General features: G+C 66.1%; 204 protein-coding genes and 3 pseudogenes (1 of these 207 cut by a window edge). 75 read left to right on the top strand and 132 right to left on the bottom strand.

Features of this window, described 5'->3' with window-relative positions; all coding sequences use genetic code 11:
* From VPH47_RS11320 to VPH47_RS11305, 4 genes are all read right to left on the bottom strand, one after another.
* Positions 1–349, bottom strand: the 5' portion of a protein-coding gene (locus VPH47_RS11320; RefSeq protein ID WP_097048035.1) for a DUF4304 domain-containing protein. It extends 113 nt beyond the left edge of the window; only the first 349 of its 462 coding nucleotides appear in the window; it begins with the start codon at positions 347–349; its stop codon lies beyond the left edge, outside the window.
* A gap of 177 nt (positions 350–526) precedes the next feature.
* Positions 527–1,108 carry an NAD(P)H-dependent oxidoreductase gene (locus VPH47_RS11315; protein WP_180847788.1) on the bottom strand — a complete coding sequence of 194 codons (582 nt, stop codon included), beginning with the start codon at positions 1,106–1,108 and terminating at the stop codon, positions 527–529.
* 55 nt (positions 1,109–1,163) lie between these two features.
* A complete protein-coding gene (locus VPH47_RS11310) occupies positions 1,164–1,559 on the bottom strand; it encodes a MerR family transcriptional regulator (RefSeq protein ID WP_368850815.1) in 396 nt (131 codons plus the stop codon).
* Between the two features lie 4 nt (positions 1,560–1,563).
* On the bottom strand, positions 1,564–2,343 hold the full coding sequence (locus VPH47_RS11305) for a 3-oxoacyl-ACP reductase (protein WP_368850814.1): 780 nt from the start codon (positions 2,341–2,343) through the stop codon (positions 1,564–1,566).
* A gap of 72 nt (positions 2,344–2,415) precedes the next feature.
* On the opposite strand from VPH47_RS11305, the gene dapB reads away from it, so the two are divergent.
* From dapB to recJ, 6 genes are all read left to right on the top strand, one after another.
* Positions 2,416–3,135, top strand: coding sequence for a 4-hydroxy-tetrahydrodipicolinate reductase (gene dapB / locus VPH47_RS11300; RefSeq protein ID WP_368850813.1), 720 nt, complete (start codon positions 2,416–2,418; stop codon positions 3,133–3,135).
* Between the two features lie 335 nt (positions 3,136–3,470).
* Positions 3,471–4,598: a glutamine-hydrolyzing carbamoyl-phosphate synthase small subunit gene (gene carA / locus VPH47_RS11295; RefSeq protein WP_110712167.1), complete on the top strand. Its 1,128-nt coding sequence runs from the start codon at positions 3,471–3,473 to the stop codon at positions 4,596–4,598.
* 147 nt (positions 4,599–4,745) lie between these two features.
* Positions 4,746–7,988: a carbamoyl-phosphate synthase large subunit gene (carB, locus tag VPH47_RS11290; RefSeq protein ID WP_368850812.1), complete on the top strand. Its 3,243-nt coding sequence runs from the start codon at positions 4,746–4,748 to the stop codon at positions 7,986–7,988.
* Positions 7,989–7,996: 8 nt separating this feature from the next.
* A complete protein-coding gene (greA, locus tag VPH47_RS11285; protein ID WP_026347191.1) occupies positions 7,997–8,461 on the top strand; it encodes a transcription elongation factor GreA in 465 nt (154 codons plus the stop codon).
* A 4-nt stretch (positions 8,462–8,465) separates the two neighbouring features.
* Positions 8,466–9,383: a phosphoglycerate mutase gene (locus tag VPH47_RS11280; protein WP_368850811.1), complete on the top strand. Its 918-nt coding sequence runs from the start codon at positions 8,466–8,468 to the stop codon at positions 9,381–9,383.
* A gap of 160 nt (positions 9,384–9,543) precedes the next feature.
* Positions 9,544–11,301 carry a single-stranded-DNA-specific exonuclease RecJ gene (gene recJ, locus VPH47_RS11275; RefSeq protein ID WP_153854895.1) on the top strand — a complete coding sequence of 586 codons (1,758 nt, stop codon included), beginning with the start codon at positions 9,544–9,546 and terminating at the stop codon, positions 11,299–11,301.
* An 84-nt stretch (positions 11,302–11,385) separates the two neighbouring features.
* Here recJ and VPH47_RS11270 read toward each other — a convergent pair whose 3' ends face one another.
* Positions 11,386–12,435, bottom strand: coding sequence for a DUF1176 domain-containing protein (locus VPH47_RS11270; RefSeq protein WP_368850810.1), 1,050 nt, complete (start codon positions 12,433–12,435; stop codon positions 11,386–11,388).
* A 228-nt stretch (positions 12,436–12,663) separates the two neighbouring features.
* Here VPH47_RS11270 and VPH47_RS11265 point away from each other — a divergent pair, with 228 nt between their 5' ends.
* The 9 genes from VPH47_RS11265 (at position 12,664) to VPH47_RS11225 (ending at position 26,795) form a co-directional block, all read left to right on the top strand.
* The gene (locus VPH47_RS11265; protein WP_180855144.1) at positions 12,664–14,907 is read left to right on the top strand and encodes a type VI secretion system Vgr family protein; all 2,244 of its coding nucleotides are present in this window, start codon (positions 12,664–12,666) and stop codon (positions 14,905–14,907) included.
* Positions 14,908–14,926: 19 nt separating this feature from the next.
* A complete protein-coding gene (locus VPH47_RS11260) occupies positions 14,927–16,543 on the top strand; it encodes a hypothetical protein (RefSeq protein ID WP_180860505.1) in 1,617 nt (538 codons plus the stop codon).
* Complete coding sequence (locus tag VPH47_RS11255) at positions 16,540–16,668, top strand: hypothetical protein (RefSeq protein ID WP_006441023.1); 129 nt, start codon at positions 16,540–16,542, stop codon at positions 16,666–16,668. Before VPH47_RS11260 ends, VPH47_RS11255 begins: the two co-directional genes overlap by 4 nt.
* Positions 16,669–16,687: 19 nt before the next feature.
* Positions 16,688–21,274, top strand: a complete 4,587-nt coding sequence (locus VPH47_RS11250) for an RHS repeat-associated core domain-containing protein (RefSeq protein WP_368850809.1) — start codon at positions 16,688–16,690, stop codon at positions 21,272–21,274.
* Positions 21,262–21,885, top strand: a complete 624-nt coding sequence (locus VPH47_RS11245; protein ID WP_164162520.1) for a hypothetical protein — start codon at positions 21,262–21,264, stop codon at positions 21,883–21,885. Before VPH47_RS11250 ends, VPH47_RS11245 begins: the two co-directional genes overlap by 13 nt.
* 53 nt (positions 21,886–21,938) lie before the next feature.
* A complete protein-coding gene (locus tag VPH47_RS11240) occupies positions 21,939–22,337 on the top strand; it encodes an Imm12 family immunity protein (RefSeq protein ID WP_153854890.1) in 399 nt (132 codons plus the stop codon).
* Between the two features lie 17 nt (positions 22,338–22,354).
* The gene (locus tag VPH47_RS11235; protein ID WP_368850808.1) at positions 22,355–22,825 is read left to right on the top strand and encodes an SMI1/KNR4 family protein; all 471 of its coding nucleotides are present in this window, start codon (positions 22,355–22,357) and stop codon (positions 22,823–22,825) included.
* 145 nt (positions 22,826–22,970) lie between these two features.
* The gene (locus VPH47_RS11230; protein ID WP_368850807.1) at positions 22,971–23,732 is read left to right on the top strand and encodes a hypothetical protein; all 762 of its coding nucleotides are present in this window, start codon (positions 22,971–22,973) and stop codon (positions 23,730–23,732) included.
* Positions 23,733–23,876: 144 nt separating this feature from the next.
* Positions 23,877–26,795 carry a VIT domain-containing protein gene (locus tag VPH47_RS11225; RefSeq protein WP_368850806.1) on the top strand — a complete coding sequence of 973 codons (2,919 nt, stop codon included), beginning with the start codon at positions 23,877–23,879 and terminating at the stop codon, positions 26,793–26,795.
* A 62-nt stretch (positions 26,796–26,857) separates the two neighbouring features.
* On the opposite strand, the gene VPH47_RS11220 is transcribed toward VPH47_RS11225, so the two are convergent.
* On the bottom strand, positions 26,858–27,844 hold the full coding sequence (locus VPH47_RS11220; RefSeq protein ID WP_248860465.1) for a phosphatase PAP2 family protein: 987 nt from the start codon (positions 27,842–27,844) through the stop codon (positions 26,858–26,860).
* 181 nt (positions 27,845–28,025) lie between these two features.
* Complete coding sequence (locus VPH47_RS11215; RefSeq protein ID WP_368850805.1) at positions 28,026–29,234, bottom strand: acyltransferase family protein; 1,209 nt, start codon at positions 29,232–29,234, stop codon at positions 28,026–28,028.
* A gap of 175 nt (positions 29,235–29,409) precedes the next feature.
* Between VPH47_RS11215 and VPH47_RS11210 the strand changes: the two genes are divergently transcribed.
* Positions 29,410–30,270 carry a LytTR family DNA-binding domain-containing protein gene (locus VPH47_RS11210; RefSeq protein ID WP_368850804.1) on the top strand — a complete coding sequence of 287 codons (861 nt, stop codon included), beginning with the start codon at positions 29,410–29,412 and terminating at the stop codon, positions 30,268–30,270.
* Between the two features lie 33 nt (positions 30,271–30,303).
* Here the strand turns inward: VPH47_RS11210 and VPH47_RS11205 are convergent, their stop codons facing one another.
* Positions 30,304–31,044 (bottom strand): M48 family metallopeptidase, encoded by a 741-nt coding sequence (locus VPH47_RS11205; RefSeq protein WP_110712181.1) that lies wholly within the window; start codon positions 31,042–31,044, stop codon positions 30,304–30,306.
* Between the two features lie 179 nt (positions 31,045–31,223).
* Here VPH47_RS11205 and prfB point away from each other — a divergent pair.
* From prfB to VPH47_RS11170, 7 genes are all read left to right on the top strand, one after another.
* A protein-coding gene (gene prfB, locus VPH47_RS11200) for a peptide chain release factor 2 (protein ID WP_097048047.1) occupies positions 31,224–32,349 on the top strand; the annotation gives its coding sequence in 2 pieces (ribosomal slippage) (positions 31,224–31,298 and positions 31,300–32,349; 1,125 coding nt in all).
* A 45-nt stretch (positions 32,350–32,394) separates the two neighbouring features.
* The gene (locus VPH47_RS11195) at positions 32,395–33,177 is read left to right on the top strand and encodes a helix-turn-helix transcriptional regulator (protein ID WP_153854884.1); all 783 of its coding nucleotides are present in this window, start codon (positions 32,395–32,397) and stop codon (positions 33,175–33,177) included.
* A 562-nt stretch (positions 33,178–33,739) separates the two neighbouring features.
* On the top strand, positions 33,740–35,125 hold the full coding sequence (locus VPH47_RS11190) for an NAD-dependent succinate-semialdehyde dehydrogenase (protein WP_153854883.1): 1,386 nt from the start codon (positions 33,740–33,742) through the stop codon (positions 35,123–35,125).
* Between the two features lie 63 nt (positions 35,126–35,188).
* Entirely contained in the window at positions 35,189–36,829 is a 1,641-nt protein-coding gene (locus VPH47_RS11185; RefSeq protein WP_368850803.1) for an acetolactate synthase large subunit, read from the top strand.
* A 183-nt stretch (positions 36,830–37,012) separates the two neighbouring features.
* Positions 37,013–38,524 carry a lysine--tRNA ligase gene (gene lysS, locus VPH47_RS11180; protein WP_110712185.1) on the top strand — a complete coding sequence of 504 codons (1,512 nt, stop codon included), beginning with the start codon at positions 37,013–37,015 and terminating at the stop codon, positions 38,522–38,524.
* 205 nt (positions 38,525–38,729) lie between these two features.
* A complete protein-coding gene (locus VPH47_RS11175; RefSeq protein WP_110712186.1) occupies positions 38,730–39,875 on the top strand; it encodes a two-component system response regulator in 1,146 nt (381 codons plus the stop codon).
* Positions 39,872–42,049, top strand: a complete 2,178-nt coding sequence (locus VPH47_RS11170; RefSeq protein ID WP_368850802.1) for a response regulator — start codon at positions 39,872–39,874, stop codon at positions 42,047–42,049. Before VPH47_RS11175 ends, VPH47_RS11170 begins: the two co-directional genes overlap by 4 nt.
* A 73-nt stretch (positions 42,050–42,122) precedes the next feature.
* Here VPH47_RS11170 and VPH47_RS11165 read toward each other — a convergent pair whose 3' ends face one another.
* From VPH47_RS11165 to betI, 5 genes are all read right to left on the bottom strand, one after another.
* The gene (locus VPH47_RS11165) at positions 42,123–42,995 is read right to left on the bottom strand and encodes a crotonase/enoyl-CoA hydratase family protein (RefSeq protein WP_110712188.1); all 873 of its coding nucleotides are present in this window, start codon (positions 42,993–42,995) and stop codon (positions 42,123–42,125) included.
* Between the two features lie 161 nt (positions 42,996–43,156).
* Positions 43,157–44,833 (bottom strand): long-chain fatty acid--CoA ligase, encoded by a 1,677-nt coding sequence (locus tag VPH47_RS11160; RefSeq protein WP_180860712.1) that lies wholly within the window; start codon positions 44,831–44,833, stop codon positions 43,157–43,159.
* A 222-nt stretch (positions 44,834–45,055) separates the two neighbouring features.
* Entirely contained in the window at positions 45,056–46,738 is a 1,683-nt protein-coding gene (gene betA / locus VPH47_RS11155) for a choline dehydrogenase (RefSeq protein ID WP_049429885.1), read from the bottom strand.
* 101 nt (positions 46,739–46,839) lie between these two features.
* Positions 46,840–48,312 (bottom strand): betaine-aldehyde dehydrogenase, encoded by a 1,473-nt coding sequence (betB, locus tag VPH47_RS11150; protein ID WP_110712190.1) that lies wholly within the window; start codon positions 48,310–48,312, stop codon positions 46,840–46,842.
* A gap of 38 nt (positions 48,313–48,350) precedes the next feature.
* Positions 48,351–48,941 (bottom strand): transcriptional regulator BetI, encoded by a 591-nt coding sequence (betI, locus tag VPH47_RS11145; protein ID WP_099562138.1) that lies wholly within the window; start codon positions 48,939–48,941, stop codon positions 48,351–48,353.
* 170 nt (positions 48,942–49,111) lie between these two features.
* On the opposite strand from betI, the gene VPH47_RS11140 reads away from it, so the two are divergent.
* Complete coding sequence (locus VPH47_RS11140; RefSeq protein ID WP_110712192.1) at positions 49,112–50,662, top strand: BCCT family transporter; 1,551 nt, start codon at positions 49,112–49,114, stop codon at positions 50,660–50,662.
* Positions 50,663–50,791: 129 nt separating this feature from the next.
* Here VPH47_RS11140 and acnA read toward each other — a convergent pair whose 3' ends face one another.
* Positions 50,792–53,545: an aconitate hydratase AcnA gene (gene acnA, locus VPH47_RS11135; RefSeq protein ID WP_368850801.1), complete on the bottom strand. Its 2,754-nt coding sequence runs from the start codon at positions 53,543–53,545 to the stop codon at positions 50,792–50,794.
* 302 nt (positions 53,546–53,847) lie between these two features.
* On the opposite strand from acnA, the gene VPH47_RS11130 reads away from it, so the two are divergent.
* Genes VPH47_RS11130 through acnB form a run of 3 tightly spaced genes read left to right on the top strand, consistent with a single transcriptional unit; the run spans position 53,848 to position 57,112 of the window.
* Positions 53,848–54,072: an AbrB/MazE/SpoVT family DNA-binding domain-containing protein gene (locus tag VPH47_RS11130; RefSeq protein WP_005409505.1), complete on the top strand. Its 225-nt coding sequence runs from the start codon at positions 53,848–53,850 to the stop codon at positions 54,070–54,072.
* A 6-nt stretch (positions 54,073–54,078) separates the two neighbouring features.
* A complete protein-coding gene (locus VPH47_RS11125) occupies positions 54,079–54,477 on the top strand; it encodes a type II toxin-antitoxin system VapC family toxin (protein WP_008267153.1) in 399 nt (132 codons plus the stop codon).
* Positions 54,478–54,520: 43 nt separating this feature from the next.
* A complete protein-coding gene (acnB, locus tag VPH47_RS11120; protein WP_248860471.1) occupies positions 54,521–57,112 on the top strand; it encodes a bifunctional aconitate hydratase 2/2-methylisocitrate dehydratase in 2,592 nt (863 codons plus the stop codon).
* A 205-nt stretch (positions 57,113–57,317) separates the two neighbouring features.
* On the opposite strand, the gene VPH47_RS11115 is transcribed toward acnB, so the two are convergent.
* The 63 genes and pseudogenes from VPH47_RS11115 to VPH47_RS10805 all read right to left on the bottom strand — a co-directional run bounded on the left by VPH47_RS11115 (position 57,318) and on the right by VPH47_RS10805 (position 124,716).
* Positions 57,318–58,391, bottom strand: coding sequence for a chemotaxis response regulator protein-glutamate methylesterase (locus VPH47_RS11115; RefSeq protein ID WP_368850800.1), 1,074 nt, complete (start codon positions 58,389–58,391; stop codon positions 57,318–57,320).
* A complete protein-coding gene (cheD, locus tag VPH47_RS11110) occupies positions 58,388–58,984 on the bottom strand; it encodes a chemoreceptor glutamine deamidase CheD (protein WP_008264676.1) in 597 nt (198 codons plus the stop codon). Before cheD ends, VPH47_RS11115 begins: the two co-directional genes overlap by 4 nt.
* Complete coding sequence (locus VPH47_RS11105) at positions 58,981–59,850, bottom strand: CheR family methyltransferase (protein WP_014037084.1); 870 nt, start codon at positions 59,848–59,850, stop codon at positions 58,981–58,983. The genes cheD and VPH47_RS11105 overlap by 4 nt, the downstream gene beginning before the upstream one ends.
* 37 nt (positions 59,851–59,887) lie before the next feature.
* The gene (locus tag VPH47_RS11100) at positions 59,888–62,158 is read right to left on the bottom strand and encodes a methyl-accepting chemotaxis protein (RefSeq protein ID WP_368850799.1); all 2,271 of its coding nucleotides are present in this window, start codon (positions 62,156–62,158) and stop codon (positions 59,888–59,890) included.
* 745 nt (positions 62,159–62,903) lie between these two features.
* Complete coding sequence (locus VPH47_RS11095) at positions 62,904–65,282, bottom strand: methyl-accepting chemotaxis protein (RefSeq protein WP_368850798.1); 2,379 nt, start codon at positions 65,280–65,282, stop codon at positions 62,904–62,906.
* 101 nt (positions 65,283–65,383) lie between these two features.
* The gene (locus VPH47_RS11090; RefSeq protein WP_110712203.1) at positions 65,384–65,767 is read right to left on the bottom strand and encodes a hypothetical protein; all 384 of its coding nucleotides are present in this window, start codon (positions 65,765–65,767) and stop codon (positions 65,384–65,386) included.
* Between the two features lie 136 nt (positions 65,768–65,903).
* Positions 65,904–66,395: a chemotaxis protein CheW gene (locus VPH47_RS11085; RefSeq protein WP_110712204.1), complete on the bottom strand. Its 492-nt coding sequence runs from the start codon at positions 66,393–66,395 to the stop codon at positions 65,904–65,906.
* 260 nt (positions 66,396–66,655) lie between these two features.
* On the bottom strand, positions 66,656–67,429 hold the full coding sequence (locus VPH47_RS11080; protein ID WP_350260249.1) for a flagellar brake protein: 774 nt from the start codon (positions 67,427–67,429) through the stop codon (positions 66,656–66,658).
* 157 nt (positions 67,430–67,586) lie between these two features.
* Positions 67,587–69,836: a methyl-accepting chemotaxis protein gene (locus tag VPH47_RS11075; RefSeq protein WP_368850797.1), complete on the bottom strand. Its 2,250-nt coding sequence runs from the start codon at positions 69,834–69,836 to the stop codon at positions 67,587–67,589.
* Positions 69,837–70,228: 392 nt separating this feature from the next.
* Positions 70,229–72,220, bottom strand: coding sequence for a chemotaxis protein CheA (locus VPH47_RS11070; RefSeq protein WP_180847599.1), 1,992 nt, complete (start codon positions 72,218–72,220; stop codon positions 70,229–70,231).
* A gap of 45 nt (positions 72,221–72,265) precedes the next feature.
* Positions 72,266–72,631, bottom strand: a complete 366-nt coding sequence (locus tag VPH47_RS11065) for a response regulator (protein ID WP_005409521.1) — start codon at positions 72,629–72,631, stop codon at positions 72,266–72,268.
* Positions 72,628–72,936, bottom strand: coding sequence for a lipid asymmetry maintenance protein MlaB (locus VPH47_RS11060; protein WP_005409522.1), 309 nt, complete (start codon positions 72,934–72,936; stop codon positions 72,628–72,630). Before VPH47_RS11060 ends, VPH47_RS11065 begins: the two co-directional genes overlap by 4 nt.
* 297 nt (positions 72,937–73,233) lie before the next feature.
* The gene (locus VPH47_RS11055; protein WP_368850796.1) at positions 73,234–74,460 is read right to left on the bottom strand and encodes a chemotaxis protein CheW; all 1,227 of its coding nucleotides are present in this window, start codon (positions 74,458–74,460) and stop codon (positions 73,234–73,236) included.
* Positions 74,457–75,239: a ParA family protein gene (locus VPH47_RS11050; RefSeq protein WP_094001345.1), complete on the bottom strand. Its 783-nt coding sequence runs from the start codon at positions 75,237–75,239 to the stop codon at positions 74,457–74,459. Before VPH47_RS11050 ends, VPH47_RS11055 begins: the two co-directional genes overlap by 4 nt.
* A 154-nt stretch (positions 75,240–75,393) precedes the next feature.
* A pseudogene (gene motD, locus VPH47_RS11045) lies at positions 75,394–76,260 on the bottom strand (flagellar motor protein MotD); the annotation flags it as partial.
* A 1-nt stretch (position 76,261) separates the two neighbouring features.
* Complete coding sequence (locus VPH47_RS11040) at positions 76,262–77,002, bottom strand: flagellar motor protein (RefSeq protein ID WP_049444851.1); 741 nt, start codon at positions 77,000–77,002, stop codon at positions 76,262–76,264.
* 90 nt (positions 77,003–77,092) lie between these two features.
* Positions 77,093–78,937, bottom strand: a complete 1,845-nt coding sequence (locus tag VPH47_RS11035; protein WP_110712210.1) for a chemotaxis protein CheA — start codon at positions 78,935–78,937, stop codon at positions 77,093–77,095.
* A 2-nt stretch (positions 78,938–78,939) separates the two neighbouring features.
* A complete protein-coding gene (locus VPH47_RS11030) occupies positions 78,940–79,545 on the bottom strand; it encodes a protein phosphatase CheZ (protein ID WP_006442968.1) in 606 nt (201 codons plus the stop codon).
* Positions 79,545–79,937, bottom strand: coding sequence for a chemotaxis response regulator CheY (gene cheY, locus VPH47_RS11025; protein WP_006365466.1), 393 nt, complete (start codon positions 79,935–79,937; stop codon positions 79,545–79,547). Before cheY ends, VPH47_RS11030 begins: the two co-directional genes overlap by 1 nt.
* 57 nt (positions 79,938–79,994) lie before the next feature.
* Complete coding sequence (locus tag VPH47_RS11020; protein WP_110712211.1) at positions 79,995–80,738, bottom strand: RNA polymerase sigma factor FliA; 744 nt, start codon at positions 80,736–80,738, stop codon at positions 79,995–79,997.
* A complete protein-coding gene (locus tag VPH47_RS11015; protein ID WP_008267550.1) occupies positions 80,735–81,622 on the bottom strand; it encodes a MinD/ParA family protein in 888 nt (295 codons plus the stop codon). The genes VPH47_RS11020 and VPH47_RS11015 overlap by 4 nt, the downstream gene beginning before the upstream one ends.
* On the bottom strand, positions 81,609–83,231 hold the full coding sequence (flhF, locus tag VPH47_RS11010) for a flagellar biosynthesis protein FlhF (RefSeq protein ID WP_368850795.1): 1,623 nt from the start codon (positions 83,229–83,231) through the stop codon (positions 81,609–81,611). Before flhF ends, VPH47_RS11015 begins: the two co-directional genes overlap by 14 nt.
* A gap of 145 nt (positions 83,232–83,376) precedes the next feature.
* Complete coding sequence (gene flhA / locus VPH47_RS11005; protein WP_180855435.1) at positions 83,377–85,437, bottom strand: flagellar biosynthesis protein FlhA; 2,061 nt, start codon at positions 85,435–85,437, stop codon at positions 83,377–83,379.
* Between the two features lie 44 nt (positions 85,438–85,481).
* Positions 85,482–86,612, bottom strand: coding sequence for a flagellar biosynthesis protein FlhB (gene flhB / locus VPH47_RS11000; protein WP_110712214.1), 1,131 nt, complete (start codon positions 86,610–86,612; stop codon positions 85,482–85,484).
* 138 nt (positions 86,613–86,750) lie between these two features.
* Positions 86,751–88,883, bottom strand: a complete 2,133-nt coding sequence (locus VPH47_RS10995; RefSeq protein ID WP_110712215.1) for a bifunctional diguanylate cyclase/phosphodiesterase — start codon at positions 88,881–88,883, stop codon at positions 86,751–86,753.
* A gap of 276 nt (positions 88,884–89,159) precedes the next feature.
* The gene (gene fliR / locus VPH47_RS10990) at positions 89,160–89,951 is read right to left on the bottom strand and encodes a flagellar biosynthetic protein FliR (protein WP_094001353.1); all 792 of its coding nucleotides are present in this window, start codon (positions 89,949–89,951) and stop codon (positions 89,160–89,162) included.
* Positions 89,952–89,964: 13 nt separating this feature from the next.
* Complete coding sequence (locus VPH47_RS10985) at positions 89,965–90,234, bottom strand: flagellar biosynthetic protein FliQ (protein WP_368850794.1); 270 nt, start codon at positions 90,232–90,234, stop codon at positions 89,965–89,967.
* A gap of 59 nt (positions 90,235–90,293) precedes the next feature.
* Positions 90,294–91,073 (bottom strand): flagellar type III secretion system pore protein FliP, encoded by a 780-nt coding sequence (gene fliP / locus VPH47_RS10980; protein WP_005409541.1) that lies wholly within the window; start codon positions 91,071–91,073, stop codon positions 90,294–90,296.
* A 1-nt stretch (position 91,074) separates the two neighbouring features.
* Positions 91,075–91,494, bottom strand: a complete 420-nt coding sequence (gene fliO, locus VPH47_RS10975) for a flagellar biosynthetic protein FliO (RefSeq protein WP_368850793.1) — start codon at positions 91,492–91,494, stop codon at positions 91,075–91,077.
* A complete protein-coding gene (gene fliN, locus VPH47_RS10970) occupies positions 91,491–91,826 on the bottom strand; it encodes a flagellar motor switch protein FliN (RefSeq protein ID WP_005409543.1) in 336 nt (111 codons plus the stop codon). Before fliN ends, fliO begins: the two co-directional genes overlap by 4 nt.
* A complete protein-coding gene (gene fliM, locus VPH47_RS10965) occupies positions 91,823–92,827 on the bottom strand; it encodes a flagellar motor switch protein FliM (RefSeq protein WP_049431106.1) in 1,005 nt (334 codons plus the stop codon). The genes fliN and fliM overlap by 4 nt, the downstream gene beginning before the upstream one ends.
* 10 nt (positions 92,828–92,837) lie before the next feature.
* Positions 92,838–93,353, bottom strand: a complete 516-nt coding sequence (gene fliL, locus VPH47_RS10960; protein ID WP_110712218.1) for a flagellar basal body-associated protein FliL — start codon at positions 93,351–93,353, stop codon at positions 92,838–92,840.
* A 192-nt stretch (positions 93,354–93,545) separates the two neighbouring features.
* Positions 93,546–94,682 carry a flagellar hook-length control protein FliK gene (locus tag VPH47_RS10955; RefSeq protein ID WP_368850792.1) on the bottom strand — a complete coding sequence of 379 codons (1,137 nt, stop codon included), beginning with the start codon at positions 94,680–94,682 and terminating at the stop codon, positions 93,546–93,548.
* Positions 94,682–95,149, bottom strand: coding sequence for a flagellar export protein FliJ (fliJ, locus tag VPH47_RS10950; RefSeq protein ID WP_110712220.1), 468 nt, complete (start codon positions 95,147–95,149; stop codon positions 94,682–94,684). The genes VPH47_RS10955 and fliJ overlap by 1 nt, the downstream gene beginning before the upstream one ends.
* Before the next feature lie 3 nt (positions 95,150–95,152).
* Positions 95,153–96,538, bottom strand: a complete 1,386-nt coding sequence (locus tag VPH47_RS10945; protein WP_088435729.1) for a FliI/YscN family ATPase — start codon at positions 96,536–96,538, stop codon at positions 95,153–95,155.
* Complete coding sequence (locus VPH47_RS10940; RefSeq protein WP_164162383.1) at positions 96,535–97,176, bottom strand: FliH/SctL family protein; 642 nt, start codon at positions 97,174–97,176, stop codon at positions 96,535–96,537. The genes VPH47_RS10945 and VPH47_RS10940 overlap by 4 nt, the downstream gene beginning before the upstream one ends.
* Complete coding sequence (gene fliG, locus VPH47_RS10935; RefSeq protein WP_024958226.1) at positions 97,173–98,159, bottom strand: flagellar motor switch protein FliG; 987 nt, start codon at positions 98,157–98,159, stop codon at positions 97,173–97,175. The genes VPH47_RS10940 and fliG overlap by 4 nt, the downstream gene beginning before the upstream one ends.
* A 7-nt stretch (positions 98,160–98,166) precedes the next feature.
* Complete coding sequence (gene fliF / locus VPH47_RS10930) at positions 98,167–99,813, bottom strand: flagellar basal-body MS-ring/collar protein FliF (protein ID WP_110712222.1); 1,647 nt, start codon at positions 99,811–99,813, stop codon at positions 98,167–98,169.
* Between the two features lie 13 nt (positions 99,814–99,826).
* Positions 99,827–100,192, bottom strand: a complete 366-nt coding sequence (gene fliE / locus VPH47_RS10925) for a flagellar hook-basal body complex protein FliE (protein ID WP_005409552.1) — start codon at positions 100,190–100,192, stop codon at positions 99,827–99,829.
* A gap of 492 nt (positions 100,193–100,684) precedes the next feature.
* Complete coding sequence (locus VPH47_RS10920) at positions 100,685–101,101, bottom strand: hypothetical protein (protein WP_368850791.1); 417 nt, start codon at positions 101,099–101,101, stop codon at positions 100,685–100,687.
* A 185-nt stretch (positions 101,102–101,286) separates the two neighbouring features.
* Entirely contained in the window at positions 101,287–102,792 is a 1,506-nt protein-coding gene (locus tag VPH47_RS10915; protein WP_110712225.1) for a sigma-54 dependent transcriptional regulator, read from the bottom strand.
* Positions 102,789–103,166, bottom strand: a complete 378-nt coding sequence (locus VPH47_RS10910) for a response regulator transcription factor (protein WP_010485922.1) — start codon at positions 103,164–103,166, stop codon at positions 102,789–102,791. The genes VPH47_RS10915 and VPH47_RS10910 overlap by 4 nt, the downstream gene beginning before the upstream one ends.
* A 14-nt stretch (positions 103,167–103,180) precedes the next feature.
* Complete coding sequence (rpoN, locus tag VPH47_RS10905) at positions 103,181–104,590, bottom strand: RNA polymerase factor sigma-54 (RefSeq protein ID WP_368850790.1); 1,410 nt, start codon at positions 104,588–104,590, stop codon at positions 103,181–103,183.
* A 322-nt stretch (positions 104,591–104,912) separates the two neighbouring features.
* Positions 104,913–105,545 carry a response regulator transcription factor gene (locus VPH47_RS10900; RefSeq protein WP_005413261.1) on the bottom strand — a complete coding sequence of 211 codons (633 nt, stop codon included), beginning with the start codon at positions 105,543–105,545 and terminating at the stop codon, positions 104,913–104,915.
* Positions 105,546–105,637: 92 nt separating this feature from the next.
* Entirely contained in the window at positions 105,638–106,216 is a 579-nt protein-coding gene (locus VPH47_RS10895; RefSeq protein WP_180859210.1) for a PilZ domain-containing protein, read from the bottom strand.
* Positions 106,213–106,506, bottom strand: a complete 294-nt coding sequence (locus VPH47_RS10890; RefSeq protein ID WP_010485909.1) for a hypothetical protein — start codon at positions 106,504–106,506, stop codon at positions 106,213–106,215. The genes VPH47_RS10895 and VPH47_RS10890 overlap by 4 nt, the downstream gene beginning before the upstream one ends.
* Complete coding sequence (fliS, locus tag VPH47_RS10885; RefSeq protein ID WP_368850789.1) at positions 106,503–106,919, bottom strand: flagellar export chaperone FliS; 417 nt, start codon at positions 106,917–106,919, stop codon at positions 106,503–106,505. Before fliS ends, VPH47_RS10890 begins: the two co-directional genes overlap by 4 nt.
* A 128-nt stretch (positions 106,920–107,047) precedes the next feature.
* Complete coding sequence (gene fliD / locus VPH47_RS10880; protein WP_368850788.1) at positions 107,048–108,466, bottom strand: flagellar filament capping protein FliD; 1,419 nt, start codon at positions 108,464–108,466, stop codon at positions 107,048–107,050.
* Positions 108,467–108,907: 441 nt separating this feature from the next.
* On the bottom strand, positions 108,908–110,062 hold the full coding sequence (locus VPH47_RS10875; protein ID WP_368850787.1) for a flagellin: 1,155 nt from the start codon (positions 110,060–110,062) through the stop codon (positions 108,908–108,910).
* 85 nt (positions 110,063–110,147) lie between these two features.
* Complete coding sequence (locus tag VPH47_RS10870; RefSeq protein ID WP_368850786.1) at positions 110,148–111,350, bottom strand: flagellin; 1,203 nt, start codon at positions 111,348–111,350, stop codon at positions 110,148–110,150.
* Positions 111,351–111,422: 72 nt separating this feature from the next.
* A complete protein-coding gene (locus VPH47_RS10865) occupies positions 111,423–112,643 on the bottom strand; it encodes a flagellin (protein ID WP_368850785.1) in 1,221 nt (406 codons plus the stop codon).
* Between the two features lie 396 nt (positions 112,644–113,039).
* Entirely contained in the window at positions 113,040–114,242 is a 1,203-nt protein-coding gene (flgL, locus tag VPH47_RS10860; protein WP_368850784.1) for a flagellar hook-associated protein FlgL, read from the bottom strand.
* Positions 114,239–116,119: a flagellar hook-associated protein FlgK gene (gene flgK, locus VPH47_RS10855; protein ID WP_180846577.1), complete on the bottom strand. Its 1,881-nt coding sequence runs from the start codon at positions 116,117–116,119 to the stop codon at positions 114,239–114,241. Before flgK ends, flgL begins: the two co-directional genes overlap by 4 nt.
* 8 nt (positions 116,120–116,127) lie before the next feature.
* The gene (gene flgJ, locus VPH47_RS10850) at positions 116,128–117,327 is read right to left on the bottom strand and encodes a flagellar assembly peptidoglycan hydrolase FlgJ (protein WP_368850783.1); all 1,200 of its coding nucleotides are present in this window, start codon (positions 117,325–117,327) and stop codon (positions 116,128–116,130) included.
* A gap of 1 nt (position 117,328) precedes the next feature.
* Entirely contained in the window at positions 117,329–118,465 is a 1,137-nt protein-coding gene (locus VPH47_RS10845) for a flagellar basal body P-ring protein FlgI (protein ID WP_368850782.1), read from the bottom strand.
* A gap of 2 nt (positions 118,466–118,467) precedes the next feature.
* The gene (gene flgH, locus VPH47_RS10840; protein ID WP_088025898.1) at positions 118,468–119,160 is read right to left on the bottom strand and encodes a flagellar basal body L-ring protein FlgH; all 693 of its coding nucleotides are present in this window, start codon (positions 119,158–119,160) and stop codon (positions 118,468–118,470) included.
* Between the two features lie 22 nt (positions 119,161–119,182).
* Positions 119,183–119,968 (bottom strand): flagellar basal-body rod protein FlgG, encoded by a 786-nt coding sequence (gene flgG / locus VPH47_RS10835; RefSeq protein WP_005409571.1) that lies wholly within the window; start codon positions 119,966–119,968, stop codon positions 119,183–119,185.
* A 102-nt stretch (positions 119,969–120,070) separates the two neighbouring features.
* Positions 120,071–120,820 carry a flagellar basal body rod protein FlgF gene (locus VPH47_RS10830; protein WP_153855280.1) on the bottom strand — a complete coding sequence of 250 codons (750 nt, stop codon included), beginning with the start codon at positions 120,818–120,820 and terminating at the stop codon, positions 120,071–120,073.
* A 32-nt stretch (positions 120,821–120,852) separates the two neighbouring features.
* Positions 120,853–122,076 carry a flagellar hook protein FlgE gene (gene flgE / locus VPH47_RS10825; RefSeq protein WP_094001372.1) on the bottom strand — a complete coding sequence of 408 codons (1,224 nt, stop codon included), beginning with the start codon at positions 122,074–122,076 and terminating at the stop codon, positions 120,853–120,855.
* A 32-nt stretch (positions 122,077–122,108) separates the two neighbouring features.
* On the bottom strand, positions 122,109–122,792 hold the full coding sequence (locus VPH47_RS10820) for a flagellar hook capping FlgD N-terminal domain-containing protein (RefSeq protein ID WP_164161868.1): 684 nt from the start codon (positions 122,790–122,792) through the stop codon (positions 122,109–122,111).
* 23 nt (positions 122,793–122,815) lie between these two features.
* Positions 122,816–123,223 (bottom strand): flagellar basal body rod protein FlgC, encoded by a 408-nt coding sequence (gene flgC, locus VPH47_RS10815; RefSeq protein ID WP_005416461.1) that lies wholly within the window; start codon positions 123,221–123,223, stop codon positions 122,816–122,818.
* 3 nt (positions 123,224–123,226) lie between these two features.
* On the bottom strand, positions 123,227–123,622 hold the full coding sequence (gene flgB / locus VPH47_RS10810; RefSeq protein WP_005409576.1) for a flagellar basal body rod protein FlgB: 396 nt from the start codon (positions 123,620–123,622) through the stop codon (positions 123,227–123,229).
* 149 nt (positions 123,623–123,771) lie between these two features.
* Entirely contained in the window at positions 123,772–124,716 is a 945-nt protein-coding gene (locus VPH47_RS10805; RefSeq protein WP_164161867.1) for a chemotaxis protein, read from the bottom strand.
* A gap of 162 nt (positions 124,717–124,878) precedes the next feature.
* Between VPH47_RS10805 and flgA the strand changes: the two genes are divergently transcribed.
* The 4 genes from flgA (at position 124,879) to VPH47_RS10785 (ending at position 127,563) form a co-directional block, all read left to right on the top strand.
* Entirely contained in the window at positions 124,879–125,535 is a 657-nt protein-coding gene (gene flgA, locus VPH47_RS10800) for a flagellar basal body P-ring formation chaperone FlgA (RefSeq protein ID WP_368850781.1), read from the top strand.
* A gap of 75 nt (positions 125,536–125,610) precedes the next feature.
* Positions 125,611–125,916: a flagellar biosynthesis anti-sigma factor FlgM gene (gene flgM / locus VPH47_RS10795; protein ID WP_110712240.1), complete on the top strand. Its 306-nt coding sequence runs from the start codon at positions 125,611–125,613 to the stop codon at positions 125,914–125,916.
* The gene (locus VPH47_RS10790) at positions 125,913–126,251 is read left to right on the top strand and encodes a flagellar protein FlgN (RefSeq protein ID WP_006366325.1); all 339 of its coding nucleotides are present in this window, start codon (positions 125,913–125,915) and stop codon (positions 126,249–126,251) included. Before flgM ends, VPH47_RS10790 begins: the two co-directional genes overlap by 4 nt.
* A 91-nt stretch (positions 126,252–126,342) precedes the next feature.
* Positions 126,343–127,563 (top strand): ATP-binding protein, encoded by a 1,221-nt coding sequence (locus tag VPH47_RS10785; RefSeq protein WP_110712241.1) that lies wholly within the window; start codon positions 126,343–126,345, stop codon positions 127,561–127,563.
* A gap of 93 nt (positions 127,564–127,656) precedes the next feature.
* Here the strand turns inward: VPH47_RS10785 and VPH47_RS10780 are convergent, their stop codons facing one another.
* Entirely contained in the window at positions 127,657–129,429 is a 1,773-nt protein-coding gene (locus tag VPH47_RS10780) for an EAL domain-containing protein (protein WP_110712242.1), read from the bottom strand.
* A 4-nt stretch (positions 129,430–129,433) separates the two neighbouring features.
* Positions 129,434–131,536, bottom strand: a complete 2,103-nt coding sequence (locus VPH47_RS10775; RefSeq protein WP_164161863.1) for a PAS domain-containing sensor histidine kinase — start codon at positions 131,534–131,536, stop codon at positions 129,434–129,436.
* A gap of 131 nt (positions 131,537–131,667) precedes the next feature.
* Here VPH47_RS10775 and VPH47_RS10770 point away from each other — a divergent pair, with 131 nt between their 5' ends.
* Complete coding sequence (locus VPH47_RS10770; RefSeq protein ID WP_368850780.1) at positions 131,668–134,427, top strand: EAL domain-containing protein; 2,760 nt, start codon at positions 131,668–131,670, stop codon at positions 134,425–134,427.
* 334 nt (positions 134,428–134,761) lie between these two features.
* Here the strand turns inward: VPH47_RS10770 and VPH47_RS10765 are convergent, their stop codons facing one another.
* The 9 genes from VPH47_RS10765 to VPH47_RS10725 form a co-directional block, all read right to left on the bottom strand.
* Entirely contained in the window at positions 134,762–135,220 is a 459-nt protein-coding gene (locus VPH47_RS10765) for an Imm26 family immunity protein (protein ID WP_368850779.1), read from the bottom strand.
* 206 nt (positions 135,221–135,426) lie between these two features.
* Positions 135,427–135,933: a hypothetical protein gene (locus VPH47_RS10760; protein ID WP_368850778.1), complete on the bottom strand. Its 507-nt coding sequence runs from the start codon at positions 135,931–135,933 to the stop codon at positions 135,427–135,429.
* 99 nt (positions 135,934–136,032) lie between these two features.
* The gene (locus VPH47_RS10755) at positions 136,033–136,338 is read right to left on the bottom strand and encodes a hypothetical protein (RefSeq protein ID WP_110712246.1); all 306 of its coding nucleotides are present in this window, start codon (positions 136,336–136,338) and stop codon (positions 136,033–136,035) included.
* A 33-nt stretch (positions 136,339–136,371) separates the two neighbouring features.
* The gene (locus VPH47_RS10750) at positions 136,372–136,590 is read right to left on the bottom strand and encodes a hypothetical protein (protein WP_368850777.1); all 219 of its coding nucleotides are present in this window, start codon (positions 136,588–136,590) and stop codon (positions 136,372–136,374) included.
* Positions 136,591–136,688: 98 nt separating this feature from the next.
* On the bottom strand, positions 136,689–137,879 hold the full coding sequence (locus VPH47_RS10745) for a methyl-accepting chemotaxis protein (protein ID WP_010485867.1): 1,191 nt from the start codon (positions 137,877–137,879) through the stop codon (positions 136,689–136,691).
* Between the two features lie 164 nt (positions 137,880–138,043).
* Entirely contained in the window at positions 138,044–138,658 is a 615-nt protein-coding gene (gene hflD, locus VPH47_RS10740) for a high frequency lysogenization protein HflD (protein WP_368850776.1), read from the bottom strand.
* Positions 138,655–139,797, bottom strand: a complete 1,143-nt coding sequence (gene mnmA, locus VPH47_RS10735) for a tRNA 2-thiouridine(34) synthase MnmA (protein WP_107431878.1) — start codon at positions 139,795–139,797, stop codon at positions 138,655–138,657. Before mnmA ends, hflD begins: the two co-directional genes overlap by 4 nt.
* Positions 139,794–140,255, bottom strand: a complete 462-nt coding sequence (locus VPH47_RS10730) for an NUDIX hydrolase (RefSeq protein ID WP_368850775.1) — start codon at positions 140,253–140,255, stop codon at positions 139,794–139,796. The genes mnmA and VPH47_RS10730 overlap by 4 nt, the downstream gene beginning before the upstream one ends.
* Before the next feature lies 1 nt (position 140,256).
* Positions 140,257–140,730 (bottom strand): hypothetical protein, encoded by a 474-nt coding sequence (locus VPH47_RS10725; protein WP_032127360.1) that lies wholly within the window; start codon positions 140,728–140,730, stop codon positions 140,257–140,259.
* A gap of 112 nt (positions 140,731–140,842) precedes the next feature.
* On the opposite strand from VPH47_RS10725, the gene clpS reads away from it, so the two are divergent.
* Positions 140,843–141,169, top strand: a complete 327-nt coding sequence (clpS, locus tag VPH47_RS10720) for an ATP-dependent Clp protease adapter ClpS (protein ID WP_006444529.1) — start codon at positions 140,843–140,845, stop codon at positions 141,167–141,169.
* A gap of 132 nt (positions 141,170–141,301) precedes the next feature.
* On the opposite strand, the gene VPH47_RS10715 is transcribed toward clpS, so the two are convergent.
* Entirely contained in the window at positions 141,302–142,114 is an 813-nt protein-coding gene (locus VPH47_RS10715; RefSeq protein WP_368850774.1) for an APH(6) family putative aminoglycoside O-phosphotransferase, read from the bottom strand.
* Between the two features lie 138 nt (positions 142,115–142,252).
* On the opposite strand from VPH47_RS10715, the gene clpA reads away from it, so the two are divergent.
* Positions 142,253–144,538, top strand: coding sequence for an ATP-dependent Clp protease ATP-binding subunit ClpA (gene clpA / locus VPH47_RS10710; RefSeq protein WP_368850773.1), 2,286 nt, complete (start codon positions 142,253–142,255; stop codon positions 144,536–144,538).
* Positions 144,539–144,613: 75 nt separating this feature from the next.
* Here clpA and VPH47_RS10705 read toward each other — a convergent pair whose 3' ends face one another.
* The 4 genes from VPH47_RS10705 to aat form a co-directional block, all read right to left on the bottom strand.
* Positions 144,614–144,997, bottom strand: a complete 384-nt coding sequence (locus VPH47_RS10705) for a hypothetical protein (protein WP_110712253.1) — start codon at positions 144,995–144,997, stop codon at positions 144,614–144,616.
* Between the two features lie 128 nt (positions 144,998–145,125).
* Positions 145,126–145,398, bottom strand: a complete 273-nt coding sequence (locus tag VPH47_RS10700; protein WP_110712254.1) for a hypothetical protein — start codon at positions 145,396–145,398, stop codon at positions 145,126–145,128.
* 171 nt (positions 145,399–145,569) lie between these two features.
* On the bottom strand, positions 145,570–145,788 hold the full coding sequence (gene infA / locus VPH47_RS10695; protein WP_005409596.1) for a translation initiation factor IF-1: 219 nt from the start codon (positions 145,786–145,788) through the stop codon (positions 145,570–145,572).
* Between the two features lie 86 nt (positions 145,789–145,874).
* A complete protein-coding gene (gene aat / locus VPH47_RS10690) occupies positions 145,875–146,615 on the bottom strand; it encodes a leucyl/phenylalanyl-tRNA--protein transferase (RefSeq protein WP_368850772.1) in 741 nt (246 codons plus the stop codon).
* Between the two features lie 72 nt (positions 146,616–146,687).
* Here aat and VPH47_RS10685 point away from each other — a divergent pair, with 72 nt between their 5' ends.
* Complete coding sequence (locus tag VPH47_RS10685; RefSeq protein ID WP_368850771.1) at positions 146,688–147,956, top strand: hypothetical protein; 1,269 nt, start codon at positions 146,688–146,690, stop codon at positions 147,954–147,956.
* 85 nt (positions 147,957–148,041) lie between these two features.
* On the opposite strand, the gene VPH47_RS10680 is transcribed toward VPH47_RS10685, so the two are convergent.
* Positions 148,042–149,166 (bottom strand): GNAT family N-acetyltransferase, encoded by a 1,125-nt coding sequence (locus VPH47_RS10680; protein WP_368850770.1) that lies wholly within the window; start codon positions 149,164–149,166, stop codon positions 148,042–148,044.
* 101 nt (positions 149,167–149,267) lie between these two features.
* A complete protein-coding gene (gene trxB / locus VPH47_RS10675; RefSeq protein ID WP_368850769.1) occupies positions 149,268–150,239 on the bottom strand; it encodes a thioredoxin-disulfide reductase in 972 nt (323 codons plus the stop codon).
* Between the two features lie 233 nt (positions 150,240–150,472).
* On the opposite strand from trxB, the gene VPH47_RS10670 reads away from it, so the two are divergent.
* The 5 genes from VPH47_RS10670 to VPH47_RS10650 all read left to right on the top strand — a co-directional run bounded on the left by VPH47_RS10670 (position 150,473) and on the right by VPH47_RS10650 (position 157,807).
* Positions 150,473–152,833: a DNA translocase FtsK gene (locus VPH47_RS10670; protein WP_368850768.1), complete on the top strand. Its 2,361-nt coding sequence runs from the start codon at positions 150,473–150,475 to the stop codon at positions 152,831–152,833.
* Between the two features lie 39 nt (positions 152,834–152,872).
* Positions 152,873–154,816: a DUF3857 domain-containing protein gene (locus tag VPH47_RS10665; RefSeq protein ID WP_248860499.1), complete on the top strand. Its 1,944-nt coding sequence runs from the start codon at positions 152,873–152,875 to the stop codon at positions 154,814–154,816.
* 111 nt (positions 154,817–154,927) lie between these two features.
* Positions 154,928–155,566, top strand: coding sequence for an outer membrane lipoprotein chaperone LolA (lolA, locus tag VPH47_RS10660; protein ID WP_197612157.1), 639 nt, complete (start codon positions 154,928–154,930; stop codon positions 155,564–155,566).
* Between the two features lie 385 nt (positions 155,567–155,951).
* A complete protein-coding gene (locus tag VPH47_RS10655) occupies positions 155,952–157,229 on the top strand; it encodes a replication-associated recombination protein A (protein ID WP_368850767.1) in 1,278 nt (425 codons plus the stop codon).
* Positions 157,230–157,417: 188 nt separating this feature from the next.
* Positions 157,418–157,807 (top strand): DUF805 domain-containing protein, encoded by a 390-nt coding sequence (locus VPH47_RS10650; RefSeq protein WP_368850766.1) that lies wholly within the window; start codon positions 157,418–157,420, stop codon positions 157,805–157,807.
* A gap of 126 nt (positions 157,808–157,933) precedes the next feature.
* On the opposite strand, the gene VPH47_RS10645 is transcribed toward VPH47_RS10650, so the two are convergent.
* Positions 157,934–158,704, bottom strand: a complete 771-nt coding sequence (locus VPH47_RS10645; protein ID WP_368850765.1) for a class I SAM-dependent methyltransferase — start codon at positions 158,702–158,704, stop codon at positions 157,934–157,936.
* 278 nt (positions 158,705–158,982) lie between these two features.
* Here VPH47_RS10645 and VPH47_RS10640 point away from each other — a divergent pair, with 278 nt between their 5' ends.
* The 10 genes from VPH47_RS10640 to VPH47_RS10595 all read left to right on the top strand — a co-directional run bounded on the left by VPH47_RS10640 (position 158,983) and on the right by VPH47_RS10595 (position 169,791).
* Positions 158,983–160,011 carry an alpha/beta hydrolase gene (locus tag VPH47_RS10640; RefSeq protein WP_368850764.1) on the top strand — a complete coding sequence of 343 codons (1,029 nt, stop codon included), beginning with the start codon at positions 158,983–158,985 and terminating at the stop codon, positions 160,009–160,011.
* Between the two features lie 122 nt (positions 160,012–160,133).
* Complete coding sequence (locus VPH47_RS10635; RefSeq protein ID WP_368850763.1) at positions 160,134–161,510, top strand: YncE family protein; 1,377 nt, start codon at positions 160,134–160,136, stop codon at positions 161,508–161,510.
* Between the two features lie 51 nt (positions 161,511–161,561).
* On the top strand, positions 161,562–162,611 hold the full coding sequence (locus VPH47_RS10630) for a hemin ABC transporter substrate-binding protein (protein ID WP_368850762.1): 1,050 nt from the start codon (positions 161,562–161,564) through the stop codon (positions 162,609–162,611).
* On the top strand, positions 162,608–163,651 hold the full coding sequence (locus tag VPH47_RS10625) for an iron ABC transporter permease (protein ID WP_110712264.1): 1,044 nt from the start codon (positions 162,608–162,610) through the stop codon (positions 163,649–163,651). The genes VPH47_RS10630 and VPH47_RS10625 overlap by 4 nt, the downstream gene beginning before the upstream one ends.
* The gene (locus VPH47_RS10620; RefSeq protein WP_368850761.1) at positions 163,648–164,409 is read left to right on the top strand and encodes a heme ABC transporter ATP-binding protein; all 762 of its coding nucleotides are present in this window, start codon (positions 163,648–163,650) and stop codon (positions 164,407–164,409) included. Before VPH47_RS10625 ends, VPH47_RS10620 begins: the two co-directional genes overlap by 4 nt.
* 107 nt (positions 164,410–164,516) lie before the next feature.
* Positions 164,517–165,140, top strand: a complete 624-nt coding sequence (locus VPH47_RS10615) for a hypothetical protein (protein ID WP_162622031.1) — start codon at positions 164,517–164,519, stop codon at positions 165,138–165,140.
* A 103-nt stretch (positions 165,141–165,243) separates the two neighbouring features.
* A complete protein-coding gene (locus tag VPH47_RS10610; RefSeq protein WP_110712267.1) occupies positions 165,244–166,002 on the top strand; it encodes a hypothetical protein in 759 nt (252 codons plus the stop codon).
* A gap of 415 nt (positions 166,003–166,417) precedes the next feature.
* Entirely contained in the window at positions 166,418–168,454 is a 2,037-nt protein-coding gene (fusA, locus tag VPH47_RS10605; RefSeq protein ID WP_368850760.1) for an elongation factor G, read from the top strand.
* Between the two features lie 198 nt (positions 168,455–168,652).
* A complete protein-coding gene (locus VPH47_RS10600) occupies positions 168,653–168,925 on the top strand; it encodes a hypothetical protein (RefSeq protein WP_005409616.1) in 273 nt (90 codons plus the stop codon).
* A gap of 110 nt (positions 168,926–169,035) precedes the next feature.
* Positions 169,036–169,791 carry a SapC family protein gene (locus VPH47_RS10595; RefSeq protein ID WP_110712269.1) on the top strand — a complete coding sequence of 252 codons (756 nt, stop codon included), beginning with the start codon at positions 169,036–169,038 and terminating at the stop codon, positions 169,789–169,791.
* Here VPH47_RS10595 and VPH47_RS10590 read toward each other — a convergent pair whose 3' ends face one another.
* The 4 genes and pseudogenes from VPH47_RS10590 to VPH47_RS10575 form a co-directional block, all read right to left on the bottom strand.
* Positions 169,792–171,258, bottom strand: a complete 1,467-nt coding sequence (locus tag VPH47_RS10590; protein WP_368851583.1) for a hybrid sensor histidine kinase/response regulator — start codon at positions 171,256–171,258, stop codon at positions 169,792–169,794.
* 162 nt (positions 171,259–171,420) lie between these two features.
* Positions 171,421–171,726, bottom strand: a pseudogene (locus VPH47_RS10585) (transporter substrate-binding domain-containing protein); the annotation flags it as partial.
* Between the two features lie 389 nt (positions 171,727–172,115).
* The gene (locus tag VPH47_RS10580; protein WP_368850759.1) at positions 172,116–172,742 is read right to left on the bottom strand and encodes a LuxR C-terminal-related transcriptional regulator; all 627 of its coding nucleotides are present in this window, start codon (positions 172,740–172,742) and stop codon (positions 172,116–172,118) included.
* Between the two features lie 163 nt (positions 172,743–172,905).
* Positions 172,906–173,502 carry an ArsR/SmtB family transcription factor gene (locus VPH47_RS10575; RefSeq protein ID WP_368850758.1) on the bottom strand — a complete coding sequence of 199 codons (597 nt, stop codon included), beginning with the start codon at positions 173,500–173,502 and terminating at the stop codon, positions 172,906–172,908.
* A 90-nt stretch (positions 173,503–173,592) separates the two neighbouring features.
* Between VPH47_RS10575 and VPH47_RS10570 the strand changes: the two genes are divergently transcribed.
* Positions 173,593–175,017 carry a serine hydrolase domain-containing protein gene (locus tag VPH47_RS10570; protein WP_368850757.1) on the top strand — a complete coding sequence of 475 codons (1,425 nt, stop codon included), beginning with the start codon at positions 173,593–173,595 and terminating at the stop codon, positions 175,015–175,017.
* Here VPH47_RS10570 and VPH47_RS10565 read toward each other — a convergent pair.
* Entirely contained in the window at positions 174,927–175,532 is a 606-nt protein-coding gene (locus VPH47_RS10565) for a GNAT family N-acetyltransferase (RefSeq protein ID WP_368850756.1), read from the bottom strand. The genes VPH47_RS10570 and VPH47_RS10565 overlap by 91 nt on opposite strands.
* Positions 175,533–175,618: 86 nt before the next feature.
* Here VPH47_RS10565 and VPH47_RS10560 point away from each other — a divergent pair, with 86 nt between their 5' ends.
* From VPH47_RS10560 to VPH47_RS10550, 3 genes are all read left to right on the top strand, one after another.
* Positions 175,619–176,938 carry an ABC transporter permease gene (locus VPH47_RS10560; protein ID WP_180854424.1) on the top strand — a complete coding sequence of 440 codons (1,320 nt, stop codon included), beginning with the start codon at positions 175,619–175,621 and terminating at the stop codon, positions 176,936–176,938.
* An 11-nt stretch (positions 176,939–176,949) separates the two neighbouring features.
* Positions 176,950–178,164, top strand: a complete 1,215-nt coding sequence (locus tag VPH47_RS10555) for an FtsX-like permease family protein (protein WP_350260277.1) — start codon at positions 176,950–176,952, stop codon at positions 178,162–178,164.
* 89 nt (positions 178,165–178,253) lie between these two features.
* Positions 178,254–179,444: an aminotransferase class V-fold PLP-dependent enzyme gene (locus VPH47_RS10550; protein WP_368850755.1), complete on the top strand. Its 1,191-nt coding sequence runs from the start codon at positions 178,254–178,256 to the stop codon at positions 179,442–179,444.
* A 16-nt stretch (positions 179,445–179,460) separates the two neighbouring features.
* Here the strand turns inward: VPH47_RS10550 and VPH47_RS10545 are convergent, their stop codons facing one another.
* The 10 genes from VPH47_RS10545 to VPH47_RS10500 form a co-directional block, all read right to left on the bottom strand.
* Complete coding sequence (locus tag VPH47_RS10545) at positions 179,461–179,832, bottom strand: response regulator (RefSeq protein ID WP_180846603.1); 372 nt, start codon at positions 179,830–179,832, stop codon at positions 179,461–179,463.
* A gap of 124 nt (positions 179,833–179,956) precedes the next feature.
* Complete coding sequence (locus VPH47_RS10540) at positions 179,957–180,490, bottom strand: lipocalin family protein (RefSeq protein ID WP_368850754.1); 534 nt, start codon at positions 180,488–180,490, stop codon at positions 179,957–179,959.
* Between the two features lie 8 nt (positions 180,491–180,498).
* On the bottom strand, positions 180,499–181,572 hold the full coding sequence (locus tag VPH47_RS10535; RefSeq protein ID WP_110712279.1) for a cyclopropane-fatty-acyl-phospholipid synthase family protein: 1,074 nt from the start codon (positions 181,570–181,572) through the stop codon (positions 180,499–180,501).
* Complete coding sequence (locus VPH47_RS10530) at positions 181,569–182,354, bottom strand: DUF1295 domain-containing protein (RefSeq protein WP_368850753.1); 786 nt, start codon at positions 182,352–182,354, stop codon at positions 181,569–181,571. The genes VPH47_RS10535 and VPH47_RS10530 overlap by 4 nt, the downstream gene beginning before the upstream one ends.
* Positions 182,351–182,896 (bottom strand): DUF2878 domain-containing protein, encoded by a 546-nt coding sequence (locus VPH47_RS10525; RefSeq protein ID WP_368850752.1) that lies wholly within the window; start codon positions 182,894–182,896, stop codon positions 182,351–182,353. The genes VPH47_RS10530 and VPH47_RS10525 overlap by 4 nt, the downstream gene beginning before the upstream one ends.
* 1 nt (position 182,897) lies before the next feature.
* Positions 182,898–184,157 carry a class I SAM-dependent methyltransferase gene (locus VPH47_RS10520; protein WP_368850751.1) on the bottom strand — a complete coding sequence of 420 codons (1,260 nt, stop codon included), beginning with the start codon at positions 184,155–184,157 and terminating at the stop codon, positions 182,898–182,900.
* Complete coding sequence (locus VPH47_RS10515; RefSeq protein ID WP_368850750.1) at positions 184,154–184,921, bottom strand: DUF1365 domain-containing protein; 768 nt, start codon at positions 184,919–184,921, stop codon at positions 184,154–184,156. Before VPH47_RS10515 ends, VPH47_RS10520 begins: the two co-directional genes overlap by 4 nt.
* Positions 184,918–186,195 (bottom strand): NAD(P)/FAD-dependent oxidoreductase, encoded by a 1,278-nt coding sequence (locus VPH47_RS10510; protein WP_368850749.1) that lies wholly within the window; start codon positions 186,193–186,195, stop codon positions 184,918–184,920. The genes VPH47_RS10515 and VPH47_RS10510 overlap by 4 nt, the downstream gene beginning before the upstream one ends.
* A gap of 1 nt (position 186,196) precedes the next feature.
* Positions 186,197–187,147, bottom strand: coding sequence for an acyl-CoA desaturase (locus tag VPH47_RS10505; RefSeq protein WP_368850748.1), 951 nt, complete (start codon positions 187,145–187,147; stop codon positions 186,197–186,199).
* An 81-nt stretch (positions 187,148–187,228) separates the two neighbouring features.
* The gene (locus VPH47_RS10500; protein WP_110712286.1) at positions 187,229–187,996 is read right to left on the bottom strand and encodes a hypothetical protein; all 768 of its coding nucleotides are present in this window, start codon (positions 187,994–187,996) and stop codon (positions 187,229–187,231) included.
* A gap of 133 nt (positions 187,997–188,129) precedes the next feature.
* Between VPH47_RS10500 and VPH47_RS10495 the strand changes: the two genes are divergently transcribed.
* From VPH47_RS10495 to VPH47_RS10485, 3 genes are read left to right on the top strand one after another with little or no spacing between them, the layout of a single operon-like run.
* On the top strand, positions 188,130–188,753 hold the full coding sequence (locus VPH47_RS10495) for a sigma-70 family RNA polymerase sigma factor (protein WP_164160529.1): 624 nt from the start codon (positions 188,130–188,132) through the stop codon (positions 188,751–188,753).
* The gene (locus VPH47_RS10490) at positions 188,750–189,424 is read left to right on the top strand and encodes a ChrR family anti-sigma-E factor (RefSeq protein ID WP_368850747.1); all 675 of its coding nucleotides are present in this window, start codon (positions 188,750–188,752) and stop codon (positions 189,422–189,424) included. Before VPH47_RS10495 ends, VPH47_RS10490 begins: the two co-directional genes overlap by 4 nt.
* Position 189,425: 1 nt before the next feature.
* Positions 189,426–190,127, top strand: a complete 702-nt coding sequence (locus VPH47_RS10485) for an oxidoreductase (RefSeq protein ID WP_368850746.1) — start codon at positions 189,426–189,428, stop codon at positions 190,125–190,127.
* Positions 190,128–190,129: 2 nt separating this feature from the next.
* On the opposite strand, the gene VPH47_RS10480 is transcribed toward VPH47_RS10485, so the two are convergent.
* Genes VPH47_RS10480 through VPH47_RS10470 form a run of 3 tightly spaced genes read right to left on the bottom strand, consistent with a single transcriptional unit; the run spans position 190,130 to position 195,223 of the window.
* Complete coding sequence (locus tag VPH47_RS10480) at positions 190,130–192,529, bottom strand: response regulator (protein ID WP_368850745.1); 2,400 nt, start codon at positions 192,527–192,529, stop codon at positions 190,130–190,132.
* Positions 192,522–192,989, bottom strand: a complete 468-nt coding sequence (locus VPH47_RS10475; RefSeq protein ID WP_110712290.1) for a response regulator — start codon at positions 192,987–192,989, stop codon at positions 192,522–192,524. Before VPH47_RS10475 ends, VPH47_RS10480 begins: the two co-directional genes overlap by 8 nt.
* Entirely contained in the window at positions 192,986–195,223 is a 2,238-nt protein-coding gene (locus tag VPH47_RS10470) for an ATP-binding protein (protein WP_368850744.1), read from the bottom strand. The genes VPH47_RS10475 and VPH47_RS10470 overlap by 4 nt, the downstream gene beginning before the upstream one ends.
* A gap of 252 nt (positions 195,224–195,475) precedes the next feature.
* Here VPH47_RS10470 and VPH47_RS10465 point away from each other — a divergent pair, with 252 nt between their 5' ends.
* Positions 195,476–195,769 carry a hypothetical protein gene (locus VPH47_RS10465; RefSeq protein WP_110712292.1) on the top strand — a complete coding sequence of 98 codons (294 nt, stop codon included), beginning with the start codon at positions 195,476–195,478 and terminating at the stop codon, positions 195,767–195,769.
* Positions 195,770–195,785: 16 nt separating this feature from the next.
* On the opposite strand, the gene VPH47_RS10460 is transcribed toward VPH47_RS10465, so the two are convergent.
* Complete coding sequence (locus VPH47_RS10460) at positions 195,786–196,271, bottom strand: TspO/MBR family protein (RefSeq protein WP_153855610.1); 486 nt, start codon at positions 196,269–196,271, stop codon at positions 195,786–195,788.
* A gap of 71 nt (positions 196,272–196,342) precedes the next feature.
* Positions 196,343–198,538 (bottom strand): hypothetical protein, encoded by a 2,196-nt coding sequence (locus tag VPH47_RS10455; protein ID WP_368850743.1) that lies wholly within the window; start codon positions 198,536–198,538, stop codon positions 196,343–196,345.
* 134 nt (positions 198,539–198,672) lie between these two features.
* On the opposite strand from VPH47_RS10455, the gene VPH47_RS10450 reads away from it, so the two are divergent.
* Positions 198,673–199,152 carry an N-acetyltransferase family protein gene (locus VPH47_RS10450; protein WP_368850742.1) on the top strand — a complete coding sequence of 160 codons (480 nt, stop codon included), beginning with the start codon at positions 198,673–198,675 and terminating at the stop codon, positions 199,150–199,152.
* An 89-nt stretch (positions 199,153–199,241) separates the two neighbouring features.
* Here the strand turns inward: VPH47_RS10450 and VPH47_RS10445 are convergent, their stop codons facing one another.
* A complete protein-coding gene (locus tag VPH47_RS10445) occupies positions 199,242–199,850 on the bottom strand; it encodes an FMN-dependent NADH-azoreductase (protein WP_368850741.1) in 609 nt (202 codons plus the stop codon).
* 302 nt (positions 199,851–200,152) lie between these two features.
* On the opposite strand from VPH47_RS10445, the gene VPH47_RS10440 reads away from it, so the two are divergent.
* The 3 genes from VPH47_RS10440 (at position 200,153) to VPH47_RS10430 (ending at position 202,596) form a co-directional block, all read left to right on the top strand.
* Entirely contained in the window at positions 200,153–200,578 is a 426-nt protein-coding gene (locus VPH47_RS10440) for a DoxX family protein (protein ID WP_368850740.1), read from the top strand.
* A gap of 88 nt (positions 200,579–200,666) precedes the next feature.
* Positions 200,667–201,569 (top strand): LysR family transcriptional regulator, encoded by a 903-nt coding sequence (locus VPH47_RS10435; RefSeq protein ID WP_368850739.1) that lies wholly within the window; start codon positions 200,667–200,669, stop codon positions 201,567–201,569.
* 154 nt (positions 201,570–201,723) lie between these two features.
* Positions 201,724–202,596: a pirin family protein gene (locus tag VPH47_RS10430; RefSeq protein ID WP_368850738.1), complete on the top strand. Its 873-nt coding sequence runs from the start codon at positions 201,724–201,726 to the stop codon at positions 202,594–202,596.
* Positions 202,597–202,636: 40 nt separating this feature from the next.
* Here the strand turns inward: VPH47_RS10430 and VPH47_RS10425 are convergent, their stop codons facing one another.
* Positions 202,637–203,485 (bottom strand): helix-turn-helix domain-containing protein, encoded by an 849-nt coding sequence (locus VPH47_RS10425; protein ID WP_368850737.1) that lies wholly within the window; start codon positions 203,483–203,485, stop codon positions 202,637–202,639.
* A gap of 89 nt (positions 203,486–203,574) precedes the next feature.
* On the opposite strand from VPH47_RS10425, the gene VPH47_RS10420 reads away from it, so the two are divergent.
* Positions 203,575–204,060, top strand: a complete 486-nt coding sequence (locus VPH47_RS10420) for a DUF6265 family protein (protein ID WP_368850736.1) — start codon at positions 203,575–203,577, stop codon at positions 204,058–204,060.
* Between the two features lie 18 nt (positions 204,061–204,078).
* On the opposite strand, the gene VPH47_RS10415 is transcribed toward VPH47_RS10420, so the two are convergent.
* From VPH47_RS10415 to gtdA, 6 genes are all read right to left on the bottom strand, one after another.
* Positions 204,079–205,662 (bottom strand): EAL domain-containing protein, encoded by a 1,584-nt coding sequence (locus tag VPH47_RS10415; protein WP_368850735.1) that lies wholly within the window; start codon positions 205,660–205,662, stop codon positions 204,079–204,081.
* Positions 205,663–205,775: 113 nt separating this feature from the next.
* Complete coding sequence (locus tag VPH47_RS10410; protein WP_368850734.1) at positions 205,776–206,717, bottom strand: transporter; 942 nt, start codon at positions 206,715–206,717, stop codon at positions 205,776–205,778.
* 60 nt (positions 206,718–206,777) lie between these two features.
* The gene (gene maiA / locus VPH47_RS10405; protein ID WP_368850733.1) at positions 206,778–207,419 is read right to left on the bottom strand and encodes a maleylacetoacetate isomerase; all 642 of its coding nucleotides are present in this window, start codon (positions 207,417–207,419) and stop codon (positions 206,778–206,780) included.
* A gap of 21 nt (positions 207,420–207,440) precedes the next feature.
* Positions 207,441–208,814, bottom strand: a complete 1,374-nt coding sequence (locus VPH47_RS10400) for an MFS transporter (protein WP_368850732.1) — start codon at positions 208,812–208,814, stop codon at positions 207,441–207,443.
* Between the two features lie 87 nt (positions 208,815–208,901).
* Positions 208,902–209,600, bottom strand: coding sequence for a fumarylacetoacetate hydrolase family protein (locus tag VPH47_RS10395; RefSeq protein WP_368850731.1), 699 nt, complete (start codon positions 209,598–209,600; stop codon positions 208,902–208,904).
* 50 nt (positions 209,601–209,650) lie between these two features.
* The gene (gtdA, locus tag VPH47_RS10390) at positions 209,651–210,703 is read right to left on the bottom strand and encodes a gentisate 1,2-dioxygenase (protein WP_180859254.1); all 1,053 of its coding nucleotides are present in this window, start codon (positions 210,701–210,703) and stop codon (positions 209,651–209,653) included.
* A gap of 115 nt (positions 210,704–210,818) precedes the next feature.
* On the opposite strand from gtdA, the gene VPH47_RS10385 reads away from it, so the two are divergent.
* A complete protein-coding gene (locus VPH47_RS10385; protein WP_368850730.1) occupies positions 210,819–211,757 on the top strand; it encodes a LysR substrate-binding domain-containing protein in 939 nt (312 codons plus the stop codon).
* Between the two features lie 24 nt (positions 211,758–211,781).
* On the opposite strand, the gene VPH47_RS10380 is transcribed toward VPH47_RS10385, so the two are convergent.
* The 3 genes from VPH47_RS10380 to VPH47_RS10370 form a co-directional block, all read right to left on the bottom strand.
* Positions 211,782–212,963 (bottom strand): M23 family metallopeptidase, encoded by a 1,182-nt coding sequence (locus VPH47_RS10380; RefSeq protein WP_368850729.1) that lies wholly within the window; start codon positions 212,961–212,963, stop codon positions 211,782–211,784.
* A gap of 129 nt (positions 212,964–213,092) precedes the next feature.
* Entirely contained in the window at positions 213,093–214,085 is a 993-nt protein-coding gene (locus VPH47_RS10375; protein WP_368850728.1) for a GlxA family transcriptional regulator, read from the bottom strand.
* A 60-nt stretch (positions 214,086–214,145) separates the two neighbouring features.
* Entirely contained in the window at positions 214,146–215,165 is a 1,020-nt protein-coding gene (locus tag VPH47_RS10370; RefSeq protein WP_153855336.1) for an AraC family transcriptional regulator, read from the bottom strand.
* Positions 215,166–215,273: 108 nt separating this feature from the next.
* Between VPH47_RS10370 and VPH47_RS10365 the strand changes: the two genes are divergently transcribed.
* Together VPH47_RS10365 and VPH47_RS10360 are read left to right on the top strand one after the other, a co-directional pair.
* Positions 215,274–216,251: an alpha/beta hydrolase gene (locus tag VPH47_RS10365; RefSeq protein WP_180859257.1), complete on the top strand. Its 978-nt coding sequence runs from the start codon at positions 215,274–215,276 to the stop codon at positions 216,249–216,251.
* Between the two features lie 275 nt (positions 216,252–216,526).
* A complete protein-coding gene (locus tag VPH47_RS10360; RefSeq protein ID WP_368850727.1) occupies positions 216,527–217,672 on the top strand; it encodes a glycoside hydrolase family 2 in 1,146 nt (381 codons plus the stop codon).
* A 115-nt stretch (positions 217,673–217,787) separates the two neighbouring features.
* On the opposite strand, the gene VPH47_RS10355 is transcribed toward VPH47_RS10360, so the two are convergent.
* Positions 217,788–220,733: a TonB-dependent receptor plug domain-containing protein gene (locus VPH47_RS10355; protein ID WP_368850726.1), complete on the bottom strand. Its 2,946-nt coding sequence runs from the start codon at positions 220,731–220,733 to the stop codon at positions 217,788–217,790.
* Positions 220,734–221,337: 604 nt separating this feature from the next.
* Complete coding sequence (locus tag VPH47_RS10350; RefSeq protein WP_368850725.1) at positions 221,338–221,997, bottom strand: DUF3693 domain-containing protein; 660 nt, start codon at positions 221,995–221,997, stop codon at positions 221,338–221,340.
* Positions 221,998–222,130: 133 nt separating this feature from the next.
* On the opposite strand from VPH47_RS10350, the gene VPH47_RS10345 reads away from it, so the two are divergent.
* From VPH47_RS10345 to VPH47_RS10305, 9 genes are all read left to right on the top strand, one after another.
* Complete coding sequence (locus VPH47_RS10345; RefSeq protein ID WP_368850724.1) at positions 222,131–222,301, top strand: hypothetical protein; 171 nt, start codon at positions 222,131–222,133, stop codon at positions 222,299–222,301.
* On the top strand, positions 222,298–222,534 hold the full coding sequence (locus VPH47_RS10340) for a hypothetical protein (protein ID WP_368850723.1): 237 nt from the start codon (positions 222,298–222,300) through the stop codon (positions 222,532–222,534). Before VPH47_RS10345 ends, VPH47_RS10340 begins: the two co-directional genes overlap by 4 nt.
* Positions 222,535–222,818: 284 nt before the next feature.
* A complete protein-coding gene (locus VPH47_RS10335; protein WP_099473165.1) occupies positions 222,819–223,796 on the top strand; it encodes a replication initiation protein in 978 nt (325 codons plus the stop codon).
* On the top strand, positions 223,793–224,095 hold the full coding sequence (locus tag VPH47_RS10330; protein ID WP_368850722.1) for a single-stranded DNA-binding protein: 303 nt from the start codon (positions 223,793–223,795) through the stop codon (positions 224,093–224,095). Before VPH47_RS10335 ends, VPH47_RS10330 begins: the two co-directional genes overlap by 4 nt.
* Before the next feature lie 52 nt (positions 224,096–224,147).
* Positions 224,148–224,354, top strand: a complete 207-nt coding sequence (locus VPH47_RS10325; protein WP_368850721.1) for a hypothetical protein — start codon at positions 224,148–224,150, stop codon at positions 224,352–224,354.
* A gap of 25 nt (positions 224,355–224,379) precedes the next feature.
* Positions 224,380–224,598 carry a hypothetical protein gene (locus tag VPH47_RS10320; RefSeq protein ID WP_368850720.1) on the top strand — a complete coding sequence of 73 codons (219 nt, stop codon included), beginning with the start codon at positions 224,380–224,382 and terminating at the stop codon, positions 224,596–224,598.
* 103 nt (positions 224,599–224,701) lie between these two features.
* A complete protein-coding gene (locus tag VPH47_RS10315) occupies positions 224,702–226,063 on the top strand; it encodes a hypothetical protein (protein WP_368850719.1) in 1,362 nt (453 codons plus the stop codon).
* A complete protein-coding gene (locus tag VPH47_RS10310) occupies positions 226,063–226,353 on the top strand; it encodes a DUF2523 family protein (protein ID WP_368850718.1) in 291 nt (96 codons plus the stop codon). Before VPH47_RS10315 ends, VPH47_RS10310 begins: the two co-directional genes overlap by 1 nt.
* Positions 226,353–227,525 (top strand): zonular occludens toxin domain-containing protein, encoded by a 1,173-nt coding sequence (locus VPH47_RS10305; protein ID WP_368850717.1) that lies wholly within the window; start codon positions 226,353–226,355, stop codon positions 227,523–227,525. Before VPH47_RS10310 ends, VPH47_RS10305 begins: the two co-directional genes overlap by 1 nt.
* Before the next feature lie 13 nt (positions 227,526–227,538).
* Here VPH47_RS10305 and VPH47_RS10300 read toward each other — a convergent pair whose 3' ends face one another.
* The 3 genes and pseudogenes from VPH47_RS10300 to VPH47_RS10290 all read right to left on the bottom strand — a co-directional run.
* The gene (locus VPH47_RS10300; protein WP_368850716.1) at positions 227,539–227,913 is read right to left on the bottom strand and encodes a hypothetical protein; all 375 of its coding nucleotides are present in this window, start codon (positions 227,911–227,913) and stop codon (positions 227,539–227,541) included.
* 68 nt (positions 227,914–227,981) lie between these two features.
* Complete coding sequence (locus VPH47_RS10295) at positions 227,982–228,320, bottom strand: DUF3653 domain-containing protein (RefSeq protein WP_368850715.1); 339 nt, start codon at positions 228,318–228,320, stop codon at positions 227,982–227,984.
* Positions 228,321–228,322: 2 nt separating this feature from the next.
* Positions 228,323–228,512, bottom strand: a pseudogene (locus VPH47_RS10290) (hypothetical protein); the annotation flags it as partial.

The following is a 228,512-nucleotide window of genomic DNA, read 5'->3' as shown; positions in this document are numbered from 1 at the left end:
GCAGCAGGGCCTTCAACGCGTCGCGGTTTCCGGCCTCCAACAGGTCGTCGAGATCCTGCTGGATGAAGGCCCGGCGCAGGCCCGGCGTCTCTTCGATCCGCCAGTCGACATGGGGCGTGGGAATGCTGGAGCGGTACCTGAACGCGGTTTCAAGATCGTCAGGCGCAAGGGGATACGCGAGCAGTTCTGGAAAGTAGAGCCCGGCATTCACATAGAAGCCCCGGCTTTCGCTGGCGCGTTGGTGATTGACGACAAGCAGGGCGGCATCCAGCAAGCGGTAGCGGGTCGTCGACGTGCCGGCAAAGCCGGTCTTCCTGGCGCACTTGCTGAAGACAGTCGAGGATTTCATGGGCTTTGCCTGGGCCGGGAGAGGGGGCCACAGCCTTGAGGCGCAGTGCCTGGCGGTCAATTGGCAAACGCGACACGCGCAACGAGCGCCCCAGGTGGGTGCGAACCTTCCCGATGGGTGAAAGCCTTCCAGGTGGGTGCGAACCTTGGTTCGCACGCTTTGCCCATGGCCGCGGATCTACCCGGCCCGTGAACCCAGCTCTGCTGCCAGCGCCAGCCACTTGCTGCGTTGTGCTGGGGTGCTGCTGCGCACCGCACCGAGACGGCTGACCCGCACCGGGCGGATGCCGCAGAATTCCAGGAGGGGGGCGCGGATCTGGGTGATGCCCGGGTCGCGGTAGATCCAGCGGTAGTACCAGGGCGGCGTATCCAGCGTGGTGATCACCCGCGCGCTGCGCCCGGCCAGCAGCCGGTCCCACCACACCGAATCGCGCCGGTAGCGGAACGCGTACCCCGGCAGCAGCACGCGATCGAAGAAGCCCTTCAGCAGCGCCGGCATCGCGCCCCACCAGGTCGGGTAGACCAGCACCAGATGGTCGCAGGCCTCGATCGCATCGGCGGCGTCCTGCAGGTCGGCTTCCAGTGGCTGGATCTGGCGATAGCCATGGCGCAGCACCGGATCGAACTCGAGTTCACCCAGTGCGATCAGGCGCACCCGGTGGCCAGCATTCTCGGCGGCGGTGGCGTAGCGCTGGGCGAGGGCGCCGCACAGGCTGTCGCGGTCGGGATGGCCGAGCAGGATCAGGATGGAATGGGACACGGCAACCTCGGGCAAAGGAAAGTGCGCGAGGTTGGGCTATGCCCCAGGGACAGAGTCAAACGCCAGAGGTGCAGCCGCTGGATTGCAGGATGCAGTCACCGCTGCCCGAGCGCAGCCACTGCTGCAGTTCGTCGCTGACCTGCTGCAGGTCGAGCTCGACCTGCGCCAGCCGTGCCCGCTCGCTGGCAATGCGGCTGCGCTGCTGCTCAAGCAGGGCCAGCACCGCCGGCCAGTCGAGCCATCCATCGCGTCCCTGCAGGCGGGAGATTGCGGCCAGCGTGATGCCCAGCGCCAACGCCTGCCGGATCAGCTGTACCCAGGCCACGTCCTGTTCGCTGTAGTCGCGATAGCGGTTCAGGCGCGGCACCGGTGGCAGCAGTCCGCGCGCCTCGTACAGGCGGATGGCCTTGGCGCTGGCACCGGTGAGGCGGCTGACCTCGGAGATGCGCATCGGCTCAGTCCCGCACCAGTCCGCCATCCACCACCAGGTTCTGCCCGGTCACCGCGCGTGACCACGGGCTGGCGAAGAACAGCGCGGCATCGGCGAATTCGGTCGGGGTGGTGACGCTGCGCAGTGGGGTGTTGGCGGCGATGTAGTCGAATACCGCTTCGGGTGTGGCGGCGCTGGCATCGGTGGTGCGCAGCAGGCCGCCGGACAGCATGTTGACGGTGATCCCGTGTGGACCGAGGTCGCCGGCCAGGGTGCGGGTCAGCGACAGCAGTGCGGCCTTGGTGGCGGTGTAGTCGTGGTAGGGCACCACCGGGTTCTGGAACAGGTTGGTGCCGATGTTGATCACCCGGCCGAAGCGACGGGCCTGCATCCCGGGCAGGGCGGCCTGCACGGTGTTCAGTGCGCCACGCACGCTGCCCTCGAACTGCGCCTGGAAGGCCGGCCAACCGATATCGGCGGCGGCGGCGCGGGCATCGCCATTGAACGAGAACGCAGCGAGTGCGTTGTTGACCACCGTGGTGACGCCCTGGCCGAAGTGCGCCAGGGCGTGCTGCAGCATCGCGTCGACCTGGCTGCGGTCGGTGACGTCGGCCGGCAATGCGATCGCCTGTCCGCCCAGCTCGGCGGCCAGCGCACGTGCGGCGCCTTCGCTGCGGTGGTAGTTGACGATGACGCGTGCACCCTGCGCCGCGAACGCGCGGGCGATGTGCTGGCCAAGGCCGCGGCCGGCACCGGTGACCAGCACCAGCTGTTCGCTGATCTGCATGAGGGGGCTGCCATCCATTGCATGAAAGGGCATGCAGCGTAGCAGTGATGGCGCTTGCCGGAGCAGGCGTGCTGCCGCTAGCCTGCAGGCATGAACCAGACTCCCCTGCGATTGCTCATTCACGGTGCCTCCGGGCGCATGGGCCAGGCCCTGCTGCGGCTGGCCGCCGAACATCCCGAAACCCTGCAGATCGTGGCTGCGGTAACCGGCCGTGCGCCGACTCAGCGCGTGGTCGATGGCGTGCCGTTCTTCGCGGCCAGCGAATTGCCCGGTGCGCCGGTGTTCGATGTGGCGATCGACTTCAGCCTGCCAGAGGGCTTCGACCCGATGTTGGCGCTGTGCGTGGAGCGGGGTGCGGGCCTGGTCTCGGGCACCACCGGCATCTCCAGTGCGCAGCGGCAGGCGTTGGAGGCTGCTGCGGCGTCCATCCCGCTGGTCTGGGCGTCGAATTTCAGCCTGGGCGTGGCGGTACTGGACGAGCTGGTCGAGCGCGCGGCGCAGGCGCTGGCCGGCTGGGACTGCGACATCGTCGAATCGCACCACACGCAGAAGAAGGACGCGCCGTCGGGCACCGCGCTGACGCTGGGCGCGGCCGCACAGCGGGGCGGAGCAGAGCCGCATTACGCCAGCCTGCGTGCCGGCGACATCGTCGGCGAGCATCTGGTGCAGTTCACCGGCCCGGGCGAGCGCATCGAGCTGGTGCACCGGGCCACCAACCGCGACATTTTCGCCCGCGGCGCGCTGTTCGCCGCCCGCCAGCTGCAGGGCCGGGCCCCGGGCAGCTATCGGGTGCGGGACCTGCTGGAGTAGGGCAGGCTGATTCCTGGGGTCGGATCCCTTTCCAGCGGAAAGGGCTCTGACCCCATCCGAGGGCGCCTGGGGTCAGAGCCTTTCCCATCCGGGAAAGGATCCGACCCCGCCTCCGGTCTGCATACGCCGCCGGATTGAAATGAATGCGCAATCGCCTGTTCATGAAGCGCGATAACCGCTGGCGCGAGCGCCCCGGCAGCGCTACAATTCGCACTCGCCGAATCACGAAAGCCGGACCGGTCCCAGACCGTACGTCCGCGCTTTTTTGCAACCGGATTTCCGTGAAGCGCAGGCGTGACTTCGGCAGCCCCCTCGGTAGCCAAAGTGAGATTCCCGTGACCCAAGCCGCAATCCTCGTCCTCGAAGACGGCACCGTATTCGAGGGCGAATCCGTAGGCGCGCCCGGCCTGTCCGTCGGTGAGGTGGTGTTCAACACCGCCATGACCGGCTACCAGGAAGTGCTGACCGACCCGTCCTACGCCCGGCAGATGGTCACGCTGACCTATCCGCATATCGGTAACACCGGCATGACCGACCAGGACAATGAAGCGTCCAAGGTGTGGTCGGCCGGCCTGATCGTGCGCGATGTTCCGCGCCGTCCCAGCAACTGGCGCAGCCAGGTGTCGCTGCAGGACTGGCTGATCCAGCGTGGCGTGGTCGCCATCGCCGGCATCGACACCCGCAAGCTGACCCGCATCCTGCGCGAGAAGGGCGCGCAGAACGGTGCGCTGATGGCCGGCGACATCGACGTGGAAAAGGCACTGGAAGCCGCCCGCAAGTTCCCGGGGCTGAAGGGCATGGATCTGGCCAAGGTCGTCACTACCGAGAAGACCTACACCTGGACCGAGGGCCAGCTGGACCTGGATGCCAATGCCTTCGTCAGCGTGCCGGCGAAGTTCAAGGTCGTGGCCTACGATTTCGGCGTGAAGACCAACATCCTGCGCATGCTGGCCGAGCGCGGCTGCGAAGTGACCGTGGTGCCGGCGCAGACCCCGGCCGCCGAAGTGCTGGCGCTGAAGCCGGACGGCGTGTTCCTGTCCAATGGCCCGGGTGACCCGGAACCGTGCGACTACGCCATCGAAGCGATCAAGACCTTCATCGAGGTGAAGATCCCGACCTTCGGCATCTGCCTGGGCCACCAGCTGCTGGGCCTGGCCTCGGGCGCGCAGACCATGAAGATGGGCCACGGCCACCACGGTGCCAACCACCCGGTGCAGGACCTGGACAGCGGCCGGGTGATGATCACCTCGCAGAACCACGGCTTCGCGATCGATGAAGCGACCCTGCCGCCGACCCTGCGCGTGACCCACCGTTCGCTGTTCGACGGCACCAACCAGGGCGTGGCCCGCACCGACGTGCCTGCGTTCTCGTTCCAGGGCCACCCGGAAGCGTCGCCGGGCCCGACCGATGTCGGTCCGCTGTTCGACCGCTTCGTGGTGCTGATGGAGCAGGCCAAGGCGTGATCAGTACGCCGCCGGCCCCCGGTGGCGTCGCGATGGACCGTAAACCCCGCATCGCTGCTGCCGCTGGCGCGGCGCTGCGGATCAAGATTCCTGATCGACAGCGTGCGATCACCCCCCTTGTCACGCTGTACTGACTTAGAGAAGAAAATGCCCAAGCGCACTGACCTCAAGACCATCCTCATCATCGGTGCTGGCCCGATCGTCATCGGCCAGGCCTGCGAGTTCGACTACTCCGGCGCCCAGGCCTGCAAGGCCCTGCGTGACGAGGGTTACCGCGTGGTGCTGGTCAACAGCAACCCGGCCACGATCATGACCGACCCGGAGATGGCCGACGCCGTCTACATCGAGCCGATCAACTGGCAGACGGTCGAGAAGATCATCGCCAAGGAAAAGCCCGATGCGCTGCTGCCGACCATGGGTGGCCAGACCGCGCTGAACTGCGCGCTGGACCTGGCCGACAACGGCGTGCTGGAGAAGTACAGCGTCGAGCTGATCGGCGCCAAGCGTGAAGCGATCCGCATGGCCGAAGACCGCGAGTTGTTCCGCGTGGCCATGGGTGAGATCGGCCTGGAGTGCCCGACCGCCGCCGTCGCCCACACGCTGGACGAAGCGCTGGAGATCCAGACCCGCGTCGGTTACCCGACCATCATCCGCCCCAGCTTCACCCTGGGCGGCAGCGGTGGCGGCATCGCCTACAACCGCGAAGAGCTGGTCGAGATCGTCAGCCGTGGCCTGGAACTGTCGCCGACCACCGAAGTGCTGGTGGAAGAGTCGGTGCTGGGCTGGAAGGAGTTCGAGATGGAAGTGGTCCGCGATACCGCGGACAACTGCATCATCGTCTGCTCGATCGAGAACCTGGATCCGATGGGCGTGCACACCGGTGACTCGATCACCGTGGCGCCGGCGCAGACCCTGACCGACAAGGAGTACCAGCGCCTGCGCGATGCCTCCATCGCCGTGCTGCGCAAGATCGGCGTCGATACCGGTGGCTCGAACGTGCAGTTCGGCATCAACCCGAAGACCGGCCGCGTGGTCGTCATCGAGATGAACCCGCGCGTGTCGCGTTCCTCGGCGCTGGCCTCCAAGGCCACCGGCTTCCCGATCGCCAAGGTCGCCGCCAAGCTGGCCGTGGGTTACACCCTGGACGAACTGAAGAACGAAATCACCGGTGGCCTGACCCCGGCCTCGTTCGAGCCGTCGATCGACTACGTCGTCACCAAGATCCCGCGCTTCGCCTTCGAGAAGTTCCCGGCCGCCGATGCCCGCCTGACCACCCAGATGAAGTCGGTGGGCGAGGTGATGGCGATGGGCCGCACCTTCCAGGAGTCGGTGCAGAAGGCCCTGCGTGGCCTGGAAACCGGCAAGGTCGGCTTCGACCCGACCGGCCTGGACCTGAGCAACGAAGAAGACCTGCAGACCCTGCGCCGCGAGCTGAAGGCCCCGGGCCCGGAGCGCCTGTTCTTCGTCGCCGATGCGTTCCGTGCCGGCATGAGCGTGGAAGAGATCTACGCACTGTCGTTCATCGACCACTGGTTCCTGGACCAGATCGAGGAAATCATCGCGGCCGAAGCTGAGGTCGCTGCCGGTGGCATCGATGCGCTGGATGCCGCACGCCTGCGCAAGCTGAAGCGCGCTGGTTTCTCCGACGCACGCCTGGCGCAGCTGACCGGCACCAACGAAGCCGCCATCCGCGCGCTGCGTCGCGCGCACAAGGTGCGCCCGGTCTACAAGCGCGTGGATTCCTGCGCCGGTGAGTTCTCCACTGGTACCGCCTACCTGTACTCGACCTACGAGGACGAGTGCGAGGCCGCGCCGAGCAACCGCGACAAGATCATGATCCTGGGCGGTGGCCCGAACCGCATCGGCCAGGGCATCGAGTTCGACTACTGCTGCGTGCACGCGGCACTGGCGCTGCGCGAGGATGGTTTTGAAACCATCATGGTCAACTGCAACCCGGAAACCGTGTCGACCGACTATGACACCTCCGACCGCCTGTACTTCGAACCGCTGACCCTGGAAGACGTGCTGGAAATCGTCGAACTGGAACAGCCGAAGGGCGTGATCGTGCAGTACGGCGGCCAGACCCCGCTGAAGCTGGCGCGCGCGCTGGAAGCCAACGGCGTGCCGGTGATCGGCACCAGCCCGGACTCCATCGACCTGGCCGAAGACCGTGAGCGCTTCCAGCAGCTGGTCGACAAGCTGGGCCTGAAGCAGCCGCCGAACCGCATCGCCCGCAACGACCAGGAAGCCCTGCTGCTGGCCCGCGAGATCGGCTACCCGCTGGTGGTGCGCCCGAGCTACGTGCTGGGCGGCCGTGCGATGGAAATCGTCTACGGCGAAGCCGACCTGGCCCGCTACGTGCGCGACGCGGTGAAGGTGTCCAACGATTCGCCGGTGCTGCTGGACCGCTTCCTCGACAATGCCGTGGAGTGCGACGTCGACATCATTGCCGATGCCCAGGGCAACGTCCTGATCGGCGGCGTGATGGAGCACATCGAAGAAGCCGGCGTGCACTCGGGCGATTCCTCGTGCTCGCTGCCGCCGTACTCGCTGTCGGCTGAAACTCAGGCCGAGCTACGTCGCCAGGTGGTGGAACTGGCCAAGGCCCTGAACGTGGTCGGCCTGATGAACACCCAGTTCGCGATCCAGACCAGCGATGAAGGTGCCGATACCATCTACCTGCTGGAAGTGAACCCGCGTGCCTCGCGCACCGTGCCGTTCGTGTCCAAGGCCACCGGCATGCCGCTGGCCAAGATCGCCGCCCGCTGCATGGCCGGCAAGACGCTGGCCGAGCAGGGCGCGACCAAGGAAATCGTGCCGGACTACTACTCGGTGAAGGAAGCGATCTTCCCGTTCGCCAAGTTCCAGGGCGTCGACCCGATCCTCGGGCCGGAGATGCGCTCCACCGGTGAGGTGATGGGCGTCGGTCGCACCTTCAACGCTGCCTTCGCGCGTGCGCAGGAAGCCGGTGGCATCAAGGCACCGCCGGTCGGCAAGGCCTTCGTCTCGGTCCGCGATCCGGACAAGAAGCGCGTTCTGCCGGTGGCCAAGGCGCTGCTGGCGCGTGGCTACAGCCTGGTCGCCACCCGTGGCACCGCCGCGTGGCTGCAGCAGCACGGCATGGACTGCGAGATCATCAACAAGGTGGTCGAAGGCCGTCCGCACATCGTCGACTCGATCAAGAACGGCGAGATCGTCTACATCGTCAACACGACCGAAGGTCGTTCGGCGATCAACGACTCGTTCTCGATCCGTCGCGAGGCGCTGCAGCATCGCGTCACCTACTCGACCACCATTGCCGGCGCCAAGGCGCTGGTGGATTCACTGGAATTCCGTGGCACCGGCCCCGTCTGGTCGCTGCAGGAGCTGCACAAGGAGTTGAATGCATGAGAGCCCCCATCACGATGAAGGGCGCGCAGAAGCTGCGCGACGAACTGGATCACCTGAAGTCGGTCAAGCGCCCGAAGGTGATCGCCGCGATCGCCGAAGCGCGTGAGCATGGCGACCTGAAGGAGAACGCCGAGTACCACGCCGCGCGCGAGGAACAGGGCTTCATCGAAGGCCGCATCAAGCAGCTGGAAGGCGAGCTGTCGCACGCCGAGATCATCGACGTGAGCAAGCTCAACGCTGGCTCCAAGGTGGTGTTCGGCGCCAGCGTGACCCTGGCCGACGTGGAAACCGACGAAGAGAAGAAGTACCAGATCGTTGGTGACCTGGAAGCGGACATCAAGCTGGGCCTGATCGCGATTTCCTCGCCGGTGGCGCGCGCGATGATCGGCAAGCTGGAAGGCGATTCGATCGTGATCGACGCCCCGGCCGGCCAGCGCGAGTACGAGATCGTCAGCGTCAGCTACGTGGACTGACCCGGTGGCAACGGCGACCCTGCTGTTGCCCGCGCGCAGCCGCTTTGCCGCGGCTGCGCTGCCTGATGACGTGGCGCGTGCCCTGGGCCGCGCCAACGCCTCGCAGTTCGAAGCCGGCGAGCGGGCACAACTGCAGCGCCATTTCACGGTCGCCGCGCCGCACTGGCCGGTGGCCGCACTGAGCCGCCAGCGTGACGTCGGCGATGCTGCCGGCGCGTGCTGGCTGCGTGCCGATCCGGCCTGCATGGTGCCGGACATGCACGGCGCGCGGATGATGGCCTACGGCGAAACGCTGCGGCCGACGCTGGCCGACTGTCTGGCCCTGCTGCCGGTGCTGCAGCCGTTGTTCGCCGATGCCGGGTTCGTGCTTGACGCACCGGACCCTTCGCGCTGGTACCTGCGGCTTCCGATCGACCTGGCCCTGCCGGACTTCGACAGTCCGAACGAGGTGCTGGGCGATGACCTGTTCTCGCACCTGCCGGAAGGCGAGGGCGGTCGCCGTTGGCGGGCGTTGATGACCGAGGCGCAGGTGTTGTTGCACAACCATTCCTGGAACCAGCAGCGCGCCGCGCAGGGACAACAGCCGATCAATTCGCTGTGGTTCTGGGGCGGTGGCGTGATGCCGGTGTCGGTCAGCACGGCGCATGCGCAGGTGCGCAGTCGTGATGCGCTGCTGCAGGGCCTGGCTCTGGCGGCAGGTGTCGCCGTGGATGGCGAGCAGGCGGTGGATGCACTGGTCGACCTGCGCCAGCTGCGCTCCCTGCAGCAGCTCGGCAATGATGCGATCCGTCCGCTGCTGGCTGCGCTGAAGCGTGGCGAGCTGCAGCGACTGGTGCTGGATTTCGAGGATGGCCTGCAGTTCCAGCTGGATCGTGGCCAGCGCTGGCAGTTCTGGAAGAAGCCGCGGCAGCTTCACGATTGATCGGGGTCGGATCCGTTTTCCATCGGAAAACGGCTCTGACCCCAGATGTTTCCCGGGGTTGCCGGCCAGCGGCCGGCACTACCGCAGGTAATGGGCGCAATCCCGCCAGCCTGTCCCACGCGCGGTATCATCCCCCTGTCTTTCGTAACCGGCGATGCCGATGTCCCTTGCCGCCGATGCCGTGCAGCCCACCTCTGATACGCCGATGATCCGCCGCCGCGATGCGGTCGCGCCCGGCAGCTGGCCGGAGGGCACGCTGCCGCTGCTGGCGCGGCTTTACGCCAGTCGTGGTGCAGGCACACCCGAACTGGCGCTGCCGAAGCTGGGCAGCCTGCATGCGCCCGAGCTGCTGACCGGTATCGATGATGCGGTGGGACTGCTGGTCGAGGCCATCGCCAACGACAAGCGCATCCTGGTGGTCGGCGATTTCGACTGCGATGGTGCTACCGCCTGTGCGGTCGGCGTGCGTGGCCTGCGCATGCTCGGCGCGCAGCATGTCTTCCACGCGGTGCCGAACCGCATGGTGCACGGCTATGGCCTGTCGCCTTCACTGGTGGAGGAACTGGCCGAGCTGAAACCGGATCTGCTGGTGACGGTCGACCACGGTATTGCCTGCCACGCGGGCGTGACCGCGGCCAAGGCACGTGGCTGGCAGGTGCTGGTCACCGATCACCATCTGCCGGGCCCGCAGCTGCCGCCGGCTGACGTGATCGTTGATCCGAATCTGGACGGCGATGCCTTCCCCAGCAAGTCGCTGGCCGGCGTCGGCGTGATCTTCTACGTGCTGATGGCGTTGCGCCGGCAGATGCGCGAGGCCGGCGTCTTCGCCGATGGCAAGGGGCCGGACCTGACCACGCTGCTGGACCTGGTGGCGGTCGGCACCGTCGCCGACCTGGTGGCGCTGGATCCGAACAACCGTGCGCTGGTCAGCGCGGGCCTGCGCCGGCTGCGCGCAGGGCAGGGTTGTGTCGGCCTGCGTGCGCTGATCGAAGCCAGCGGCCGCGACGCTGCGCGGCTGACCGCAACCGACATCGGCTTCGCACTCGGCCCACGCCTGAACGCTGCAGGCCGGCTTGAGGACATGGCGCTGGGCATCGCGCTGCTGCTGACCGAAGACCCGCGCCAGGCGCGCGACATCGCGCAGACGCTGGAGCAGATCAATTCGGAACGGCGCGCGGTGCAGCAGTCGATGACCGACGACGCCGAGCAGGCGTTGACCCGCGTGGTGCTGGACATGGCCGGGCAGCGCCCGGTGGCGGCCTGCCTGTTCGACGCTGACTGGCATCCCGGCGTGGTCGGCCTGGTCGCGTCGAAAATGAAGGATCGCCTGCATCGCCCGGTGATCGCCTTCGCCCCGGCCGAACCCGGCGCCGACACGCTGCGCGGCTCGGCGCGCTCGATTCCCGGCCTGCACATCCGTGACGCGCTGGCACTGGTTGATGCACGCCATCCGGGCCTGATCGAACGTTTCGGTGGGCATGCCATGGCGGCTGGCCTGAGCATGCGGCTGGATCACGTCGATGACTTCAAGGTCGCCTTCGTCGGTGTGGTGCTGGAGATGCTCGACCCGGCGGCGCTGCAGCAGCAGGTGTTGAGCGACGGCGAACTGGCCGCCGACGAGCTCGACCACCGCCATGCCGACGCGCTGCGCCTGGCTGGGCCGTGGGGCCAGGGCTTCCCCGAACCGCTGTTCGACGGCCACTTCGAAGTGGCCAACTGGCGCGTACTGAAGGAACGCCACCTGAAGCTGGAACTGCGCCTGCCCGGCGTACCCGGCACGATCAACGCGATCCATTTCGGCGGCTGGCACGGCAACGCACCCGCCCGTCATGTACACCTGGCCTACCGGCTGGCCTGCGATGACTATCGCGGCGGCAGCGCCATCCAGCTGATCGTCGAGCACTGCCTCCCCGCATGAAGAAAGGGGACGGAGGGGATTAAGTCGCAAGTGGCAAACAAGGCACAAGCGACTTAATCCCCTCCGTCCCCTTTTTCTGTGGCGTCAGCGGACCTCGCTGACCAGCATCGGCAGTTCCCAGGTACCACCGGGTACGCCCCGGCATAGCCCAGGTGCCACCTCCGACGTCGCGATGAAGTTCGTCCCGTTCCACGTCCAAGCTGCGTGCGAAATGCAGTCAGCGAGGCCGCGGCCCTTCTGCGCGGCAACGATCTGGCCATCGTCGTAGTCGATCGCATCGCTGGTCACCCACTGTGCCTGGAACGGCGGCTGTGGGCGGGCCACCCAGTAGCCATCGCCGCTGTTGTAGGCCGCTCGCCAGCAGGGCACGTTGACCAGCACGTGCTGTGCGTCCAGGCGGCGGACCTCCAGCGGCGAGTTGCTCAGCGGAATATCGGCATCGGTTTCCTGCAGGCCTTCGCAGTTGTCGCCCTCCAGCGTGGCACGCAGTGCCGCGCGCAGGGCGGGTGAAGCAGCCAGTCGTGCAGACGCAGGATCGTCCGGGGGCGAGTCCAGGGTAGCGGCCTTGCGCACCACCGGCACCGGCAGGGCGGCGGGGACGCTGGATTCAGGCGTACTGCCCTTGCGCATCACTGCGCCGGGTGTACCGAGGCGACCCTGATACTCATCGATCTTCAGCAGCACGGCTGCCGCACCCTTGTCCGACAGTGACCAGCGATGGCCGGCGCCATCGGTCACGCTGATCCCGCCATCGCGCACCAGCGCGGACAACAGCGCGCTGGTCTGCGCGGCATTCAAGCCATGCGTGCCTTCGCCCCTGGTGGGGGCCAGCACACCCAGATCCTGCTGCTGGATGCGCAGGTGCAGCGGGCCCTTGGGCTGGGGCTGGCCTTCTTCCGGCTGCAGCGACAGGCGTCCCTGTATCGCCTGGTTGGGGCCGCCCCTGCGGGTGAGCAGCACGCTCAGGGGGCTGTCTTCGTCGGTGGCGTAACCGGCGGCGCGGCAGGTCAGGGTGTTGTCACAGGCCACGACCCAGTCGTGGTGCTGGAAGTACAGGCTCTTTGCCGGAGCTGCAGCGCCGGTTGCAAGAGGGCAGACCAGGAACAGCAGGGCAGGAAACAGGAAGGAACGCATGGGTGTCCATACACATGGGCGGGGCCATATGGTGCCTACCGATGCGCGTCGCGACCAGCCTGAATGAGAGGGTCTGAGGGTGCCGATCTGTGATGGAATTCGCGCTGTCTTGAAAATACTTAATGAATTCATCTCCTTATCCAGCAGCGGATGTGTCAAAAAGCTGGCGCATGTCACACGGCAATGGCAAAGTCAGGCCACGACCAACATGGGACGACGGAACGCCCGATGTACGCCGAATCACTGCTCCCCGGCGCTGTGCTGCAGCGCCTGCACCAGGACCGACGCCTGATCCGCGTTGAAACCGCCTTGGACCCGGACACGTTCCTGGTCAAACGCTTCGAGGGAAGCGAGGCGGTGTCGAACCCGTTCACCTACCGTATCGACCTGCTCTCGATCCAGCCACGGCTGGAGCTGAAGCAGTTGGTCGGGCAGCCGCTGCGCTTGCAGCTGGGCGACGAGTTCGGCAATCGCAGCGTGCACGGCTACGTGCGCGAGTTCGCCAGCACCGGGCAGCAGGCACAGTTCAGTGCCTACCGCGCTGAGCTGGCGCCCTGGTTCGCCTTCCTCGACTACACCTGCAACTGCCGCATCTTCCAGGACCGGAACGTGCTGCAGATCATCGAAGAGGTGTTCGCCAGCTACGCGCAGCTGGCGAAGTTCCGCTACGACCTCAACGCTGGCAAGCTGCCGCCGTTGCCGTACTGCGTGCAGTACAACGAATCGGATTTCGCCTTTGTCAGCCGCCTGCTGGAGGACGCCGGGCTGTACTACAGCTTCGTGCACGATGACGAAGGCCACACCCTGGTGATCAGTGATGATTCGACGCTGAGCACCGTGCACGGTGAACCACGCCCGATCGCCTTCGTGTCCGACCAGGGCACGCTGGCCAGCACCGGGCTGCACCGCTGGGGCGCGCGTCGACGGGTCGGGCCCAGCGTGCAGACCCTGCGCAGTTTTGATTTCAAGCAGCCCAGCCAGTCGCTGGACGGCAACCAGGGCAACCAGGTGCCGCTGGGCCTGCTGCCGCCGCTGGAGCAGTACCGCTACGATGGCGCGGCACGCTTCACCAACAGCCGCATCGGCCAGGCATTGGCGGCCGTGCGCAATGAAGAGGTGGCCTGGCCGACCAAGCTGTTCGAATGCGCCGGCAATGCCGGTGAGCTCGACGCCGGGTCCTGCTTCGAACTGCAGCGGCATCCGGATTTCATCGGCCGTGACGACACCGACCGCAGCTTCTTCGTGGTCAGCGTGCAGCGCGAAGGCCACAACAATTTCGCCGCCGACTTCGGCAGCGCCGAAGCGCCCAGCGTTGAAGTGCAGGCGGAAGTCCTGCGCCGGCGCATCCCGTACCGCCCGCTGCGGCGCACGCCCTGGCCGCGCATGCCGGGCCCGCAGACCGCGACCGTGGTCGGCCCGCCGGGAGAAGAACTGCATGCCGATCGCTATGGTCGGGTGAAGGTGCAGTTCCACTGGGACCGGCAACTGGATCGCCGCGAGAACGCCTCATGCTGGATCCGCAGCGCCAGCCCCTGGGCCGGTGCCGACATGGGCGGTGTCTCGCCACCGCGCGTCGGCCAGGAGGTCATCGTCGATTTCCTCGATGGTGACCCGGACCGGCCGATCATCACCGGCCGCGTCTACAACGAAGACAACATGCCACCGTTCGGCATGGAGGTCAGTGGCCTGAAGTCGAAGACGGTCAAGGGCGCCGGCTGGAACGAGATCACCATGCACGATGGCGCCGGTGGCGAGCTGCTGAACATGCGCGCGCAGCGCGACATGGTCACCACCGTGCTCAACGATCAGAACGCCAGCGTCAAGAACAACAAATCCACCTCCGTCTCGGTCAATCACCGCATGGACGTGGGCTCCAACCAGGACATCAGCGTTGGTGGCAATCGCGGCATCACCGTCACCGGTACCGACACCCTGGGCGTCACCGGCACCCGCACCACCAACGTGACCGGTGCAGTCACCGAGAAGTACGAGAGCGGCGAAACCAAGACGATCGTGGCGTCTGGCTACACCGAAACCATCACCGGCGATTTCAAGACCACGCTGACCGGCAACTACACCAGCCAGCGCACCGGCACCTGGACCGAGACGGTGACCTCCACCTCCAGCCGCACCGTCGGCGGGCTGGTCACGGAGACGCTGAAGGCAGCACGTGAAGTGACCATCACCGGCCAGGACAAGCGCAAGGTGCAGGGCAAGGTGGACGACAGCAACGTCGGTGAGCGCGTCATCGATGTCACCGGCAACTTCAGCCAGGATGCCAGCGGAACCCATAGCCAGGGCTCAGACGGCGTGATGAGCCTGGAGTCGGCGGTCAAGCTCACCAGCAAGGTCGGCGGCTCGGTCATCGAGATCACCGACAGCGCGATCAAGATCACCGCCGGTGGTTCGGAAGTGGTGATCGACGCGGGCGGTGTCTCGGTCAATGGCAGCGAGATCAAGCTCAACTGCTGAGCCGCACGGGAGAAACACGATGCAGGATACCCCCATGCTGCGCGGCCTGAACGCATTGCGCGATGCTTGGTTGGAGGCAAGTGCCGACAGCAGCCGGCGCTTGCTGGTCTGGCGCCTGCCTGCCGCCGCCAGCCGGCTGCTGGCCGCGTTTTTCGAGATGCAGCGCCACGACGCCGGCCGCGATACGCCGGACTACTTCCTGCGCATCGATACCGCCTATGAGCTTGGCTTCCGCTACAGCCGGCAGCTCAAGCAGGACCTGCTGGACCGTTACCTGGCCAGCCAGGAGGATCTGCGTGCGCAGCAGGTGACGCTCGGCTGGCGTGGCCCGCACGAAGGGCATCCGGACAGCGCACAGGGTGTCGTCGAGGTGCTGGAGAGCTTCATCGAGCATCATGGCGAACACCTGCGCCTGCTGGCGGCGGTGCTGGAACCGGAGCGCTGTGTGCCGGGCGAGGGATTCGAACGCTGGGTGGACGCTGCGCTGGCCGCCGGCCCTGGCCAGCGCCTGCGTCTGGTACTGGTGGATACCGAGGAGGATCCGCGCTGGCAGTCGTTGCTGGAACGGCACGGCAGGATCGCGCGCGTGGTCAGTGCGCCGATCGATATGTTCGGCATCGCCCGCGATACCGCCGCACAGTCTGGCGGCCGCGGCCCGGAAGTGCTGTACCGGCAGCTGCTGGCCGACCTGATGCTGCTGCTCGAACGCGGCAGCCCTTCCCAGGTGGTTGCCCGCGCAGAGCGCGCACAAGGGCTGGCGCAGCGGCAGGGGTGGCAGGACCAGCAATCGGTGGTGCAGATGATGGTGGCCGGTGCATGGTTGAAGCACGGCGATCACGGCCAGGCGATCAACAGCTACCGCAAGGCGCGCAGCGCGGCCGAGGGCGCGCGCGCGAGCGGCAATCCAGCCGCGCCGGAACTGGTGATGCAGAGCTGGTTCGGCGAGGCCGGTTGCTGGTTGGCCGCCAAACAGCCCGAGCGTGCCGCGCAGACCTACCTGCAGGCCTCGACGTCGGCGGCCAGCATTCCGCATCCGATGTTCGCGTTGGAGGGCCAGCGCATGGCTGGCTGGTGCCAGTTGCAGTCGGGCCAGCGCGAAGCGGCGCGCACCCAGTTGCTGGAGGCGATCCGCATCGCCAAGCCGCTGGCACCGGCCGACCGCAAGGCCACCACGCTGCCGCAGGCGCTGTGGGACCTGCTGCAATTGCAGGACGCGCGCCGCTGCGAATCGCTGCAGCAGGTGGCCGCGGAGTACCTGCAGGCCAGTACCGGCCTGCTGGAAAAGGCCGATGCACAGGGCCGCGCGCTCGGCCCGCGACCCGCACGGCCGGCATTGGACGCCATCGACGCAGCGCTGGATGCCGCGCTGGAGCGTGGTTTCCACCGCGCCCAGCAGGAGCGCGAGCGGTTGATCCAGGGCGGCGATGAGTTCTTCCGCAAGATCGTGGCCGTCGGCCGCGATTTCCTCGACCCGGGCTGGAACGGCCTGCCGGCCATCGAACACCCGCTCGATCACGAGATCCCGGTGTGGAGCGAGCCGCCGGCGATGCAGCCGTTGCCCGATCCCAGTGGCCTGCTGCAGGCGTCCGCGGCGGCGCCGACCGGGCCTGCCGTTACAGGAGTGGCTGTTGCATGAAGTCGAACAAGACCGTGGTGATGCTGGTGGCCATCGTGCTGGGCATCATCGTCGTGACCTGGATCAGCGCCGAGTACCGTGACGAAGTAAAGGCGTTCCTGCGCGCGTTGTTCCGCGCCTTGTAAAGCAACAGGGAGTGTTGCCGTGAGCATCGCCGCCAAGCATTTCGATCCGCAGCTGGGCATCGACATCCACATGTACGCGGTGCCGCCGTGCCCGCTGCCGACGCCGCATATCGGCCTGGTGCTGGATCCGTTCGACTACATTCCGTTCATCGGCTCGACCATCAAGGTCAACGGTGTGCATCGCGGTACTGCCGGTACCGGCGGCCTGGACATCCACATTCCACTGGGCGTGTGGGGCCCGCCGCTGGCCGCGCCGATGGGGCCGCAGTTCGACGGCGAAGAAATCTTCATGGGCAGTCGCACGGTGTCGGCCGATGGCGAGCCGTTCTCGCGGCTGGCGATGCCGGTGCTGGACTGCAACCTGGCCGGGATGATCAACCCGTTCCGGGTGAAGAAGCCGAAGAAGCCGCTGCGTGCGATGTCACTGCCGACCGGCCTGAACGTGGCCATTCCCACCAGCGTCAAGGTGGGAGGACCGCCGACGGTGTCATGGACCGCGCTGGCGTTCCGCGCCGCATTCGCCGGACTGGGCAAGCTGCGCAAGAGTGCGTTCTTCCGCAAGAAGATGGATGCGTTTGCCAACTGGCGGCGCGGCAAGTGGGGCCATCTGCCCTCCGGCTTCCTGAAGTGCAAGGTGCTGCGTGCCGAGCCGGTGGATATCCGCGATGGCAGCGTGGTAGTCAGCCACCAGGACTTCGACATTCCGGGGCGGCTGTCTTTCGCATGGCAGCGCAGTTATGGCTCGCGCAGGGCGGGCGAGCCCGGCCAATGCGGTGCTGGCTGGCAGACGCCGGCCGACATCCGCCTGGAGCTGCTGGACGACGGCAGCGTGTGGCTGTCCGGGCCGGACCAGGTCGCCTTCTTTCCTGAGCTGCCGCCGGTCGATGGCGACGCCGGAGCGATCCTCGATTTCGTCGATGGCGCGCGCCTGCTGCGTCGGCGCGGGCAGTGGCAGGTGCGCTTCAAGAGTGGCCTGAAGTATGTGTTCGGCGGCGAACTGCCGGCAGGCGTGAGCGCGCTGCCGAATCCACAGTCCTGGCCGATCGAGCGCATCGAGGACGCGCACGGCAACCACTGGCGGTTCGAGCGTCGCGACGGCCATCTGGTGCGCATCGTCGAGAGTGGCATCGGTGACCTGCAGGGCCGTTTCATCGAGGTGGAGGCGCGCCACGGCCGCATCGACCGCATGGCGCTGCATGACCCGGCCACCGGCCTGGTGCATCCGCTGGTGAGCTACCGCTACAGTGGCGAGGGTGATCTGTTGGCGGCCGTCGATGCGCTGGGCGCGCCGCGCACCTTCGCCTACGAGCAGCACCGCATGGTGCGGCACACCGACCGCGTTGGGCTGTCCTTCCATTACGCGTTCGACGCGCAGGGCAGGGTGGTGCATTCGTGGGGCGACGGTGGCCTGTACGATTATCACTTCGAGTACGACGCGCTGCTGCGCGAGACCCGGGTAACCGACTCGCTGGGCCACCTGAGCGTGGTCAAGTTTGACGAGAACCAGATGCCGCTGTGCGAGATCGATCCGCTCGATGGCGTGACGCTGTTCGAGTACGACGATTTCGGGCGGACCGTGGCGGTGACCGATCCGGAAGGACTGCGAACGGCGTTTGCCTATGATGCGCATGGCAACCTGATCTGCCTGACCCGCGCCGATGGCACGGCGATCCAGATGGAGTACGACCTGGACGACCGCATGGTGTCGTTGCGGACGCCGGATGGCGTCGACTGGCAACAGGCATATGACGGCCAGGGCCTGCTGGTCAGCCAGATCGATCCATTGGGTGCAACCACCCGCTTCGAGTACGACCCTCAAGGCCAGTTGGAGTCACAGACCAATGCGCGCCAGGCGGTCACACGCCTGCGCTATGACCGTCATGGGCTGGTGGTTGCCGTCATTGATGCGCTTGGCCATGAGAGCCGCTTCGAGCACGATCCGCTGGGCAACCTGCTGCGCCAGGTGGATCCGTTGGGGCAGGCCAGTCGCTACGAGTACGACGCCAAGGGTCGCCTGCTCGGCACGATTGGCCCGGACGGCAGCGGCGTGCGCTGCGAGTACGATGCCGAAGATCAGCTGGTCCGCTACACCGATGAAGTGGGCGCGCAGACGCGGCTGCAGTACGTGGGCATCGGACAGATCGGCAAGCGCGTTCAGGCTGACGGGCACAGCGTGGAATACCGCTACGACACCGAAGAGCAGCTGGTTGCGGTCATCAACCAGCGCGGCGAAACCTATCAGCTGGTGCGCGATGCGCTGGGCCGCATCGTCGAGGAGGTGGATTACTGGGGCCAGTCGCGGCGCTACACCTATGACGGGGCCGGACGATTGACGGCCACCCTGGATCCGCTGGGCCAGCGCATCGCCTTCACCACCGACAAGCTCGGGCGCATCACCCGCAAGACGCTGCCCGATGTGCGCCATCCTGGTCAGCAGGTACAGGAACACTTCGTCTACGACGTGCAGGGACAGATTGTCGAGCTGCGCAATGCGGCGCGTACGGTGAAGCGCCGGTACGACCCGCTGGGGCAATTGCTGGAGGAACTGCAGGATGGCTTCCGCGTGGGCTATGGCTACGATGAAGTGGGAAATGAGGTCCTGCGTGAGACCTCGGCGGGTAACCGGGTTGCGTTTGGCTACGACCTGCGGGACCAGACGGTCTCGGTGGCGATCAATGACGAGCCGCCGATCTCCATTGAGCGCGACGCGTTGGGTCGCACGACACGCGAGCAGCTGAGCCCGCACTTGCAGCGCGAGTTCACCTACGACAGCCGCAACCTGCTGACCTCGCAATCGGTACTGAAGGACGCTGCGCCGCTGTTCGAGACCCGCTACGACTATGACCGGAGTGGCAACCTGACTCGCCGCAGCGACAGCGCACAAGGCGTGGACGAGTACCGCTACGACGCTATCGGGCGCCTGCTGCAGCACATCGACCCGAAGGGAAGGGTCGAGCGCTACTTCAACGACCCGGCCGGCGACCGGCTGCGCACCGAGGTGAAGCAGGTGCAGGCGCGCAAGGTGATGGGCGGCGACGATGACGACCTGACCACCTGGACGCGCGAAGGCACCTATCAGGGCGTGCACTACGTGTTCGACCGGGCGGGCGATCTGGTGCGCAAGGGTGCGCCGCAAGGGGATGCGCCGGATGACCTGACGCTGATCTGGGATGCCAATCATCGGCTGGCCGAGAGCCGTCGCAACGGGCAGTCAACGTACTACGGCTATGACCCGTTGGGACGGCGGGTGTTCAAGCGCAACCCGACGCAGACCACGTGGTTCTTCTGGGATGGCAATGCGCTGCTGGGTGAGGTGCGGCAGGCCAACGAAGCAGAAGACGCGGTGCCGGTGTGGGTGCGCAATGTGGCGAGCCTGGTGGAGGTGAAGCGTCGGCAACGCCGGCTTGAGCGACTGTATGAGGCGGTTCGGGAGTATGTCTATCATCCAGGTACATATGTGCCCCTTGCCCTGTTGGATCCGGCTATTGCGATCAAACTCGGCGCAGTTGCGGCGACGGGTGAGGCGAAGAGGATGGACGTGATGTTGCCAACTGGAATGATTGCCAACCCCGTTTCCGGAGCTGGTGCACGGCCGTCAGAAGCTACTATCACCAATCTGACTGATGGGGCCAAGAAACCCATAGCCGCTGAATCACCGGTGCGCTTGGGGCTGGGCATGCTTGGAGGCACGCGACTTGGAAGCGCGGAGGCACCCCCTCATCGTGTTGCGCAGAAGGGGTCTACGTTCAACGATGAAGCAATTCGCATTCCTGATAAGGTTGTCGAACAGGTTGATACCACGAAGGCTGCACCGATCGACTCATGTATGGATTCGCGCGATGTACTCGCTGCGCCGCGCCCTCGAATTCTGCACATCATCAACGATGTTAACGACTGCCCCATCCGAATTATGGATCGACATGGGCAGACGCACTGGCATGCCACTATCTCTCCCTGGGGAAGCCTTCAGCAGCTTCATTTCACAGCGGTAGAAAACAACATTCGTTTGCAAGGCCAATACTTTGACGCAGAGACCGGGCTGAGTTACAACCGAAACAGGTACTACGATCCGACAATTGGAGCGTTCATCTCTTTGGATCCACTTGGGTTGGTCGCTTCGATAAATCTGCAGGCATACGTTTCAAATCCTTTCTCTGAAAGCGACCCCCTTGGTCTATGGGGGGAACCGATGAATGGCGCTTCTGCGACCATTAGCGTGGGCAATGTTTCCAGGACCGCAACAAGTAGCTCGGCTGGCCACGCTGAGATCAATGGGCTCAATTGGTTCATTGATGAGGGTCCGGGATTTGACGGGAAAAAGGTGGTAATCAGCGACGTGGTGGGCCACTTCAAGAGTGGCGAAATTCCTGTCGGCGTTTGTACAGGCTGCAGATCGAACATCTTTGATCTGCTGATCGATGGAAACGCTTCAAGTGTAGTCATACCAAAAACGGTTGGAAACGTGTTCAAGGGAAATATTGAAATACAGTCTACGGAATTTGAGAGAATGAGCAGGGAGATCGGATCGATCTATCGAGGGGCAGGGACAAACAAGCAGAAATCAGATCGAGCATGGGCCTTGTTGGAGGGCGCATGCAGAAGCTGATTTCTCCCTGTTCGTCTGTCTTCTCATACGATCCCCGATGGGCAGAGGTGCGCCTTGGGGCTGAGCCCGCGCTCTACTACATGGGCGCCAGTTCAAGCTTCTTTGTCGATCAGAATCCAATGGGAGACCGCATTCTGGCTCCTGCTGCAGACATTGAGGTTGATCAGTCGGTCGGCGCTCTGAGATTGACGTCGACCGATAAGGGCGAGCCCGTCGAGTACGTGGTGTCCGCGGGGTGTGACTTCGACCGTCTCATCTTTGAGCTTGTGCATGCGCTGAAGGATTCGGGTCTAGCACCAGGCGAGACCGATGACAAAATTGATGTGGCCTGTGAGGGCGGTCTGATAAAGACGTGTTACATCACTCGCGTGTTTGAGGGGGATGCGCCTAGATCGCTGCGTATTGTCCGTAAAGATGAGGGTATTCATGTCGTCATTCCTAGTCCGCGATATCAAGCTCGCGTCACTTCCTTGATGATGAGTGGTGCTGAGCTGTTCATTGGGACCGATGACGGAGCAACCATGAAGCGTAAGCTCACTCTTCACCAGTCCATTCTAATGTTCTTCACAGGTGTGGTTGACGAATTGAGAGAAACTTCAGGTTGTGACTAAATTTAATAGGATTGTTGATCGCACCCTGTCGCGATTGGGGCTGTGGAGTGCAGATGGAAGTGACGTTGAGCGGAAGGTTGGGCGGGCCAGAGGTGGGGATGAAGTATCAACCTGGGATCGTCCAGGCACGCGCTAGATTGAAGTCTGCTTTCGCAGAGCTGTCTATTGATGGTCTGGAGACGATCGATGTTGAACTGTGGATCAGTGGCAGTTTGACAGAGTATTGCCCGGAAGGGATTTCATCGTCGGTTAGATTCTATGCCAAGAAAAAGAGTGTTCTGCTTGCTGTCTGCGTTGGAAAGGACGAGGCAACGTCCGTCGATGATGATTGTGCTGCATCGGCAATTGGAGGTTGGCTGACGCGCGGTTTCGAAAGTGCAAAGCTGCCGCGCAGTGCCGGTAGGATTGATTTCTCGGGCGTTGCTGGCGCCGTGAATCTCTGTTTCGCTTGATTGGTCCGGGAGGCCTGGTGTGTCCTGATTGGAGTTCCTGTTTTGAGCTACTTGATGAAATGATCGCTGGATCAGCGCGGGTAAGGGTGTTTCCTGGTCGCGCTGTCTCTCCGGAGCTTACGGAGGATGCAGAGAGGGAGCTTGGGTTGGCTCTGCCCGTTTCCTACAAGGCTTGGCTTGGTGAGTTTGGCAACCTGTTTGTAGGTCCAGATCCCGTGTTCGGTCTCGCCGATGCGGAGAACCGTGACGTGGCTGATGACGATCTGGTCTACAACGCTCGCTTGGTCGAGGAGAACGGGTTTCCTCCCGTAGGCCTGATTCCGATTTTCGTTCCGGACTCGGATGAAGCCTTCTACTTCGATACATGTGAAGGATTGAAGGATGGGGAGTATCCAATTCTTCGGTACGACTACAATACCGGGGAGTTCGAGTTCTCTTCTCCATCATTCTTTGATTTCCTGATGGACCTCGTTCGTCACTCAGGGTAAAGAAGTTCTTGCTCTCCAGTTCCTCGCCTTGCCCCGTTCACAGCGGTGTCGCTGTAGCGCTGTGGTCTTACGCCATGGGTGAAGTGGCGGCCCCGTCGACTACCTCTCGCGTTGCGCAATTCGGTGCTGATGTTGAAGCGCCGCTATGAGCGTGTATTCATTCACATCATGTGTGGTGTCTTCATTGGTCTCTGTGGTGGACTGGAATATGCGAAACATTGATGATCAAGAATTCAAGATGGTGTTCGATCAAGGTGGTAGCGTCTTCGAGGCGGTACGGATAGCAAACAGTAGTTTTGACAACTGCGGAATGTCGTTGTCCAAGCGCCCTTCAAGGATGAGTTCCGTTCGCGATGTAGTAGTGTCGAACTGTAAGGTGATCAACTCTGAGATCGGGCCGACAGTGTTCGAGGATGTCCAGGTCGAAGGGTTGGATGTGAATCCAATTCTCCTGCTCTGGTCCTGCTTCTATAAGAGGGTGTGCCTCGTCGGGAAGATTGGGAAGATCAGAGTCAATATCGAGCCCTCCGCGTTCTGCACAGATGCCGGAGTTCTCGCGGAATTTGCGGAACGGCGCGCGGCGTTCTATTCAAGCGTAGACTGGGCTCTGGACATCAGTCGGGCGAGGTTTGTCGACTTTGCCTGCAAAGGTGTTCCTCTCGCTTTGATCCGGAGAGATCCGGAGACTCAGGTGATAGTCCGGAAGCAGGACTTCTCCGGGGTCGATATGCTGGGAACTCAGTTCGCGGGTGCGTTCCCTGAGACGCACACAAGACTAGGCATCTTCGGTGAGTCGATTGCTGAGGAGGCGTTGCTTGTGGTGCCTTTGGCCGCACCAAGGAAGCGACGCGAAGACTGGGTAGGTGGGATCGCAGAGTTGAGGCGTTTGGGTGTTGTCTCGGGTTAGGCGGGTTTCCGCTCATGCTCGGCTCTCTTCCCATTGGATTGTAGAGAGTCTTGGGTGAGGGCCTGTTTCGACGGCATTTCCCCATCCAACCCCATTTGCCCCAGCCACGCGTTGAACCGTCCAACCTCCCGCTGGAGCAGTCCCATGCCCCTCGTCCACCGCGTGATTCCATCCGTACTGGCCCTGCTGCTCTGCGCTGTCGCTGGGGTTGCCCAGGCGCAGTCCACCAAAGCCGTCCGGCCCGTCCGGTCTGTGCCGCTACTGCAGGTTGCCGGCGCCGAGCAGCCCATCGCGCTGCGCCGGGCCCGCATCGAAGGCGACATCCAGGCCGGCATCGCGCAGACCCGCATCACCCTGGAATTCCACAATCCGAACCGGCGCGTGCTGGAGGGAGAGTTGCAGTTCCCGTTGGCCGAGGGCCAGCAGATCACTGGGTTTGCGCTGGATATCGGCGGTGAGTTGCGCGAGGCGGTGCCGGTACCCAAGGATCGCGGCCGCCAGGTCTTCGAGGAGATCGCCCGCCGTGGCGTCGACCCCGGCCTGCTGGAGCAGACCGCCGGCAATCAGTTCCGCCTGCGCATCTACCCGCTGCCCGCCGGCGGCAGCCGCCGCGTGCAGCTGGTGCTGCGCGAGCCGCTGGCCTTCTCGGGCCAGGGCTGGCGCTGGACGCTGCCGCTGCAGTTCGCCGCTGGTGCTGCCTCTGTTGCAGTGAAGGTGCAGGCGCCGGGTGCGATGGCCGCAGGTACCGCACCGTTCCAGATCACGGCGGGTCAGCTGCAATGGCAGGGTCGCGGCGCGCAGCTGCCGGCACAGCTGCAATGGACCCTGCCGGCCGAACGCAAGCAGCAGGTGCAGGTGGCGCCGTGGCAGGACGGCCACTATCTGCTGGCGCAGCTGCCGGTGCCGATCAGTAGCGCTCCCCGCACGCTGCCGAGCGAGGTCGGCCTGCTGTGGGACGGTTCGGGGTCATCCGGCCTGCGCGACCGCGCGCGTGAGTTCGCGCTGCTGGACCGCTATTTTGCCCGGATGGGCAATGGCACGGTCGCGCTGACCGTGCTGCGCGATCGCGCCGAGCCGGTCCGCCGATTCCGCATCCGCGGCGGCAACTGGAGTGAGCTGCGGGCGGCGCTGCAGGCGGTGCGCCCGGACGGCGCCAGTGCGCTGGCGCAGTGGCAGCCGCAGCCGACGGTGAAGGAATACCTGCTGGTCAGTGACGGCCTGCTGACGTATGGACCAGAAGCACTGCCGGCGCTGGCGCCGGACCAGCGCTTGTTCGCAATCAGCAGCGCCGGCGCCCGCACCGATGCGGTCCGGCTGCGCGGATGGAGTGAGTCGCATGGTGGCCGCTTTGTTGCACTGGAGGCGGATGTCGATGCCGCCGCGCGCGAACTGTTCTCCTCGCCGCTGGACGTGCAGGTCGATGCGGGGCGTGGCGTGCAGGACGTGGTGATTGATCGTCGCAGCGAGGCCGAAGGCTGGCTGTGGCTGCATGCCCGTTTGGCCGCAGACGGTGTGCCCATGCGGGTGCGCGTCGGTGGCGGTGAGTGGCAGGCGCTGCCGCCGACCCAGAAGAGCAGCGATGGCGAACTGCTGGCCGGGCTGTGGGCGCAGGCACGCCTGCAGCAGCTGGCGGCCGATCGTCGCGGCAACCGCGAGGCGATGCAGCGCCTGTCGCAGCAGTTCGGCCTGGTCGGGCCGGATACCTCGCTGATCGTGCTGGAAACGCTGGAGGACTACCTGCGCTATGCGATCCGTCCGTCCGGGAAACTGCGTGCCGAGTACGACGCCCGCTACGCGCGACAGGTGAGCGACCGCGCCGCGGCCGATCGCCAGCGTCTGGACGAGGTGGCCGCACGCTGGAAGGAGCGCCAGCAATGGTGGAGCCGGACCTGGCCAAAGGGCGCACCGCCGCAGCTGAAGGGCAGGGCACTGGAGGTAGCGTCCGCAGACTACGCGATGGAATCGGCGCCGGTGGCGATGCTGGCGGCCCCCGCTCCGGCGGCCCCGCCTGCGCCGATGGCAGCGGCAACCGAGCAGCGCAGGGAGGCCAGCAGCGCGCGCGCGCGTCGCTCCGTGTCCGCGGCGAACCAGGCGCTCGACACGGTGGTGGTCACCGGTTCGGCCATCGATCAAGCGGGGCCCGCCAACGAGGGCCAGCTCGGCATCCAGCTGGCCGCATGGCAACCGGATTCGGCGATTGCCCGCCGCCTGCGCCAGGGCCCAGCGTCGCAACTGTATGACCGCTACCTGGCCGAGCGCGATGCGCATGCCGACAGCAGCGCGTTCTTCCTCGATGTGGCCGACCTGCTGCTGGAGCAGGGCCAGCGCGAATTGGCATTGCGCGTCTTGTCGAACCTGGCCGAGATGGAGCTGGACAACCGCCACCTGCTGCGCGTGCTCGGCTACCGGCTGATGCAGGCCGATGCGCCCGCGCTGGCGGTGCCGGTGTTCGAGCAGGTGCTGGCGATGGGCCAGGAAGAACCGCAGAGTTTCCGTGACCTCGGCCTGGCGCTGGCCGCCGCCGGAAAGCCGCAGCAGGCGCTGGCGCCGCTGTACCAGGTGGTGGTGCGGCCCTGGGACAACCGCTTCGATGGCATCGCGCTGATCGCCTTGGATGAGCTCACCAACCTGGTCGCGCGCAGCACGCCACGGCTGGATACCCGCAACATCGACCCGCGCCTGCTGCAGGCGATGCCGCTGGACCTGCGCGTGGTGCTGTCCTGGGATGCCGACAACAGCGACATGGACCTGTGGGTGACCGACCCGAACGGCGAGCGTGCGTACTACGGCAATCGCCTGACCTACCAGGGCGGGCAGATGTCGCAGGACTTCACGGGTGGCTATGGCCCCGAGCAGTTCTCGCTGCGCAACGCCAAGCCGGGCAAGTACAAGGTGGAAGCGAACTACTTCGGCAGCCGCCAGCAGCTGGTGACCGGGGCGACGACGCTGATGCTGCGCCTGACCACCCACTGGGGCACGCCGAAGCAGAAGGACCAGATGGTCACGATGCGGCTGAAGGATCGCGCCGAGACTGTGCTGGTGGGTGAGTTCGAGGTGCGGTAGCACCGCGCCATGCGTGGCTGTTGCTTGGTTTCGGAACCGGCCTATCCACGCATGGCGTGGATCTACCGGGTGCTGCCCGGCATCGAGGGGCGTTGGCGCGGAATCCACCGCGCCAGCGCCACGCCGCCACCGAGGATCAACAGCGTGCCAATGGCCTGCCACAGCACTTCGGTCGCCGTTACATCAGGCAGCGGAATGGTCGCGGCCAGCAGATCGATCAACGGCCGCGCCAGCAGATAGATCACCACAACACCCAGCACGCGCAGCACCCGCTGCGCGATGCCCTGCGGATCCACCGGCCAGCCGCGCCATTGCAGCCACGCCACCAGCAGGCTCAGTGCCAGCAGTCGCCCGGCTTCACCGATGGGAACGAAGCGCGTGGTTGCTGCCGCCCACGCCAGCACTAGACTCAATCCAAACAGAAGCGGCAGCTGCCAGCGCCTGCTTGATCGCATCCCCGGCATCAGCTGCCACGCCAACAACGCCACGCCGACGCCAATCAGCCACCCGGCCAGTACGTCGGCCAGGAAATGCCGGCCCAGGTACATCCGTGACAGCGCCATCAGCAGCGGCCAGCCCAACGCCAGCGCCCAGCGCAGCCAGCGGCGGCGGATGCCGAAGGCCAGCAGCAGGCCGAGGCAGGCAGCGGTGGCGACGCCGACATGGCCGCTATTGAAGCCATAGTCGGCATCGGGCTGCGCCCGCAGCATTGCGGTGGCTTGTGCGTCCGGCAGTGCCCAGAAGGTGTGACCTCCGCCGTCCACCACGAACGGGTGGGACGGCTCGCCCTTGTCCAGCACTGCTGCGTCCACATCGGTCGGACGGGGCAGGGCGGCGCCCTGTTTGATTGCATGCGTGGCGCAGGCCATCAGCAGCACCGCCAGCATCACGCAGAGGCCGGCGCGCAGGCGTGCACCGAACGCGCACACCAGGATCAGCGCCGTATAGGCCATTTCGTAACCGAGCAGACTGATGAACTGCATCACCCACAGGAACCAGCCGGCGTCGAAGGTGTGCTGCAACCACAGGTGCCACTGCGTCTGGAACATCCGTTGTCCTAATTGTTTATTGGTTGGTGGACCGGCAGAGCTGAGCCAACGCTCGGCTCATGGCAGATGCAGCCGAGCGCAGGCTCAGCTCTACATCCGCGCGGCGCGCCTGATCGGCGATGCCGTGCGCGTGGCCGCCGACGATAGCGGATTTTCGGTTGGTGGACCGGTAGAGCCGAGCCTAAGCTCGGCTCATGGCAGACGCAGCCGAGCGTTGGCTCGGCCATACATCGGCGCGCAGCCCGAAAAGCGGCCGCAGCCAACGCGCGCGGCGGATCAGCAGTTCGTGGATCAGCAGGCAGCCACCGACGGTACCGCCCAGCAGCAGGGCCGGCTCAAGCCACGGCCCCAGTTGCAGTGGCTTGAGCCAGAACAACAGCGCGATGATCAGGCTCTGGTGCAGCATGTACCAGGGATAGATCGCCTCGGTGCAGTACGGCAGCCAACGGAACGGGCGGTCGAGGAACACCTTGCCCCAGCCGAGGATGGCCAGCAGCGCTGTCCACACATACAGCGACTGGCTGGTCCTGACCTGCAGGTCCCAGAACGGTTCGGGCCAGTGCCGCAGCGGTGAATCGTCCGGCAGCACCTGGCCAAGGATGCGCAGGCCCATGTACCAGCCGATGGCCGCAAGGGCCAGCCACAGCGTGGTGCGGCGCAGGCCGACAACCCGTTCCCAGAACACTGGCTCGCGACCCAGCAGGTAGCCGGCCAGGAACACCGTGGCGTACTTCGCATGCTGGTACCAGTCACCCATCAGGGCATTGGTGGAGGGATAGATCGGCTCCAGCCACACCACCCACGCCAGCAGCAGGGCGAACGGGATGCCGATCAGCAGCCACGGTGATGCGGCCACCCGCGCCATGGTCCGGCGCACCAGGGACGTCCCCAGCGCGGGCATCAACAGCGCCAGCGCCAACGTGTAGTTCCACAGGTAGGCCAAGTACCACAGATGGTTCCAGGTGATGCCGTACTGCCAGCCGGAGAAGCTGCCTTCCGGCCATGGCCGCACCTGCCAGTAGCGCAGCAGGAAGTGGCCGAAGCCTGGCGCCACGTGGCCGTTGGCAACGCCCTCGCAATAGGGCTGGATCGGCACGACCACGAACATGCCGAACAGCAGTGGCAGCACCAGTCGCCAGGTGCGCTGGCCGGCGAAGCGCAGCAGCTTTCCTTCCGGGCGCATCAGGGCGATGGCGATACCGGAGATCAGGAACAGCAGCGACATCCGCCAGCGGTTCACGAACAGCATCGGCCACTGCAGCCATTCGGCGGTGTGCACGCTCTTGAGGTGGAAACCCCAGTCGTCCACGTAGGCCATGCCGGTGTGGTAGAGGATCAGCAGTGCGAAGGCGAACACGCGCAGGGCGTCGATGTCGTGGCGTCGGGTCATGGTCAGGCCAGGCCGGGAGGTCGAGCCAATCTGGCCCTCGCCGCTGGTCTGGGCCATCGCCAGGGGCCTGCCGGCGGCCGCGCAGTGACCAATGGCGGGGGTGATGGGACCAATGGAGCGGCTACGCTGGCTCCCTTGAGGCACGCTGGAGCACCACAACACCATGGATGCAGCAATGGCCCAGGGCCGTCCACCGCGCTGGCGCACCTCCACCCGTCTGCTGGTCTGGGCGGCGATCCTGTCGGCCTCGGCGGTCACCAACGCGCTGGTTGAAGTGATGGATGCCACGCGGCGCGGCAGCGATCTCGGTCTGTGGGAGCCGATGATCTGGGAGTTCAGCAGCATCAGCCTGATCCTGCTGACCCTGCTCGTGCTGTGGTGGGGCTGCGAGCGCTGGCCGCTGCACGCCGACACCTGGAAGCGGCGCTTGCCTTTGTATGTGCTGGCCAGCGTGGGCTGGTCGCTGCTGCACGTGGTCGGGATGATGCTGCTGCGGCATCTGGCCTACGCGGCGCTGGGCTACCGCTATCACGATGATGCCGGTTGGCTGGAGCGCTTTGCCTACGAATACCTGAAGGATGTGCGCACGTTCGCGATGTTCGTGGCACTGGAGCACTTCGCCAGCTGGTTCGGCCGGCGCCGTCAGGGCGAGGCGCATCTGCTGGCCGAGCCCGATGGCGGTCCGCCGGTGGAACCGGTCGAGCGCCCCCAGCACTTCCTGGTGCGCAAGCTGGGCAAGGAGTTCCTGGTGGCCACCGAAGATGTGGAGTACGCCCAGGCGGCGGGGAACTACGTGAACCTGCGCGTACGCGGCCATGACTACCCACTGCGGATCACCATGGCGGTCCTGGAGCAGCGGTTGGATCCGGTGCAGTTTCTGCGGCCGCACCGCAGCTGGCTGATCAACCGCGATCAGTTGCGTTCGATCGAACCACTTGATGGCGGTGAAGCCCTGCTTCACATGGTCGATGGCGTCAAAGTGCCGTGCAGTCGACGACAGCTGCCGTTGCTGCGCCAGGCGCTGGCAGGAACCTGAGCGGGCGGACCGGTCGGCCCGCCCGCATGGGCATTACTTCTTGTCCTTCTTGATCATCGCGTCGATGCGCGCAGCGCGGGCTTCCGAGCCCGGGTGCGAGGACATCAGGCCGCCTTCACTGGACAATTTGCGGAACATGCTGGCCAGGGCCGCCGGGTCATAGCTGTGGCGCTTCATGAACTGGTAGCCGTACTCGTCCGCCGCGCTCTCTTCCTTCTGCGAGAACTGGGCGTTGACGAAGCCTTCGGCCAGTTCGCCGAGCTGGCCCTGGCTGAGCTGGGTCAGGTTGCCGTTGCCCGAAGCGGCCAGGCCCTCGCGGCCAGCCGAGGCGAGCAGGGCGGTGCGCATCTTGGTCTTGCTGTGGCCCAGCTTCACGTGGCCGATTTCGTGGCCGATCACGCCACGCACTTCGTCGTCGCTGGCCATGTCCATCAGGCCGGTATAGACGCGGACGCAACCGTTAGCCATCGCCCAGGCGTTGACGTCGGCGGTGCGGTACACCTTGAAGTTCAGGTTCAGGCCGTCCTCGTTGGCCAGGCCCTGGGTGATCTTGGCCAGGCGCTGGGCATACGGATCGTTGCCGGCCACCACCTGGTTGTCCTTGTCCATGTAGGCGCAGGCCTGATCGGCCGCGGCCGAGACCTCAGCGTCGGACAGGGTCAGCGCCTTGCCGGCCTTCATGCCGGTGCTGGTCAGGCCCTTCAGGTCGATGGCTGAGGCATTGGCGGCCAGCAGGCAGGCGGCCAGGCACAGGGTGGAACGCATGATCGTCATTGAAATGGTGCTCCTTGGGTTGGGAATGACCGCGTGGCCCCTGTTCCCGCGGCGGTGGGGAAGTCTACCGGGATCGGATGGCCGCGTGTCCACCCGGGGCCCAGCCCTGGCCTGCCTCGCCGCCGGGCGGACGCCTGCGGTATCATTGGCAGTCATCTTTTGAATGCATAACCGCCGACATGATCGAACTGAATCCTGTCCGCCAGCGCATCACCGATCTGACCGATCGCGTGCTGTCGCTTCGGGGGTATCTTTGACTACGACGCCAAGAAAGAGCGTCTTGAAGAAGTAACGCGGGAGCTGGAAAGCCCCGACGTCTGGAACAACGCCGAATACGCCCAGAACCTGGGCCGCGAACGTTCCAGCCTGGAAAAGACCGTGGGCGGCATCGCCTCGGTGCTGGACGGCCTGGCCGATGCCACCGAGCTGCTGGAACTGGCCGAGTCCGAACAGGACGAGGACACCGCGCTGGCCGTGGTCGCCGACCTGGACAAGCACCAGTCGCACGTCGAGAAGCTGGAGTTCCAGCGCATGTTCTCCGGCGAGATGGACAATGCTGCCGCGTTCGTCGACATCCAGGCCGGTGCCGGTGGCACCGAAGCCCAGGACTGGGCCGAGATCCTGCTGCGCATGTACCTGCGCTGGTGCGAATCGCGCGGCTGGAAGACCGAGCTGATGGAAGTCTCCGGCGGTGACGTCGCGGGCATCAAGTCGGCCACGCTGCGCGTGGAAGGCGACTACGCCTATGGCTGGCTGAAGACCGAGACCGGCGTGCACCGCCTGGTGCGCAAGTCGCCGTTCGACTCGGACAACCGCCGCCACACCAGCTTCACCTCGGTGTTCGTGTCGCCGGAGATCGATGACAACATCGACATCACCATCAACCCGGCCGACCTGCGTACCGACGTGTACCGTTCATCCGGTGCCGGTGGCCAGCACGTCAACAAGACCGAGTCGGCGGTGCGTATCACCCACATCCCGACCAACATCGTCGTGGCCTGCCAGACCGGCCGCAGCCAGCACCAGAACCGCGACAACGCGATGAAGATGCTGGCCGCCAAGCTGTACGAGCTGGAGATCCAGAAGCGCAACGCCGAAAAGGATGCGGTGGAAGCCACCAAGTCCGACATCGGCTGGGGCAGCCAGATCCGCAACTACGTGCTGGACCAGAGCCGTATCAAGGACCTGCGTACCGGCATCGAGCGCTCGGATACGCAGAAGGTGCTCGACGGCGACCTGGACGAGTTCGTCGAGGCCAGCCTGAAGGCCGGCCTGGCCGTGGGCTCCAAGCGCGTCGATGCCTGATCGACGCGCCTGCGCGGATATCATCGCCTTCCGCAACGGAGGGCGCTGATGCGCAGCGAAAGTGAACGCAAGGAACTCGGCGGCTTCCTCAAGGCCTGCCGCGCCCGTGTCGACCCCGCCACGCTCGGCCTCCCGGCCGGGCGCCGGCGTACCCCGGGCCTGAAGCGCGAGGAAGTTGCGCTGGCGATCGGCGTCAGCGTCAGCTGGTACACTTGGATCGAGCAGGGCCGCGAAGTGCGCGCCTCGCCCGAGGTGCTGGAGCGCCTGGCGCAGGTGCTGCGCATGAGCGACGACGAACGCGCCTATGCGTTCGCGCTGTCCGGCTACGGCGTGCCGCTGGAGTCTCCGGACGAGACAGTCACCGATGGCCTGCGCCAGCTGGTGGAGGCGATGCAGCCGATCCCAGCGTATGTGCGCAATACCCGCTACGACATCCTGGCCTGGAACCCGGCCATCGCCGACCTGTTCGTGGACTACAGCCAGCTGGCGCCACATGAGCGCAACACGCTGCGGCTGATGTTCCTGTACCCGCCGTACCGCACGCTGATCCTCAACTGGGAAGAAATGACCCGCGGGCTGCTGGCCGGCTTCCGCGCGGCGATGGCGCAGGCGCCGGACAAGGCACCATTCCTGGCGCTGGTCGAGGACATCGCCGCGCACAGCGAGGAGTTCCGCCAGTGGTGGCCGGAGCACGACGTGCGCCGGTTCGACGAAGGTGCGAAGAAGCTGAACCATCCCACGCGCGGGTTGCTGGACCTGCAGTACGTGGCGCTGGTGCCCGAGAGCCGGCACGATCTGTCCCTGGTGACCTATCTGCCGCGTAGGTAGAGGGTTGTTCGGCAGGGCTTGCAGCCCTGCACCTGCAGAGGCCGAAGCGACTGCAACAGCAACAGCCGGCATCCTGCCAACCCACACCGCCCCGCCTCTGACAGATTTCGCGCGGCTGTTGGTAGGTGTCGACCTTGGTCGACACATCTGTCAGATATCGAAAGAAGTTCCGGGGTCAGATCCGTTTTCCTACGGAAAACGGATCTGACCCCAAGAGTATTTCCGACAGATAGCAGGAAACCGTCGAAGGCGGGGTGGGGCCGGTTGCGGGGGCGTGAGCCGCATGGATGCGGCGACCGAGCTTACATGGACGTACTTGCAGCGCCCCCCGCAACCGGCCCCACCCCGCCATCCCATAGGAAACCAGCTTGTGCTGTTGCTACGGTTGTTGCCGTTGCTTCGGCGGGTGCAGGGCGCAGCCCTGCCAGGAGAATCCACCCCATTCAGGCAGGTAAGTGCAGGTCACAGGATAAGCAGACGCCTTGTTGTGCCCGTCCATCGGGTCCACATTCCTCTGCAGGAGACGGGCCACCGCCCGTTGTCGAGACAACAGGAGCCCTGCATGTCCGCTGCCCCCACCACTGCTGTTTCCCGCGATCCGGCCACCGGCCAGCAGATCGCCAGCCACCCCTTCGCCACCGACGCCGAGCTGGAAGCGATCCTCGATCGCGGCCAGGCCGGCTTCGCCGCCTGGAGCGCCAGGAGCCTCGAACAGCGCGCAGACGTATTGCGTGCGATGGCGGCGGTACTGCGCCGTGACCGTGAAAAGCTGGCCGCGCTGGCCACCGCCGAGATGGGCAAGGTGCAGGCCGAATCGCTGGCCGAGATCGAGAAGTGTGCCGTGCTGTGCGACTGGTACGCCGACAATGGCGCGCAGTTCCTGCGCGACGAACCGACCCAGGTGCCCGATGACAAGGCTTACGTGTCCTACCTGCCGCTGGGCGTGGTGCTGGGCATCATGCCGTGGAACTTCCCCTACTGGCAGGTGATGCGCGCGGCGGTACCGATCCTGATGGGCGGCAACGGCTTCCTGCTGAAGCCGGCCGAGAACATCGTCGGTACCGCGCAGCTGCTTGATGCCGCCTGGCGCGACGCAGGGCTGCCGGAAGGCACCTTCATTGCCGCCAACATCAGCCGCGACGGCACCAGCCGCGCGATCGCAGATGATCGCATTGCTGCGGTCACCCTGACCGGCAGCGTGGCCGCCGGCCGCAGCATCGCCGCCCAGGCCGGGCAGGCGCTGAAGAAGGTGGTGCTGGAACTGGGCGGGTCGGATCCGTTCATCGTGCTGGCCGATGCCGATCTGGACGCTGCGGTCGATGCCGCCGTGGCCTCGCGCTTCCAGAACACCGGGCAGGTCTGCATTGCCGGCAAGCGCATCATCGTCGAAGACGCGGTCTACGACCGGTTCGTGGCGCAGTTCTGCCAGAAGGTGCAGGCGCTGACCATCGGCGACGGCCGCGACCCGGCGAACCGCATCGGCCCGATGGCGCGCCAGGACCTGCTGGAGCAGCTGGATGCGCAGGTGCGGGCGTCGGTGGATGCGGGTGCGCAGCTGCTGGTCGGTGGTCACCAGCTGGATCGTCCGGGCGCGTTCTATGCCCCCACCGTACTGGCCGGCGTGGAGCCGGGCATGCAGGCCTTCGATACCGAGACCTTCGGGCCGGTGGCCTCGATCAGCCGCGCCCGCGACGCCGATCATGCGGTGGAACTGGCCAACCAGAGCGAATTCGGCCTCAGCGGCAACCTGTGGACCGGCGATCGTGCACGGGCCATGCAGCTGGCGCGCCGGCTGCAGACCGGCGGCGTGTTCGTCAACGGTTTCTCCGCCTCGGACCCGCGCGTGCCGATCGGTGGCGTGAAGAAAAGCGGTTTCGGCCGCGAGCTCTCGCACTTCGGTATCCGCGAGTTCGTCAACGCGCAGACCGTGTGGTTCGACAAGCGTTGACGCGCGGCTTCCACCCTTCCTGCAACGATCCATCATCAGTCCAGCGAAAAGGACGGCATTCCAATGTCCAAGGGTTCAGACCTGCTCGTCGCCGCGCTTGAGAACGAAGGCGTCGAACGTATTTTCGGCATCCCCGGCGAGGAGAACCTCGACGTGGTTGAATCGCTCCGCCATTCCAGCATCGAGCTGGTCATCACCCGCCACGAGCAGGCGGCGGTGTTCATGGCGGCCACCTATGGCCGGCTGACCGGCAAGCCGGGCGTGTGCCTGGCCACGCTCGGCCCGGGCGCGCTCAACTTCACCACCGGTGCCGCCTACGCGCTTCTCGGTGCGTGGCCGGTGATCATGATCACTGGCCAGAAGGGAATCGTCGCCAGCAAGCAGGCGCGCTTCCAGATCGTTGACATCGTCAGCACGATGAAGCCGCTGACCAAGCAGGCGCGGCAGATCGTGTCGGCGCGCACCATCCCGACCATCGTCCGCGAGGCGTTCCGTGTCGCCCAGGAAGAGCGCCCGGGCCCGGTGTTGCTGGAGCTGCCGGAGGATATCGCTGCCGATGAGGTCGAGAGCGTCGCGCTGATTCCGCCGCACGCGGTGGATCGTCCGATTGCCAGCCCGGAGGCGTTGGATCGCGCGGCGGAGATCATCCGCAATGCCAAGCGTCCGCTGCTGATGATTGCTTCGGCGGCGTCGCGGCCGCAGTCCAGCGAAGCGCTGTCGGCGTTCGTGTTGCGTGCCGGCATTCCGTTCTTCACCACGCAGATGGGCAAGGGCGCGGTGGCCGGTGGCTCGGGCCTGTACATGGGCACTGCGGCGCTGACCGAGCGCGACTACGTGCACATGGCGATCGACCAGGCCGACGTGATCGTGACGATCGGCCACGAGGTCACCGAGAAGCCGCCGTTCGTGATGCGCCCGGGTGGGCCGACCGTGATCCATATCGGCTATTCGCAGGCGGCGGTGGAACAGGTGTACTTCCCGCAGGTGGAGGTGATCGGCGATATCGGCCGTTCGCTGACCCAGCTGGCCGACCGCATCGAAGGTGCGGTGCCCAATGCCGGTGCGCTGCTGCCGCTGCGTACGACGATTCTCGAGCACCTCGCCGATCGTGCCGAAGAGGCCGGGTTCACCCCGCAGCGGCTGGTGCACGACGTGCGCCAGGTGATGCCGCCGGACGGCATCGTGGCGCTGGACAACGGCATGTACAAGATCTGGTTTGCGCGCAACTACCGCACCCAGGTGGCGAATACGCTATTGCTGGACAACGCGCTGGCGACGATGGGAGCGGGCCTGCCGTCGGCGATCATGGCCTCGATCCTGTACCCGCAGCGGCGGGTGCTGGCAGTGTGCGGCGACGGCGGCTTCATGATGAACAGCCAGGAGCTGGAGACCGCGCGGCGGCTGGGCCTGAACCTGGTGGTGCTGATCCTCAACGATGGCGCCTACGGCATGATCCGCTGGAAGCAGGCGGTGGATGGCTTTACCGACTACGGCATGACCTTCAGCAACCCCGATTTCGTGAAGTACGCCGAGGCCTATGGCTGCAAGGGCCACGAGGTGACCGCCATCGAGCAGTTCATTCCGACTCTGGAAGCGGCCTTCAACGAGGGTGGGGTGCACCTGGTGTCGGTGCCGATCGACTACTCGGAGAACGAGCGGGTGCTGGTGGACGAGCTGCGCCAGGCGTTCCCCGGGAACAGGTAAGGCCGGGGCAGGGCCGGCCGATCCGCCCGGTAGGTGCCGACCTTGGTCGACACGCAGAGCGCCAACCAGGGTTGGCGGCTACCGGGCGGCGGGCCGGGGCCGGGGCAGGGCGGTTTTGGTATGCTGGGCAACCGGCTGTGCCGGGCGCAACATCCCCCCTCACTACACGATTCCCGCAGATCCATGAGCGAAGCTACCGATACCCCCCCCGTCGACGAAAACAAGTTGATCGCCGAGCGCCGTGAGAAACTCAAAGCGCTGCGTGGGCAGGGCATCGCGTACCCGAACGACTTCCGTCGCGAGGACTTCGCCGGCCGCCTGCAGGAAGAGTTCGCCGACGCGGAGCAGTGGACCGCCGAAGCCCTGGAAGGCGCTGGCCGCCAGGTGAAGATGGCCGGCCGCCTGATGGCCAAGCGCATCATGGGCAAGGCCAGCTTCGCGCAGATCCAGGACGAGTCCGGCCGCATCCAGCTGTTCCTGCAGGGCGCGGTGCTGGGTGACGCCTACACCGCCTTCAAGGGCTGGGACGTGGGCGACATCATCGCCGTCGAAGGCGGCCTGACCCGTACCAAGACCGGCGAGCTGTCGGTCAAGGCCGAATCGATCCGCCTGCTGACCAAGTCGCTGCGCCCGCTGCCGGACAAGTGGCACGGCCTGGCCGACGTCGAGCAGCGCTACCGCCAGCGTTATGTGGACCTGATCGTGACCCCGGAGTCACGCGCGGTGTTCATCAAGCGCTCGAAGATCATCCGCGCCATGCGCGCGTGGCTGGACAACCGCGACTTCCTGGAAGTCGAGACGCCGATGATGCATTACATCCCCGGCGGCGCGGCGGCCAAGCCGTTCACCACCCACCACAATGCGCTGGACCTGGACCTGTACCTGCGCGTGGCGCCGGAGCTGTACCTCAAGCGCCTGACCGTGGGCGGCCTGGAACGCGTGTACGAGATCAACCGCAACTTCCGCAACGAAGGCGTCAGCACCCGCCACAATCCGGAATTCACCATGATGGAGCTGTACGAGGCCTATGCCACGTACAACGAGATCATGGACCTGACCGAAGGCGTGATCCGCGACGTGGCCAGGTCCGTCAACGGTGGCACCGAAGTCGAGTGGGACGGCGCGAAGATCGACCTGGGTCCGGCGTTCCGCCGCTGGCGCATGGACGAGGCGGTGCGCCACCACAACCCGGAAATCTCTGCTGCCGACTGCACCGACCGCGACGCGCTGCTGCGCCATTGCGAGCGCCTGAAGATCCGCGTCAAGCCGTCTTACGGCTGGGGCAAGCTGCTGCTGGAGATCTTCGAAGCCACCGTCGAACACACCCTGATCCAGCCGACCTTCATCACCGACCATCCGGTGGAGGTCTCGCCGCTGGCCCGCGCCAACGACAATGATCCGGGCTATACCGACCGCTTCGAGCTGTTCGTCAACGGCAAGGAGCTGGCCAATGGTTTCTCCGAGTTGAACGATCCGGAAGACCAGGCCCAGCGTTTCCAGGCGCAGGTAGCAGCGAAGGAGGGCGGCGACGACGAGGCGATGCACTACGACGCCGACTACATCCGTGCGCTGGAGTACGGCATGGCCCCGACCGGCGGCCTCGGTATCGGCGTCGATCGCCTGGTGATGCTGCTGACCGGCAGCAGCTCGATCCGCGATGTGCTGCTGTTCCCGTACATGCGTCCGGAGCAGTAAGTCGCTTTCCTGACTCCTGATTGTGCGCGCCGTCTCGAAATGAGACGGCGCGATTGACGCCTCCCGCACTCGGCGTATCGTTAATGCACTACCTTGACGCCTGTTGTGGCTTGATCGGCGGCAGGGGGATGATGCATCGTGGAGAGTCCGCTTCACAATGCGACGACGATCATGAACCGGGACGTATGACACGGGAGCCAGGCCGATGCAGGGTGCGAGCGTTCGCAGCGGCAGAGTATCCTCGCCTGCTGATGATCCAGCATGGTCGAGAAACCAGGCAGAGTACGCCTTGAACATCGTGATTGTTGACGACCAGACGTCCGCCCGGACGATGCTGCGCCACGTCATCGAGGACATCGCGCCCGAACTGAGCGTGTATGACTTCGGTGATCCGCTGACTGCCTTGGCCTGGTGCGAGGCGCATCCGGTCGACCTGCTGCTGCTCGATTACCGCATGCCGGAGATGGACGGGCTCGAGTTTGCGCGCCGTTTCCGCCGCCTGCCCAAGCATCGCGACATTCCGGTGATCCTGATCACCGTGGTCGGTGATGAGCCGATCCGGCAGGCCGCGCTGGAAGCGGGTGTCATCGATTTCCTGGTCAAGCCGATCCGCCCGCGTGAGCTGCGTGCGCGCTGCTACAACCTGCTGCAGCTGCGCCAGCAGACCGAGAACGTGAAGCAGCGGGCGTTGTCGCTGGAGCAGCGACTGCTGGCCAGCATGCACGAGGTCGAGGAACGGGAACGCGAGACTCTGTCGCGATTGGCCCGGGCGATCGAGTTCCGCGATGCCGGTACCAGCGCTTATCTGGAGCGCATGGCGCGCGTTGCAGGATTGATCGCCGAGCAGCTCGGCCTGCCCGAGGATGATGTCAGGCTGATCGAGATGGCTGCCCCGTTGCACGACATGGGCAAGATCGCCATTCCCGATGCGGTGCTGCTCAAGCAGGGCAAGCTCAATGAGGAAGAGCTGGCGATCATGCGCCGGCACCCGCGGATCGGCCATGAGCTGCTCAGTGGCAGCCAGAATCGTTTCATCCAGGTCGGTGCCTTGATCGCACTGCGCCATCATGAGCGTTACGACGGCAGCGGCTATCCCGATGGGCTGGTCGGGGACGCGATTCCGCTGGAAGCGCGCATCGTGGCCGTTGCCGATGTCTTCGATGCCCTGATTTCCCCGCGTCCGTACAAGGAAGCATGGACCATGGAAGCCACCCTGGCCTATCTGTATGCCCAGCGTGGCCGACTGTTCGACCCACGTTGCGTGGACGCGCTGCTGCGTGGCCGCGAACAGCTGGACCAGATCTGCACCGAGCATTCGATGGCCTCCGCGCGCCCGGGGCTGGGCGCGTGAAACGCCTGTGGTCGCAGCTGAGGCTGCGCCTGGCCCAACGCCAGGACAGTGAACACGGCCAGCAGATCGTCCGCATTGTCCTGATCAGCCTGATCCTTGCCTATGTGCTGCTGCCGGCACCGCGCCACGACCTGCCGCATGAGCAGTACGCGGGCGTGCTGGCGATCGTGCTGACAGGCCTGAGCCTGTCACTGCTGCTGTTCGGCTGGCTGCTGTGGCGACCGGAACGCTCCGATCCGCGCCGCGTGCTGGGCATGCTGGCCGACTACGGCCTGATCGCCGCCGGCATGGTGCAGATGGGCGAGCCACTGGCCTGGGTCTACATCGTGGTGATGTGGGTGACGGTCGGCAACGGCATGCGTTTCGGCAATCACTACCTGTATGTGGCGGTGGCGATGGCAATGGTCAGCTTCGGCTGTACCGTGCTGCTGACCCCGTACTGGGAGCAGAACTTCCGCCTGGCCATCGGTCTCTGGCTCGGGTTGGCGGCAGTGCCTCTGTACTTCTCGACACTGCTGCGGCAGTTGACCGAGGCGATGGCCGAAGCGCGCCGTGCCAGCGAGGCCAAGAGCCGCTTTCTCGCCAACATGAGCCACGAGTTCCGCACGCCATTGAATGGCCTCAATGGCATGACCGAAGTGTTGGCGACCACGCGCCTGGATGACGAGCAGCGCGAGTGCCTCAACACCATCCAGGCATCATCGCGCAGCCTGCTGGCCCTGGTGGAGGAGGTGCTGGACATCTCTGCCATCGAGGCGGGCAAACTGCGCGTGGTGGCTGAGGATTTCGCGTTGGCCGACGTGATCCAGGCGATCGGGCTGATCCTGCTGCCGCAGGCCAAGGCAAAGCGGCTGGACTACCGGGTGAAGATCGCCGACGGCGTGCCGCCACGGTTGCGCGGCGATGTCGGCCACCTGCGGCAGATCCTGCTGAACCTGGCTGGCAACGCAGTCAAGTTCACCGACCATGGCCGGGTGGAGATCCGTGTCGGCGTGGTACACGCCGACACCAGCGGCGCGGTGCGCCTGCGCTTCGACATCCTCGATACCGGCATCGGCGTGGCGCCGGCCATGCGTACGCGGTTGTTCGATGCGTTCGAGCAGGCCGACGTCAGCATGGCGCGCCGCCACGAAGGCACCGGTCTGGGGACGACCATCGCCAAGGGCCTGGTCGAAGCGATGGACGGCGACATCGGCTACCTGGAGAACCCGCCCCGCGGAAGCCATTTCTGGGTCGAGCTGCCGTTCGCGCCGCCGCAGCCGATGGTGCCGGGGGCGGTGCCGAGCCTGTCCGGAGATGAGGAGGTGGGGCAGGGTGGCAACGTGATCGCCTTTGCCGATCCGTTCCTGCGTCACCGGGCGCGCGTGCGCAGCATGCAGATCCTGGTGGCCGACGACCACGAGGCCAATCGCATGGTCCTGCAGCGCCTGCTGCAGAAGGCCGGCCACCGCGTGCTGTGCGTGGACGGCGGCGAAGCGGTGCTGGATGCGTTGGCCGACAGTGAATTCGACGCGGTCATCGTCGATCTGCACATGCCGGGCATGAGCGGGCTGGACATGCTCAAGGAACTGCGGGTGATGCAGGCCGGCGGTGGCCCGCGCACACCGGTGCTGGTACTCAGTGCCGACGTCACGCCGGAGGCGATCCAGCGCTGTACCCAGGCCGGTGCGCATGCATTCCTGGCCAAGCCGGTAGTGGCGGTGCGGCTGCTCGACACGCTGGCCGAGATCGCCAGCAACGCCCAGCTGAAGACCATGGCTGCGCCGGTGGTACGGGCGACGACGCCGCTGCAGGATGGCGTGCTCGACAGCAGCGTGCTGGACGAGCTGGCCTCGCTGGGCATGGGGGAGGGGTTCGAGCGTGAATTCATCCGCCAGTGCCTGGAGGATGCCGCGACCTGCATGGGCAAGGCCGAGCAGGCCGGCGAAGCTGCGCAGTGGGAAGTGTTCCGTGAACAATCCCATGCCATCAAGGGCGTGGCCAGCAACCTGGGCCTGATGCGGGCGTCAAGCCGCGCCGGCGAGCTGATGCGGATGGCCGACTGGCAGCTCAAGGCTGAATGGCGTACGCGCCTGACCATCCTGCAGGACGCGATCAAGGAAGGCCGACGTGCGTTGGATGCACGGGCCGAACGCCGGAGCCGTGGTGCCGCTGATGACGGCGAGGCGCGCTGAGCCATGGCGTTGGACCGATAAAAAAAGCCCGGTGGCCAACCGGGCTTGAACCCTTCTGGGGGGAGGGGGTGAATCAGGCCGCGTCGAGGCCGGCGCGACGGGTCTGGGCCTTGATCAGGCGATCCATGGTGCGCAGCGAGCGGTCGCCGAGGGCGAGGGCGGAATCGACCCACACCTTGGTGATCTCCAGCAGTTCGTCGTAGCTGACGGCCTGGGCGATGCCACGCGCGGCGTTCATCGCCAGGTAGGACTGCGGAATCCGCTGCTGCTGGCGGATCAGATCTTCGACGGCGGCACGGCCTTCACCCTTCTTCACCAGCACGTCCACCACGCCCATTGCGTGCATTTCCTCGGCGCTGTAGACCCGGCCGTCGAGGATGATCTTCTCGGCCAGATGCGGTGACACCCGGCGGCACAGGAACGAATAGGCGCCCATGCCCGGGAACAGGCCGAACAGCACTTCCGGCAGGCCGAGACCACTGCCTTCCTCGGCAACGATGGTATGGCAGGCCAGTGCCATTTCCAGGCCACCGCCGAGGGCGTCGCCCTGGATCAGGGCGATCGAGCGGACATCGCCGCCGAACCCGGTATGCAGATGGTGTACACCCTCCACACAGCGCTGGGCGTAGGTCAGCAACAAGTCACGGTTGCCTTCGCGGATGAGGCGGGTGAACAGGTCCAGGTCACCGCCGAGGTTGTAGGCGACGGCATCGGACGCCAGTACGAAATGCCTCAGCTTCCCGCTGTGACGCTCGGCGGGGCCTTGGGTGATGGCGGCCATGTAGCTCCACATCTCATCGAGCATGTCCTTGCGGCAGCACGGCCGCACGCCGGTGCTGGCATCGGCGTGCATGAACAGCCAGTGGGCAGCGCCGTCGGCGCTGTCTTCGGTACGGATGGTGGTAAAACGCGAGCCGCTGGAAGGCAGCTTTTCAATGGTGCTCATGTAGGGGTCCTCGGCATGCGGCCCGCAGAATGAAGTGGGTGGCCGGCGGGCCGAACGGTCCACACACGCGGCGATGCTACACCGCCTCTGCGGCGGCGTATGCGAAAGGGCCCGGGACGTTTCCGTCCCGGGCCCGATACCCTTCAATCTGCCGTGAACCCTTACTGGGCGGGCGTATCGCGCAGTTCGCGACGGAGGATTTTGCCGACGTTGGTCTTCGGCAGCTCTTTTCGGAATTCTACGATTCTGGGGTGCTTGTAACCGGTCAGGTTCGCCCGGGCATGTTCCTTGACCATCTCGGCGGTCAGGTTCGGGTCCTTCTTCACGATCACGACCTTCACCACTTCACCGGACTTCTCGTCCGGCACGCCGACCGCGGCCACTTCCAGCACGCCCGGCATCATCGCGATGACGTCTTCGACTTCGTTCGGATAGACGTTGAAGCCGGACACCAGAATCATGTCCTTCTTGCGGTCGACGATGTAGAAGAAGCCCTGCGCATCCATCTTTGCCATGTCGCCGGTGTGCAGCCAGCCGTCGGCGTCGATGGCCTTGTCGGTTTCCTCCGGACGCTGCCAGTAGCCCTTCATCACCTGCGGGCCCTTGATGCACAGCTCGCCCACTTCACCCAGCGGCAGGATGTTGCCGTTGTCGTCCTTGATGCAGGCATCGGTGGACGGGATCGGCAGGCCGATCGAGCCGTTGTACTCGGTCAGGGTGAGCGGGTTGATGCAGGCCGCCGGCGAGGTCTCGGTGAGGCCATAGGCCTCGACCAGGGTCACGCCGGTGACCTTCTTCCAGCGCTCGGCCACGGCACGCTGCACCGCCATGCCGCCGCCCAGGGTGACCTTCAGCGACGAGAAGTCGACCGTGTCGAAGCCGGGGGTGTTGAGCAGGCCGTTGAACAGCGTGTTGACACCGGTGATGGCGGTGAAGGGCACCGACCTGAGCTCCTTGACGAAGCCCTTCATGTCGCGCGGGTTGGTGATCAGGTGGTTGCAGCCACCGAACTTCATGAAGACCAGGCCGTTCGCCGTCAGCGCGAAGATGTGGTACAGCGGCAGGGCGGTGATGATCCACTCCTTGCCCATCTCGATGCCGGACGCACTGATCCAGGCCGAGGCCTGCTGCATGTTGGCGATCAGGTTGCGGTTGGTCAGCATCGCGCCCTTGGCCACGCCGGTGGTGCCACCGGTGTACTGCAGGAAGGCGATGTCGTCGTGGTCGATCTCGACCTTCGGGAGCGTGTGCCGGCTGCCCAGCTTGAGCGCCTGCCTGAAGCGGACGGCACCCTTCAGATGGTAGTTGGGCACCATCTTCTTGATGTACTTCAGCACGAAGTTGACGATCACGCCCTTGGTACCGAGCAGGTCGCCCAGGCCGGTGGTGATCACATGCTTGACCGGCGTATCGGCGATGACCTGTTCGACGGTGTCGCCGAAGTTGTCGACCACCACCAGCGCGGTCACGCCGGCATCGACCAGCTGATGCTTGAGCTCGCGGGCGGTGTACAGCGGGTTGACGTTGACCACGGTCAAGCCGGCGCGCAGCACGCCGAAGGTGGCCACCGGATACTGCAGGCAGTTGGGCATCATCAGGGCGACGCGGTCACCCTTCTTGAGCTTGAGCTCACCCAGCAGGTAGGCCGCGAACTGGTTGACCAGCGCATCGGTCTCACCATAGGTGAGTACCTTGCCGAAGCTGGAGTAGGCGGGACGGTCGCGGAATTTCGCGACGGAAGCGTCGAAGACCGAAGCTACCGAATGGAACTCGTTGACGTCGATCTCGGCGGGAACGCCTTTCGGATAGCTCTGCAGCCAGGGACGATCCAGACTCATATTCCCCCTCCAGGAATCGTGATGTATTAGGTTCCGGCCCTGAGCGTATCGACAATGGCCGGTCATTGCAGCATACCCCGCCGTAGGGAAAACGCGAAGAGGCCCCGAGGGGCCTCTTTGCGTGGTAGCGCCGGCCGCTGGCCGGCATCTGCGCTCGATCGGGATTCCGGTGGACGCCGGCCAGCGGCCGGCACTACCGTGGCCCCAGGCGGGCCGCTTGCGTCAGCCCTGCTTGCGTACCGGTGCGCCGTTGGCCTTGTAGTACGGCGCGGTGCTGCGGGCCAGCGGGGTGCGGCCGCGGATCACGTCGGCCAGCTTCTCGGCCATCATGATGGTCGGCGCGTTGAGGTTGCCGGTCACCACCTGCGGCATGATCGAGGCATCGACGATGCGCAGGCCTTCCAGCCCGTGCACGCGGCCCTGGCCGTCGACCACGGCCATCGGGTCATCGGCATGGCCCATCTTGTTCGAGCACGACGGGTGGTAGGCGGTCTCAGCGTGCTCGCGCACGAACGCATCGATCTGCGCATCGGTCTGCAGCGCGCTGCCCGGCGAGATTTCGCGGCCGCTGTACGGGGCCAGGGCCGGCTGCGCGAAGATCTCGCGGGTGATCCGGATCGCCGCACGGAACTCGCGCCAGTCCTGGTCGTGCGACATGTAGTTGAACAGGATGCTCGGATGTTCGCGCGGGTCCTTCGAACGCACGTGGATGCGGCCGCGGCTGGGCGAGCGCATCGAGCCGACGTGCATCTGGAAGCTGTGCGCCTTGATCGGGTTGGAGCCGTTGTAATTGATCGCCACCGGCAGGAAGTGGTACTGCAGGTTCGGCCAGTCGAACTCGGCGTCGCTGCGGATGAAGCCACCGGCTTCGAACTGGTTGCTGGCGCCGATGCCGGTGCCCAGGAACAGCCACTCGGCACCGATCGCCGGCTGGTTGTACAGCTTCAGTGCCGGCGCCAGCGACACCGGCTTCTTGCACTCGTACTGCAGGTACATCTCCAGGTGGTCCTGCAGGTTGGCGCCGACGCCCGGCAGGTGGTGCACCAGGTCGATGTCGAGGCTGCGCAGCAGGTCGGCCGGGCCGACGCCCGAGCGCTGCAGGATCTGCGGCGAGGCGATGGCGCCGCCACACAGCAGCACTTCGCGGCGCGCGGTGGCACGCTGCGGCTGGTCGTTGTGCAGCCACTGCACGCCCACCGCACGCTTGCCCGAGAACAGGATGCGGTCGGTCAGCGCGTGGGTGACGATGGTCAGGTTCGGGCGCGGCTTGGCCAGGTCCAGGTAGCCACGGGCGGTGCTGGAACGACGGCCCTTCGGGGTCACCGTACGGTCCATCGGGCCGAAGCCTTCCTGCTGGTAGCCGTTGAGGTCGTCGGTGCGCGGGTAGCCGGCCTGCACGCCGGCTTCGACCATCGCAGCGAACAGTTCGTTGTTGCCGGCCTTCGGCGTGGTCACCCGCAGCGGGCCGTCGCCACCGTGGTAGTCGTTGGGGCCGATGTCACGGGTTTCCGCCTTGCGGAAGTACGGCAGGCAGTCCAGGTAGGTCCAGTCTTCCAGGCCGGGCATGCTGGCCCAGTTGTCGTAGTCCATCGCGTTGCCGCGGATGTAGCACATGCCGTTGATCAGCGACGAGCCGCCCAGGCCCTTGCCGCGGCCGCAGTCCATGCGGCGGTTGTTCATGAAGGGCTCGGGATCGGTCTTGTACGCCCAGTTGTAGCGCTTTCCCTGCAGCGGGAAGGCCAGTGCCGCCGGCATCTGGGTACGGAAGTCGAGCCGGTAGTCCGGGCCACCGGCTTCCAGCAGCAGCACGCTGACATCGGCATCTTCGGTGAGGCGGGTGGCCAGCACGTTGCCGGCCGAACCGGCGCCGATGATGATGTAGTCGTACTCGTTATGGGTGCTCATGGGTGTCTCCTGCAGGCCGGGGCGCGCTGCGTGCAGGCGTCCCGGCGGAATGTCGGATCGGCGCGGTGGCCGGACGAAGGTGCGCGCTCGCGGCGCGCCGATCAGAACACGCTGGCGTAGTCGCCCAGTTCCACCTGCACCGACTTGATGCGGGTGTAGTGGCCGAGGGTGGAGATGCCGTTCTCACGGCCGACGCCGGATTCCTTGTAGCCGCCAACCGGCATTTCGGCCGGCGATTCGCCCCAGGTGTTGATCCAGCAGATGCCGGCTTCCAGGCGGTGGATGATGCGATGGGCGCGGCTGACGTCCTTGCTGACCACACCGGCGGCGAGGCCGAAGGTGGTGTCGTTGGCACGACGTACCACTTCGTCTTCGTCGTCGTAGGCGAGGATGCTCATCACCGGCCCGAAGATCTCTTCCTTGACGATGGTCATGTCATCGCGGCAGTCGGAGAACACGGTCGGCAGCACGTAGGCGCCATTGGCCAGCGCGCCTTCGGTGGCACGGCCGCCGCCGGTCAGCAGGCGAGCGCCTTCGGCCTTGCCGCTTTCGATGTAGCGCAGCACGTTTTCCATGTGCGGGAAGCTGGTCAGCGGGCCGAAGTTGGTCTCGGCGGCCATCGGGTCGCCGATGCGGATGCGCTTGACGCGCTCGACCACGGCGGCTTCGAACGCGGCCAGCATGCTGCGCGGCACGAACACGCGGGTGCCGTTGGTGCAGACCTGGCCGGAGCTGAAGAAATTGGCCATCACCGCGATGTCGGCGGCGCGGTCGAGGTCGGCGTCATCGCAGATCACCAGCGGCGACTTGCCGCCCAGCTCCATGGTCACTTCCTTCAGCGACGAGGAGGCAGCGCTGGCCATGACCTTCTTGCCGGTGGCGACGCCGCCGGTGAAGGAGATCTTTTCGATCACTGGGTGCTCGGTCAGCCACTGGCCGATCTCGCGGCCCGGGCCCTGCACGACGTTGAACACGCCGGCCGGCACACCGGCTTCGGTGTAGATCTCGGCCAGCCGGATCGCGGTCAGCGGGGTCACTTCGGACGGCTTGAACACCATCGCGTTGCCGGCGGCCAGGGCCGGGGCCGACTTCCACATGGCGATCTGGACCGGGTAGTTCCAGGCGCCGATGCCGGCGACCACGCCCAGCGGCTCGCGGCGGGTGTAGAAGAAGCTGGATTCACGCAACGGCAGCTGGATGCCTTCGATGGCGGTGGCCAGGCCGGCGTAGTACTCGACCACGTCGGCACCGGTGACGATGTCCACGGTGGTGGTTTCGGCCAGCGCCTTGCCGGTGTCCAGGGTTTCCAGGTGCGCCAGTTCGTCGTTGCGCTCGCGCAGGATTTCGACCGCGCGGCGCAGGATGCGCGAACGCTCCATGGCGGTCATCGCGGCCCACACCTTCTGGCCTTCGGCCGCGCTCTGCACGGCGCGTTCGACGTCGGCCTGGCTGGCGACCTGCACTTCAGCGATCACGTCGCCGGTGGCCGGGTTGACGGTCTTGAAGGTCTTGCCGCTGGTGGCGTCGACGCGCTGGCCGTGGATGTAGAGCTGTTGGACGGGCAGGGTGGTCATGGGGCGTACTCCTTGGAAGGGGGCGGGTGCTGAAGCGCTTATAGCGCGACAGCCTGCAACTGGAAGTCGATGTAGCCGTAAGCGATGCGCCGGGACTTCTCGGCGTTGAACTGGCCGCCGACCAGGCTGCCGCGCAGCCACAGGCCGTCGATCATCGCGGCCAGGCCACGGGCGGCCAGGCGGGCCTGCGGGTGGGGCAGCAGGCGGTTGAACTGGTGGCACAGGTTGGAGAACAGGCGCTGGTCGTTGGCGCGCTGCAGCCGGGCCAGTTCCGGCTGGTGCATGCTCGCGGCCCAGAAGGTGAGCCAGACGCGCATCGCGGTGCCGTTGATCTGGCTGTCGTCGAAGTTGCCGTCGACGATGGCGCGCAGTTGCTCGCGCGGGTCGTCGCTGGCGCCGGCGCGGTAGCGGGCCACTGCGTCCTTCAGTTCGCGCAGGATCTGCCGCATTGCAGCATTAAGCAGGCCGTCCTTGTCGCCGAAGTAGTGGGCGACGATGCCGCTGGACAGCCCTGCCTTCTTCGCGATGGTGGCGACGGTCGCATCGGCCATGCCGATCTCGTCGATGGTCTGGAAAGTGGCCCGGATCAGCTGTTCGCGCCGTACCGGTTCCACGCCTTTCTTCGGCATTGTCTCTCCACGGATTGCGACCCGAAGGATCGGGCTGCCCGCCATTATGCTTTTTATTGATTGAACGTTCAATCAATAAACCCTAGGATGCGCTCGCGCCCCACGCCATGGGCCCGGTTTACCGGTCCGGCCCCGCCCATGTGCTCCCTCGGACTTGATGAGACGACCCCATGTCTTCCCTGGCTCATCCCAAGCGTTCGCCCCTGCGCTTGAACCGCTTTGTCTTCTTCAGCTCCTCGGTGTCGATCGGCATCCTCGGGCTGCTTACCGTTCTCTATCCCGAAAGCAGCGAGCACTGGCTGCAGTGGGCGCAGGCCGAAGTCTCGGCGGCGTTCGGCTGGTGGTACATGCTGCTGATCGTGCTGTGCCTGGGCTTCGTGCTGTGGCTGGCGTTCTCGCCGTACGGCCGCATCCGCCTGGGCCACAACGAGGAATCACCGGCGTTCGGCTACGTGGCCTGGGTGTCGATGCTGTTCTCGGCCGGCATCGGCATCGCGCTGCTGTACTACGGCGCCTACGAGCCGCTGGACCATTTCCTCAACCCGCCCGGGCAGCCCGGCGGAACCGTGGCCGCCGGCCGCGAGGCGATGGTGCTGACCTTCCTGCACTGGGGCCTGCACGGCTGGGCGCTGTATGCGCTGGTCGGCGTGGCGCTGGGCTATTTCGCCTACCGCCGCGACCTGCCGCTGGCGTTGCGCTCGGCGCTGTACCCGATCTTCGGTGAGCGCATCCATGGCCGCATCGGCGACATGGTTGATGGCTTCGGCATCCTTGCCACGCTGATCTCGATGGTGACCAACCTCGGCATCGGCGCGCTGGTGGTGCAGTCCGGCCTGGTCTACCTGTTCAACATTCCGGATACGCCGCAGGTGCTGGTGGCAATCGTGCTGGTGATGATGGTGGTGGCTACCATCGGCGTGGTGGCGGGTGTGGAGAAGGGCATTGCCTGGCTCTCCAACCTCAACGTGCGCCTGCTGTGCGGCCTGCTGCTGTTCGTGCTGGTCACCGGCCCGACCCTGCACCTGTTCGACGGCCTGATCCAGAACACCGGCGATTATCTCGGCGCGTTCGTGCGCAAGAGCTTCGACATGTACCTCAACGACCCGAAGGGCCGTGAGTGGATGGGCTCGTGGACGCTGTTCTACTGGGCGTGGTGGATCGCCTGGGCGCCGTTCGTCGGGCTTTTCGTGGCGCGCATCTCGCGTGGCCGCACCATCCGCGAAGTGATCATGGGCGTGCTGCTGATCCCGCTCGGCTTCACCCTGGCGTGGCTGTCGATCTTCGGCAACACGGCTATCGATCTGGTGCTCAATCACGGCCAGGCGATCCTGGGTGACGTGGCCCAGCATGATGCGGCGATGACGCTGTTCAAGCTGCTGGAGTACCTGCCCGCGGCGCCGTACGTGGCCGGTGCCGCGGTGGTGATCGGCTTCGTGCTGTTCCTGACCCCGGTCGATTCGGGCACGCTGATGATCGCCAACCTGTGCACCCGTCGCGTTGACGACGGCGTGGAGGATGGCCACGACGCGCCGATCTGGCTGCGCGTGTTCTGGGCGGCTGGCATCACCGTGGCCAGCGTCGGCCTGCTGCTGGCCGGCAACTTCAGTGCGATGCAGACCGCGGTGGTGCTGTGCGGCCTGCCGTTCTCCTTCACCCTGGCGTTCTACATGTGGGGCCTGCTGAAGGCGCTGCGCACCGACCCGGACGCACCGCGCCGCTGAGCGCTTCTGTAGAGCCGAGCCCATGCTCGGCTGCTGTTGGCGCAGAAGCAGCCGAAGGGAGCACCGCAAACGCAAAGGGCCGGATCCGCAAGGATCCGGCCCTTTCCTCAATCGGGCGCAGCCGCGCCGTTACTTGCTGGCCAGCTGGCGCAGCACGTACTGCAGCAGGCCGCCGTGGCGGAAGTACTCGACTTCCTTCGGGGTCAGCAGCATCACCGAGACCTCGAAGGTCTTCTTGGTGCCGTCGGCCTTGGTCGCGGTGACCGTGGCGCGCTTGCTGGCACCGTCCTGCAGGCCGGTGATGTCGATCACTTCCGAACCGTCCAGGCCCAGGCTCTGTGCGTTCTCGCCGTTGCGGAACTGCAGCGGCAGCACGCCCATGCCGACCAGGTTGGAGCGGTGGATGCGCTCGAAGCTCTCTGCGATGACCGCCTTCATCCCCAGCAGCAGGGTGCCCTTGGCCGCCCAGTCACGCGACGAGCCGGTGCCGTACTCCTTGCCGGCCAGCACCACCAGCGGCACCTTGTCGGCCTTGTACTTCATGGCCGCATCGTAGATCGCCAGCTTCTCCGGCTGGCCGCCGCCGGCCGGGTAGTACAGGGTGTTGCCGCCTTCCTCGCCACCGAACATCAGGTTCTTGATGCGGATGTTGGCGAAGGTGCCGCGGACCATCACGTCATCGTTGCCGCGGCGGCTGCCGTAGCTGTTGAAGTCGGCCGGCTGCACGCCGCGCTCCTGCAGGAAGCGGCCTGCCGGCGAGTCCTTCTTGATGTTGCCGGCCGGGGAGATGTGGTCGGTGGTGATCGAATCGCCGAACAGGCCCATCACGCGTGCGCCGTGCACGTCGTCGATGCTGCCGGTCTGCATGGTCATGCCATCGAAGTACGGCGGGTTCTTGATGTACGTGGAGGCATCGCTCCACTCGTACAGGTTGCCGTCCGGCGAGGCGATGGTGTTCCAGCGGGTGTCACCCTTGAACACGTCGGCGTAGTTCTGCTTGAACATCTCCGGGCCGATGGTGGCGGCGATGACATCGCCGATTTCCTTGTTGCTCGGCCAGATGTCGCGCAGGAACACCGGCTGGCCATCGCTGCCGGTACCCAGCGGCTGGGTGGTCAGGTCGATGTCGGTGGTGCCGGCGATGGCATAGGCCACCACCAGCGGCGGGCTGGCCAGGTAGTTCATCTTCACTTCGGGGTGCACGCGGCCCTCGAAGTTGCGGTTGCCGGACAGTACCGAGGTGACGACCAGGTCGCCGGTGGCGATGCCGGCGCTGACTTCGGTCGGCAGCGGGCCGGAGTTGCCGATGCAGGTGGTGCAGCCGTAGCCGACCACGAAGAAGCCGATCTTCTCCAGCTCCTTCAGTACACCGGCCTTTTCCAGGTAGTCGGTGACCACGCGCGAACCCGGCCCGAGCGAGGTCTTGACCCACGGCTGGCGGTTCAGGCCCTTGGCGGCCGCATTGCGGGCCAGCAGGCCGGCGCCGATCATCACCGCCGGGTTGGAGGTGTTGGTGCACGAGGTGATGGCGGCGATGACCACCGCACCGTCCTTCAGCCGCACCTTGCGGTTCTCGATTTCGATATCGGCGTAGCCCTTGGCCAGCTGCTCGTTGCCGACCGCGGCGCCGCCGCCTTCATTGACGAACGAGGAGACGTCGTCGCTGCGCTTGTCACGGTTGGCGGTCATGCCGACCAGGGCTTCGCGGTAGTTCTTCTGCACGTCTTCCAGCAGCACGCGGTCCTGCGGGCGCTTCGGGCCGGCCAGCGACGGCTTCACCGTGCCCATGTCCAGTTCCAGCGTGGTGCTGTACTGGGCATGCGGGCTGCCCGGTTCGTGCCACAGGCCCTGCGCCTTGGCATAGGCTTCGACCAGATCGATCTGCTCTTCGCTGCGGCCGGACAGGCGCAGGTAGTTCAGCGACTCGGCGTCGATCGGGAAGATGCCGCAGGTGGCGCCGTATTCCGGCGCCATGTTGCCGATGGTGGCACGGTCGGCCAGCGGCAGGTGCTGCAGGCCGTCACCGTAGAACTCGACGAACTTGCCGACCACGCCCAGCTTGCGCAGCATCTGGGTGACGGTCAGCACCAGGTCGGTGGCGGTGGCGCCTTCGGGCAGCTTGCCGGTCAGCTTGAAGCCGACCACCTGCGGGATCAGCATCGACGACGGCTGGCCAAGCATGGCCGCCTCCGCTTCGATGCCACCCACGCCCCAGCCGAGCACGCCGATGCCGTTGATCATGGTGGTGTGGCTGTCGGTGCCGAACACGGTGTCGGGGTAGGCAACCGCCTTGCCGTCCTTGTCCGCCGTCATCACCACGCGGGCCAGGTTCTCCAGGTTCACCTGGTGGACGATGCCGGTGTTCGGCGGCACCACCTTGAAGTTGTCGAAGGCCTTCTGGCCCCAGCGCAGGAAGCCGTAGCGTTCCTGGTTGCGCTGGAACTCGATCTTGCCGTTGAGGTCCAGCGCGTCCGGCTTGCCGAACACGTCGACCTGCACCGAGTGGTCGATGACCAGTTCGGAGGGAATCTGCGGGTTGATCTGCTCCGGCGAGCCGCCGAGCTTGACCACTGCGTCGCGCATCGCGGCCAGGTCGACCACGCAGGGCACGCCGGTGAAGTCCTGCAGGACCACGCGCGCCGGCATGAAGGCGATCTCGGTGTCCGGCTCGGCGGCCGGGTTCCAGCGGGCCACGGCTTCGATGTGGTCCTTGCCGACGGTGACGCCGCCGTCCTCGTGCCGGAGCAGGTTCTCCAGCAGGATCTTCATCGAGTAGGGCAGGTGGGAGATATCGAAGCGCTGGCCCAGCGTGGGCAGGCTGAAGTAGTCGTAGGTCTTGCCGCCGACATTCAGCTGGCTGCGGGTGGAGAACGAATCGCTCATGCGGGGTAACTCCTTCTTGCGGATGGCTTGCAGTGGCCCGCGCATGGGCGGACCTGCTTGCGGTCGCCGCGGGCCTGACGGCCCCGGTGGTCCCAGTATGAACCCCAGACTGAATGGATTCATCCGGGCCGGGTTCCGGCCTGCGGCATCGGTTCCAGACTACAGGGGAAGGTGTATGGCGTATGTCACGTTTGTGGCCGATCCTTTGCGAGGCAAGGGCTGGCGGGGTGCCGGTCCTGTTCAGGGTGGAAGTATGCCCGGGGAAGTATGTATAATTTGTGCATACTCTGGAGGGCCTACCGATGGAAGCCACTGTTGCAGAACGCGGACAGATCACCCTGCCCAAGGCGGTGCGTGATGCCCTCGGCCTGACCAAGGGCACGCTGCTGAAGGTCGAACTGGACGGCAGCCGCATCATCCTGCGCAAGAGTGTTGACGATGCCATTTCACGGGCGCGCGGCAAGTTCGCGCTGGACGGTTTCGAATCGTCCGACGCGGCGGTACGCGCGGTGCGTGACGAGGAATAAGCCGTGATGATCGCCGTCGACTCTCCGGTGCTGGTCGAGCTGCTCAGCAATGGTCCGCAGGCCGATGCAGTGGAAGCCATCCTCAGGCAGAGCCTGGTCGGTGGCCGCGTGGTGGTCTGCGGCGCCACCCTGGCCGAGGTCTGCGCATCGCTGCGTGGCGGTGCCGAGGTGCTGGAAGCGCTGGAAGAAATGGGCGTGCACTTCAATCCGATGGAAGCCAAGTCGGCGCTGCGTGCCGGCGAGATGCACCGTCGCCACCGCCAGCGCAGCGGCAGCCGCCGCAGCCTGGACGAATTCATGGTCGGCGCCCACGCACTGTTGCAGTGCGATGGCCTGATCACCTGGAACGACACGTTTTACCGCGACTACTTCAAGGGCCTGAAGCTGATCGTGCCGCAAGCCTGAGCCCACTTTGTTTTTTCAACCTACGCATTACCCGGGAGTTGTCATGTTGGAAGCCTACCGCCACCACGTCGCCGAGCGCGCTGCGCTTGGCATCCCGCCGCTGCCGCTGAGCGCGCAGCAGACGGCCGATGTCATCGAACTGCTGAAGAACCCGCCGCAGGGCGAGGCCGAGTTCCTGCTCGACCTGCTGACCCACCGCGTGCCGGCCGGCGTCGACGACGCGGCCAAGGTCAAGGCCTCGTACCTGGCGGCGATCGCCCTGGGCAGCGAGCAGAACCCGCTGATCAGCCGCGAGCGCGCCACCGAACTGCTGGGCACCATGCTCGGCGGCTACAACGTCGCTCCGCTGGTGCAGCTGCTGGAGGATGCCAGCGTCGGCACCATCGCCGCCAACGGTCTGAAGAAGACTCTGCTGGTGTTCGATGCCTTCCACGATGTGCAGGAAAAGGCCAAGGCGGGCAACGCCAACGCCCAGGCCGTGCTGCAGAGCTGGGCCGACGCCGAGTGGTTCACCAGCAACCCGGAAGTGCCGCAGAGCCTGACCATCACCGTGTTCAAGGTGCCGGGCGAAACCAACACCGACGACCTGTCGCCGGCGCCGGACGCGACCACCCGCCCGGACATCCCGATGCACGCCCTGGCGATGCTGAAGAACAAGCGCGACGACGCGCCGTTCACCCCGGAAGAAGACGGCAAGCGCGGCCCGATCCAGCAGATCCTGTCGCTGAAGGACAAGGGTCACCTGGTCGCCTACGTCGGCGACGTGGTCGGCACCGGTTCCTCGCGCAAGTCGGCCACCAACAGCGTGCTGTGGTGGACCGGCGATGACATTCCGTTCATCCCGAACAAGCGCGCCGGTGGCGTCTGCCTGGGTTCGAAGATCGCCCCGATCTTCTACAACACCATGGAAGATGCCGGCGCACTGCCGATCGAGCTGGACGTGTCGAAGATGGAGCACGGCGATGTGGTCGAGCTGCGTCCGTACGAAGGCAAGGCGCTGAAGAACGGTGAAGTGATCGCCGAGTTCCAGGTCAAGTCCGAAGTGCTGTTCGACGAAGTGCGCGCCGGTGGCCGCATTCCGCTGATCATCGGCCGTGGCCTGACCGGCAAGGCGCGCGAAGCGCTGGGCCTGGCCCCGACCGACCTGTTCCGCCTGCCGGTGCAGCCGGTCGATACCGGCAAGGGCTTCTCGCTGGCGCAGAAGATGGTCGGCCGCGCCTGTGGCCTGCCGGAAGGCCAGGGCATGCGCCCGGGCACCTACTGCGAACCGAAGATGACCTCGGTCGGCTCGCAGGACACCACCGGCCCGATGACCCGCGACGAGCTGAAGGACCTGGCCTGCCTGGGCTTCTCGGCCGACCTGGTGATGCAGTCGTTCTGCCACACCGCCGCCTACCCGAAGCCGGTGGACGTGAAGACCCACCATACCCTGCCGGAGTTCATCTCCACCCGTGGCGGCGTTTCGCTGCGTCCGGGCGACGGCGTGATCCACAGCTGGCTCAACCGCATGCTGCTGCCGGACACCGTCGGCACCGGTGGTGACTCGCACACCCGTTTCCCGGTGGGCATTTCGTTCCCGGCCGGTTCGGGCCTGGTTGCCTTCGCGGCTGCCACCGGCGTGATGCCGCTGGACATGCCGGAGTCGGTGCTGGTGCGCTTCAAGGGCAAGATGCAGCCGGGCGTGACTCTGCGTGACCTGGTCAACGCGATCCCGCTGTACGCGATCAAGTCGGGCCTGCTGACCGTGGCCAAGGCTGGCAAGAAGAACATCTTCTCCGGCCGCATCCTGGAAATCGAAGGCCTGCCGGAGCTGAAGGTCGAGCAGGCGTTCGAACTGTCCGACGCCTCGGCCGAGCGTTCGGCGGCCGGTTGCTCGGTGCGCCTGAACAAGGAGCCGATCATCGAGTACCTCAACAGCAACATCACGCTGCTGAAGTGGATGATCGCCGAGGGTTACCAGGACCCGCGTTCGCTGCAGCGCCGTATCGAGAAGATGGAAGCGTGGCTGGCCAACCCGGAGCTGCTGGAGCCGGATGCCGACGCCGAGTACGCCGCTGTCATCGAGATCGACCTGGCCGACATCCACGAGCCGATCGTGGCCTGCCCGAACGACCCGGACGACGTGAAGACCCTGTCCGAAGTGGCCGGCGCCAAGATCGACGAAGTGTTCATCGGTTCGTGCATGACCAACATCGGTCACTTCCGTGCGGCTGCCAAGCTGCTGGAAGGCAAGCGTGACCTGCCGACCCGCCTGTGGGTGGCCCCGCCGACCAAGATGGATGCTTCGGAGCTGACCAAGGAAGGCGTGTACGGCACCTTCGGCGCCACCGGCGCACGCATGGAAATGCCGGGCTGCTCGCTGTGCATGGGCAACCAGGCGCAGATCCGTGAAGGTTCCACCGCGATGTCGACCTCGACCCGCAACTTCCCGAACCGCCTGGGCCGCAACACCAACGTGTACCTGGGTTCGGCGGAACTGGCGGCGATCTGCTCGCGCCTGGGCCGCATCCCGACCAAGGAGGAGTACATGGCGGACATCGGCGTGATCAACGCCAATGGTGCGGAGATCTACCGCTACATGAACTTCGACCAGATCGAGGAATACCAGGACGTGGCCAAGACGGTCGCTGCCTGATGCGGTAACGGAAAACCCCCGGCTCGCGCCGGGGGTTTTTTTGTGAGCCGACGTTGCACGGTAGTGCCGGCCGCTGGCCGGCGCTTCGTCGCTGACGGTCTGTAGAGCCGAGCCCACGCTCGGCTGATGTTCGCGCAATGCGTGATGCGTCGAGCGTGGCTCGACACTACAGAGGCATCCACGCATTGCATGGACGTACTTCGCGTCAGCTGCGGGCGAGGGCGAGCAGGCGTTCGGCGATGCGTTCCAGTGGTACCTGTTCCTCAGCGGCGCCGAGTTTGAACGCTGCACCGGGCATGCCCCAGACCACGCTGGTGGCCTCGTCCTGCACCAGGGTCGGCGCACCCGCCTGGCGCATTTCCAACAGGCCGCGTGCGCCGTCATCGCCCATCCCGGTGAGGATGGCGCCGATGGCGTTGCCGCCGGCGTTCTGCGCGACCGAGCGGAACAGCACGTCCACCGCGGGCTTGTGCCGGTTCACCGCAGGGCCGTCGTCGACGCGGCAGCGCCAGCGCGCACCGTCGCGGATGATCCGCAGGTGCTTGCCGCCGGGTGGCAGGTAGGCATGGCCAGGCAGCACTGCTTCGCCATCGCTGGCCTCGCGCACGGCCATCGCCGAGTGCCGGTCCAGGCGTTCGGCGAAGGCACTGCTGAAGCTGGCCGGCAAGTGCTGGGTCATCACCACGGCCGGGCCGTCGGCGGGCATGCCTTCCAGCACCACACGCAGCGCTTCGGTGCCGCCGGCCGATGAGCCGATTGCGATCAGCCGGTCGGTGGTGCGGAACTGCGGTGCAGCTGGCCGCATTGCAGGAGCTGCTTCGAGCAGGAGTTTCGGAGCGGCCGCACGCACCAGCGGGCGCACCCGTGAGCGCGCCGCCATCTTGACCTTGGCGATGATCTCGTCGGCGTAGCCCTGCAGGCCACGCGCCACGTCCAGCTTCGGCTTGGAGACGAAATCCACAGCACCCAACGCCAGTGCCTGCAGGGTGGTGTCGGCGCCGCGTTCGGTCAGCGAGGAGATCATCACCACCGGCAGCGGGTGCAGGCGCATCAGGTTTTCCAGGAACGCCAGGCCGTCCATGCGCGGCATTTCCACGTCCAGGGTGATCACGTCCGGGGCCAGGCGCTTGATCTTCTCGCGCGCCAGCAGCGGGTCGGCGGCGGTGCCGACCACGTCAATGGCGGGATCGCTGGACAGAATCTCGGTGAGCATCTGGCGCACGACGGCGGAGTCGTCGACGATCAGGACCCGGCAGGGGGCGTTGCCGGTCAGGGTCATTCGAACAGCTCCACGCCGCCGGTGACCGGGGCCTTGGACAGGCGTGCACGCACCGCCGATTCGGTCGCGGCCACTTCGGCTTCGTGTGCGTGCGGCAGGCGCTGCACCACCACGCGGCCGGTATCGGCGAAGAACCAGATCTTGCGCGGATGAATGCCGCACAGGTCCTCAGCAATGATCGGGATGTGCTCGGCCTGCAGGTACTGGCGCACGAACTCGGCGTTGCGCGTGCCGACCGGGTTGCTGGTGAAGCCCTTGAGGACGTTGGCGCCACCGAACACCTTGGCTTCGATGCGCTTGCGGTGCGCGCCGCGCTTGAGCATGTCGTTGATCAGCAGTTCCATCGCGTAGCTGCCGTAACGCGCAGGCGCGCCATCGCCGGCGTTGCCCTCGGGCAACAGGAAATGGTTCATGCCGCCGATCTTCAGCACCGGGTCGCGCAGGCAGGCCGCCACGCAGGAGCCCAGCGTGGTGGTCAGCGCAGTGGTGTCATCGACCACCAGGTACTGGGTCGGCAGCAGCTTGGCCGCAATGGTCTTGAAGCGCGCGTCCTGGTAACGCATCACATCATCGGTGCGCAGCGATGCGTTCATGCGCCTGCCTTTGCCGCACGGCGGTACAGGGTGCGTCCGCAGGGCTGGATCAGGTCGGCGGCGTGCAGGTAGTTCTCCGAGTGGCCGGTATACAACAGGCCGTCGTCGGCCAGGTGCTGTACCAGACGGCCGAGGATCGCGCGCTGGGTCGGCTTGTCGAAGTAGATCATCACGTTGCGGCAGAACAGTGCGTCGAACGGGCCGCCGACGTCGTAGCGCGGGGCAAGCAGGTTCAACGGGCGGAATTCGATCAGCTCGCGCAGCGCCGGCAGCACGCGGCACTGGCCCTCGTTGGGGCCGCTGCCGCGCTGGAAATAGCGACGGCGCAGGTCCGGATCGAGGCTGGTGACCCGATCAATGTTGTAGACGCCACGGCCGGCGGTGGCGAGCACCTGGGTATCGACGTCGGTGGCGATGATGCGTACCGGTGGCTTCAGGGTGCCGAAGGCTTCGCAGGCAGTGATCGCCATCGAGTAGGGCTCTTCGCCGGTGGAGGCGGCGCACGACCACAGCAGCAGCGGCGTGCGGCTGGAGCGTTGCTGCAGCTCCTCGCGCAGCTTGTCGAAGTGGTGCGGCTCGCGGAAGAACGAGGTCAGGTTGGTGGTCAGCGCGTTGGTGAACGCCTGCCACTCGTCACCGTCCTCCTGCTCCAGATGGTCCAGATACTGCTGGAAGCTGCGCATGCCCAGCGTGCGCAGGCGGCGCGACAGGCGGCCATAGACCATGTCGCGCTTGGCCGGGGCGAGGGCGATGCCCACGCGCTGGTAGATCAGGTCGCAGACGCGGCGGAAATCACGGTCGGCGAACTCGAATTCGCGCGGGCCGGTGACGATGGGAGTAGGACTTTGCACGGGGGACGTGTCCATCGGCAGAGGCGGCGGCCGAAGCCGCCGCGGGTGGGTCTCAGAATTCCTGCCAGTCGCTGTCGCTGGCGACGAAGGTGCTGGCGTTGCTGCTGCGACGGACCGGGGCGGGCGTGCTGGTCGGCTGCGGACGCGCCACGGTGGTGACGCGGGCCGGCTCGACGCGCGCGGCCACGGCCTTCATGGCGGCCGAGACCTGGTTGTCGAGGCGGAAAATCGCTACGGCATCAGCCAGCTGTGCGGCCTGGTCTTCCATCGCACGTGCAGCGGCGGTGGCTTCTTCCACCAGTGCCGCATTCTGCTGGGTGGTTTCGTCCATCTGCACCACGGTCTGGTTGACCTGCTCGATGCCGGCCGACTGTTCCTGCGAGGCGGCGGAGATCTCGGCCATGATGTCGGTGACGCGCTGCACCGAGGCGACGATCTCGCCCATGGTGCTGCCGGCCTGGTGCACCAGGCTGGAGCCTTCGGCGACCTTGCCGACCGAATCATCGATCAGGCCCTTGATCTCTTTGGCGGCCGCAGCCGAGCGCTGGGCGAGGGTACGCACTTCGCTGGCGACCACAGCGAAGCCGCGACCCTGTTCACCAGCACGTGCGGCTTCCACCGCCGCGTTCAGCGCCAGGATGTTGGTCTGGAAGGCGATGCCGTCGATGACGGAGATGATCTCGGCGATCTTCTTCGACGAGGCTTCGATGGCCGACATGGTGTTGACCACCTGGCCGACCACGCTGCCACCCTGCGAGGCCACGCCTTGCGCGCCGATGGCGAGCTGGTTGGCCTGGCGGGCATGCTCGGCGTTCTGGCGCACGGTGGAGGTCAGTTCCTCCATCGAGGCGGCGGTTTCTTCCAGATTGGCTGCCTGCTGCTCGGTGCGGCGCGACAGGTCGCTGTTGCCCGACGCAATCTCGCCGGCGGCGAGGGTGATGCTGGAGGCGCTGGCCTGGATCTGGCCGACGATCTGGGTCAGCTGCGCGACGGTGGTGTTGGCGTCGTCACGCATGCGCGCGAACACGCCCTGGTAGTCACCGTGCATGCGCGCGGTCAGGTCACCCTCGGCGATGGCCGACAGCAGCTGCGAGAGCTTGCCGAGGTTGTCATCGCTGACCGCCATCATCGCGTTGAGGTTTTCCAGCATCAGGCGGAAATCGTGATCGAAGCGCTGTGCGTCGCCACGGCGGCTGAAGTCGCCGGCCGCGGCGGCGCTGGCCAGCTGCTTGATCTCGGCGTTGATGCGGCCGAGGTTGGCCTTGACCGTATCGACGGTGGTGGTCATCGCGGCTTTTTCGCCGGGGTAGCGCGCGATGTCGCGGCTGAGGTCGCCGACCGCGTACTGCTGGACCACGTCCAGCACGTCGTGCAGGGTCTGCACGTGGCCGCCGACCAGGGCATTGGTTTCCTGCACCATCAGCCCGTACTCGCCGGGGAAGGCGCTGGCGTCGATGCGGTAGCTCAGTTCGCCGGCATCGTGGCGGCGGGCCATCTCGCGCTGGCCACTGATCACCGCGTGCAGCTGCTGCTGCATGCCGGACATCGCCTCCAGCAGTCGGCCGGTTTCGTCATGCGGCTGCGGGCCGATGTGGCTGTCCAGCCTGCCACCGGCGATACCCTCGGCCACGGCCGTGGCCTGCTTCAGCGGCACGGCGATGCGGTTGCCGATGACCCAGCTCAGGGCCAGCACGATCAGCACCAGCACGCCACCAGAGACGGCCATGATGGCGGTGAACACCAACGCCTGCTTCTGCACGTCGTCCATGTAGACGCCGCTGCTGACCACCCAGTTCCAGGGCGCGAACAGGCCGGCGTAGGCGACCTTCTCGACGTCGCCCTTGCTGCCCGGCTTGGCCCAGCGATAGTTGACGAAGCCACCGCCGGCCTTGGCCGCTTCGACCTGGTCGTAGTAGATCCGCACGCCGTCGTCGGTGCGGAAGTCCTTCATGTCCTTGCCGACCAGGTCCTTGCGGAACGGGTGCATCAGCAGGCGGTAGCCGGTGTCGTAGATGTTGAAGTAATACGTATCGTTCTCGGCGCGCATGACTTCCAGTGCCTGCAGCGCAGCGCTCTTGGCGGCCTCTTCGCTGAGTTCGCCGGTACCGGCCAGGCGGTGGTAGTGCTGCAGGATGCCGTAGCTCAGTTCGACCTGGGTCTTCAGCGCGGTCTTGCGGGTCTCGGTCAGGTCCAGGTACTGCATGCGGGCGGCGATCACCGAGAGCGCGATCACGCCGAGCGCGATGAGCAGCGTCAGCAGGTTGAGCTTGCGCCGGACGGAGAGGTTGCTGAAGTAGTGTTGCCAGCGATGCATGAGATTCATCGAGCAGGACCAGGTCGAAACGGGCGGGCGGCGCCGAGCCGGTCACAGCGGGACAAGCGGTGACAACCCCGTTATCGGCCGCGCGGGCGGGGGATTGAGGTGCGGTGTTCGAACGTATTCAGGTTTCCTTGCAGCGGCGGCTGCGGCGCTGCCTGCGGCAGGCTTTTGAAGCGACGGCAACAGCAACAGCAACAGCAACAGCGGTCGGTCGGCGCTGGATTGTCAGTAAGTGGCTGGGCCGGGGTGGGCAGGCAGCACACGCCGTAAACCCGTCCTTGGGGGCTCGATGGCGCCATCCATGGCGCCAACGGTCCTGCCTACCCACCCCGGCCCAGCCTTCTCGGCATTTCGGTGTCGGACGGAAAGAGCGTTGGGTTTCCAAGTGGAAAGAGGGGTCAGATCCGTTTTCCTGCGGAAAACGGATCTGACCCCGGAAGCGGTGTGGCTGTTGCTGTTGCTCTTGCTCTTCTTTCTTCAATCCGGGGTGGACGCGCACGGAAAGTGTCCGTGGCCGGGAGGGTGGGTTGCGCAGGGGCGTAAGCGCCATGGATGGCGCGCCCGAGCCTACAAGGACGTATTCACGGCGGCCCCTGCGCAGCCCACCCTCCCGGCCAACCCTCAGTAGCCACGCGCCTACCGCGACCACCCCGAGGGGCATCGCCGTTGGCTGGAATCCAGATGCCCCGTAAACGAAAACGCCCCAGCGCAGGGCCAGGGCGTTCTCGTGCGTCAGGTCACGCAGGCATCAGAACTCCTGCCAGTCTCCGTCGGCCAGTTCGGTCGCCATCGGGCGACCACCGGCGGTGCGGCGGGCCGGCGGGGCGATCGGGGCCGGTGCGGCCGGTGCGGCAGCACGCGGGGCCGGGGCAGCGGCGATGCGCGGGGCAACCACCGTCTCGGCTTCGTCCACCACGAAGATCGACACCGCTTCGCTGAGGTGGCCGGCCTGTTCTTCCATCGCACGTGCGGCGGCGGTGGCTTCTTCCACCAGCGCAGCATTCTGCTGGGTGGTTTCGTCCATCTGCACCACGGTCTGGTTGACCTGCTCGATGCCAGCACTCTGTTCCTGCGAAGCCGCGGAGATCTCGGCCATGATGTCGGTCACGCGCTGCACCGAGGCGACGATCTCGCCCATGGTCGCGCCGGCCTTGTGCACCAGCGCCGAGCCGTCGTTGACCTTGCCGACGGAGTCGTCGATCAGGCCCTTGATCTCCTTCGCGGCCGCAGCCGAGCGCTGGGCGAGGGTACGCACTTCGCTGGCGACCACGGCGAAGCCACGGCCCTGTTCACCGGCACGCGCGGCCTCAACCGCGGCATTCAGTGCCAGGATGTTGGTCTGGAAGGCGATGCCGTCGATGACGCTGATGATCTCGGCGATCTTCTTCGACGAGGCTTCGATGGCCGACATGGTGGTGACCACCTGGCCGACGACTTCACCGCCCTGCGAGGCGACGCCATGCGCGCCGATGGCGAGCTGGTTGGCCTGGCGGGCATGCTCGGCGTTCTGGCGCACGGTGGAGGTCAGCTCCTCCATCGAGGCGGCGGTTTCTTCCAGGTTGGCGGCCTGCTGCTCGGTGCGGCGCGACAGGTCGCTGTTGCCCGATGCGATCTCGCCGGCGGCCGAGCTGATCGCACGACTGGACTGCTTGATGCGGGTGACGATCTCGCTCAGCTGCGCGGCGGTCGCGTTGGCGTCGTCGCGCATGCGGGCGAACACACCCTGGTAGTCGCCGTGCATGCGCACGGTCAGGTCACCCTGCGACAGCGCGGCGAGCAGGCCGGAGATCTGTTCGATGCTGCCGGCGTTGGCGTCGAGCAGGCCGTTGATCTGCTGGGCCAGCTGCAGGAAGAAGCCTTCCTTGTCGCTGGAATCGATGCGGCCGGACAGGTCGCCGGCAGCAGCCTGGGCGATCACGCGGGCCACTTCGGCTTCCACCAGCGCTTCCTGGGTGCGGTCGCGCCATTCCACCACGTAGCCGACGGTGTCGCCGCCTTCATTGCGGATGGTCGAGACCACCTGGGCGAACTGGGCATCGCCGTATTGCATCGGGCGACGGGCGACGCCGTGTGCCTTCAGGTTGCCCAGCAGGGTCTGGTCCATCTCGCCGCGGTGCTCGAGTACGGTGACCGGCTTGCCGATCAGCGAAGCCTGCGCATCGAAGTCCGGCAGGTCGCGGCGGACTTCGTCCTGGTACTGGCTCAGGGTCTGCTGCAGGGCGCGGTTGCTGTAGACGATGGTGTTGCTGGTGTCGGTCAGGTACACGCCGGTCGAGCTGTAATCCAGCGCGGTACGGATGCGCAGGTTCTCGCGGGCGACGGCCTGATCGGTCTCGATGCGCTCGCGCAGGTCGCGCTGCATGCGCTGCATCGCCTGCATCAGTTCGCCCACTTCGTCCTGGCGGCTGACGTCGATGTGGCCATCGAGCTTGCCGCCGGCCACATCGTTGGCAACCGAGACGGCGCCGCGCACGCTGCCGACCAGGGCACGGGCAAACAGCCACACCAGCACCAGGCCGAGTGCGGCGCCGCCCAGCAGGGCGATCACGGTCAGCACGGCCGAGGCGGAGTAGGTGGATTCGGCCTCTTCGCGCGAGGCGCGGGCGAGGCGGTTGTCTTCGGCGATCAACGCTTCCAGCGCCGAAGCGGCCTTGCGGTGCTTGGTGCGGGTCTCGCCGACGAAGGTATCGATGGCGTCGTCCGGCAGGTCCAGTTCCAGCATCTCGGTGACGCTGTCATAGGAGGCCAGGGCGTCCTTCCATTCCTTGGCGAAGGTGTCGAACAGCTTCTTCTGCTGTGCATTGTCGACCAGTGCCGGGTAGCCCTTGATCGACTTGTCCATGCTCTCTCGCAGTTCAACGGTCTGCTTGCGTGCGTCGGCCTTGACGTCGTCGCTGGCGCGGATCAGCTGCTGGTACGCGGCGTTGCGGTACTCACCGAGCATGCCGCGCATTTCGCCCGCCATGCGGATGCTCTCCATGCGTGAACCGGCCAACTCGGTGGTGACATTGTTCAGCGAGTGCAGGCCGCGATAGGCGACGATGCCCTGCAGCAGCATCACCAGCAGGAGGACACCGAAGGTCAGCAGCAGCTTCGGCATCAGTTTCAGGTTGTTGATCCACGGCATGGGCGTTGCGAGCTCCTAAGGCAGACGCGCCCGGGCATCGGGCCCGGTTGCAGCAGAAACCACGCCGGCGCGAAGTCCGGCGTGGTTCGACGGACAGCGGATTACTTGATGTTGGCCAGCTTCAGGCCAGCCGGCGAGCTGACTTCGATTTCCGCACGCGAGGCGTCGCGCTGGATCTTGCCGATCACGCACACGGTCTTGCCTTCCAGGGTTTCCAGCGGGAAGGCGAACTTGCCGCGGTTCTCGCCGGCGATGCGGGCCGAGAAGGTGTGGCGCGGGAAGGCGCCGCCCATGTACAGGAAGGTCGGCTGGCCTTCGGAACCTTCTGCGTAGCGGGCCTTCTCGACCTTGCCGCAGACCATGCCGTCCTTGCCGACCGAGCGCGGTGCCAGTTCCGGCGGGATCATGTCGGCCGACTGGGCGAACGCGGCGGAAGCAGTGGTGGCCAGGACAGCGGCCGAGACGAACGCAAGCAGGGACTTCATCGAGATGTATCTCCGGGGATGGTGATGGTCGTTCCGGTCCTGCGCGCTCCTGCGCGACCGGCTTCTGTCCCCCTATCGGCATCGCGAAGGGGAACTGAAGGGTTTTGTGACCAGAACGTGAAGCAGGTCCGCTGGATCAGGCGGCAGCGTCTTCGGCAAGGGCGGTCTGGCCCATGTCGGCGCTGTCGAGCAGGGTTTCGATGTCCAGCAGGATCAGCATGCGGTCGTCGTGGGTACCGATGCCGGAGATGAAGCGGGTATCGACGGCGGCGCCGAATTCCGGGGTCGGGCGGATCTGCTCTGCCGACAGCGGGATCACGTCCGAGACGCTGTCGACGACGATGCCGACCACGCGGTCTTCCACGTTCAGCACGATCATCACGGTGAAGGCGTCGTAGCGGGCGTTGTCCAGGCGCAGCTTCAGGCGCAGGTCGATGACCGGCACGATGGTGCCGCGCAGGTTGATCACGCCCTTGATGTAGTCCGGGGCATCCGGCACGCGGGTCACCGCGTCATAGCCGCGGATTTCCTGGACCTTGAGGATGTCCACCCCGTAGTGCTCGGCACCGAGGGTGAAGCTGAGGAATTCGCCACCGGCGCTGGCGGCGGAGCTGGTCTTGTCGTTCATCGAGGGGTCCTGGTTCTGCCGGAAGTCCCGGTGTCAGGCTCGATATCGGCCCCTCGGTGGGGGACTTTAGGTGCCCGGGGAAGGCATCCACGCATGGCGTGGATCTACACGGGAAGCGGTAGTGCCGGCCGCTGGCCGGCAGCGGCCGTATCCACGTTGTCGGGGATGGGGGTCAGATCCCTTTTCAGGGAAAAGGGATCTGACCCCGGTATACGTTCCAGGGTTGCCGGCCAGCGGCCGGCACTACCGGTTGGACCGTCTCAGAGCTCGCCGTTGCGGCGTGCCTTGCGCTGGCGGTCGATGCGGAAGATGTAGCGCTGGATGGCGCTGTCGGCGCCGCGCGGCAGGGTTTCGAAGCGCATGCCCACGCGCTTGACTTCGATGCCGTTGGGCTGGCGCTGCGGCAGTAGATTGCAGACGACCAGCTCGATGTCCAGGTCGGGGCCGTCGGGCAGCGACAGCTGTGCCGGATAACGCTTCTGCAGGCCGAACACCGCGCAGTCATTGGGGACCACCACGGCCAGGCCGCCACCGCTGATGTCCACCACCCGCATCGACAGCGCTTCGGCACGTGCTTCGCCGGGTGGCAGCAGCAGCTGCGGCGAGTCGGTGACCGGGGTCTCCAACCGGTACAGCTCGCGGCGCTGCAGGTGCACCAGTTCGTCCGGCAACGGGGCGCGGAAGGCGACGTGACCGTCGTTGTCCACGCGTTGCAGTTCGTGCAGGCGGAACCGCACCAGCACGCGCTCGAGCTGGGCAAAGCACAGCAGGTGGTCAGCCTGTTCGGCGGCGCGGTTGGACGCCTCCTGCGGGCTGCCATCGAGCAGCAGAGTGTCCTCGTCCTCATCGAGATCGAGCAATGCGGTCGGGAACGAGCGGTCGCGACCGTCGATATGCGCATTGATCAGTGATCGCTGGTCGATCAGGGAGCGCAGCAACTGCCGCAGCTGGCGCGGGTTGCGGACCAGGAAACGTTCGTCGGCGGCATCAGCCGCGTGGACATCATGCACTGCAGTGTCGTTGCCGTCGGACATGGAATCTACGGTCAGGGGCGGGCGCCAGCACGCGTTGGCGCGAGGCTCGATGGGGATATCGGCCTCTGCGTCGGATTATGAAGTGAGAATTGCATCACTTTCCATGCGTGCGGGGTCAGAGCCCTCTTCCGCAGAAGAGGGATCCGACCCCGGTAGATCAGAACTCCTGCCAGTCGCCGTCCGCGGCCAGTGCCGGCTGTGCCGCGGAGCTGCGCAGTGGGCGCGCGGGAGCCAGCTTTGCCGCAGGTGCGGCGGCCGCGACCTGGCGCGGTACCGGTGCCGCCAGCGGGCGTGCCGGGATGGCCGTCGTTCCCTGAGATGCCAGCCGGAAGCGGGCCACGGCTTCACCCAGCTGCACCGCCTGGTCTTCCATCGCACGCGCGGCGGCGGTGGCTTCTTCCACCAGTGCCGCATTCTGCTGGGTGGTTTCGTCCATCTGCACCACGGTCTGGTTGACCTGCTCGATACCCGCCGACTGCTCCTGCGAGGCGGCGGAAATCTCGGCCATGATGTCGGTGACGCGCTGCACCGAGGCGACGATCTCGCCCATGGTGCTGCCGGCCTGGTGCACCAGGCTGGAGCCTTCGGCGACCTTGCCGACCGAATCATCGATCAGGCCCTTGATCTCTTTGGCGGCCGCAGCCGAGCGCTGGGCGAGGGTACGCACTTCGCTGGCGACCACGGCGAAGCCACGACCCTGTTCACCGGCACGCGCGGCTTCCACCGCCGCGTTCAGCGCCAGGATGTTGGTCTGGAAGGCGATGCCGTCGATGACGCTGATGATCTCGGCGATCTTCTTCGACGAGGCTTCGATGGCCGACATGGTGGTGACCACCTGGCCGACGACTTCACCGCCCTGCGAGGCGACGCCATGCGCGCCGATGGCGAGCTGGTTGGCCTGGCGGGCATGCTCGGCGTTCTGGCGCACGGTGGAGGTCAGCTCCTCCATCGAGGCGGCGGTTTCTTCCAGGTTGGCGGCCTGCTGCTCGGTGCGGCGCGACAGGTCGCTGTTGCCCGACGCGATCTCGCCGGCGGCCAGGGTGATGCTGGAGGCGCTGGCCTGGATCTGGCCGACGATCTGGGTCAGCTGCGCGACGGTGGTGTTGGCGTCGTCACGCATGCGTGCGAACACGCCATTGAACTGGCCATCCATGCGCGTGGTCAGGTCGCCGGCGGCGATCGACTGCAGCAGCTGCGAGAGCTGGCCCAGGTTGCCATCGGCGACCTGCATCATGGTGTTCAGGTGCTCGATCATCAGCTTGAAATCATGCTGGAAGCGCTGAGCGTCGCCGCGCTGGCTGAAGTCGCCGGCCGCGGCGGCCGAGGCCAGCTGCTGGATCTGGGTGTTGATCGCCAGCAGGCTGGCCTTGGCCGCATCCATCGATTCGTGCAGGATCGCGCGGCTGCCGGGCAGGCGTCGGGCGTCCGGGGCGAGGTTGCCGATGGCGTACTGGTTGAGCACGTCGATGGCATCACGGATCGCATCGAGGTGCTCGAAGATCACGGTATTGATGCTGCCGGCCAGCTGGCCATACACGCCCGGGAAGTCTTCCGGAATGCGATGGCCGATGTCCGGTCCGGCATGCATCTGCGCCATCAGCTGGGTCTGCTCGGAGAAGCGGCGCAGCATCGCGGTCATCTCGGCGGTGGCGGCCAGCATCTTGCCGGCTTCGTCCTTGCTGGTGGCCTGGGTGCTGACGCTGAGGTCGCCACGGGCAACGGCCTGGATGGCATGCACGGCCTTGCTCAGCGGGCCGGTGACGGCGCGCGAGATGACCGTTGCCAGCGCGGCGGCCACCAACGACAGCAGCACGATGCAGCCGATGATGGCGATCATGCTGGTGCGATGGGTGGCATTGGCAGCGGCGATCTTGCCGTCCATCAGGCCGGCGATGTGGGTGCCGAGGGTCTTCATCGCGGCGAACAGGTCACGACGGGCCGGGCGCGACTGTTCGTCGGAAATCTGTTGCGCCAGGGCGCCATCGCCGGCAGCCACGGCCTCGCGCATCGCCTTGTTGGCGGCGAAGTAGCGTTCCAGCTGCACGTTGGCCGCGCGATAGAGTTCGCGCTCCTTGTCCAGTGCCGGCAGCGCCGAGTACGCGGCCAGTTCGTCATGCACGGCCTTGGCGGTGTCGTCCATGCGCTTGTTGTAGTCGGCAACTTTCTCCGGCTGATCGAGCATGCTCAGCAGGGCCAGTTCGTAGGTGCGGAACTCGCCCAGCTGCGAGCGCGCCTCGCCCAGATGCTGGACCGACGGAATATCGTTGCCGGCCATCTCGCCCAGCTGATTGTTGGCCTCGCTCAGGCGCAACAGGGCGAAGGCGCCGAGGACCAGGGTCATCAACGTGGTGAGGGTGAACCCCACGGCCAGCTTGCGGGCGATGGGTAGATCTTGGAACCACTTCATGCAGGGTGCTCCAGGTGGGCAGGGTGCCGGCGTCGTTGCGTCGGCTGGGGGTGGTTGCAGAGCGAACGGGGGTGCCCGGTGGGGGTTCGGTGACGGCCGTCAAAGCGAGATAGCGGCGTGCTGTGGGCGGACTTTATGGACGCAGATCACATTCGGTTGCGTAGGGATGACCGCGCGAAAGTGCTGCAGTGGCGAGGCTTGCGCTTCGGTGGCGTGGTTGCGAACGAAACCAGCGCGGCGACGGAGATCACGGAATGGGTTCGGGCGCGGATTGGGGTCAGATCCCTTTTCAAAGAAAAGGGATCTGACCCCGGCCACACATGGCCGGAGCGCACGCAAACAAAAACCGCCGCCCCGAAGGGCGGCGGTCCAGTGCACGCATGCAACGTGGATCAGGCGGCCTGCGGCATCCGCAGCGAGCGCACCAGTCCGCCGATGTCGACGATCAGCGCGACGCGGCCATCGCCGAGGATGGTGGCGCCGGACACTCCGCCGATGCGGCGGTAGTTGTTCTCGATGTTCTTCACTACCACCTGCTGCTGGCCGACCAGCTCGTCCACTTCCAGTGCGATCTTCTGGCCATCGCCTTCCACCACCACCACCAGCGATTCGCTGCCCGGTGCGCGGTTGCCGTAGCCGTAGTACTCGCTCAGCGACAGGATCGGCAGGTACTCGCCACGCACGCGCAGCACGCGGCCTTCGCCGGCCATGCTGCGGATGTCCTCGGCCTGCGGCTGCAGGGCTTCCAGCACGTAGGCCAGTGGCAGGATCAGGGTTTCGCCGGCCACCGCCACAGTCATGCCATCGAGGATGGCCAGGGTCAGCGGCAGGCGGATCAGCGTGCGCGTACCAGCACCGAGGCTGCTCTCGATCTGCACCTCGCCACCCAGTGCCTGGATGTTGCGGCGGACCACGTCCATGCCGACGCCACGCCCGGACAGATCGGTGACTGCATCCGCAGTGGAGAAGCCCGGCTGGAAGATCAGGTCCCAGACCTGCGAATCGGTCGGGTTGTCCGGCACCGCCAGGCCGCGTTCGTGGGCCTTGGCCAGGATCTTGGCGCGGTCCAGGCCGCGACCGTCGTCGCTGACTTCGATGACGATGTGGCCGCCCTGATGCGAGGCCGCCAGGGTGATCGTGCCGGTTTCGTCCTTGCCCGCACCACGACGCACGTCGGGCATTTCCAGGCCGTGGTCGATCGAGTTGCGCACCAGGTGCACCAGCGGATCGGCGATCTTTTCGATCAGGCCCTTGTCCAGTTCGGTGCCTTCGCCGACGGTACGCAGGCGCACCTGCTTGCCGAGGCGGCTGGACAGGTCGCGGACCAGGCGCGGGAAGCGGCGGAACACCGCATCGACCGGCAGCATGCGCACGCCGATCACTGCTTCCTGCAGGTCGCGGGTATTGCGTTCAAGCTGGTCCAGGCCGGCGAACAGGCTCTCGGCGTGGACCGGGTCCAGTGCGTGCGAGACCTGCTTGAGCATGGCCTGGGTGATGACCAGTTCGCCGACCAGGTTGATCAGTGCATCGACCTTGTCGACGCTGACCCGGATCGAGGTTTCGGCTTCCTGGGCAGCGCCGCCGCTGGCGGTCGCTGCAGCGGGTGCTGCGGATGTTGCGGCAGGAGGTGTGGAAGGGGCTGCTGCAACCGGTGCCTGGGTGGCCAGGCTCGGCGGCGCGGCGGGACGGATGTCCAGTTCGCAGTCGTCCAGCACCCAGGCAAAGGTGTCTTCGATCTTGCTGCGCGGCACCTTGCCGACCAGGCCCAGGTCCCACGCCAGGTGGGCTTCGAGCGGATCGAGCTGGGCGAAGCCCGGCAGGCGGTCCATGCGCGCGGCAACCTGCAGCGAACCCAGGTGCTCAAGTTCGCGGATGATGCGCAGCGGGTCGTTGCCGCTCATGAACAGCGATGGCGCCGGGGTGAAGCCGATCTGCCAGGCTTCCGGCGTATCGTCCACCTTGGCTGCGGCGGCCGCCGGGGCGCTCGCTGCGGCCTGACCGGAAAGAACCGCCTCCAGGCGCGCCTTCACCGCAGCAACTGCGGCGGGATCGGCGGCCTGGCCGTGTTCGGCTTCGCGCAGCAGGGCGCGCAGCACGTCCACCGAGGACAGCATGGCGTCGACGGCGTGGCCTTCCAGCGCCCGCTTGCCGGCACGCAGCTCATCGAGCAGCGTTTCCAGCACATGGGTCAGGCCGGCGATCGCATCGAAGCCGAAGGTGCCGGCGCCGCCCTTGATCGAGTGGGCGGCGCGGAACACCGAATTGATGATCTCCGCGTCCTGCTGCCCCGATTCCAGGGCCAGCAGGCCAGCCTCCATCGCGTCGAGGCCTTCGCGGCTCTCCTCGAAGAAGGTGGCGTGGAAGCGTTGCAGGTCCATGCTCATGGCAGTGGTGGTCCGGAAGCGAAGAGGGGGAGCGGTGGCGGGCGGTCAGCCCAGCACTTTCTGCACGGTGGCGACCAGCTGTTCCGGATTGAACGGCTTGACCAGCCAGCCGGTGGCGCCGGCGGCCTTGCCTTCGGACTTCTTGTCGGCAGCCGATTCGGTGGTCAGCATCAGCAGCGGCGTGAACTTGTAGTCCGGCAGCTGGCGCAGTTCGCGGATCAGCGCGATGCCGTCCATGTTCGGCATGTTGACGTCGGTGACCACCGCATTGAAGCGCTGGCCCTTGGCGCGACCGAGCGCGACCGCGCCGTCTTCAGCTTCTTCGACGGCAAAACCGGCCGAGGTGAGGGCGAAGGAAACCATCTGGCGCATCGACGCCGAATCGTCCACCACCAAGATACGTGCGCTCATGCAGCGTTCTCCACAGATTTCAGGTTGTCATGGGTTACGTCCAGGCCCAGGGCCTGGGTGACGCCCAGCAGGCGCGCGGCGTCACGGAAGGTTGCGGTGCAACCGTGGAAGCCGGTGCCCAGGCCTGCCTCGCGGCGGGCCTGCACGAACGCACACAGCACCTGCACGGCGGCCGTGTGGATGCGGGCGACCTGGCTGGCATCCAGGGTCAGCTCGCCTGCCTGCGCCACCAGCGGGGCGAGGCGGTTCTTGAGCTCGGTGCTGCTCTCGATGCCGAGATCCTCACCCAGTTCGACAGTGCTCATCGTTGCTCCGGACAAACGGTTCCGTGATCCATAACGGCACCCCGGCGGGGTTCTTTAGAAGAATCGACGCGGCGCGTCGATGCGGTGTTCTTCGGGGACGCCATCCAAAAGGGGACGGAGGGGATTAAGTCGCAACTGGCTCGGCGCTTTGCGCCGATGCGGTGCCTGTCGGGGACGCAAGGAGTTGATCCGTTGGATCAACACCTTACGTCCCCACTGCGTGGTCGCCGTTGCCGAGGGTGGCTGCGGGAGAGCCTGGTCGATTGCGACTTAATCCCCTCCGTCCCCTTTTCCCGCTCAGTTCAACAGCCGGGTGGCATCCAGCAGGATCATTGGCCGCTGGCTGACCCGGGCCACGCCACGGAACAGATCGTTGGAGATCTGGCAGATGCGTGCGGTATCGGGCGGCTCGATCTGCGAGTCGGTGAGGTTGGCAACGTCTTCCACTGCCGACACGCGCAGGCCGATGGTTTCGCCGTCTTCTTCCAGCACCACGATACGGGTCTGCGAATCGTCCTCGGCGGGGGCGGCGCCGAGGTGCAGGCCGAGGTCCATCACCGGTACCACCTGGCCACGCAGGTTCATGATGCCCAGCATGGCCGGCGCAGTGCCGCGCAAGGGCAGCAGCGGCACTGGCAGCACCACTTCCTGCACTTTCAGCAGTTCCAGTGCATAGGCCTGGGTGCCGCAGCGCAGGCGCAGCCAGCGCGAGGTGCGCTCGCCGGCACGGCGGTTCTGCGGGTGTGGGCTGCGGGCCGGCTGGTGGGCCTGGGCCTGCAGTTCCTGCCAGTTGCTGGGGCGGCTGCTGGCGGCGGCATCCACGGCCACGCGCGGCGGCGGCGCGGCGGCCGCGCGTGCGGCCGGGGCAGGGCGTTGCGCCTGCGCTGCAACCGGTGCTGCGACCACGGCAGGTGGCGGCGTGGCAACGTCCTCGCCACCGGCAGCGGCTTCGAACGCTGCCTGCAGGCCGGGGCTGTCGGTGTGGGCGAGTCGATGGCTGTCGGCCGTATCGGTCTCGTAGATCACTTCGTCGGGCAGATCGTCCCAGGTGGGTTCCGGGCCTGCCTTGGCGGTGGCGGGCGCAGGGGCCGTCTCGTGGATCACCTCGTCAGGCAGGTCATCCCAGGTCGGTTCGCGCTCGAGGGCGGCGACAGGCATTGCGGCGGCCTCGAAGGCGGCCTCCAGTGCTGCGTCGTCCTCCGCCGTGGCAGCAGAAGCAGTCCCCGTTTCGTAGATCACTTCGGCGGGCAGATCGTCCCAGGTGGGCTCGCGCTCGGCCGTTGCGGCGGCCTCGAAGGCGGCTTCGAGCGTGGCGTTGTCGACGGCAGGCGCAGCGGCGACGGTCGCGGTTTCGTAGATCACCTCGGCCGGCAGGTCATCCCAGGTCGGTTCGCGCTCCGGTTCCGATGCGCTGGCCGAAGCCGGGGCGGCGCTGTCCGGCGTTGGCAGCACGACGGCCGCCGGGGCGATCGCTTCGCCCAGCAGTTCGTCCAGATAGTCGTCCAGTACGCCGGTGCTGTTCATGCGGCCTGCTCCAGGGCACGGGCGTCCTCGCCGAGGATCCAGTTCAGGGCGCGGCGGTAGGCGGCCAGGCCGCGGCCCGGGTAGTCCTCGCCGACGCTCGGCAGGGTCAGGCCCGCCGCGTTGCTGATGCGGGTATCGATCGGAATCGCGTCTTCCCACACGCGGCTGCCGTGACGATCCTGCATCGTGCGCAGCGACTCGTTGCCTGCGCGCGTGCGGCGGTCGAACAGGGTCGGCAGGATCGATATCGGCAGCGGACGGCGGCGCGAGCGCTCGACCATCTCGCCGGTGCGGACCATGCCATCGAGCCCATGCAGTGCCAGCGGCTCGGCCTGGGTGGGGATGATCAGGCGGTCGGCCGCGGCCAGTGCGTTGATCATCAGCAGGCCGAGGGTCGGCGCACAGTCCAGGAGGATGTAGTCGTGCTGGCCCTGGTGGCGTGCCAGCGCGTTCTGCAGGGCCAGGCCGAGGCCAGGCTGGTTGGCGCTGCGGCGCTCCAGCGTGGCCAGCGCCGACTGCGCACAGACGTAGTCCAGGCCATGGATGCTGCTGGCATGGCACAGGCTGGCGAGGTCTGCGGGCGGGGCGCCGAACAGTTCCAGTACGCCGGCCGGCGGCGGATCCACCGGCACGCCGAACGCGCGGCTGAGCGAGGCATGCGGATCGAGATCGATCAGCAGTACGCGATGGCCAAGTGCGGCCAGGCCGCGGCCGAGGGCGAGGGTGGTGGTGGTCTTGCCGACTCCGCCCTTCTGGTTGGCGACTGCCCAGATGCGCATCGGATTACTCCTTCATTGCCGGGGGAACGGCGGCGCCGACACGGCTGCCAGCCGGCACCGGCGGCAACGTCACCGGTGCGATGGGGGAAGTGGCGGTGCTGGCCGGCGTTGCGGCGGCCTGCTCGGTGCTGGTGCTGTCGGCGGCGCCGGTGGCAGCGTTCAGGCGCTGGCCCAGCGGATCCACCGAATGCGAGGTGTCAGCCAGGATGATGACCATCACCCGGCGGTTGCGGTTGCGGCCCTGCGCGCTGTCGTTCTCTTCGCGCGGGCGGAACTGGCCGTAGCCGACCATGGCCAGCCGTGACGGCTGCACGCCCTGGTCGGCGAACAGGTGCACCACGCTGGCCGCGCGCCCGGCTGACAGCTCCCAGTTCGACGGGAACGTGGCAGTGGCGATCGGCACGTTGTCGGTGTGGCCTTCCACGCGCACGCTGTTGGGTACGTCGCGCAGGACCTCGGCCAGGCTGGCCAGGGTCTGCCGCGCATGTACGTCCAGCGCCGCCGAGCCGGTGGGGAACAGGATGTCGCTGTTGATCTCGACTTCGATCCATAGTTCGGTGCGGCGCACGCTGATCATGCCGCGGTCGATCAGCGGCGCCAGTGCGGCGGTGAGGCGGTCGGCGATGCTGTTGAGCTGGCGCTCGGCGCGCGCGATCTGCTCCTGGTTGTGCACCGAAACAGGCATGCGCATCTGCGAGGCCATCGACGGCAGCAGGGTCGGGTCGTGCGACGGTGCTGGCGCGGACGGGCCGATCTTGGTACCGGATTTGATCACCGACGGGCTGTCCCAGCCACCGCCCTGCACCTGCTTGTTGCCGACCTGCACCGGATTGATCGTGCGTGGTGCGCCACCGAAGGCGTCGGTGAGCGCGTCGGCCATGATCCGGTACTTGCCCTCGTTCACCGAGGAAATCGCATACATGACCACGAAGAAGGCGAGCAGCAGCGTCATCAGGTCGGCATAGGGGATCGCCCATGCTTCGTGGTTGGCGTGCTCTTCGTGGTGCTTGCGGCGGGCCATGTCAGTGCAGGAAGCCGGAGAGGTTGGTTTCGATGTTGCGCGGGTTCTCGCCCTGGGCGATCGAGATCAGGCCTTCGATGACCATTTCGCGGTCGCGGGTGTTGTGCGAGATCACACTCTTGAGCTTGGCCGAGATCGGCAGGAACAGCAGATTGGCCGAGGCGATGCCGTAGATGGTGGCGGTGAATGCTGCGGCGATGCCGTGGCCGAGCTTGCTCGGATCGGCCAGGTTCTTCATCACCGCGATCAGGCCGAGCACGGCACCGATGATGCCCAGCGTCGGCGCATAGATGCCCATCGCTTCGAAGACCTTGGCACCGGCCTGGTCCTGGTGTTCCTGGCTGCCCAGTTCGATTTCCAGCATGTGCCGCATCGATTCGGGTTCGACGCCGTCCACCAGCAGCTGCAGGCCCTTGCGCAGGAACGGGTCCTGCTGTGCTTCCACCTGCGATTCCAGGCCCAGCAGGCCCTGGCGGCGGGCGATGTTGCTCCACTCGACGATCTGCTGGATCAGTTCGCGGCGATCGCTGTGCGGCGGGCGCACGACCCAGCGCACGATCTTGAACGCATGCTTGAACACCGCCGGCGAGGTATGCAGCAGGATCGCGGCGATGGTGCCGACGATGACGATCACGAACGCCGCAGGCGACCACAACGACGCCAGGCCGGCGCCCTTGAGGATGCTGCCACCGACCAGCGAGGCCAGGGCGAGAAAGAGTCCAATGAGGCTGAGTCTATCCATGGATCCGGTATCGGCTTGTATGAATGGGACTTGAGACACCGGTACGGGCTACTGGTGCGACTTCACAGTTTTACGGGTTCAGCAAGCGGGTCAGTCATGTGGGCTGCGCAGTCCATCCACGTCCAGGATCAGCGCCATGCGACCATCGCCGATCAAGGTTGCACCGGCGTAACCGCGCAGGCCGCGCAGGGCTTTCGGCAGTGGCTTGATGACCACTTCCTCGCGCCCGCGCACCTGGTCCACGACCAGGCCGAAGCGCGCTTCGCCGGCCTGCAGCACCACGATGGTCAGCAGGGTCGACGCGGCCGGCGTCACATCCAGCCACTGGCGCAGATCGACCAGCGGCAGGGTGTGCGAGCGGCGGTCAAGCACGGCGCGGCCGTCGAACCAGCCGAGCGACGTGCGCGGTGCGTGCAGCACTTCCATCACGCGCGCCAGTGGCAGCGCATAGACATCCTCACCGGCCTGCACCAGCAGGGTCGGCAGGATCGCCAGGGTCAGTGGTACTCGGATCATGAAGCGGCTGCCACGTCCCAGTTCCGACTGGATCTGGATCTGGCCGCTAAGCTCGCGGATCCGCGACTGCACCACGTCCATGCCGACGCCACGGCCGGAGATGTCGGTGACCTGCTGCTTGGTCGAGAAGCCCGGCAGGAACACCAGGTGCAGGCATTCCTCGCTGCTCAGGCGGGCGGCGGCTTCCGGGTCGATCAGGCCCTTCTCGCGTGCCTTCGCGCGCAGCTTTTCCGGGTCGATGCCGGCGCCATCGTCCTGTACCTCGATGCTGACGTAGTCACCTTCCTGCTGTGCCGACAGGCGCACATGGCCCATCCGTGGCTTGCCCTGTGCTTCGCGCAGGTCGGGCATTTCCACGCCATGGTCGATGGCGTTGCGGACCAGGTGCACCAGCGGGTCGGCCAGGGCTTCCACCAAGTTGCGGTCGAGCTCGGTCTCGGCGCCGATCAGCTCCAGGTCCACTTCCTTCTTCAGCGAGCGGGCGACGTCGCGGGCGACCTTGGGGAAGCGCGAGAACACCTTGCCCACCGGCTGCATGCGGGTACGCATCACGGCCGACTGCAGGCGGGCCGTGGCGATATCCAGAGTGGACACGGCGCGGTCCAGCTCCTCGTCGCGCAGGCGCGCACGCAGGGTCTTGAGCCGATTGCGCGACAGCACCAGTTCGCCGATCAGATTGACGATCGCATCCAGGCGCTTGGTGTCCACGCGCACGGTGTGTTCGGCTTCGGCCAGCGGCTTGGCGGCCGGCTTGGCCGCCGGTGCCGGTGCGGCCGCCGGGCGCGGGGCGGCGGTCGGCGCCGGTGCCACTACCGCAGCGGGCTTGGCGCCCGGTGCGGCGCCACCGTGCAGCTGGTCGAGCAGGGCTTCGAATTCGTCTTCGCTGATCAGTCCGTCGTCAGCCTTCTTCGCAGGCGTGACCGCGGTCGGCGCATTGCCGCCGTGCAGTTGGTCGAGCAGGGCCTCGAATTCGTCGTCGGTGATCAGGTCGCTCCCACCGGCGGCGGGCGCGGTGGCGGCCACGGGCGCGGCGGCGCCGCCACCATGCACGTCGAACTGGGCGATCAGGTCCGGCGGTGCATAGCCCGGTTCTGTGCCGGAAGACACGGCATCCAGCATCGACTGCAGGTAATCCAGCGATTGCTGGGCGGCATCGAAGTGGTGGGCCTGCAGCACGGCCTGGCCGGCACGCGCGGCGCCCAGCGCTTCTTCAGCGGCGTGGCACAGCTCGACCATGGCGGTGACGCCGAGGAAGCCGGCACCGCCCTTGAGCGTGTGGTAGCCGCGGAACACCGCGTTGAGCTGATCGCTGTCCTGCGGTGCCTGCTCCAGCGACACCAGCTGTTCGCCGAGGCGATCCAGGATCTCCTGCGCCTCGATGATGAAATCGGCAGTGATGTCGTCGGATACCGCGCTCATGCTTACAGCCCCAGATCCGACAACAGGTCGTCGGCGTCGTTCTGCGAGACCGCGTGGCGGTCCAGTCCCTTCAGTGCCGGCCCGGCCAGTTCCGGGTCGGTGCGATGCTGTTCCGGCGGCAGGCCGAGCGCGCCGAAACCTTCATGCACGCGGCGGACGATGCCGACCACGCGGCGGATGATCTGGCCGGTCAGGTCCTGGTAGCTCTGGGTCAGGGCGATCTCGGTGAGGTTGTGGCGGATGCGCTCGAGCTGCGCGTCCTGGCCCGGCTGCAGGCCTTCGGCGCGCAGCTGTTCGGTCAGGCTGCGGCATTCTTCGGCCAGGTCCAGGGTGCGGTGCGTGGCCTGTTCGGTCATCGCCACCACGTGGTCCAGGCGCGCGCAGGCATCGTCCAGTTCGCCGGCTTCGCTGGGTACGGTCGGCAGTTCACCCAGCGCCTGTCCCAGTTCGCGGGCCAGCCGCGAAAGGCCGCTCATCATCGGCTGCGTGCGCAGCGCGACCAGTCCGTCGATGCGCTGCCGCCAGGCGGCCTCATCACCGGACTCCAGCGCGTCCAGGGCTTCCTGCAGGCGCAGGGCGAGGGCGTTCTTGTCGACCGTGGTATCCATCAGGCGCTGGCCGCCAGGCGTTCGAAGATCTTGCCGAGCTTCTCTTCCAGCGTCTGTGCAGTGAACGGCTTGATGATGTAGCCGTTCACACCGCTCTGGGCGGCTTCGATGATCTGCTCGCGCTTGGCTTCCGCGGTGACCATCAGCACTGGCAGGGTCTTCAGCTTGGCATCGGCGCGGATCGCCTTGAGCAGCTCGATGCCGGTCATCACCGGCATGTTCCAGTCGGTGACCACGAAATCGAACGGCTGGCTCTGCAGCAGCGACAGCGCAGCATGCCCGTCCTCGGCTTCGGCGGTATTGGTGAAGCCCAGATCGCCCAGCAGGTTCTTGACGATTCGACGCATGGTCGAGAAGTCGTCGACGATCAGGATGCGCATGTTCTTGTTCAAAGCAGAATTCCTTTGTTGTTCATTCCGGGTGGCCGGGGGCAGCCACCTCGGGCATGTTCATTCTTCCAGGCCGGCGTCTGCCGCCTCGAAAATCTTCAGTCGACCACGCAGGCGCAGCACGGCCTGGCCGTGGATCTGGCAGACCCGCGACTCGCTCACGCCGAGCACCGCGCCGATCTCCTTCAGGTTCAGTTCCTGCTCGTAGTAGAGCGAAAGTACCAGCTGTTCGCGCTCGGGCAGGTGGCCAATGGCCTTGCCCAGTTCGCGACCGAATTCGCCCCGCTCCAGCACCTGCTGCGGGGTCGGTCCGCCCTGGGCGACGGTGTCCAGCTCGCCCTGGTCCTCGATGCGCGATTCCAGGCTCAGCACCTGGCCGCGCGCAGCGTCTTCCATCAGTCGCAGGTATTCGGGCAGCGGCATCTCCATCGCAGCGGCCACTTCGGTGGCGCTGGCGGCGCGGCCACTGCTCTGTTCCAGGCGGCGGATGGTGGCGGCGGCATCACGAGCACGGCGGTGCACGGAACGCGGCACCCAGTCACCACGGCGGATCTCATCGATCATCGAACCGCGGATGCGGATCGAGGCGTAGGTCTCGAACGAAGCACCCTGGTCGGCGTCATAGCTGCGCGAGGCCTCGATCAGTCCCATCATGCCGGCCTGGATCAGATCGTCGACTTCGACGCTGGCAGGCAGGCGTGCGGCGAGGTGGTGGGCGATGCGCCGCACCAGGTCCGAGTGCAGGGCGATGACCTCGTTGGCTGCCGAGCGCTGCACTTCCCTGTATTGGGCTGCGCCTTTCATGCCGCCACCCCGCGCTGCTTGAGGATGCGTTCGAGGAAGAATTCAACGCCGCCACGCGGTTCGGTCGGCGCCTGCCAGCGTGCGGTGCGGCGCGCGATCTCGGTGATCGCAAGCGCGGCGGGGCTGGACGGATAGGCCTTCACCACCGGCTGCTGGCGCTGCACCGACAGGCGCAGCCAGTCATCCTGCGGCACACAGCCCAGATAGTTCAGCGACACATCGGCGAGGAACTTCTCGCAGACGCGGGTCAGCTTCTCGTACAGCACGCGGCCCTCGTTCGGGTCGCGCACCATGTTGGCCACCACCTGGATACGGTCCACGCCGCGCTCGCGCGACAACACCTTGATCAGCGCATACGCGTCGGTGATCGAGGCCGGCTCGTCACAGACCACCACCACGGTGTCCTGCGCGGCCTGGCAGAAGGTCAGTACGCCGTCGGTGATGCCGGCGGCGGTGTCCACCACCATGATGTCCAGTTCGCGTTCCAGCTCGGAGAACACGTTGACCAGGCCAACGTGCTCGGCCGGGGCGAGCTCGGCCATGTGGCGGCGGCCGGACGCGGCCGGGACCACCAGCACGCCGTTCGGGCCTTCGACGATGACGTCTTCCAGCGAGCAGCGGCCGGCGACCAGGTCGGCCAACGTAAAGGTGGGGTTCAGCCCCAGGATCACGTCGATGTTGGCCAGGCCGAGGTCGGCGTCCAGCAGCAGCGTGCGCTTGCCCATGCCGGCCAACGCCACGGCCAGGTTGGCCGACACGTTGGTCTTGCCCACGCCGCCCTTGCCGCCGGTGACGGCGATGGTGCGCACAGGGCCGAGCGGCTCGCTGCGGGTGGCCGACAGCGGGAAGGTCTTGGTCAGCTTGGCGTACTCACGCGACGGCATGGTTCAACTCCGGGTTGCAGGGCATATCGGCCGCTCGGCGCAAATCTTCAAGGCGAAGTACAAGATTGGCTGCACTGGCCCGGTGCAGGTCCTCCGGGACGTCCTGGCCATCGGTCACCCAGGTGATCGGCAGGGCATGGTCCACGGCCACCGACAGGGCGTTGCCGAAGCGGCCGGTCTCGTCCAGCTTGCTCAGCACCAGGCCCTGCAGGTTGGCGGCGCCGAAGCGGCGGACCACCTCGTCCATGTCGCCGAAGCTGGTGTTGGCCGGCAGCACCAGCAGGGTGCGGACCTGGCGCGCGGCGCGCAGCCACTGCAGCTGGGCGGCCAGTGCCCGGTCGCGCGGGCCCAGGCCGGCGGTGTCGATCAGCACCAGCTTGTAGTCCTTCAGGCGTTCCAGCAGCTGGTCCAGGTCGGTGCCGCTGTTGGCCTCATGCACGGCGATGCCGAGCTGGCGGCCGTAGCCGTACAGCTGCTCGCGGGCGCCGATGCGGGTGGTGTCGGTGGTGACCAGGGCGACGTCACGCGCAGCGTGCTTCTCGGCGAAGCGCGAGGCCAGCTTGGCGATGGTGGTGGTCTTGCCGGCGCCGGTGGGGCCGACCAGTGCGATCACACCACCTTCTTCCAGCGGGTCGACCGGGGCGATCGGCAGCTTGCGCGAGATCAGCCCCAGCATCAGGCCACGGCCACGGTGGGCTTCGGTCTCCAGCGGGATCTGCATGGCCACGTCGCGGGCGAGGCCGGCATTGAAGCCATACTCGTCCATCAGGTCCAGCGCGGTGGCGCGCACCGGGCAGCCACGCAGGCGCTCGTCGGTGAAGCGGTTCATCTCGCGCTCGATCACCTGGCGCATGCCGGCCACTTCCTGGCGCAGCTGGCGGATCTCGGCGTCGTCCTGGGCAACCAGGGTCAGCGCCGGGGCCGGGGCCAGCATGGGGGCCGGGCTGGCTTCGCCGGCGGCTTCGACCGCTGCCGGTTCGCTGGCGGCGATCGTGGGCTGCGCTTCGGTCACGGCAGCGGTCGGCAGCGGCGGCGGCTGCACGGCCGTGGCCGCGCTTTCGTGATGCGCCTCGTGCGGCGGGTCGATCTGGAAGCGGGCGCGGTTGGCCGGCGTGGCGCTGGCGGGTTCCGCTGCGACGATGGCCTCGGCGAACGGGGCGAAGATCTGCTCCGGCAGCGCCGGTTCGTTGACGGCGGCGCGTGCCAGGGTGGCGGCGAAGCCGGTGCTGCCGCGGGTCGGTACGATCTCGTCGGCACTGTCCAGGGTGCGCCCGGTGGCGCCGACGGCGGCGCGGGCGAGGGCGGCCACCGCCGAGGTGGTGGCGGCCACCGGTTCCGGCGCCGGGGTGGTGCTGCGGCGACGGGTGACCGCGGCGATCACTGCATCGGCAGCGGTGCGCGGCTTGGGTGCCGGCGGCGGCGCCACGTCGCGGCGCGAGGCTTCCAGTGCACGCTGCACGGCGCTCTCGTCGTAGTTGGCGGCGGCGACGATCTCGATGCCTTCCTCGATCCGGCGGTTGGACAGGATCACGGCGTCAGGACCATGTTCCTTGCGCACCAGGTTCATGGCCGAGCGCATGTCGGCGGCGACGAATCGTTTGATTTTCATGCTGTGGTCACGGGACGAAGACGGCGGGGTGGCGGTCGGAGAACTCGGGTGGTCGGTGGTCTGCACGGTGCGGGTTCCCCTTGGTATCTGTCTGTTGCGTTGGTTCGAAAGTGGTGTCTGTTTTCTGGCGCTTCGGAGGGCGGCGTCAGCTGATCGTTCCGACCAGCTTCAGGCGCTTGTCCTCCGGCACCTCGCTGTAGGCCAGGACCGACAGCGACGGAACGCTGTGGCGGACCAGGCGGGCCAGCGCGGCACGCACCGGGCCAGGTACCAGCACGACCGCGGGCTCGTTGCGGGCTTCCTGCTTGCTGACACATTCGGCCAGGCTCTGGTGCAGTCGCTCAGCGAGTCCGGGTTCCAGCGCGGCGCCGTTGCCCTGCGTGGACTCCTGCAAGACACGTTCCAATTGCGGGTTGAGGGTGAACACCGGCAGCTCCGCCGACATTCCGGCGATCTCCTGCACGATGAAGCGGCCCAGCGCGGTACGCACGGCAGCGGTCAGCACCGCCGGGTCCTGGCTGTTCGGAGCGTGTTCGACCAGTGCTTCGGCGATCTTGCGCAGCTGGCGGATCGGAATGCGTTCGACCAGCAGGTTCTGCAACACGCGCACCACGGCCGACAGCGGCAGCGCCTTCGGCGTCAGATCTTCGACGAGCTTGGGCGCGCTCTTGGCCAGGTTGGCCAGCAGGTGCTGCACTTCCTCGTGGCCGAGCAGTTCCGGCGCGTGCTCGCGGATCAGGTGCGAAAGGTGGGTGGCGACCACGGTGGCCGGATCGACCACGGTGTAGCCGAGCGTTTCGGCCTGGGCGCGCTGGTGCGGCTGGATCCAGGTGGCATCCAGGCCGAACGCGGGGTCCTTGCCGGCGATGCCTTCCAGTGCGCCGAGCGCGCTGCCCGGGTCCAGCGCCAGCTCACGGTCGGGGTGGATCTCGGCGGTGGCTACCGGTACGCCGTGCACCAGCACGCGGTAGCCGTTGGCCGGCAGTTCCAGGTTGTCGCGGATGTGCACCGACGGGATCAGGAAACCGACGTCCTGGGTGAGCTTGCGCCGCACGCCCTTGATGCGTGCCATCAGTTCGCCGCCCTGGCTGCTGTCCACCAGCGGGATCAGCCGATAGCCGACCTCCAGGCCCAGCGGATCGACCGGGCGCAGTTCGTCCCAGCTCAGTTCGGCAGTCGGAGCCGGTGCCGCCGGGCGGCCAAGTGCGTTGAGCGCGGCAGCGTCATTGCCTGCGGCTGCCGGATCGGTGGCCGCGGCCTTGCCCTTGCGGTAGACCTTCCAGGCGATGAAGCCGAGGATCGCGGACAGCGTCAGGAAAGCGACGTTGGGCATGCCCGGCACCAGGCCGACCACGCCGATGATGCCGGCGGTGATCGCCAGCGCGCGGTACTGGCCGAACACCTGGCCGGTCATGGCCTGGGCCATGTCCTGCGAACGTGAGGCGCGGGTGACCAGCATGGCCACTGCACTGGAGACCAGCAGGGCCGGCAGCTGCGCCACCAGGCCGTCACCGATGGACAGCAGGGTGTAGGTGGCAGCGGCTTCGCCGAACGGCATGCCATGCTGCAGCACGCCCACGGCCAGGCCGCCGAGCATGTTGATGAACAGGATCAGGATGCCGGCGATGGCATCACCACGGATGAACTTGCTGGCACCGTCCATCGCACCGTAGAAGTCGGCTTCCTCGCGGACTTCCTCGCGGCGCAGCTTGGCTTCTTCGCGCGTCAGCAAACCGGCGTTGAGGTCGGCGTCGATCGCCATCTGCTTGCCGGGCATCGCGTCGAGGATGAAGCGTGCGGTCACTTCCGAGACGCGGCCGGCGCCCTTGGTGATGACCACGAAATTGATGATGGTCAGGATCGCGAACACCACGATGCCGACCGCGTAGTTGCCGCCGATCACGAATTCGCCGAACGCGGCGATGACCTTGCCCGCGGCGTCGTGGCCGTTCTGGCCGTTCAGCAGGATGACGCGGGTGGAGGCCACGTTCAGCGCCAGCCGCAGCATGGTGGTGATCAGCAGCACGATCGGGAAGATCGTGAAGTCCAGCGGGCGCTTCACGTAGACCACCGCCAGCAGCACCATCAGCGAGATGGCGATGTTGAAGGTGAACAGGGCATCGAGCACCGGCGCGGCCAGCGGCACCACGACCATGGCCAGCAGGGCCAGCACGATCAGCGGTGCGCCAAGGCCCTGGCGGATCATCTCCAGGGCGCGGCGGGTGTTGAAACCGGCGGAGGGCTGGGCGCTCACGGGCGGCCTCCCTTGCCGAATTCATCCACCTGGATGTGCGGGGCGTCCGGCATCGGGCCAGTGCGCCAGGCGCGCAGCTGGTAGACGTAGGACAGGACCTGGGCGACGGCCGAATACAGTCTCACGGGGATTTCCTTTCCGAGTTGGCCTTCCCGATACAAGGCCCGTGCCAAAGGCGGGGCGGAGACGATCGCCACCTTGTTGCCGTCGGCCACTTCACGGATGCGCAGGGCGGTCTCGTCCACGCCCAGGGCGACCACGGTGGGGGCGTTCATGGCGCCGCCCTCGTACTTCAGGGCCACCGCGTAGTGGGTGGGGTTGACCACCACCACGTCGGCGGTGGGCACCGCCTCCATCATCCGGCGGTTGGCCATCTGCTGCTGCAGCTGGCGGATGCGGCCCTTGACCTCGGGGCTGCCCTCGCTTTCCTTCATTTCCCGGCGCAGCTCTTCACGCGTCATCTTCAGCTTGCGCATCCAGTTCCAGCGCTGGTAGGGCGCATCGATGGCGGCCAGCACCAGCATCGCGCCGGCGGTGGCCAGCAGCAGGCGCAGGGTGAAGCCCAGGCCGTCGGTGATGGCGGTCTCCAGCGGGTGGTGGATCAGCCCGCGCAGGGTGTCGAAGCCGGTCCACACCACCAGCCCGGCGGCGACGCCGACGAAGGCCACGCGCAGCAGCGATTTGGTGAACTCGGCGATGGCTTCAGGGCCATACAGGCGCTTGAGCCCGCTCATCGGGTTCATGCGGTTGAAGTCGGGCATCATCGCCTTCTGCGACCAGCGCAGGCCGCCCATCACCAGCGGGGCGACGAAACTGGCCAGCAGGCAGACCAGCACCAGCGGCGCGATCACCAGCATGAACTGCAGCAGCAGGTCGCCGAAGTGGCCGAACAGTTCCTTCGGGTTCTGCCGCAGGCTCTGCTCAGGGCTGAGTGCGTGCTTCATCCAGGCGCTTGCACCACGGCCGATCGAGCCGCTCATGGCCATCACCGCCAGCACGCCGGCGCCGAACACGGCGGCCGTGCCAAGTTCGCGCGAGCGCGGCAGGTTGCCCTGTTCACGGGCGTCGCGCAGGCGTTTTTCGGTAGGTTGTTCGGTCTTTTCGCCGGCGGATTCGTTCTCGGACATCACGGGCACTGCGGCAGGGGATGCCGGGGTGCGTGCAAGAACCGTTCCGTGATGGGTTCATGTGCCAACCAAGGTTGGCACCTACCAGAGCAGGTACTGGCAGCCCCGGGGCGTGCCCGGTGGGCGCGCGGCCCGGTGTCAGCCGGGCGGGTGCTGCGTCGGCGGGCTCTGCGCCAGTTCCACCCGAGGCCGGGGTAGGTCATGCAGCTGCATGAAGCGCGCCGCGTCGACTGGGCGGCCGAGAAGGTAGCCCTGCAGGAAGTCGCAGCCCAGGCGCTCCAGGTAGGCGCGCTGTGCGGCGGTCTCCACGCCCTCGGCCACGATGTCCATGTCGAGCGCGTGGCCCAGTGCCACGATCGCCGAGACGATCACCACATCCTCGGCGCTGTGCTCCAGATCGCGTACGAAGGCATGGTCGATCTTGATCTCGGTGGCGGGCAGCCGCTTCAGGTACAGCAGGCTGGAGTAGCCGGTGCCGAAGTCATCGATGGAGATGCCCACGCCCAGCGCCGACAGCGCCTGCAGCAGGCGCAGGCTGGCATCGGTATCGCGCATGACCGTGCTTTCGGTGATTTCCAGCACCAGGTGGCGTGGGGCAATGTCGTAGCGTTCGATCACTTCGCGCACATCCTGCAGCAGGTGCGGCGAACTGAACTGCACCGGCGACAGGTTCACCGACATCGACCAGCCCTCGTGGCCGGCATCGTGCCAGCGTCGCAGCTGCAGGCAGGCCTGGTCCAGCGCCCAGCGCCCGATGTCGTTGATCGCACCGCTGCGTTCGGCCAGCCGGATGAAGCGGTCCGGCGGGATCAGGCCATGCTCCGGATGGCGCCAGCGGATCAGCGCTTCGGCACCGGCCACTTTCTGCGTGGCTACCTGGATCTTCGGCTGGTAGTGCAGGAACAGCTGCTCGCTGCCGATGGCCCGGCGCAGGTCGGCCAGCAGCCGGAACTGTTGTTCGGCGCTGTCATTCATCCAGTCGGCGAACAGCACGAAGGCGTTGCGTCCGGATTCCTTGGCCTGGTACATCGCTGCATCGGCAAAGGCCATCAGCTGCCGCTCGCTGGCAGCGTGGTCGGGACAGATCGCCACGCCGATGCTGGCGGTCACCTGCAGTTCGTTGTCGGCCAGCAACGGCCCGCTGCCGACCGCCTGAAGGATGCGCCGGGCCAGGGTCGGCAGGTCCTCATCGTGCTCGATGCGTACCACCAATACGAATTCGTCACCGCCCAGACGGGCCAGCATGTCGTTGGGCCGAAGCAGCTGGCGCGTGCGTTCGGCCACCGCCACCAGCAGTGCATCACCGGCCTGGTGGCCATAGGCATCGTTGACCTGCTTGAAGCCATCCAGGTCCATGAACATCACCGCGAAGCGGCTGCCGCCCTGTTCGGCCTCGGCCAGCGCCTGCACGATGCGACGCTGCAGCAGCAGGCGGTTGGGCAGGCGGGTAAGCGGATCGTGTAGTGCGGCCTGGGTCAGTTCCTGCTGTGCGTCGGTCAGTGAGGTACTCAACAGGGAATTGCGCAGGCGCAGCAGCTGCGCCTCCACCCGCTGGTCCAGCCAGGAGACCACCAGCACCACGGCCAGGATGGCGACGGTCAGCACCACCACCAGCATGGCCAGCCATTCGCTCTGCAGCCCGTCGCCGACGGCTGCGCCGCAGATGCTGCCTTCCGGAAAGCGCGCGGCGGCCATGCCGGTGTAGTGCATGCCGACGATGGCCAGCCCGAGCAGGCCGGCAGCCGCGAGCCGGTCGCCGACACGGGTGCGCTGCGCGCGCAGGCGGAACGCCACGTACAGCGCAGTCCACGAGGCGGCCACCGCTACCATCAGCGAGAACAACAGCCAGCCCGGGTCGTAGTCGATGCCAGGCTGCATGCGCATTGCGGCCATGCCAACGTAATGCATGCCGGCAATGCCGGTGCCCATCAGCAGTGCGCCACCGGCCAGCCGAGGGTGTGGCAGGGTACGCAGTGAAACCAGCCATAGCGCGAACACCGATGAGGCGATCGCCAATGCGAGGGAAAGCAGGGTGATCGGCAGGTCGTAGCCGAGCGGAATGGGCAGGTCGAAGGCGAGCATGCCGATGAAGTGCATCGACCAGATGCCCAGGCCCATGGCGAAGCCACCACCGAGGCGCCACCACCAGGCCGCGCCCTTGCCGGGTGCAGTGACCGTGCGCCCGGCCATGGCCAGCGCGGTGTACGAAGCCATCACGGCAACCAGCAGCGAGATCGCCACCAGCCACGGGTTGTACGTGCCTACCAGCATTCGTCAGTCTCCCGGACCTGCCTGTCGACGGAAACCACGGTGGGGCATGCATGAGGCAGGCCGACGCAGGGCGGCGGCCACGTGCGGCATCCCCCCGGTTGCCGCGCATTCACTCTAACGCGCAGACCCGGGGGAAGGGCAAGCAGCAAAGCGTGAAATTGCGCCCCCTGTAGATCCGAGCCCATGCTCGGCTAGTGTTCCGGCCAATGGCAGCCGAGCATGGGCTCGGCTCTACAGAAACGAATGCATGGCAAGCGGCAATGCGTGATGACAGGGTCAGTGTGTGACCGCGTCCGCAGCCTGGAAGGCGGCATCGAACAGGCGCTGTACCGGCGGGCCCATTTCCCCGGCCAGCAGCGCCAGCAGGAACAGGCCCAGCAGCAGCGAGACCGGCAGGCCGAGCTGGATCGGGTTCAGCGCCGGGGCGGCACGGGCCAGGACGCCGAACGCCAGATTCACCGCCAGCATTGCCACGGTCAGCGGGATCGCCAGGGTCAGTGCGCCGCGCAGCACGGTCAGCAGGAAGGTCGGGGCGATGCTGAAGAAGGCGTGCGGGTCCGGCAGCGGGGCGCCGATCGGCAGCGCCCGGTAGCTGTCCACCACCAGCGAGATCAGCGCCAGGTGCCCGTTGGCGGTGAAGAACAGCAGGCCGAACAGCAGATAGAACCACTGGCCGATCACGCCGGAGGTGCCGCCACGCAGTGGGTCACTCATCTGCGCGAAGGCCAGGCCGGTGCCCTGGGCGATCAGTTCACCGGCCATCGCGCCGGCTTCGAACACCAGCCGCAGCAGGAAGCCGATGGCCACGCCGATGGCCAGTTCACGGGCGATGGTCAGCACCGTGGCGGCATCGAAACCGGTCCAGTCCGGAACCGGCGGCAGCAGCGGCGCCAGCGCGATGGCCAGGGTCCCAGCCAGCACCACGCGCACCCGCGCGGGAACGGCACGGGTACCGACCATCGGCATGGCCATGGCCACTGCGCCGATGCGCAGCATGGTCCATAGCACGGTGCCGATCATGCCGAAGGCCTGCAGGCCGTCGGCAGCCATCTGGGTGGCGGCGTCCATCGAAGCGCGTGTCCTAGCCGATCAAGTGCGGGATGCGCTGGAACAGCAGCGTGGTGAATTCAACCAGGTGGCCGATCAGCAGGCTGCCCAGCGCGAACAGCACCACGGTCAGCGCCGCTGCCTTGGCGACGAAGGCGATGGTCGGTTCGTTCAGCTGGGTCGCAGCCTGTACGACACCGACCACCACGCCGACCACCAGCACGGTGAGCAGCAGTGGGCCGGCCACCCACAACACAGTAATCAGGCCGCCACGCAGTTCGGTCAGGGCAAGTTCGGGAGTCATTCGGGTTCCATCTGCTTATGTAGCGTCGAGCCATGCTCGACTGCGCTTTGCGGGGGATATCAGGCCGGATTGAAGCTCGCCGCCAACGTGCCCACGGTCAGCACCCAGCCATCGACCAGCACGAACAGCAGGATCTTGAACGGTGCCGACACCAGCATCGGCGACAGCATCATCATGCCCATCGACATCAGCACGCTGGCCACCACCAGGTCGATGATCACGAACGGGATGAAGATCAGGAAGCCGATCTCGAAGGCGGTCTTCAGCTCGCTGGTGACGAACGAGGCGACCAGCACCGGGAATGGGATCGCATCGGGGCTGGCGTAGGTGCCATGCCCGGCGATGCCGGCAAAGGTCATCAGGTCGGTCTCGCGGATCTGCGCCAGCATGAAGCCGCGCAGCGGCGTGGTGGTCAGCGTCCAGGCGGTCTGGAAGTCGATCTCGCCGTTGAGGTAAGGCGCCATGCCGGTGCTCCAGGCCTTGTCCCAGGTCGGCATCATCACCATCGCGGTGAGGAACAGGGCCAGGCCCAGCAGCACCTGGTTGGACGGCGTCTGCCCGGTACCCAGCGCCTGGCGCAGCAGGCCCAGCACGATGATGATGCGGGTGAACGAGGTCAGCACCAGCAGCATCGACGGGATCAGGGTGATCGCCGTCATCAGCAGCAGGGTCTGCAGCGGCAGGCTGACCGGCGCACCACCGATCTTGCCGACGTTGATGTCCGGCAGCGGGGTGGTCGGCGCGCCGGGTGCGGCGAATGCCAGCGCCGGCAACAGGCACAGGGCGAGCATCAGCAGCCACGGCATCAGGGTGGCAAGACGGGTACGGGTGACACGCATGTCAGGGGTCCTTGCGCAGCCGCTGTTGAAGCAGCTGGGCGAAATTCGGAAGATTCTTGAAGTCCGGCACGCGCACCGGCGCGGGCGGCGGCAGCGGTTCGGGCAGGGTGTGCAGGGTGTTGATGCCGCCAGCGGTGACGCCCAGCAGCAGCTGCTGGCCATTGACCTCGACCACCACCACGCGCTCCTTGGCACCGACACTCAGGCTGGCGACCACCTTCATGCCTTCGGCCGGGCGGAAGCCGCTGCCGGGCAGGTGCTTGAGCAGCCAGCCGAGGCCGATGACCAGCGCCAGCACTGCCAGCAACGCCAGTACCGCACCGAACAGGCTCGGTGCGGCGGCTGCGTGCTGGCCGATCTGCGGGCCGACCGGAGCGGCGGTCTTGCCGACCGCCAGCAGGGTGGAGGCCAGCAGGCTCAACGCAGTCTCCGGATCCGCTCGCTCGGGCTGACCACGTCGGTCAGGCGCACGCCGAAGCGGTCGTTGATCACCACCACCTCGCCGTGGGCGATCAGGGTGCCGTTGACGAAGACATCCAGCGATTCGCCGGCGCCGCGTTCCAGTTCCACCACCGAGCCCTGGTTGAGCTGCAGCAGGTTGCGGATCGGCAGGCGGGCGCGACCGACTTCCAGCGACAGGGTCACCGGCACGTCAAGGATCACGTCCAGGTTCAGGTCCGGACCGTTCGCCTCATCGGCCTGCAGGCTGCTGAACTGGGCCGGGGTGGGTTCGAGGGCGTCGATATCGTTCATTGCGGGTCTTCCTGGATGACGGGTACGCGCGGGCGGGTGCCCGGCGGATGGGTAGCAGTGATCTTCACGGCGTTCATGCCGTTGGCGATGCCGAACTCGCCGGTGAACACCGGGATGTTCTCCACGCACAGCGGCACCTGCGGGCTGAGCTCGATCGGCAGGATGTCGCCGACCTTCAGCTGGGTCAGGTCACGCAGCGTCATGCGCTTGCTGGCCAGCACGCTGGACAGGGTCACCTCGGCGATGTTGAGCTGTTCGCGCAGGGTCTGGCCCCAGCTCTCGTCGCGATCATTGCGGTCGCTCTGGATGCCGGCGTCGAGCAGTTCGCGGATCGGCTCCAGCATCGAGTACGGCAGGGTCACGTGGATGTCGCCGCCACCGCCGTCGAGCTCGACGTGCAGGCGGCACACCACCACGTACTCGCGCGGCGTCACGATGTTGGCGAAGTGCGGGTTGATCTCCGAGTTGATGTACTCGAAGTCGACGTCCATCACCGGTGCCCAGGCCTCGCGCAGGTCGGCGAAGGTCTGCTTCAGCAGCAGGTGGATCACCCGCATTTCGGTGGCGGTGAACTCGCGGCCTTCGATACGGGTCGGGTAGCGCCCATCGCCGCCGAAGAAGTTGTCGACGATGGCGAACACCAGGGTCGGCTCGAACACGATCAGGCCGGTGCCGCGCAGTGGCTTGAAGCGGATCAGGTTCAGGTTGGTCGGCACATACAGCGAGTGCATGTAGTCGTTGAACTTGATCAGCTCGATGCCGCGCACCGACAGCTCGGCCGAGCGGCGGATCAGGTTGAACAGGCCGATCCGCCACAAGCGCGCGAAGCGCTCGTGGACCATTTCCAGGGTCGGCATGCGACCGCGGATGATGCGGTCCTGGCTGGCGAAGTCGTAGGAACGCGCCTCGCCTGACGGCGGCTCCGGATCGGTTTCGACCGCGCCACTGTCCACGCCGTGGAGCAGGGCATCGATCTCATCCTGGGACAGCAGGTCATTCATCGGTGGGCCCTTACTGGGTCACGAAGCTGGTGAACAGCAGATCGTCGGCGCCGTTGCTGCCGGTCTCGGCCTTGAGCACTTTCTGCACTTCGGCCAGCGAAGCGGTCTGCAGCTTCTGCTTGCCGGCGATGTCGGCGATCTGGTCGGGGCTGACCTGCGAGAACAGCATCAGCAGGCGTGCGCGGATGGCCGGGGCATGCGTCTTGATCGCTTCCAGTGCGGCCGGGTCGCGGGTCATCAGCTGCACTTCCAGCTGCAGGTAGCGCGGGCCGTCGACCGGGCCGTTGAGATTGACCACGAAGGCCGGGTCCAGCGCGAAGTACTGGGCCGGTGCCGGGGTCGTGCTCTTCTTCGGGGCCTGCGCGGCCTTGTCTTCGTGCTTGGACTGGGTGAAGAACCAGACGCCGCCACCGGCGGCAGCGGCGGCCAGCACGGCCACCAATGCGGTGATCAGGATCGGACTACGCGGCTTGGCGGTCTTGTCCTTCTCGGCGGTCTTCTTGGTTTTGTCAGCGGCTGCGGCCACGAGGTGAAGCTCCTGAGGGTTGCTTCACCGGGATATGCAAGGGGTGTGCCGTAGCCGGGGCAGAGGGGGGCGACGGAATTCCGTCGGGGTGCCCGTGGGGCCGTGCGGAGCAAGCTCCGCACCCACCAACGCGATACGGGTAGGTGCCAACCGTCCCGCTCTGGTGGGTGCCAACCTTGGTTGGCACGTCTGTCAGGCGTACGCGTCCAGCAGCCCGCGCTGGCGGATCAACTGCGTGGACGACACGCTGGTGTCACCCGGCGACGGTTCTCCGTCACCCGCGATGCCGCCACGACCGGCCTGGCCCGACGCATTGCCGTCACCACCGGGACCCTGGTGGCCAACATCGGCGTGGGCCAGCTGGAAACCCTGTTCGCCCAGCAGTTCACGCAGGCGTGGCAGGCTGCTTTCCAATGCCTGGCGCACCTCCACGTGCGGACTGCTGAAGCTGGCGTGCACCTTGTCGCCGTTCAACTGCAGGCGAACATCCACCGGGCCCATGTCATCCGGACTCAGCCGGATGTGGGCGTGGCCGATCTTCTGGTCGGCCAGCCAGCCCAGGCGCGCACCGATGGCCTGGTCGAAACCATCGTCACCGAGCACCGGCTTCGGCGTCGGCTCGCCATTGAAGATGGCATTGCCGGTGGCCAGCGCGGCCTTCAGATCCTGCACGGCCGCGTTGCCCGGCGCATGCAACAGCGGCGCCGTGGCGCGGTCGCCGATGAGGGATGCGTCGCTGCCTTCGCCACGCTCGCTGCGCTTGCCGGGCAGCACCATCTCAGGCAACGGCAGCGTGGCCGCCTGGTCACTGGCGCTGCTGGCGGTGGACGATGTGGCCGCCGCCGCGGTGGACGGCAGGGCCGCTGCGACCGGCGCTGCAGCGGGCGCGGGCAGGGCGTTGCCGCCTGCGTCGCTGGCCGTCACTGCCGCGGCTGGCAGAGCGCTGGCAGGATCGGCAGGCGCTGGTATCGCCAGCACCAGCCCGGCCAGTCCGAGCGGTGGCCAAGGGGCTTCCTCGCTCGCGGCCGGGGTGTCCTTTTCGGCAACCGGCTTGGCCGGTGCTGCGGGCACCGTGGCGGCGGGCTCGTCGGGGGCGGCAGCGCTGTCCGGCCTGCGATCGGCGCCGGCCTGGCCGTTGCTGTCGGACGCTGGACTCTGCGTGGACGGCGTCGGCGTACTCGACGGCTTGGCAGGCGCATCGGCGCCCGTGGCGCCCCCCTGCAGCAGTTGGCTGAACTCTTTGCTGCCGTCACCGCGTGGCGCGCGCGTTGCGCTGCTGCCGGAATTCTGTGGCTGCGCGTTGGCACTCCCGGCCAATGGGGTGGGCATCACGAGCGGCCTCCCTGCTCGGTGCCGTCCTGGTCTTCGGCCTGCACCAGTCGTGCGCGACGCGCGCCAATGTCATCCATCTCGCGCTGGTCACGGCGGTCGGTCACCACCTTTTCCTGTGCGCGGTAGCTGGCAGCCAGCTGTTCCAGCACGGCCTTGTCACGGCTGGCCAGGATCAGCCGCGCGCGCTCGGCTTCCACTTTTTCGCGGTTGCCATCCACGGTGCGCTGCTGCTGCTCCACCGCGCTGTCGAGGCGGTCGAGGAAGGCACGCCGGTTCAGCAGCTGCGCCGGACTGGTCGCCGCCATCTGGGCGTTGGCGTACTCCTCGGCGTAGCGGCGCAGTTCGTCCAGTCGCGATAGATGGGTGTCGAGCACGCGCTGGCGTTCGGCAAGGTCACGGGCAACCGCGTCCTCGTGTTCCTGGGCCCGCTTGAGCAGGGGATCGATGCGCTTGGACTGGTTCATGGCTTAACTCTCTTGTTCCACCAGGCGCTGCAGTGCCGCCTGGCTGTGCGGGAGATCTGCGGCCTTGGCAACGTCCTGGCCGAGGAACTCCATGATTTCCGGCCAGCGCTCCAGGGCTTCGTCGGTGGCCGCGTCGTTGCCGCGCTGGTAGGCGCCGATGGCGATCAGGTCGCGGTTGGCCGAGTAGGCCGAGACCAGCCGCTTCAGCTTGCGGATGCGCAGGCGCCACGGTTCGTCGGCGATTTCCGTGACCACGCGGCTGACCGACGATTCAACGTCGATGGCCGGGTACAGGCCACTGTCGGCCACGCGCCGCGACAGCAGGATGTGGCCGTCGAGGATCGCGCGCGCCGCATCGGCAATCGGATCCTGCGGATCGTCGCCTTCGGTCAGCACGGTGTAGAACGCGGTGATCGAGCCGCGGCCCTTGGCACCATTGCCGGCGCGTTCGACCAGTGCCGGCAGCTTGGCGAACACCGACGGCGGGTAGCCGCGGGTGGTGGGCGGTTCGCCCACCGACAGGCCGATCTCGCGCTGCGCCTGGGCGAAGCGGGTCAGTGAGTCCATCAGCAGCAGCACGTTCAGGCCCTGATCGCGGAACCACTCGGCGATGGCGGTGGCACGGTAGGCGCCGTGCAGGCGCGCCAGCGGCGGACGGTCGGCGGGGCTGGCGACCACCACGGCGCGGCGCAGGCCTTCTTCGCCCAGCGTGGTCTCGACGAAATCGCGCACTTCGCGGCCACGTTCACCGATCAGGCCGACCACGATCACGTCCGCAGCGGTGTAGCGGGTCATCATGCCCAGCAGCGTCGACTTGCCGACGCCGGAACCAGCGAACAGGCCGACGCGCTGGCCGCGGCCGATCGGCAGCAGCGCGTTGATCGCGCGCACGCCCACGTCCAGCGGCTGGGTAATGGGTTCGCGCGCAAGCGGATTGATCGACACGCCGGCCATACCGACGTGGCCTTCGGCGCGGATCGGGCCCTTGCCATCCAGCGGCACGCCGTCGCTGTCGATGACGCGGCCAAGCAGGCCTTCGCCCACTTCCACGCCACCGCGGCGCGCCGATGGCACCACCCGCGCATTGGGCAACAGGCCATGCAGCTCTGCGCTGGGCATCAGGTAGGTGCGCTCGCCGGCGAAGCCGACCACTTCGGCATCGACCCAGCCACCATCAACCACTTCTACCTTGCAGCTGGCGCCGAGGGGCGCCTCGCAGCCGACGGCTTCCAGGGTCAGGCCGACCGCGCGGCGCAGTACGCCTTCGCGGATCAGGCCGCGGCCATGGGCGGTATCCACACGCAGGCCATCGAGGCGACGGGCCAGGCGCAGGTTGCGGGCCATGGCCCAGTCGGCCGGTGGCGGCGTCGGCTGTGGATCGGGGGTCATGCATTGGCTCCGGTCTGGCGGATCACCGCGTCCAGCGCGCCGCGCAGGCGGGCTTCCAGGGTGCCGTCGATGCGCACCGCTTCGGCGTGCACGCGAAGATCGCCACGGCTCAGGCTGGTATCGGGCACCAGGCGCTGTTGCGGCGGCAGGCTCAGCAACGGGGCGAGGGCGGCGATGTCATCCGGGTGCAGCCGCACTTCCACTTCCCGGGTGCTGCCACCCACCGCGTCAATCGCCTCACCGACCAGCTGTGCCAGCAGTGCCGGGTCAGCTTCATAGGCGCGACCGACCAGCGCACCGGCGATGCGCACCGCCAGCTCACCCAGTGCGCCGACCACTTCGTTCTCCAGCCGCACCAGTGGTCGGCTGAAGTTGTCGAGGATGCCTTCGATCTGCGCAGCGAGGCGACGCACTTCGGCCTGGCCCTGGCCATAGCCTTCGGCATGGCCGTGCTGGAAGCCTTCCTTCTCGGCGCTGTCCTGGATCGCCTGGATCTCCTCCAGGGTCGGTAGTTGCAGCGGCGGTTCGGGGTCGTGTTCCGGGTCCGGCTCGGTGAGCTCGAACGCATCCTCCTGCTCCAGCGCCGGTTCGGGCTGAGCCAGCAGGTCCGGGGCAAGCCAGCGCACGACGTTGCTCACAGCATGGCCTCCGCGCTGCCACCAATGGTGACGGTGCCTTCATCGGCCATGCGCTTGACGATGGCCAGGATCTCGCGCTGCGCGCCTTCCACGTCGGACAAGCGCACCGGGCCGCGGGCTTCCATGTCTTCCAGCAGGATTTCCGCCGCGCGCTGCGACATGTTGCGGGTGATCTTGTCGCGCACCTTGATGTCAGCACCGCGCAGGGCCAGGCCCAGGCGCTCGCCGCTCACTTCACGCAGCACCAGCTGCATTTCGCGGTCGTCGAGGTCGACCAGGTCGTCGAACACGAACATCAGGTCCTGGATGCGGTTGCTCAACGGCGCATCGATGCGCGCGATTTCGCCCAGGATCGCCTGGTCCTGGCCGCTGTCCATGAAGTTCAGGATGTTGGCCGCGCACTGCACGCCGCCAATGTTGGACGACTTCAGGTTCTGGTTGCCGGCGAACTGGCGCTCCATGATCTCGTTGAGTTCATTCAGCGCATTCGGCGGAATGCCGTCGAGGGTGGCGATGCGCAGCAGCACGTCCACGCGGGTGCGGTCCGGCAGCAGTTTCAGCGCGTCGGCGGCCTGGTCGGTTTCCAGGTGCGCCATCACGATGGCGATGATCTGCGGGTGCTCGTTGCGCACCAGATCGGCCACCGCACGCGGGTCCATCCACTTCAGTGCGTCCAGGCCGGTGGTGTTGCGGCCGAGCAGGATGCGGTCGATCAGGTTGCCGGCCTTCTCGCTGCCCAGCGCCTGCACCAGCATGTTGCGGATGTAGTCGTCGGAGCCCACGCCCAGCGAGGTCTTCGAGCCCAGTTCCTGGCCGAACTGGTCCATCACCCGTTCCACCTGTTCGCGGGTGATGTCGGTCATGGTAGCCATTGCGATGCCGATCTTCTGCACTTCCTTGGGTTCCATGTGGCGCAGCACTTCGGCTGCGTCCAGCTCACCCAGGGACAGCAGCAGCACGGCCGCGCGCTGCACACCGGTCAGTGGCGCCTCAGTCATTGGCCACCCAACCCTTGACCACCTGGGCCACGCGCTTGGAGTCGGTCTTCACGGCTTCACGCGCCATCCGCAGTCGTTCCTCATATGAATCCACCGGCAGGGCCAGCGCATCCGGCCCGCCCAGGCTGGCCCGGTCGGCGCCGAGCGCCGGCAGTGGCATGCCATCGTCATCGACCAGCTGCACGTCCGCGGTATGCGGTTCCAGTGCCTGCGGGTCGTCCTTCTTGTTCTGGCCAGTGATCGCACGCAGCGCCGGGCGCAGCACGCCGAACAGCAGCGCCAGCACAACCACCGCGCCAAGCAGCATGCGGCCGGCATCGTGCACCCACGGCAGTTCCCACCAGGCCGGGCCTTCTTCGGGCGTGATCTCGCGCACGAACGGGGCGTTCATCACCGACACGGTGTCGCCACGCTCGGCATTGAAGCCGACGGCCTGCTTGACCAGCGCTTCGACGCGGGTCAGTTCGGCGGCCGACAGCGGCTGCGGGCTCATCTTGCCGTTGGCGCCGGCGCGCGGCACGTTGTCCACCAGCACCGCCACCGAGACGCGCTTGATGCGGCCGGCCGGCTGGCGGGTGTGCTGCAGGGTGCGGTCCAGCTCGTAGTTGCGGGTCGCGTTCTTGCTGCTTTCGGTCGGGGCCTGCGCAGTAGCCGGCGCGGCCTGCTGGCCCGGCGGGCTGTTGCTGGTCGCGCCCGGCACGCCCTGCGGGCCCGGGGTGCTGGTGGTGTTCTCGCTCATCTGCTCGCTGCGCAGCTTCTGCGGTTCACCGTTGTAGAGCTCACGGGCTTCCTCGGTCACCGAGAAATCCATGTCCACGCTCACTTCCGGATTGACGCGGCCGGGGCCGGTCATCGGTTCCAGCAGCTCGCGGATGCGCTGGTTGAACGAGGTTTCCTGGCGGCGCACCTGCTCGAACTGGGCCGCGTTGACTGCCGCCTCGCTGTTCGGGTCGGTGATGCTGAGCATGCGCCCGCTCTGGTCGACCACGGTCACGCGTTCCGGAGCGAGGTCCGGAATGCTGGCCGCGACCATGTGCACGATGGCGTCGACCTGGCTGCGTTCCAGCTGCTGGCCGCCACGCAGTTCCAGGGTGACCGAGGCGCTGGCCACGTCACGCTGCCGGGTGAAGGCGCTGGGCTTGGGAATGGCCAGGTGCACGCGCGAATCGCGCACCGGGCGCAGCGTGTTGATGGTGCGCGACAGCTCGGTTTCCAACGCATGCTGGTAGCGCGCGCTTTCCACGAACTGGCTGACGCCGAAGCCCGGGTCGCGCTCCATCAGCTCGAAGCCGAGCTTGCCGCTGTCGGTCAGGCCGGAGCCGGCCAGCTTCAGGCGGGCGTCGTGCAGGTTCTTTTCCGGCACGGTGATGCCACCGGTGGCCGGGTCGAGCGCGAACGGGATCTGCGCGGCGCGCAGCAGGTCGGTCGCTTCAGCGGTCGCCTTCTGGTCCAGGCCGGTATACAGCGGGACCATGCCGGGCTTCTGCGACCAGAAGAACACGGACAGGCCTGCCGCCACCGCCACCGCGATCATCGCCATCAGGCCCAGCCGACGGGTGATCTGCAGACTCTGCAGGCGGTCGAACCATTGCCCGGCCTTCTCGGCGTTCAGGCTGTCCTTGGAGAGCGTCAGTGCCATGCGTCAACGTTCCTTACAGCGGCATGTTCATCACGTCCTGGTAAGCCTGGACGAGACGGTTGCGGACTTCCACGGTGGCGCGGAAGGCGATCTGGGACTGCTGCGAGGCGACCATCACCTTGGCCAGGTCGGCGCTGGGGTCGCCCATTTCGAAGGCCTTGGCGAGGGCGCCGGATTTCTGTTGCGCGTCGTTGACGCCGGCAATCGCACCACGCAGGGTTTCGGTGAAGCTGGCCGGCTGGGCCTGCGGTGCGTCCAGCACCGTGCCCGGCAGGGCATTGCTGCGCGGCGTTTCGCCCAGCGGGTTGAGCGCCGGCTGTCCCATCTGGGTCTGATAGGAGCGGATCTGCGAAAGGATCGAAGTGACGGAGTGGGACATCTGCAACGGTTCCAGAAACAGGGGATGGGGTTGTCTGCTGGAGCAGGTGCAAGTGCCGTGCCGAAACCGGTTTTCGATTCAGTGAAGTGAGGAGGTTGGGTGTGCGTGCGGGGTTGCACCCCGCTCCCCGCGGTAGCGCCGGCCGCTGGCCGGCAACCTCAGCAGCAACGGCCGAAGCCGAAGCAACGGCAGAAGCTGGCTATCCGTGGGGTGGCGCGGTGGATCCGGTTGCGGGGGACGCCGTAAACCCGTCCCTGGGGGCTTGGCCGCGGCATCCATGCCGCGGACACCCCCGCAACCGGACCCACCCCGCCTTCGACAATGTCCCGCGATCTGTCGGAATTGCATGGGCTGCTCTTGGTGGGTGTCGACCTTGGTCGACACGGCTCTTCTGGGGTCGGATCCCGTTGCTGCGCAACGCGCTCTGACCCCATGGTCATGTGTGGACGAGGCGTCGGCGAGGCGCCATTTAACCGGCGTCGGTTTTCTGGCCTATGGCTGCAGGGTCCAGCGGCCGGAATTCTGGCGCTGGCGCGGTGCGATGGGGCCGTCGTGCTGGGTGTAGATGAAGCGGCCCTGGCGGTCGCTCAGGCAGGTCAGCAGCAGGGTGTAGCGGGCAGGGCCTGCCGGGTGGGCTTCGTTCATCTGGATCTCGGCGATGTGCGGGGCCAGGCGCTGGTAGCGGTAGCTGCCGCCGATGCGCAGATCGGTGCCGAGGATGTCCAGCACGTACTGGTTGCCGGCGAAGCTGAGCTGGACCATGCGTCCGGCATTCGGATTATCTGGCTGGTACAGCGGGTCGCTGAGGTTGGTGAACTGGCGTTGGTCCAGCGTGGTGGGCAGGGTGCAGTCGGCGGCGGTGGCCAGGGCCGGGCAGAGCAGGGCGGCGAGCAGGGTGAGGCGATGCATGGTCGGAGCTCCTTGGGATGTCCTTGCCATGCTCCGCACTGCGGCGGTGATGTCTTTAGGAAAACGTGCAAATGCAATGGGGTCAGATCCCTTTCCGCAGGAAAGGGATCTGACCCCAGGTACTGGAAGCACCAACGCCCGGGCAAGCCCAGGCGTTCGTGCCCCCTTCATGCTGGTCGCGAGCTTCAGCCGGCCAGTTCGGCCTGCTCGCGTTCGATGCCGTACTTGCGCAGCTTTTCCACCAGGGTGGTTCGGCGCAGGCCGAGCAGCTGGGCGGCGTGGGCGACGACGCCCTGGGTGCGTTCCAGTGCTTCGTTGATCAGGCCCAGTTCGATGTTGGCCATGTGGTTGCGCAGGTCCATGCCTTCATCGGGTAGCGCCGCCGGTGCTGCGGCGCGATTGACGGCGATGCCGTGCTCCAGTGCCGGTTGGCTGCCGCCGCCCGGGGTGTGGAACGAGAAGCTGCGCAGGTCCAGGCGTTCTTCGCTCGCCGTCGGCTGTACCGGTGCCGGTGCGGCCACCGCTGCCAGTGCCGCATCGCCACGGTAGCGGGCAGGCAGGTCCTGCACGCGCACCGAGCCGCCCGGATGCAGCACCGCAAGGCGCTCGACCAGGTTGGTCAGCTCGCGCACGTTGCCCGGCCACTCGTAGCCGGCCAGGGCCTGCAGGGCTTCCGGGGTGAAGCGCACTTCGCCACGGCCGGTACGGGCCAGCTGCGCGGCAATGGTTTCGACCAGTGCCGGCAGGTCTTCGCGACGCTCGCGCAGGGCGGGCACGTCGATCGGGAACACGTTGAGGCGGTAGAACAGATCCTCGCGGAACTTGCCTTCGGCAATACGGGTTTCCAGGTCGCGGTGGGTCGCGGCCACGACACGCACGTTGCAGCGGATGGTCTGGTTGCCACCGACGCGCTCGAAGCTGCGCTCCTGCAGCACACGCAGCAGCTTCACCTGCATCGGCAGGCTCATGTCGCCGATTTCGTCCAGCAGCAGGGTACCGCCTTCGGCCATTTCGAAACGACCCTTGCGCGCGGTCAGTGCGCCAGTGAAGGCACCCTTTTCGTGGCCGAACAGTTCACTTTCCAGCAGGTCGGCCGGAATGGCGCCGCAGTTGATCGCCACGAACGGGCCATCACGGCGCGGCGAGCGCTGGTGGATCGCGCGCGACACCACTTCCTTGCCGGTACCGGATTCGCCCAGCACCAGCACGGTGGTGTCGAATGCGGCCACCTGTTCGATCATGGTGCGAAGTTCGGTCACCGCCGGGCCGTTGCCGGTCGGGCCCTGGTCCTGCGCGGCGCCGGCCTGGTGCTCGGCATCCAGGCGCTTGAGGCTGGCGCGGCGCAGCAGGGCTTCCATCTGCGCATGGCGCAGCGGGGTTTCCAACGGCCAGATGTTGGCTTCGTGCAGGCCGTGCTGGTGGGCAAAGGCTGCGGCATCACCGTCGGCCAGCAGTACCGGCGGCGGCAGGCTGCTGCCGCCCAGCCAGTTGTACAGTGCGGTGCTGGCAGCGTTGTCGTCCAGAGTGCCGACGATCACCGCCATCCAGTCGTTCTGGCGCTGGCGGCCCAGGTCGAAGTCGGCTGCGTCGGAAACCCAGCGCGGGTTGAAGTCCATGAATTCCAGCAGGGCAACGGTGCGCTCGGCACGCACGGCGTCGTTGTCCAGCACCAGGATGCGCGATTCGCTCACGATCGATCCTCCCTGAGGCCTTCCAGGATCGGCATGACTTCCTGGATGTAGGACAGCTTGCTGACAAAATTGTCGGCGCCGGCACGCAGCGCGTGTTCGCGGTGTTCGGCGTCGTCGAAGTGGCTGGCGATCACGATGTACGGTGCATCGTCCTGCGACTTGATCAGGCGGGTGGCCTGCAGGCCGCCCATTTCCGGCATTGCCAGGTCCATCAGCACCACCTGCGGGCGCAGCGTTTCCGAGCGTTCGATCGCTTCCAGGCCGTTGCCGGCGCTGCCGACGATCTGCAGCCAGTCGATCTTGCGGAAATGGCGCATCGCCGCGTTGATGAAGCCCTCGTGGTCATCGACCAGCAGGACCGTGAGCTTGTTCATGTCCAACATCCTTTTCAGCCCACCCGGGCCAGCTGCGGTTGCCTGGCGCCAAGCCGGCGCCGTTCACGGGCCGGGGCGATGTCCAGTTGTTCTCGGTATTTTGCGACGGTTCGGCGGGCAATGTTCACCCCCTGGCGCGACAGCAGGCCGGCGATGGCCTCGTCGGCCAGCGGCCGGCCGGCGGGTTCGGCGTCGATCAAGCGGCGGACCATGGCCTTCACGGCCTGGCCGGAGACGCTGGCACCTTCCAGGCGCACGGCGAAGAAGTGCTTCAGTTCGAAGGTGCCGCGCGGGGTCTGCAGGAATTTGCCGGTGGTGATGCGCGAGACGGTGGACTCGTGCATGCCGATTTCCTCGGCCACTTCCTTCAGGGTCAGCGGCGCCATGGCCTCTTCGCCACGCACCAGGAACGCGGCCTGGCGCTCGACGATCACTCGCGCGGTGCGCAGCAGGGTGTCATAGCGCATCGACAGGCCGCGGCTGAACCAGCGCGCTTCCTGCAGCATTTCGCGCAGTGCCGGTGCGGCCTCGCTGGTCTCGGCCAGCGCCTGTTCGTACTGGCTGTTGATCGAGACGCGGCGGCTGGTGGCCGGGTTCAGTGCCACCTTCCACTGGTCGTCGGCGTGCCAGGCGACCACGTCAGGTACCACCACGGCATTGCGTTCCGGCAGCAGGCTGTCGCCCGGCCGCGGCTGAAGCGACAGGATCAGGCGCACGGCTTCGCGTACGTCGTCGATCTCGGCATCGTGCTGGCGGGCGAGGGCGGGGTAGTCGTGCGCGGCCAGCGCGTCGAGCGCGCCATCGAGGATGCGGGCGGCCAGGTGGCGGGCGGGGACTACGCCGTGCAGGCTGCGCAGCTGGGCCTGCAGGCCTTCGCGCAGGTCCTGCGCGGCCATTCCAGCAGGTTCCCCGTGCAGCAGCTGCTGGCGGATGGCTTCGACGCCGTCGGCGGCGATGTCGAACTGGGCGCTGGCCAGCAGCTGCAGCTGGTCCAGCGGTGCCTGCAGGTAGCCTGCCTCATCGCAATGGTCCAGCCAGAAGGCGGCCACGGCCAGCTCGCGGTCGTCCATGTCCAGCGCCAGGCGCTGCAGTACGCGCAGCTGCGGGTCGGTCGATTCGCCGGCGGCGATGCGCGCCATGCGGTCGTCGTCGCCGTCCTGCCAGCTGGCGCCGGCCACATCCCACATGGAAGACTCCGGCAGTTCGTCGAACGCAGCGGTTTCCAGCGTGGTGGCGCCGGCCTCGGTGGCTTCGGCGGTGGGTGCTTCAGCCTCTTCGATTTCCAGCAGGGGATTGGAGTCCAGCAGGCGCTGGATTTCCTGTTCCAGGTGCAGGCCATCGAGCTGCAGCAGCCGGATCGACTGCAGCAGCTGCGGGGTGAGGTGAAGTTGTTGGCCCAGCTGGGTCGAGAGTGCAGCCTTCATCGTGGTTCCCTGGCACCGCTCCCCGGCGCCTTGTGGAACGCATCTTGCTTTTGATCCGGCGGGGGCGGAATCGGGGGGTTCCTGAGGCCTCTCGTGGATATCCCGACAGGGTGTAGGGGTATTCCCTACATTGACGCGGAATGTTGACGATAGATGCCGCCAAGTTGTTGATTTGTGGTGGCTGGCGACCCGTGCCTGCGTCGCGCCGTGTACGGATTCCTGTCAGGGCCTGTCAGGGTGACGGGAATTCGTCGCTGATGAGGGGCGCCGCGGCGTCAGATCCCTTTCCATGGGAACGGGATCTGACCCCATTCGCAGGCAATCATTCCAGCTCGTGCTGGTGGCGAGCGGCCAGCAGCAGCAGATCGTTGGCGCGGCGGCAGCCCAGCGACTCCATCATGCGTGCGCGGTGGGTCTCCACCGTCTTGACGCTGATGCCGAGGTCGGCGGCGATTTCCTTGTTGCTTTCGCCCTTGCCGATGCGGCGCAGGATCTCGCGCTGGCGCGGTGACAGCGCGGCGATGCCGGTGGGTTTCTCGCGGCCCAGCATCGGCGCCAGCATCTTGGCCGAGATCTGCGGGCTCAGGAACACCTGGCCGGCATGCGCGGCACGCAGCGCCAGTTCCAGCTCCTGCGGCGCTGCATCCTTGACCACGAACCCGACCGCACCGCGGTCCAGCGCATCGCGCACGTGCGCGGCATCGTCGTGCATGGTCATCATCACCACCCGGGTGCCGGGGGCGCGCAGGCGGATGTCACTGAGGGCTTCCAGACCTGTGCGCCCGGGCAGAGACAGGTCCATCAGGACCACGTCCGGGGCGTGCTGAAGGGCCAACTGCAGTGCCTGCTCGGCATTGCTGGCCTCGGCGACGAGCTGCACGTCGGCAAACCCCTGCAGAAGCCGCGCCAGGCCCGCGCGGACAAGGGTGTGATCGTCGACGATGAGAACTCGCACAGGCACGCAGCAGGTCCGTAATGGGGAGTCCACCTTAACTTAGCTGAACGGGCGCGCCAAGGGTCGTCCGTCCTGTGCAAGCGTGGCAGGTTTCAGCGTGCCCGGCGTGCCTCGGCTACCTGACGACGGTGCAGGCGGAACAAGTGACGCTCCATCGCCATTTCCAGGCCATCGCCGAGGCGCTGGAAGCGCAGCCAGAGATAGTGACCACCGCCGCCATCGGCCGCTTCTGCGATCACTTCCACCGGCAGATCGATATGGTCGGGCAGCCAGTCACTGGGCTGCAGGCGGACCAGGCCGGCCTGGCCGGGGCTGGCGCCGCTGCGTGGGCCCAGCTGCAGGCGTATGCCGCGACGCGACCAGCGCACCGGGCGCAGGGTCAGTTCCTGGCCCTGCTGGCGCACCAGCCGGCCGAGCAGCACCATCGCCAGATCCAGCTTGGCTTCCAGCCGCTGCAGCTGCAGGCTGGCTTCGTTGCGGTCGTCGTGCTCGTCAACGCGGCTGTCTTCAACCAGCGCCAGGCTGCGCAGCAGGCCTTCGGCACTGCTGGTGCGACCGGCGGCGCTGCCTGCCTGGAACTCGGCCGGCAGGGCCAGCTCGCAGCTGAGCGTTTCGTCGAACAGCTCGCTTTCGGCGGGGTGGTGCAGCGACGTGGTCGGCAATTGGGTCATGCGAGTGATTCTGCCTGCAGATAGGCATGCGCCGCGCGAAGGGAGCGCTGGCCATCGTTCATCAGTGCGGCCACTGCATCACGACGCTGGCGCAGCAGGCCGAGCAGGTTCTGCTGGCGTTCGAACAGCGCGGTCAGCGGCGCGTGATCGGCTGCGGTCAGTGGCTGGCTGAGCAGGGCATGCAGGGTGCTGTCGTGGCCATCGAGCAGACTGTCGGCCTGGTCGAGGGACTCTTCGCCCAGGGCCTTCTCGAAGGCATCCAATTGCGCGTGCAGTTCATGCAGGCTCATGGCGCCACCGCAGCGGGGCGACGCTGCTCCATCGGAATGGCGTTCCAGGCGCTGTCGATCTCGCCCAGCAGCTGCAGTGCTTCGTCGAGGGCGGCACGGTCATTGTGCAGGTTGGCCTCGGTCAGGCGCTGCAGCACGTAGTCGTAGAGTGCCGACAGATTTCCGGCGATCTCGCCACCGGCCTCATGGTCCAACGAGCCGTTGAGGTGGCCGACGATCGCGCAGACTTCGCCGATCGCCTTGCCCTTGCCGGCCTGGTCGCCACGCTCGAGGCTGGCCTGGGCGCGCCGCACGCGCTCCAGCGCGCCGGCCAGCAGCATCGCCACCAGCTTGTGCGGATCGGCGTCGGCAACCGCACTGGTCACTCCCACCTGGCGGTACTGCTCGGCATATTGACGGCTGGAACCGTACATTCGTGATTCTCCTTGCGCTGGGTGCCGCCGGGCGGTCGTGGGGACCGCTGCCGGCGGTGCGGCGTTGATTGCTGTTGCGTCCGTTATCGGTGGGTTGCACGCCAAACTTGAGCGTTGCGCGCAGCGCCTCAGCGATTGAGTTGTGACAGCTGCTGCGACAGGGCGCTGCTGCTCTGCTGCAATTTGCCCATCAGGCTGTCGAGCGCAAGGAACTGCTTCTTGTAGCGTTCCTCGACGTTCTTCATCCGCGTGTCCAGGTCCTTGCGGCGCTTGTCGATGTTGTCCAGCGTATTGTTCAGCCCCTTGGTGCGGGCGACGAAAGCGCCTTCCTTGCCCGTGGTCGTGCTGACATAGCCGTCGACCATGGTGTAGAGCTTGCCAGCGCCGCCGGTATCCCCGGTAATTGCAGAGCGGATCTTCTCGGGCTGGTTGGCCAGTGCGGCAGCAAACTTGGTGGCGTCCAGCACCAGGCTGCCGTCGGCGTTGGGATAGCCGCGTGTCTGCAGGCCCAGTGTTTTCGGGTCCAGGCCATCGGCGGAAAGCTCCTTCAACACACCCGACATCATGGAGCGCAACTGGCTGGTGGCACCACGCATCTGCGCGTCGCCGGTCAGCGTGGCGGCTTCCTTGGTCTTGGCGTCGTACTTGGTTTCCGTGTTGATTGCCGCGATCGCTGCGTTGTAAGCCGTCACGAACTCCTGCATCACCTTGGTGGCTGCAGTGGTATCGGTGCTGATCACCACGGTGCTCTTGCCCTTGGCCTTGAGGTTCAAGGTCAGGCCCGGCACGGCATCGGCCACGGTGTTGCTGGCACTGATCACCGTGACGCCATCGATGGTCAGCTCGGCATCGGCGGCTGCAGTGTTCTCCTGAAGGCTGCCAACCAATGCGCTCAGTTTCGGGTCGCTGCCACCGTATTCAAGCTTGATCGCATTGGCGGCGCCGGTCTTCTCCTGGGCGATCGACAGGTACTGGTTGTCGCCCGAAGCGATCAGGGTCGCCTGCACGCCTTCCTTTCGGCCTGCTGCGTCGATCTTGTTGCGCACGGTGGTCAGCGTGTCGCCCGCCTCCACCTCGACCTTCATCGTCTTTGCCTTGTCGCCTACGCCAACGGTCAGCGTCAAGGTTCCGGCGCCGAAAGTGTCGGTCTTGGGCACCGAGGCGTTGGCAATCAGCTTGTGCGCCGTGGCGAGGGATTTCACGTCCACCAGGTGCGTGCCGTTGGAGGCCGCTGCCTTGGTGGTGCCCTGGTCGTACAGTGCCACCGATGCTGTCAGGACATCGTCGGTGTTGGCTGGCTGGGCCTTGCCGGTGGCGCTCACGGTGCGGGTATCGAAGGCAGTGGTGGCCTTCAGCGCAGTCAGTGCGGTCTTCAGCTTGTCAAAGGCCGAGGTGACGGCACCGACCGACGACAGCTGCATCTTGGTCTTGGACTGCTGCAGGTTCAGCGCATTGTCGGCGGGCTTGCGGTCGGCTGCGACCAGCTTGTTGACGATGTCCGAGATGTTGAGTCCCGAGCCAATGCCACCGTATCCAAAGTCTGCCACGTCGTTTCTCCTGGTATTCGGGCCTGGCCGCTAGGCGCTGGCCCGTCGTCAACGAAAATAGCGGCCTGCGCCGCTGGGTCTTGAGGACTTCGTTGATGCACGTGCCGTGCCAGTCGTCTGGCGCGGGTTCTGGCACGCAGGTTGCAGGAGGGATGGGGCAGGGTGCGGGTAGGTTCACCGCAGGCTGCCGGGAGTCTGCAAAAAGCCCTCCCCCAATGCAGGGGAGGGATCAGGCTACTGACAATCGGGGGGAGACGAAGCCGCCCGGTACGTACAGTCAAGGGTACAGCGCTGAAAGAGAGGTCCGCAGGAGCGGGCGATGCCAAGCCGGTTCGGGAGTGTTCCCGGGCCGGGCATGGCCCGCGCCTTCGTGCATCGTGGCTTCCGGGTTGCCGCTACCGTCGGTTGGACCCGACGGTAGCGGCGCCTTCTTGCCGTGGATCAGCGCAGCAGGCTGAGCACGCCCTGCGGCACCTGGTTGGCCTGGGCCAGCATGGCCGTACCGGCCTGCTGCAGGATCTGGGTGCGGGTCAGCTCGGCGGTTTCCTTGGCGAAGTCGGTGTCCTTGATGCGGCTGCGCGACGCGGACATGTTCTCCGAGGACGACTGCAGGTTGGCCACGACCGAGGTGAAGCGGTTCTGGATCGCACCGAGGTCGGCGCGGGTGCTGTTGATCGAGCCCAGTGCCTTGTCGACGATTTCCAGTGCCTGCTGGGCACCCTTGAACGAGGTGACATCCAGGCCCTTGACGACGCTGGTTGCACCATCGGCTGCGTTGGTGGTCGCCGCAGTGAGGCCGCTGCCGGCAACGGTGCCGCCGACGACCAGATCCTTCTCGGCCTTGACCGAGCTGAGCACGACCTTGGTCTTGTCGGTCGCGTCGACCGAGGCGGTCACCCCGGATTCGCCCAGCTTGGCGTTGATCGCGGTGACCAGCGACTGGGCGATGTCACCGCCCTTGGCAGTGGCCTCGTAGGAAACCTTGTCGATGGCGATGCCATTGATGGTCAGGCCGTCGATGGCGCCGGCAGCGGTAGCATCAGCGATGGCGCCACCGGTGACATCCGCAGCAAACTTGACGTTGCCCAGCGAGCCGGACTTGGCGTCGATGACCTTGTCGATGGCAATCGCCTGGCCGGCGTTGGCGCCGACCTGGAACAGCTGGCTGGTGAACGAGCCGTCCAGCAGCTTGGTGCCGTTGAAGTCCGACTGCTTGGCAACGCGGTCGATTTCGCCGACCAGCTGGGTCACTTCGGCCTGCAGCGCCTTGCGATCGCTGGAGGAGTTGGTAGCGTTGGACGACTGCACCGACAGCTCACGGATGCGCTGCAGGTTGTTGCCGATTTCGGTCAGCGAACCTTCGGCGACCTGGGCCAGCGAGATGCCGTCGTTGGCATTGCGGATGGCGACGTCGGTACCGCGGATCTGGGTGCCGAAACGCTCGGAGATCGCCAGGCCAGCGGCGTCGTCCTTGGCGCTGTTGATGCGCGAACCGGAGGACAAGCGCTGGATGGTGGTGGCCAGCGAGCTGCCACTGGTGCTCAGGTTGCGCTGAGCATTCAGGGACATGGTGTTGGTGTTGATGACTTGTGCCATGGTGCTTTCCTTTGGCGAAGGTGGAACGTATTTCAGGAACCGGGCGGCAGCTCATCCGCCGCCCGGTGGTCGATCAGGACGCGGATCAGCGCAGCAGGCTGAGCACGCCCTGCGGCACCTGGTTGGCCTGGGCCAGCATGGCCGTACCGGCCTGCTGCAGGATCTGGGTGCGGGTCAGTTCGGCGGTTTCCTTGGCGAAGTCGGTGTCCTTGATGCGGCTACGCGACGCGGACATGTTCTCCGAGGACGACTGCAGGTTGGCCACGACCGAGGTGAAGCGGTTCTGGATCGCACCGAGGTCGGCGCGGGTGCTGTTGATCGAGCCCAGTGCCTTGTCGACGATTTCCAGTGCCTGCTGGGCACCCTTGAAGCTGCTGACGTCCAGGTTCTTGGCGAAGCTGGCGTTGGTAGTTGCCGCAGCGGTGGTGCTGGCGATGCCGGTCATGCCAATTTCGGTGGCAGCCGTCGGAGTACCCGGGGTGCCGGCGCCGCCGGTGATGGTGCCCGCTGCATCCAGGGTGAAGTCCTTGTCAGCCTTCAGCGATGCCAAGGTGATCTTGCCGGTGGCATCGACGCTGGCGCTCAGGCCGGTTTCACCGATCTGCTTGTTGATGCCATTGGCGACGGCGGTGGCGACGTCCGAAGCGGTCGCGCCGGCCTTCCAGCTGATGTCGTCAATGGTCACGCCATTGAGCTTCATGCCCGAAACCTTGCCATCGCTGGTCGCGGCGGCGGCGGCGGTGGTTGCAGCGACGTCGGCAGTGAACTTCACGTTGCCCAGCGAGCCGGCCTTGGCGTCGATGACCTTGTCGATGGCAATCGCCTGGCCGGCGTTGGCGCCGACCTGGAACAGCTGGCTGGTGAACGAGCCGTCCAGCAGCTTGGTGCCGTTGAAGTCCGACTGCTTGGCAACGCGGTCGATTTCGCCGACCAGCTGGGTCACTTCGGCCTGCAGCGCCTTGCGGTCGCTGGCCGAGTTGGTGGCGTTGGACGACTGCACCGCCAGTTCACGGATACGCTGCAGGTTGTTGCCGATTTCGGTCAGCGAACCTTCGGCGACCTGGGCCAGCGAGATGCCGTCGTTGGCGTTGCGGATGGCGACGTCGGTACCGCGGATCTGCGTGCCGAAGCGCTCGGAGATCGCCAGGCCAGCGGCGTCGTCCTTGGCGCTGTTGATGCGCGAACCGGAGGACAGGCGCTGGATGGTGGTGGCCAGCGAGCTGCCGCTGGTGCTCAGGTTACGCTGAGCATTCAACGACATCGTATTGGTGTTGATGACTTGTGCCATGAGGAGAGGTCCTTGAGCGGTTGCACGTGAGTTGGGTTAGACGCCCCCGACGTGCCCCGGGGGCGGCTCATGTCAGCGCTGCAACAGGCTGAGCACGTTCTGCGGTACCTGGTTGGCCTGGGCCAGCATGGCCGTACCGGCCTGCTGCAGGATCTGGGTGCGGGTCAGTTCGGCGGTTTCCTTGGCGAAGTCGGTATCGCGGATGCGGCTGCGCGAGGCCGACAGGTTCTCCGAGGAGGTCTGCAGGTTGGCCACCACCGAGGTGAAGCGGTTCTGGATCGCGCCGAGGTCGGCGCGGACGCTGTTGACCGATTCCAGGGCCTTGTCGACGATCGACAGCGCCTTCTGCGCGCCTTCGGCCGTGGTGACGTTCAGGTCCTTTACGAAACTGGCAGACGCGCCGGTCAGGAGGCCACCATTGGTGCTGGTCTCGGTCAGGCCGAGGCCGGCGATGGTCGCCGCGGTGGCGCCGGTCGGCGGGGTTGCGGCGCTGACACCCAGGGTGAAGGTCTGGCCCTCCTTGACCGAAGCCAGGCTGATCACGCCGGCATTGACCGAGGCCATGACGCCGGTTTCGCCCAGCTTGTTGTTGATCGCAGCGGAGGTGGCCGAGGTGATCGATTCGCCCGCCTTCACGGTGAAGTCGCTGACGGTGATCGTGGTGGCGGTGCCGCCCGGCGGGGTCACCGAGATCTGCAGGCCGGAGTAGGTGGTATCGGCCGTAGCCTTGTCAGCGGCTGCCAGGGTGGTGCCGGTGTAGCCGTTGGCGAAGGTGGCGGCGCCCAGGGAATCCGCCTTGGCGTTGACCACGCTGTTGATCGCGATGGCCTGGCCGGCGTTGGCGCCGACCTGGAACAGCTGGCTGGTGAAGGAGCCATCCAGCAGCTTGGTGCCGTTGAAGTCGGCCTGCTTGGCAACGCGGTCGATCTCGCCGACCAGCTGGGTCACTTCGGCCTGCAGGGCCTTGCGATCACTGGCCGAGTTGGTGGCGTTGGAGGCCTGCACGCCCAGTTCGCGGATGCGCTGCAGGTTGTTGCCGACTTCGTTCAGGGAGCCTTCGGCGACCTGGGCCAGCGAGATGCCGTCATTGGCGTTGCGGATGGCCACGTCCAGACCACGGATCTGGGTGGTGAAGCGCTCGCTGATGGCCAGTCCGGCTGCGTCGTCCTTCGCGCTGTTGATGCGCAGGCCGGACGAGAGGCGCTGGATGGTGGTGGCGAGCGAGCTGCCGCTGGTGCTCAGGTTGCGCTGAGCGTTGAGCGACATCGTATTGGTGTTGATTACCTGTGCCATGGGGTCGTCTCCTCTTATATGGAACCCGTTGGTGAATGAAACGAAGCGCCGCCTGTTTTTTTGTGTGGCTGTGTGCTTCGCTGTTGCCAAATGAATAACGGCGCTTTGTCAACAACCTTTAGCCGTGAATTCCGTTGAAGCCGTAATTCGTTGTTGGAGGCTGTTTTCCCGGGGTTTTCAGCCTGGAGGGGCGTGAAAGGGATCCCGGAAGGGGGCGGTCGGGCATGCCCAACCAGCGCTGATGAAGGTATCGGCGGGGGGCGGCCGGGCTTGATGGGCAATCACGGAAAATCCGCGGGAGGCCGCCGGGCGCATGCCTCGGCGATGGGCCGCAGAAACGGAAAAAGGCCGCGATGCAGGGCATCGCGGCCTTTCAGGGGGGACGCAGGAGATGCGTCAGCGGATCTTGTTGAACAACGACATCGACTGCATCTGCGAGAAGATCGTCTGTGCCGCCTGCAGTGCGGTGCTCTGCAACTGGTACTGGCTCAGCGCATCGGCGTAGTCCAGGTCGCGCATCTGCGACAGCGTGGTCTTCAGGGTCACACTGTTGGCTTCACGCATGTCGGCGGCATTGTCCAGCGCCTTCAATTGTGCGCCACCGGCCGCTCGTGAATCGATCATCCGTTCCGATGCGCGGGCCACGTCGCGCAGCGCGCTCTGCAGTTCGTTCTGCTGTGCGCTCATCTTCGCGGTCGTACCGGTGTCGGCGTCGAGTGCGGTGATCAGCTTGTCCATGGTGTCGAAGATGTCGCGACTGCTCGCCGGCTTCACGTTGAAGCTGTCGCCTGCTGCCGGCGCGCCGGTGATCTGCAGGCGCACGCCGTTCACTTCCAGATTGTCGCCGGCCTTGTAGGTACCGGTGCTGGTCACGTTGCCGGCGCCATCGAGCACCTGGTACTGGTCGGCAGCGGTGAAGCGGATGCTGAAGGACTGCCCGTTCCAGCTGTCGGTACCGTCCCGGGTGATGTTGGTCAGCACGCCGTTGCCGGTATTGCCCGTTGCGGCACCGCCATCGACGAAGCCGTCGCCGGTGGGGATGCGCATGAAGATCTCGCTGCCGGGCAGGGCATCGCGGACGTAGGTATCGGGGCCGACCTCGATCTGGCGCTGGGTCTGGTCACCGCGGTAGACCACCTTGCCGTTGATCTTGGCGAACGGCGGGTCACCATCGTTGGTGCCGCCGAACACATAGCGGCCCGTGCCGTCCTCGGCGTTGGCCAGCGACAGCAGGCCGTCGCGGATCTGGTTCAGCTCGGTGATCAGCGTCTTCTTGTCGGCCGCGCTCAACGCGGGGTTGCTGGCCTGGATGGTCAGGTCGTTGACCCGCCCCATCAGATCATTGACCTGAGCCAGGGTGTTCTCCTGCACGCCCAGCCGGTTCTGCACGTTGCCGGCATTGAGCTTCATCCGGTCCAGGGCTGCCAGGCTGCGATCAAGGCCAACGGCAGCGCCGGCGCCGACCGGATCGTCCTTGGCGCTGACGATCTTGCTGCCGGTGGCGATCTGCTGCTCCAGGTGGCTCAGCTTGGCCTGCTTGGCCATCATCAGCGACACCGACTGGTTGTACATCATGCTGGTGGAGATGCGGCTGCTCATCGGCGGACGGCTCCCAGGATGGTCTGGAACATGCTGTCGGCGGTGGAGATCAGCTGCGAGGCGGCCTGGTAGGCCTGCTGCAGGCGCAGCATGTCGGCGGCTTCCTCGTCCAGGTTGACGCCGGACACCTCGTCACGGGCTTCCTGCGCCTTGTCATTGATCACCAGCTGCGCCTCCAGCGAGTACTCGGCCGAGCGCGCGGCGGCACCGACCTGGGTGGTCAGGCCACCCAGTGCGCCGTTCAGGGTCACGGTGCCGGCGTTGAAGGCCTTCGCGCTTTCCACCTTGGCCAGCTTGGAGGCATTGCTGTTGTCCGAGGAGCCGGCCGGGGTCGGGGTGATGTTGAAGGTGTCGCCGACCTTCGGTGCGCCATCCAGCACGAAGCTCCACCCGTTGGCACTGATGGTCTGGCCGGGGGTGTAGGTCTGCGGCGGGCCGCCATCGATGGTGTAGGTGGTGGCCGAGGTGAACACGATCGCGGCCGGATTGCGCAGGTTGGCGTTGGTCGAATCGCTGACGGTGACCCCACTCAGTTTGCCGGTACCGGTGTTGGAGGTCGCGGCCGCGCCCTTCACCGCAGCGGCCGCAGCGATGCGCGAGGGATCGGTGATCGCCACTTCCATGCTGCCGGCCACGCCTGCGGTGGGCTGCAGCAGGAATCGATCATTGGCGGCCGGGGTGCCCCCGACCACCATCTTGACACCGTTGATCACCAGCGGATCGGCAGCGGTGCCGGTACCGGTCAGCGGAACGTTGGCGCCGGTGTCGGCACGGCTGGCCTTCCAGTTGGTGCCATCGAACTGCAGCACCACGTTCTGTGCATCCAGCTTGCCGAGGTCGCCATAGGTGGCGCTCAGGCTGGCGCTGCCGGTGTTGGCGTTGTTGGCGGTGACGCGCGGGTTGCCGATGTTGAAGAAGTCGCCACCCAGCTGGCCATACATGTCCACGCCCTGGTGATGGGCCTGGTTGAACGTTTCGGCCAGGCCCACGGCGAGCTTGCCCAGTTCGGCCTGGGCCGGGGTCAGCACGGTGTCGCGGAACTCCAGCAGGCCACCGATCTGGCCACCGACCGCCTTTGCGTCAAGCCGGATCGTATTGCCCTGGGTCTCCAGTGCCAGCTGCAGGCGTTCGGGCTGGTATGGGTCGGCCACGGTGGTGACCTTGGTCGCCGTGGTACCCACCACCAGCGCGTTGCCGCCGGCGGTGTAGACATTCATGATGCCGCCGTCCTGGATCACTGCCGTGCCACCTGTGTAGCCGATCAGCTGGGTGATCAGCTGGTCGCGGCGATCGAGCAGGTCAGGCGCAGCCGTGGCGATGTTGGTGCCGATGGCGCCGTTGATCTGCGCGATCTCCTGCGCCAGGCGGTTGACCTCGGTGGCACCGGCCATCAGGCCGTTGTTGACCTCGCTGTTGAGGTTGTTCAGGTGCGTGTTGAGCTGCACGAAGCGGTTGGCCAGCGCCTTGCCACCGTCAAGCATGTTCTGGCGGTCGGCCGTGCCGGAGGCATTGGAGGACAGGCCGCTGACCGAGTCGAAGAAGTTCGACCACACGCCGGCCACGTTGGTGGCGGCTTCGGAGAACAGCGAGTTGACCCGGTCTGCCATGCCGGAGAGCTGCTTCAGGCGCGCCAGTTCACCGCTGCTGTCGAGCAGGCGCGAGATCGCCAGCTGGTCGGCGGTGCGGCGGATGTCGGTGATGCGGGTGCCGTTGCCGACCGTGCCATAGCCGTAGTTCTGCGGATCAGCGGTGGCGAAGTTGACCTTCTGCCGGCTGTAGCCCGGGGTATTGAGGTTGGCCACGTTGTGGCTGGTGGTCGCCAACGCACGCTGGAAGGCGAGCAGGGCACCGGTACCGGTGGAAAGTACGCTGGACATGGGGTTCCTCAACGACGAGTGATACCCAGCGCCGCGGTAGCGGTGCTGGCGAAGGTCTGGCCAAGGCGCGTGCCGGCATCGGCCACCGCGCTGACCGCGCGCTCGATGGTCGGGCCGCCGGCGATCGCGGCGATCTTGGCCGCGTAACGCGGATCGGTGGCATAGCCGGCGCGCTGCAGGCCGCGGGCGAAGCCCTGCACGTCGGTGCCGGCCTGCAGGGCCTGCTGGTAACGCGGGCTGGTCTTCAGCAGGCGCACATAGTCGGCGAAGCTCTCGGCCGGCGAGCTGTAGGCGCGGAAGCTGGCGGTCTCGTTGCGGCGTACGCCGTCGACGTATTCATGGGTGCCGGCCACGGCGCGCTGGCCGTTCCAGCCATTGGCCTTGATGCCGAACAGGTTGTGCGAGGTGCTGCCGTCGGCATGCTTGATGTGGCGCTTGCCCCAGCCGGTTTCCAGCGCGGCCTGGGCGACCAGGGCGCGGGCATCCACGCCCAGTTCCTTGGCCGCACTCTGCGCGTGCTGCCAGATGCTGGCGACGAAGCCTTCGGGGGTGTGCTCGCCCAGCTGGGCGACGGCGGTACGGGTGGCCATTGCATCGGCCGGGCTGATCGCGGTGCCGCGATTGCTGGCGGTGGCCGACCACTGGTCGCTGTTGGCGGCCCAGTCCTCACCCTGCAGGCTGCCGATGTACGGATCGTCGGTGCCCAGCGAGCGGTGCATGCTGCTGCTCTCGCGCCCGGCGATCAGGTCCAGCGCCTGTTCCATCGGCGCGACCGCGGCCTGCGCACCGTGCTGCGCACCGGCGGCCATCTGCTGCAGCAGGCGCACCGCCTGGCTGCCGTCTTCCAGCGGCAGCGACGGTGCCGGCTTGGCCGGTGCATTGAGCTGGTAGGCACGACTGGCCTTGGCCGGGTCCACGCGGGTATCCAGCGCCGGGCCCTCGGCGGCCTGGCCGGACAGCTGCCGGCTGATCATGCCCGACAGGCCCAGGCCCTTGCCGCGGGTCATCGCCTCGGCAATCTTCTGGTCGTACATCTCGCGGAACATCTTGTTTTCGCCGGGGAACAGCGAGTCGCCGAAGCTGGCGTCACGCATGCTCTTGACCAGCATCTGCGCGAACTGGCCTTCCAGTTGGCGCGCGACCTTGTCGATCTTGGCCGGATCGTTCTGTTGCGCCGGGTGCAGATCGAATGCGGGAGTGATGCGCATATCAGATCACCTCGAGCTCGGCACTCAATGCGCCGGCCTGCTTCAGGGCTTCCAGGATCGCGATGAGATCGCCCGGTGCCGCGCCAACCGCGTTCACCGCGTGCACGATCTCGTCCAGGGTGGTACCGCCGCTGAACTTGAACATGCGGCTGCCGTCGTTGGTGGCGGTGATGGTCGACTGCGGGCTGGCCACGGTACGGCCGCCGGACAGGGCATTGGGCTGGCTGACGTTGGTGTTTTCCTGGATGGTCACGGTCAGCGAACCATGCGAAATCGCCGCCGGTCCCACGCGCACCTGCTGGCCGATGACCACGGTGCCGGTACGCGAATTGACCACCACCTTGGCCGGGGCGCTGCCTGGGGTCAGCTCCAGGTTCTCGATGCGCGCCAGCAGGCCGATGCGCGCGCCCGGGTCGGTCGGTGCAGTGACCGCGACGGTCACGCCGTCGATCGCGCGTGCGGCGCCTTCGCCGAAGGCGTTGTTGAGCGCGGCGACCATGCGCGAGACCGTGGTGAAGTCGTTGTTGTGCAGGTTCAGAGTGATGTCGCCGCCGTTGGCCAGCGGATCGGGCAGGGCGCGTTCAACCGTGGCACCGTTGGGAATGCGGCCGACGCTGGGCACGTTCACCGAGACACGGGAACCATCCTTGCCCTGCGCACCGAAGCCTCCGACGATCAGGTTGCCCTGGGCGATGGCATAGATCTGGCCATCGGCACCGCGCAGCGGTGCCATCAGCAGCGAACCGCCGCGCAGCGAGACCGCGTTGCCGATCGAGGAGACCGTGATGTCGATCGGCTGGCCGGGCTTGGCGAACGGCGGCAGCTCGGCGTGGATGGCGACCGCCGCCACGTTCTTCAGCTGCGGATTGACGTTCGGCGGCACATTGACACCCAGTTCGCCGAGCAGGTTCTTCAGGCTCTGCACGGTGAAGGGGGCCTGGCTGGTGCGATCGCCGCTGCCGTCCAGGCCGACCACCAGGCCATAACCCACCAGCGCATTGCCGCGCACGCCACCGACCTGGGCCAGGTCCTTGATGCGCTCGGCGCTGGCCGGGGTTGCCACGACCAGCAGCATCAGCGCGACGAACGACGCCATGCGGCGCTGCCAGGAAAAAGAGAGGAAGAGTTTCATGGCCATACTCAGAACGGCGTCAGGCCGGAGTTGAAGAAGCGGCTCAGCCAGCCCATCGCGTTGGACTGCGCGACGGGACCGCGGCCGCCGTAGACGATGCGGGCCTCGGCCACGCGGCTGGACGGAATGGTGTTGTCCTGGCTGATGTCGCCGGGACGGACGATGCCCTGCACCTGCACCAGTTCATCGCCCTGGTTCAGCCGCAGGTTCTTCTGCCCTTGCACCACCAGGTTGCCGTTGGGCAGGCGCTGCACCACGGTGACGGTGACGCTGCCCTGCAGGCGGTTGCTCTGCGCGCTGTTGCCCTTGCCGGTGAAGTCACGCTTGCCCGCCGCCGATGCGCTGAGGATGTCCTTGCCGCCGAGGGTGACCGGTGCGCCGAGAATGGACGGTGTGCCCAGGCTCAGGTTCGATTCCTTGTTGGTGGCGGTGTTGGCACTGGTCTGCGCGGTGGTGTTTTCCAGCAGCGTGATGGTCAGCAGGTCGCCGACATCGCGTGCGCGCCGGTCCGAATACAGCTGCAGCGTCGGGCCGGCAGCGTAGATCGCACCGGCGGTCGGCTGTGCCTGCGGCGGCATGATCGGCTGGATCGGTGCCATCGTCGGGTAGGGGCGCACGTCGCCCGCGATCACGCAGCCACCGAGCAGGGCGGCCACGGCGCAGGCGAGGGCAGTGCGGGCGAAGTTGGAAATGGGCGACATGGCGGTTTCCCGGTTTGGCCGGTCAGAGCTTGTTGTTGAGATAGCCGAGCATCGAATCGGTGGTGGAGATCGCCTTGGCGTTCATTTCGTAGGCGCGCTGGGTTTCGATCATCGACACCAGCTCTTCCACCACGTTGACGTTGCTGCCTTCCAGCGCGCCCTGCACCACGGTGCCGAGGCCGTTGAGGCCGGGGTTGCCGTTCTGTGCCGGGCCGGACGCAGTGGTCTCGAGGAACAGATTCTCGCCACGGGCCTGCAAGCCAGCCGGATTGACGAAATCGGTCAGGGTCAGCGCGCCGACTTCCACCGAAGCGGCGCCGTCGGCCATCTTCACGCTGATGGTGCCGTCGGTACCGATGGTTACCGATTGCGCGCCTTCGGGAATCTGGATGCCTGGCTGCACCGGGTAGCCGCTGTTGGTGACCAGCTCGCTGTCCTGGTTGATCTTGAACGAGCCATCACGGGTGTAGGCCGAGCTGCCGTCGGGCATCTGCACTTCGAAGAAGCCGCGACCGTTGACCATGACGTCGAGGGCGCGGCCGGTCTGCTGCTGGCCACCCTGTTCGAAATTCTTGGCGGTGGCGACCACGCGCACGCCGGTGCCCAGCTGCAGGCCGGTCGGCAGCTGCGTCTGTGCCGACGAGGAACCGCCGGGCTGGCGCACCTGCTGGTACAGCAGGTCCTCGAAGCTGGCACGGTCCTGCTTGAAGCCGGTGGTGTTGGTGTTGGCGAGGTTGTTGGAAACCACCGACATGCGCATCTGCTGCGCATCCAGTCCGGTTTTCGCGATCCACAATGCCTGGTTCATCTTCGGTGTCCTGTCTGGTGGAGCCGGCCGCGTGGTGCGGCCCTTGTCTGCGGGTGTGCAAGCGGTGTGCCAGCGCCGCTGTCAGCCGGCGCCGGATTTCCGTCAGCTGCCCAGGCGCAGCAGGCTGTTGGCGCTGCGCGCGTTGTCGTCGCCGTGCTTGATCACCTGCACCTGCATTTCGTACTGGCGCTGCAGCTGGATCATCTGAACCAGTGCACCGGCGGCATCCACGTTGCTGCCTTCCAGCTGGCCGCTGTGCACGGCCGTACCCTGCGCCGGTGCGAACGGCTGGCGTGGATCGGTGTTGCGGAACAGGCCATCGAGGCCGCGCTCCAGGCGCTCGTCGGGCGCCTGCACGACCTTGATCCGGCCGATCTGCGCCATGGTCTGCGGGCCTTCGCCCTGCGGAATGATCGAGATCGTGCCGTCGGCACCGATCTCCATGGCCTGGTAGGGTGGAATGGCGATCGGGTTGTTGTTGTCATCCAGTACCGTGCGGCCACTGGAGGTCACCAGCTGGCCGTTCGGCGTCACCGACAGCGCGGCGCCACGGGTGTACGCCTCGCTGCCGTCGCTGGACTGTACCGCCAGCCAGGTGCCGGTCTGCAGCGAAAGATCCAGCGGCTTGCCGGTGATGTGCTGCGAGCCGGGCGTGCGGTTGAACCCGGCATCGACATGCAGCGCATCCACCCGCGAGGCAAAGCCCGGGCCACGGATCGGGAAGGCTTCGGTGTTGGCCAGCGCTTCCTTGAAGCCGGGGGTATCGGAGTTGGCGAGGTTGTGGCTGAGCGTGCCCTGCGCCTGCAGGGAGGCGCGGGCACCGGTCATCGCCACGTAAAGGGCTTTATCCATGCGGGGAGTTCCGTGACAGGGTCAGCGCGTCATCAACGGATGTTGATGACGGTCTGGGTGATCTGGTCCTGGGTGGTGATCATCTGCGCGTTGGCCTGGAAGTTGCGCTGCGCGGTGATCATGTTGACCAGCTGCTCGGTGAGGTCGACGGTGGACGCTTCCAGCGAACCGGCCTGGATCTTGCCGAGGTTGGAGGTGTCCGGCATGCCGGTGCGCGGCGTGCCCGAGCTGAAGGTATCCACCCACAGGTTGTTGCCCTTCGATTCCAGGCCCTGCGGATTGTTGAAGGTGGTCAGCGCAACCTGGCCCAGCGGCTTGTCGGCACCGTTGGAGTAACGGGCGTAGACCACGCCGGTTTCCGACACGGTGATTTCGTTGAGCTTGCCGGCGGCGTAGCCGTCCTGCTGGGTGTTGCGCAGCGCGAACTTCTCGCCGTACTGGGTCGAGCCGTTGATATCCAGTGTCATGTTCAGCACGCCGGCACCGGTGGTCGGGGTGAAGGTGCCGAGGCTGACCTTGCCGTCCGTCGGTGCCGTCAGTTTGCCGCTGTTGTCGAAGGTGACCGGGGTCGGGTTGCCCGCCGGCTGGCCGTCAACGTAGTTGCGCACGGTCCACTCGTTCGGGTTGGCACCCTTCACGAAGTACGAGACCTGGATGTGGCTGACACCCAGCGAGTCGTACACGGTGATGCCGCCGCTGGAGTGGTTGTAGCTGTTCGAATCGGTCGGATCGAAGGTGGTGACGGTCGGCTGCTTGGCGTTGGCCGGCAGGGTGAAGCCGACCTTCACTTCGCTGGTCTGCTTCGGCGGGCTGTCGGTGGTCAGCAGCTGCAGGTCGACCATGCGGCCGGCATCGAAGTTGGTGCCATCGGCATTCGGTGCGAACACCTGCAGGCGGGCGCCCTGTGGGTTGACCACATAGCCGGATGCATCGGTCTGGAAGTTGCCGGCACGCGAGTAGACGCGCGAGCCATTCATGTTCATGGTGAAGAAGCCTTCACCGGAAATGGCCATGTCCAGGCTGCGGCCGGTCTGTTCGTTGTGGCCCTGCTTGAACTGCTGGGCAACGTTGGAAACGCGCACGCCCGAGCCGACCGCGTTCTTCGACAGGCCGTAGCCGGTGGCCGAGAACAGGTCGGCGAACTCGGCGCGCGATTCCTTGAAGCCGGTGGTGTTGACGTTTGCGACGTTGTTGGCGGTGACGCTCAGGTCGGAATTGGCGGCATTGATGCCGGACAGCGAGACATTGAAGCCCATGGGATGCTCCTGGTAAGTACGGGGTGTGCGGCTCAGCTGACGCGGAGCACGTAGTCGATCGGGGCCGTGCCCAGGCCCTTGAGGTTCAGGTACAGGCCGTCGGAACCGACGGTCACGCTTTCCACCGGTGCCTGCACGTAGGTGGACAGCTTGGTGCTCTTGCCGGTGGTGTCGACGTGGTTGGCGACAACCGAGTACTTGCCCGGTTCCATCCGCTTGCCGTTGGCGTCCTTGCCGTCCCACTTGAAGGCGGTTTCGCCGGCGGCCTTGGCTTCAACGCTCAGCGAGGTGACCTTGGCGCCGTTGGCATCGGTGATGTCCACGGTGATGATGCCGGCCGACGGTGCGGCCACCGTGCCCTCGACGCTGCCTTCCTTTTCCAGCACCAGCTTTTCCGATGGCACCAGTACCTGGTGGCCGACCAGCGCAGCACCACGCAGCACCTGGTCGCTGGCCATCGACTCCTGGAAGCCCTTCACCGTCTTGTTCAGATCGGTGATGCCCTGCACGGTGGACATCTGCGCCATCTGCGCGACCATCTGCGTGTTGTCCATCGGCTTCAGCGGATCCTGGTGCTGCAGCTGCTCGGTCATCAGGCGCAGGAAGTCGGCCTGGTCCAGCGTGTTCTTCTTCTTGGTGGCGTTGCTGTTCGGGGCGTTCAGGCCCAGCGCGGAATAGACGTCCTGGCTGGTCTGGTTGTTGACGGCGGTGGTCATGGCGGTATCCGGTGCTGCGGGCCTCAGCGGCCCATGGTCAGGGTGGCCAGGGCCAGTTCCTTGGCGGTGGTCAGCATTTCCACGCCGGCCTGGTAATTGCGCGAGGTCGAGATCAGGTTGACCATCTGTGCCACTGGATCGACGTCGGGCTGGTAGATGTAGCCATCGGCGTCGGCCAGCGGATGGCCGGGCTCGTAGCGCTTGATCGGCGCTGCCTCGCTCTGGGTGATCTCCTTGACCTTCACCGACGTGATGTTCGGATCGTTCTTGCTGGTCACGGCCTGGAAGATCGGCTCCAGCGGCTTGTAAACGGCATCGGCGGAACCGGCGACGGTGTCGGCGTTGGAGAGGTTGGAGGCGATGGTGCTCATGCGCACCGACTGCGCCTGCAGCGCGGAGCCGGCGATATCGAAGATCGGCAGGTTGCTCATGGCTTATTGCCCCGTGATCGCGGTCAGCATGGAACGCACCTTGCTCTCGACGAAGCTGAGCGAGGCGCGGTACTCGAGCGCGGCACGGCCATAGGCGGCACGCTCGGCATCGGGATCGACGGTGTTGCCGTCCAGGCTGGGCTGCACGCCTTCGCGCGCGATCTGGAACGGATTCAGGCCACTACTGATTTCGTAGTGCTGCTCGTGGGTGGTGGCCATCAGGCCATTGGCATCCTGCCCCTGGGCGTGGCGCAGGGCGGCATCGAAGTCCAGGTCCTGGGCCTTGTAGCCGGGAGTGTCGGCATTGCCGAGGTTGCTGGCGATCAGCTTCATCCGCTGTTCGCGCAACGGCATGGCCTGGGCATGGACGCCCAGGTAGTCGGTAATCAGGTTGCGCACGGTGCACTCCCACGGGAACGTTGCCCGGGAAGCTGCAAGGGGTGTGCCAAAGGCGTGGGGTCAGATCCCCGCAGGGGCTCTGACCCCGTGGTCGACGCGTTGCGATGCGGGGTCGGAGCCCGTTCCGGGATCCGACCCCGCGGCCGGCCTTACGCCGCCATCGCCACCTTGCGCAGGCGGTCCAGCACGAAGTCGGCCAGCTCGTGCGGCGAGTACTTGGCGACGAAGGCGTTGGCACCGACGCGCTCGACCATCGCATTGTTGAAGACGCCCGACAGCGAGGTATGCAGCAGCACGTACAGGCCGGCCAGGCCCGGGTGGCGCCGGATTTCCGTCGTCAGCGTATAGCCGTCCATGGCCGGCATCTCGATGTCCGAGATGACCATGGCGTAGCGTTCGGCCGGGTTCTCGCCCGAGGCATGGATCTGCAGCAGGTGGTCCAGCGCCTGCCTGCCATCGGAGAGCAGGGTGGCGCCCACCCCCAGCTGGTCCAGCACGCTGCGGATCTGCTGGCGGGCCACGCGCGAGTCGTCCACCACCAGCACCTGCAGCTGCGGGCCGTCGGCCGGCATTGCCAGTGTCGGGTCCAATACCGCCTCGCCACGCACCTGGGCGATGTCGGCCAGCACGCTTTCAACGTCGATCACCTGGATCAGCTCGCCCTGGAAGCGGGTGACTGCGGTCAGGTAGCTGGATTCGGCGCCCAGTTCCGGCGGCGGGTGGATGTCTTCCACCGCGATGTTGACGATCCGCTCCACGCCGCTGACCAGGAAGCCCTGGATCGAACGGTTGAACTCGGTGACGACCAGGTAGCCGGGCGAGGTGTCCGCATCGGGCTCACGCTCGGGGTGGCCGATCGCCAGGCCCAGGTCCAGCACCGGTACCGAGCGGCCGCGGACGTCCGCAACGCCGGAGAACTGGGTGGGCAGCCCGGGCACCTGGAACAGCTCCGGGCGCCGCAGGACTTCCTGCACCTTGAAGACATTGACGCCAAAAAGCTGACGTCCGCCGAGACGGAACAGCAGCAGCGCCAGGCGGTTGTGGCCGGCCAGACGGGTCCGCTGGTCGATCCGGTTGAGCAGGTCATGGGACATGGCTGCTGTATCGGCGTGTTGGGCGCCGAACTTGAGGCCGCTCTGCCGCCCGCGTGCTCCAAGCCGCATTTGTGGGGTCGAGCCATGCTCGACTCTACAAGGGCGGTGCTCTGGCACACCCCTTGCACGCACCTGGGCCAGATCCCTTCGACAGGAGGCGCCATGCGCCGGGTCACATCTCTGTTCGCCATCGCGCTGGCGCTGGCCTCGCCGTGCGCGTCCGCCGCCGACTGGCAGCCGGTGGCCAGCATCCGTGCTGCGGCGTTGTCGACGCTGCCGGCCGGCAGTGAAGGTGAGGCCCAGGTGGCCGATGCGCTTCGCCTGCCGAAGTGTGGGGGGGCGCTGCAGGTGCAGCCCACCGCCAACACCACGGTGGAGGTCAGCTGCCCCGATGCCGGCGGCTGGCGACTGTTCGTGCCAGTGAAGGTGCGGCGCAACCAGACCGTGCTGGTGCTCAACCGTGGAATCGGCACTGGAGAAACCATCTCCGCCGCCGATATCACCACTGCCCAGCGTGACGCCGCGCGGATTGCCGGTGCGGTGCTGGCCGATCCCAACGCGGCGATCGGCCGCATCGCCCGCCGCCCGTTGCAGGCCGGAGCCCTGCTGTCGAGCAATGATCTGGTGGTGCAGCGTCTCATCAAGCGCGGAGACAATGTGGCCCTGGTCTCGCGTCGTGGCTCGGTCGAGGTCCGTGTTGCCGGCCGCGCGATGGGTGATGCCGGTGAGAACGAGCGGGTCTCGGTCGAGAACCTGTCCTCGCGGCGGATCGTGCAGGGCACGGTCGATGCCGCAGGTGACGTAATCGTGGCGCGTTGAATTACCGCAAAATATCCCTAAAGATCACGGCCCTGAGGCCGTTATCCCTTGTGAACGGCAACTCCAGGACACCCCATGAGCCAGAAAATCGACGGCAACCTGCAGGTCCCCCAGGCACTGCGCAGCGTGACGAGCCCGGCCAACAAGCCCGGCGTCAGCACCGATGCGGCGGCGCGCCCGGTCGAAGCGGCCGACAGCCTGCGCCTGACCGGCGAGGCCACCAATCTGCAGGCCATCGAGCGTGAGCTGACCACCGCCCCGGCGATCGACGCCCAGCGCGTGGCCGCCGTGCGCGAGTCGCTGCAGAACGGCACCTACAAGATCAATCCGGACGCGATCGCATCGCGCATGCTCGAGCTGGACCAGCAGCTGCACGGATGACCGCGGCGATGAGCGAGCCGCTGCAGCGCCTTGCCCAGGCCCTGGACGTCGAACGCCAGGCCCTGGTCGAGCACGACGTGCACGCCCTGATCCGGGCCACCGGGGCCAAGCTGGAGGCGCTGCGTGCGCTGGAAGGCGCGCCGCCGGTCGGGGAGGGCGAACAGCTGCAGGAACTGGCCGAACGCAACCGTGCCAACGGTGTGCTGCTGTCGCGCCGCCGCCGCGAGGTCAACTGGGCGCTGCGCCAGCTGGGCCGCACCGAGGACGCCTCGGCGTACGACGCCAAGGGCCAGTCACACACGGTCACTGCGCGCCGCCCACTCGCCGTCGCCTGACGCGACGGCGGTCGCACAACCCATTCCCGCGGGCTGAAGCCCGCTGCGTGACCGCGTATATTGGGCGCCTGTTCGAATGCCCCGAGTCGCCGTGTCCGCTGCCAACGCCCTGGTTACCGCCCCCCTTCCGCCGCAGCCGGTGCTGCAGGCGTTGCTTGAGCGCCTGCGCGAAGGCTTGCTGCTGTTCACTGAAGACGGGCAGGTGGCGCTGGCCAACCCCGCCGCGCAGAACCTGCTCGCCAGCGGCGAAGACGGCGCATTGCCGCCGCCGCAGCGCCTGCGCGAACTGCTGCCGCCCGATGCGCTGGAGCAGGCGCGTCAGCACGGCCACTGGAACGGCAGCCTGCCGCTGGGCGAGGGCGTGGTCATCGCGCACCTCTACCACCACGGCCCGGTCGGCCAAGGGCACTTCCTGGCGCTGTTCCGCCACATCGAAGGGCAGGAGGACTACGAGCGCGAACTGCAGCAGCGCCATGCAGAGCTGCGCCAGGCCTACCTGCGCCTCAACGGTACCCAGGAAAAGCTGCTGCAGTCGGAGAAGATGGCCTCGATCGGCCAGCTCGCCGCCGGCGTAGCGCACGAGATCAACAACCCGATCGGCTACGTGCACTCCAACCTGGGCAGCCTGCAGGAGTACCTGCGCAGCCTGTTCACCGTGATCGAAGCCTATGAACGCGCGTTGCGAGCGCCCGACCCGAAGGCGCTGATCCCGGAAATCGACGATATCCGTGACCGCCTGGACATCGATTTCATCAGCCGCGACCTGCCGCAGCTGATGGCCGAGTCGCGCGAAGGCATCGAGCGGGTGACGCGCATCGTGCGTGATCTGAAGGATTTCTCGTATTCCGGCCGCGACGAGTCATGGAAGCTGGTCGACCTGCACGCGGGCCTGGAATCGACCATCAACATCATCTGGAACGAACTGAAGTACAAGGTCACCCTGGTACGCGAGTTCGGCCAGCTGCCGCTGGTGGAATGCCTGCCGTCGGAGTTGAACCAGGTCTACATGAACCTGCTGCTCAACGCCGGCCATGCCATCGCCGAGCGCGGCACCATCACCGTGCGTACCGGTGTTGAGGGTGACCATGTATGGGTCGAATTTGAAGACACTGGCGGCGGCATCTCGCCGGAACTGCGCCAGCGCATCTTCGATCCGTTCTTCACCACCAAGCCGGTCGGCAGCGGCACCGGCCTGGGCCTGTCGATTTCCTACAGCATCATCAACAAGCACCACGGCCGCATCGACCTGGACAGCACACCGGGCGTGGGCTCGCGCTTCCGCGTGGTGCTGCCGGTGAAGCAGCCGCGCTGACCGCTCATGGTAGTGCCGGCCGTTGGCTGGCAACCTCATTGAACCCGACATCCAGAGCAGCCGGCCAGCGGCCGGCGCTACCAGAGGGGATCGTTACCGCAACGGGCGATCCTCGCCGCCATCCCCGCTCTCGGCAGGCGCCGGCCCGGCGTTGCTGCGGCGCTGTTCCTCGTAGGTGCGGAACGCCTGGTGGATGTGCTTGCGCAGCTCGTCGTCGTTCCACGGCTTGGTCAGGAAGCGGTAGATCGCGCCGCGGTTGATCGCATCGGTGACCGTGTTCAGATCGGTATAACCCGACAGCACCAGCCGGATCGTATCCGGGTACAGCATCTTCACCCGGCCCAGGAACTCGGTGCCGCTCATGTCGCTCATGCGCTGGTCGGACAGGATCACCTGCACGTCATTGATTGCCAGCAGGTCGAACGCATCGCGCACGTTGCCGGCCGCCAGGATGCGGTAGCCGTCGCGGCGGAACAGGCGCACCAGCGAACGCAGCACGTTCTCTTCGTCGTCCAGCAGCAGCAGCGTGCGATCCGGGCGGGTCTCGGCGAACGCCTCCGGGCGCAGGTAGCGGCGGCGCAGGGTCATGCCGGCGGCATCGGCCGACATCGGTTCGCCGAACAGATAACCCTGGAATACATCGCAGTCATTGCGGCGCAGGAAACCCAGCTGGGCCTGTGATTCCACGCCGTTGGCGATCACGGTCATGCCCAGCTGATGGCCCATGGCGATGATCGCGCGGGCGATGGCCGCCTCGCGGTTGCCGGCCGGCGCACTCTTGATGAAGCTGCGGTCGATCTTGAGCTTGTCCACCGGGTAGCGCACCAGCGCACTGAGGCTGGAATCACCGGTGCCGAAATTGTCCAGGCTCAGGCTGATGCCTTCGTTGCGCAGATTGGCCAGCGTCTCGTGCACGAAGTTGACGTTGTTGGTCAGCGCGCTTTCGTTGATCTCCAGCGTCAGCATCTGTGCTGGCACGCCGGCGGCCTGGATCAGGCCCATCACTTCGGCGAAGAAGTTGGGCCGCAGCAGCTGCAGCGTGGAGACGTTCACCGCGATGGTGAAGTCGTCGAAGCCCTGGTCGCGCCACAGGCGGGCCTGCTTCAATGCTCCTTCCAGCACCCAGGTGCCGATCTGCACGATGATGCCCAGCCGTTCGGCGGTGCGCATGAAGCGTTCGGGTACCAGCATGCCCAGCGTGGGCGATTGCCAGCGCAGCAGCGCTTCCATGCCCACCACATGACCGTCGCGGGCGCTGACCAGCGGCTGGTAGCGCAGTTTCAGTTCGCCATTGGGAATGGCATCGACGATCTGCCGCGCGATGATGCTCTCGCTGTGCGCGCTGGGCGGGGTATCCACCGCGTGGATGCGCACCGCGTTGCCGCCTTCGCGCGCGGCCTGGTACAGCGCGTCCTCGGCGTGATCGAGCAGGCGCGAGGTGCTGCTGGCATGGTCCGGGCACAGGCTGACGCCGAGCTTGCCGGTCATGAACAGCGTGTACGGCAGTACCGACAGTGGCAGTTCCATCTGCTGGCGGATCTCCTCGGCGAAGTCCTCCGGCAGCGGAACGTCGGCAGTGCGGGGCACCGCGATCAGGAATTCGTCACTGCCATGGCGCCACAGCTTGCCGCGCCCGCGCAGGTAGGACTGCAGCCGCTGCGCCACCAGCACCAGCGCCTGGTCACCCACCTCGGCACTCATGTTCTCGTTGACCGAGGCGAAGTGGTCGATGTCCACGTGCATCAGCATCAGTGCGGTGCCGCCCGAGGCCGCTTCGGCGACCATCGCCTGCAGCTCGGGGTTGCCGGCGCCGAGGCGGTCGGGCGCATCGTCGATGCTGACCGGGGGCAGGTTGGGATTCCACATAGGCTCAGTATTCCGGTGAATCGACGGCGGCCATGCTGGCCGCCTGGTAGGGGAGATGGACGTCGATCAGGGTGCCTTCACCGTGCGCGGACTCGATCCGCACGTGGCCACCGACGCTCTGCGCGCGCTCGCGCATCACGATCAGGCCGAGGCCGCGCGGACCGTCCGGGTCGAAGCCCTCGCCATCATCACGGATCTGCAGGTGCAGGCCGCGCTGGCCGACATCGCGCAGCTGCAGCAGGACCTGGCTGGCGCGGGCATGGCGCAGGGCATTGGTCAGGCTCTCCTGCGCGATGCGGAAGCAGGCCTGCTCGATGCTGTTGTCAGGACGTTGTGGCAGCGGTTCGATCTCGGCCAGCAGTTCCACCGGCGAGGAACGGAACAGCACCCGTGCCTGCCAGCTCAGTGCAGCCTCCAGGCCCAGGGCATCCAGCTGCGGCGGGCGCAGCAGCGTGGAGATGTCGCGCAGCTTGGCCACGGTGGTGTCGGCCAGGCTGACGATCTGCGCCAGATCCTCGGCGCGGCGCTGTGGATCATGCTCGTCCTGCGCAGCATGGGCGGACAGCTTGATTGCGGTGATCGCCTGGCCGATGTCGTCGTGCAGGTCGCGCGAAATCGCGCGGCGTTCGTCTTCCTGCAGCGAGAACAGGCGGCCGGCCATGGCCTGCAGTTCGCGGTTGCTGGTCTCCAGCGCACTGCGGATGCGTTCGGAATCGCTGAGGTCGCGCACGATCAGCAGCTTGCAGTCGCGTCCGCCATAGCGCACTTCGCCTACCGCCAGCCCCGCATGGAAGCTGCGGCCGTCGGCACGCTGCATCGCCACCACGCTGCTGTGGCCAGGCCCCAGATGCGGCTGTCCGGCGCGCAGCTGACTGCGGACCCGGGCCAGGTCGCCGACCGCGACCAGGGCCGACAGCGGCTCACCCAGCAGGGTGTGGCTGCCATAGCCGAACAGGCCGGCGGCCCAGGCATTGGCATACAGCACGTGCTCGTCGGAGAGGATCACCACGCCGTCGGGCAGTACCCGTACCAGTTCGCGGAACTGTTCCTCGCGTTCACGCAGCAGGCGCCGCGACTGCTCGCGTTCGGTCACGTCCTGCAGGGTGCCGAGCACGCGGTTGCGGCCGGCTTCGTCGATGCCACTGGCGGCACGCAGGTGCACCATCAGTGCACGACCGTCCATCGACAGCAATGGCAACAACACGTCCACCTGCACCGGCTCGCCGGAGCAGAGCTCGGCCAACAGCTGCTCGGTCTGGGTGGCGGTCGCCGGGTCGGCCGGCACCAGCAGTTCGTCGAAGCGATGCCAGCGGCGGGCTTCGGGAGGGCGTCGGCCGAGCAGGCGATAGACCTGGTTGGAATAGCGGCCGAGCCCGGTGGACGGGTCCAGTTCCCAGGCGCCGATGCGGGCCAGCTCATGTGCCTCCTCGACCCGTGCCAGCGCCTGGTCACGGCGCAGCTGGGCCAGGTCCTCGGCGGTGCGGTCGATGGCGATCAGCAGGCGGGCGTTGTGGCCGTCGTAGCTGATGGCATTGGAGCGCAGCTCCATCTGCCGCAGGCTGCCGTCGCGCAGCTGCAGCTGGGTGCGCAGGATGCACAGCTCTTCCGGCGCCTCCCGGATCGCTTCCAGCTTGGTCTGCAGCGCCTGGTCCTGGCCCGGTGGCCACAGCGCGTCGATGGTCTGCTCCAGCAGTTCGTCACGCTCCCAGCCAAATGCGCTGCAGGCGGCCGGGTTCGCGTCGAGGATCGCCAGTGTGTCCAGGTCGTAGACCAGGATCGGGCCGGGATTGCCCTCGAACATCTGCCGCAGGCGCAGTTCGGAGGCTTGCTGGCGGGCATGGGTATGCAGCACGTGCTCGGCCAGCGGGCGCAGCAGCAGGTACAGCAGGCCGGCGCTGGCCACGGCGAAGAACGCGCCCTTCAGGCCCTGCCACAATGCGGCCTGCTGCGGGTCGGGTACCAGCGCCTGTACGGCGCCGTCGGTCGCGATCATCCAGGCCAGCGCCATCACCAGATAGCTCAGCACCACCCGGCGCCGGTCGCGGCTCAGCGACTGCGCCATCCGCGGGTCGGAAACTGGGGCGCTGCCGGTGGGTTCTGCGGGCATGGACGGGCTGGATGAAAGGGGCGCCGGCCATCTTACCGCGCGGGTGTGCCCTGGCCACTCAATTATCCGCCGCAGGCGCCGTTAACCACTGCGTGCCCCGCTGACGGGCGTGTCATCCGGAGCAAGATCGCGTGGACCAAGGGATCATCGCCAGCCTGCTGCAGCACCCGCTTGCGTCGGCGCTGGTCATCGTCGACCGTACGGGCCGCCCGCTGGCGGCCAATCCGGCTGCGCGCGAGCATGGCCTGCCGGCCACCGTGGCTGCCTATGCGCCGATGCTGGAAGATCTACGCCTGATGGCCGCCGATGGCGGCATCGTGGCCTGCACGCTGCCGGGTGGCCCGCGTGGACATTACGACGGCCACCTGCGTGCCGTGCATGACGGTGCCGGCAACCTGCTGGCCTTCACCCTGAGCATTCCCGAACCGGTGCCGGTTGATGGCGGTGGCCGATGGGAGCTGGCGCTCGACAGCGCCGGCCACAGCCTGTGGGACTGGGATATTCCCAGCGACCGTGTGGCGCGCACGCCAGCACTGGGCGATGAAACCGCCACCGCGATGCTGGCGCGTGTGCACAGCGAGGACATCGCACAGGTGCGTGCCGCGCTGGACCAGCATCTGCGCGGGCAGAGCGAGCAGTACAGCGCGCAGTTCCGCTTCCGCCAGGCCGATGGCCAGTGGCGCTGGGTGCTGGACCGGGGCCGCGTGGTCGCGCGCACCGCCGACGGCCAGCCGCTGCGGATGGTCGGCACGCATACCGATATCGAGCAGCAGAAGCAGCTCGAATCGCTGCTGCAAGAGCAGCAGCTGCACCTGAGCGAGGCGCAGCGCATCGCCAGCATGGGCAGCTGGTCGTTCGACCCCGGCACTGGCCATTTCTGGTGGTCGCCGGAGCTGCGTTCGCTGCTGGCGCTGGAGCAGGGGGCCGTACCCGGCCAGCGGCGCTGGCTGAAGCAGCTGCACCCGCGTTCGCGCGGCGCGTTGCGGGCGGCGTGGCGGCGATTGTGGCGCGATGGCCGCGCCGCCAACCTCGAGCTGGAGCTGACCCGCGGCAATGAGCCGTCACAGCATCTGCGGCTGTGGATCCAGCCGCTGCTGGACATGGACGGCCAGCCCAAGCGCCTGCTCGGCCAGGTGCAGAACATCACCGAGCAGCACCAGACCGACGCGTTGATCCGCTGGCGCACCGAGCTGCTCAATCGCGTGTCCGCGCTGGGCCGCATCGGTGGCTGCGAGATCGAGGTGCAGACCCGGCACATGCAGTGGACCGAGGAGTGCTACCGCATCCATGGCCTGCGCAAGGAGCCGATCACCCTCGATCAGGCGATGGCGCTGTATACCGAGGATTCGCGCAGTGCCTTCGAGGCGGCGCTGGGCCGGATTGCTGCGGGTGGACTGCCCGAGCAGCTGGACCTGTGCTTCTATCGCCAGTCCGGCCTGCGCGTATGGGTGCAGGTGCTGATCGAGCTGGACCGTCGCGATGGCCTGCCGCCGCGCTTCGTGGTGCTGTTCCGTGACATCACCCGCGAGCGCGAGGCCAACGAGCGCATCGAGCTGCTGGCCCACTATGACCTGCTGACCGGCCTGCCCAATCGTGTGCTGCTCGGCGAACAGACCGCCGAAGCCATCGAGGAAGCGCGCGACCGCGGCACCTCGCTGGCGATGTTGTTCATCGATCTGGACGGCTTCAAGACCATCAACGACAGCTTCGGCCACGCCACCGGCGATGCGTTGCTGAAGGCCGCCGCCACGCGCCTGCACCAGAACCTGCGCAACAACGATCTGTTCGGCCGCTTCAGTGGCGACGAATTCATCGTCGTGCTGCGCGATCTGGCCGAGCCGGAAGACGCGGGTCACGTGGCGCGCAAGCTGATCGCTTCGCTGGCCGAGCCGCTGCGCCGCGGCGAAACCACCTTGAAGGTCGGCGCCAGCGTCGGCATCGCGATGCTGGGCGATGCCCAGACCGACTTCGATTCGCTGCTGCGTGCCGCCGACGCCGCGATGTATGCAGCCAAGGAAGCCGGCCGCAATACTTACCAGTACTACAGCCAGGACGCGCTGGCGCGAATCCAGCGCAAGCTCGAACTGGAGCACGCCCTGCACGGGGCGATCGAACGCGAAGAGTTCAGCCTGGCCTATCAGCCGCTGCTCCACGCCCACCACGGCGAGCCGCCCGCAATCGAGGCACTGCTGCGCTGGCACCGGCCCGGTATCGGCTACTGCAGCCCGGCCGAGTTCATTCCGATTGCGGAGAAGTGCGGCGAGATCGTGCGCATCGGCGACTGGGTGCTGAACGAAGCCTGCCGCCAGGCAATCGCCTGGGACCGGGCCGGCCTGTGTTTCGACCGCATCGCGGTCAATGTGTCGGCGGTGCAGCTGCGCGACCGCGGTTTCGCTGAACGCGTGATCGAGATCTGCCATGCCCACGGCTGGCCGCCGCAGCGGCTGGAGCTGGAACTGACCGAGTCGGCGTTGATCCGTGACACCGACATCCTGCGGCATTGCTTCGACGTGCTGGAACGGCACGGTGTGCCACTGGCGGTGGATGACTTTGGTACCGGCTTCTCCAATCTGAACTACCTCAACCGTTTCCCGGTGGGGCGCCTGAAGATCGACCGCAGTTTCGTGCAGGGCATGCTGCACGACTCGGGCACGGCCGAAGTGACCCAGGCCATCGTGCACCTGGGTCACGCACTGGGCATGAAGGTGGTGGCCGAGGGCGTGGAAACGCACCAGGAAGAGGACATGCTGCGCCGCCAGGGCTGCGACGAGATCCAGGGCTACCTGTACTCACGCCCGCTCAGCCCGCGCGACCTGGCGCAGTGGCTGCGGCAGCAGCACCCGGCACCGATGCGTACCGACGCCAGCGGCGAAGCCGTACTGGTGCGCTGAGGGTAGCGCCGGGCCTTGCCCGGCGGGATCGCCGCACGCCGACGCACCGCTCTGGTAGGTGTCGACCTTGGTCGACACGAATGCCGGTGCTCGCGATCATCCACGCAAGGCGCGGATCTACTAACCGCGCACATGCGCCGAACAATGCATCGCATTGAACTGCTTTGGTAGGTGTCGAACTTGGTCGGCACGAATGCTTGCATGCATCATCATCTATAAGCGACGCGGGTCTGTCGCGCGTGCGACATCAATATGGTTGTTACCGTAGAGCGAAGACTGACTGGGGCGTCCTTTCCGCCGGTTCCCGCGGATGAGCTGGCTTTGGCGGCCAGACCTACTCCGCCCAATGATTAGAGAGAGCGTCGATTGCCCTCCATATCTTGAAGTTGTTCAACGGAGTCAGGGAGGGTAGAACCGCCGCTTCCTCTTCGGTTGCAGAGCAGTGAATGGAGTTGGTTGCGTTTCTCTTGTGCCAGATCCCTGGGGCGCCGTAGACGAAGAAGTAGTTCTCCAGGCCAGTCGCATGGATAAGTTCATGTCGACCGATAACCCGCCAGTCCCCATCCTGATCGCTTTTCCTGTCAAAGAGTGAGTAGCTATCCAGGATGACTGGATTCATTAGTGGTCTAGCTTGCTCCAGATCGGCAAGGGCAACGGTCGTCTCCCTGCGGCGGATCCCAAAAATATGTGCGGAATGGCCAATGGGGATCTCGGAAATGATCTGTCCGAAGTGGTAAAACCCATCATTGCGAGTAAAGCAGAATACGTCGCCTGCGCGGATGAAGCGGAGCATTGTTCGATGCTTCTTGGTCCAGCCGTTGAGAAATTCGCCGATAGTTCCAGGTTCCCGCATCGTCCTCTTTGGTGCTGGCGTCGTCATAGGGATTCACTCAATGCCCGGTTCAACAGACGTCAAGTGTTGACGAGGCGTGTTGCCAGGACCATGCAAACATTCCGAAATGCATGGATCGCGGGGCATCATCCACGCATGGCGTGGATCTACTTCGGAAATTCCGCCTTCAACTGCATGCGCAGCAGTTCGACGATGGCCGCATAGCGGCGCTTCTGCACCAGATAGCTGGCCAGGAACAGCGGCAGCACCAGCAGCATCGGTGCCGCTATCGGGCGCATCGCCACCAGTGGCAACAGCAGCAGTGAGAGGATCGCCACGAACCAGCTGCACAGGCCGATGACCCGCACCTCGTGCCGTCGCACGTTGAGTACGATGCGACCGCGCATCACCGGGAAGTAGCGCAGGCCGAAGCTAGGCGCAAAGCTCTCGCGGAATGCCATGCTGCCGTCCGGCAGTGCATGGAAGGCCAGGTGCTGCCATTTGTCTTGCGGCAGGTCACGTTCCAGGCTGCCGAGCGAGAGCCGGGCCTGCATGGCCGGTGACGCCGCGATGCGTTCGTTGAACAGGGTGATGCCCCAACTGAAATAGCCGGCCACCCAGGTCATCAACAGGACGGTCTCGATCAACAGCACTGCGATCAGGGCGATGGCCATCGGTCTTCCATGAACGGGACCGGGGCATCATGCCATGCCGGGCGCCTCATCCAGGCGTGGGCTGGATCGGCAGCTGTCGGAACCTGGATAGCCGAAACGTCAATTGCCTGGGCGCAGGTAGGCCACCCAGGCAAGCGGGAACAGTCCAGTAGCAAGGGAGCGGGCCAGATAGGCCTCGTCGATCGTCCAGGGCGCCGGAAAGTCGGAAATCACTTCCGTCGCTGCGCATGAGCAGGATTCCCATGCTTCTTCCGACGGCTGGCCTTCGAACTCGAAGCGTACCCGGACAAGTTGCATGCCGGCGTCTGCCTCGATCGACGCCTGGAGCAGCTGTGCCGGGGTCTGGCCCAGAAGTGCTCGTCGCAGGGAGGCACGCAGGACGTCCGGGGCCACGGGGTCGATCATGTTTGCCTGTTCGAAGGTTGTGTCATCGCGCCGTTATCGTTTCAGCGCTTCCCCATCCAGCCCCAGGTCCCACGCCAGTCCCAGCAGCTCCTCACCCGCGCGAGACGGGCCAGGCCGCGCATCGGCCAGCTGCTGCAGTTCGCGGATCTCCTCACGTGCCACCTCTTCCAGCTGTTGCAGCTGCTCACGCACGCTCGCGTTGCGCGGGCGCTCGGTGTCGGTGAGGGAGGGCAGGGCGCGGATCAGGGTCATGGTGCGTGTACAGGATGCATCCAACGGCGGGTCACAGGCAAAGGCCCCGGTATGACCGGGGCCTTGCGGGCTGCCGGCGGCGGCAGCGGACATCAGGATCAGAACAGCTCGACGGTACCAGCGCCCATGCTCTGCTGGGCAACCGGCTTGTGCGGCGGGCGTTCCCATTCGCTGCGCAGTTCGCGCAGGCGGCTGCCGGTGCGCTGCAGTGCGGTGGCGATCTCTTCGTCGAACACGCCGCCATTGCGGTGCAGCAGCTCCTGCAGGGCAACCGCTTCACGGTTGATCGCGGTCAGGCGGTCCAGGTGGGTGTGCACGCCGCCCAGCGCCTGGGTGGCGATGTCTTCGAACTGCAGGGCGCGTACGGCTTCGGCCACGCTGCCATCGATCGAACGGGCGCACTCGGACACTTCGCGCATGCCATCGCCCAGCGAGGCATTGATCTGCGCGACGTTGTCGAGCATGGCCGCCGCTTCCTGGCGCGCTTCGCGGGAGCGGTCCATGTCACGCGAGGCCATGTGCGAGACCGTCTCGCGCACCTTGGCGATGGCGTCCTTGGAGCTGTGCGCCAGCTTGCGGATCTGCTCGTTGAACGTGGTCGAGCGCTCGGACAGGTTGCGCACTTCGTCGGCCACCACCGCGAAGCCTCGACCGGCTTCACCGGCACGCGCGGCTTCGATGGCGGCGTTGAGTGCCAGCAGGTTGGTCTGGTCGGCGATCGACTTGACGTCTTCCAGCAGCGCGAAGATGCCATCCAGGTGCTGCGCCATCTGGTCGATGTGCTGCACGGTGGTGCTGCTCTGGCCGCTCACCTGTTCCAGTGCTTCTACCAGCTGTTCCATGCGGTGGCTGGCGTGCTGGGCGAAACGGGCAACGTCGAGGCCGGCATTGCCTTCGTCACCGGCGCGATCGACGATGCGCGACAGGGCCTGGCTCTGCTGGCGCGACTTGCGATTCATGGCATCGAAGCTGCCGCCCAGGCTGGAGACCGCCTGGCGGATCAGGTCACGGGCGCGTTCCACTTCGCCACGCGAACCGTCGATTTCGTTGCCGACGAAGTTGCGCAGTTCGGTCAGCAGCTGGTCCTGCTCACGCAGGACACGGGCGTGTTCCGGGGAACGGTGCGCCTGGGCGCGGGTGGTCCACCACGCAAAGCCAAGCCAGCTCAGCGTCATCGTGGTCAGGATCGCCCAGCGCAGGGCGGCCGGCCATTCGAAACCGATGGCGAAGGGGAGCAGCAGGGTCAGAGCCAGGGGGGCGGCCAGACGGATGAAAATGCGTGAGTACATGGACGTTCTCGGGAGGTGCACGGAGGATGTATCGGCCGTACCCCCTTTCTCTTTAACGTCGATGTGCCTCGAAGTGCATTCTGAATGCGCCGGTTTTCCGACGCCTCGGCGGCTTCGGGGTCAGAGCCCTTTCCTTGCCGGAAAAGGATCCGACCCCATGGGGCTCAGGCCAGCTGGCGGTCCACGGCCTCGATCATCGCCTTGCGGCTGAACAGGAAGTCCCAGTAGCTGCCGCCCAGCTGGCGCCACAGCACCGCCGAACGCACCGCGGCCAGCAGCAGGGCGCGGATCTCCGCAACCACACCGGCCTGGCCCAGGTAGTGCGGGTTGCCCTGCACCATCACCCGCGGCTTCAGGTGGCTGATGGTGTCGGCGTACAGGCCACCCAGGTTGGCCAGCACGTCCGGGTGGCCACTGTCGCCCAGCTCGACGGCTTGGCGCTGGGCGCGTTCGATGCCGGAGGCGACCTTGTTCACGGTGGTGCCGTCCTGCACGAAGCGGCGCTCCAGCTGCAGCACCGACAGGGCCAGCTTGGGCAGGATCGGGTCCTGGCCCTGGCTGCGGAAGTAGTTGTGCAGCAGGCGCAGCCCAGCCTTCAATGCATGGCGGTCACCGAACACCTCCTGCGGCGAAGGCGCGTCGACGCGGAACACGCTGTCCACGGCGGTGCGCACGGCAGCGGCGTCGGAATGGCCGGTATCGGCGATGCGGCGTACCTGCTGCAGGGCCTGGGCAATGCCGGCCAAAGCCAGGACGCGGTCGTCGACAGTGAAACTCATGCAGCGATTACCTCAAAAGGGGAAGGGGTGGTGCGCAGGCGCTGTTCCAGCGGCGCATCGGTGGCGGCGATCACCGCGCCCCCCAGGCACACATCACCGTCATACAGCACCAGTGATTGACCGGGAGTAACGGCGCGCTGCGGGCGCGCAAAGGTGACCAGCACGCTGCCATCGTCCAGCACCTCGACCGTACACGGCTCGTCGGGCTGGCGGTAGCGGGTCTGCGCGGTGCATTCGAAGCGCCGTGCCGGCGGCGCGCCGGCAATCCAGTGCGCGGTTTCCGAGCGCAGGCGGTCGGACAGCATCCACTTGCTGTCGCGGTCCTGGTCCACGTACAGCACGTTGCTGGCCACATCCTTGCCGACCACGTACCACGGCGCGGCCGGGCGGCCACGCACGCCGCCGATGTTCAGGCCCTCGCGCTGGCCCAGGGTGAAATAGAAGACGCCTGGGTGCTCGGCGATCACACTGCCGTCGGCCGGGTCGAGGATCTGCCCGGGCTTGGCCGGCAGGTAGCGGCCGAGGAACTCGCGGAAGTCGCGCTCACCGATGAAGCAGATGCCGGTGGAGTCCTTCTTGGCGTGGGTCGGCAGGCTGACGTCACGCGCGATCCGGCGCAGGTCGGTCTTTTCCAGGTCGCCGATCGGGAACAGGGTGGCCGCCAGCTGCGCCTGGCCCAGCTGGTGCAGGAAGTAGCTCTGGTCCTTGGAGCGGTCGGCACCACGCAGCAGCAGCCACTGGTGGCCGCGCTGGGCCACGCGCGCGTAGTGGCCGGTGGCAATGCGTTCGGCGCCCAGCTCGCGGGCGGCATCCAGGAAGTGCTTGAACTTCACTTCGCGGTTGCACAGCACGTCCGGGTTCGGGGTGCGGCCGGCCGCGTACTCGGCCAGGAAGTGCTCGAACACACCCTGCCAGTACTCGCTGGAGAAATCACGGAAGTGGAACGGGATACCGAGCAGGCCGCAGACGGCCACTGCATCGCGGCGGTCGTCCTCGGCGCGGCAGTCGCCGCTGCCGTCGTCGGCCCAGTTCTGCATGAACAGACCGGCTACGGCCTCGCCCTGCTGCACCAGCCGCCAGGCGGCGACCGAGGAGTCGACGCCACCGGAGACGCCCACCATCACGCGCGGAGTGCTCATGCGACCTCCCGGACCAGCGAAAGCGGATGGCGCTGGCCACCCAGGAAATCAGCCACCACCTGCCAGACCAGCGGGCTGCGCAGGCGCTCCGTAGCGGTCTGCAGCTCGGCCGGGGTCAGCCACAGCGCGCGATCGATGCCGGTGTCCAGCGGCTGCGCCGGGTCGTGCGAGACCGGACGCGCCGCATAGCAGAAGCGCAGGAAGGTGGTGCCGTCGCCGGCCGTCCACTGGTAGCAGCCGATGAAGTGGGTCAGCTGCACCGTCCAGCCGGTTTCCTCGCGGGTCTCGCGCAGGGCTGCCTCGGCCAGGCTTTCGCCCGGCTCGAGGTGGCCGGCCGGCTGGTTCAGCACCTGGCGGCCGTCGATGGTCTCCTCGACCAGCAGCACGCGGCCGCCGTCGACCACCACGGTGGCGACAGTGGCGTGCGGTGCCCAGCGCGGGTCCGGCGTGGTGTTCAACTCAGAACTCGTCCTTCTTCGTCAGTTCCAGCTCCATGGCGTCGGCGGTGCGGATGGCCGCATCGATGGCGTCGCTGAGCTGGTCGGCCGTGGCATCGGCGTCGATCTTGACCACGAACATGGCGGTGGTGTCCTGCTTCACCCAGCCGCCCATCTTGGCGTCCTGCGAATCTTCCAGCAGGCGGTTGGCTACGGCCACCGGGAACTGCTTGGTCTTGGCGTTGTAGGCCGGCGACCAGATCTCGCGGATGTTGTGGGTGCCGAAATCTTCCACCGACGAGCGCACGTAGACCATCTGGGTGCGATCACCCTCGACGTCGAACACCATGCGGTAGTCGCCGTCCTCGTCGACCTCGTAGGTATAGCCCAGCTTGTCCAGGTGGCGGGCCACGGCCTTGTCGGCCTGGGTCTCGGCGGCGGCGGAGCCGGCGGCGGCCAGGGCGATCAGCAGGGCGGGAAGAAGGGTCCTTTTCATGAAGATCCTGTGAAACAGTGTTGAGAGAGGGTGCAATTGTGACGGTGGCCGTGCGTGCCGTCCAATCTGCGGCAGGCCGACGCAGGCTGGCCCGTGCCTCTATAATGGGCAGATGCCCCATGAGTCTTCCCCTGATTCCCATCACGAGCACGGCGTTGCCGTGGAGCCCGCGCGCCCGGAAGTGGCGCCGCCGCCGTTCTACCAGGTGATGCTGCTCAACGACGACTACACCCCGATGGATTTCGTGGTGGACGTGCTGCAGCAGTTCTTCAGCATGGACCTGGACAAGGCCACGCAGGTGATGCTGCACGTCCATACCCGTGGCCGCGGCGTGTGCGGGGTGTTCACCCGCGAAGTGGCCGAGACCAAGGTCGCCCAGGTCAACGAGTACTCGCGGATGAACCAGCACCCGCTGCTGTGCACGATGGAAAAGGCCTGACCGGCTGTCGATTTTCGTCCGGGCGTATCGGCCCGGCCCGCAGGAGCGTGCCCACCAAGGTGGGCACCTACCAGGGCATGAGGCCTGTCCGGGCGCGCTTGCCCACCAGCATGGGCGCCTGCCAGGCGCGGATCACCCCTCCGCCAACGCCTCCAGCGCCATTCGTGCCACCGCCTCGTCGACCTCGGCCGGGTCACCGTCATCCCGGAACCACACCGCAGACAGTGCCATGCTGGCCGCAATCCAGCGCAGCAGGCGCGTGCGTTCCAGCCCCGCCAGTGCGCCGACCTGTTCCAGCCGCGCGGCAAACCGCTCGGGCCGTGTCGCGACGTGGATGCCTGGTCCGCACAGGTCCGGGTTGCTGAACAGCGTTGTGTAATCGAACGCGCGATCGCCCAGCAGCCGCTTCGGGTCGATCGCCAGCCAGCCCCGCGCGCCGAAATCCAGCACATTGTCGTGATGCAGGTCGCCGTGCAGCGGTCGGATCTCCTGTTCCTGCTGCAGCAGTCCCTCCGCCAGTGATCTGCACTGTTCCAGCAGTGGCGGCAGCGCCGCCCTTGGCTGCAGCAGGTCGACGAACCATGTACGCAGGCAGACCAGGTCGTCTGGCGGCGCGCTCCGTGGCCGGTGCAGCCGCTGCAGGACCTGGCACAGGATCGTGGTGCAGGCGTCATCGTCGCCGTCGATCGAGCGTTGCCGCAGCGAGTCGCCGTGGGCCCGCTCGATCAGGATCGCCGGCCCCTCGTGGGCCAGCAGGCGGGCGGCGCCGTCACCGTCCCACCAACGCAGCAGGCGATGGCTGTTCTGCTCTTCGGTTTCGCTGCTGACCTTCAGCATCGCCGCTTCGCCGGCGGCGGTCAGCACCGGCCAGAGGCGGGCATGGGGCGTCTCGATGGCCGCGCCATCACGCCGCAATCGCCAGCGGCTCAGGTAGGGTTCGCTCATGCTGGGCGGGCTGTCCTGGAGTGAATGAAGATCAAGCAATCTGTACCGCTAACGCCATCTGAACGCAGCAATCCGCTAGGGTGATGGAAAACGCGTAGTCAGGCCGCATATTGTCCCCATCTGCCGCCGGAGTAATCCATGTTCAGCAAAGACCTCGAACACACCATCGGCCAGTGCTACAAGCGCGCCCGTGAGGCCCGGCATGAGTTCATGACGGTCGAACACCTGCTGTTGGCACTGCTCGACAACCCGTCCGCCCAGGCCGTATTGAAGGCTTGCGGTGCCGACACCGAACGCCTGCGCCAGGAGCTGGAGCAGGCCATCGAGGCCTCCGTGTCCCGCCTGGCCGAAGATGACGGCCGCGATACCCAGCCGACCCTGGGCTTCCAGCGCGTGCTGCAGCGGGCCGTGTACCACGTGCAGTCCTCGGGCAAGAAGGAGGTCACCGGCGCCAACGTGCTGGTCGCCATCTTCGGCGAAAAGGACTCGCACGCCGTCTATTACCTCAACCAGCAGGACGTGACCCGGCTGGATGTGGTCAATTACCTGTCCCACGGCATCGCCAAGCTGGGCGAGGAGGGCGAGCAGCCGTCCTCTTCCTCCGAGGGCGAGAGCCGCATGGAAGGCGGGGAGGGTGAGCCGAGGGGCGATGCCCTGACCGAGTTCGCCAGCAACCTCAACGAACAGGCCCGGGCCGGTCGCATCGACCCGCTGGTCGGCCGTGCCGACGAGATCGAGCGCACCATCCAGGTCCTGTGCCGCCGTCGCAAGAACAACCCGCTGTACGTGGGTGAGGCGGGCGTGGGCAAGACCGCCATCGCCGAGGGCCTGGCCCGCCGCATCGTCGAGGGCTCGGTGCCCGACGTTCTGGCCGATGCGGTGATCTATTCGCTCGACCTGGGCGCGCTGGTGGCCGGCACCAAGTACCGCGGCGACTTCGAGAAGCGCCTGAAGAGCGTGCTGACCGCGCTGAAGAAGGTGCCCAATGCGGTGCTGTTCATCGACGAGATCCACACCATCATCGGTGCCGGTTCGGCGTCGGGTGGCACCATGGATGCGTCCAACCTGATCAAGCCGGCGCTGGCCTCCGGCGAGCTGCGCTGCATCGGCTCGACCACCTTCCAGGAATACCGTGGCATCTTCGAGAAGGACCGGGCGCTGGCCCGCCGCTTCCAGAAGATCGACATCGTCGAGCCGACCGTCGGCGAGACCTACGAGATCCTGCAGGGGCTGAAGTCCAAGTACGAGCTGCACCACGGCGTGACCTATTCCGACGAGGCGCTGCAGGCGGCGGTTGACCTGTCGGTGAAGCACATCGGCGACCGCCTGCTGCCGGACAAGGCCATCGACGTGATCGACGAGGCGGGCGCCCGCCAGCGCCTGCTGCCGGAAGGCCAGCGCAAGGAGCTGATCGACGTCGAGGAAGTGGAGGCGATCGTCGCCAAGATGGCGCGCATCCCCACCAAGCAGGTCAGCGCCACCGACAAGGATGTGCTGCAGCACCTGGAGCGCAACCTGAAGATGGTGATCTTCGGCCAGGACCCGGCCATCGAGACACTGTCCTCGGCGATCAAGCTGGCGCGCTCCGGCCTGGGCAATCCGGAAAAGCCGATCGGCAACTTCCTGTTCGCCGGCCCGACCGGTGTCGGCAAGACCGAGGTGACCAAGCAGCTGGCGCTGCAGCTGGGCATCGAGCTGGTCCGCTTCGACATGTCCGAGTACATGGAGCCGCATTCGATCAGCCGCCTGATCGGTGCGCCTCCGGGTTACGTCGGCTTCGACCAGGGCGGCCTGCTGACCGAGAAGATCGTCAAGACGCCGCACTGCGTGCTGCTGCTGGACGAAATCGAAAAGGCGCACCCGGACATCTTCAACATCCTGTTGCAGGTGATGGACCGCGGCGTGCTGACCGATACCAACGGTCGCGAGGCCAACTTCAAGAACGTGGTGCTGGTGATGACCACCAACGCCGGCGCGGCGCAGGCCTCGCGGCGTTCGATCGGTTTCACCAAGCAGGACCATGCCACCGACGCGATGGAGACCATCCGCCGCAGCTTCACCCCGGAGTTCCGCAACCGCCTCGACGCGGTGGTGCAGTTCCAGGCGCTGGGCTTCGAGCACATCCTGCGCGTGGTCGACAAGTTCCTGATCGAGCTGGAGATGCTGCTGCAGGACAAGCACGTCAGCCTGTCGGCAACGCCGACCGCGCGCGACTGGCTGGCCCACCACGGCTTCGACCCGCTGATGGGTGCGCGCCCGATGGCCCGGGTGATCCAGGACAAGATCAAGCGTCCGCTGGCCGACGAGCTGCTGTTCGGCAAGCTGGTCAACGGTGGCAAGGTCAGCATCGATGTCCGCGACGACGAGCTGGTGGTCGAGACCCAGGCCGAGCCGGAGCGGCTGCTGCCGGTGACGGTGGAGTAAGGCGGCGCCGGATCGATGCCGGGTGCGGTTGGAAAACAAGGGCGGCTTCGGCCGCCCTTGTTGCGTATCCGCTTTTCAACGTCCCTGCTGGGCCAGGCGCTTGAAGGTTGCCGCATCGACCGGTTCGATCCGGGTCACGGTGCAGTGGTTGCTGTCGGTCTGCAGCGTGCTGCGAGCATCGCCACAGATCTGCTCGGGCGTGCCGGGTGTGAAGAAGACGTAACTGGCCGAGGCGGCGGCGCCGAGGCAGCGCTTCTGCAGGTGGACCCGATAGTGGTTGTTGCCGTCGCGCAGCAGCACTTCGCGTTCCGTGCTGGAGGGGCGGATGTCGCGGCTGGTGCCGAGGGCGATGCACTCGGCCGCGGTGGAGGGTCTGGCGGGTTCGGCGGCGGGCGCCGACAGGGGGAGGCTGACCAGCAGAACTGCCGGCAGCAGGACGTGCGGGAGCAGGGCGTTCATGATCGGGTGGGGTGGCGATCCGGACTGGATCGGATCCCACGATGCCGCTGTCGCTGCAAATGCGAATCTGCCTCAAGCGGGGCTGACCGACGCCACGGTGAGTTCGGTCACGATGACCTTTGGCGGCGTCAGGCCGCGATCGAACGGAATCCCTGCTGTCGCCCCTGGTCGCCGCCATCCTCGATGACGAAAGCGACCGCCTCGTGCGGAATGTGCAGGCGTTGCTTGAGGGTGCCACCCAGATGCGGGATCTCACGTTGCACGGCCAGGTACAGCGGGTGCGATGCGTCCATGCTGGTGCAGACCAGGCAGGGTTGACCGAACCAGGTGCCATCCGGTCCCTTGCTGGCATAGCAGCGGCTGGTGACGGACTGCGGGTCCAGTACGATCAGATAGGTCATGCGCGCAACGCCCAGTGTGAAGAACGTGTTGAGTCTAGCCATCCGGCGCGACGCTGGATTTCAGACAACGACGAAAATGCGTTGCGGGTGAAGCCTGGAATTTTCTTCCGCGCACGACAAAGGGCCAGCAGCAAGGCCGGCCCTGTCGAAGTGGCGCCAGGCGCCGACCGCTTACTTCATGCGGTAGGTGATACGACCCTTGGTCAGGTCGTACGGGGTCATTTCAACCTTGACCCGGTCACCGGTGAGGATGCGGATGTAGTTCTTGCGCATGCGGCCGGAGATGTGGGCGATGATTTCGTGCCCATTTTCCAGACGAACGCGGAAAGTGGTGTTCGGCAGCGTCTCGCTGACAGTGCCCTCGAACTCGATGGAATCGTCTTTCGACATGTAGTCCTGTGCGGTTCAGAAAACGGCCACGCTGGGCCTAAGGCGCGGTATTTTACGCGTGATGGGCCCGGCTTGCAAAGTTTGTGTTAACCCCCGGCCAAACGCCGTGCTGGCAAGCGTCCTACCGCCTGGGTCCAGGGACCTTCACGGCCGTCACGGTGTACGGCCTGACGGACGTGCTCCAGAAAGTCCGCGCGCGGCAGGTGCTCGGCGCCCATCCGCAGCAGGTGCGGATTCTCCACCTGGGCATCGATCAGTTCCCAGCCCCAGCCACGCAGGGTGGCTGCCAGCGTGGCCAGGGCGATCTTGGAGCCGCCACTGGCGCCACTGAACATGCTCTCGCCGAAGAACATGGCGCCGATCGCGACGCCGTAGATGCCGCCGACCAATGTCTGCCGATCCCAGACTTCGAAGGAATGGGCGAAGCCAAGGTCGTGCAGTTGGCTGTAGGCCTCAACCATCGCCGGGCTGATCCACGTGCCGTCCTGGCCGGGCCGCGGCGCCGCGGCGCAGGCGCGCATCACACGACTGAAGGCGGTGTCGGCGGTGACCTCCCACGTGCTGCTGCGCAACTGGCGGCGGAAGCGGCTGGACAGGTGCACGCCATCGGTGCGGAACACCGTGCGTGGGTCCGGCGACCACCACAGGATCGGCTCGCCCTCGCTGAACCACGGGAAGATGCCGCCGGCATAGGCGTTGAGCAGGCGCACCGGATGCAGGTCGCCGCCCACCGCAAGCAGGCCATCTGGCTGGCGCAGGGCGGTCTCGGCCGGCGGGAAGGGGGCGTCCGGCGCGTCGGCCAGGCGCCAGGGCAGCTGGCGGGTCATGGGGCCATTGTATTCGTCGTGGTGATTCGTGATGTCTGGCACCATCACTGTTCACCGGCAAGGAGCCTCCGAATGAGTGACTCGATCAGCGCCATCCTCGACCTGCATGACGCCCCGCGTACGCGCAACGACAGCCAAGGCATGCTGCTGTCGCTGGCCACTGAACAGCCGCGTCGGCTGGGAGAGTTGATGCTGCAGGCGCTGGCGCGGCCTTCGCCGAGCTCGGCCTTCCTCGACATGGCGCTGGACCTGCTGCCGGATGGCGCGGTGCCCGCGGTCGCGGCCGACGCGTGGCGCCGCTATCGCGCAGGCGAGCGCGGTGACGTGTTGACGAGCGTGATGGAGTTCGCCAGCTATCAGGCGCCGCAGGTGCTGCAGGACGATTGGGAGGCATTGCTGGCGGTCGCCGGTGAGGATGAGGTGCAGTTGGCCGCGCAGGTCTGGCAGGGCCTGCCCAGCGCGACGGCCGCGCATTGGGCGCAGATCCTGGCCGAAGCCGATGACGATCGCGAAATGGCGCGGGCCAGGGCGCTGCTGCTCGCCGCCCAGCCCGAGACCTACGCCATTGCTCGCGGCTACCTGGTCGACTGGGGGCGGTTGGATGCCGAGGTCTGGGCGCACTGGGCCGGCGTCGCCGAAGGTCCGCAGCCGCGTCGCCTGCATGGCGAGCGGCCATTGCACTTCCGCTTCGGCCGCGAACAGCATCGCGCGCAGCAGGCGGACGAGCCGAGCTGGCGCAAGCGCATCTGGCGCCTGCACCCGACCTGGAATGGTGGGCAGGTGCATCACGCCGGGCACATGGGAGGACCACTGGAAGCGCTGTGTGGCAGCTGCCATGCGCCGCTGCAGCGCCTGCTGCGGACCGATGCTGCCGCGCTGCAGCCGGGCGCGTCGGGCGAGATCACGCTGGGGCTGTGCCTGGACTGCTGCGGCTGGGAAGACCCGCCCGTGCGTTTCTATCGCCACGATGCCGACGGTCTGCCCACCTGCCATCCCAGCCAGCACCGCGAGGTGCCGAGTACGCCCACCGACAGTGGCGACCTGATGCGGGCCGAGGTGGGCCTGGTGGCGCTCGAAAGCGCGCGCTGGCAACAACAGGACTGGGGCCAGTCCAATCATCGGCAGAACCTGTCGCGTGTGGGTGGCGCACCAAGCTGGGTGCAGAGTGCGTGGTACCCGGCGTGCATCGATTGCGGCGAGGAGATGCCCTTCGTGATGCAGCTGGATTCGACACTGCCGACCACCGGTGGAGGCGCGCTGCTCTGGGGCAGTGGCGGCATGCTCTACACGTTCTGGTGTTCGAAGTGCCAGGTGAGCGGGCACTTCTGGCAGTGCACCTGAGCACAGCGCCCTCGACATCGCCCTGGTAGGTGCCAACCTTGGTTGGCACGTTTTTCGGCGCCGCGCCAATCGAGCAAGCTCGACTCTACGGCTCTACGCGGAACGGCCCATGCCCCTGCAATGCCTGCTGGTAGCGCCGCACATCGCGCCGCTCCTGCCGGCACCAGTCCAGCAGCGCTTCTGCGAATTCCGTGTCGGCCACCCAGTGCCGGCTGCGCACCAATGTGGGCAGGAAGCCGCGTGCCAGCTTGTGCTCGCCCTGTGCGCCGGGTTCGAATCGGCTCAGTCCTTCGCGCAGGCAGTACTCGATACCCTGGTAGTAGCAGGCTTCGAAGTGCAGGCCGGGCAGGGTGGCGCCGCCCCAGTAGCGGCCGTACAGCGTGTTGCCGCCGCGCAGGCAGAGGGCGCCGGCAATCGGCTCGCCGTCCTGTTCGGCCAGGAACAGCACCAGCCCGCGTCCCAGGGTTATCGCCAGATGGCGCAGGAAGGTCTCGGTCAGCGCTGGGGCATTGCCGTACTCGAGGAAGGTCTGCAGGTAGAAGCGGTACATCGCCTGCAGGTCGGCGCGGCTGGCTTCGTCGCCGTGCACCACGCGGAAGGTGATGCCCTGGCGGGTGACCTTGGCGCGTTCCTGGCGGATGTTCTTGCGGTGCTTGTGGTCCATCGCGCCGAGGAACTGCTCGAACGTGGCCCAGTCACCCGGGTTCTGCCACTGGAACTGCACGTCCTCGCGCAGCAGCCAGTCATCGCCGAACAGCGCCTCGTCGCCGGCGGTATGGAAGTTGATGTGGGCCGACGACACACCCAGTGCCGGCAATGCGTCACGCAACGCCGACAGCAATGCGGCGCGCTCTGAATCATGACGGGCCAGCAGGCGCGGGCCGGTGACCGGTGAGTACGGCACCGCGCCCAGCCATTTCGGGTAGTAGTCGCGGCCGTGGCGGGCATAGGCGTTGGCCCAGGCGTGGTCGAACACGAACTCGCCGTGCGAGTTGGTCTTCAGGTAGCCCGGAATGGCGCCGACCAGATGCTCGCCTTCCCATAGGGTGAAGTGCCGGGGCTGCCAGCCCCAGTCCTCGCGCAGGCAGCCATGCTGTTCCAGGCCCGAGAGGAAGGCGTGGCTGACGAAAGGGTTGCGGCCGTCGTGCAGGGCGTCCCAGTCGGTGGCGGCAATGGACTGCAGGGAGTCGAGGAAGCGGGGGGAAGGCATGAGCGAAGGATAGGGCAGATGAAACAGAAAGGCCGACGCGTTGGCGTCGGCCTTTTGCCTGGGTCGAGCATGGCTCGACGCTGCACGGTGCGGTCAGCGACTCAGCTGGCCTTGCCCTGTGCGTCCAGGTAGCGCTCGGCGTCCAGTGCGGCCATGCAGCCGAAACCGGCCGAGGTGATCGCCTGGCGGTAATGCTGGTCGGCCACGTCGCCGGCGGCGAACACGCCTTCCACCGAGGTCTGGGTGGCGTTGCCGCCCAGGCCCGAGCGGATTTCCAGGTAGCCGTTGTTCATCGCCAGCTGGCCGTCGAACAGGGTGGTGTTCGGGTGGTGGCCGATGGCCACGAAGAAGCCGTGGGCGTCGATGTCGCGGGTGCTGCCGTCCAGGGTGGACTTCACGCGCACGCCGGTCACGCCGGCATCATTGCCCAGCACTTCTGCCACCTGGTGGTGCCAGACGGTCTCGATCTTGCCTTCGGCCACCTTCTTGAACAGCTTGTCCTGCATGATCTTTTCCGCCTTCAGGGTGTCGCGGCGATGGACCAGGTAGACCTTGCGGGCGATGTTGGACAGGTACAGCGCCTCTTCCACGGCGGTGTTGCCGCCGCCGACCACGACCACATCCTGGTCGCGGTAGAAGAAGCCGTCACAGGTGGCGCAGGCAGACACGCCGCGGCCCTTGAACTCGTCCTCGGTCGGGATGCCCAGGTACTTGGCGGTGGCGCCGGTGGCGATGATCAGGGCATCGCAGGTGTACTCGTGGCTGTCGCCGATCAGCTTGAACGGGCGCTGCGACACATCGGCGGTGTGGATGTGGTCGAAGATGACCTCGGTCTCGAAGCGCTCGGCATGGGCCTGCATGCGCGCCATCAGGTCCGGGCCCATCAGGCCGTGGGCGTCGCCCGGCCAGTTGTCCACCTCGGTGGTGGTCATCAGCTGGCCGCCCTGCTGCAGGCCGGTGATGACGACCGGCTTCAGGTTGGCGCGGGCGGCGTAGACGGCGGCGGTCCAACCGGCCGGGCCGGAACCGAGGATGACGAGGCGCTGGTGGCGGGAGGGCAGGCTGGTGCTCATGTAGACTCGCGAAAAGGTAGATGGGACAAGGCGCTGGCGATGTTTGCGCAGCATCCGTGGCTGGTCATAGAGTGGCGGCTGGGGCAGGGCGATTCAAGCCGATGAACAGAACGCCGTCATCCAGCAGTGGTTCCGGCCCTCTGATTGCCCCGTCGGACGTCGCATAACTGAAAACTGACGCCGTCTCATTTATTATCAATCACTAACAGCGCATTCCAAAGGTATGGTCTAAGGTGGCGAAGCAGGTCCCCGAACGCTCCAAGTCCGACGACAGCAAGGCGTCACGTCGCACGGCCGCGGCGGCGACGACCGACAATCCACGCCGCCAACGCCTCTGGCGCGACCTTGGCCTGATCGCCATCGCGCCGGCGCTGCTGTACCTGGCGGCCAGTCTGTTCACCTATTCAGCGACCGACCCGGGCTGGTCGCACACCGGCAGCGTGGTCGCGCCGGTGCACAACCTCGGCGGCCGCGCTGGCGCCTGGATCGCCGACGTGCTGCTGCAGCTGTTCGGCTACATCGCCTTCCTGTTGCCGGTGGTGCTGGGCGCGCTGGCGTGGATCGCCATGTTCGGCCTCAAGCGCGAGAGCAAGGGCGAGAACGATCTGGACCCGGCGCTGCGCCTGGTTGGCCTGGTCGGTTTCCTGATCGCCGGCACCGGCTTCCTGCATGTGCGCCTGTTCAGTGGCGACGTCTCCAGTGCCGGCGGCATCCTCGGCAAGCTGGTCGGCAATTCGCTCACGGTGGGCTTCGGTACGCTGGGCGCGAACCTGTTCGTGCTGGTGCTGCTGCTGGCCTCGATCACCCTCGCCACCGGGCTGTCCTGGTTCACGGTGATGGAGAAGATCGGCCGCGGCGTGATGTCGCTGGCGCCGTTGCTGGCGCGCAAGAAGGAAGAAGTCACCGAGTGGCAGCAGACCCGGGTGATGCGTGAGGAACGCCAGGAGGTACGCAAGGCCGATGCCGAGGTGCGCGCCAAGCGCGAGCCGGTGAAGATCGAGCCACGCCCGGAGCCGGTGATCGAGAAGAGTGACCGGGCCAAGCGCGACACGCAGATCCCGATGTTCCGGGGCGTCAACGGCGACGGATCGGACCTGCCGCCGCTGGCCCTGCTGGACGATCCCAAGCCGCAGCCGGTGGGCTACGACAAGGAAACCCTGGACGCGCTGTCGCGGCAGATCGAGTTCAAGCTGAAGGACTTCCGCATCGACGCCCAGGTGGTCGGCGCCAACCCTGGCCCGGTCATCACCCGCTTCGAGATCGAGCCTGCGCCGGGCATCAAGGTCAGCCAGATCAGTTCGCTGGACAAGGACATCGCGCGCGGCCTGTCGGTGAAGTCGGTGCGCGTGGTCGACGTGATTCCGGGCAAGTCGGTGATCGGCCTGGAAATCCCCAACGTCACCCGCGAGATGATCTACCTCTCCGAGCTGCTGCGTTCGAAGGAGTACGACAAATCGGCCAGCGTGCTGACCCTGGCGCTGGGCAAGGACATCGCTGGCCGCTCGACCGTGGCCGACCTGGCGCGCATGCCGCACCTGCTGGTGGCTGGTACAACCGGTTCGGGCAAGTCGGTGGCGGTCAACGCGATGGTGCTGAGCCTGCTGTTCAAGGCCTCGCCGAAAGACCTGCGGATGCTGATGATCGACCCGAAGATGCTCGAACTGAGTGTCTACCAGGGCATCCCGCACCTGCTGGCGCCGGTGGTCACCGACATGAAGGAGGCCGCCAACGGCCTGCGCTGGTGCGTGGCCGAGATGGAGCGCCGCTACAAGCTGATGAGCGCGGTGGGCGTGCGCAACCTGGCTGGCTTCAACAAGAAGGTGAAGGAAGCCCAGGACGCCGGCCAGCCGCTGATGGACCCGCTGTTCAAGCCGAACCCGGAACTGGGCGAGGCGCCGCGTCCGCTGGAGACGCTGCCGTTCATCGTCATCTTCATCGACGAATTCGCCGACATGATGATGATCGTCGGCAAGAAGGTGGAAGAGCTGATCGCGCGCCTGGCACAGAAGGCGCGTGCGGCCGGCATCCACCTGATCCTGGCCACGCAGCGCCCGTCGGTGGACGTGATCACCGGCCTGATCAAGGCCAACATTCCGACCCGCATCGCCTTCCAGGTCAGCTCCAAGATCGACTCGCGCACCATCCTCGACCAGTCCGGCGCGGAAACCCTGCTCGGCCACGGCGACATGCTGTATCTGCCGCCGGGCACCGCCATGCCCGAGCGCGTGCACGGCGCCTTCGTCTCCGACGAGGAGGTGCACCGCGTGGTCGAGCACCTCAAGGCGATGGGCCCGGCCGATTATGTCGACGGCGTGCTGGACGAAGTGCAGACGATGGGCGACGGCGTAGTCGTCGGTGCCACTGGCCTGCCCGAGAACAGTTCTGCCGGCGATGAGTCCGACCCGTTGTATGACGAAGCGCTGCGGGTGGTCACCGAGACCCGCCGTGCCTCGATTTCCGGCGTGCAGCGCCGGCTGAAGATCGGCTACAACCGTGCAGCGCGACTGATCGAGGCCATGGAAGCGGCCGGCGTGGTCAGTCCGCCCGAGCACAACGGCGACCGCACGGTGCTGGCACCGCCGCCGCCGAAGTAAGACCCGACGTATCCCCCACGACGTCCAAGGAACCGACGCATGCTTCACCCCGTACCAAGCGCGCTGGCACTGGCGCTGGCAGCCCTGATGGCTGCCGGCCCGGCACTGGCAGACACCGCCACCTCCGCGCCCGCCACGGCGCCGCCTTCCACCAGCGGCGATACCGAAGCCAGCAATAATTTCAGCATTGTCCGTTACCGCGCCGACTACCAGGTGCGGCCGGATGCGGGCAATGTGCAGACCGAAACCTACGAAGTCCTGCTCAAGACCAAGGCCTCCGTCGAGCAGTTCAGCCAGGTGCGGCTGAGCTACAGTGAGAAGATGGAGACGCTGGACGTGCTCGGCGCTTACACGATCACCGCCGACGGCCAGCGCCGCGACGTGCCGGCCGACCGCATCTACACTCAGGAGAGTTATTCCAGCGCCTCGGCGGCGATGTATGCCGACCGCAAGGTGCGGGTGATCGTATTCCCGAATCTGGCGCCGGGCACGCGCCTGTACTACCAGGTGCGCCGCACCCAGGCCACGCCGTACTTCCCGGGCTACTTCGGCCTGTGGGAGACCTTCAATGTCTTCACCGAGTATGAGGACGCCGAGGTCACCCTGAGTGCGCCGGCCAACCTGCCGATGTTCGTCGACAGCCGCGGCGTGCAGGGCAGTGATCGCCCGACGGTGAAGAACGGCCAGGCACAGTGGCGCTGGCGCTACCAGCGTCGCGAAGCCATGCCGGCGCAGAACTGGTCGGCGGCAGGCTGGGAGTTCGGCCCGAACATCATGGCCAGCACCTATCGTGACTGGTCGCAGATGGGCCGCGCCTACCAGCTCAAGGCTGGCCCGGCGGCTCAGGTCACGCCGGAACTGCAGGCGCTGGCCGATGAGATCACCGTCGGCATCAGCGACCGCCGCGAACAAGCCGATGCGCTGTACCGCTGGGTGGCTCAGAACATCCGCTACGTGGCCGTGTACCTGGGCAATGGCGGCCTGGAGCCCAACAGCGCGCAGAGCATCCTCGACAACCACTACGGTGACTGCAAGGACCATGTGACGATCCTGGAGGCGCTGCTGGCGGCCAAGGGCATCGCCAGCTCACCGGTGCTGATCGGTGCCGGTGGCGGCCCGACACTGCCGAAGATTCCGGTGCTGGGTCGCTTCAACCACGCCATCACCTACATTCCCGAGTTCGATCTGTACCTGGATTCGACCACGGCCTGGGCGCGCTTCGGCCAGCTGCCGGAAGGCGACCTCGGTGCGCCGGTGATGCGTACCCGCGACGCCACGCTGGCACGCACCCCGGCCAATACGCCGCAGCGCAATGCCACGTCCATGGAAGTGCGCTTCACCTTCGACGCCAATGGCAACCTGCGCGGCGAGACCATTCCGAAGCTGGGCGAGAACGCCGAGATCGGCATGCGCGCCCAGTTCTCCCAGCTCAACGCACAGAACCGTGCGCGCGCTGAAGAGCAGATCATGGCCGCGTCCGGTTTCGATGGGCGAGGGCAGCTGCAGATCCAGGGCGTGCCGGTCGACCTGACCCGGCCGTTCGGCTATCGCATGGCCTTCCAGGCCGAGGACTACGCCGACTTCAGCGTGGCCGGCGGCATGGCCGTACCGGACCCGCCGGGTGGCGAATCGGTGCGTGGCCTGTACGCCACCGCCTCGGCGCCGGCCAACGAGACGCCGTTCTACTGCAATGCCAGCCTGCGCGAGGAAACCTATCGCCTGCAGTTCCCGGCCAATGCGCCGATCATCGCCATCCCGGCCAGTCAGCGTTTTGCCAACGCCGCCGGCGAGTACCGGGTGGACTGGAGCCGCGAGGGCCAGGACGTGATCGTGCATCACCGGTTGCAGCAGAACGCGGTGCGTGGACCAGAGGCGCTGTGCCAGCCGCAGGACTATCCGGCGTTCCGCGCGCTGTACCGCGAAGTGCGGCGCGGCTTCCGTGGCCAGGTGCTGTACGGCAAGCTGCCCGGCTCGGGTGGCTGAATCGCCGATGGACGTTCGGGGCGGCATAATGTCGCCCTGATCGCCCATTCATCTTTGTCCGGGCACACTGGCAACCACCTTTCCTGGCGCCCGCGCCCACAGGATTCCCGCATGAACTTCCGCTTCCGCCGTTTCCTTGCCACCACCACCCTGGCCGTGGCCTGCGCCGCCGCCGGCAGCGCCTGGGCAGGCGCCCGCGATGACCTGAAGACCTTCACCAGTGGCCTGAAGGGCCTGGATGGACAGTTCAGCCAGCAGGTGTTCGACAATCGCGGCAAGGTGAAGGAATCGACGAGCGGCCGCGTGGCCTTGTCCGCGCCGCGCCTGTTCCGCTGGGAGTACGTGCGCCCGCACGAACAGCTGATCGTGGCAGACGGCAGGAAGGTCTGGATGTACGAGCCGGACCTGGAACAGGCCACCGTGCGCGAGCAGGGCAAGGAAGAGCAGAACAGCCCACTGACCGCGCTGATCAACCCGGCGCTGCTGGAGCAGCAGTACGACGTCAGTGAAGAGGCCGCGCAGCGCGATGGCCTTCAGTGGCTGTCGCTGTCGCCGAAGCGTGAGACCGAAGCCAGCTTCCAGTACGCCGCGCTGGGCTTCAACGCCCAGGGCCTGGCCAAGATGGAGATCACCGACGCCGTCGGCCAGCGCACCGTGATCAGCTTCAGTGGCTGGAAGCGCAACCCGGGCTTTGCTGCCGGCACCTTCAGCTTTACCCCGCCGAAGGGCACCGACGTCATCGGTAACTGATCCGGCCTGTGCCTTGGTGGGTGTCAACCTTGGTTGACACGCTTCTGATCTGCCGGCCAGCGGCCGGCACTACCGATCCCTGCAGCCTGATCCGCTACCGATCACGGCCCGGCGCAACCTGCTCTGGTGGGTGTCAACCGGCACCGCCTTGGTGGGTGTCAACCTTGGTTGACATGCTTTTGATCTGCCGGCCAGCGACCGGCACTACCGATCCCTGCAGCTTGATCCGCTACCGATCATGGCCCGGCCGCTGTGGTGGCTGCCAACCTTGGTTGGCACGCTCTCGCGGTACAATGAGCGGGTGGCAAGACATCGTTCAACCTCCTTTCCCGGCCCCGATCTGCTGAGCGTCGATCGGGAACATCTGCGCCCGCTGGCTGAGCGCATGCGCCCACGCACCCTCGACGAGATGGTCGGGCAGAAGCGCCTGCTGGCGCCGGACAGCGCGCTGCGTCGCGCAGTCGAATCCGGTCGCGTGCATTCGATGATCCTGTGGGGGCCGCCGGGCTGCGGCAAGACCACGCTGGCACTGCTGCTGGCCGAATATTCCGACGCCGAGTTCCGTGCGATCTCCGCCGTGCTGTCCGGCCTGCCGGAAGTGCGCCAGGTGCTGGCCGAGGCGGCGCAACGGTTCGCCGAAGGCCGCCGCACCGTGCTGTTCGTGGATGAGGTGCATCGCTTCAACAAGGCGCAGCAGGATGCGTTCCTGCCACACATCGAACGCGGCACCATCCTGTTCGTCGGTGCCACCACCGAGAATCCCTCGTTCGAACTGAACTCGGCGCTGCTGTCGCGTTGCCGCGTGCACGTGCTGGAGGGCGTTTCGCCCACAGACATCGTTGAGGCGCTGGAGCGTGCGCTGGGTGACCGCCAACGCGGCCTGGGCGAAGAGCACATCGAGGTCGCTCCCGAACTCCTGCTGGAAATTGCGACCGCCGCCGACGGCGACGTGCGTCGTGCGTTGACCCTGTTGGAAATCGCCGCCGAACTGGCGGGCGGGGAGGGTGGGCGTATCACGCCGCAGACCTTGACCCAGGTGCTGGCCGACCGGACCCGTCGCTTCGACAAGGGCGGCGAGCAGTTCTACGACCAGATCTCGGCGCTGCATAAATCCGTGCGCAGCTCCAACCCGGATGCCGCGCTGTACTGGCTGACCCGCATGCTTGATGGCGGCTGCGATCCGTCTTACCTGGCGCGCCGGCTGACCCGCATGGCGATCGAGGACATCGGCCTGGCGGATCCGCGTGCGCAGAGCATGGCGCTGGAGGCCTGGGACATCTACGAGCGGCTGGGCAGTCCGGAGGGCGAACTCGCGTTCGCTCAGTTGGTGCTGTACCTGGCCAGTACGGCGAAGTCGAATGCCGGCTATGCCGCGTTCAACCAGGCCAAGGCCGACGTGCGCGAGAGTGGTACCGAAGAGGTGCCGCTGCACCTGCGCAATGCGCCGACCAAGCTGATGAAGGAGCTGGGCTACGGTGCCGAGTACCAATATGACCATGATGCCGAAGGGGGCATCGCACTGGACCAGACCGGCTTCCCGGATGCGATGGGCGAGCGCGTGTATTACAACCCGGTGCCGCGCGGCCTGGAAATCAAGCTGAAGGAAAAGCTGGACCGGCTGCGTGCCGAGCGCGAGGCGGCAAGGGCGGCAAAGGGCCGCTGACCCAGCTCTTGCAGAGTCGAGCCATGCTCGACTTCGCTCTTGCGCGGGTTACGGGTGCCCTCTGGAACAGCAGTCGAGCATGGCTCGACTCTACAGGGGCAATGGCAGCCGAGCGTGGTTCGTCGCAACATTGTCCTGCGCACGTGCATTTGGCAAACTGCGCGGCTTCTCTATCAAGGATCGATGCCGTGCAGGAAATGATTCTGCCGTTGAAGCGCTACGCCCAGTTCGAGGGTCGCGCCAACCGCCGCGAGTACTGGATGTACCAGCTGTTCCTGTTCCTGGTCGCAACCGCGGTGATGCTGCTGGCCGGTGTGCTGGCGATCCTCCTGCGCAACAGCCCCGATGCGCTGGCCGGCGTCCTGATCGGCATGGTGGTACTGCTGGGCGTGATGTGGCTGGCCACGATCGTGCCGCTGATTGCCGTGACCGTACGCCGCCTGCATGACTGCAATCAGTCGGGCTGGCTGTTCCTGCTGGCGCTGGTGCCGGGCGGTGGCATTGTGATCATGATCTTTTCGCTGCTGCCGGGCACGCCGCAGGAGAACGTGTACGGTCCGGTGCCTTCGGGGCCGTGATCTTGCATGAGTCGAGCATGGCTCGACTCTCCCAGGGCAATGAACTGAAGCCGGCGTTTCGCCGGCTTCGTCATTTTCATGGGGGTGTCGGTTGCGCGAGGCAGGATACCGGAGGGGGCTGACGGCCTATGCGGCGCGTGCCGTGATGGGCAAGCCCAGCAGGTTGTTGTGGATGATGCCCCATTGCGGGTATTGGCTATCGTGAAGCTTGACGTCAACAAAGCCGGCTTCCCCCAGCAATCGCACCAGGTGAGGATACGAATAGATCCTCAGTTCCAAAGTTGAGCCGTCACCACCATGGAAGGACAGGTCAGAGAATCGTTGCTCCCTGCCATCGCTGGTGATGTTGACAAGAACCCGATCCGCACCTTTGCCCTCGATCCGGTAGTCGTTGAGCTCAGGGAAGTGCTCAATCGTGACCTCGTGAAATCCATAGGGAACGGTGAGGACAAGCAGCCCGCCCGGCTTCAACAATGCCCGCAGGTTTTCGAGCGTGCGCTCGCAGGGTCCATCCACGTGTTCCAGCACATCGGAGCTGACAACAAAGTCATATTTTCCCAGGTAGTGTGCGGCTGGGTGACGGATGTCCAGCATGGGGCGCTTGTGGAAGTAGGTATTGATGTAATCGAACTTGCGCCGCAGGGCACTAGTGTAGATATGGGCGTCGGTCATGCCGATTCCCTTGATCTGTCCGCGCCTGGGGGTCCGCTCAAGCACGCGGATCTCCCGCGCTTGGTCCAATTCCGACTGCAGGGCTGCCATGAGGGCACGGAAGCGCAGCGTTGATCCGCAGCCAATACAGCTGCGGGTATCCCTTCCGGCGATGGCCTCGCGGGATGCTCGCAGGCGGAAACCGCAGATGTTGCAGGCGGGCCTCTCGGTGGTCGGGATGCTCACGGGGAAGACGTGTGGGCGAATCGTGTCGAGCCCTTTTCGGGCAAGGCTGCGGCAAATGGCGTACACGCTATGACAGTCCCTGTTCTTGTTGATGCCGCCTAGCTTGCCGTATGGCCGTGGCGCGAATCCAGCCTGCCGATTACCTCGTTTCGTGCCGAAGGTCCCCATGCGCGCGTGATACACAGTGTGACGTTTGATCGATGTGATAATCATTCGCGTTTGAGGTAGACTGCGGTCCCTTGTGAACCGGCGGCCGTGGGCCGCTTCTGCCGCCGCTGATGAAGCATTTCGTCCTGCCTTCGCGCCGGGGCCGGTTGGCCCGCGGCCTGGCCGCCTTGATGATGGGTCTGCTCCTGCCCACCCCGTACGCCCATGCACAGCAGCGCAATCCGCTGCAGAAGATCGGCCACACCGTGCTCGACGAGCCCGCGGCCAGCTATCGCTTCGAGCATTTCGTGGTGGACAGCCCGGACCAGCAGCGCCGTTGGCGGGTGAACCTGGCGATCCCGGCCAAGGCCGGCAAGACGCCGCTGCCGGTGCTGTACGCGCTGGACGGCAACGCCGTGGCCATGGTGCTGGACCAGCCGCTGTTGGCCGAGCTGGCCGCACGCAAGGCACCGCCGGTGCTGGTGCTGATCGGCTACGACAACGACCTGCGCATCGACGCCAAGGCACGCACCCGCGACTACACCGCGTGGATCGACCGCGCCGACGACGAGAGCGGTACGACCCAGGCGGTCGGGGGTGGCGCCGCAGCCTTCCTGGATGTGATCGAACGCCGCATCAAGCCGGAAGTCGAGCGTCGCGCACGCATCGATACGCAGCAGCAAGCGCTGTGGGGTCACTCGCTGGGCGGGTTGTTCGTGCTCAATGCGTTGTACACCCGTCCCGCCGCCTTCCAGTCCTATCTGGCCGCCAGTCCGTCGCTGTGGTGGAGCCAGGGCGCGGCCCTGGGTGATCCGGAGCAGCAGTTCGTGCAGAACGTGCATGGCCAGCCGGCAAAGCTCTGGCTGATGCTGGGCGGTGCCGAGCGTGTCGGTGATCGCGGCAAGCGCGACATGAACAATCCGCGCGTGGTCGCACACCTGCGCCGCATCGGTGGCGCAACCCCGGATGCGGCGATGCAGCTGTCCGAACGGTTGGCCAAGGTGCCGGGCATGCGCGTGCAGTACCGTGAGTTCGACGGCCTCGGCCACGGCCCGATGCTGCCGGCGTCGTTCCATGCCGCGCTGCATGAGCTGTACGGCGTCACTGACCGCAGCGCCAGTGATGGCGCGCCCAACGGTGGTGACAACGGCGCCGAATGAATCCCTTCGCACGCGATGCCGTGCGACCCCACTACCCAGGCGAGGCTGCCGACGTGCAGCGGCCCAGGCAACCGATGACTCCCGCGCCACGTGGCGCGGCCTACGTGTGCAAGGAGCCTTCCATGTCGTTCCGTCCGTCTTTCCGTCTCACTTCCCTCGCCGCCGGCCTGTTGCTGGCGGTGACCGCCACCGCGCAGCCGGTGTTCGATCAGCCGGCCAACGCCACCTTCAAGGGTGAGGTCGTCTCACGCGGTGAGAACGTGGTTCCCGGCAGCACTGCCGACGTGGTCGGTCGCGGTTTCGTGCCGGGCCAGAAAGTCAGCCTGTTGCGTGGGGACAGCGTGCTCAACACGCAGCCGCTGGTGGTCGATGCCGATGGCAACTTCAAGACCCAGCTGAGCATTCCGGCCGACACGGTGCCGGGCACCCACCCGGTGGTGGTGCGCGCCAGCCAGCCGGCTGCAGCCACGGTGCTGAAGCTGCGCGTCTCGCCGCAGCTGCCGCTGTCCGGCCAGGCGCAGTTCGCCACCCAGTCCAGCAAGTTGGTGCCGGGCCTGTATCAGTCCGCCTACAGCGCCGCCAGCAACGCGGTATTCGTGACCTCGGCCGTGGGCCGCCCGCCGGTGACCCAGTCGCAGCTGCTGAAGCTGGACCCGAAGTCGCTGAAGGTGACCAAGGCGATCACCCCGGCGCAGGTGCCGGGCAGCACCAATGGTGCGGTGTACGCGGTCTACGGCGTGGGCGTGGATGACACCAATGGCAATGTCTGGGTCACCAATACCCGCCAGAACTCCATCGCGGTCTACCGCCAGAAGGATCTGTCGCTGGTCCACCAGTTCCCGGTCGATGCCGTGCCGCACGCGCGCGACGTAGTGGTTGATGGCACCCACGGCAAGGTGTTCGCCTCGGCCACGGGTGAGGACCACCTGTCGGTGTTCGACGCCAAGACCCTCAAGGAGCTGCCGGCGGTGACGCTGGAGTCCGGCGTGGACGACGGCAAGTTCACCCCGATGAGCCTGGTGCTGGACGAGAAGGGCGGCAAGCTGTTCACCGTCAGCATCGGCACCCCGGAAGCGGCGGTGATCGACGTGGCCAGCGGCAAGGTCGAGAAGGTCATTGACCTGGGCAATTCGATCAGCGCCTCGGGCGTGGCCTTCGACGCAGCGCGCAACCGCCTGTACGTGGCCTCGCAGGGCACCGACAACCTGCTGATCGTCGATGTGGCCGCCGGCAAGGTACTGCATGACGTGCCGGTCGGCGCCGGCGCGCTGAACGTCGCCTTCGATGATGCCTCCGGCCTGGCCTACGTCAGCAACCGTGGCGCTGGCACGGTCACCGTGGTGAACGGTGACGGCAAGGTGGTCGCCAACCTCGACGGTGGCACGCTGCCGAACCATGTCCGCGCCGACGGCAAGGGCAACGTGTTCGCGGTGAACAAGTCGCGCGGCGCCGAAGACCCGAAGGGTGACCGCATCACCCGCATCACCCCGAAGCAGTAAGTCACACGGCGGGGCGACGTGCGCGTCGCCCTGCCAGCAAGGAGAACGAGCATGAACATCGCGTCCCGTCTGCGCCTGTGCGCACTTCCGTTGGCTGTCTCGCTGGCACTGGCTGCCTGTGGCGGTTCATCGACGCCCTCGGACACCGGCAAGCTGGTTGAGCCCGCCGCCGCCGCAACCGCGGCTGGCGAAGTTGCGTTGCCAGCAGGCTGGCAGCGCGTGGCCGGCACCGATATGCCGGCCGTGCGCGACCAGAAGGCCGTGCTGCCGGCCAAGGTGCATTCCGATGACGGCGCCGACGTCGAGGTGGCCGATACCAGCCGCATCATCGCCGGTGGTGACGACGTGATCGCGGTGATCGAAGCGCTGGGACTGGACAAGCAGGTGTTCGCCGCGCCGACCAACACCACCACCCGGGCCGGCCTGGTCGCGCCGCACCAGTTCCTGTTCAACCGCACCACGGGCGTGGAAGGCGTGCTGAGCCTGAAGGGCTCGCTGTTCCTCGGCAACAGCCTGCGCCGCCATACCGAGCTGGCCAGGAAGCTGCGCGAAGTGGGTGAACCGGCCGTGGTCATCGACGACCTGCAGCCAGCGCCGGACAAGGTGCGCAAGGTCGCCGCCGCACTAGGGCTGGCCGAGGCAGGGCAGGCACTTGCCACGCAGGTGCAGCGTCAGCTCGACGAGGCTGCAGCGATTGGCAAGGGCCTGGGCCATGCGCCACGAGTGATCCACGTCTCGGCCACCGGCGCCGGTGGCGCACCGACCGTGGCCGGTGCTGACAGTGCGTCGGCGCAGCTGATCGCCCTGGCCGGCGGCGTCAACATCGGTACCGAAGCGGGAGTGAAGAACTACTCGCAGCTGAGCAATGAGGGCGTGGTCGCGGCGGCACCGGAGGTGATCCTGGTGACCGAGCATGACCTGCAGTTGTTCGGCGGCGCCGGGGGCCTGTGGAAGTCCTACCCGACGCTGAAGCAGACCCCGGCCGGGCAGGCCAACCGGGTCTGGGTGATGCCGGATGTGCAGCTGAAGTACACCAGTGTCGGCTCCGGTGCTGGCGCGCTGGCGCTGGCCAAGGCCCTGGCGGCGTTGCCGAAGGCATGAGTCCGGCGGATCGGCGGCGCCGTCGCGGGCGGACGATGTTGCTGGTGGCGTTGCTGGCACTGCTGGGGGCGGTGCTGGCCTCGTTCGCCGTGGGCCCGCTGCGGCTGCCGCCGCTGGAGGTGGTGCAGGCGCTGGGTGTGAAGCTGGGACTGCTTGATCCGCAGGCGGTCAGCAGTCGTGACCTGGCCGTGGTCTGGCAGCTGCGCATTCCGCGCGCCCTGTTGGGCGCAATGGTTGGTGCCTCGCTGGCGATGGCCGGTGCCAGCCTGCAGGGTCTGTTCGGCAACCCGCTGGCCGATCCCGGTATCGTCGGTGTCAGCCAGGGTGCTGCGCTGGGTGCGGTCGCTGCCATTGTTCTCGGCGCCGCGGGCGCTGCCGGCTGGCTGGTGCCGGTGGCGGCGTTCGCTGGCGGCGCGCTGGCAATCGGCCTGACCTACGCCTTGGCCCGGCCCGGCAAGGGTACGGGCAACGCCACGCTGCTGCTGGTCGGCATCGCGATGGCCGCGTTCTGCTCGGCGTTGATCGGTTTCCTTACATACATCGCCAGCGAGAGCGAGCTGCAGTCGCTGGTGTTCTGGCAGATGGGCTCGCTGGCGCGCGCCAACTGGGCCGATGTAGCGGCCGTGGTGCCGCTGTTCGCCATCGGTGTATTCGCGCTGCAGCGACTGGCCACGCCGCTGGACATGCTGGCGTTGGGTGAGCGCCAGGCACAGCACCTCGGGCTGGATGTCACCCGCACGCGTCGCCGCCTGGTGGCGTTCAGTGCGCTGCTGGTGGGTGCGGCGGTGGCGTTTGCGGGCTCGATCAGCTTCGTCGGTCTGGTGGTGCCGCACGTGGCGCGCCTGCTGGTCGGCCCTGGTCATCGCTGGCTGCTGCCGTTGTCCGGGCTGCTCGGTGCGCTGCTGATCGTGGTGGCCGACACCGCCGCGCGCACATTGGATCCGCCGGCGGAGATTCCGCTGGGCCTGTTCTCGGCCGCACTGGGCGCACCGTTCTTCCTCTGGCTGGTGCTGCAGCAGCGCCGCAAGGCCGCTCCATGAGCGGGCTGTTGAAGCTGCACGAGGTGGTGGTGCGCCGCCAGCAGCGCGAGATCCTGCATGGCATCTCGCTGGCGTTCGAACCGGGTACGGTCACCGCGCTGGTGGGCCCGAATGGCGCGGGCAAGTCCACGTTGTTGGCGGTCGCCGCCGGTGACCTGCGCGTTGACGCGGGCGAAGTCAGTCTGCTGGGCCGGCCGCTGGCCAGCTACAAGGCCGGACCACTGGCGCGCGAGCGCGCGGTGATGCCACAGGAGCATGGCGTGCGTTTCGCCTTCAGCGTGGAGGAAGTAGTGGCGATGGGACGGTTGCCGCATCCGCCGGATCCGGTGGCGGACGACGCCCAGGTGGAAGCGGCGATCGATGCCGCCGAGCTGCAGGCGCTGCGCCTGCGTGAGGTGCAGCAGCTGTCCGGGGGCGAGTCCGCACGGACCACGTTCGCGCGCGTGCTGGCGCAGGACACGCCGCTGCTGTTGCTCGATGAACCGACCGCTGCGCTCGATCTGCGCCACCAGGAGCGCACGCTGCGCAGTGTGCGCGCCTGTGCCGAAGCGGGTGCGTGCGTGATCGTGGTGCTGCACGACCTGAATCTGGCCGCCGGCTATGCCGACCGCATCGTGCTGCTGGAGCAGGGCAGGGTGGCGGCAGACGGTACGCCGTTGCAGGTGCTGACCGAGGACAACCTGCACCGCGTGTACCAGCAGGATGTGGTGGTGCTGGAGCATCCACGGCGTGGGGTGCCGCTGGTGGTGGTCACGTGACGGTGTGAGGGCGTCGCGCTGGGCGCTTCTGACCGCGGCATCAGGCCCCTCAATGGCGCGGCGGCAGCGGATCCCGTATGCTCCGGCAGAACCAGGGGGCAAGCACGATGAAAGGGATTTCGTGGGTGGTCGCGGCAGCGCTCGCGACGGTGCTGGGTGGGTGCGCGACGCTGAAGGCACGACCGGATGTTCCACTGGCCGCGGACGAGGGCTACGTGGTGATGTCGGTGAACTGTGCCACCAGCAACATCAGGCTGATCACGATCTTTGCCAGCGGCACGCGGTCGACGTCGCCGTTGGCTGACCTGCGCGGTGAATTCGAGTTCGGCTGCAGGGCCGGTCTGGCCGCCGTCCGCGCCAAGGCCGGGCGACACTATGTCGGCTACCTGACCGAACACGGTTATGGATACGTCGGGGCGGTGCCCGAAGACGAAGCGCTGACTTTCGACGTGCGCGCAGGCGAAACGACCTACATCGGTGAAGTTGTGGTGTCTGGACTGTTCGACCGCCTGCACTCAAGGCCGACCTGGATCTCGGTACGCGATCGCGAAGCGGAGTCGTTACGGCTGTTGCAGCAGACGCAGCCCTGGCTGCTGGAACGCCATCCCTTCCACACCCGGCTGGCGACACCAGCGCCGGGCGCGCCGAGCGCCGAAGTGCTCGCCGAGCAGTTCCGCAGCTGCACACCGGCGTGCGACAGCATCCTGGCCCTGCCGCTGTTCATCCGCTGAGCGGGAGGTTTCCAATGAAGTGGATCTGCAGGTGCTGACTGATGGGTCGCGCCATCCGGACGCTGTATCATTCGGCGCCAGTTACATTCAATGGACTGATTCAATGTTGCCCTCCGCTTCAGGTGTTTCGCGGACGTTGCTGTTCGCATCGGCCTTTTTCTCTGCATTTGCCGCCAATGCGGCGTCGACATCTCCAGTTTCGCTGACCCACGCGGCCGAGAACGCCTCGCTGATCGAGACCCTGCATTCCAGTAGCGACGGTGCTGCTGTGACATCGATGAAGACGCAGTACTTCGCCAACGAGGAAATGTCGGTGAGCTGGGACGACCAGCAGGTGCTGGTGCTGTGCAGTGAAGCGGCGTACCTGCAGATTCCTGCCGCCAAGCTCAAGGCCGGAGCGTTGACCTCCGAGCAGCGGCAGATGATCGTCTATCAGGCACTGATGTCAGGCCTTGGGGTTGTCGCGGGCGTCGTCGGGCCGGCAGGCGAGGTGGTGGCCGTGGCTGATGACGGTAGCGAGACCCGCAGCGTTGGCGAAAGCAGGTGGGCGTATGGCGTCGAGCGCTACGACGTCATCACCCAGCGGCTCCCGGATGGTGCGCTTCGGGTACGAACCCGCAAGACGGAAACCGTGAATACCACGCCGCCGGCCGGTCCGGACGACATGTTCAGTACTGAGGACGACCAGGCGGCACGCCTGTCCGAGTTGGCGCCGGTGGGCAGCTGGACCGAGGTGGTTGTCCATGAGGGGCCGCGGCTGCCACATGTGGATCCGGCGATGTCGTTGAAGGGCTGGATCTCGATGGGGGACGACCAGGCTGCGACGGTGGGTGAGGCGCGCAAGCTGCACGAGTGCAAGTGAGCTGAGCTGGGGTCGGATCCCTTTGCCCGTGGCAAAGGGATCCGACCCCGATGCCCGTCGGCCTCATCGTTCCATTGATGTGCGCAATATTCACTTGCGCGCCAGATTGGCAGGTCTAGAATGCGCCCCATGAACCGGATGCCGCTCCTGAAGTTTTTCACCCTGACCCGCGCAAGCGCGGAACGGGCGTGTCTGCCTGGAGCCCCACGAGGCCGTTGAAGCGGCCATCGCTGGACCTTCGACAGAGCGCCCTCCGGGGCGCTCTTTTCGTTTTCGCAGTTCCATTTCCCGTAACCCGATGTACCGCAAGGAGAACGTGCCATGCACCAGATCGCCGAGACCGAACGCTAGCCGCGCACCCTGTCGCCAACCGGGGTGTGCGGCCCCTGGAGTTGGCTTTGCAGGAACCTTTCTCATGAACACCCAAGTCCTTTCCCGCCGTCGCAACCTTGGCATCATTGCCCACATCGACGCCGGCAAGACCACGTTGACCGAACGCCTGCTGTGGAAAAGCGGCGAGATCCATCGCGTCGGCGAAGTGCACGATGGCAACGCGACCACTGATTTCTCGGCGATCGAACGCGAACGTGGCATCACCATCGGCGCTGCTGCCGTACAGGCGCAGTGGGCGCCACGCGACCTGCCGCCGCATCGGCTGACCCTGATCGACACCCCGGGCCACATCGACTTCGCCATTGAAGTCGAGCGTTCGCTGCGCGTGCTTGACGGTGCCGTGGCCGTGTTCTCGGCCGTGGATGGCGTGCAGCCGCAGTCTGAGACGGTGTGGCGCCAGGCGCGCCGTCACCGCGTGCCGCTGATCGCCTTCGTCAACAAGATGGACCGCGTCGGCGCTTCGTTCGAGCGCGTGCTGGAGCAGCTGCAGGACAAGCTGCAGGCGCGGCCGTGGGCGCTGGGCGTGCCGCTGGGCAGCGAAAGCGACTTCGGCGGCTGGGTCGACCTGGTCGATGAGCGCGTACTGCACTGGCAGGACGGTGCTGCGACCGCGATCACGCCCTGGGACAACACGCTGCGCGCAACGTGGCAGTCGCGACGCGATGCGTTGGTCGAGGCCGTGGCCGACCACGACGAACTTCTGGCCGATGCCTGGCTGGAAGGTCGCGCGATCGATGCCGAACAGCTGCGTGCGGCGATCCGCCGGGCGACGCTGGCCGGTGCGGGCGTGCCGGTACTGGCCGGTGCGGCCTTCAAGGACAAGGGCATCGAGACGCTGCTGGATGCGGTGGTCGATTACCTGCCGTCGCCGCTGGATCGCCCTGCCGTGACCGCCGAAAGCGAGAGCGGCGAGGTGGTGCTGCCGCCGGATCCGGACGGTCCGCTGGCCGGTCTGCTGTTCAAGATCACCCACCAGCAGCACGGCGCGCTGAGCTTCGTGCGGCTGTACTCGGGTACGTTGAAGGTCGGCGATGCCGTGGCCAGTTCGCAGCATCCGCAGGGGCGGCGTGTCAGCCGCCTGGTTCGAGTGCAGGCCGACCAGACCCACGACATCGAGCAGGCCGTGGCCGGCGATATCGTGGCGGTGCTGGGCTGGAAGGATGCGGTCAGCGGTGAAACGCTGAGTGGGCGTGCGCAGCCGTTGCGCCTGGAGAGCATCCAGGCCCAGATGCCGGTGCTGGCCTGGCGGTTGGAAGCGGCGCGTGCGGCCGACCTGATCCGGATGGCGCAGGGTCTGGCCAGCCTGGCCCAGGAAGATCCGTCGTTCCGCGTCGAAACCGATCGCGACACGGCGGAGACCCTGGTCTGGGGCATGGGCGAGCTGCACCTGGAGGTGATGGTCGAGCGCCTGCGCAGCGAATGGAAGGTCGCTGTGGGCGTGGGTGCGCCGCGCGTGGCCTACCAGGAGACGCCGATGCGTGCGATGAACGGCGTCGTCGGGCGACTGGTCAAGCAGACCGGTGGCCAGGGCCAGTTCGCGCACGTGGTGCTGGATGTGTCGCCGCGCGAGGACGACCAGGTCGTGTTCAACGACCGCATCGTCGGTGGCGTGGTGCCGCGCAGCTTCATCGCGGCGGTGGAGAAGGGCGTGCGTGCCGCGCTGTCGGAAGGTCCGCAGGGCCATCCGGTGGTCGGCATCGAGGTCAGTCTTGTCGATGGCCAGACCCATGCCAAGGACTCCTCGGAGATGGCGTTCCATCGCGCAGGCGCCGAGGCGATCAAGGCGGCGCTGGCCGAGGGTGGCACGCAGCTGCTGGAACCGGTGATGGCGGTGACGGTGCATTCGCCGTCAGCGTCGGTGGGTGATGTGGTCGGCGACCTCAATCGACGCCACGGCCGTATTGCCCGCATCGAGGACCAGGACGGTCGTGCCGAGGTCAGTGGTTTCGCACCGCTGGCGCAGCTGGTGGGTTACACCACCTCGCTGCGTTCGCTCAGCCAGGGGCGGGCCAGCAGTGAGGCGCACCTGCATGGTTACGAGCCGGTACGCGCTGCATGAAGAAGGTGAGGGGGCCCGTTCGCGGGCTCCCTTTTTTGTTGCCTGGAACGCGCATCCACGCAAGGCGTGGATGGATTCTTCGTGGCGTGCGGCTTTTTGCACTGCATCGCAACAAAACTGCAGAAAAAGCTGGATTAAAGTGATGCCTCACGATAAATTGCGCACCCCCCGTTGCTCGCCGCCGCCCGCACCCCTCTCATGCGTGATGACAAAGACCCCGGAACCCTGGAGCTGACCCTGCCGCGAAAGCGCGGTCGTCCGCCCAAGTTCGGGTACGCAATGAGTGATGCGCAGCGCGCCGCGCGCTACCGCGCCCGCCGGGCCGGGCAGGCCAACCATGCCGATGTGCGTTCCTGCTCGGACATGGTGCTGCTGGACAAGATCCGCGCGGCGGTGAGCGCGCGCGACACCGAGCTGGCCGGGTTCCTGGTCCACGTCCTCTGGCAGCGCTACCCCCTGCAGTTGAAATAGGCCGTCGGTGGGGTGGCCGTTGTCATCGAGCTTGTTGATAATGCGGGATTCAGGTTGTTCCCGCTGGCGCGCCCGGGATGGCAGGCGCGCATGATCGAACGGTTCCCAAGATGACCACCACCAGCGACACCACCACCGAAGCGGCGCCGAGCAGCGCCCCCCTGTTCTACACCCGTCCGGTGCCGCTGCAGGCCGATGTGCACGCCGATCTGCGCATCCTGCCGGGCAGGCTCGAGTTTGCTGCCGGCAACAACGCCATCCCGCTGGTGCTCGGCGAGTTCTCGCTGGCGCTGCATCACTTCCCGATCCTGTTCGCTGGCCCGACCGCGGTGCCGATGGCTGCCGTGGGCGTGTCCGACCAGAACCTGTTCATCAAGGACGGCCTGTGGGAAGACGAGGCCTATATCCCGGCCTACCTGCGTCGTCACCCCTTCATCTTCATCGACACCGGCGCGGAGAACGACTTCCTGCTGGGCATCGACGAAGAGAGCGCGCGCGTGGTCAAGGGTGGTGACGAAGGCCAGCCGCTGTTCGTCGATGGCAAGGCCACCGACATGGTGCAGCAGGCGTTGGAGTTCTGCGGCCAGTACACCCGCGAGCACGAACAGACCCAGGCCTTCTCCAGGGCGCTGATCGACAACGGCCTGCTGGTCGAGCGCAACGCCACCGTGCGTACCCCGGATGGCCGCGAATTCAACCTCAACGGCTTCCAGGTCGTGGACGTGGAGAAGTTCGTGGCACTGCCGGAAGCGACCGTGATCGAGTGGCACCGCAGCGGCTGGCTGGCCCTGATCCACCAGCACCTGATGTCGCTGGGGCGTTTCAACGACCTGACCCGTCGCCAGGTCGAGCGTCTGGCGGCCTGATCAGTCAGGGGGCATGGCGTCCGCAATGCGGGAGCCATGCCAGTGCTGCAGCAGCTGCAGCAAGCGCCGCACATCGGCCCAGTCGGGTGCGGCGTCGTTTCCCAGCGCCCACAGGTCGGACGCGATTCCGGCCTGATCGGTTGCGCAACAGAATTGCAGCGTACCCTGCAGGCGATGTGCATGATGACGCAGCGCCGTGGCATCGTAGTCCTCTACGGCCTGCTCGATGCCCAGCAGCTCGCCGTTGATGTCGGCCAGGTAGGCCTGATCCAGCGGCGCGACGGTGTCGACGGTCGTTGCCCCTGGCGCTGGCGGCAGCTCCAGTGCCTGCAGCAGTTGTCCGATCTGCAGGGGCTTGGCCAGGACTGCATGGAATCCTGCATTGCGGCAACGCGTCGCGTGCCTGCGTCCTGTCCGGGCTGACAGTGCAATCAGCCGCGGCGGTTCCCCGGGCTGGTTGCGCAGTTGCTGCGCCAGCGCGTAGCCATCCATGCCCTGCAGGCCGATGTCCACCAGCACGATCCGTCGCGGGGTCTGCGCTTGCTCGGCAAGGGCATCGTCAGCGTCGGCCAGGGCGCGGACCTCGGCCCCAAGGCGGCGCAGTTGTTCGGCGATGATCTGGCGATTCATCGCGTGATCTTCGACCAGCAACAGATCCAGGCCGGCAAGCGGAAGGCCGAGGCGTGTCTGTTCCGCTGGCGGCAAGTCGGATCTTGCAGCCTGCACCGGCAAGCGCAGGGTAAACCGGCTGCCGCGACCCGGCACACTGTGCAGTGTCAGCGTGCCACGCATGGCGTGGGCCAGTTCGCGGGCGATCGCCAGGCCCAATCCGCTGCCGCCGCGCACCTGCCCGTCCTTGCCTTGCTGGAACGGCTGGAACAATCGTGCAGCCTGGCGGGCATCGATGCCGATGCCGCTGTCGATCACATCGAGCAGCAGCTCCTGGGGATCGGCGACTGGCCTCAGTTGTATGCGCAGATCGATCCCGCCGATATCGGTGAACTTCACTGCGTTGGCCAGCAGGTTGTCGACAATCTGGCGCAGTCCCTCGGGGTCGAGAGCGACGGTGGATGCCTGGTCCGGCGTGCCTTCGAAGCGCAGTTCGAGTCCTTTCAGCAGTGCCTGTGGGCGGACTGCGTCCAACGATTGGCGGCAGAGCAGGAACACATCGCAGGCCTGTGCGCGGGGCGTGAATCCCCCTTCGGCCAATCGCGCGAACTCCAGTGAGCGATTCAACATGCCGCGCAGCGCATGGCCTGCGGCTTTGGCGGCGGCAAGCAGTTCGCGTTGCGCCTTGGGCGCGGGCGATTGACTGAGCAGGTCGATCGAGGCCAGTACCACCTGGGCCGAATTGCGTATCTCGTGGCTGATCACACCCGCTGCGCGTGTCTGTTTGCGCCGCTCACGTCCGTGTTGCTGGTGCAGCGAAAGCCAGAACACGGGAAAGCCGGCCAGCAGTGCCAGCACTGCCAGCAGCCAGATCGGGGGCGGCGTGCGCAGCCAGTCCAGCGCCTTTCCAACCGGAGCCGGCAGTATCTGCCAGGCCCAGAGCTGCAGCAGGCCGGCATGCTCTTCCAGTGTGATGTCCTGCAGGGCCTGGTCGATGCGCGCCAGCAGTTGCCGGTCCTCGCGGCGTACCAGCAGGCGCAGGTCGGTGGAGAGTCCGATCTCGAATGGCTGCACCTGCAGCTGGCCGGCGAAGTACTGCCGGATCATCGGTTGCAGAGTGGTCTCCACGCCTATCGCGACATCGGCCATGCCGGCCTCGACCGCGGCCAATGTGGCATGCCGGTCAGGCAGGTACAGCAGTGGAACCTGCGGATGATGGGCGGCCAGCCATCCGGCATAGGGCCCGCCGCTGACCACCGCAACCGTTCGGCCATCCAGTTGCGCGATGTCATGCGGCAAGCGGTCATCCACGCGGCCGGCCAGCATGGTCCTGCCACCTCGGAAAGGGGCAGAGGCCACCAGATGGGGGCAGGACGGCGGCAGATGCCTGGCCGCCCCGACCACCAGTACCAGGTCGGCGTCGCCACGGCATACGGCGCTCACCGATGTGCCGGTGCTGGGATAGGGGTGCTCCTTGAACTGGAGTCCGGAATGTCGCGCCACGAGATCGGCGTAGCCGTGGGCGAGGGTGGGCAGCGGCGCCGTGCCCGCAAGGTCTGCGGGCAATGGGCGCAGCGAGGGTGCGGTGGCGACGCGGACCTCGCGACCGGGCAGCCATCGTTGTGACTGCGCGTCCTCGGCCGAAGCGGCCGGCAGCAGAAGCAGGGCCAGCAGCAGGAGGAGGGAGCCCTGCCGGCGAGGGTGGTCGCGCCGCGTCACGGGGCGTCCTGTGGGCGCCGCATGGAATAGATTTCGGCATCGTTGCGCAGCCCGAGCTTGCGCAGGACCGCGATCTTCTGCGTGCTGACAGTCTTGACGCTGCGGTGACGGTGCAGCGCGATCTCGGAGACGGTCAGGCCAGCCAGCAGCAGGTTCAGCACTTCGCGCTCGTTGCGGCTGAGCTCACCGCAGTCTGCCGGAATGGTGCGGTCGGGTGGCAGGCGCTCGAGCCCCTGCGACACACGGATGATCGCTTCGGACAGCATGGGCAGTGGCTCGGCCTTGCTGACGATACCGCTGATGCCGGCCTCCAGCAGGTGATGGAGATGGGTGGCGGGGGAGAGGGTGGCGAAGGCAAGCAGTGGCGTGCGTGGGAATGCGCTGCGCAGCAGGGGGATCAGCTCCGCGCTGCTGCGATCGTCGCGGGCCAGTGTCAGATCGATGATCGCGACATCCACCCGCGTCTTCTGCAGGGTCTGGATGAAGGCGTCACTGTGCCCGTGGCTGGCGATGATCCTGAAGCGGGCGTCCTGTGACAGGTGCAGGCCGGTGCCGCGGCGGACGACTTCATGATCGTCCAGGAGTGCCAGGCGCAGTCGGCGCGGTGCGGGGTGTCCATTCATGCGCAGGGAGGTGATCGGCGCCGCAGGGGCGTGGCGATCATTCTGGCGCTGACGCCCCGCTGATCATTCAATCTGCAGGGTTTTTGCGATTATTCCTAAGAATCGATCATCAATGAAAATTGAACTGGGCAATATTCATTGATGAGGGCGATGGACGAGCCGGTCAGGTCGGTGTTCCGCGCGGCTTGTGTGTGGCAGGTGCCATCAGGACGGTCAACAGCATGGTGTCGCCCTGTGTGCCGGCGTCGAGCCCGGTGGCCTCAAGCTCGTCGATCAATGCGTTGATGCGGGCGAGGCGCGCATCGTCGGCGCGGAAGGACAGGTGCCTGACCACGCAGTTGCGGTGCGGTCCTTCAAAGCGGGTGGCGGCATGGGTGGCGGCTGAGGCGAAGGCGCGCAGGGTGGCGGCGACGACGCGTGTCGCCACGTGAACGAGACTCCGCCGGCCGGACGGGGTGCGCACCGCGTCGCGGGAGGACAGCTGTGCCGACGCCGCCGCGTAGACCGCTTCAGGCCGGCGGCCGGTGTCGCGGTGCTCGGTGATGCGTACCAGGCCATGCTTCTCCAGGTGCGCCAGATGGTGGTAGAGCGCTGTGGCCGGGCGGCCCAGGCGCTCGGCAAGCTCGCGGATGCTCGCGGGACCCTCTGCGTCCAGGCGCTGCAGTATCGCCATCCGTGCGGGGGAGGCCATCGCGGCAAGCTGGGTGGGTGTCAGCTTGAGCGCTGCCGGGCTGGGGTGGCTTGCGGCGGGGGAGTTCATAATTCAAACTATAGTTCAAATTTGAATTATATGGGCTCGGAAATGCGCACGGCACGTATCTGGATTGCCCTGGGTGGCCTGCTGTTGGCAATGATGGGCAGCAGCAGGCCCGCTGTTGCCACGGAAGTGGTGCGTAGCGATGCTTCGGGCAGAGCGAAAGGCACACTGGATGCGGCCGTGATCCAAGGCATCGACAGTGGCGTCGACCAGGTCATGCGTCGCTTCAATGTTCCCGGTGCGGCGGTGATGGTCCTCCAGGACGGGCGCCTGATCCACGCGAAGGCCTATGGCCAGCGCGACCTGGCGCGGGGGCTGGCGGTGCGTGCCGACACGCCCTTCGAGATCGGCTCGATCACCAAGCAGTTCACCGCCGCTGCGGTCGTGCAGCTGCAGGAGGCCGGCAGGCTCACGCTGGATGATCCACTTGCCAGGTACCTGCCAGACGCCCCGCATGCGCACGAGGTGACCCTGCGCCAGCTGCTGTCCCATACCAGCGGCCTGCATGACTATTTCGACGGGCCCGAACCGGAGGTCGATGCCCTGGTGACGCAGCCGATTGCGTTTGATCGGCTGATCGCGCGTATCAGCGATCGCCCTCTCGATTTCGCGCCGGGCAGCCGCTGGTCGTACTCAAATACCGGATACATCCTGCTCGGCCGGGTCATCGAGGTGGTATCGGGCGAGCGTTACGTCGACTACGTGCGACGGCACCTGCTGGAGCCGCTGGGCATGCGGCATACCTTCACCCTGGCCGACACGGGGCGACTGCAAGGCATGGCGGTGGGGTATCGGCACGAGGCGGGCGTCCTGCGCCGATCACCTTACTTCCACCCGGACTGGAGCGGTGCTGCCGGCGCCCTGGTCGGTACGCTGGACGACCTGGCGCGCTGGGACCACGGCCTGAGCGAGGGTCGCGTGGTCAGCCAGGCCGGCTACCGTGAAATGATCACGCCGGTCCACACCGGTGAGGGTGGCAGCGCCGACTATGGGCTGGGGTTGTTCGTCAATGCGGTCTACGGCCAGGCCCGGATCGGCCATACCGGTGGTTCGCAGGGGTTCACCACCGCCGACGAATACTTTCCCGATCTTGGGCTGCGCATCATTGCCTTCACCAATCTTGGGGACAAGGCGCCGGAGGCCGGAGTCACGCTGACCAATGCGGTCTTCAGTGCGCTTCATCCCGCCATCGTCGCTGCCTGGAGCCGGCCTGCGCCTGCCGAAGAGGCCGCAGTGACCGCGCGTGCGCGTGCGACGTTTGAACAATTGCAGGCCGGGCACGGCTATGCGGATTTCAGCGCGAACCTGCGTGCAAGGCTGGAGGCGGGGATGGGCGCCGGGCTATCGAAGGCGGTCGCGCCCTACGGGAAGCCGGTCACCCTGATCTTCAAAGGTACCCAGGCCAGCGAGAGGGGCACGATGTACCGCTACGTGGCAACCTTTGGGCCGGGCGTCTTCATGCCGTACATGATCCGCCCCGACGAAGAGGGCAAGGTTGCAGGGTTCGCGCTGGATTGACTGCCGGGAGCGGCTGCGTCCAGGGTGCGGGCCATTTCGCGGGTCGGCGCCCAGCCCAGATCGGCGTACAGCGGCCTTCCCTGTTCGGTGGCGTGCAGCACCGCATAGGTGACGCCGCGTTCGGCGAAAGCACGGTCGGCCCATGACATCAGCGTGCGGGCGATCCCACGCCGGCGATAGGCCGGCTCGACGTAGACGTTCAACACATAGCCGCGGCTGTCCTGCTCCGGGTGGGCAGGGTGGGGCGGCCAGTCGATCAGCATCAGGCCGATGCCCGCGATGGGGCGCCCCTGGTCCGTGAGGGCAAATCCGAAATAGTCGCCGGAGGCCAGGCGCGGCGCGAGCCAGGCACGGAAAGGGCCGGCCATCTGCTCCAGCACGTCTGCTGGGCGGCCACTCTCGCGGAACATCGCCTCGCGGTGGGCGCAGATCAGATCCAGGTCATCGGCGAGCAGGGCCCGAATCCCAAAGCCATCACTGCCTGGCAGGTCTGTACTGCTGAAGTGCCCGTCCATCGTCCGCCTCATCCGTTTAAACCTTTCTGGCAACCCCTGCATCGTATCTGCATGGAGCATGACGGACGCAGGGGGATGCACCTTCCATGATGGGCTATTACCTGAAGCTGGCGCTGCACAACGCCAGGCGCAACACGATCATTACCGCACTGATGGTGCTGGCGGTTGCCGTGGGGATCGGCGCCAGCATGACCACGCTGACCGTCACCCACCTGCTTTCCGGGGATCCGCTGCCTGGCCGGAGTGATCGGATCTTCTATCCGCAGGTGGACGTCGATCCTGGATCGAAAGGACGCGAACCACACGACGTACTCGACTATCGGACCGCGCACGATCTCTGGTCATCGGGCCAGGCAGACCGGCAGACCATGGTGGTGGTCAATCCGGTGAAGCTCCGTTCGGACCTGGCCGGGACGGCGCCGCTGATGGGATCTTCGATCTCGACCACGGCGGACTTCTTCCCCATGTTCGAGGTGCCCTTCCAGTATGGCCGCGCCTGGACGGCTGACGATGACCAGCGTCGCGGCCGCGTCGCGGTCATCTCGGCCCGGTTGAACCAGCGCCTGTTCGGGGGCCGCGACAGTGTCGGCCAGACCCTCCGGGTCAAGGATACCCATGTGCAGGTGATCGGCGTGCTGGATCACTGGCGGCCCTCTCCCCTGTTCTACAAGATCAGGGGAGGGCGGTTCTCGGGTGGCGAGACGTCAAGTTTCTACGCCGCGGCCGATGACATCTATCTGCCGATGTCGACCAGCCTGGATATCAACGAAGGCGACTTCCAGCCCTTTACCTGCTGGGCAATGCCCGATAAGCCGGGTGTGCTGCAGAACTCGCCCTGCGTGGCGGTCGCGGTCTGGGTGGAACTGGGCAGCCCGGAGAAGGTGGCCGGCTATCGTCGCTATCTGGCCAACTACGCCGGCGAACAGCAGCGCCTGGGGCGCATCCGGCACGCCGACAATACCCGGCTCCGCTCGTTGATGGCGTGGCTGGACTTCAACCAGGTAGTGCCGAGTGACGTGAAGGTACAGACGGTGCTGTCCTTTGCGTTCCTGATGGTCTGCCTGGCCAATGTGGTCGGGCTGCTGCTGGCGCGCTTCCTGCGCCACGGCGGAGAAATCGGCCTGCGGCGCGCACTGGGTGCCAGCCGGCGTGCGGTGTTCATGCAATGCATGCTGGAAGCCGGGCTGATCGGTGTCGCCGGAGGGTTGGGCGGGCTGCTGCTGACCTTGCTGGGCCTGTGGGTGATCCGCGCCCAGCCGGTTGCCTACGCGGACCTGATCCATCTGGACCCGGCCATGTTCATGGCCACCTTCGGTCTTTCCCTGCTGGCCAGCCTGGTGGCAGGCGCGATTCCCGCCTATCGCGCGAGTTCGATCCAGCCCGTGGCGCAGCTCAAGCTGCTGTAGAGGACACGATCATGCAAACCGGACTGATCATCGCAGCGCTGCGCAAGCACCGGCTGGCCACCCTGTTGATTGCATTGGAGATCGCGCTGGCCTGCGCCGTGCTGTGCAATGCCATCTTCATGCTCACCGAGAAGGGGCGTGCACTGAACCTGGACAGCGGCCTGGCCGAGTCGTCGCTGGGCATTGTGCAGCTCTCCGGATTCGACGCCGCGCAGGCCGCTGACCTCAATGCCCGTGTGACCGGTGCACTGCAGGCGATTCCGGGCGTAACGTCGGTCGGCATCATCAGCGCCGTTCCGTTCGGTGAGCCGGGTGTCCGCGCGGGTGTCCATACCGATGAGAGCGGCAACGTCTTCGGCGGGGTCCTCGATTTCTACCTGGGTGATGCGGTGGCGATCCAGGCGCTGGGCCTGGAGCTGTTGGCCGGGCGCTTGCCGGATGCCGCCGAGTACGCGCCGATCGGGCAGTACGTGCCCGCCAATGCGCCGATCCTGGTGACGCGGCAGCTGGCGGAACGTTACTGGCCCGGTGAGCCGGCAGTGGGGCGCAGCCTGTGGTCGATGGACAGCCGTTTCACCGTTATCGGCGTGGTCGAGCACCTGGCTGTGTCACAGCCAGGTGGAGGGGAGGCGCTGGGCAATGATTGGTCCGTGCTGATGCCGGCCAAGCCAGGTCCGCAGTTGGCGGGGCGCTACCTGGTGCGGGCCGCGCCCGAAGCGCTGCCGCGGGTCATGGCCGACGCACAGCGGGCGGTGGCAGCAGTGGCCCCCGACGTGGTATTCGACCAGGCCGCCAGCCGCACCGTCGCCGAGCTGCGCGCGGACTATTTCCATGGCGCCAGGTTGATGATGGCGCTGCTGGCGGGCGTGATCGTCGCGCTGCTGGGAGCCACCGCGCTGGGCATTGTCGGCCTGGCCAGCTACTGGGTAGAGCAGCGGCGCAGGCAGATCGGCATCCGCCGTGCGCTGGGTGCTACCCGCCGCGACATCCTGCGCTACTTCCAGCTGGAGAACTTCCTGGTCGTGAGCCTGGGTGTCGTAGTTGGCGCGTTGCTGGCCTATGCATTCAACCTCGGTCTGATGCGGTTCTACGAACTGCCCCGGCTTCCACTGGCGTACCTGCCGATCAGTGCGCTGGCGCTGTGGCTGCTGGGGCAGGTGGCGGTATTGGCACCTGCATTGAGGGCGTCCGCGATCATGCCCGTGCAGGCCATCCGGTCTGCCTGATTTCCGGTGCTGCATGCTCAGGGCGCTTGACGTGCCGGCGGGCACGCCCCGCATGATGGGTGTCTCCCGCAGATGCTGCCGTTCCCCCTATGACTACCGCTTCCCTGCTTGATCCTGCCGCGTTCGATATGCCACGCGATGTGCTGTGGCTTTCCCATTGCAAGGACGGGCCGCTGCCGCGGGCATCCGCGGATGCGGTGCAGGCATTGATGGGGGTGCAGCTGCGGCCGTGGGAGTTGCGCTGGGAGGAGGACTTCCTGGATGTCCAGCGCAGGTTGCGGCATGCCGCTGCGACGCTGCTGGCCGTTGACGCTGCGGACATCAGCCTGATGACCTGCACCTCGTCCGGCCTGGAGGCCGTTGCGTTCGGTTACCCCTGGCAGGCTGGTGACGAGATCCTGATTCCGGCAGGCGAGTTCCCCAGCAACCGCCTGCCGTGGCTGGCGTTGTCCCGACGCGGCGTGCGGTGCCGGGAGATCGACCTGTGGCAGCCAGGCCAGCGCCCGACCGCACGGGATGCGCCGGAAGATCGGCTGATCGAAGCGATCACGCCGCGCACCCGGATGATCGCCGCCTCCTGGGTGCGCTTCCAGGATGGAATCAAACTGGATCTGCAGAAACTGGGAACGGCGTGTCGCGGCGCGGGTGTCGATCTTGTGGTTGATGCGATCCAGGGTGCCGGCACGACAACGCTCGAACTGACGGGCGTGAGCGCGCTGGCGACCGGGGGCCACAAGGGCCTGCTGGGCCTGCAGGGGCAGGGCTTCCTTTGGACCGAGCCCGGGTTCCGCCAGAAGCTGGTTCCGCTGGGAACCTGGCTCTCCGGGCCCGAGGAGTTCTCGCAGACTTCGGACCCGGCGCCCGCGGCCGACCTCTGGGCCACGGACGGACGGCGGCTGGAAGCGGGCAGTCCTTCGATCCTGTCGTGCGAGGCACTTGCCTCATCACTGCAGCTGCTGCTGGACTGTGGCGGTGTGGCCGCCATCCAGGCGCATGTGGCATCGCTGCAGCGACAGCTGCTCGAGCAATTGGCGCTGGGTGACGGGACGTGGCGTGCGGAAGCTGCGCGACTGATGGCGCTGCTCGAACAGGATCGTCTGGGCCCGACGCTCTGCTTCGCGCTTCCGGAGGAGCGGTTGGCGCGCCTGCTGGCGACAGCAGAGGCGCAGGGCATCCACAGCAGCGTCCGGTTGGGTTATCTGCGCGTCGCACTCCATTGCTGGCATGACGCCGAGGATGTCAGGCGCTGCGTGGCGTGGCTGCTGGGCACGCTCGACTGATCCGGAGCACGGACGTTCAATGCCCGGTTACGGTGCGATGCACCGCCTGCTGCAGCATGTCGAGATGGAACGGCTTGGCCACGAACGGCGCGCGGCGATGCCGCGCCGGAACGAGCTGGTCATAGACTGCTGAAACGAACAGATAGGGAATGCCGAGGTCGGCCAGGCGGTCGGCAACCGGAAACACCACGCCGTCACGCAGCTCCACATCCAGCACGGCGCCATCGAAGTGCTGGGTGTCGAGCAGTTCCATCGCGTCGAATACGCTGTAGGCGTGTGTCACCTGGCTCCCCCCGTCCTGTAGTGCCTGCTCCATCAAGGCGGCCAGGTCGAACTGATCCTCCACCAGCAACAGGTTGCAGGTGCGCGGATGGGATAAGGGATGCATGCCGGGAGGAGCCTGTCTTGCGGTGGGGTAATGCAGTGTGCGCAGCGGCACATCAACGCCGTGGATGCGCCGCGTCAGGTTGGCGCGAAATGCCGCCTGCGTTCACCGGTTTCCAGCGAAGACGTCATCGCACCGACTGCGGCACGCGCCGCAGCTTGCGGGTGTCATAGCCCATCGCCGCAATGCGCTGCACTGCCTGCTGGTAGTCGCTTTCCGAGACCCGTGGCGTACGTGCCATATACCAGACGTAGTCACGCTTGCTGCGCGCCACGATGGTCTGGCGGTAGTCTTCGTCGAGCCAGGCAATGATGTATTCGGCCTGGATCGGCCAGATGAACTGCATGCCCCAGACGGCGCCGTTTCCTTCCTTCTCCACCCGGCCGATCGGATGCATCGACTTCTGCGGGGCGTCGAAGCTGCCCTTGCGATAGGTGAAGGTGGTCTGGATGCGCCCATCCGGTCGCAGCGCGTAACTTTCCACGGCGTCGAAGGCCTCGCGCTCGGGCCGTGAGGGAATGTGTGCGATCACGTACCAGTCGCCCATGAAACGCGGCACGTCCACCGCGGATGGGCGCGGCAAGGGGCGGGTGTCACTCGCGCTGCAGCCGGAACCGAACAGGCCGACCGCGAGCAGGGGAAGCAGCGAGAACATGCGCATGCGGCACCTCAACGGGGACGGAACAGGTAGTGGGCCACCAGCCACTGCTGGCCATCGTCGTAGCCGAACAGCTCGGCACAGGCCATCCAGAACATGCGCCAGCGCTGCCACCAGATTTTTGCGGCAGCCTGGCCATATGTGGCGACCAGGATGGGCATCACGTCCCCGCGCGCTGCATCCTGGTTGGCCAGCCAGTGATCTGCGGTGCGCTGGTAGTGGGTGCCATCCAGCAACCAGCGCTGCTGCAACTGCAGGTCGCGCTGGAAGTGCAGCAGGGTGTCGGCAGCGGGCATCAGGCCGCCGGTGAAGAAGTGGCGGCCCATCCAGTTGTCACCGCCGCCGGTCTCGAACGGATACATCAGCGTGCGGTGGGCGAAGATGTGCACGAACAGCGCGCCGTCGGGCTTCAGCCACTGGCTGATCCGCGCCAGCAGGCGTTCGTAGTTGCGCACATGCTCGAACATTTCCACCGACACACAGCGGTCGAACTGTGCCGTCGGCAGTTCAAGTTCGTTGACGTCGCGGGTCAGTACCTCGACATTGCCCAGGCCGCGCGCCTGGCATTGCGCCATGATGTACTGGCGTTGGCTGTGCGAATTGGAAACGGCGGTGATATGCGCCTGCGGATAGCGTTCGGCCATCCACAACGTCAGTGAGCCCCAGCCACAGCCGAGTTCAAGAATCTGTTGGCCGTTTGCCAGGGCGGCACGCTGGCCGTACAGCTCTAGCATGGCTTCCTCGGCCTGGTCCAGGGTTTCCCGGCCGGTGGGGTAGTAGCAGCTGCTGTACTTCAGACGCTTGCCCAGGCAGGCCTGGAAGAAGGCTGCCGGCACTTCATAGTGCTGCCGGTTGGCCGCGTCGACATGCAGCGCCAGCGGGCTGTCGGCGAGTTCTGCGATGCGACGGCCGAAGCGCGCGGACTGTGCTTCGATACCGCCCAGCATTTCCTCGTGCAGGCGTTGCGCGCACAGGCGACGGATGCCGGCGCGCAGCGCCGCATCGGGAACCAGTCCGCGCTCGGCCCAGGCGATCAGCCCGGTTTCCGCGTCGTCGGCCGGGTTCAGTGACGGGATCGCGCTCATGCGGAATGCTCCTTGGAAGAACGGGGGAACCAGGGGAAGAACATCGGTGTGCTGCGCTGGTAGGCGCGGTAGTCCTCGCCCCGGCTGCGCAGGGCCTGCTTTTCGGTGAACGGGATGCCGCTGAGGTAGCGCAGGAACACGTATATCAACAGCGGTCCGGCCCAGGCCAGCCACCACAGCGGCGAGCCCACCGCGAGCAAGACGTAGCTGAACCAGTGCAGCCATTCGAAGAAGTAGTTGGGGTGGCGGGAGTAGCGCCACAGCCCGTCGCGGCAGGTGCGACCCTTGTTCGCCGGATCCGCGCGGAACCGGGCCAGTTGATGGTCGGCCAGGCTCTCGCCACCGACACTCAGTAGCCAGACGAGTGCGGCGGCCACGACCCAAGGTGTCAGGTCGGCACGGGGATTGGCAGCCGCCGCGGCAAAGGGCAGGGCGAACAGTACGACCAGCAATGCCTGGGCCATGAAAAAGCCGAAGATCCTGCCCTGATGCCCATGCCAGTACTCACGCAGGTAACGGTAACGCCCATCCTCCTGCTCGTGACGGACTCGGTGCCACAGGTGCAGGGCGAGTCGACTGCCCCACAGGCCGCCAAGCAGCCCCAGTGCAACCCGTGGCACGATCGCGCCGTCACCAAGCAGTGCCAGCAGCAGCGCAGATGCGCCCACGCCCTTGGCCCAGAGCACGTCGACCACGCCGATGTTGCGGTGGCGGCGCTGCCAGGCCCAGCCCCAGCTCATCACCAGCACGGCATACAGCAGGACCCACAACAGATTGATCATGACGGTGCTCCGGCCAAGGGCGGCGGAATGGTGCTGGAGCCGCGACGAGCGGCCATGCACAGCAGCGAAAGCGCGATGCTCCAGCCCACACCCAGCACCAGCAGGCCCTGCCACAGTGGCGCAGTGAATCGAACCGCATCGAAACCGCGCGCCGCGGAGAGATACGCCAGCGGGGCCAGCAGCAGGCCGAACAGGGCTGGCAGAGCGGGGTGGCGCTGCAGGAAGCGCATCGAGGTGTTCAAGGTCATCGCGAAGGCGGCCCACAGCGCCATGATCCAGGGCGGCGGTGCCCAGCCGAGCGGAGCAGCGGCATAGCGCACCATTCCGCTGGCTGCCGCGCTGGCATCGACCAGCCAGGCGCAGGCCAAGGCCAGTCCCATCAGCCGAAGATCCAGCCGCGGTTGCGGCGAGGTCAGCAGCTGGCTGCCGATGTAGAGCGATGCTGCCAGCAGCGCCGGCCATTGCAAGCCGCGCCCGGCGCCGGCCACGGCGCACAGCCAGACCAGCTGGTTGCCAAGCAGATTGGCCCACAACCGGCGCATCTCAGCCGCCTTGACCCGATGCGCCAGCGGGACGATGCCCTGGGCGCGCCAGCAGCAGATGCGAAACGCCGATCGAACGCTCCAGGAAGCCGCCCTCGCAATAGGCCAGGTAGAACTCCCACATCCGGCAGAAGCGCGCGTCAAAGCCCTGCGCCTGCACGGCGGGCAGCTGGGCAAGGAAGCGTTGGCGCCACGCGCGCAGGGTCAGTGCGTAGGAGTGGCCGAAATCCTGCTGGGCGACCAGCTGCAGGTCACTGGAGCGGGTCTTGGCGGTCATGATCGCGTTGATCGATGGAATGAAACTGCCGGGGAACACGTAGCGTTTGATGTAGTCGACGCTGCGCCGTGCCTGTTCGTAACGGTGATCCTCGATGGTGATCGCCTGCAGCAGGGCCACGCCATCCGGCTTCAGCAGTCGCTGCAGCGTGGCCATGTAGGTGTCCAGGTATTCCGCGCCGATGGCTTCGATCATCTCGATCGAGACCAGCTTGTCGTACTGACCCTGCAGGTCGCGATAGTCCTGCATCAGCAGCGTGACCTTGTCCTGCAGGCCGGCGATGCGGACGCGCTCGGTGGCCAGCGCATGCTGCTCGGCGGAGATGGTGGTGGTGGTGACGTGGCAGCCATAGTGCTGTGCCGCGTGCAGCGCAAAACCACCCCAACCGGTACCGATCTCCACCACGCGATCGCCCGGCTTGAGCTGCAGCTGCTGGCAGATGCGGTCCAGCTTGCGGTGCGAGGCGGACTCCAGCGACTCGCCGTCTTCGGCGAACAGGGCCGAGGAGTACATCAGGTCCGGCGACAGGAACAGGGCGAAGAAATCGTTGCCGAGGTCATAGTGCGCAGCGATGTTGCGGCGGCTGCCTTCACGGCTGTTGCGGCGCAGGCGGTTCCAGCCGCGCAGCAGCCACCCTCCCACGCGCGCCGGGCCGTGTTCCATGCTGTCGAGCAGATCGCGATTGCGCACCAGCAGGCGTATCAGGGCGACCAGGTCATCGCAGTGCCACTCGCCCTGGATATAGCTTTCACCTGCACCGACGCTGCCCTGTGCCGCCACCTTGCGATAGAACGCCGGGTCATCGATGGTGACGGTGACATGCAGTTCGCCGCGGGCATCGCCCAACCACACTTCGCCCAGCGCGTCGCGCACGCACAGGCGGCCGTCGCGCATCGGGGCCAGCTGGGCCAGCAGGCGGCGGCGCAGGAAGGCATCCAATGCGCCCGGGCGCGGCAGCGCGACCGAAGGAGTCATCGAGTTCATCGCGGTTTCTCGGCAAGGGTGGGGTGGTCGTGCACGGGATTGCGTTTCAGCCACAGCCGCAACGCGTGCCAGTGGATGGCGGCCACCACCTGGGTGGTCATCAGTGGATAGCAGGCCAGGACGCGTGCCAGCCCGCGGCCATCCAGGGCGTGCCGTTGCATGACCTGGGTGGCATCAAACTGGCGGACGCCGTCGCGCCAGACCTGCATGTGCACGCGCAGATCCCCATCAGGGCAGTTGAACCGCCAGTCGTAATGGCAATCCATCGGCATGAAGGGCGAGACATGGAAGCACTTGTCGAACCGCCAGCGCAGCGAGGTGCCTTCGTGCGTGGCCGTCGCGACTGGCAGCACGTAGGCATGCCGCTCCTTCCAGGGCGTGTTGGTGATCTCGGCGACGATGCAGTCCAGCGTGCTGCCATCGGCCCGATAGCAGTAGTAGAAGCTGACCGGGTTGAACACATGCCCGGCGAAGCGGAGATGGGTGAGCAGGCGGACGGGGCCGGTGGGCCGGTAGCCGAGGGTGGATGCAGCGTGGTCGCGCACTGCATCGGCCAAGGGCCGCGCGGGATCGCCGAAGTAATCGCTGCGACGGAACTCGGCCAGGTTGCGGCGATTGATCGACCACAGCCAGCGCCCGGCGAACACGCTGTCGAGTTCATCCAGGTCGAGCAGCAGCTGTGCGATCGGATAGCGGAACGCATGCGGGTGCGGGAGGTGCCGGCGGTGCATCACCTGCCCGAAGTAGAGTGCACTGGCGCTCATGCGGCCACCTCGCCGGGAGCCGCCATGACGCGGTGCGGTTTGCAGGTGCGCAGCGCATCCACCACCCGGCGGGCGCTGAGGATGCCGTCCTCATGGAAGCCCCAGCCCCAATAGGCGCCCGCGAACCAGGTGTGGCGTCGGCCCTGCAGCTCGGCCCAGCGCTGTTGCGCGCGCACTGCGGCATGGTCGTGCACCGGGTGGGCGTAGCGCAGGGTGCGCAGCACCTTGCCGGGGTCGATCGCCGCGCTGCGGTTGAGCGTTACCACCAGGGGCGTGTTGCCGGGCAGGTCCTGCAGCAGGTTCATGCAGTAGCTGACCGTGCACGGCGCGGCAGGATCGCGGGGCACATGGGCGTTCCATGCCGCCCACGCCTTGCGGTTGCGTGGCAGCAATGACGCATCGGTGTGCAGCACCGCTTCATTGGTTTGATAGCGGATGGCGCCGAGCACGTCGCGCTCGATGGGGTCGGCGTCACGCAGCAGCGCCAGGGTCTGGTCGCTGTGGCAGGCCAGGATGACCTCATCGAAGCCTTCCACGCCGGCCGCGCTGTGCACGCGCGCGCCCCAGGGCATGCGCTCGACCGACTGCACCGGGCACTCCAGCCGCTCATGCACCCGCCAGCGGGCGCGCAGGGCATCGACATAGCGCGCCGATCCGCCGCTCACCACCCGCCACGGCGCACGCCCGGTCATCTGCAGCATCTGGTGGTTGGCCATGAACTGGGCCAGATAGCGCGCCGGGAAGTCCATCACCGTAGCCGTCGGGGACGACCACAACGCGGAGGCCATCGGCAGCAGGTGCTCGTCGATGAAGGCATCGCCGTAGCGTTGGCTGCGCAGGTACTGGCCCAGCGTTGGGCCCTCGTCTTCTGCCAGCAACAGGGGGGCATCGCGATAGAACCGGCGCAGGTCGGCCAGCATGCCCCAGAACCGCGGTGATGCCAGGTTGCGGCGCTGGCAGAACAGGCCATCCAGCGAGGTCGCGTTGTACTCCACGCCGCTGCGCTCGCTGTGCATGGAAAAGCTCATTTTGGTCGGCTTCGACGCCACGCCCAGCTCGTCGAACAGCGCGCTCAGCAAGGGGTAGTGGAGCGGATTGAACACGATGAAGCCGGTGTCCACCGCCATGCGCTGGCCATCCACCTCCACGTCATGGGTGTGGGTATGACCGCCCAGATAGTCGTTGGCCTCGTACAGCGTGACGTCGTGTTCGCCGTCCAGCCACCAGGCGCTGGCCAGTCCGGCAATGCCCGAGCCGATGATTGCGATGCGCATATCAGTACCTCGCCTTGGCCAGCACCCACTCGGGAATGGGCTTGAGTCCTTTGACCAGCCCAAGCGCCGCCAACGCGCGCAGCCCATACCAGGTCAGGTCGACTTCCCACCAGCGGAAGCCCTGGCGGACGGTGCCCGGGAAGAAGTGGTGGTTGTTGTGCCAGCCTTCGCCGAAGGTGAGCAGCGCCAGCCAGAGGTTGTTGCGACTGTCATCGCGGGTCTCGAAACGGCGGCGGCCGAAGCGGTGCGCCAGCGAGTTGATGGTGACCGTGGCATGGAACAGCACGATGGTGGAGATGAAGAAGCCCCACACCAGCAGTTGCGGGCCGGAGGTGTGCAGGCCCGGTGCCCAGCGCTCCAACCCGGCGCCCAATGCATACAGCGCTGCGGCCAGCAGTACCGGCACGGCCGTATCGAAACGGTCCAGCCAGCGCAGTTCGGGGAAGCGTGCCAGGTCCGGTACCCGCGACAGATCGGTGGCAAAGGCCTCACGGGTCAGGAACCAGCCCATGTGGCTGCGCCAGAAACCGCCTTCACGTGGGGAGTGCGGGTCCAGCGGCTGGTCGGCGTGCCGATGGTGGTGGCGATGATGGGCGGCCCACCACAGCGGTCCGCGCTGTACGCTGGAGGCGCCGATCACTGCGAACACGAACTGCACCGGGCGCGTTGCCTGGAAGGTGCGGTGTGAGAAGTAGCGGTGGTAGAACGCGGTGATCGCGAACATACGCACTGCATACAATGCCGCAGCGACCACCACGGCCGTCCATGAGGCACCGACCCAGATCACCGCCAGGCAGGCGACATGCATCAGCGCGAAGGGTACGGCGCGCACCCAGTCGATGCGCCCCGGCCGCTCGCCGGTGGCCTCTGCGGCGTTGCCGGTATCGAACCAGCGCTGCAGCGTGCGCAGCAGGCGCCAGCGTCGACGGGGAAGGGGCGCTACAGAGGCCATGGCGGATCTCGGCGGGTGTCGTGTCTTCCTTTACGCAGCAGGATGCGCAATGGATGCGCCACGGCGCAGTAAATTTCCACTTCACCTGGGCGTCACGACGCAACGCTCCACCAGGGGTTGCGCCCACGCCTGTTGCCAGTCGCCTGCCGTTCGCTCGGCTGGTGGCGAGCTGAAGCGCACGGTCACCGGCGGATAGCTGCCGCGGGTGTCGCGCAGGTTGCTGGTGCCGCGGAACTCCAGCAGGCGACGGTCGCCGTTGGCATAGACCAGTGACAGGCGCGGTGCGATGCCGCCGTACCAGGTGTCCAGGCTGACTTCGATTGCCTGGGCGTCGATGCCCTGCCAGCGAACCGGGCCGGTGCGTCGCACCTGCACCGGGAAGTAGCGCTGGCGTGCCGGCACCAGGAATGGCAGCGTGATGCGCTCGCCCCGAAGCAGCGTCGGCCAGTGCAGGCGTACGGCAGCGTCGAATCCCGCATCGATGACCGCGTCCGGTGGCAGTTCAAGCCGGCGTCGACGCAGCAGGCTGGCGGCATCCTCCTTCCAGGCAATCGACACCGAGTCGCCAGCTGCGTCGACTTCGGCGGTCTGGCCGCTGCGGCGGTCCTGCAGCGAATAGCCCCGTGCCTGCGGGCGGGCGCTGGCTGGCAAGTGCTTGCGGGCGAAGGGCTGGCCATCCGGGCACTGGTACAGCACCCAGCGCTCGGCACCCTCCGTTGCTTCGCGCCGCCAGTGCACTTCACGGTAGAGGATGTCGCCCTGCGCGGAGGTGGCCACGCCTTCACTTCGCAGCCAGGGTGCCGCCAGCGCAGCATGGGGCAGGCACAGCAGCAGCCAGGCAGTGCGCATGGTGTTCATCCGGAAGGGGAGGGCCCAGGTCATACGGCGGGGATGGCCGGTTGGATGCGCTACGTCGCCTGCATCCAATTGTGGCCTTCGCGCGTACAGGGGACAGACCTTCACCCGCCCGCCGCGAACGCAGATGTACCCTGACGCCGCCAGCACACTCCTCAACTTCGATACCGCACGCATCGTGTCCAGTTCCCAGCAGCCGAGCAGCGAGCCGACGAACTGGGCCGGTGACATGGACGGCGTGGCACGGCTTCGTGACCGCGATTGTTTCATGCGGATCTACGACTACTTCATGCCGCGGTTGTGCGTGTACCTGCGCGGCCTGGGCGTGCCCGACGCGGTGGCAGAGGAGCTGGCGCAGGAGAGCCTGTTGCGCCTGTGGCTGCGGGCCGCCGATTTCGACCCCGGGCAGGGGGCCTTGAGTACGTGGTTGTATCGCATCGCCCGCAACCTGCATATCGATCGCATACGGCGCGAACGCAGCTGGATGCAGGTGCAGGCCGCGGTGGAACATGCGGCAACACTGGACGTGGTCGAGCGCAGCAGTGCCGAGCAGTTCGCCGATCAGGCGCGCCTGCGCCAGCGCATCAACGAGCTGCCTGCGGTGCAGGCGCGGCTGGTGCGGATGTCCTATTTCGAAGCCAAGAGCCACAGCGAAATCGCCGAGGCGTTGGGCATGCCGCTGGGGACGGTCAAATCACACCTGCGCCGAGCGTTCCTGCAACTGCAGGCGAAAGTGGGAGGTGCGCTGTGAATCCGCACCACCACCTGCACGAATCCACCCTGATGAGCTATGCCGCCGGGGCGCTGCCGGCGCCGTTGAGTATCGTGGCCGGTGCCCACCTGGAGCAGTGCCCGCATTGCCGTCAGCGCCTGCGCGACGCCGAGGCGATCGGTTCGGTGCTGCTGGAGCAGACCCAGCCGTCTGCAGCCGACACGCGCCGCGAACAGTTGCGCGAGGCGATGCTGATGCAGTTGGCCACGGAAACGCCGATGGCCGTGCCTGGGGCCACGCGGCCGGTGCCGAAGGAGCGGCCCGAGGCCAATCCGGACCATCTGCCTGCCTCGCTGCATCCGTATTTCGGCGCCTCGCTCAGCGGCCTGCGCTGGCGTTGGATGGCGCCGGGGGTGCACTGCATCCGTGCCGAGCAGATGCGTTCGCTGATCATGTTGAAGATCGCCCCCGGCAAGTGCCTGCCCATGCACAGCCATGGCCGCAGCGAGCTGACCCAGATTCTGCGCGGTTCCTACAACGACGCGCTGGGGCTGTTCGCGCCGGGTGACGTGGCGGATCTGGATGAGGATGTCGAGCATCAACCGGTCACCGCACCTGGCGTGCCGTGTATCTGTGTATCAGCGTTGGATGCGCCACTGGTGTTCAGTGGCTGGTTGGCGCGGAAGATCCAGCGCTTCGTGAAGCTCTAGGATGCGTGCAGCGATGGCTACAGGCGCGCTGCGGGTTCTGCTGACCGGTGCCACGGGGCTGGTGGGGCAGGGCGTGGCCCTGGCCTGCCAGCGCTCGCCCCGGGTTTCCGATCTGACTGCACTGGTCCGGCGCCCGGGCAGCCTCGACGGTAGCGGCAGCGAGCTGATCGTGCCGGACTTCCTTAGGATCGAGGAACGGCAGGATGATCTGTCGGGGTTCGATGCCTGTTTCTACTGCGCGGGCGCTCCACCGGTCGGCACGGCCGAGGCCGAGTACCGAAGGGTGACACTGGACACCACCTTGGCCGTCGCCCGCGCCTGGGCCACGATGAACCCGCAGGGGTGTTTCCTGTATGTATCCGGCGCCGGTGCGGATGCGCGAAGCCGGTTGATGCCATTGCGGATCAAGGGCGAGGCAGAGCGAGCACTGCAGTCGCTGCCGGTCCGCACGGTCATGCTGCGTCCGGGTGGCGTTCGCCCCGTGCAGGGCACCGGCACCCGTCATGGCCTGCTGAAGCCGCTGTACTGGGGTGGCGCACCCTTGATGAAACTGGCGGGTGTGATCGCGCCGTCACTGGTGACCAGCAACCTGGCTCTGGGCCAGGCGATGATTGCACTGGCCGGCAGGGAACATCCGCCTGCCACGGTGGAGTGCGCGGACATCAACCGGATCGCGATGGACGTGAGTGACCCGGTTGCCTGACCTCAATGCGCGGCACCTTCCAGTGCGGTACGCACCGCCTGGGCCAGGTCGCTGCGGGTAAATGGCTTGGGCAGCAGCGCGGCCGCCCGGCCCTGGGTGCCGACCGCGTCGTGATCGCGTGGATAGCCTGAGGTGAACAGGACCGCGACGTCGGGCCAGCGCTCCCGGACTTCCCGCACCAGCTCCCAGCCCGACATGCCGGGCATCACCACGTCGGAGAACAGCAGGTCGACCGTGGTGTCCGGACGTTCCAGCAGCCGCAGTGCGGACGGGCCATCGTGCGCTTCCAGCACGCGATAGCCCAGCAGGCGCAGTGCATCAACGGTGTGCGCACGCACATCATCGTTGTCCTCGGCCACCAGGATGGTTTCCTCGCGTGGCGAGTAACCGGCCAGGCCGGTCGGTGGTGCGCTCGCCTCGCAGGGCAGGGCCAGTGCCGAACGCGGGAACATCATGGTGATGCTGGTGCCGCCGCCCTCCACCGAATCGATCAGTACATGGCCGCCGGACTGCTTGACGAAGCCATGCACCATCGACAAGCCCAGGCCGGTACCACGGCCAACCTGCTTGGTGGTGAAGAAGGGTTCGAACACGCGCGCGAGGGTGGCCGCGTCCATGCCGTGGCCATTGTCGCGAACCCGCAGCATCACGTACTCGCCAGGCGCTGCATCGGGGAACAAGGCGGCGTAGTCGTGGTCGAGATGGCTGTTGTCGACCTCGATCACCAGCCGGCCCCCGTGGGGCATGGCATCGCGGGCGTTGACGGCCAGGTTCAGTACCGATGCCTCCAGCTGGCTGACGTCGATCTCGACGCACCAGACGTCCTCGGCGGCGCGGAGTTCCAGCTGTACCAGCTCACCCAGGGCGCGCTGCAGCATGTCATGCATGTCCAGCAGGCGGTCGTTGAGATTGGCTGCCTGGCTGTGCAGTGGCTGGCGCCGGGCAAATGCCAGCAGGCGCTGGGTCAGGCTGGCGGCACGGCCCACGCCTTTCAGAGCATTGTCCAGCGCACGACTGACCATGGCGCCCGGCTCGCCGGCCCGCTCGCTGAGCAGCATGGCGTGTTCAACGTTGCCGGAAATCACCGTCAGGATGTTGTTGAAATCGTGGGCGATGCCGCCGGTGAGCTGGCCCACCGCTTCAATCTTCTGTGACTGGCGCAGCGCATGCTCGGCCTGCAGGCGTGCAGTCGTTTCCACCGCTTCGGAGACCACGGCGGTCACCGCGCCCTCGGCATCCAACAGCGGACGGAACGAAAAATCGTAGCTGCGGCGGCCGGTCGGCAGTTCCAGCTCCAGCGCATGCAACGAGCTGTGGCCCTTCGCGGCAGCGGCAATGGCCTGGTCCACGAGGATGCCGACGTCATCGCTGGTGGCAAACCACGGCGATTGCCCATAGCGCTGACCTACAACGTCGGGCTTGTCGGCCAACACGGCAGCCAGCGAGGCGACATTGGCGTCGACCACGCGGCCATCCAGGTCCAGCAGCACCTGATGCTGGAAGCTGGATTCGAAGATGGCCTGCAAGCGTCGTTTGCTGGCCCGGAGTTCGGTGGTACGCGCCTGCACCTGCCGTTCGAGCAGCTGGTTGTCTTCGCGCAGGGCCAGCTCCGCCTGCTTCAGCCCGGAGACGTCGCTGCCCAGGCAGATGTAGCCGACCACGGCGCCGTCGGCGCCTCGCTCCGGCACGCAGTCCATCTGCACGAAACGTGATTCGCCGCTGCGGTGGGCCAGCTCCACCTGGAAGCGGGTGCGCTCGCCCTGCAGCACCCGTTCGATGCTGGGCAGCGCCTGCTCAAACGCGGAGACTCCGCTGACATCGCGCGCCGTACGGCCCAGCAGTTCGGCCAGGCTGACGCCGTGCCAGTCCAGGAAGGCCTTGTTGGCGAAGCGGTAGCGATGCTCCTTGTCGAGCTGGGCAATCAGTGCCGGGACGGCATCGGTCACCTGCTGCAGCTGGGCCTGGCTGTCATTCAGGGCGGCCTGCGCGTGGGCCAGCTGGGTACGCTCGTTCGCCTCCTGGCGGGCGCGGCGGATCGCATCCGGCAGGCGCTGCAGGCGCTGCTTGACCACGTAATCGCGTGCGCCACGGGTCAGCGCCTGCACCGCCAGTTCTTCGGTCAGCGTGCCGGAAACGAAGATGAAGGGCGTCTGCGGAATCCGCTCGCGCGCCAGCGCCAGTGCAGCGTCGCCGTCGAATCCGGGCAGCACATGATCGGCCAGGATGACATCGAAGGCGCGATTCTCGATTGCCTCGATGAAGGCATTGCGGGTCCACAGGCGCTCAGCCTCGAAGTCGAGGCCGGCCCGGTGCAACTGTGCGGTGATCAGTTCCGCATCAAGCGCACTGTCCTCCAGCATGAGGATGCGCAGGCGCTCGCTGCGGCGCGATCCATCACGCATTGTGCTGCCCCGAGCCGTTGGGGCGATGCGGTGGTGGCTGGTTGGTGATGCCCCAGAACATGCCCAGGCCCTGGATCGCGTCGAAGAATTCCTTGAAATCGACTGGCTTGACCACGAACGCATTGACGCCCAGTTCGTAACTGCGCACCAGATCCTGCTCTTCGCGGGAGGAGGTCAGCATCACCACCGGCGTGCTGCTCAGGTTCGAATCGCCACGCACCTGCTCCAGCACCTCCAGGCCGTTCACCTTGGGCAGCTTCAGGTCCAGCAGCACCACCACCGGGCCGCCGTGGTTGGCGCCGGCGAATTTGCCTTCGCAGCGCAGGTAATCCAGCGCTTCGGCGCCGTCACGTACATGGATGACATCGTTCAGCAACTGGCAACGCGCAAGTGCGGCCAGCGTCAGCTCTGCATCCTTGGGGCTGTCCTCTACCAGGAGGATCGGCCGCAGGTCCCTCATGGGTGATCTCCTGTGGAACGGGGTAAGGTGAAATGGATCGTGGCGCCCTTGCCGGGTTCGCCCTCGGCCCAGGTCCTGCCGCCATGGCGGCCGACGATACGGCGCACATTGGCCAGGCCGATGCCGGTGCCTTCGAATTCCTCGACGTGATGCAGGCGCTGGAACACGCCGAACAGCTTGTCGACATAACGCATGTCGAAACCGCAGCCGTTGTCGCGCACGAAGAAGTGGTCCTCCTCATCGAGGCGCTCATGGCCGATCTCGATCACCGCCTGCTCGCGCTCACGGGTGAATTTGACCGCGTTGGCCAGCAGGTTCTGCCAGACCAGGCGCATCATCGTCGGGTCGGCCTGCACCTCCGGCAGCGGCGCCAGCGTCCACTGTACGTCGCGTCCGGCGTAGTCCAGTGCCAGGCTCCTGCGGACATCCTCGGCCAGTGCCGCCATGTCCAGCCGCACCCGGCCGAGCGTGGAGCGGCCCATCTGCGAGAAGCTCAGCAGGTCGTCCACCAGCGCTCCGGCAGATTTGGCCGATTCCACGATGGTATCCAGGAAGCGGCGCTCGGTATCGTTGAGGCGTTCGCCGGCCGAGCTGCCCAGCAGCTCCGAGTAACCGACGATGTGGCGGAAGGGCGCACGCAGGTCGTGGCTGACCGAATAGGAAAACGCTTCGAGTTCCTTGTTGCTGCGGACCAGCTGCTCGTTGAGCTCGGCCATTTCCTCGGCCTTGCGCAGCACGATGTCGACGATGGCGGTGCGCATCTCGTGGGCGGCATCACGGTCGGCATCGTTCCACGGCAGGCTGCGCTGCTGCACGGTTTCCTTCCAGGCCTCGAAGGAGCTGCGCGGCGACAGTGCCACGTCGAGTGCCGCGGTCTTGCGCGGATCGCCGCCCCAGCGCACGGTACGCACCACTTCAGGGCGGAACCACATCAGGTAGCTGTCATGCAGCTGCGAAATGGACACCGCCAGTACGCCGCTGGCCACGTCGGACAGGCGCGCGCCTGGCGCCCAGTCGGCTGCCAGATGGTCACTGCAGTACGTTTCCTGCCCGGCCTGCTGTGCCGCCAGCCAATCGGCCAGGGCCAGCACGTCGGTTGCGGGCGGGCACTGGCCCACACGCATGCAGTCGCCCTTGTGCACGATGGCGGCGCCTGCTGCGCCGGTCAGCGACAGCAGGCTGGCTTCGTCGTGGCGCAGCGCAGCCATGAAATCCTCGTCGCCGGCCATGCGTGCCAGCAGCTTGACCAGCACCGAGCGGCGCGCCACGCGCTCTTCGATGGCGCGTGCACGCTCCTTCAGCGCGATCTGCAGCGACAGGATCTGGCCCATGAATTCGCAGGCAGTGCGCACGTGATAGGGCAGGCGGCGCGGTTGAACCGTGTGGCAGGACACCAGACCCCACAGCTGGCCCTCATGCACCAGTGACACCGACATCGACGCGCCGGTGCCCATGTTGCGCATGTACTGCAGGTGCACGGGCGAAACGCTGCGCAGCACGGCCAGGCTCAGGTCGGTGGCCGGCGCGTCGCGGTGCGCCTCGCTGCGCATCAGTGGGGCAGGGGTGTAGTTGTTGTCCGCGATCAGTCGCACCCGGTTGCGCCGATACAGCTCGCGGGCCTGGGCCGGAATGTCCGATTCGGGGAAGCGCAGGTCCAGGTAGGACGGCAACAGGCCGTTGCCATCCTCAGCGACCACGATGCCGTTCCAGCCGGCGTCGAACTGGTAGACCAGGGTGCGGTCGAAGCCGGTCAGCCGGCGCATGTGCGCGGCGGCCAGCTGGCACAGATCTTGAACGGTGGGAGCCGACTCGATGCCGGTCATCAGTTCGCGGATCGACGGATACAACTCTTCCAGCGAGCCCGGCTGGCCGGGAACCGGTGCCTCCAGCTCGACCAGCAGATCGGTGGCGGAGCGGTGCACCAGCAATTGATGGCGGCCGTGGCCATCCAGGTGCACGGCGCCGACATGTGCGCTGCTGCCCACCGCGGCCTGCTGGAACAGCGCCTGGAAGGGCGCCAGTACGCCGCCCAGTACCTCGCTGACATGCTGCATCAAGGGTTCGCCGAACTGCTGCAGCAGCCCTTGCTGGCTGATGGCACGCTCACGCACCCGCAGTGACTGCGGCTCCACTACCAGAAGCACACCGTATGGCTGGATGGCACCGGGCGTATGAATCGGCTCACGCGCACAACGGGACTGGGCGGTGTCGTGCGTGGACTCGGCAGAAGGCATCAAAGGCGGGACTCATGATTCGTGGATGGCTGGAATGGCCCAGCGTTGCATCCGGCATGCATGGATGGTGAAGCAAAATCGTGCATTCGCATACCAGCACGTGCGCGTGAAGAACGTTTCATTCAAACCTGAATTCTTCATCTGAGCATTCCAACAGCACTTGCATGTTTCGCGAAAGGTACATGTGCGCTGCACGCGCGCTCGACACCGACTTGCCTAGGGTGAATGCACATTCCTGAGTGACCACGCCACGTGAACCTGCAGACCTTGCCTTCAACGCCATACCGCATGCTTGCCGACAGCTGCCAGTTTGAGCTGCTGGATGTGGATGCCCTGCAGGATCCGGCCAGTGGGCGCCTGCTCCACCTGTACTCGCTGGTTGCGCGCTGCCTGTGCTGCGAAACGGTGTTCAAGGCGGAAGAGGGGCAGGGACTGGTCAGCCACACCGCCGCGCGCGTGGTGCGATGCCCCACGGGTTGTGGCCAGCAGGCGTTCAAGCCGGCGTTGCTGCGTGCATGGCAGCCGCAGTGCGTCGCACAGGCCTGAGAGCACTGATACGGGGTCACAGCAACCCGGGATTGGCGCGCCACACCGCGAAGTTCAGCGCGGATGCGAACGATATCCAGGCCAGGTAAGGCAGCAGCATCACCGCCGCACCACGATGGATGCGGGCGAAGGCAACGATCGTTGCGCACACCAGCGTGATCAGTACCAGGATGTCGACGAAGGCCAGCGCGCCCAGCTTCCAGCCGAAGAACAGCCAGCTCCATAGCGCATTGACGGCCAACTGCAGCAGATAGAGCGTCAGCCCCGGTTGTGCACCTCGCCAGCCGCGCTCACGCCAGACCAGCCATGCAGCAACAGCCATCATCGCGTAGAGCAGGCTCCATACCGGGCCAAACACGCTGGCAGGCGGTGCCCAGGCGGGAAGGGCGAGAGTGGCGTAGAAGCTGGCGGCGGATGTCGATGCCCATGCGCCGACTGCCGCCGCCGCAAAAGTGACCACACCCCATCCCAGAAGACCCATAACCTGTGAACGCCGCTTCATTCCGTGCCGCTCCATCCTGCGTTTACCCGCTCATACGAACGGAAGCGGCAAATGGATGCAGCCCGGGGCGATCAGTCTGAAGAACCCGCGGCGCTTCCACCTTCGGCAGCCGGCAACAGCGAAGGGCGCTGATCGAACCATTCACGCGCCTTGGCCAGATGCCACTGGCGCTGTTCGCCATCAAGCTCGATGCCGGCGCCCAGCAGCCCCCAGCGCAGATAGAGATCGCCACGCTTGCGCTGCTCCAGCAGATCCAGCCGCGCACGTACCGACAGGCGATCATTCTCGGCCTGCAGGCCGTCGACCAGAAGATGCCCCGGGCGCCAACGCAGCGTGGCCTGTGCATCGACCTGGCCGGAGTCGAGCAGGGACAGCGTCCAGCGCGGATAGTCGGTGCGCTTGGCGAACACGGCCAGCAAGGGGCGTGCATCGCTCAGGGTCAGATCGGTGATAGCGTCCACCTGGAACGGAGACTGCGCGTCGATGCGGCCCCGCTTGAACACGGCGCGGCCTTTCCACGCGCTGCTGGAATCGGTGCGCGCCACCTGCACATTGCGCAGCTCCACGGTGGTGCCGGACAGATCGAAATGGCGCTGGTTGAAGTCCCCACGGCGAAGCGTCGCGTTCACGTCGACATCGCCGCCCATGTCCAGGCCCGCCACCTTGGCGCTGGCATTGCGACCCAGCAGCCGCGCGGTGCCGTGGCCGACGCGGCCATCGGTGTCGAGCGTGGCGTCGCCGCTGAGGCTGCCGGTGCCACGCAGCAGGCGCACCTGTTGAGAGCCAAGGTAGCGGTTGTAGGCGGCCAGGTCCGGGATGGTCGCTTGGCTGAAGCGCAGCCGCGCACGAACGCCCTTGCGCAGTTCCTGCAGGCGGCCGTCGCCGGTGAGGTCCACGGCCAGGTCGCGCCCGTCGAACAGGCGCACATCCTTCGCATCGCTTGGGCGAGCGGTGAAGCGGGGCAGCCGGATCGCCAGCTGTGCCTGAGTGGGGGTGCCGGCCTTCAGCTCGCCATGCGCACTGGCCGTGCCGGCCAGGCGCACGCCAGCGACCTCGGCCACGGCGGCAGCCGAAGGAATGTCCACGGTGCTACCTTCGATCAGCTCACCATTGCGCAGGCGTAGGTCGGCCTTCAGCGTGCCGCCGCCATCCAGCTGCAGCCATGGTTTGCGCACGAACAGGGCAGGGATCCAGTTGAGCGAGGTGAAGGTCCATTCGCCGCGCACCGCGCCGGAGCTGCGCTCCAGCAGCTGGGAAGGGTGCTGGAAGGGAATCTCGCGCCCGGTGATGTGCAGGTCGGCATCGATGCCAGCGGCCGAATCCGGGCGTGGCGGCAGGCGTGCCTGCAGGCGCAGGTCGTTGGCCACATTGAGCTGCAGGGCCAGCACACCGCGATTGGGTGCGCCATCGCCAAGGAAGAGCGGCACCTGCCAGTGCGCGTGGTCACCGGGTTGCAGCTGGCCGTCGATGATATGAACGGCCAGTTGCAGGCGGCCGGGCACGGGCGCGCTGGAGATCTTTGGCGTTGTGGCGTCCGTATCCATGCGCAGGCCCTGGCTGCGCGCGTCCAAATCAAGTTGCGCGTGCAGCAGCTTCAACTTGGCCAGGCCGGGCGCCTGATCGCGATAGTGGCGCGGATAGCTGAAGCGCGCAGTCAGATTCATGTCGCCCAGCAGCTGCACGCCGTCATAGCTGGTATCTGCTTTGCTGAACGAGACCTCGGAATCGAACAGTTCCGATGGGCCGCCGCGCAGCTGCTTGAGGAACCCGACCGTGCCCTGGCCCTTGCCGATGATCAGCAGCTTGCCGAGCCGGGCACTGCGGATGCTGTCGCTGTGGATGGCGTCGAAACGCAGGGTCCAGCCCTGGTCGCTACGCGGCGGTGACGGAATGGCGTCCTCGACGCGACTGATCTCGGCCGACACGCCAGTGGCCTGCAATCGCGGAACCCGCACTTCGCGGCGAAACAAGGGCAGCACGGCCAAGCGAGCGCTGGCACGCTCGGCGTGCAGTACGTAGACGGTATGGTTGACGTGACCGCGCATATGTACGTTCCACGCGATCACATGTCCGGGCAGCAGCGTGATGGCCGGGCCGGTGGTCATCACGAACTTGTGCGGCTTGCGGTTGGTGACCTGGTCGAACAGCGGGGTGTTGAGGAAGATGTTGCCGGCCAGCAGGTAGAGAACGTACACGCCCAGCAGGATGTAGCCAGCGCCGCGCCATCGGCGGAGCCGGTGCGGGATGCGCGCGGAAGTAGGGGGCATGTACTGCTCTAAGGGCCGGAATTCACTCCACTATTGCCGAACCGATGGCGGTGGCGCGTGAAGCGGGTGCCGGCGCACTTGCTGGATTCTGCTAGTGTCCGCCTTGCCCGCTACGCCGATCCGCGAGGAATCGCATGGAAATCCGAGCTGCCACCGACGGTGACTTCGACGCCACGTGGGCGATTTTCAAGGCGGCCATTGCGATGGAGGATGCGCTTCCGTTCGCCGGCACCTTCGAGGCCGGGACCTTTCGGAGCCATTGGTTCGGAGTGCAGGCGGCCGTTGTGGCCGTTCTGGAAGGGCGCGTGGCCGGAATGTACAAGATGGGTGCCAACTATCCAGACTTGGGAGCGCACGTGGCCAGCGCTACCTATGTGGTCGATCCCCGGGTGCAAGGTCGCGGCATTGGCCGGGCGCTGGTGGAGCACAGTCTTGATCGAGCCAGATCGGAAGGCTTCCTGGCCATGCAGTTCAATTACGTGGTCAGTACCAATGCGCCAGCGGTCGAGCTGTATCGAAAGTTGGGCTTCGCCGTGGCCGGGACGCTACCGGCGGCGTTCCGGCATCGGTCGCTGGGGTTGGTTGATGTATATGTGATGCACCGGTTCCTGTAGGCAGCGATATCGCCGTCCATCGGCTTCGGTGCGTCGGGCGGAATGGGATTGAAATGCCGTGGCGATGTGTACCGCCGACGGCACAGCTATCAGGCGAAGACGCGCTCGATGTCCTGCTGGGCGTGCCGCAGCGCCTGTGCACGCGCATCTTCGCCCATTGCCAGACCTTCGGCCCGGATGAACTGCAGGTCGGTGACACCCAGGAAGCCGAACAGGCTGGTCAGGTAGGTTTCGTGATGGTCCATGGCCGCACCCGGCACATCACCGGCGTACATGCCGCCGCGGGTGGAGGCGATCAGCACCCGCTTGCCGCCTGCCAGGCCTTCCGGCCCCTGTGCGGTGTAACGGAAGGTCCTGTCGACAATCGCAATGCGGTCGATCCAGGCCTTGAGCTGGCTGGGAATGCTGAAGTTGTACATCGGTGCTCCGATGACGACGACATCGGCCTGCAGGAAGGCCTCCAGATCGTCGGCACCGAGCGCCACGTCCTGCTGCAGGGCATCGGCTTCGATGGGGGCGCCCTGGGCAGCGGCAAGGTGGGGCGGGGCAAGGTGGTCGACCGGTGCCAGGGCGAGGTCGCGGTAGGCCACGCTCACGTCGCCATGCTGCTGGCGGGCAGCCTCGATGAGCTGGGCGGTGAGCTGGCGGCTGACCGACTGCTGGCCCAGGATGCTGGAATCAATGTGCAGGAGCTTCATGGCGGTTCTCGTAGTGGAGGGTAGGGCGGGCCCGGTGAACGCACTGCCTTGGGCCACGGCTGCACTCTATTTCCGGGCATTGGGCCCCACTAGCCGGTCGCAGCGGATTTCATTCGTCCACGGATGGGAGCAATCCCACTGCGGGTGGATTCGTCCATGAATGGACGGGTGTATTCCCCCTGGGTCGGCTAGTGGGCGGTGGAAGGGGCACCTAGAGTGCGTCCCGCTGGCAGTGATGATGTCGTCGTTCCTGCCGCTGCCACCGTCCCTCTTGTTTCAACACGCCTCCAGGAAATGCAGACATGTCCACTTATTCCACAACCACCTTTGTTGCCTCGTCCTCCACCCGCCTGCAGGGCGCAGTCGAACTGCTCGGCCGCCTCCTGCTGGTCGCACTGTTCCTGCTGTCGGGATTCGGCAAGCTGAGCGCCTACGAGGCCACGGCGGGGTACATGGCCTCGGTCGGTGTCCCCGCGCTGATGCTGCCGCTGGTGATCCTGGCGGAGATCGGTGGCGCGCTGGCGATCGCAGCGGGTTGGCAGACCCGGCTGGTCGCCATGTTGCTTGCCGGCTTCACCCTGGTCACCGCCTTCCTGTTCCACAACAACTTCGCAGACCAGACGCAGATGATCATGTTCCTCAAGAATGTTTCCATTGCCGGTGCATTCCTGATGCTGGCCGCCAACGGCGCCGGCCGATTCAGCCTGGATGCGCGCAAGGCCCGATGAGGGCAGGGCGCCGCGCCGAGCGTGGCGACACCATTTGCAACACAATGCAGGGGCCTCCGTACCGGAGTCGTGTGCATGGAGACCGCGGGTGATCGACCTCAATGATGTGGCCCTGTTCGTACAGGTAGCCAAAGCCGGCAGCTTCGCCGAGGCCGCGCGCCGCGTCGGCATGCCCTCCAATACCGCCAGCCGGCGCATCCAGCAGCTGGAGGCGCAGCTGGGCGTCCGACTGCTGCATCGGTCCACCCGCAAGTTGACCCTGACCGATGCTGGTGAGGGCTTGTACGCACGCAGCGTGGAGCAGATCGAGGCGCTGGCGGACGCCACCCTGGAGCTTTCCGAGGGAAGTGAAGTGCCGGTGGGCAAGGTGCGCGTCGCCGCGCCGGTGGACTTCTTCAACTGGTTCCAGCTGGAATGGGTGCAGTCATTCCTGCAGGCCCATCCCAGGGTCCGCCTGGAGTTCGTGCTCAATGATGCGCGCGCCGACCTGGTCGCTGACGGCATCGATGTTGCGATTCGTGCAGGTGCAGTCACCGGGCCAACACTGATCGCGCGCCGGGTCGGCAACAACCGTGCCATGCTGGTGGCCAGCCCGGCCTACCTGGAGGCACGGGGAGCGCCCAGCGCACTGGAGGACCTGTCCACGCACGACTGTATCGCCGTGCCCTCGGGCTCAGGGCGCACGCAGTGGCGCTTGATGGGGCCGGATGGCCCCGCTGAGGTCGAAGTGCGCGGGCGATTCAGCGCCAACTCGGCCTTGGCCTTGACCAAGGCCTGCGTGGCCGGCATGGGCATCGCGCTGCTGACCGAGGCGATGGTGGCGCAGCCATTGCGGGATGGGCTGCTGGTGCAGGTACTGCCCGACTACCGGATTGATGGCCTGGAACTGTTCGTGGTGTACCAGAGCCGGCGGCAGCTGCCTCGCGCCGCCAGCGCGTTTGTCGAGTTCGCCATGACCCATCTGGTGCAGGGGCAGCTGGTGGACGCCTGAATCGGGCGGTAGCTGTTTCAGCGCTGCAGCGATTGCTCCAGCAATGGAGGGGTGAAATCCGATCTGACCGGCTACTGCCATGCGTGGCCGATGCCTACCTTGGACGTACGACGCCGCCGCGTCGTTCGAACCCTGCTTCCAAGGAGATCACGCCATGCTTGCCGTCCACCCCTCCGAATCCACCGCGATCCCTCCGGTCGCCTCCGTGCGCCGCATCGTGCATCGCACCCGCGGCCGCAGCCACGGACCCATCACCCGGCTGGTGAGTCCTTCCGACCTGGGCGAACGTCTCAAGCCGTTCGTCTTCCTCGACCTTATCGATGCGCGTGATCTTTCGCGCTCCCAGGCCCCTGCGCTTGGCCTGCATCCGCACTCGGGCATCGCCACGCTCACCTGGCTGCTGGAAGGGGCGGTCGACTATGAAGACGACCAGGGGCGCCAGGGCAGCATCGAGGCCGGGTGGATGGAGTGGATGCAGGCCGGCAGTGGCGCCTGGCACGGCGGCGGATTCGGTGATTCCGATCGCCTGCGCGGTTTCCAGCTGTGGCTTGCGCTGCCGCCCGCACTGGAGTTGGGCGTGCCCTTCAGCCGTTACTTCTCTCCGGGCGAGATCCGCAGCGAAGGCCCGGTGACCGTATTGCTGGGAGCGTACGGCACGGCCCGCAGCCCCATCGATGCCCTGGCACCGATCAACTACTTTTCGGTGAAGCTGGCGGCAGGGGATTCGTGGCGGTTCCAACCGCCGCCGGGACATGACGTGGCCTGGGCCGCGGTGAGCGTGGGCTCGCTGCGTGTACCCGAAGCGATCGGTGCAGGTGAACTGGTGGTCTTCGAGGAAGGTGGCCAGGACGTTGCGTTCTTCGCCCGTGAGGACACCGAGTTCGTGTTCGGTACCGCAGCACGGCATCCGTATCCGCTGGCAACCGGCTACTACTCGGTCCATACCAGCCCGCAGGCACTGGAGGCGGGTGAAGCGCGGATCCGCGAGCTGGGGGAGCAGATCCGGGCGGCGGGAAGCGCTGGCTGATGGTGTCGACTCTGGAGCAGGGCAGGAGGGTGGGGCCCGGCTATCGTGAGTGGCCGCTACTGCTTCCGCGCACGAAGGCGGCAGCCAGCCGCAGTGCATCGTCGCTGCCGCGATCACCGCGCAGCGCGTGGACCAGTCGAGCGGGCGTGACGCCGGTCCATCGCACCAGGTCATGCGTGGCATGGGCCTGGTCGCTGTAGCCGTGGCGCGCTGCGGCGGAGGCGATGCTGGTGGCTTCTCCATCCAGCGTGTGCAACAGAGCCTGCAGCCTGCATACACGGGCATATTCTTTCGGCGTCATGCCCACGGCCGCCAGAAAGCGGGATTGCAGGCCGCGCAGGGACATGCCCAGCCGCCGCGCGAGTTCGGCGATGCGCAGGTCGCCTTCCGCTGCATCCAGTTCCGCAACGGCCTGTTCGATGCGCTCGTCCAAAATGAAGCTGGCACAGCATTCCCGCAGCACCTGCCATAACGGCTCGGGCGTGCCGCTTGCAGCGCTGGCGCGAGCGGCCGCACTGAAGGTCTCGGCAAAGGAGGCATCCAGTGTGTACAGGTCCGGTGCCTGGTCGCGAAGACCGGGCAGGCGGACACCGGCCATCAAGGCGCTTGCGGCCGGCTGCAGCCGCACGCCGATGCAGAACACCGGGCCGACGGCCCGCAGGCGGATCGGGCCGCATTGCTGTGCGGCGAAACAGAACGGCAGATCGGAACGGATCCGGCCGTCTGCCCCGTGCAGATGCAGCGGCACGCCCAGTTCCGCCAGCAACTCGCACCGGCCATCGGGATAGATGACCTGCACCTCATGGCCTGGGGCTTCGTCCCGCAGCCACCAGAGGCATTGGACATGACGGTGCAGGTCGTCGGGGGCAGGGTGCTCGCGGTAGTCCATGCGGCATCGGACGTCATCCTGCGCATTTTTACAAGCGTCCCCGGAGCTGGGGCGCTAGCCTGCGTCCAACCGATCCAGGAGGTCAGGGCATGTTGAAGTCGACGTTGGTGGTGCTGGGCGCAGGGCTGGCGTTGGGAAGCAGTGCAGTCACCGCTGCTCCGGCCAGGTTCGACTGGTTGGCCGGGCACTGGTGCGGTGGTACCGAGGAGCGCAGGCTTGATGAGGTGTGGCTGCCAGAGGCCGGCGGCGCCCTGCTTGGCATGTCACGGACGTTGAGCCACGGCAGCATGGCGTCTTTCGAGTACATGCGCCTGGTGCCGGCCGGCAAGGCGGCCGGCCTGCATGTGCAGCCCAACGGTGTGGCGCCGACCACATTCGCGATTGCCGACCACGGCGAGAACTGGGTGGTGTTCGAGAACCCGCAGCATGACTTCCCGAACCGCATCGAGTATCGGCGTGATGGCGCCGACTTGAAGGCCAGCATTTCCGGGCCGGGAGAGGATGGGAAGATCCTGCGGATTCCGTTCGACTATCGGCGCTGTGGTGGTCAGGGGGAGGTGGAGCAGGGGCGGTGAGCGGTCCGGCGCGCCCATTCAATCGTGGCGGAGCCGCAGCGCCTTGAGCAGCTCGTGCAGCGGCATCGGACGAGCAAACAGCCACCCCTGGCCACGCCGTACTCCATGCGCTGCCAGTGCATCGGCCTGTTGCTGGGTCTCGATGCCTTCGGCCACGATGCGCAGCCCGAATGACCGGGCGAGCTCGATGATGTGGAAGACCATGGCATCGGTGGTGTCCGACCTGCCGATGCGTTGCACGAACTGCTGGTCGATCTTGAGGCCATCCAGCGCGAACTCGGTCAGGTAACCAAGGTTGGAGAAGCCTGTTCCAAAATCATCCAGTACCACCTGGATGCCCATTTCTCGCAGGAACTTGATACTGCTTCCGGCCGCGTCGATGGACACCATGCTGTACTCGGTGATCTCGACCTGGAAGTTGCGACCGCTGGCACCAGGCAGTTCGGAGAGTGCGCGCACTTGAGTGAGCATCTTCGATGACGCCAGATCGCTGCCGGCAAGATTGATGGCGATGTAGAAATCGGGATCTTCCGCCAGCAGCATCGGGCTTTCTGCGGCGACCAGCTCCAGAACACGCTGGCTGAGCCGGGCGATGAGCCCGGTGCGTTCCGCCAACGGCACGAAGATCGCGGGACTGACCGGGGTTCCGCCTGGACGCTGCCAGCGCACCAGCGCCTCCACGCCCACCCATCGCCCGGTCTCCAGCTCGACGATGGGCTGGTAGTGGAGGCTGAACTCCCCGCGCCGAAGGCCCCGCTTCAGCGAAGTGGCCGATACGCTCAGCAGTCGCCGGGCCCACAGGACCACCCATGACGCCACCCCCAGGCCAGCCAGCAACGCCAGGCCGAGCGTGGCGCCGGCAATGCTGCGCTTCTCTGATTGCCAGCGGCTGCGCGGGTAGGCGACGACCACGCCCGTGGCGTTTCGGCTGGATTCCAGCACGGCCACCGCGTAGCGGCCATCAATGAAGCTGACGCCTTGGCCGCGGCGCCCGGCCCCGAGCCAGGCGGGGCGAACCTCGCCACGCGAGGTCCGCACCCTGCGCGCCAGCGTGGAGTAGGTCGCAACCACTGCGTCACGATCGAGCGGAAGGTCGATCACGTGCGTTCTGTACAGGAAGAAGACGAAGCCATCACGTTCTATCGCCATGAATGTCGGTGAAGGGGCGAGGGGAAGGCTCACTTTGGTGCGTACATCGAACTCGCCGCGGAACTCCACGGGACCGAGCACCACCGAATCCACCGGGACCGGCAAGGAGGAGCAGAGCAGGCGACCTTGCTGGGAATGGCCGATCGCCATGATGTCCGGGGACATCAAGGCGATACGGCGCATCGTGGTAACCCGTGAGGGATCACAGAAGGTTGCCGGATCGCCCTGTGTCAGCTGCGCCAGGGCGTCCTTCAAGGTGGCTGACACCCGTTCGGAGCGCTGCAGGACATCCCGCGCGTAGCCCATGGCCACGTTTCGTTCGGTGGCCTGGAAGATCTGCTCGATCCCGATCTGGCTTGCCACAGGCAGACCAGTGGCCGTACAGATGGCCAGCGCAGCCACTGTGCAGGGGAAGAGCCAGGCTCTCATTCGCTGCGTGATCGTGCTTGACATGACGCCAGCCCCGGGAGGCGATGTTCGCGCGTGCAGACGTGCAGGGCGAGCATAGCCCACGGGGCGACAGGGAGGGCGTATCTTTCACTTGCATGAATCGATGTGAGCGGGCTTCAGAACAACTGGAACCAGCGGAGCAGCAGGCGGTCCCCCTCGCTGCGATTGGCCGCATCGAACTCCTTGTAGTAGTGGACCATGATGCGGGTCCTGCCGGTGCCGAACTGGACGGCGGGGCCCAGTGCGCTGATTCGCTCCAGCGAATCGGCCCGGGTTCTGCCGTCGATGCGTTCGGCGCTGATCTGCTTGAGCGCATAGCCGGACAGGCCGAGACGCCAGTTCTGGCCCACTGCACGCGAGACCGAGACATTGGCATGCAGCGCCTGGCCAGGTTGCACGTAGTCGGTGGCAAGGGCTGGATTTGGATCGTTGTTGCGGCCCGTCCACAGATAGTGGATGCGAGAGCTGAGTTCCCAGTTGTCCGCGAACTCCCAGGTCAGCGCATAGTGCGGATTGAACGCCCAGGCGTTGCTGCTCGGGTTGATGGCGCGGTCGCGGTGGTAGCTGCCCGTGGGCAGTTGAACCTGCAGGTTCAGGCGTTGGAAGTAGGGGCGCCCGAACAGGGTTGTTTCGGGCCACTGCAATACGACCGGGCTGACACTGAGATTGCCCAGGCCATTGCCGGTGCTTACCCGCGGGTTGAAATCCGCATTGGCAAACAGCACCGGCTGCAGGGCTTCATAGCCGTACCAGGCGCCGAAGACCTTGTGCTCGGTGATGCGGCCGACGAAGGTGGCCAGCACGGTGGTCTGCAGCTCGTTGTCGACCGGTCGTGGCCTGCCCTGTGCATCCATGAAGCGGTCGGCTTCGTAAACGTTGACGAACTGCTGGAACAGATTGCCGGGCTTGGACTTGCCATCGTTGAACGAGGTCAGCCCGAGGTTGCCGGATGGAAGCGCAGCCTGTGCCGGTAGCGCAACGCTGCTGCCGACCAGGGCCAGCACGGACAGCATGAAGGGTGCCTGCCGTGAACCGATGGCATATGGAGGGTGCCGCATGCGATCTCTCCCGAGGTTGAGTGATGAGCACGTTCCCGCGCTGGCAGCGCGACCGGCGGCTCAGGCCGGATAGTCGGGTTGCCGTTCCGGTGCGGCAGCCTGGAAAGCAGGGTGTGCAAGGCAGGCCTGATGGATCTGCAGCATGCGCGGGTAGGGCGCCAGGTCGCAGTTCATGCGCAGCGCATTGGCAACCTGGGGGACCAGGCAGCAGTCCGCCGCGCCCGGCGTGTCGCCGAAGCAGAACGTGGCTGGGTCGGCGCGTTGCAGCAGGATTTCGGCGGCGGCCAGGCCCTTGGCGATCCAATGGCCGTACCACTCCGATCGTTCGTCAGCCTCCAGGCCCAGCTCGTACTCCAGGTACTTCAGGACGCGCAGGTTGTTGAGTGGATGGATGTCGCAGGAAATGAGGAGCGCCAGTTCCTGCACCCGTGCGCGGCGCATCCGGTCCGTCGGGAACAACGGTACCTGCGGAGCGATGGCGTCCAGGTAGTCGAGAATCGCCAGTGACTGGGTCAGGACCTCGCCGTCATCGGTGACCAGCACCGGCACACCACCGATGGGGCTCAGCGAGCGATGGGCCGCGCTGTACTGCTCGCCCTTGCGGATGCTCACGGTGCGCAGCTGGTACTCGATCCCTTTCAGGGCAAGGGCGATGCGCACCCGGTAGGAGGTGGAGCTGTTGAAGAAGCTGTAGAGGATCATGATCGGCTCGTACGGAGGGAATCAGTGCGCGGTCACTGCCGCAGTCGTGGTGCGTGCGTGCCGATAGCGCAGCCCCATGATGAAGATCAGCAGTGCGGCGATCGCTGCGGGAAGCATCAACAGGCTGAAGATGCCCTGGATGCCCCAGCCCAGGCCCAGCATGGCGCCGCCGCTGAGCGAACCCACGATGGAGCCGATGCGGCCTGCACCCAGCGCCCAGGAAACGCCGGTGGCGCGGCTGGCAGTGGGATAGAACGCGGCCGCCAGTGCATTGGCCCCGACCTGCGAGCCGCTGATGCAGAAGCCCACCCCGGCCACGAAGGCGCCCAGCAGCCAGAAGTCGTAGTAGAAGCGTGCGATGGCGCCGATGCAGAGCGCGCCGGCCAGATAGGCCAATGCCAGCACGCGGTAGGGATTGAGCCGGTCCATGGTGGCCCCCAGCACGATCGAGCCGATGGTGCCGCCGATCTGGAACAGGGCGGTCAGCAGCGCCGCCTGGCTCAGGCTCAGGCCAGTGCCCTTGATCAGCGTCGGCAGCCAGTTGGTCAGCAGGTAGATGATCAACAGGCTCATGAAGAAGGCACCCCATAACAACAACGTGCCCTGGCGCAGCGCCGGTGCCATGATCAGCTGCAACGGGGAGCGCCCAACCTGCGTGGCAGGATCACGGGCCACGCCATCCAGGAACGCCCCGGACCACCCTGCTGGCAACGCTGCGATCTTGCGCAGCAGTGCTGCCACACGTGCTTCATTGCCCGGCCTGAGCAACAGGAAACGCGGCGATTCCGGCAGCCACAGTGCCAGCGCCGGCAGAATGAGCAGGGGCAGCGCGCCGCCCAACCCCAGGATGGAGCGCCAGCCAAACAGTGGCACCAGGTGCGCGGAGACGATCCCGCCCAGCGCAGAGCCCAGGGTGAAGCCGCAGAACATGGTGGTGACCAGCAGCGAGCGGCGGCGCTGGGGGCAATACTCGGACATCAGCGTCACCGCCTGCGGCATGGCACCGCCAAGGCCGAGTCCGGTGAGGAAGCGCAACACGCTCAATCCCGCGACCGAGTCCGACCCGGCGGAAGCCAGGCTGAAGCCGCCGAAGAACAGCACGGACAGCATCAGGATGCGTTTGCGGCCGAAGCGATCGGCGAGCGGGCCGCAGGCGAATGCGCCCACGGCGAGCCCCGCCAACGCAGCAACCATCACCGGATTGAGCTGGCCGGGAGTCAGTGACCAGTCCTGGCTCAATGCGGGGGCGATGAAACCAATTGCGGCGGTATCGAATCCGTCCAGCGCGACCACCAGGAAACACAGACCCAGTACCCGCCACTGGAAGCCGCTCAATGGCTGCGCGTCAACGAATGCCTGGATGTCGACGGCGCCGTTACGCAGGATTGCAGACATGATTCATCCCCTGGCCGCGCCATGCGCAGCCTTGTGCAATGGAATTGCAGCCCTCCCGAGGGCTGGTGAATGCCGCAGTGCGCGTGCTCAGACTACACGCACGTTCAACTCCCCAAGACCGTCGATGCCGCCCACCATCAGGTCGCCGCGGACCACGGGGCCCACGCCCTCTGGAGTGCCGGTATAGATCAGGTCACCCGGCTGTAGCTCGAAGAAGCGCGACAGGTATGCGACGGTCTCGGCCACTGACCAGATCAACGCCGCGGTCGTGCTGCGCTGGCGATCTTCACCGTTCACCTGCAGCCACAGTCCGGCCTGGTCGATCGATCCACTTCGTGCCGCAGGCCACAGCGGGCCGATCGGGGCGGACTGGTCGAAGGCCTTGCCGATTTCCCACGGGCGCCCCATCTCGCGCATCTTCATCTGCAGGTCGCGGCGTGTCATGTCCAGGCCTACTGCATAGCCGAACACATGCGACAGCGCCTGCTCCAGCGGAATGTTGGAGCCGCCGGTGCCGATGGCAGCCACCAGCTCGATTTCATAGTGGTAATTGCCGGTTTCGCTGGGATAGGGCAGTTGCAGCTCTTCTCCGGCGGCCACCGGCACGACAGCGTCGGCGGGCTTGCAGAAGAAGAAAGGCGGCTCGCGATCCGGATCGAACCCCATTTCCCGCGCATGTGCGGCGTAGTTGCGGCCGACGCAGTAAACGCGGCGTACGGGGAACTGCTGATCACTGCCGACCACCGGTATGCCGACCACTGGTGCCGGGGCAAAGAGATACGTCATTGAAACCACTCCAGAAACGGACGGGGAAGGGCGCGCGGGAGGACGTGACCTCATTCCGCTTCGCGCGACTCGCGCAGAACGCCCAGCAGCTCATGCACCGGGCGGTCGGAGAAACTGAACAGCGTGGAATCCTCGTTGGCATGCAGTGACAGCCCGGCCCATGAGGGGACCACGAAGGTGTCCTTGGCTTCGAAGGCGAAGCATTGCCCGCCGATGATCGCCTCACCGCTGCCTTCCACCACCGAGTACACGGTGGCATCAGTACTGCGCCAGGTGCGGCCACGGAAGCCTGCCGGCAGCAGTTGCATGCAGGTCGCGATGGAGGGCATCGCCCAGCCACCGGTCGCAGGATTGGCATAGCGGAGCTTGATGCCATCCCAAGGATCCAGATCGCCATTGCGCAGCAGGGTTTCAAGCGCCTCGCGGGTGCGTTCGTAGGGATAGTGCGAGAGCGGCGATACAGGCGTTGCCACGCGGTGCCGTACCGGCAGAAGGGTCGAGCCGTAGCGGGCCAGTGAACTGCCCTCCAGCTGCGTCAGGGGCTGCTCATCGCTGTCGTGGTCCTCGGCGAACTGCGCACCCAGGAAGCCCAACAACGGAATGTCCAGCCCATCCAGCCAGACCACAGGCTCTCCACCTTCGGCCGCTTCGCGATTGCCGTGGTCATGCCAGGTCCAGGACGGGGTGATGATGAAGTCGCCCGGGGCCATCGCAATGCGTTCGCCATCGACAACGGTATGCGCCGTGGTGCCCTCGATCACCAGGCGCAGCGCCGATTGCGTGTGGCGATGGCTGGGCGCGACTTCGCCGGGAAGGATCAGCTGCAGGCCGGCATACAGGCTCTGCGTGACCGAGGCGCGGCCACGGATCGCGGGATTCTCCATGACCAGCACCCGTCGTATCGCTTCGGCGGCCGTCAGCAGGCCGCCTGCGCGCATCAGATGCGGACGCAGGTCGCGATAGCGCCACAGCGCTGCCTCTACCTTGGCTGCCGGCGCTCGCGGCACCAGTGAATGCAGCTGTTCCCACAGCGGCACCAGATGGTCCGCGTCGATATCGCGGTTGAATGCGGAACGTGCGTCGAGGGCCTGGACTGCGTGCATGAGCGACTCCACCGTGCGTGCCGGCACCCCGGAGCGGTGCCTTCGAAGCAGAGACTAGGCGGTTAACCTACAATGCGAAAATGATCTTTGAGTATTCATCCATATAGGAACGCATATGTCTGGGATTCTCGACTGGTCGCGCCGCCTGCATATGCGGCATCTGCAGTGGCTGTTGTTGCTGGAACAGACCGGCAGCCTGTCCGAAGCCGCGCGGACGGCGCACACCACACAGCCGGGCCTGTCCAAATGGCTGCGCGAACTGGAAGAGGACATCGGGACGGCCTTGTTCGACCGGCACGCACGCGGCATCAGCCCGACCCCGGCGGGCCGTCTGGTGCTGCTCTATGCGCGACGCGTTCTCAACGCGATGCAGCGGGCGGAGGAGGATGTGGAGGCAGTACGCCACGGCGGCCTGCGCCGGGTGATGCTTGCCACCTCACCTGCGGCCACGTTCGATCTGGTCCCTGATGCGATCGCGCGTTACATGCGCCTGCAGCCGGACATCCAGATCGGGTTGCGCGAGGGGACGATGGATGAACTGTTGTCACAGCTGGAACGCGTCCAGGTGGATGTGGCCGTCGGACGGCTGAGCGGCAGCAATCCGCCACCTGGCCTGCAGTATGAGCTGCTGTACGTGGAGCCGATTGTGCTGGTCGCGCGGCTCGGTCATCCACTCACACGCAAGCGTTCGCTCACCTGGCAGCAGGCGTTCGACTACCCGTGGATCGTGTGGCCTGTGGGAACGCCGATCCGTTCCAATCTGGAAACCGGCCTGGCCGAGATCGGACTGACGCCGCCGCCCTATGCGGTGGAGTCGGCCTCCATGCTGGCCAACATCTCGCTTCTGCGCGACAGCGATCTGTTGCTGGCCGCATCGGCACATGTAGCGGATCACTTCGTGCGCCTGAGGCAGATGGCCCGGCTGCCCTTGTCGATGGGGTCGGCAGGAGCACTCGGCATGTACTGGCGTGAAGCGACGGGCAGCGATTCGGCCATCGCAGGGTTGATCGACAGTCTGCGCCAGTCGGCACGACGGATTCGCGAGGCCGGGTAGGGCATGACCCTCGCCCAGTCTGGATCAGAGGTCGAGCTCGCTGTCGAGCAGGGGGTACTCCTGACGCCTCACGGTCCATTGGCCTGAAGGGCCCTTGGCACGAAAATGATCAAGCACGAACGGCACACCCTCGCTGCTCATGACGCCGGGGCCGGTTGTCACCTGGAAGTGCAGATGTGGCCATCTGGCATCGCCTGAATTTCCGATGTTCGCCAGCAGCTCGCCACGCTTGACCCGTTGCCCGGCCTTGACCGCGACGCTTCCACGTTGAAGATGGGCATAGTGCGCGAACTGGCCATCGCCCAGGTCCAGAACCACGGTGTTGCCCGCCAACGATTCCATGCTGAGTGGCACGGCAGGAGTGAACCCGGCCGGTGTCCGCGGGATGTTGTCCGGGAACCCGTCCCTGGCCTGGATGATGGTGGCATCAGCAACGGCAAATACCGGTTCCCCGTACGCATGGTAGCTGCGTACATCCAGGGGGGCTCCCGCCAGCAGCTTGCCGTCGACTCGGCGCTTCCAATCAATGGCGTATCGGCGCGAAATCTGGGCTGTCCCTCCGGCGACAAACACGCCAGGACGGTGATGAAGGTCAAGTGCGAGCCCGTTGTCCGCCAGCCAGTGGCTGCCACGGACGGGGCTGGACAGCACCTTCACGGTGTCGTGCTGCGTGCCCACCTCGGGGCCCTGCGCCACTGCACTGTCCAGCACGACGCGATGCAGGAGGCGATCAGGCACCGGGAACGATCCGTCGAACGCAACGCATAGGAAGACCGTCCCCGCTCGTCCTGTCTCCAGCGTCTGCGCGGAATCAACAGCACCGCTACCGACCAGTCTCATCTGGTCGCGCAGGGCCTGTCCTGAAATCCTGAGGAGAAGCTCGGCCCCATCCGGTGCGGGCGTCAATACGTCCACTGCTTCTACGCGCAATGATGCTTCCGAGTAGTTCTGCAGCTGCAGTTCGTACACAAGGTAGCGATAGCCGCCCGCACTGAAGGCACTGGGCTCGAAGGGGGTACGGACATCAAGCTGGACAGGCGGAAAAACGGGTACGTCCATGGCCTCCATCGGGCGTGCCTGCGCAGAACGCTGGGCGGGTTTGCACCCGGCCGGAAGCGGAAGCCGCTCGAGCGACGATGCAGGCAGCGGCACGGCGGCGCAGATCCCCGCAAGGAGGCTGAGGCAACGTGGGGCGTAGCGGGTCACGGCATATCCTTAGGCGGGCGGGCGCTCACGGCACGAGCCGAAGGGCGCCGCGATGAGGTGACGCGAAGACGATAACGTAGCTGAGGCGCACCGGCGGATGCGGACATCAATCCTGCGGATCGGGACGCTCTAGACAGAGCCAAACCGTGTCCGGTACTCGCTTGGCGTCACGTTGAGCTGGCGGAGAAAGGCGCGCCGGAGCGCATCCACCGAACCGTATCCGCACTCACTGGCAACCCATTGCATGTCCTTGCGCGTGCCCTCAAGCAATGGCTTGGCTGCTTCGACGCGCAGCATTTCCACATACTTCTGTGGCGTAAGCTGGAAGGTCGCGACGAATCTGCGATTGAACTGCCGGGGGCTCATGTGCAGACGCTGCGCGAGTTCGTCCACGCTCAGGCGAAGATGCAGGTTCTCCCGCATCCACTGTTCCAGCTTCTGGAAGTGGTCGGGTAGATCCATAGACTGCAACTGGCGGCTGAACTGGCTCTGGCCGCCGGAGCGTTTGCTGGTCATGACCATCCGCTTGGCCACCTTCAGTGCCAGCGATTTGCCACGATCTTCTGCGACCATCGCCAGGGCCATGTCCATCCCCGCGGTGATCCCAGCCGACGCCCACACATGGCCATCGTGCGTGTAGATCGCATCTGGTTGCACGTGCACCTTCGGATAGCGCTCGCGCAGCTCGCGAACATCACTCCAGTGCGTCGTGGCCTCACGGCCATCAAGGACGCCCGCCTCGGCCAGCAGAAGAGCGCCGCTGCAGATCGAGGCGATCCGCCGCACGCGTGTTGCGGCTCGTCCCAGCCATTCGACCAGTGCCCGATCAGCCCTGATGACATCGAGCGAGTCACCCATTCCTCCGCACACCAGCAGCGTGTCGGTATTGTCGGGCATCTCCTCGCACGTCATATCGGGGAGCAGGCGTATGCCGGAGGAGGCCACAACCCAGTTCGAGTGTCTGCCGATCAGCTTCACGGAGTACAGCGGTGCACTGCCAGCGCGGTCTTCCTCGGCCTGGCGACTTGCCAGAGCGAACACTTCCACAGGGCCGCTGATGTCCAATGACTGCGCGCCGTCGTAGATCAGCATGCAGATGGTACGTGTGAAGGCCTGTGCCATGGATTGTGGTCCTGCCAGTGGCAAGGGTGCGATCAGCATATCCGACATTGAATGTTGCGGTTAAATGCCGCTTTTGCGGGCTTTGCCTGGCGGCACCCCGGTCCACTTCTTGTAGGCCTGCGAAAAGGTGGTTGGTTCACTGAATCCCAGTTCGGCGGCAATCTGCGCGAGGGATAGGCGCCCGTCCTGCATCAGGATGTCTGCGCGGGCCAAACGCGCACCGTTGGATATCTCGCGGAACGTTGTTCCTTCGCTCTGCAGCCTGCGTTTGAGGGTGCGCTCGGTGGTGTTGAGCATGCGTGCATATTCGCCGACCGACGGCGGATGCCTGAATGATTGTCCGGCAAGGTGTTCGCGGATGAAGGCCGCCGTGTCTACCCTGGGGCTACGCTTCCTCAGCAGCTCATTGCACATCTGTTCGCACATTCTGGCCGTGATCGGGTTGGCCTGTGGCAGTGGACGCTGCAACAAGGCGGATGAAAAGCCCAGAGAACCCTTGATGGCGCCATGGCGTACCGGTGCACTGAATACGGTAGAGACACCCGAGCCTGAGCCACTGGCTGCCCCGGCGAGCTCGAACCATTCCAATCGGAAGTCCCGCCCGATCACGTCATGTAGTACACGTGCGGTGGCACCCATGGCACGTTCCACCACAAAGCGCGCTGTGTCACCGATCAATTCGGGGGCAGGGGCGAATGCCATCTGCACGTTGCGCCCATCCGATGTGATCGTGATGGAGGCAAAGGTGTAGGTCAGCGGGAGGAGGCGCCGGGCGAGGGCAAGAGCAGCCTCGCCGCTTGCGCTGCTTAGCAGCCCATAGCCGAGCAATCCATACGCCGAAAGCCGATAGGTCAGGCCTACCTCCAGCCCGGCGCGGGATGCTTTCGGCAACGCTTTCAGCAGGTTCTCGATGACCTTCAGTTCCTGGGTCGCCGAAATGATCGCGTCGGGGTCCTTCAGGTCGGCGGCCGCCAGGCGGGTGCCCGTCATCAGCTGCGGGGTCTTTATCCCACGACTTTCGCCAAAACGCAGCATGAGCTCGATCGAAGCAGGGCTGCGCGGGTAGTGCCAAGGATCCATGATCAAGTCCGTTGCTTGGCACAAATTCTATAGCGCCTGTCCCGAACAAGCATCCCTGGCCGCCGCCGCCTGGAGGAGCATGCCCTCTGTCCTTGAATCGAGGTGAACATGAACGCCAAGCCAGACTACTACCGTGATCAGCAGGAATGGAGGGACCTGCAAACGCGGCTACCTGCGCGCCTTCGTCTTGACGAGGCAACTGCCCCCAAGGAGGTGTACTGGAGTCATCGAGGACACGAGGTCCACCTGGACAGATACGTTAATGCGGAAGCACCGGCGAAGGTCATCCTCCTTCACGGCGTAGGCACCAATGGTCGCCAGATGTCGATGATCCTGGGCGCGCCTTTGGCACGTAGAGGTCTGGAAGTAGTGGCACTGGACAATCTTGGTTACGGGCTCACCAAGGTAGCGCGCGGTGCCCCCTTCTCCTACGACGAGTGGGTCGATCTCGTTGTCGACTTCATTGCGTTTGAGCGGGCGCGGGACGTGCGCCCCATCGTGCTGTATGGCCTTAGTGCTGGCGGGATGCTGACCTATCACGCTGCTGCAAAGGCGCCAAAGGGGACAGTGGCTGGGATTGTGGGCATGACCTTCCTTGACCAGCGATCACAGCAGGTGCGCGATGAGACGGCCCACGACCTGCTGACCTCACGGCTTGGAATTCCATTGATGGGCCTGTTGGCGAAGTCTCCAATTGCTGCATTCAGATATCCAATGACGCTGGCGTCGAAAATGAGTGCGCTTGCCAACGACAAGGTCGCAATGGAGATCTTTCTGCGCGACCGGACATCTGCTGGAAACCGGATGTCGATTCGGTTCCTGGACAGCTATGGGAACTATCGGCCTGCACTCGAACCCGAGCAGTTCGACCGCTGCCCGGTGCTCCTGACCCAGCCGGCAGATGATCACTGGACACCGTTGCATCTCAGTACGCCCTTCCTCTCGCGCATCCGCCAGGTTGAGGTCGAGACTGTATTGCTCAGGAATGCCGGGCATTACCCGCTGGAGGATCCAGGTCTGCAGCAGATGGAGGAGACGATCGCAAACTTCGTCATGCGGGTGGCGTCTGTGGGCGGGATTGGATGACCCATTGGCAAGGAGCTGGGATTGGACGGGGCAGGGGAGGGTTGCAGTAGGCACGGGTTGTACGGAGGATGACATCCGTGCATGGCAGTAGGAATCCTTGGCGACTTCATTACAGAGAACCCGTGATGACTGCGGCGACCAGATCTCCCTCTCCTGCCTCATCGGGGCAACACAAGCTCGTGGTGAGGACCGTAGTACTGACCCTGCTGGCCTGGGTGTGTACTGCCGCCGTCCTTGCCCTCGGTGGTCGGCCTGATCCATCCAGGCTCCGCGCAGTGGCGCCTCTGATCGATGGGGCGTGGAAATTCCAGGTCGGTGACGATCCGCGCTGGGCGGATATTGCGTTGGATGATTCGTCCTGGGAAACGCTCGACCTGAGCGCACCGGCCAGCAGCATCGACGGCGATGTGGGGCTGCCCAACTATGTCAGCGGATGGATGGCACACGGTCATTACGGGTATCAAGGATACGCCTGGTACCGGCGCACGCTTGCGATTCCAGAGGGCGACCGCGTGTGGGACATCCTGGGGCCTACCGCCGTAGAGGATGGCTATGAGTTGTACTGGAACGGCAAGCGCCTGGGGGGCTCAGGCAGGCTAGGGGAGTCGCCCCGTGTCGTGGGTACGCGGCCGATGATCTTTTCGCTGCCCGCCGATGCCGCAGGCACGCAGGGCGTGATCGCCATACGAGCATTCATGCAGCCCGGCAGCGCTGCCGGCCCTGCGAGCGGCGGCATCCACGTGGCCCCGACACTTGCCCCGCAGCCAGAAAGCCGTGAGCTGTATCGCGTGCAATGGTGGCGTACCGTCGCGGGCTACAGTGTTGAAGTCGTTGAGCCGCTTGCGATGGCCATGGTGATCGTGCTGGCACTGTTGCTAAGACCGCTCAGCAGCCAGCGGTCGTTCATCGCCTTCGTTTGCGTCGCGCTTCTGCTCTCTGCCGTGAAGCGGCTCGATAACGCGATCGTCTCCTGGACGGATCTGCTCAGTCTTCCTGCCTATGCATGGCTGAACAATGTGCTGTGGATGCCGCTCAGCCTGGCGGCATGGGCACTGGCGTGGAATCGCTGGGTACTTCCACCTTCGCGGATGATCGACGGTAGCGCCTTTGTTCTGGCGGCGCTGGGGGCTGCCTGGGGCACTCAAGTCTTCCGCCTCGGCACACTCGCGCTGCTCGTGGTTGTCGCCGCGCGGATTGCCCGCAATGGGCCAATGCGAGGCATGGCCTTGATCGTGATGCTGATGATCACCGTATCGCAGTACACGAGCGAACTCGGTTCGCTGGGGTTTCCAACGATCTGGTTCCCGTTCGGGATTGGCGTGACACTGACCCAGTACGTGTATGGAATCGCCATTCCGCTGCTGGCGGTGCTGATCGTGCGTATGGTAGCGACGGCTGAGGACGTATCGAAGGCTCTTTGATTGAATCTGCCATCTGAACCCTTCGGACAAAGCTGCAGTCCTTTCACCCGATAGAAGACCACGCCCCTCGCGGGGCGTGGAAGAGAGAGCCAACGGCAGTCACACTTTCTTGTAATCAGAAGCGCTGGGTGTACTTCATGTACAAGAAGCGACCGATGTCGAAGCCGCCGTAGTACGAGACATTGGCGCTCGGCTGGCTGTACATCGTCGGGCCCACACGGCCGAAGACGTTGTTCGCACCCAGGGCGACAGTCGCGTCCCACGGTGCGTTCCAGCGCAACTGCACGTCGTTGAAGACCGTGGCGCCACGAACGTTGGTCGGGCTGCCGATCGAGACGCCCTGGTTGTTGGGTGAACGGAAGTTCGGATCGCTGCACTCATCCGGGAATGCCGCAGCACTCAGGCAGGCCTCCTTCATTGCAGAGTAGTAGCGGGTGGTCCAGCTGGCACCGAACGCACCGTAGTCCCAGCTCAGCATCACGTTGGAGCGGATGCGGAAGTTCGAACCCCAACTCACGCCAGTGTTCGGATTCGGGTGAGAGACCTTGTTGCGGGTGGTGACCAGGTCGTCGCGGCTGGTGTAGGTGCTGTTCCACTGCAGGCCAAAGTTGCCGAACCGATCGGTCGGCAATCGGTAGCTGACATCCAGATCGAATCCTTCCACTTCGCGGTAGCCGGCGTTGATGCCGGTGCGCCTCAGATCGGTGACGATGCCGGTGATGGGGTCGCGGCTGAAGAGGGCACATCGAGCGTCGATGTTGTTGACATAGCAGTCATTCAAGATCAGGTTTGAAGTGTCAGCGATGATGGTGTTCTTCACCCTGATCTGCCACCAGTCGAGCGAGATGTTCAAGTTCTGCACGAAGTGCGGGCTGTACACGAAGCCCAGGGTTTTGGAGGTGGAGGTTTCCGGCGTGATGTTCGGGTTGGAGCCGGCCAGGAAGGCCACTGGCGTTTGCGAGGTGGCAGCCGTGGTGGGAGTGAAGCCTTGTGCCAGCTGGCGGAAGGCGTCGGCATTCACGCCGGCCGGTAGCAGCGCGGCACAGCGTGCGCGGACTGAGGCACTGCTGCGCGAGGCGCCGTACGTAACGTCACACGGATCGGTGAAGAAGTCGAACGCTTGCGAACCGCCGGAGTACAGGTCGGCGATGGTCGGGGCACGGAAGCCTTCGGCCCAGGTGCCACGCACCAGCAACGAATCAATTGGCTTCCACTTGAAGCCGAACTTGCTGTTGGTGGTATTGCCAAAGGTGTTGTAGTCGGAGAAGCGACTGGCCACGTTGAAGCTCAGCTCACGTGCGAACGGCAGATCGGCCAATACCGGGATGTTCAGCTCGGCATAGACTTCGTCGACCTTGTAGCTGCCGCCGGTTGGAAAAGCGGTCAGGCTCGAGGTGTTGCCCGACTGCACCAGCGCATCAGGGCTGAACTCGCCGCTCTCCTTGCGCTGCTCGACACCGATGGCGAAGCCCAGGTCGCCCGCGGGTAGGGTAAACAGGGTGCCGGCCAGATTCGCGCTGAGCGCCTTGGTCTTGGTCTCCGCGGTTGAATGCATGGTTGGGAACATGAAGCGAAGCAGGGCGTCGTTGCCGGTGAGCGCGCCCGGCCCGGTCTGGCCGTATGACAGGAAGGGGTTGAACGGCACGCACTGGGTGAAGCTGATGGGATTGGCGGCGGTGCCGCACTGGACCTGGCCACTGCTGTTCATGAACGACGGCCCGACTCCCGCGCGCAGCGCCGTCAGGTTGATGTCACCGGTGGCGGTTTCGGTCAACTTGTTGTTGTTGTACAGGTAGCTGACATCCCAGTCGAAGCTGCGGCCAGCGAATTCGAAGCTGCCTTCCAGCGCGCCGGTGACACGGTAGGTGGTAAGTTCCGAGCGAGTGCGGCGCGGCATTTCCCAGGTTCGGCGCCACCAGTTGCCGAGTTCCGTGCCCAGCGGATTGAAGTAGCTGTTGGCCGCCATCGGTGAGCCGAAGGCCAATGCCTGATAGGGATAGCCGGCGACCTGACGGCTCGCATCGCGATAGCTGTACAGCAGGTTTGTGCGGAAGCGTAGGGTGTCGGTAATGTCGTATACGCCATCTGCAAATACGGAACGGCGCGTCTGCGGTGTACGCAGGTCGGTCTGCAGATTGGTGTTGGTCTTATCCTGGGTCGACAGTGAGTTCAGGTTCTGCGGGCGGTAGTCCGCTGGGTTGCGCGGATCGCCACCATCGCGCACCACCACGCGAACTTCGCGGAACGGATTGCTCGCCGAGGCGGCCGGATAGGTCACGCCGGGCAGCGCATCGGCGGGGCGGCTGACGAAGCCGCCGTACTGACCTACCGTGGTCCAGCCGAAGGTGGGGTGATTGGCCGAGCGAGGGAAGGCGGAGTAGGGGCGATCCGCCGAGGCGACCTTGTCTTCCTTGGCGTACTCGGCGCCGACGGTGAGCGAGCCGCGCTCGCCCTTGAAGCCCATGACCAGATCAGCAGTACGGGTGGCGCCGTCGCCTTCACTGTACTGGCCGTAGTAGACACTGCCCTGGACGCCTTCCACGTTGGTGCGGGTGATGATGTTGATCACGCCGGCAATGGCGTCGGAGCCATAGATGGACGAGGCTCCATCCTTGAGTACTTCCACGCGTTCTATGGCCGAGACCGGGATGGTCGAAATGTCCTGCAGGCCTGCGGTGGTGATGCCCAGGCGCTTGCCGTTGACCAGTACCAGGGTGCGGGTTGCACCGAGGTTGCGCAGGCTGATGTAGGTGCCGCCGACATTCTCACCTGACGACAGTGGCTGAGCACGGCTGATCGGCGGGGCGCCAACAGCGCTGATGTTCTGCAGGATGTCGGCGACCGAGGAGAATCCCTGCTTCTCGATGTCTGCACGGCTCACGGTCAGTACGGGCTGCGCGGTTTCGACATCGACTTGGCGAATTCGCGAACCTGTGACTTCGATTCGATCCAGCGTGGTGGGCTGTTGCGCTATCGCTGTTCCTGTGCCGGCTGCGGAAACTGCACTGACGGCCAACGCGAGACAAATGGCATCGCGCAGCGGATTGCTGTTGCGGGTCATGGGCTCTCTCCAGGGAAGCTGGGTTGTGTTCGCATACCTCGCAGGGACTGGCGGTTAACGCCATTGGCTGCGAGGTGAGTCGATAGTGCCCCTGAAATCTCATAAATTAAAGCTGCGTTAAGGATTTCTCTTGACATTGTGAGAGTGTTCTTTATCTAGTTCTATTTCCTTATCTATCAATATCTTGCGAAAACATCACGGGGCCGCAGTGGCGGCGGCTTGATGTGATGGGCTTCACGTTATTCATATGGCGTTTAAGAAATGCGCCAATTCATCAAGTCTTGTCTCACTTGCGGGTGCCCATCCTGAGGGCACGGGGCGTGAGCACGGGAGACTTTGCCTGGTCCGGGGTGTCGCCGAGTTCGACGTCGGCCGATCGACCATAAGCACGCGCCTGCAGCCGGGGCGCTGGGCCTTGAAGACGTGCCAGTTCTGTTCGCGGAACTCCCTGGGCAGTGATGGGCGCTGGCGTTCAAACTGACGCATATGCACTGCAGCCGACTTGGCGCTTGGAAGGATCGATTGATGCTCGGCTTCACGAGGCGTTGGAGGCGGTGAAATCTGAGCGAAAAGACTGGGCCGAGTACGTCAGATCTGTCGGAAATCAGGCGCTTGGCAATGTGGAACGATCGCGCTCAGAGGCGAACGTAATCTGCCGGCGCGGTTGCATGTGGCGCTCAGGTGGCCCTGGGTCGTTTGTCCGGTTGCTGTTGCTCGACGGAAGCGCAGGAGTCTGCCGCTGATTGTTGTCGCTAGCAGGCTTTAACGCCTTAAGGAATTCCTGAAGAATCAAGAAGGGGCGCGACCCACGGGCAAATCCCATCAGTTGGGAGCGCAGGCGTGGAGAAGGTCTGGGTCGTACCAGTTGCCCAGGCTCTATTGAACATAATATACAGACTGCGGCATTGCCCGCTTCCATACCCTTGATTTCAAAGGCTTTTGCGCGCGCGACGCCGGGTGCTGCGACCACTACCAGCATCAGTACTGCCGCCGCCGCGCTTAGCCTGTCCAATACCGACCTCCACACCCTGCGTTCCACCGGAGAGGTCGCTCGCTCGGCGTGAATTTTCGCCATCCACATGGCGCCGTCGAGCTTGCCCAACTCACTGATTTGCGCAATTCTCTCATCCGGGATGGGCGCTGTGCCCTTGCGCCACGCGTGAAGAGTCTGTCGCGAAACTCCAAGACGTGTGGCTAAGCCCATGTCTGAGTTGAAGTTTCCCCCTGCGCGTGCTTGGTCAAGCAGGTCGGCAATGGCGTTCATGTAAGGATTCCATTTGACACCTCGTTAGGAGATCAGCTTACATCTGCTCCCGTCAGGATCAATCCTGACACCCGCCACCGGCACCCCAAGGCCGCTGGCGGGTTCTCTTGGGGCTTGGGGCAGGGGGTAGGGCATGTCGCACGCCGAAGACGCCGCAGCCTGCGCACGCATGGCTGAGTACGCACAAGAGCAGTCCGCGATTTCGCGGCGCAATGGCTGGGATACCTCGGCCAACGAATGGGAACGCATTGCACACGGCTGGCGCCGCTTGGAGCGCGCCTATTTGGAAGGGGGGTGCCTGTGATCGATCCGCTGATTACCTTTGTGCTGCTGGCGGCCATCGTGGCCGCGTCCATCGGCGGCGCTCGCATCGTTTCGTGGCTGCTCGACCGGCGTGACTACACCGCCTCGCAGCGGTCCCGCGAAGCCCAGGTCATTGCACTCGCACAGGCTGAGATTGCCGCCACCAAGCGCGGCGATCTGCTGGCCGCAGCCGCCTTTGCAGAAGAGCAGGAGCGCGCCGAGGTGCGTCAGTGATCTTCCTGATCCCGCTTGTTCTCGTTGCCATCTTCTGGTGGTTCAAGCATCTACGTGACGGCAGGGGGCCATTCGAATGAGTGACCTTGAAGCCTTCCTCACTGTTGTAGGCGGCTGGATTTTCATCTGCATGTTCGTCGCATGGCTGCGCGCCCGCGAAAGGCGGCTGAAGTGAGCCTGTTCCTCGACCGCCTTTATCGCAGGTTCTGGCGCCTGCCTGCCTGTAGACCCGGTCACTGCTGCTGCCGCCGCACGTGCATCTGCATCCTTCAGGAGCCGACCGAATGAGCGGCGGAACCTGCAAATTCTGCGGGAACATCAGCGTCTACCTGTTCAAGGGTGGTCTCTGCTACGAGTGCAGCGAAAGCGATGTGCGCGTGCCTGTATCGGCAACGCCGGTTGATCGCCGCTCGCCCGAGCTTGCTGCGTTCGACGCTGCAAATGCGCGCGCCTATGGCGCCCAGCGTCGTGCCGAACTGTTCAACGAGAAGAACGCCGCGCACGGATTCTCGGCGGCGGCCGGAGGCCGACGCCTTGGGCTTGTCCATTCTTCAACAAGTGACACGCGCCGCGTGTCGCTCACTCTCGACCCGAATCACATTCGCGGACTGCGGCTGAAGAAGTCGCTGATTACCGGAGCAAGGCTTCATGACCAAGAGGCGAAACAAGGCTCGTTCCGTGGCGCGTGGTACATGCTCACCACGACTTACCGAAACGGAAGTGACGCTGGCCCTCGTGACATTAGCGAGACACTTAAGCGCATCCGGGGCTTCTTCAATCGAGCTGTCCGATTGCGCTACCGGGGATACCGTCCGCGTTTCCGTTACCTCTGGTGCGGTGAACTCACTAAAGCCGGGGTTCCCCATTACCACGTCTTGATCTACATCCCTCGCGGGATCTTCTTGCCCAAGGCTGACAGGGCAGGGTGGTGGCCTCACGGCCATACCAAGATCGAAAAAGCCCGCAATGCAGTGGGCTATCTGGCGAAGTACGCCAGCAAGTTTTCCCCCGACATGCTCGCGTCGTTCCCGAAGGGATTCCGCACCCATGCCATCGGTGGGCTCAACACGGAATCGAAGCGTGAACTGCGCTGGTGGAAAGCACCTAAGGCAGCACGCGATGCACTCGGCGTACTTGCCGACATCCGCAAAGCCCTGGGCGGCTACGTGGACAAAATCACCGGCGATTTCTGGCCCTCGCCGTGGAAAGTGATCACCGACAGGGGCCGGATCATCGTATGGAAATTGGAGATACCCGCATGAGCAAGATCATCATCCGCACTGCCACCGTCACCCCGCGCCAGATCAAGCGCAAGGATGGCACCATCATGGTCTTTCGCGAGCAGTCCGCCGCCATCATGAAGGATGGCGAGGATTTCCCGCATCCGTTCCGCCTCGGTCTGGACGATGCGCAGGCGCCATATCCGGCTGGCGAGTATCAGGTTGATGCTTCCAGCTTCAACGTGGGTCAGTACGGCGATCTGATTGTCGGTCGCCGCCTCGTGCTGGTTCCAGTCGCACCTGCTGCGACTGCTTCTGCCTCTGCAGCAGCTGCCAAGTAACCAATCAAGACCGGCGCATGGGCAATAGCGTTCGCCGGTCACAGGAGTCCCCATGGAAGAGACGGTTCTCACTCTGTACTGCAAACAGGCTGATTTTGATGCCTCTACCGGCCAGTGTGTCGCTCCTTTCTATGGGCCTGCACCCATGCTCATTCCGCCCATGAGTGCACAGGATGGTTTCGAGGTTTCCGTTGTCATCGCGGGAGCTTGGGCTATCGGCTACATGATTCGGCAATCGCGCCGGGTCACAGGCGGTTAAATCACCCAGAAAGAGAGAAGCTTCTATGAACAATCTGATCCAGAAGTCCCGTGCCAAGATCGTTGCGTTCGGCGCAGCCGCCACCGCCGCCTTGGCACCCGCCGCTGCATTCGCTGGCGAGTATGCGTCGGCTGTTGAGTCGGGTGTAGACAAGGCTGAGTTGACTGCCATCGGCGTCATCATCATGAGCATCGCGGGCATCATCCTGCTCATTCGCTCGGGTCGTAAGGCGACGAACAGCTGATTCGCATGGACCACTGGGGCGGGGAAACCCGCCCCTTTTTTGTTGGGGAGGTGGATATGGCCTACGTCGGCTATTTCGTCATGATTGCGTTACTGGGGGCGCTATGGCTCGCAATGGATGGCTAAGGGCGGCTCTTCTTCTGCTCGTGTCCATGCCAGGGCTAGCACAGGCTGTGGATCAGGGGCAGGCGACACAGATTGCGGTCAAGCAGGTGCATGAGTCATGCAATCAATCGGCCCCTACCGCTGGCACGCACATTCAGGGCGAGATAAAGCTCATTGTGGGGTGGGGCAGCGTCAACGCATCGGGCAGCTGCTTCTTCGGTGACGGCCGCTATCAGGGTTGGCACAGCAAAACTGTTCCTTTTGATACCGCTTGCGAGGCTCGGCCTGACTACAACGGCGCGTTTCCTGGCGGGCAGTACAAGCCACAGAATGGCTCATTCTCGTGCGACCTTGGATGTACCGTGTTGTGGCGACACAATGAGGATGGAACTGTCAATGGATCGACTAAATCCAATTCTTCATGCACTGGCGACTCCTACGATAGCGATGACAAGTGCAACGCTGCCATGGGCGGTGGAGACTCCTATTTCTACAATCGGCAGGTCGGCGTATGCGAGAAGAAGGAGCCAGACTGCGGCGGCGGGACTAAGCCAAACTCACTGGGGCAATGCGCCCCAGAGCCATGCCCTGACGGCATGGCACAGCAGCAGGACGGCACTTGCAAGAAGAAGGAGAACGAGTGTCCAGCAGGACAGGTGAGGTCGCCCGATGGGCGCTGTTTGCCCGGTGACGGTCAGTGTGCGAAGGGCGAGGTGCGCGGACCAGACGGCACGTGCAAGAAGGATTCCGACGATGACGGGAAGCCTGATGAGCCGGGCGATAAGGACACCTTCTCGGGTGGCGATGATTGCAGCGTTCCACCCTCTTGCAGCGGCTCGCCGATCCTGTGCGGTCAGGCGCGCATCCAGTGGCGGATCGACTGTAATACCCGCAAGAACCGGAACATCGCGGGAGGCTCGTGCGCTGCGATGCCTGTGTGCACCGGCGAGAAGTGCGACGCAATGGAGTACGCAGGACTTTTGATGCAGTGGCGCACCGCATGCGCCGCAGAGAAGATGGCAGGCCAGGGCAACAATGGCGGTGACGGGTCCCAGCCGGAATGGACAAAGGTGGGCGGAATGAACACGGATCCCGGAGCGGGGGCATCGCCAGATGACACGAAGGTACTCACTACCAAGCAGATATCGATAAGCGATCTAGATCAGAGCGGCATCGGTGGCGGCGGTTCTTGCATGGGCTTCGCGGGTGGTGGTGGCGGTAGTGGAATTGGCTCAGGGTTTGTGCAAGTCATGGCATCTCCTCCGCCATTCTTCTGCGATCACATCGCTCATATCAAAGCGGCAATCATCCTGTTCGCCTCAGTCACGTCTGTCTTCATCCTCGGTAGGGGAGCTCCGTAATGCCTCAAATTCTTGCCGCGCTCGTAGCGCTTCTCGTGAGCGCTCTCCGCCAGTACCTTCCCGGCATCATTGGTCGTGTGTTGCTTGCATTTGGGATAGGCTTCGTCACCCACGAAGTGGCAATGCCTGCATTGAAAGGCTACGTTGAATCCAAGTTCGGCGCGCTTCCGCCGTTGTTTCAGGCTTACTGGGGCGCAACCGGGATCGGCGTAGCTGTGACGATGATCCTTAGCGCGTGGTTTGCGACGCGCGCGCAGGCCGCTGTGCTCAGCAAGATTGGGAGCAAGTAATGGCCCTGTACCTCGTCACCGGCCAACCCGGCCACGGGAAGACCGCCTACGCCCTGGACAAGGCCTTCAAGCTCCAAAAGGAGGGCAGGGCCATCTATGCACACGGTGTAAAGGACCTCGATTACGCCAAGGCGGGATGGACGTATCTCGAAGATCCATCCAAGTGGGAAGAGCTGCCTGACGGTTCCGTTGTTCTGCTTGATGAGTGCTACACGGTTTTTCCGAACCGCAATCCTGGTGCTGCCGTTCCCGCGCATGTCAAGGCGCTGGCAACGCATCGGCACCGTGGATTTGATTTCATTCTGATTGCGCAGCAGGGTTTGCAGCTGGACCCATTCCTGCGCGGCCTCTATGAAGAGCATGTGCATGTTCGGCAGACGTCCATCGTTCGCAGCAAGACCAAGCTCAAGCGCTGGAATCAGTATCAGAGCAACGTCCAAGTTAAGTGCGATGACACGGTTGATTGGATCAGGCCGAAGTACGTCTTCGACTACTACACCAGCACTACAAAGATCACGACTAAGCGCACCATGCCCATGTGGATGCGCTGGCTATTGCTGTTGATCGTTCTTCTGGGCGCCGTCCTTGGCTACTTGAAATGGCGCTATGACACCAAGATCGAGGAAGCTGAGCAGCAGAGTAAGCAGCTGCATCCCATCACGTTGGACGGGATGCGACCGACTGCGCGGAGCGGAGCGGAAGCGGGGGCGGGCGCAGCCGTCACATATGCGACTGTCGCTGAGTACGCCACTGCTCACCTCCCGCGCATCGGCACAATGCCCTGGACTGCTCCGATCTATGACCAGCGAGCAGTGACCAGCGATCCGCAGCTGTACTGCATCGCCAGTGGCGAGGGGCTGGACGGCAATGGTCAGCACACCCCGGCCACCTGCACATGCCTGACAGAGCAGGGCACACGTTACGAGCTGAGCCAGCCGGAATGTCGCACGCTGGCGCGCAATGGTCCGGTATACAACCCCTACAAGACCACGCAGCCCCCAGCGCCTGCGCCAGCTCCGGCGATGCCGGCACCAGTCAGTTCACGGGACGCAGCCGGCATACAGGGCGCAGTGATCAGCCGCGGCGAACGCGCCAACGGCAGCTTCCCGGAGTCGCCTGCATTTGAGTCCGATACCTACCTGACCAGCCCGACGATCCCGACAAAGCTCTGATATTCGTGATCAGTCACGGGCATGGCTGGCCGGGGATGTTCTCCCAGCCGCCCGGAATCCTTCGGAAAGCAACGCCACCGATGCAGCGGACATCAGTTCGTCGCTGCTGGGCTTCGCGGTCTGCCCGTTCTCTGCGCGCACGAATCGCTGCTATCGCTGCTTCACGTTCAGCCGAGGGTTCGGGCATATGAGGCTGCGCAACGATGGTTGGGGGAGACGGCTCAGGCTCGCCATTGAAGCGGGCATTCCAGGCGTCGCTGGTCCGTAGATGCAGCCAGATTCCGGCACCGGCCATGCCCAGCAGCAGCACAGCCCAGAGGCCAAGCCACGGAAACTCCCAGCGTGCACGCTGGATCGGTGGAAGGTAATCCGGTCGTTCGCGTTCCATGCAGCCCCCCAAGGCGTCCTGCGCACATTCTAGCCGGGGTGTAGGGGCGGCGCCCCTACGGACGCGCCTCACACGCGCTGGCGGCGTTTCGGCCCCGGTACCGGCAGGACTGCCGCAGGCGGCTCGGCGTCGGGGCCAGCCATCGCCATCGATGACCGCTTATTCCGGCGCTGTGCCAAGGCATCCGAGAGGTTCACCACGCTGGCAGCGTTGAACGACAAGGGTTTCCGGGGCTTGCCGATCGCGCGGCCGCTCTCCATCATTCGACGCCATTCCTGCGCTTGCGCAGCGGTGAGCGACAGCCAGGCCAGATCCTGCGGTTCCAGCTCGCGGCCCTCGGGCGTGACCAGTCGGCCACCCTTAAACGAAAAACCGGCCCAAGGGCCGGTCAGTTTCCGATCACGCACGATCAGGCTCCATGCCAAAGAAGGAGCCGAGGCCGACGCAAGAAGTGCGCCAGCCAACCGCGCAAGAGCGAACATAATATACAGACTGCGGCATTGCCCGCTTCCATACCCTTGATTTCAAAGGCTTTTGCGCGCGCGACGCCGGGTGCTGCGACCACTACCAGCATCAGTACTGCCGCCGCCGCGCTTAGC

Source organism: Stenotrophomonas sp. WED208, from assembly GCF_040984485.1.
In the GTDB taxonomy this organism is placed as follows: Bacteria; Pseudomonadota; Gammaproteobacteria; order Xanthomonadales; family Xanthomonadaceae; genus Stenotrophomonas; species Stenotrophomonas riyadhensis.
Note: the sequence above shows the minus strand (reverse complement) of the source record. Positions and strands in the feature narration are given on the sequence as shown.

Bases quoted from the DNA above. Each gene is read 5' to 3' on its own strand.
- VPH47_RS10610 (WP_110712267.1), top strand. From the start codon at position 165,244: ATGTTGCCCTCCGCTTCAGGTGTTTCGCGGACGTTGCTGTTCGCATCG.
- VPH47_RS11070 (WP_180847599.1), bottom strand. From the start codon at position 72,220: ATGAGCATGGACCTGCAACGCTTCCACGCCACCTTCTTCGAGGAGAGC.
- VPH47_RS10395 (WP_368850731.1), bottom strand. From the start codon at position 209,600: ATGACGTATCTCTTTGCCCCGGCACCAGTGGTCGGCATACCGGTGGTC.
- mnmA (WP_107431878.1), bottom strand. From the start codon at position 139,797: ATGAGCACTCCGCGCGTGATGGTGGGCGTCTCCGGTGGCGTCGACTCC.
- fliS (WP_368850789.1), bottom strand. From the start codon at position 106,919: ATGTACGGTTCCAGCCGTCAATATGCCGAGCAGTACCGCCAGGTGGGA.
- lolA (WP_197612157.1), top strand. From the start codon at position 154,928: ATGAACTTCCGCTTCCGCCGTTTCCTTGCCACCACCACCCTGGCCGTG.
- VPH47_RS10705 (WP_110712253.1), bottom strand. From the start codon at position 144,997: ATGAACGCCCTGCTCCCGCACGTCCTGCTGCCGGCAGTTCTGCTGGTC.
- flgM (WP_110712240.1), top strand. From the start codon at position 125,611: ATGAGCCAGAAAATCGACGGCAACCTGCAGGTCCCCCAGGCACTGCGC.
- VPH47_RS10790 (WP_006366325.1), top strand. From the start codon at position 125,913: ATGACCGCGGCGATGAGCGAGCCGCTGCAGCGCCTTGCCCAGGCCCTG.
- VPH47_RS10655 (WP_368850767.1), top strand. From the start codon at position 155,952: ATGCGCCCACGCACCCTCGACGAGATGGTCGGGCAGAAGCGCCTGCTG.
- flgL (WP_368850784.1), bottom strand. From the start codon at position 114,242: ATGAGCAGCCGCATCTCCACCAGCATGATGTACAACCAGTCGGTGTCG.
- aat (WP_368850772.1), bottom strand. From the start codon at position 146,615: ATGACCCGCCAGCTGCCCTGGCGCCTGGCCGACGCGCCGGACGCCCCC.
- VPH47_RS10565 (WP_368850756.1), bottom strand. From the start codon at position 175,532: ATGGACGGGCACTTCAGCAGTACAGACCTGCCAGGCAGTGATGGCTTT.
- VPH47_RS10995 (WP_110712215.1), bottom strand. From the start codon at position 88,883: ATGCTGGTAGGCACGTACAACCCGTGGCTGGTGGCGATCTCGCTGCTG.
- VPH47_RS10955 (WP_368850792.1), bottom strand. From the start codon at position 94,682: ATGCCCACCCCATTGGCCGGGAGTGCCAACGCGCAGCCACAGAATTCC.
- VPH47_RS11030 (WP_006442968.1), bottom strand. From the start codon at position 79,545: ATGGATACCACGGTCGACAAGAACGCCCTCGCCCTGCGCCTGCAGGAA.
- VPH47_RS10845 (WP_368850782.1), bottom strand. From the start codon at position 118,465: ATGGCCATGAAACTCTTCCTCTCTTTTTCCTGGCAGCGCCGCATGGCG.
- VPH47_RS10685 (WP_368850771.1), top strand. From the start codon at position 146,688: ATGAGTGACTCGATCAGCGCCATCCTCGACCTGCATGACGCCCCGCGT.
- VPH47_RS11160 (WP_180860712.1), bottom strand. From the start codon at position 44,833: ATGAGTCTGGATCGTCCCTGGCTGCAGAGCTATCCGAAAGGCGTTCCC.
- VPH47_RS11125 (WP_008267153.1), top strand. From the start codon at position 54,079: ATGATCGCCGTCGACTCTCCGGTGCTGGTCGAGCTGCTCAGCAATGGT.
- VPH47_RS11035 (WP_110712210.1), bottom strand. From the start codon at position 78,937: ATGAGCGCGGTATCCGACGACATCACTGCCGATTTCATCATCGAGGCG.
- VPH47_RS10865 (WP_368850785.1), bottom strand. From the start codon at position 112,643: ATGGCACAGGTAATCAACACCAATACGATGTCGCTCAACGCTCAGCGC.
- VPH47_RS10555 (WP_350260277.1), top strand. From the start codon at position 176,950: ATGCAAACCGGACTGATCATCGCAGCGCTGCGCAAGCACCGGCTGGCC.
- VPH47_RS10910 (WP_010485922.1), bottom strand. From the start codon at position 103,166: ATGAACAAGCTCACGGTCCTGCTGGTCGATGACCACGAGGGCTTCATC.
- flgJ (WP_368850783.1), bottom strand. From the start codon at position 117,327: ATGCGCATCACTCCCGCATTCGATCTGCACCCGGCGCAACAGAACGAT.
- VPH47_RS11265 (WP_180855144.1), top strand. From the start codon at position 12,664: ATGTACGCCGAATCACTGCTCCCCGGCGCTGTGCTGCAGCGCCTGCAC.
- VPH47_RS10830 (WP_153855280.1), bottom strand. From the start codon at position 120,820: ATGGATAAAGCCCTTTACGTGGCGATGACCGGTGCCCGCGCCTCCCTG.
- VPH47_RS10500 (WP_110712286.1), bottom strand. From the start codon at position 187,996: ATGCGCACTGCCTGGCTGCTGCTGTGCCTGCCCCATGCTGCGCTGGCG.
- VPH47_RS10325 (WP_368850721.1), top strand. From the start codon at position 224,148: ATGGAAGAGACGGTTCTCACTCTGTACTGCAAACAGGCTGATTTTGAT.
- VPH47_RS10520 (WP_368850751.1), bottom strand. From the start codon at position 184,157: ATGAACTCGATGACTCCTTCGGTCGCGCTGCCGCGCCCGGGCGCATTG.
- flhF (WP_368850795.1), bottom strand. From the start codon at position 83,231: ATGAAAATCAAACGATTCGTCGCCGCCGACATGCGCTCGGCCATGAAC.
- fliN (WP_005409543.1), bottom strand. From the start codon at position 91,826: ATGAACGATATCGACGCCCTCGAACCCACCCCGGCCCAGTTCAGCAGC.
- VPH47_RS10355 (WP_368850726.1), bottom strand. From the start codon at position 220,733: ATGACCCGCAACAGCAATCCGCTGCGCGATGCCATTTGTCTCGCGTTG.
- gtdA (WP_180859254.1), bottom strand. From the start codon at position 210,703: ATGCACGCAGTCCAGGCCCTCGACGCACGTTCCGCATTCAACCGCGAT.
- VPH47_RS10595 (WP_110712269.1), top strand. From the start codon at position 169,036: ATGACCACCACCAGCGACACCACCACCGAAGCGGCGCCGAGCAGCGCC.
- VPH47_RS10440 (WP_368850740.1), top strand. From the start codon at position 200,153: ATGTCCACTTATTCCACAACCACCTTTGTTGCCTCGTCCTCCACCCGC.
- VPH47_RS10530 (WP_368850753.1), bottom strand. From the start codon at position 182,354: ATGATCAATCTGTTGTGGGTCCTGCTGTATGCCGTGCTGGTGATGAGC.
- VPH47_RS10820 (WP_164161868.1), bottom strand. From the start codon at position 122,792: ATGACCACCGCCGTCAACAACCAGACCAGCCAGGACGTCTATTCCGCG.
- betI (WP_099562138.1), bottom strand. From the start codon at position 48,941: ATGCCGAAGAAAGGCGTGGAACCGGTACGGCGCGAACAGCTGATCCGG.
- VPH47_RS10525 (WP_368850752.1), bottom strand. From the start codon at position 182,896: ATGCGCCGGTTGTGGGCCAATCTGCTTGGCAACCAGCTGGTCTGGCTG.
- VPH47_RS11310 (WP_368850815.1), bottom strand. From the start codon at position 1,559: ATGCGCATCTCCGAGGTCAGCCGCCTCACCGGTGCCAGCGCCAAGGCC.
- VPH47_RS11270 (WP_368850810.1), bottom strand. From the start codon at position 12,435: ATGCGTTCCTTCCTGTTTCCTGCCCTGCTGTTCCTGGTCTGCCCTCTT.
- VPH47_RS10560 (WP_180854424.1), top strand. From the start codon at position 175,619: ATGATGGGCTATTACCTGAAGCTGGCGCTGCACAACGCCAGGCGCAAC.
- VPH47_RS10625 (WP_110712264.1), top strand. From the start codon at position 162,608: ATGAGTCCGGCGGATCGGCGGCGCCGTCGCGGGCGGACGATGTTGCTG.
- VPH47_RS10745 (WP_010485867.1), bottom strand. From the start codon at position 137,879: ATGTACTCACGCATTTTCATCCGTCTGGCCGCCCCCCTGGCTCTGACC.
- VPH47_RS10455 (WP_368850743.1), bottom strand. From the start codon at position 198,538: ATGCCCCCTACTTCCGCGCGCATCCCGCACCGGCTCCGCCGATGGCGC.
- VPH47_RS10495 (WP_164160529.1), top strand. From the start codon at position 188,130: ATGTACCCTGACGCCGCCAGCACACTCCTCAACTTCGATACCGCACGC.
- VPH47_RS10700 (WP_110712254.1), bottom strand. From the start codon at position 145,398: ATGACCTATCTGATCGTACTGGACCCGCAGTCCGTCACCAGCCGCTGC.
- VPH47_RS10945 (WP_088435729.1), bottom strand. From the start codon at position 96,538: ATGACCCCCGATCCACAGCCGACGCCGCCACCGGCCGACTGGGCCATG.
- VPH47_RS10775 (WP_164161863.1), bottom strand. From the start codon at position 131,536: ATGCCCGCAGAACCCACCGGCAGCGCCCCAGTTTCCGACCCGCGGATG.
- VPH47_RS11165 (WP_110712188.1), bottom strand. From the start codon at position 42,995: ATGAGCACCATTGAAAAGCTGCCTTCCAGCGGCTCGCGTTTTACCACC.
- VPH47_RS10485 (WP_368850746.1), top strand. From the start codon at position 189,426: ATGCGTGCAGCGATGGCTACAGGCGCGCTGCGGGTTCTGCTGACCGGT.
- VPH47_RS11100 (WP_368850799.1), bottom strand. From the start codon at position 62,158: ATGAATCTCATGCATCGCTGGCAACACTACTTCAGCAACCTCTCCGTC.
- VPH47_RS10335 (WP_099473165.1), top strand. From the start codon at position 222,819: ATGAGCGGCGGAACCTGCAAATTCTGCGGGAACATCAGCGTCTACCTG.
- fusA (WP_368850760.1), top strand. From the start codon at position 166,418: ATGAACACCCAAGTCCTTTCCCGCCGTCGCAACCTTGGCATCATTGCC.
- VPH47_RS11225 (WP_368850806.1), top strand. From the start codon at position 23,877: ATGCCCCTCGTCCACCGCGTGATTCCATCCGTACTGGCCCTGCTGCTC.
- VPH47_RS10515 (WP_368850750.1), bottom strand. From the start codon at position 184,921: ATGAGCGCCAGTGCACTCTACTTCGGGCAGGTGATGCACCGCCGGCAC.
- VPH47_RS11090 (WP_110712203.1), bottom strand. From the start codon at position 65,767: ATGAAGTCCCTGCTTGCGTTCGTCTCGGCCGCTGTCCTGGCCACCACT.
- infA (WP_005409596.1), bottom strand. From the start codon at position 145,788: ATGTCGAAAGACGATTCCATCGAGTTCGAGGGCACTGTCAGCGAGACG.
- VPH47_RS11230 (WP_368850807.1), top strand. From the start codon at position 22,971: ATGAGCGTGTATTCATTCACATCATGTGTGGTGTCTTCATTGGTCTCT.
- VPH47_RS10615 (WP_162622031.1), top strand. From the start codon at position 164,517: ATGAAAGGGATTTCGTGGGTGGTCGCGGCAGCGCTCGCGACGGTGCTG.
- VPH47_RS11215 (WP_368850805.1), bottom strand. From the start codon at position 29,234: ATGACCCGACGCCACGACATCGACGCCCTGCGCGTGTTCGCCTTCGCA.
- flhA (WP_180855435.1), bottom strand. From the start codon at position 85,437: ATGATCCGCCAGGGCCTTGGCGCACCGCTGATCGTGCTGGCCCTGCTG.
- VPH47_RS10425 (WP_368850737.1), bottom strand. From the start codon at position 203,485: ATGGACTACCGCGAGCACCCTGCCCCCGACGACCTGCACCGTCATGTC.
- VPH47_RS11220 (WP_248860465.1), bottom strand. From the start codon at position 27,844: ATGTTCCAGACGCAGTGGCACCTGTGGTTGCAGCACACCTTCGACGCC.
- VPH47_RS11185 (WP_368850803.1), top strand. From the start codon at position 35,189: ATGTCCAAGGGTTCAGACCTGCTCGTCGCCGCGCTTGAGAACGAAGGC.
- VPH47_RS11065 (WP_005409521.1), bottom strand. From the start codon at position 72,631: ATGAGCGCACGTATCTTGGTGGTGGACGATTCGGCGTCGATGCGCCAG.
- fliJ (WP_110712220.1), bottom strand. From the start codon at position 95,149: ATGAACCAGTCCAAGCGCATCGATCCCCTGCTCAAGCGGGCCCAGGAA.
- VPH47_RS11085 (WP_110712204.1), bottom strand. From the start codon at position 66,395: ATGAACGACAAGACCAGCTCCGCCGCCAGCGCCGGTGGCGAATTCCTC.
- VPH47_RS10505 (WP_368850748.1), bottom strand. From the start codon at position 187,147: ATGGCCTCTGTAGCGCCCCTTCCCCGTCGACGCTGGCGCCTGCTGCGC.
- VPH47_RS10415 (WP_368850735.1), bottom strand. From the start codon at position 205,662: ATGTCAAGCACGATCACGCAGCGAATGAGAGCCTGGCTCTTCCCCTGC.
- VPH47_RS10385 (WP_368850730.1), top strand. From the start codon at position 210,819: ATGTCTGGGATTCTCGACTGGTCGCGCCGCCTGCATATGCGGCATCTG.
- fliR (WP_094001353.1), bottom strand. From the start codon at position 89,951: ATGGACGCCGCCACCCAGATGGCTGCCGACGGCCTGCAGGCCTTCGGC.
- VPH47_RS10750 (WP_368850777.1), bottom strand. From the start codon at position 136,590: ATGACCCTGATCCGCGCCCTGCCCTCCCTCACCGACACCGAGCGCCCG.
- VPH47_RS10540 (WP_368850754.1), bottom strand. From the start codon at position 180,490: ATGCGCATGTTCTCGCTGCTTCCCCTGCTCGCGGTCGGCCTGTTCGGT.
- fliM (WP_049431106.1), bottom strand. From the start codon at position 92,827: ATGAATGACCTGCTGTCCCAGGATGAGATCGATGCCCTGCTCCACGGC.
- VPH47_RS10300 (WP_368850716.1), bottom strand. From the start codon at position 227,913: ATGGAACGCGAACGACCGGATTACCTTCCACCGATCCAGCGTGCACGC.
- VPH47_RS10445 (WP_368850741.1), bottom strand. From the start codon at position 199,850: ATGAAGCTCCTGCACATTGATTCCAGCATCCTGGGCCAGCAGTCGGTC.
- VPH47_RS11140 (WP_110712192.1), top strand. From the start codon at position 49,112: ATGTCTTCCCTGGCTCATCCCAAGCGTTCGCCCCTGCGCTTGAACCGC.
- VPH47_RS11075 (WP_368850797.1), bottom strand. From the start codon at position 69,836: ATGAAGTGGTTCCAAGATCTACCCATCGCCCGCAAGCTGGCCGTGGGG.
- flgG (WP_005409571.1), bottom strand. From the start codon at position 119,968: ATGAACCAGGCATTGTGGATCGCGAAAACCGGACTGGATGCGCAGCAG.
- VPH47_RS10715 (WP_368850774.1), bottom strand. From the start codon at position 142,114: ATGAGCGAACCCTACCTGAGCCGCTGGCGATTGCGGCGTGATGGCGCG.
- VPH47_RS10635 (WP_368850763.1), top strand. From the start codon at position 160,134: ATGTCGTTCCGTCCGTCTTTCCGTCTCACTTCCCTCGCCGCCGGCCTG.
- VPH47_RS10470 (WP_368850744.1), bottom strand. From the start codon at position 195,223: ATGCCTTCTGCCGAGTCCACGCACGACACCGCCCAGTCCCGTTGTGCG.
- VPH47_RS10890 (WP_010485909.1), bottom strand. From the start codon at position 106,506: ATGAGCCTGCATGAACTGCACGCGCAATTGGATGCCTTCGAGAAGGCC.
- VPH47_RS11175 (WP_110712186.1), top strand. From the start codon at position 38,730: ATGCAGGGTGCGAGCGTTCGCAGCGGCAGAGTATCCTCGCCTGCTGAT.
- VPH47_RS10510 (WP_368850749.1), bottom strand. From the start codon at position 186,195: ATGCGCATCGCAATCATCGGCTCGGGCATTGCCGGACTGGCCAGCGCC.
- VPH47_RS10330 (WP_368850722.1), top strand. From the start codon at position 223,793: ATGAGCAAGATCATCATCCGCACTGCCACCGTCACCCCGCGCCAGATC.
- VPH47_RS11305 (WP_368850814.1), bottom strand. From the start codon at position 2,343: ATGGATGGCAGCCCCCTCATGCAGATCAGCGAACAGCTGGTGCTGGTC.
- VPH47_RS11095 (WP_368850798.1), bottom strand. From the start codon at position 65,282: ATGCCGTGGATCAACAACCTGAAACTGATGCCGAAGCTGCTGCTGACC.
- VPH47_RS10805 (WP_164161867.1), bottom strand. From the start codon at position 124,716: ATGTCCCATGACCTGCTCAACCGGATCGACCAGCGGACCCGTCTGGCC.
- VPH47_RS11080 (WP_350260249.1), bottom strand. From the start codon at position 67,429: ATGTCCGACGGCAACGACACTGCAGTGCATGATGTCCACGCGGCTGAT.
- VPH47_RS10350 (WP_368850725.1), bottom strand. From the start codon at position 221,997: ATGAACGCCATTGCCGACCTGCTTGACCAAGCACGCGCAGGGGGAAAC.
- clpA (WP_368850773.1), top strand. From the start codon at position 142,253: ATGTTCAGCAAAGACCTCGAACACACCATCGGCCAGTGCTACAAGCGC.
- VPH47_RS10600 (WP_005409616.1), top strand. From the start codon at position 168,653: ATGCGTGATGACAAAGACCCCGGAACCCTGGAGCTGACCCTGCCGCGA.
- VPH47_RS11205 (WP_110712181.1), bottom strand. From the start codon at position 31,044: ATGACGATCATGCGTTCCACCCTGTGCCTGGCCGCCTGCCTGCTGGCC.
- VPH47_RS10480 (WP_368850745.1), bottom strand. From the start codon at position 192,529: ATGCGTGATGGATCGCGCCGCAGCGAGCGCCTGCGCATCCTCATGCTG.
- hflD (WP_368850776.1), bottom strand. From the start codon at position 138,658: ATGAGTTTCACTGTCGACGACCGCGTCCTGGCTTTGGCCGGCATTGCC.
- flgC (WP_005416461.1), bottom strand. From the start codon at position 123,223: ATGAGCAACCTGCCGATCTTCGATATCGCCGGCTCCGCGCTGCAGGCG.
- VPH47_RS11050 (WP_094001345.1), bottom strand. From the start codon at position 75,239: ATGCGCATCTGGGCAGTCGCCAACCAGAAGGGCGGAGTCGGCAAGACC.
- VPH47_RS11060 (WP_005409522.1), bottom strand. From the start codon at position 72,936: ATGAGCACTGTCGAACTGGGTGAGGATCTCGGCATCGAGAGCAGCACC.
- recJ (WP_153854895.1), top strand. From the start codon at position 9,544: ATGTCCCTTGCCGCCGATGCCGTGCAGCCCACCTCTGATACGCCGATG.
- maiA (WP_368850733.1), bottom strand. From the start codon at position 207,419: ATGATCCTCTACAGCTTCTTCAACAGCTCCACCTCCTACCGGGTGCGC.
- VPH47_RS11015 (WP_008267550.1), bottom strand. From the start codon at position 81,622: ATGCCGTCGCGTGAGTACGCCAAGCTGACCAAGACCTTCCCGCTGTCG.
- VPH47_RS10305 (WP_368850717.1), top strand. From the start codon at position 226,353: ATGGCCCTGTACCTCGTCACCGGCCAACCCGGCCACGGGAAGACCGCC.
- VPH47_RS10580 (WP_368850759.1), bottom strand. From the start codon at position 172,742: ATGAATGGACACCCCGCACCGCGCCGACTGCGCCTGGCACTCCTGGAC.
- VPH47_RS11210 (WP_368850804.1), top strand. From the start codon at position 29,410: ATGGCCCAGGGCCGTCCACCGCGCTGGCGCACCTCCACCCGTCTGCTG.
- VPH47_RS11130 (WP_005409505.1), top strand. From the start codon at position 53,848: ATGGAAGCCACTGTTGCAGAACGCGGACAGATCACCCTGCCCAAGGCG.
- cheD (WP_008264676.1), bottom strand. From the start codon at position 58,984: ATGAACGCATCGCTGCGCACCGATGATGTGATGCGTTACCAGGACGCG.
- VPH47_RS10780 (WP_110712242.1), bottom strand. From the start codon at position 129,429: ATGTGGAATCCCAACCTGCCCCCGGTCAGCATCGACGATGCGCCCGAC.
- VPH47_RS11115 (WP_368850800.1), bottom strand. From the start codon at position 58,391: ATGACCCTGACCGGCAACGCCCCCTGCCGGGTCCTGATCGTCGACGAC.
- acnA (WP_368850801.1), bottom strand. From the start codon at position 53,545: ATGAGCGATTCGTTCTCCACCCGCAGCCAGCTGAATGTCGGCGGCAAG.
- VPH47_RS10370 (WP_153855336.1), bottom strand. From the start codon at position 215,165: ATGGATCCTTGGCACTACCCGCGCAGCCCTGCTTCGATCGAGCTCATG.
- VPH47_RS10430 (WP_368850738.1), top strand. From the start codon at position 201,724: ATGCTTGCCGTCCACCCCTCCGAATCCACCGCGATCCCTCCGGTCGCC.
- VPH47_RS10545 (WP_180846603.1), bottom strand. From the start codon at position 179,832: ATGCATCCCTTATCCCATCCGCGCACCTGCAACCTGTTGCTGGTGGAG.
- VPH47_RS10870 (WP_368850786.1), bottom strand. From the start codon at position 111,350: ATGGCACAAGTCATCAACACCAATACGATGTCGTTGAATGCTCAGCGT.
- VPH47_RS10985 (WP_368850794.1), bottom strand. From the start codon at position 90,234: ATGACTCCCGAACTTGCCCTGACCGAACTGCGTGGCGGCCTGATTACT.
- VPH47_RS11020 (WP_110712211.1), bottom strand. From the start codon at position 80,738: ATGAAAGGCGCAGCCCAATACAGGGAAGTGCAGCGCTCGGCAGCCAAC.
- VPH47_RS11260 (WP_180860505.1), top strand. From the start codon at position 14,927: ATGCAGGATACCCCCATGCTGCGCGGCCTGAACGCATTGCGCGATGCT.
- VPH47_RS10550 (WP_368850755.1), top strand. From the start codon at position 178,254: ATGACTACCGCTTCCCTGCTTGATCCTGCCGCGTTCGATATGCCACGC.
- VPH47_RS10460 (WP_153855610.1), bottom strand. From the start codon at position 196,271: ATGAAGCGGCGTTCACAGGTTATGGGTCTTCTGGGATGGGGTGTGGTC.
- VPH47_RS10570 (WP_368850757.1), top strand. From the start codon at position 173,593: ATGATGGGCAGCAGCAGGCCCGCTGTTGCCACGGAAGTGGTGCGTAGC.
- VPH47_RS10450 (WP_368850742.1), top strand. From the start codon at position 198,673: ATGGAAATCCGAGCTGCCACCGACGGTGACTTCGACGCCACGTGGGCG.
- VPH47_RS10895 (WP_180859210.1), bottom strand. From the start codon at position 106,216: ATGACCCAATTGCCGACCACGTCGCTGCACCACCCCGCCGAAAGCGAG.
- VPH47_RS10630 (WP_368850762.1), top strand. From the start codon at position 161,562: ATGAACATCGCGTCCCGTCTGCGCCTGTGCGCACTTCCGTTGGCTGTC.
- lysS (WP_110712185.1), top strand. From the start codon at position 37,013: ATGAGCGAAGCTACCGATACCCCCCCCGTCGACGAAAACAAGTTGATC.
- VPH47_RS10535 (WP_110712279.1), bottom strand. From the start codon at position 181,572: ATGAGCGCGATCCCGTCACTGAACCCGGCCGACGACGCGGAAACCGGG.
- VPH47_RS11240 (WP_153854890.1), top strand. From the start codon at position 21,939: ATGGAAGTGACGTTGAGCGGAAGGTTGGGCGGGCCAGAGGTGGGGATG.
- VPH47_RS10575 (WP_368850758.1), bottom strand. From the start codon at position 173,502: ATGAACTCCCCCGCCGCAAGCCACCCCAGCCCGGCAGCGCTCAAGCTG.
- VPH47_RS10365 (WP_180859257.1), top strand. From the start codon at position 215,274: ATGAACGCCAAGCCAGACTACTACCGTGATCAGCAGGAATGGAGGGAC.
- flgK (WP_180846577.1), bottom strand. From the start codon at position 116,119: ATGTCCAGCGTACTTTCCACCGGTACCGGTGCCCTGCTCGCCTTCCAG.
- acnB (WP_248860471.1), top strand. From the start codon at position 54,521: ATGTTGGAAGCCTACCGCCACCACGTCGCCGAGCGCGCTGCGCTTGGC.
- dapB (WP_368850813.1), top strand. From the start codon at position 2,416: ATGAACCAGACTCCCCTGCGATTGCTCATTCACGGTGCCTCCGGGCGC.
- flgH (WP_088025898.1), bottom strand. From the start codon at position 119,160: ATGTCGCCCATTTCCAACTTCGCCCGCACTGCCCTCGCCTGCGCCGTG.
- trxB (WP_368850769.1), bottom strand. From the start codon at position 150,239: ATGAGCACCAGCCTGCCCTCCCGCCACCAGCGCCTCGTCATCCTCGGT.
- VPH47_RS11255 (WP_006441023.1), top strand. From the start codon at position 16,540: ATGAAGTCGAACAAGACCGTGGTGATGCTGGTGGCCATCGTGCTGGGC.
- VPH47_RS10680 (WP_368850770.1), bottom strand. From the start codon at position 149,166: ATGCCTTCCCCCCGCTTCCTCGACTCCCTGCAGTCCATTGCCGCCACC.
- VPH47_RS10640 (WP_368850764.1), top strand. From the start codon at position 158,983: ATGAAGCATTTCGTCCTGCCTTCGCGCCGGGGCCGGTTGGCCCGCGGC.
- flhB (WP_110712214.1), bottom strand. From the start codon at position 86,612: ATGTCCGAGAACGAATCCGCCGGCGAAAAGACCGAACAACCTACCGAA.
- VPH47_RS11245 (WP_164162520.1), top strand. From the start codon at position 21,262: ATGCAGAAGCTGATTTCTCCCTGTTCGTCTGTCTTCTCATACGATCCC.
- VPH47_RS10410 (WP_368850734.1), bottom strand. From the start codon at position 206,717: ATGCGGCACCCTCCATATGCCATCGGTTCACGGCAGGCACCCTTCATG.
- VPH47_RS10875 (WP_368850787.1), bottom strand. From the start codon at position 110,062: ATGGCACAAGTCATCAACACCAACACCATGTCCCTGAATGCTCAGCGC.
- VPH47_RS10765 (WP_368850779.1), bottom strand. From the start codon at position 135,220: ATGCTCCGCTTCATCCGCGCAGGCGACGTATTCTGCTTTACTCGCAAT.
- VPH47_RS11040 (WP_049444851.1), bottom strand. From the start codon at position 77,002: ATGGATAGACTCAGCCTCATTGGACTCTTTCTCGCCCTGGCCTCGCTG.
- VPH47_RS10420 (WP_368850736.1), top strand. From the start codon at position 203,575: ATGTTGAAGTCGACGTTGGTGGTGCTGGGCGCAGGGCTGGCGTTGGGA.
- VPH47_RS10320 (WP_368850720.1), top strand. From the start codon at position 224,380: ATGAACAATCTGATCCAGAAGTCCCGTGCCAAGATCGTTGCGTTCGGC.
- carB (WP_368850812.1), top strand. From the start codon at position 4,746: ATGCCCAAGCGCACTGACCTCAAGACCATCCTCATCATCGGTGCTGGC.
- VPH47_RS11190 (WP_153854883.1), top strand. From the start codon at position 33,740: ATGTCCGCTGCCCCCACCACTGCTGTTTCCCGCGATCCGGCCACCGGC.
- flgA (WP_368850781.1), top strand. From the start codon at position 124,879: ATGCGCCGGGTCACATCTCTGTTCGCCATCGCGCTGGCGCTGGCCTCG.
- VPH47_RS10620 (WP_368850761.1), top strand. From the start codon at position 163,648: ATGAGCGGGCTGTTGAAGCTGCACGAGGTGGTGGTGCGCCGCCAGCAG.
- VPH47_RS10315 (WP_368850719.1), top strand. From the start codon at position 224,702: ATGGCTCGCAATGGATGGCTAAGGGCGGCTCTTCTTCTGCTCGTGTCC.
- betB (WP_110712190.1), bottom strand. From the start codon at position 48,312: ATGACCACCCTGCCCGTCCAACAGCTCTACATCCACGGCCAGCGCGTC.
- VPH47_RS11105 (WP_014037084.1), bottom strand. From the start codon at position 59,850: ATGGACACGTCCCCCGTGCAAAGTCCTACTCCCATCGTCACCGGCCCG.
- VPH47_RS10310 (WP_368850718.1), top strand. From the start codon at position 226,063: ATGCCTCAAATTCTTGCCGCGCTCGTAGCGCTTCTCGTGAGCGCTCTC.
- betA (WP_049429885.1), bottom strand. From the start codon at position 46,738: ATGAGCACCCATAACGAGTACGACTACATCATCATCGGCGCCGGTTCG.
- VPH47_RS10760 (WP_368850778.1), bottom strand. From the start codon at position 135,933: ATGGCCATCGCCCTGATCGCAGTGCTGTTGATCGAGACCGTCCTGTTG.
- fliP (WP_005409541.1), bottom strand. From the start codon at position 91,073: ATGCGTGTCACCCGTACCCGTCTTGCCACCCTGATGCCGTGGCTGCTG.
- VPH47_RS10345 (WP_368850724.1), top strand. From the start codon at position 222,131: ATGTCGCACGCCGAAGACGCCGCAGCCTGCGCACGCATGGCTGAGTAC.
- rpoN (WP_368850790.1), bottom strand. From the start codon at position 104,590: ATGAAGGCTGCACTCTCGACCCAGCTGGGCCAACAACTTCACCTCACC.
- fliF (WP_110712222.1), bottom strand. From the start codon at position 99,813: ATGGCACTGACGCTCTCCAAGGACAGCCTGAACGCCGAGAAGGCCGGG.
- fliE (WP_005409552.1), bottom strand. From the start codon at position 100,192: ATGTCCCACTCCGTCACTTCGATCCTTTCGCAGATCCGCTCCTATCAG.
- VPH47_RS10375 (WP_368850728.1), bottom strand. From the start codon at position 214,085: ATGGCACAGGCCTTCACACGTACCATCTGCATGCTGATCTACGACGGC.
- clpS (WP_006444529.1), top strand. From the start codon at position 140,843: ATGCCCCATGAGTCTTCCCCTGATTCCCATCACGAGCACGGCGTTGCC.
- VPH47_RS10400 (WP_368850732.1), bottom strand. From the start codon at position 208,814: ATGTCTGCAATCCTGCGTAACGGCGCCGTCGACATCCAGGCATTCGTT.
- VPH47_RS11055 (WP_368850796.1), bottom strand. From the start codon at position 74,460: ATGAACAGCACCGGCGTACTGGACGACTATCTGGACGAACTGCTGGGC.
- flgE (WP_094001372.1), bottom strand. From the start codon at position 122,076: ATGGGCTTCAATGTCTCGCTGTCCGGCATCAATGCCGCCAATTCCGAC.
- VPH47_RS10755 (WP_110712246.1), bottom strand. From the start codon at position 136,338: ATGATCGACCCCGTGGCCCCGGACGTCCTGCGTGCCTCCCTGCGACGA.
- VPH47_RS10665 (WP_248860499.1), top strand. From the start codon at position 152,873: ATGCTTCACCCCGTACCAAGCGCGCTGGCACTGGCGCTGGCAGCCCTG.
- VPH47_RS10475 (WP_110712290.1), bottom strand. From the start codon at position 192,989: ATGAGGGACCTGCGGCCGATCCTCCTGGTAGAGGACAGCCCCAAGGAT.
- VPH47_RS10725 (WP_032127360.1), bottom strand. From the start codon at position 140,730: ATGAAAAGGACCCTTCTTCCCGCCCTGCTGATCGCCCTGGCCGCCGCC.
- VPH47_RS10920 (WP_368850791.1), bottom strand. From the start codon at position 101,101: ATGCATCGCCTCACCCTGCTCGCCGCCCTGCTCTGCCCGGCCCTGGCC.